Origin of the sequence: Lacrimispora sp. (assembly GCF_031982545.1) — a bacterium.
In the GTDB taxonomy this organism is placed as follows: domain Bacteria; phylum Bacillota; class Clostridia; order Lachnospirales; family Lachnospiraceae; genus Lacrimispora.
Genome location: NZ_DALYXB010000004.1, coordinates 57672 through 288357 on the forward strand (window position 1 = coordinate 57672; position 230686 = coordinate 288357).

207 protein-coding genes, 1 pseudogene and 1 riboswitch (2 of these 209 only partly in view) are annotated in these 230686 nt (G+C 41.7%); of the genes and pseudogenes, 47 read left to right on the forward strand and 161 right to left on the reverse strand.

What is annotated here, in order from left to right; translation table 11 throughout:
* The 10 genes from ABS301_RS07935 to ABS301_RS07980 all read right to left on the reverse strand — a co-directional run.
* On the reverse strand, positions 1-1045 hold the 5' portion of the coding sequence (locus ABS301_RS07935; RefSeq protein ID WP_349671707.1) for a substrate-binding domain-containing protein. 8 nt of this gene lie to the left of the window's left edge; 1045 of the gene's 1053 nt are visible here — the first part of the coding sequence; it begins with the start codon at positions 1043-1045; its stop codon lies beyond the left edge, outside the window.
* Between the two features lie 4 nt (positions 1046-1049).
* Positions 1050-2636, reverse strand: coding sequence for a response regulator transcription factor (locus ABS301_RS07940; RefSeq protein WP_349671708.1), 1587 nt, complete (start codon positions 2634-2636; stop codon positions 1050-1052).
* Complete coding sequence (locus tag ABS301_RS07945; RefSeq protein ID WP_349671709.1) at positions 2611-4125, reverse strand: sensor histidine kinase; 1515 nt, start codon at positions 4123-4125, stop codon at positions 2611-2613. The genes ABS301_RS07940 and ABS301_RS07945 overlap by 26 nt, the downstream gene beginning before the upstream one ends.
* Entirely contained in the window at positions 4115-5155 is a 1041-nt protein-coding gene (locus ABS301_RS07950; RefSeq protein WP_349671710.1) for a substrate-binding domain-containing protein, read from the reverse strand. The genes ABS301_RS07945 and ABS301_RS07950 overlap by 11 nt, the downstream gene beginning before the upstream one ends.
* 327 nt (positions 5156-5482) lie before the next feature.
* Positions 5483-6601 carry a glycoside hydrolase family 88/105 protein gene (locus ABS301_RS07955; protein WP_349671711.1) on the reverse strand — a complete coding sequence of 373 codons (1119 nt, stop codon included), beginning with the start codon at positions 6599-6601 and terminating at the stop codon, positions 5483-5485.
* 86 nt (positions 6602-6687) lie between these two features.
* The gene (locus ABS301_RS07960) at positions 6688-7821 is read right to left on the reverse strand and encodes a glycoside hydrolase family 88 protein (RefSeq protein WP_349671712.1); all 1134 of its coding nucleotides are present in this window, start codon (positions 7819-7821) and stop codon (positions 6688-6690) included.
* Entirely contained in the window at positions 7805-9547 is a 1743-nt protein-coding gene (locus ABS301_RS07965) for a DUF2264 domain-containing protein (protein WP_349671713.1), read from the reverse strand. Before ABS301_RS07965 ends, ABS301_RS07960 begins: the two co-directional genes overlap by 17 nt.
* A 90-nt stretch (positions 9548-9637) precedes the next feature.
* Positions 9638-10996: an ABC transporter substrate-binding protein gene (locus ABS301_RS07970; RefSeq protein WP_349671714.1), complete on the reverse strand. Its 1359-nt coding sequence runs from the start codon at positions 10994-10996 to the stop codon at positions 9638-9640.
* Between the two features lie 58 nt (positions 10997-11054).
* Entirely contained in the window at positions 11055-11894 is an 840-nt protein-coding gene (locus ABS301_RS07975) for a carbohydrate ABC transporter permease (protein ID WP_349668079.1), read from the reverse strand.
* On the reverse strand, positions 11894-12823 hold the full coding sequence (locus tag ABS301_RS07980; protein WP_349671715.1) for a carbohydrate ABC transporter permease: 930 nt from the start codon (positions 12821-12823) through the stop codon (positions 11894-11896). The genes ABS301_RS07975 and ABS301_RS07980 overlap by 1 nt, the downstream gene beginning before the upstream one ends.
* Before the next feature lie 240 nt (positions 12824-13063).
* Between ABS301_RS07980 and ABS301_RS07985 the strand changes: the two genes are divergently transcribed.
* Both ABS301_RS07985 and ABS301_RS07990 read left to right on the forward strand, forming a co-directional pair.
* Positions 13064-13792: a response regulator transcription factor gene (locus ABS301_RS07985; protein WP_349671716.1), complete on the forward strand. Its 729-nt coding sequence runs from the start codon at positions 13064-13066 to the stop codon at positions 13790-13792.
* 141 nt (positions 13793-13933) lie between these two features.
* Positions 13934-15751, forward strand: a complete 1818-nt coding sequence (locus tag ABS301_RS07990) for a sensor histidine kinase (protein WP_349671717.1) — start codon at positions 13934-13936, stop codon at positions 15749-15751.
* A gap of 212 nt (positions 15752-15963) precedes the next feature.
* On the opposite strand, the gene allE is transcribed toward ABS301_RS07990, so the two are convergent.
* The 7 genes from allE to ABS301_RS08025 all read right to left on the reverse strand — a co-directional run bounded on the left by allE (position 15964) and on the right by ABS301_RS08025 (position 23376).
* Positions 15964-16752 carry a (S)-ureidoglycine aminohydrolase gene (allE, locus tag ABS301_RS07995; RefSeq protein ID WP_349671718.1) on the reverse strand — a complete coding sequence of 263 codons (789 nt, stop codon included), beginning with the start codon at positions 16750-16752 and terminating at the stop codon, positions 15964-15966.
* A 183-nt stretch (positions 16753-16935) separates the two neighbouring features.
* Positions 16936-17901, reverse strand: coding sequence for a glycosyltransferase family A protein (locus ABS301_RS08000; protein WP_349671719.1), 966 nt, complete (start codon positions 17899-17901; stop codon positions 16936-16938).
* Positions 17902-17921: 20 nt separating this feature from the next.
* Positions 17922-19526 (reverse strand): DUF2142 domain-containing protein, encoded by a 1605-nt coding sequence (locus ABS301_RS08005; protein ID WP_349671720.1) that lies wholly within the window; start codon positions 19524-19526, stop codon positions 17922-17924.
* Positions 19523-19879 (reverse strand): DUF2304 domain-containing protein, encoded by a 357-nt coding sequence (locus ABS301_RS08010; protein ID WP_349671721.1) that lies wholly within the window; start codon positions 19877-19879, stop codon positions 19523-19525. The genes ABS301_RS08005 and ABS301_RS08010 overlap by 4 nt, the downstream gene beginning before the upstream one ends.
* 18 nt (positions 19880-19897) lie before the next feature.
* Positions 19898-20596, reverse strand: a complete 699-nt coding sequence (locus ABS301_RS08015) for a glycosyltransferase family 2 protein (protein ID WP_349671722.1) — start codon at positions 20594-20596, stop codon at positions 19898-19900.
* Positions 20593-21849 carry a lipopolysaccharide biosynthesis protein gene (locus ABS301_RS08020; RefSeq protein WP_349671723.1) on the reverse strand — a complete coding sequence of 419 codons (1257 nt, stop codon included), beginning with the start codon at positions 21847-21849 and terminating at the stop codon, positions 20593-20595. Before ABS301_RS08020 ends, ABS301_RS08015 begins: the two co-directional genes overlap by 4 nt.
* A 72-nt stretch (positions 21850-21921) precedes the next feature.
* Positions 21922-23376, reverse strand: a complete 1455-nt coding sequence (locus ABS301_RS08025; RefSeq protein WP_349671724.1) for a lipopolysaccharide biosynthesis protein — start codon at positions 23374-23376, stop codon at positions 21922-21924.
* 156 nt (positions 23377-23532) lie between these two features.
* On the opposite strand from ABS301_RS08025, the gene ABS301_RS08030 reads away from it, so the two are divergent.
* A complete protein-coding gene (locus ABS301_RS08030) occupies positions 23533-24978 on the forward strand; it encodes a L,D-transpeptidase (RefSeq protein WP_349671725.1) in 1446 nt (481 codons plus the stop codon).
* 14 nt (positions 24979-24992) lie between these two features.
* Here ABS301_RS08030 and ABS301_RS08035 read toward each other — a convergent pair whose 3' ends face one another.
* The 7 genes from ABS301_RS08035 to glf form a co-directional block, all read right to left on the reverse strand.
* On the reverse strand, positions 24993-25979 hold the full coding sequence (locus tag ABS301_RS08035) for a glycosyltransferase family 2 protein (RefSeq protein ID WP_349671726.1): 987 nt from the start codon (positions 25977-25979) through the stop codon (positions 24993-24995).
* Positions 25976-26962 carry an ATP-grasp domain-containing protein gene (locus tag ABS301_RS08040; RefSeq protein ID WP_349671727.1) on the reverse strand — a complete coding sequence of 329 codons (987 nt, stop codon included), beginning with the start codon at positions 26960-26962 and terminating at the stop codon, positions 25976-25978. Before ABS301_RS08040 ends, ABS301_RS08035 begins: the two co-directional genes overlap by 4 nt.
* Positions 26959-28089, reverse strand: a complete 1131-nt coding sequence (locus tag ABS301_RS08045) for a DegT/DnrJ/EryC1/StrS family aminotransferase (protein ID WP_349671728.1) — start codon at positions 28087-28089, stop codon at positions 26959-26961. Before ABS301_RS08045 ends, ABS301_RS08040 begins: the two co-directional genes overlap by 4 nt.
* A gap of 35 nt (positions 28090-28124) precedes the next feature.
* The gene (locus ABS301_RS08050; RefSeq protein WP_349671729.1) at positions 28125-29045 is read right to left on the reverse strand and encodes a glycosyltransferase family 2 protein; all 921 of its coding nucleotides are present in this window, start codon (positions 29043-29045) and stop codon (positions 28125-28127) included.
* Positions 29046-29068: 23 nt separating this feature from the next.
* Positions 29069-29965, reverse strand: a complete 897-nt coding sequence (locus ABS301_RS08055) for a glycosyltransferase family 2 protein (RefSeq protein ID WP_349671730.1) — start codon at positions 29963-29965, stop codon at positions 29069-29071.
* A gap of 11 nt (positions 29966-29976) precedes the next feature.
* Complete coding sequence (locus ABS301_RS08060; RefSeq protein ID WP_349671731.1) at positions 29977-30954, reverse strand: glycosyltransferase family 8 protein; 978 nt, start codon at positions 30952-30954, stop codon at positions 29977-29979.
* 72 nt (positions 30955-31026) lie between these two features.
* A complete protein-coding gene (glf, locus tag ABS301_RS08065; protein WP_349671732.1) occupies positions 31027-32136 on the reverse strand; it encodes a UDP-galactopyranose mutase in 1110 nt (369 codons plus the stop codon).
* 161 nt (positions 32137-32297) lie between these two features.
* Here glf and ABS301_RS08070 point away from each other — a divergent pair, with 161 nt between their 5' ends.
* Positions 32298-32774 (forward strand): GNAT family N-acetyltransferase, encoded by a 477-nt coding sequence (locus ABS301_RS08070; RefSeq protein WP_349671733.1) that lies wholly within the window; start codon positions 32298-32300, stop codon positions 32772-32774.
* 51 nt (positions 32775-32825) lie between these two features.
* On the opposite strand, the gene leuA is transcribed toward ABS301_RS08070, so the two are convergent.
* The 5 genes from leuA to srtB all read right to left on the reverse strand — a co-directional run bounded on the left by leuA (position 32826) and on the right by srtB (position 39492).
* Positions 32826-34490, reverse strand: coding sequence for a 2-isopropylmalate synthase (gene leuA / locus ABS301_RS08075; RefSeq protein WP_349671734.1), 1665 nt, complete (start codon positions 34488-34490; stop codon positions 32826-32828).
* 256 nt (positions 34491-34746) lie between these two features.
* Positions 34747-35901, reverse strand: a complete 1155-nt coding sequence (locus ABS301_RS08080) for a toxic anion resistance protein (protein ID WP_349671735.1) — start codon at positions 35899-35901, stop codon at positions 34747-34749.
* On the reverse strand, positions 35898-37160 hold the full coding sequence (locus ABS301_RS08085; protein WP_349671736.1) for a 5-bromo-4-chloroindolyl phosphate hydrolysis family protein: 1263 nt from the start codon (positions 37158-37160) through the stop codon (positions 35898-35900). Before ABS301_RS08085 ends, ABS301_RS08080 begins: the two co-directional genes overlap by 4 nt.
* 146 nt (positions 37161-37306) lie before the next feature.
* Positions 37307-38662: a phosphoglucosamine mutase gene (gene glmM / locus ABS301_RS08090; RefSeq protein ID WP_349671737.1), complete on the reverse strand. Its 1356-nt coding sequence runs from the start codon at positions 38660-38662 to the stop codon at positions 37307-37309.
* 74 nt (positions 38663-38736) lie between these two features.
* Entirely contained in the window at positions 38737-39492 is a 756-nt protein-coding gene (srtB, locus tag ABS301_RS08095; RefSeq protein ID WP_349671738.1) for a class B sortase, read from the reverse strand.
* 144 nt (positions 39493-39636) lie between these two features.
* Here srtB and ABS301_RS08100 point away from each other — a divergent pair, with 144 nt between their 5' ends.
* Entirely contained in the window at positions 39637-40836 is a 1200-nt protein-coding gene (locus ABS301_RS08100; protein ID WP_104434263.1) for an AfsR/SARP family transcriptional regulator, read from the forward strand.
* 46 nt (positions 40837-40882) lie between these two features.
* Positions 40883-41356, forward strand: coding sequence for a methylglyoxal synthase (locus ABS301_RS08105; RefSeq protein WP_349671981.1), 474 nt, complete (start codon positions 40883-40885; stop codon positions 41354-41356).
* A 50-nt stretch (positions 41357-41406) separates the two neighbouring features.
* On the opposite strand, the gene wecB is transcribed toward ABS301_RS08105, so the two are convergent.
* The 10 genes from wecB to ABS301_RS08155 all read right to left on the reverse strand — a co-directional run bounded on the left by wecB (position 41407) and on the right by ABS301_RS08155 (position 55561).
* Positions 41407-42513 carry a non-hydrolyzing UDP-N-acetylglucosamine 2-epimerase gene (wecB, locus tag ABS301_RS08110; RefSeq protein WP_349671739.1) on the reverse strand — a complete coding sequence of 369 codons (1107 nt, stop codon included), beginning with the start codon at positions 42511-42513 and terminating at the stop codon, positions 41407-41409.
* A 41-nt stretch (positions 42514-42554) separates the two neighbouring features.
* Complete coding sequence (locus tag ABS301_RS08115) at positions 42555-44174, reverse strand: TlpA family protein disulfide reductase (RefSeq protein WP_349671740.1); 1620 nt, start codon at positions 44172-44174, stop codon at positions 42555-42557.
* Positions 44171-46135 (reverse strand): ArnT family glycosyltransferase, encoded by a 1965-nt coding sequence (locus ABS301_RS08120; protein ID WP_349671741.1) that lies wholly within the window; start codon positions 46133-46135, stop codon positions 44171-44173. The genes ABS301_RS08115 and ABS301_RS08120 overlap by 4 nt, the downstream gene beginning before the upstream one ends.
* A 32-nt stretch (positions 46136-46167) precedes the next feature.
* Positions 46168-48444 carry a cellulose biosynthesis cyclic di-GMP-binding regulatory protein BcsB gene (locus ABS301_RS08125; protein ID WP_349671742.1) on the reverse strand — a complete coding sequence of 759 codons (2277 nt, stop codon included), beginning with the start codon at positions 48442-48444 and terminating at the stop codon, positions 46168-46170.
* Between the two features lie 16 nt (positions 48445-48460).
* Positions 48461-49753, reverse strand: coding sequence for a glycosyltransferase family 2 protein (locus ABS301_RS08130; RefSeq protein WP_349671743.1), 1293 nt, complete (start codon positions 49751-49753; stop codon positions 48461-48463).
* A 10-nt stretch (positions 49754-49763) separates the two neighbouring features.
* Entirely contained in the window at positions 49764-51359 is a 1596-nt protein-coding gene (locus ABS301_RS08135; protein WP_349671744.1) for a DUF2334 domain-containing protein, read from the reverse strand.
* Positions 51337-52200: a diguanylate cyclase domain-containing protein gene (locus ABS301_RS08140; protein ID WP_349671745.1), complete on the reverse strand. Its 864-nt coding sequence runs from the start codon at positions 52198-52200 to the stop codon at positions 51337-51339. Before ABS301_RS08140 ends, ABS301_RS08135 begins: the two co-directional genes overlap by 23 nt.
* Positions 52201-52234: 34 nt before the next feature.
* Positions 52235-53773 carry a glycan biosynthesis hexose transferase WsfD gene (wsfD, locus tag ABS301_RS08145; RefSeq protein ID WP_349671746.1) on the reverse strand — a complete coding sequence of 513 codons (1539 nt, stop codon included), beginning with the start codon at positions 53771-53773 and terminating at the stop codon, positions 52235-52237.
* A complete protein-coding gene (locus ABS301_RS08150; protein WP_349671747.1) occupies positions 53760-54725 on the reverse strand; it encodes a glycosyltransferase family 2 protein in 966 nt (321 codons plus the stop codon). The genes wsfD and ABS301_RS08150 overlap by 14 nt, the downstream gene beginning before the upstream one ends.
* A 293-nt stretch (positions 54726-55018) precedes the next feature.
* Complete coding sequence (locus tag ABS301_RS08155; RefSeq protein ID WP_349671748.1) at positions 55019-55561, reverse strand: HD domain-containing protein; 543 nt, start codon at positions 55559-55561, stop codon at positions 55019-55021.
* A gap of 197 nt (positions 55562-55758) precedes the next feature.
* Here ABS301_RS08155 and ABS301_RS08160 point away from each other — a divergent pair, with 197 nt between their 5' ends.
* The gene (locus ABS301_RS08160) at positions 55759-56409 is read left to right on the forward strand and encodes a hypothetical protein (RefSeq protein ID WP_349671749.1); all 651 of its coding nucleotides are present in this window, start codon (positions 55759-55761) and stop codon (positions 56407-56409) included.
* Positions 56410-56487: 78 nt separating this feature from the next.
* On the opposite strand, the gene ABS301_RS08165 is transcribed toward ABS301_RS08160, so the two are convergent.
* The 4 genes from ABS301_RS08165 to ABS301_RS08180 all read right to left on the reverse strand — a co-directional run bounded on the left by ABS301_RS08165 (position 56488) and on the right by ABS301_RS08180 (position 60008).
* On the reverse strand, positions 56488-56850 hold the full coding sequence (locus ABS301_RS08165) for a group II intron maturase-specific domain-containing protein (protein WP_349671750.1): 363 nt from the start codon (positions 56848-56850) through the stop codon (positions 56488-56490).
* Positions 56834-57007: a hypothetical protein gene (locus tag ABS301_RS08170; RefSeq protein ID WP_349671751.1), complete on the reverse strand. Its 174-nt coding sequence runs from the start codon at positions 57005-57007 to the stop codon at positions 56834-56836. Before ABS301_RS08170 ends, ABS301_RS08165 begins: the two co-directional genes overlap by 17 nt.
* Before the next feature lie 134 nt (positions 57008-57141).
* Complete coding sequence (gene ltrA / locus ABS301_RS08175; RefSeq protein WP_349671982.1) at positions 57142-58599, reverse strand: group II intron reverse transcriptase/maturase; 1458 nt, start codon at positions 58597-58599, stop codon at positions 57142-57144.
* Positions 58600-59723: 1124 nt separating this feature from the next.
* Complete coding sequence (locus ABS301_RS08180) at positions 59724-60008, reverse strand: DUF6506 family protein (protein WP_349671752.1); 285 nt, start codon at positions 60006-60008, stop codon at positions 59724-59726.
* 297 nt (positions 60009-60305) lie between these two features.
* On the opposite strand from ABS301_RS08180, the gene ABS301_RS08185 reads away from it, so the two are divergent.
* On the forward strand, positions 60306-61238 hold the full coding sequence (locus tag ABS301_RS08185) for a hypothetical protein (protein ID WP_349671753.1): 933 nt from the start codon (positions 60306-60308) through the stop codon (positions 61236-61238).
* Between the two features lie 64 nt (positions 61239-61302).
* Here the strand turns inward: ABS301_RS08185 and malQ are convergent, their stop codons facing one another.
* Complete coding sequence (malQ, locus tag ABS301_RS08190) at positions 61303-62781, reverse strand: 4-alpha-glucanotransferase (protein WP_349671754.1); 1479 nt, start codon at positions 62779-62781, stop codon at positions 61303-61305.
* A 236-nt stretch (positions 62782-63017) separates the two neighbouring features.
* Here malQ and ABS301_RS08195 point away from each other — a divergent pair, with 236 nt between their 5' ends.
* Entirely contained in the window at positions 63018-63770 is a 753-nt protein-coding gene (locus tag ABS301_RS08195) for an SIMPL domain-containing protein (RefSeq protein WP_349671755.1), read from the forward strand.
* Between the two features lie 53 nt (positions 63771-63823).
* Here ABS301_RS08195 and ABS301_RS08200 read toward each other — a convergent pair whose 3' ends face one another.
* From ABS301_RS08200 to ABS301_RS08210, 3 genes are all read right to left on the reverse strand, one after another.
* Positions 63824-64753 (reverse strand): mechanosensitive ion channel family protein, encoded by a 930-nt coding sequence (locus ABS301_RS08200; protein ID WP_349671756.1) that lies wholly within the window; start codon positions 64751-64753, stop codon positions 63824-63826.
* Positions 64750-67053, reverse strand: a complete 2304-nt coding sequence (gene glgB, locus ABS301_RS08205; protein ID WP_349671757.1) for a 1,4-alpha-glucan branching protein GlgB — start codon at positions 67051-67053, stop codon at positions 64750-64752. Before glgB ends, ABS301_RS08200 begins: the two co-directional genes overlap by 4 nt.
* An 84-nt stretch (positions 67054-67137) precedes the next feature.
* Positions 67138-68187: a DUF3810 domain-containing protein gene (locus ABS301_RS08210; RefSeq protein WP_349671758.1), complete on the reverse strand. Its 1050-nt coding sequence runs from the start codon at positions 68185-68187 to the stop codon at positions 67138-67140.
* A 176-nt stretch (positions 68188-68363) separates the two neighbouring features.
* Here ABS301_RS08210 and lepB point away from each other — a divergent pair, with 176 nt between their 5' ends.
* Complete coding sequence (gene lepB, locus ABS301_RS08215; RefSeq protein ID WP_349671759.1) at positions 68364-68924, forward strand: signal peptidase I; 561 nt, start codon at positions 68364-68366, stop codon at positions 68922-68924.
* Between the two features lie 55 nt (positions 68925-68979).
* On the opposite strand, the gene ilvD is transcribed toward lepB, so the two are convergent.
* Positions 68980-70701: a dihydroxy-acid dehydratase gene (gene ilvD, locus ABS301_RS08220; RefSeq protein WP_349671760.1), complete on the reverse strand. Its 1722-nt coding sequence runs from the start codon at positions 70699-70701 to the stop codon at positions 68980-68982.
* A 237-nt stretch (positions 70702-70938) separates the two neighbouring features.
* On the opposite strand from ilvD, the gene ABS301_RS08225 reads away from it, so the two are divergent.
* The 3 genes from ABS301_RS08225 to ABS301_RS08235 are packed head-to-tail and all read left to right on the forward strand — an operon-like array spanning position 70939 to position 72705.
* Positions 70939-71967: a serine hydrolase domain-containing protein gene (locus tag ABS301_RS08225; RefSeq protein WP_349671761.1), complete on the forward strand. Its 1029-nt coding sequence runs from the start codon at positions 70939-70941 to the stop codon at positions 71965-71967.
* Complete coding sequence (locus ABS301_RS08230) at positions 71957-72304, forward strand: inorganic pyrophosphatase (RefSeq protein ID WP_349671762.1); 348 nt, start codon at positions 71957-71959, stop codon at positions 72302-72304. Before ABS301_RS08225 ends, ABS301_RS08230 begins: the two co-directional genes overlap by 11 nt.
* Positions 72305-72321: 17 nt before the next feature.
* Positions 72322-72705, forward strand: coding sequence for a VOC family protein (locus ABS301_RS08235; protein WP_349671763.1), 384 nt, complete (start codon positions 72322-72324; stop codon positions 72703-72705).
* On the opposite strand, the gene ABS301_RS08240 is transcribed toward ABS301_RS08235, so the two are convergent.
* The 4 genes from ABS301_RS08240 to ABS301_RS08255 all read right to left on the reverse strand — a co-directional run bounded on the left by ABS301_RS08240 (position 72702) and on the right by ABS301_RS08255 (position 76128).
* Positions 72702-73400 carry a FadR/GntR family transcriptional regulator gene (locus ABS301_RS08240; protein WP_349671764.1) on the reverse strand — a complete coding sequence of 233 codons (699 nt, stop codon included), beginning with the start codon at positions 73398-73400 and terminating at the stop codon, positions 72702-72704. The genes ABS301_RS08235 and ABS301_RS08240 overlap by 4 nt on opposite strands.
* Before the next feature lie 20 nt (positions 73401-73420).
* On the reverse strand, positions 73421-73864 hold the full coding sequence (gene rpiB / locus ABS301_RS08245; RefSeq protein ID WP_349671765.1) for a ribose 5-phosphate isomerase B: 444 nt from the start codon (positions 73862-73864) through the stop codon (positions 73421-73423).
* Between the two features lie 79 nt (positions 73865-73943).
* Positions 73944-75056 (reverse strand): chorismate synthase, encoded by a 1113-nt coding sequence (gene aroC, locus ABS301_RS08250; protein WP_349671766.1) that lies wholly within the window; start codon positions 75054-75056, stop codon positions 73944-73946.
* Positions 75057-75069: 13 nt separating this feature from the next.
* Complete coding sequence (locus ABS301_RS08255) at positions 75070-76128, reverse strand: lactonase family protein (protein ID WP_349671767.1); 1059 nt, start codon at positions 76126-76128, stop codon at positions 75070-75072.
* Positions 76129-76350: 222 nt separating this feature from the next.
* Here ABS301_RS08255 and ABS301_RS08260 point away from each other — a divergent pair, with 222 nt between their 5' ends.
* The 6 genes from ABS301_RS08260 to ABS301_RS08285 are packed head-to-tail and all read left to right on the forward strand — an operon-like array spanning position 76351 to position 81032.
* Complete coding sequence (locus ABS301_RS08260; RefSeq protein WP_349671768.1) at positions 76351-76884, forward strand: helix-turn-helix domain-containing protein; 534 nt, start codon at positions 76351-76353, stop codon at positions 76882-76884.
* 16 nt (positions 76885-76900) lie between these two features.
* Positions 76901-77977, forward strand: a complete 1077-nt coding sequence (locus tag ABS301_RS08265) for an ABC transporter ATP-binding protein (protein WP_349671769.1) — start codon at positions 76901-76903, stop codon at positions 77975-77977.
* The gene (locus ABS301_RS08270) at positions 77970-78782 is read left to right on the forward strand and encodes an ABC transporter permease (RefSeq protein ID WP_349669909.1); all 813 of its coding nucleotides are present in this window, start codon (positions 77970-77972) and stop codon (positions 78780-78782) included. Before ABS301_RS08265 ends, ABS301_RS08270 begins: the two co-directional genes overlap by 8 nt.
* Complete coding sequence (locus ABS301_RS08275; protein WP_349671983.1) at positions 78782-79570, forward strand: ABC transporter permease; 789 nt, start codon at positions 78782-78784, stop codon at positions 79568-79570. The genes ABS301_RS08270 and ABS301_RS08275 overlap by 1 nt, the downstream gene beginning before the upstream one ends.
* A gap of 15 nt (positions 79571-79585) precedes the next feature.
* A complete protein-coding gene (locus ABS301_RS08280) occupies positions 79586-80683 on the forward strand; it encodes an ABC transporter substrate-binding protein (RefSeq protein WP_349671770.1) in 1098 nt (365 codons plus the stop codon).
* 25 nt (positions 80684-80708) lie between these two features.
* The gene (locus tag ABS301_RS08285) at positions 80709-81032 is read left to right on the forward strand and encodes a DUF1622 domain-containing protein (RefSeq protein WP_349671771.1); all 324 of its coding nucleotides are present in this window, start codon (positions 80709-80711) and stop codon (positions 81030-81032) included.
* 234 nt (positions 81033-81266) lie between these two features.
* On the opposite strand, the gene ABS301_RS08290 is transcribed toward ABS301_RS08285, so the two are convergent.
* The 4 genes from ABS301_RS08290 to ABS301_RS08305 all read right to left on the reverse strand — a co-directional run bounded on the left by ABS301_RS08290 (position 81267) and on the right by ABS301_RS08305 (position 85899).
* Entirely contained in the window at positions 81267-82115 is an 849-nt protein-coding gene (locus ABS301_RS08290) for a Dam family site-specific DNA-(adenine-N6)-methyltransferase (protein ID WP_349671772.1), read from the reverse strand.
* A complete protein-coding gene (locus tag ABS301_RS08295) occupies positions 82106-83158 on the reverse strand; it encodes a DNA adenine methylase (protein WP_349671773.1) in 1053 nt (350 codons plus the stop codon). The genes ABS301_RS08290 and ABS301_RS08295 overlap by 10 nt, the downstream gene beginning before the upstream one ends.
* Before the next feature lie 110 nt (positions 83159-83268).
* Complete coding sequence (locus tag ABS301_RS08300) at positions 83269-84234, reverse strand: GGDEF domain-containing protein (RefSeq protein WP_349671774.1); 966 nt, start codon at positions 84232-84234, stop codon at positions 83269-83271.
* Positions 84235-84249: 15 nt separating this feature from the next.
* Positions 84250-85899 (reverse strand): methyl-accepting chemotaxis protein, encoded by a 1650-nt coding sequence (locus tag ABS301_RS08305; protein WP_349671775.1) that lies wholly within the window; start codon positions 85897-85899, stop codon positions 84250-84252.
* A gap of 346 nt (positions 85900-86245) precedes the next feature.
* Between ABS301_RS08305 and ABS301_RS08310 the strand changes: the two genes are divergently transcribed.
* Both ABS301_RS08310 and ABS301_RS08315 read left to right on the forward strand, forming a co-directional pair.
* Positions 86246-86860, forward strand: coding sequence for a recombinase family protein (locus ABS301_RS08310; protein ID WP_349671776.1), 615 nt, complete (start codon positions 86246-86248; stop codon positions 86858-86860).
* 46 nt (positions 86861-86906) lie between these two features.
* On the forward strand, positions 86907-87299 hold the full coding sequence (locus tag ABS301_RS08315) for a metal-dependent transcriptional regulator (RefSeq protein ID WP_349671777.1): 393 nt from the start codon (positions 86907-86909) through the stop codon (positions 87297-87299).
* A 44-nt stretch (positions 87300-87343) separates the two neighbouring features.
* Here ABS301_RS08315 and ABS301_RS08320 read toward each other — a convergent pair whose 3' ends face one another.
* On the reverse strand, positions 87344-89212 hold the full coding sequence (locus ABS301_RS08320) for a heavy metal translocating P-type ATPase (protein WP_349671778.1): 1869 nt from the start codon (positions 89210-89212) through the stop codon (positions 87344-87346).
* Between the two features lie 250 nt (positions 89213-89462).
* Here ABS301_RS08320 and ABS301_RS08325 point away from each other — a divergent pair, with 250 nt between their 5' ends.
* Positions 89463-90434, forward strand: coding sequence for a serine hydrolase domain-containing protein (locus tag ABS301_RS08325; protein WP_349671779.1), 972 nt, complete (start codon positions 89463-89465; stop codon positions 90432-90434).
* A 19-nt stretch (positions 90435-90453) separates the two neighbouring features.
* Complete coding sequence (locus ABS301_RS08330; RefSeq protein WP_349671780.1) at positions 90454-91329, forward strand: effector binding domain-containing protein; 876 nt, start codon at positions 90454-90456, stop codon at positions 91327-91329.
* A gap of 42 nt (positions 91330-91371) precedes the next feature.
* On the opposite strand, the gene ABS301_RS08335 is transcribed toward ABS301_RS08330, so the two are convergent.
* From ABS301_RS08335 to ABS301_RS08395, 13 genes are all read right to left on the reverse strand, one after another.
* Positions 91372-91647, reverse strand: coding sequence for a metal-sensing transcriptional repressor (locus tag ABS301_RS08335; RefSeq protein ID WP_104434186.1), 276 nt, complete (start codon positions 91645-91647; stop codon positions 91372-91374).
* An 88-nt stretch (positions 91648-91735) separates the two neighbouring features.
* Positions 91736-92641 (reverse strand): helix-turn-helix transcriptional regulator, encoded by a 906-nt coding sequence (locus ABS301_RS08340; protein ID WP_349671781.1) that lies wholly within the window; start codon positions 92639-92641, stop codon positions 91736-91738.
* A gap of 101 nt (positions 92642-92742) precedes the next feature.
* Positions 92743-94911, reverse strand: coding sequence for a methyl-accepting chemotaxis protein (locus ABS301_RS08345; RefSeq protein ID WP_349671782.1), 2169 nt, complete (start codon positions 94909-94911; stop codon positions 92743-92745).
* 182 nt (positions 94912-95093) lie between these two features.
* The gene (locus tag ABS301_RS08350) at positions 95094-96269 is read right to left on the reverse strand and encodes a tyrosine-type recombinase/integrase (protein WP_349671783.1); all 1176 of its coding nucleotides are present in this window, start codon (positions 96267-96269) and stop codon (positions 95094-95096) included.
* Between the two features lie 232 nt (positions 96270-96501).
* On the reverse strand, positions 96502-97728 hold the full coding sequence (locus tag ABS301_RS08355) for an MFS transporter (RefSeq protein ID WP_349671784.1): 1227 nt from the start codon (positions 97726-97728) through the stop codon (positions 96502-96504).
* Positions 97721-98296, reverse strand: coding sequence for an ArsR/SmtB family transcription factor (locus tag ABS301_RS08360; RefSeq protein WP_349671785.1), 576 nt, complete (start codon positions 98294-98296; stop codon positions 97721-97723). Before ABS301_RS08360 ends, ABS301_RS08355 begins: the two co-directional genes overlap by 8 nt.
* Before the next feature lie 93 nt (positions 98297-98389).
* The gene (locus ABS301_RS08365; protein ID WP_349671786.1) at positions 98390-99535 is read right to left on the reverse strand and encodes a GGDEF domain-containing protein; all 1146 of its coding nucleotides are present in this window, start codon (positions 99533-99535) and stop codon (positions 98390-98392) included.
* Between the two features lie 191 nt (positions 99536-99726).
* Positions 99727-99933 carry a hypothetical protein gene (locus ABS301_RS08370; RefSeq protein WP_349671787.1) on the reverse strand — a complete coding sequence of 69 codons (207 nt, stop codon included), beginning with the start codon at positions 99931-99933 and terminating at the stop codon, positions 99727-99729.
* Positions 99934-99947: 14 nt separating this feature from the next.
* Positions 99948-100874 carry an AEC family transporter gene (locus ABS301_RS08375; RefSeq protein ID WP_349671788.1) on the reverse strand — a complete coding sequence of 309 codons (927 nt, stop codon included), beginning with the start codon at positions 100872-100874 and terminating at the stop codon, positions 99948-99950.
* Positions 100875-100927: 53 nt separating this feature from the next.
* Positions 100928-101230, reverse strand: a complete 303-nt coding sequence (locus tag ABS301_RS08380; RefSeq protein WP_349671789.1) for a PTS sugar transporter subunit IIB — start codon at positions 101228-101230, stop codon at positions 100928-100930.
* A gap of 32 nt (positions 101231-101262) precedes the next feature.
* Positions 101263-101562 (reverse strand): PTS sugar transporter subunit IIA, encoded by a 300-nt coding sequence (locus tag ABS301_RS08385; protein WP_349671790.1) that lies wholly within the window; start codon positions 101560-101562, stop codon positions 101263-101265.
* Positions 101563-101582: 20 nt separating this feature from the next.
* Positions 101583-101789 (reverse strand): hypothetical protein, encoded by a 207-nt coding sequence (locus ABS301_RS08390; RefSeq protein WP_349669079.1) that lies wholly within the window; start codon positions 101787-101789, stop codon positions 101583-101585.
* A gap of 58 nt (positions 101790-101847) precedes the next feature.
* Positions 101848-103158, reverse strand: a complete 1311-nt coding sequence (locus ABS301_RS08395) for a PTS sugar transporter subunit IIC (protein WP_349671791.1) — start codon at positions 103156-103158, stop codon at positions 101848-101850.
* A gap of 314 nt (positions 103159-103472) precedes the next feature.
* Here ABS301_RS08395 and ABS301_RS08400 point away from each other — a divergent pair, with 314 nt between their 5' ends.
* On the forward strand, positions 103473-104960 hold the full coding sequence (locus ABS301_RS08400; RefSeq protein WP_349671792.1) for a glycoside hydrolase family 1 protein: 1488 nt from the start codon (positions 103473-103475) through the stop codon (positions 104958-104960).
* Positions 104961-105579: 619 nt separating this feature from the next.
* On the opposite strand, the gene ABS301_RS08405 is transcribed toward ABS301_RS08400, so the two are convergent.
* The gene (locus ABS301_RS08405; RefSeq protein ID WP_349671793.1) at positions 105580-107487 is read right to left on the reverse strand and encodes a BglG family transcription antiterminator; all 1908 of its coding nucleotides are present in this window, start codon (positions 107485-107487) and stop codon (positions 105580-105582) included.
* A gap of 260 nt (positions 107488-107747) precedes the next feature.
* On the opposite strand from ABS301_RS08405, the gene ABS301_RS08410 reads away from it, so the two are divergent.
* A complete protein-coding gene (locus ABS301_RS08410; protein WP_349671794.1) occupies positions 107748-108350 on the forward strand; it encodes a hypothetical protein in 603 nt (200 codons plus the stop codon).
* A 76-nt stretch (positions 108351-108426) separates the two neighbouring features.
* Here ABS301_RS08410 and ABS301_RS08415 read toward each other — a convergent pair whose 3' ends face one another.
* Both ABS301_RS08415 and hydE read right to left on the reverse strand, forming a co-directional pair.
* Positions 108427-109251 (reverse strand): YitT family protein, encoded by an 825-nt coding sequence (locus ABS301_RS08415; protein ID WP_349671795.1) that lies wholly within the window; start codon positions 109249-109251, stop codon positions 108427-108429.
* A 261-nt stretch (positions 109252-109512) separates the two neighbouring features.
* Complete coding sequence (hydE, locus tag ABS301_RS08420) at positions 109513-110553, reverse strand: [FeFe] hydrogenase H-cluster radical SAM maturase HydE (RefSeq protein ID WP_349671796.1); 1041 nt, start codon at positions 110551-110553, stop codon at positions 109513-109515.
* Between the two features lie 302 nt (positions 110554-110855).
* Here hydE and ABS301_RS08425 point away from each other — a divergent pair, with 302 nt between their 5' ends.
* Entirely contained in the window at positions 110856-112994 is a 2139-nt protein-coding gene (locus ABS301_RS08425; protein ID WP_349671797.1) for a glycoside hydrolase family 88/105 protein, read from the forward strand.
* Between the two features lie 34 nt (positions 112995-113028).
* On the opposite strand, the gene ABS301_RS08430 is transcribed toward ABS301_RS08425, so the two are convergent.
* The gene (locus ABS301_RS08430) at positions 113029-113655 is read right to left on the reverse strand and encodes a TetR/AcrR family transcriptional regulator (protein ID WP_349671798.1); all 627 of its coding nucleotides are present in this window, start codon (positions 113653-113655) and stop codon (positions 113029-113031) included.
* 143 nt (positions 113656-113798) lie between these two features.
* On the opposite strand from ABS301_RS08430, the gene ABS301_RS08435 reads away from it, so the two are divergent.
* Complete coding sequence (locus ABS301_RS08435; protein ID WP_349671799.1) at positions 113799-114269, forward strand: DUF6790 family protein; 471 nt, start codon at positions 113799-113801, stop codon at positions 114267-114269.
* Between the two features lie 75 nt (positions 114270-114344).
* Here ABS301_RS08435 and ABS301_RS08440 read toward each other — a convergent pair whose 3' ends face one another.
* From ABS301_RS08440 to ABS301_RS08470, 7 genes are all read right to left on the reverse strand, one after another.
* A complete protein-coding gene (locus ABS301_RS08440) occupies positions 114345-115202 on the reverse strand; it encodes a metallophosphoesterase family protein (RefSeq protein WP_349671800.1) in 858 nt (285 codons plus the stop codon).
* 15 nt (positions 115203-115217) lie between these two features.
* Complete coding sequence (locus ABS301_RS08445) at positions 115218-116360, reverse strand: aldo/keto reductase (protein WP_349671801.1); 1143 nt, start codon at positions 116358-116360, stop codon at positions 115218-115220.
* Positions 116361-116453: 93 nt separating this feature from the next.
* Entirely contained in the window at positions 116454-117353 is a 900-nt protein-coding gene (locus ABS301_RS08450; RefSeq protein ID WP_349671802.1) for an AraC family transcriptional regulator, read from the reverse strand.
* A 96-nt stretch (positions 117354-117449) separates the two neighbouring features.
* Complete coding sequence (locus tag ABS301_RS08455; RefSeq protein WP_349671803.1) at positions 117450-118904, reverse strand: histidine kinase N-terminal 7TM domain-containing diguanylate cyclase; 1455 nt, start codon at positions 118902-118904, stop codon at positions 117450-117452.
* 224 nt (positions 118905-119128) lie between these two features.
* On the reverse strand, positions 119129-119743 hold the full coding sequence (locus ABS301_RS08460; protein WP_349671804.1) for a methyltransferase family protein: 615 nt from the start codon (positions 119741-119743) through the stop codon (positions 119129-119131).
* Complete coding sequence (locus tag ABS301_RS08465) at positions 119736-120158, reverse strand: hypothetical protein (RefSeq protein WP_349671805.1); 423 nt, start codon at positions 120156-120158, stop codon at positions 119736-119738. The genes ABS301_RS08460 and ABS301_RS08465 overlap by 8 nt, the downstream gene beginning before the upstream one ends.
* Position 120159: 1 nt before the next feature.
* Entirely contained in the window at positions 120160-120597 is a 438-nt protein-coding gene (locus tag ABS301_RS08470) for a LytTR family DNA-binding domain-containing protein (protein ID WP_349671806.1), read from the reverse strand.
* Positions 120598-120733: 136 nt separating this feature from the next.
* On the opposite strand from ABS301_RS08470, the gene ABS301_RS08475 reads away from it, so the two are divergent.
* Entirely contained in the window at positions 120734-121459 is a 726-nt protein-coding gene (locus ABS301_RS08475; protein WP_349671807.1) for an alpha/beta fold hydrolase, read from the forward strand.
* Here the strand turns inward: ABS301_RS08475 and ABS301_RS08480 are convergent.
* Positions 121454-122836, reverse strand: a complete 1383-nt coding sequence (locus ABS301_RS08480; protein ID WP_349671808.1) for an aminotransferase-like domain-containing protein — start codon at positions 122834-122836, stop codon at positions 121454-121456. The genes ABS301_RS08475 and ABS301_RS08480 overlap by 6 nt on opposite strands.
* 113 nt (positions 122837-122949) lie before the next feature.
* Between ABS301_RS08480 and ABS301_RS08485 the strand changes: the two genes are divergently transcribed.
* A complete protein-coding gene (locus tag ABS301_RS08485) occupies positions 122950-124152 on the forward strand; it encodes an aminotransferase class III-fold pyridoxal phosphate-dependent enzyme (protein ID WP_349671809.1) in 1203 nt (400 codons plus the stop codon).
* 35 nt (positions 124153-124187) lie between these two features.
* Here ABS301_RS08485 and xdhB read toward each other — a convergent pair whose 3' ends face one another.
* The 5 genes and pseudogenes from xdhB to ABS301_RS08510 form a co-directional block, all read right to left on the reverse strand.
* On the reverse strand, positions 124188-126512 hold the full coding sequence (gene xdhB, locus ABS301_RS08490) for a xanthine dehydrogenase molybdopterin binding subunit (protein ID WP_349671810.1): 2325 nt from the start codon (positions 126510-126512) through the stop codon (positions 124188-124190).
* Positions 126502-127959, reverse strand: coding sequence for a xanthine dehydrogenase small subunit (locus ABS301_RS08495; RefSeq protein WP_349671811.1), 1458 nt, complete (start codon positions 127957-127959; stop codon positions 126502-126504). The genes xdhB and ABS301_RS08495 overlap by 11 nt, the downstream gene beginning before the upstream one ends.
* A 126-nt stretch (positions 127960-128085) precedes the next feature.
* Positions 128086-128189: riboswitch (purine riboswitch) on the reverse strand.
* Positions 128190-128475: 286 nt separating this feature from the next.
* Positions 128476-128589, reverse strand: a pseudogene (locus ABS301_RS08500) (rubredoxin-like domain-containing protein); the annotation flags it as partial.
* Between the two features lie 105 nt (positions 128590-128694).
* Positions 128695-129372: a hypothetical protein gene (locus tag ABS301_RS08505; RefSeq protein WP_349671812.1), complete on the reverse strand. Its 678-nt coding sequence runs from the start codon at positions 129370-129372 to the stop codon at positions 128695-128697.
* On the reverse strand, positions 129369-130295 hold the full coding sequence (locus tag ABS301_RS08510; protein WP_349671813.1) for a DMT family transporter: 927 nt from the start codon (positions 130293-130295) through the stop codon (positions 129369-129371). Before ABS301_RS08510 ends, ABS301_RS08505 begins: the two co-directional genes overlap by 4 nt.
* Before the next feature lie 121 nt (positions 130296-130416).
* Here ABS301_RS08510 and pdxR (ABS301_RS08515) point away from each other — a divergent pair, with 121 nt between their 5' ends.
* Positions 130417-131829 (forward strand): MocR-like pyridoxine biosynthesis transcription factor PdxR, encoded by a 1413-nt coding sequence (gene pdxR / locus ABS301_RS08515; protein ID WP_349671814.1) that lies wholly within the window; start codon positions 130417-130419, stop codon positions 131827-131829.
* A gap of 394 nt (positions 131830-132223) precedes the next feature.
* On the opposite strand, the gene ABS301_RS08520 is transcribed toward pdxR (ABS301_RS08515), so the two are convergent.
* From ABS301_RS08520 to ABS301_RS08560, 9 genes are all read right to left on the reverse strand, one after another.
* Positions 132224-133303: a MupG family TIM beta-alpha barrel fold protein gene (locus tag ABS301_RS08520; RefSeq protein WP_349671815.1), complete on the reverse strand. Its 1080-nt coding sequence runs from the start codon at positions 133301-133303 to the stop codon at positions 132224-132226.
* A complete protein-coding gene (locus ABS301_RS08525; RefSeq protein WP_349671816.1) occupies positions 133303-134739 on the reverse strand; it encodes a PTS transporter subunit EIIC in 1437 nt (478 codons plus the stop codon). The genes ABS301_RS08520 and ABS301_RS08525 overlap by 1 nt, the downstream gene beginning before the upstream one ends.
* A 69-nt stretch (positions 134740-134808) precedes the next feature.
* Positions 134809-135702, reverse strand: a complete 894-nt coding sequence (gene murQ / locus ABS301_RS08530) for an N-acetylmuramic acid 6-phosphate etherase (protein WP_349671817.1) — start codon at positions 135700-135702, stop codon at positions 134809-134811.
* Positions 135703-135705: 3 nt separating this feature from the next.
* Entirely contained in the window at positions 135706-136554 is an 849-nt protein-coding gene (locus ABS301_RS08535) for a MurR/RpiR family transcriptional regulator (RefSeq protein ID WP_349671818.1), read from the reverse strand.
* A 230-nt stretch (positions 136555-136784) separates the two neighbouring features.
* Complete coding sequence (locus ABS301_RS08540) at positions 136785-137105, reverse strand: rhodanese-like domain-containing protein (RefSeq protein ID WP_349671819.1); 321 nt, start codon at positions 137103-137105, stop codon at positions 136785-136787.
* Between the two features lie 170 nt (positions 137106-137275).
* Entirely contained in the window at positions 137276-138496 is a 1221-nt protein-coding gene (locus ABS301_RS08545) for an FAD-dependent oxidoreductase (RefSeq protein WP_349671820.1), read from the reverse strand.
* Between the two features lie 55 nt (positions 138497-138551).
* Entirely contained in the window at positions 138552-139100 is a 549-nt protein-coding gene (locus ABS301_RS08550; protein ID WP_349671821.1) for a YeeE/YedE thiosulfate transporter family protein, read from the reverse strand.
* A 27-nt stretch (positions 139101-139127) separates the two neighbouring features.
* Entirely contained in the window at positions 139128-139355 is a 228-nt protein-coding gene (locus ABS301_RS08555) for a sulfurtransferase TusA family protein (protein WP_104434092.1), read from the reverse strand.
* A 26-nt stretch (positions 139356-139381) separates the two neighbouring features.
* On the reverse strand, positions 139382-140074 hold the full coding sequence (locus ABS301_RS08560) for a YeeE/YedE thiosulfate transporter family protein (protein WP_349671822.1): 693 nt from the start codon (positions 140072-140074) through the stop codon (positions 139382-139384).
* Between the two features lie 221 nt (positions 140075-140295).
* Here ABS301_RS08560 and ABS301_RS08565 point away from each other — a divergent pair, with 221 nt between their 5' ends.
* Entirely contained in the window at positions 140296-141195 is a 900-nt protein-coding gene (locus ABS301_RS08565) for a LysR family transcriptional regulator (RefSeq protein WP_349671823.1), read from the forward strand.
* A gap of 31 nt (positions 141196-141226) precedes the next feature.
* Here the strand turns inward: ABS301_RS08565 and ABS301_RS08570 are convergent, their stop codons facing one another.
* From ABS301_RS08570 to ABS301_RS08585, 4 genes are all read right to left on the reverse strand, one after another.
* The gene (locus tag ABS301_RS08570) at positions 141227-141448 is read right to left on the reverse strand and encodes a sulfurtransferase TusA family protein (protein ID WP_349671824.1); all 222 of its coding nucleotides are present in this window, start codon (positions 141446-141448) and stop codon (positions 141227-141229) included.
* On the reverse strand, positions 141445-142137 hold the full coding sequence (locus ABS301_RS08575) for an epoxyqueuosine reductase (RefSeq protein WP_349671825.1): 693 nt from the start codon (positions 142135-142137) through the stop codon (positions 141445-141447). The genes ABS301_RS08570 and ABS301_RS08575 overlap by 4 nt, the downstream gene beginning before the upstream one ends.
* A gap of 22 nt (positions 142138-142159) precedes the next feature.
* Positions 142160-142765 (reverse strand): DUF2087 domain-containing protein, encoded by a 606-nt coding sequence (locus tag ABS301_RS08580; protein ID WP_349671826.1) that lies wholly within the window; start codon positions 142763-142765, stop codon positions 142160-142162.
* 299 nt (positions 142766-143064) lie between these two features.
* On the reverse strand, positions 143065-144495 hold the full coding sequence (locus tag ABS301_RS08585) for an aspartate ammonia-lyase (protein ID WP_349671827.1): 1431 nt from the start codon (positions 144493-144495) through the stop codon (positions 143065-143067).
* 128 nt (positions 144496-144623) lie between these two features.
* On the opposite strand from ABS301_RS08585, the gene ABS301_RS08590 reads away from it, so the two are divergent.
* The gene (locus ABS301_RS08590) at positions 144624-145556 is read left to right on the forward strand and encodes a LysR family transcriptional regulator (protein WP_349671828.1); all 933 of its coding nucleotides are present in this window, start codon (positions 144624-144626) and stop codon (positions 145554-145556) included.
* A gap of 6 nt (positions 145557-145562) precedes the next feature.
* Here ABS301_RS08590 and ABS301_RS08595 read toward each other — a convergent pair whose 3' ends face one another.
* The 4 genes from ABS301_RS08595 to ABS301_RS08610 all read right to left on the reverse strand — a co-directional run bounded on the left by ABS301_RS08595 (position 145563) and on the right by ABS301_RS08610 (position 149230).
* Positions 145563-146105, reverse strand: a complete 543-nt coding sequence (locus ABS301_RS08595; RefSeq protein ID WP_349671829.1) for a peroxiredoxin-like family protein — start codon at positions 146103-146105, stop codon at positions 145563-145565.
* Positions 146106-146131: 26 nt separating this feature from the next.
* Complete coding sequence (locus tag ABS301_RS08600) at positions 146132-147346, reverse strand: MalY/PatB family protein (protein ID WP_349671830.1); 1215 nt, start codon at positions 147344-147346, stop codon at positions 146132-146134.
* 81 nt (positions 147347-147427) lie between these two features.
* Positions 147428-148801 (reverse strand): APC family permease, encoded by a 1374-nt coding sequence (locus ABS301_RS08605; RefSeq protein ID WP_349671831.1) that lies wholly within the window; start codon positions 148799-148801, stop codon positions 147428-147430.
* 48 nt (positions 148802-148849) lie between these two features.
* Positions 148850-149230 (reverse strand): RidA family protein, encoded by a 381-nt coding sequence (locus tag ABS301_RS08610; protein WP_349671984.1) that lies wholly within the window; start codon positions 149228-149230, stop codon positions 148850-148852.
* Between the two features lie 187 nt (positions 149231-149417).
* On the opposite strand from ABS301_RS08610, the gene ABS301_RS08615 reads away from it, so the two are divergent.
* A complete protein-coding gene (locus ABS301_RS08615) occupies positions 149418-150056 on the forward strand; it encodes a helix-turn-helix transcriptional regulator (protein ID WP_349671832.1) in 639 nt (212 codons plus the stop codon).
* Positions 150057-150146: 90 nt separating this feature from the next.
* On the opposite strand, the gene ABS301_RS08620 is transcribed toward ABS301_RS08615, so the two are convergent.
* The 7 genes from ABS301_RS08620 to ABS301_RS08650 form a co-directional block, all read right to left on the reverse strand.
* Positions 150147-150386, reverse strand: coding sequence for a hypothetical protein (locus tag ABS301_RS08620; RefSeq protein WP_349671833.1), 240 nt, complete (start codon positions 150384-150386; stop codon positions 150147-150149).
* Positions 150355-150573, reverse strand: coding sequence for a pyruvate formate lyase family protein (locus ABS301_RS08625; RefSeq protein WP_349671834.1), 219 nt, complete (start codon positions 150571-150573; stop codon positions 150355-150357). The genes ABS301_RS08620 and ABS301_RS08625 overlap by 32 nt, the downstream gene beginning before the upstream one ends.
* A gap of 332 nt (positions 150574-150905) precedes the next feature.
* Positions 150906-153770 (reverse strand): glycosyl hydrolase 115 family protein, encoded by a 2865-nt coding sequence (locus ABS301_RS08630; protein WP_349671835.1) that lies wholly within the window; start codon positions 153768-153770, stop codon positions 150906-150908.
* 49 nt (positions 153771-153819) lie between these two features.
* Positions 153820-155787 (reverse strand): hypothetical protein, encoded by a 1968-nt coding sequence (locus ABS301_RS08635; protein WP_349671836.1) that lies wholly within the window; start codon positions 155785-155787, stop codon positions 153820-153822.
* Between the two features lie 136 nt (positions 155788-155923).
* Positions 155924-157591, reverse strand: coding sequence for an extracellular solute-binding protein (locus ABS301_RS08640; RefSeq protein ID WP_349671837.1), 1668 nt, complete (start codon positions 157589-157591; stop codon positions 155924-155926).
* A 49-nt stretch (positions 157592-157640) separates the two neighbouring features.
* Positions 157641-158522, reverse strand: a complete 882-nt coding sequence (locus ABS301_RS08645; RefSeq protein WP_349671838.1) for a carbohydrate ABC transporter permease — start codon at positions 158520-158522, stop codon at positions 157641-157643.
* Positions 158523-158539: 17 nt separating this feature from the next.
* On the reverse strand, positions 158540-159490 hold the full coding sequence (locus ABS301_RS08650) for an ABC transporter permease (protein WP_349671839.1): 951 nt from the start codon (positions 159488-159490) through the stop codon (positions 158540-158542).
* Positions 159491-159753: 263 nt separating this feature from the next.
* Between ABS301_RS08650 and ABS301_RS08655 the strand changes: the two genes are divergently transcribed.
* Entirely contained in the window at positions 159754-162045 is a 2292-nt protein-coding gene (locus ABS301_RS08655) for a helix-turn-helix domain-containing protein (RefSeq protein ID WP_349671840.1), read from the forward strand.
* A 73-nt stretch (positions 162046-162118) separates the two neighbouring features.
* Here the strand turns inward: ABS301_RS08655 and ABS301_RS08660 are convergent, their stop codons facing one another.
* The 10 genes from ABS301_RS08660 to ABS301_RS08705 form a co-directional block, all read right to left on the reverse strand.
* The gene (locus ABS301_RS08660; protein WP_502877957.1) at positions 162119-162757 is read right to left on the reverse strand and encodes a DsbA family oxidoreductase; all 639 of its coding nucleotides are present in this window, start codon (positions 162755-162757) and stop codon (positions 162119-162121) included.
* Between the two features lie 109 nt (positions 162758-162866).
* Positions 162867-163430 (reverse strand): GNAT family N-acetyltransferase, encoded by a 564-nt coding sequence (locus ABS301_RS08665; RefSeq protein WP_349671841.1) that lies wholly within the window; start codon positions 163428-163430, stop codon positions 162867-162869.
* Positions 163431-163654: 224 nt separating this feature from the next.
* Entirely contained in the window at positions 163655-164014 is a 360-nt protein-coding gene (locus tag ABS301_RS08670; protein ID WP_349671842.1) for a VOC family protein, read from the reverse strand.
* 32 nt (positions 164015-164046) lie between these two features.
* On the reverse strand, positions 164047-165912 hold the full coding sequence (locus tag ABS301_RS08675) for an ABC transporter ATP-binding protein (protein WP_349671843.1): 1866 nt from the start codon (positions 165910-165912) through the stop codon (positions 164047-164049).
* The gene (locus ABS301_RS08680) at positions 165909-167669 is read right to left on the reverse strand and encodes an ABC transporter ATP-binding protein (RefSeq protein WP_349671844.1); all 1761 of its coding nucleotides are present in this window, start codon (positions 167667-167669) and stop codon (positions 165909-165911) included. The genes ABS301_RS08675 and ABS301_RS08680 overlap by 4 nt, the downstream gene beginning before the upstream one ends.
* A gap of 88 nt (positions 167670-167757) precedes the next feature.
* Complete coding sequence (locus ABS301_RS08685) at positions 167758-168186, reverse strand: MarR family winged helix-turn-helix transcriptional regulator (RefSeq protein ID WP_349671845.1); 429 nt, start codon at positions 168184-168186, stop codon at positions 167758-167760.
* A gap of 90 nt (positions 168187-168276) precedes the next feature.
* Positions 168277-169242, reverse strand: a complete 966-nt coding sequence (locus ABS301_RS08690) for a hypothetical protein (protein WP_349671846.1) — start codon at positions 169240-169242, stop codon at positions 168277-168279.
* 32 nt (positions 169243-169274) lie between these two features.
* Positions 169275-170918, reverse strand: a complete 1644-nt coding sequence (locus ABS301_RS08695; RefSeq protein ID WP_349671847.1) for an ABC transporter ATP-binding protein — start codon at positions 170916-170918, stop codon at positions 169275-169277.
* Positions 170915-172639 (reverse strand): ABC transporter ATP-binding protein, encoded by a 1725-nt coding sequence (locus ABS301_RS08700; protein ID WP_349671848.1) that lies wholly within the window; start codon positions 172637-172639, stop codon positions 170915-170917. The genes ABS301_RS08695 and ABS301_RS08700 overlap by 4 nt, the downstream gene beginning before the upstream one ends.
* Positions 172640-172670: 31 nt before the next feature.
* Positions 172671-173945, reverse strand: a complete 1275-nt coding sequence (locus tag ABS301_RS08705) for a PucR family transcriptional regulator (protein WP_349671849.1) — start codon at positions 173943-173945, stop codon at positions 172671-172673.
* A 283-nt stretch (positions 173946-174228) separates the two neighbouring features.
* Here ABS301_RS08705 and ABS301_RS08710 point away from each other — a divergent pair, with 283 nt between their 5' ends.
* From ABS301_RS08710 to ABS301_RS08720, 3 genes are read left to right on the forward strand one after another with little or no spacing between them, the layout of a single operon-like run.
* Entirely contained in the window at positions 174229-175386 is a 1158-nt protein-coding gene (locus tag ABS301_RS08710; protein WP_349671850.1) for an iron-containing alcohol dehydrogenase, read from the forward strand.
* A gap of 21 nt (positions 175387-175407) precedes the next feature.
* Positions 175408-177360, forward strand: coding sequence for an oxidoreductase (locus ABS301_RS08715; protein WP_349671851.1), 1953 nt, complete (start codon positions 175408-175410; stop codon positions 177358-177360).
* 43 nt (positions 177361-177403) lie between these two features.
* On the forward strand, positions 177404-178588 hold the full coding sequence (locus tag ABS301_RS08720) for an MFS transporter (RefSeq protein ID WP_349671852.1): 1185 nt from the start codon (positions 177404-177406) through the stop codon (positions 178586-178588).
* A 101-nt stretch (positions 178589-178689) separates the two neighbouring features.
* On the opposite strand, the gene ABS301_RS08725 is transcribed toward ABS301_RS08720, so the two are convergent.
* The 9 genes from ABS301_RS08725 to ABS301_RS08765 form a co-directional block, all read right to left on the reverse strand.
* Positions 178690-179298, reverse strand: a complete 609-nt coding sequence (locus ABS301_RS08725) for a hypothetical protein (RefSeq protein WP_349671853.1) — start codon at positions 179296-179298, stop codon at positions 178690-178692.
* A 154-nt stretch (positions 179299-179452) separates the two neighbouring features.
* Positions 179453-182278 carry a glucuronoarabinoxylan endo-1,4-beta-xylanase XynC gene (gene xynC, locus ABS301_RS08730; RefSeq protein WP_349671854.1) on the reverse strand — a complete coding sequence of 942 codons (2826 nt, stop codon included), beginning with the start codon at positions 182276-182278 and terminating at the stop codon, positions 179453-179455.
* A gap of 9 nt (positions 182279-182287) precedes the next feature.
* Positions 182288-183742 (reverse strand): glycoside hydrolase family 43 protein, encoded by a 1455-nt coding sequence (locus tag ABS301_RS08735; RefSeq protein WP_349671855.1) that lies wholly within the window; start codon positions 183740-183742, stop codon positions 182288-182290.
* A 209-nt stretch (positions 183743-183951) separates the two neighbouring features.
* The gene (locus ABS301_RS08740) at positions 183952-184575 is read right to left on the reverse strand and encodes a hypothetical protein (protein ID WP_349671856.1); all 624 of its coding nucleotides are present in this window, start codon (positions 184573-184575) and stop codon (positions 183952-183954) included.
* Between the two features lie 84 nt (positions 184576-184659).
* Positions 184660-185409, reverse strand: a complete 750-nt coding sequence (locus ABS301_RS08745) for an energy-coupling factor ABC transporter ATP-binding protein (RefSeq protein ID WP_349671857.1) — start codon at positions 185407-185409, stop codon at positions 184660-184662.
* 1 nt (position 185410) lies between these two features.
* Entirely contained in the window at positions 185411-186235 is an 825-nt protein-coding gene (locus ABS301_RS08750; protein WP_349671858.1) for an energy-coupling factor transporter transmembrane component T, read from the reverse strand.
* The gene (gene cbiM, locus ABS301_RS08755) at positions 186225-187229 is read right to left on the reverse strand and encodes a cobalt transporter CbiM (protein ID WP_349671859.1); all 1005 of its coding nucleotides are present in this window, start codon (positions 187227-187229) and stop codon (positions 186225-186227) included. Before cbiM ends, ABS301_RS08750 begins: the two co-directional genes overlap by 11 nt.
* 104 nt (positions 187230-187333) lie before the next feature.
* Entirely contained in the window at positions 187334-187864 is a 531-nt protein-coding gene (locus ABS301_RS08760; protein ID WP_349671860.1) for a YcxB family protein, read from the reverse strand.
* Positions 187865-187973: 109 nt separating this feature from the next.
* Positions 187974-188495, reverse strand: a complete 522-nt coding sequence (locus ABS301_RS08765) for a nitroreductase family protein (RefSeq protein ID WP_349671861.1) — start codon at positions 188493-188495, stop codon at positions 187974-187976.
* A gap of 143 nt (positions 188496-188638) precedes the next feature.
* On the opposite strand from ABS301_RS08765, the gene rsmH reads away from it, so the two are divergent.
* Together rsmH and ABS301_RS08775 are read left to right on the forward strand one after the other, a co-directional pair.
* Positions 188639-189688, forward strand: a complete 1050-nt coding sequence (rsmH, locus tag ABS301_RS08770) for a 16S rRNA (cytosine(1402)-N(4))-methyltransferase RsmH (RefSeq protein ID WP_349671862.1) — start codon at positions 188639-188641, stop codon at positions 189686-189688.
* A 17-nt stretch (positions 189689-189705) separates the two neighbouring features.
* Complete coding sequence (locus ABS301_RS08775) at positions 189706-190527, forward strand: CPBP family intramembrane glutamic endopeptidase (RefSeq protein WP_349671863.1); 822 nt, start codon at positions 189706-189708, stop codon at positions 190525-190527.
* Positions 190528-190605: 78 nt separating this feature from the next.
* Here ABS301_RS08775 and ABS301_RS08780 read toward each other — a convergent pair whose 3' ends face one another.
* The 5 genes from ABS301_RS08780 to pdxR (ABS301_RS08800) form a co-directional block, all read right to left on the reverse strand.
* Positions 190606-192390, reverse strand: a complete 1785-nt coding sequence (locus tag ABS301_RS08780; protein ID WP_349671864.1) for a collagen-binding domain-containing protein — start codon at positions 192388-192390, stop codon at positions 190606-190608.
* A 117-nt stretch (positions 192391-192507) separates the two neighbouring features.
* Entirely contained in the window at positions 192508-193692 is a 1185-nt protein-coding gene (locus ABS301_RS08785) for a helix-turn-helix domain-containing protein (protein ID WP_349671865.1), read from the reverse strand.
* 203 nt (positions 193693-193895) lie between these two features.
* Positions 193896-195272: a DEAD/DEAH box helicase gene (locus ABS301_RS08790; RefSeq protein WP_349671866.1), complete on the reverse strand. Its 1377-nt coding sequence runs from the start codon at positions 195270-195272 to the stop codon at positions 193896-193898.
* Between the two features lie 42 nt (positions 195273-195314).
* A complete protein-coding gene (locus tag ABS301_RS08795) occupies positions 195315-195476 on the reverse strand; it encodes a hypothetical protein (protein ID WP_170072144.1) in 162 nt (53 codons plus the stop codon).
* Between the two features lie 189 nt (positions 195477-195665).
* A complete protein-coding gene (pdxR, locus tag ABS301_RS08800) occupies positions 195666-197090 on the reverse strand; it encodes a MocR-like pyridoxine biosynthesis transcription factor PdxR (RefSeq protein ID WP_349671867.1) in 1425 nt (474 codons plus the stop codon).
* A gap of 115 nt (positions 197091-197205) precedes the next feature.
* On the opposite strand from pdxR (ABS301_RS08800), the gene ABS301_RS08805 reads away from it, so the two are divergent.
* Positions 197206-197574, forward strand: coding sequence for a pyridoxamine 5'-phosphate oxidase family protein (locus ABS301_RS08805; protein ID WP_349671868.1), 369 nt, complete (start codon positions 197206-197208; stop codon positions 197572-197574).
* 121 nt (positions 197575-197695) lie between these two features.
* Here the strand turns inward: ABS301_RS08805 and ABS301_RS08810 are convergent, their stop codons facing one another.
* The 4 genes from ABS301_RS08810 to ABS301_RS08825 form a co-directional block, all read right to left on the reverse strand.
* Positions 197696-198976: an MFS transporter gene (locus ABS301_RS08810; protein ID WP_349671869.1), complete on the reverse strand. Its 1281-nt coding sequence runs from the start codon at positions 198974-198976 to the stop codon at positions 197696-197698.
* A gap of 25 nt (positions 198977-199001) precedes the next feature.
* A complete protein-coding gene (locus ABS301_RS08815) occupies positions 199002-199940 on the reverse strand; it encodes a GNAT family N-acetyltransferase (protein WP_349671870.1) in 939 nt (312 codons plus the stop codon).
* Positions 199941-200143: 203 nt separating this feature from the next.
* On the reverse strand, positions 200144-200494 hold the full coding sequence (locus ABS301_RS08820; RefSeq protein WP_349671871.1) for a DUF2085 domain-containing protein: 351 nt from the start codon (positions 200492-200494) through the stop codon (positions 200144-200146).
* 20 nt (positions 200495-200514) lie between these two features.
* Positions 200515-200802, reverse strand: a complete 288-nt coding sequence (locus ABS301_RS08825) for a zinc-ribbon domain-containing protein (RefSeq protein WP_349671872.1) — start codon at positions 200800-200802, stop codon at positions 200515-200517.
* A gap of 435 nt (positions 200803-201237) precedes the next feature.
* Between ABS301_RS08825 and ABS301_RS08830 the strand changes: the two genes are divergently transcribed.
* On the forward strand, positions 201238-203160 hold the full coding sequence (locus ABS301_RS08830) for a heavy metal translocating P-type ATPase (RefSeq protein ID WP_349671873.1): 1923 nt from the start codon (positions 201238-201240) through the stop codon (positions 203158-203160).
* Positions 203161-203241: 81 nt separating this feature from the next.
* A complete protein-coding gene (locus ABS301_RS08835) occupies positions 203242-203835 on the forward strand; it encodes a methyltransferase family protein (protein ID WP_349671874.1) in 594 nt (197 codons plus the stop codon).
* Here the strand turns inward: ABS301_RS08835 and ABS301_RS08840 are convergent.
* From ABS301_RS08840 to ABS301_RS08875, 8 genes are all read right to left on the reverse strand, one after another.
* On the reverse strand, positions 203807-204610 hold the full coding sequence (locus ABS301_RS08840) for a nitroreductase family protein (RefSeq protein WP_349671875.1): 804 nt from the start codon (positions 204608-204610) through the stop codon (positions 203807-203809). The genes ABS301_RS08835 and ABS301_RS08840 overlap by 29 nt on opposite strands.
* A complete protein-coding gene (locus ABS301_RS08845; RefSeq protein ID WP_349671876.1) occupies positions 204603-205031 on the reverse strand; it encodes a PCC domain-containing protein in 429 nt (142 codons plus the stop codon). Before ABS301_RS08845 ends, ABS301_RS08840 begins: the two co-directional genes overlap by 8 nt.
* Before the next feature lie 15 nt (positions 205032-205046).
* Positions 205047-206252 carry a M20 metallopeptidase family protein gene (locus ABS301_RS08850; RefSeq protein ID WP_349671877.1) on the reverse strand — a complete coding sequence of 402 codons (1206 nt, stop codon included), beginning with the start codon at positions 206250-206252 and terminating at the stop codon, positions 205047-205049.
* 66 nt (positions 206253-206318) lie between these two features.
* Entirely contained in the window at positions 206319-207248 is a 930-nt protein-coding gene (locus tag ABS301_RS08855; protein WP_349671878.1) for a MetQ/NlpA family ABC transporter substrate-binding protein, read from the reverse strand.
* 14 nt (positions 207249-207262) lie between these two features.
* Positions 207263-207928, reverse strand: coding sequence for a methionine ABC transporter permease (locus tag ABS301_RS08860; RefSeq protein WP_349671879.1), 666 nt, complete (start codon positions 207926-207928; stop codon positions 207263-207265).
* Positions 207925-208947, reverse strand: a complete 1023-nt coding sequence (locus ABS301_RS08865; RefSeq protein WP_349671880.1) for a methionine ABC transporter ATP-binding protein — start codon at positions 208945-208947, stop codon at positions 207925-207927. The genes ABS301_RS08860 and ABS301_RS08865 overlap by 4 nt, the downstream gene beginning before the upstream one ends.
* Before the next feature lie 27 nt (positions 208948-208974).
* Complete coding sequence (locus ABS301_RS08870) at positions 208975-209892, reverse strand: dihydrodipicolinate synthase family protein (protein WP_349671881.1); 918 nt, start codon at positions 209890-209892, stop codon at positions 208975-208977.
* 421 nt (positions 209893-210313) lie between these two features.
* Positions 210314-210997, reverse strand: coding sequence for a Crp/Fnr family transcriptional regulator (locus ABS301_RS08875; protein ID WP_104433960.1), 684 nt, complete (start codon positions 210995-210997; stop codon positions 210314-210316).
* 188 nt (positions 210998-211185) lie between these two features.
* On the opposite strand from ABS301_RS08875, the gene ABS301_RS08880 reads away from it, so the two are divergent.
* Positions 211186-211548, forward strand: coding sequence for a BlaI/MecI/CopY family transcriptional regulator (locus ABS301_RS08880; protein ID WP_349671882.1), 363 nt, complete (start codon positions 211186-211188; stop codon positions 211546-211548).
* Positions 211549-211550: 2 nt separating this feature from the next.
* The gene (locus ABS301_RS08885) at positions 211551-213296 is read left to right on the forward strand and encodes a M56 family metallopeptidase (RefSeq protein ID WP_349671883.1); all 1746 of its coding nucleotides are present in this window, start codon (positions 211551-211553) and stop codon (positions 213294-213296) included.
* Between the two features lie 11 nt (positions 213297-213307).
* Here the strand turns inward: ABS301_RS08885 and ABS301_RS08890 are convergent, their stop codons facing one another.
* From ABS301_RS08890 to ABS301_RS08910, 5 genes are all read right to left on the reverse strand, one after another.
* A complete protein-coding gene (locus ABS301_RS08890; RefSeq protein WP_349671884.1) occupies positions 213308-214363 on the reverse strand; it encodes a PA2928 family protein in 1056 nt (351 codons plus the stop codon).
* Positions 214364-214642: 279 nt separating this feature from the next.
* A complete protein-coding gene (locus tag ABS301_RS08895; protein WP_349671885.1) occupies positions 214643-215488 on the reverse strand; it encodes a hypothetical protein in 846 nt (281 codons plus the stop codon).
* A complete protein-coding gene (locus tag ABS301_RS08900) occupies positions 215481-216905 on the reverse strand; it encodes a sensor histidine kinase (protein WP_349671886.1) in 1425 nt (474 codons plus the stop codon). The genes ABS301_RS08895 and ABS301_RS08900 overlap by 8 nt, the downstream gene beginning before the upstream one ends.
* On the reverse strand, positions 216902-217561 hold the full coding sequence (locus ABS301_RS08905) for a response regulator transcription factor (protein WP_349671985.1): 660 nt from the start codon (positions 217559-217561) through the stop codon (positions 216902-216904). The genes ABS301_RS08900 and ABS301_RS08905 overlap by 4 nt, the downstream gene beginning before the upstream one ends.
* A gap of 2 nt (positions 217562-217563) precedes the next feature.
* Positions 217564-218643 (reverse strand): VCBS repeat-containing protein, encoded by a 1080-nt coding sequence (locus ABS301_RS08910; RefSeq protein ID WP_349671887.1) that lies wholly within the window; start codon positions 218641-218643, stop codon positions 217564-217566.
* A gap of 175 nt (positions 218644-218818) precedes the next feature.
* Between ABS301_RS08910 and ABS301_RS08915 the strand changes: the two genes are divergently transcribed.
* Positions 218819-220864: a VIT and vWA domain-containing protein gene (locus tag ABS301_RS08915; RefSeq protein WP_349671888.1), complete on the forward strand. Its 2046-nt coding sequence runs from the start codon at positions 218819-218821 to the stop codon at positions 220862-220864.
* Positions 220861-221634, forward strand: a complete 774-nt coding sequence (gene xrtK / locus ABS301_RS08920; RefSeq protein WP_349671889.1) for an exosortase K — start codon at positions 220861-220863, stop codon at positions 221632-221634. The genes ABS301_RS08915 and xrtK overlap by 4 nt, the downstream gene beginning before the upstream one ends.
* 199 nt (positions 221635-221833) lie before the next feature.
* Here the strand turns inward: xrtK and ABS301_RS08925 are convergent, their stop codons facing one another.
* The 3 genes from ABS301_RS08925 to ABS301_RS08935 all read right to left on the reverse strand — a co-directional run bounded on the left by ABS301_RS08925 (position 221834) and on the right by ABS301_RS08935 (position 224890).
* Entirely contained in the window at positions 221834-222676 is an 843-nt protein-coding gene (locus ABS301_RS08925) for an enoyl-CoA hydratase/isomerase family protein (protein WP_349671890.1), read from the reverse strand.
* Between the two features lie 137 nt (positions 222677-222813).
* On the reverse strand, positions 222814-223644 hold the full coding sequence (locus ABS301_RS08930) for an enoyl-CoA hydratase/isomerase family protein (RefSeq protein ID WP_349671891.1): 831 nt from the start codon (positions 223642-223644) through the stop codon (positions 222814-222816).
* Between the two features lie 28 nt (positions 223645-223672).
* Positions 223673-224890, reverse strand: a complete 1218-nt coding sequence (locus tag ABS301_RS08935) for a M20 metallopeptidase family protein (RefSeq protein WP_349671892.1) — start codon at positions 224888-224890, stop codon at positions 223673-223675.
* A gap of 233 nt (positions 224891-225123) precedes the next feature.
* Between ABS301_RS08935 and ABS301_RS08940 the strand changes: the two genes are divergently transcribed.
* Positions 225124-226437 (forward strand): hypothetical protein, encoded by a 1314-nt coding sequence (locus ABS301_RS08940; RefSeq protein WP_349671893.1) that lies wholly within the window; start codon positions 225124-225126, stop codon positions 226435-226437.
* 82 nt (positions 226438-226519) lie between these two features.
* Here ABS301_RS08940 and ABS301_RS08945 read toward each other — a convergent pair whose 3' ends face one another.
* The 6 genes from ABS301_RS08945 to ABS301_RS08970 all read right to left on the reverse strand — a co-directional run.
* Positions 226520-227467, reverse strand: a complete 948-nt coding sequence (locus ABS301_RS08945) for an NAD(P)-dependent oxidoreductase (protein WP_349671894.1) — start codon at positions 227465-227467, stop codon at positions 226520-226522.
* 160 nt (positions 227468-227627) lie between these two features.
* A complete protein-coding gene (locus tag ABS301_RS08950) occupies positions 227628-228020 on the reverse strand; it encodes a metal-dependent transcriptional regulator (protein ID WP_349671895.1) in 393 nt (130 codons plus the stop codon).
* A gap of 62 nt (positions 228021-228082) precedes the next feature.
* Entirely contained in the window at positions 228083-228319 is a 237-nt protein-coding gene (locus ABS301_RS08955) for a hypothetical protein (protein ID WP_349671896.1), read from the reverse strand.
* 65 nt (positions 228320-228384) lie between these two features.
* Positions 228385-228858, reverse strand: coding sequence for a MarR family winged helix-turn-helix transcriptional regulator (locus ABS301_RS08960; protein ID WP_349671897.1), 474 nt, complete (start codon positions 228856-228858; stop codon positions 228385-228387).
* Positions 228859-229008: 150 nt separating this feature from the next.
* Positions 229009-229785 carry a formate/nitrite transporter family protein gene (locus ABS301_RS08965; protein ID WP_349671898.1) on the reverse strand — a complete coding sequence of 259 codons (777 nt, stop codon included), beginning with the start codon at positions 229783-229785 and terminating at the stop codon, positions 229009-229011.
* Positions 229786-229802: 17 nt separating this feature from the next.
* A protein-coding gene (locus ABS301_RS08970) for an alpha/beta hydrolase family protein (RefSeq protein ID WP_349671899.1) crosses the window boundary here: on the reverse strand, positions 229803-230686 show its 3' portion. 331 nt of this gene lie beyond the right edge of the window; 884 of the gene's 1215 nt are visible here — the last part of the coding sequence; its start codon lies beyond the right edge, outside the window; it ends in the stop codon at positions 229803-229805.

A 230686-nucleotide genomic window follows, 5' to 3' on the forward strand; every position in this document is an offset into this window, starting at 1 on the left:
GTATGACATTTAAATACACATCTTCCCTGGCATGAAAACCTCCCTGAATGATGACAGAATCCATGTTTTCCCGGGTAACTGCCACCGGATTCAGCTCCAGATACGGCACATCATAGGTTCCGTCGTTGATGGTCTGGTCGATTCCCGTTAAGGGCTCCCCCTTACCCAGCTTGACCGCATACTCCGCCGCCAGCCTGGCCTCCTCCTCCACCGATTTAAAAGCAGTCATATTCTGGGTGCCCTCCACAATCCGCTGGCAGGCCATTAAATCGCCATCCTGACCAACAAGACACACCTTCCCTGCCAGCCGGTCTTCGGATAGCACTTTGAAAACCTGGGTGGCCAGATCGTCATTTCCACACATGATTCCCTTCACATCCGGATATTTTTCAAGTGCTTCTTTGGCATAATCGTAGGCGTGCTCCGCAAGCCATCCCTCACAATTGTTCTGATAGACCACCTCTAAATTTTTACCTTCTAAAACTGAATGAAAGCCCTCACGGATCATTGCAACATTATGATCGGATTCCGGTCCCTGAATCATGATGACTTTTCCGCCCTCAGGTATGTTCTGAACCAGATTTTCTGCCATCAGGCTCCCCACGCCCTTGTTGTCAAATGAGATATACATATCACTGTTTGCATTTAAAACCAGACGGTCATAGCTCATGGTCTTTATTCCTGCCGCCTTTGCTTTCTTCATCACATCTGACAGTGCCTCGCAGTCACCCGCCACCACCACAATGACGTCCATCTGCTTCTTAATAAAATACTGGATCTGCTCGATCTGTTCATTCACATCACCGTTGGCATTCTGTACATTGACTTCCGCACCCATTTCTTTTGCAGCAGAAACAAAGACATCCCGGTCTCTGATCCACCGCTCGATGACAAATGAATCAATGCTCAGACCGATCTGCAAAGGCCTCTCCCCCGCCTTTTCCTGTTCCTGCTCTGCAGTCTCAACCTTTGCCTGTCTGCACCCTGACATCAGAATACAGCAGGCCAATCCCATCAGTAATAACCTCCCGCCCCACATTTTCATAACCTTACCTCTCCCTGTATTCGGTTGGTGTCATCCCTTCATATTTCTTAAAAATCCTGCTGAAATAATTGGGATCACTGTAGCCGGACATCACGCAGATCTCTTTGATGCTGTATCTGGGATCTTCCAGCAGCCTTCTGGCGTTTTTGATTCTGGTTCTGGTCACATATTCAATGAAATTTTCCCCTACCTCCTGTTTGAACAGCTTGCTGAAATAATAGGGGCTGATGTCTACCATTCGCGATACGTCGTCAAGAGAAATGTCCCTGGCGTAGTTCTCGTCGATATACCCCTTGACCCTTGATACCACATTTTCAAATTCCCGCTCCCTGGAGGTACTGATCTTATCGCAGATATCCCTGGTTTTACTTAGGAACCAGCGCCGTACCCCTTCTCCGTCAGCTGCTTCCTTCAATTCTGCCATATAGTTTTCCCGGTAACGAAATCCATAGCGGACATTCCCGGCTTCAAAGGCTCTCCGCTCCAGTCTCATCACCAGTTCCAGAACCTTGATTTCAATGTTGGATCTCATATCACCGTCATGCACCAGCATCCAGTCAAAAAATTCATTGGCACAGGATAACGCGCCCTCCCTGTCTGCTTTCATGCCTCTTTGGAGGTACTGGTTCTCCAGATCGAGAGGATATTCCCCATCGTATTCCGCCACTGCCGGAATATCGGTAATATGCACCACATGGCTGTCACTTTCTCTTAAGGATTTTAATGCCTCCGTATAGGAATGGCGGATTTCCGCCAGAGGTTTCACAGATCCGATTCCGCCTCTGCACTTAATGTCCATGCTGTTTTCCAGCTTATGAATCATGTTCCTGGTCCTTGTGATCACTTCCACCCGTTTTTCATACTGCATCTTTTCCTGATCAAAGGAAAGAAATAGAACCAGCCTGTTCCCCATGGCAGGGCCGATCACACATTCAAAATAGTCTTTAAGAATCTCCCGCACCATGCTGTAATATTTATTGACCTTCACCCCCACTCCGATGGCATTGGTCATGGTTCCCCCTTCCATGCTGTCTCCAAATTCCAAAACCACGAGGAAACCATAGGGCTTTCGGATATCAAGCATCTCTGGGTACCCGCTGTGAAGGGGGTCTGAATCTTCCTGAAGTATGGTGTAAATAAACCCGCTTTCGATCATGGGAACGACGATTTCCAGACGTTCTCTTATCTTTAAATCATCACTGATCTTCTGCCTTGCCTCCTCCACCTGATGCATGGCTTTCACGCAGACGTCCAGAATTTTCTTCTTATTTACCGGCTTCATAATAAATTCCATCACGCCAAGATTTACCGCTTCCTGGGCGTAAGAAAACTTATCAAAGGCTGTCATAATGATAAATACCATGGTTTGGTTGAATTTACGTATCTCCCGGATTGCCTGAATTCCGCTTAATCCAGGCATCTGAATGTCCACGAAAGCAATATCCGGGCGGAATTGACCCGCCTGTTCAATTACCGCTCTTCCTGTCTTTACGCAGACGATTTCGCACTCACTTTTGAAGTTTGATTCAATAATACTCCGTATGGATTCCAGCATAATCCCTTCATCATCTGCAACCAGTATCCGAAACATGTATCTCTTCCCCCTTTTTAGGAATCCGTAAAATTACTGAAGTCCCCTGATCCTCCCCTTCACTGACAATGGAAAACAGTTCCTTTTTATTATAATAAAGTTCCAGACGGGAAATCACATTGTAAATACCGATTCCGGTAGATGAGGTATCTTCCTGGATTTTTACCCCTTCCTGAATCCGCTTTAATTTTTCTTTCTCAATTCCCTTTCCATTATCATCAATGCGGATTTCTATGGCATCTTCCTGATTTTTCACAGAGAGACGGATATTTCCCGGCCAGCTGATATTGCGGATTCCGTGTGTTACTGCATTCTCTACCAGCGGCTGCAGGGTCATGCTGGGCATGGAATAGTCCAAAGCATCTTCCTCCAGGCTGGATTCATAGTGAATATCACCTGCAAACCGGACATTTAATATGTAAATATAGTTTTCAACCGTACCCACTTCTTCCCGAATGGTGGCATCTTCCGCACCTTTTTTTACATTGTACCGGAAGAAATCAGCCATCTTTTCCATGAATACCGAGGTTTTTTCTGCATCCTCCATCATCGCCAGCTGTACGCCTGCATTGAGAGAGTTAAACAGAAAATGAGGATTAATCTGGGACTGCAGATATCGTAAACGGGCTTCCTTTAGATGGTTTTCCATTAAAAGCTCCCGTTCCTTCATCTCCTGCTCTTTTTCAGCACTCTCTTTAATTTTATTCACATAATCGGCCAAACTGTCCACCATTTGATTAAATGTCTTGGTTACAATCCCCAGTTCGTCCCCCGAGCGGATATAAGGTACCTTTACATGAAAATTCCCCTGTCCAACCAGCTTTGCCGTATGAGCCAGACTGGTGAGCGGGGTAACAATGTCCCTGGTCATCATCATCATGACTGTGAGGCTGATAATCATAACAATGACCAGTATAACAGAGCTGATCACCTCTAAATACTGGAGCGCCGCCTGAAGGGTCTGATAGCTGGCGGAGTTGTTCTTAAACTGTCTGCTGTTGAGAACAGCAATATCGTGGTTTATGAACTGGTAAAGCTTTAAGGCGGATTCATAGGAACTTTTGTACTTTTCTACATTCTGCCCCCGCTTTGCCTGTACCGTTTCATCTGTAACCGCCAGATAGCTGTCAGACATATTCCGGATATTTTTCTCCAGAAGCTGAACGGGATTGTCCGTTACCATTACATTCAGTCCATCTAAAAGTTTTCTGTAATCCTGTTCTGCGCGGTAATAATCCGTTAAGGACTCGGAGTCCTTTACCTGTAAATATTTGTACATGAAGTTCTGCACATTGGTCAGCGCATCGGATAATTCGTTTAGATTCACATTGCTCATATAGACGGAATTCATCCGTTCCACCATCTGATTGATCTGAGCATAGATAAACAGATTGCTGGCAAAGAGGACCACTGCTGTTACCGCTATTTCCAGAAAAAGCTTTCTGGTAATGGGTAAATTCTCCCAGATTGAATTTGGCTTATTTTTCATGGGCTTTTCGCTCCTGCCTCTTGTATTCCGGAACCTGTTCCTCTGTAACAAACTGCAGATCCACACTGTAAAAGGAATTGGTACGCCCATCCTTTATGGACTCCGTCAGTGCCTGTACGCTGTATTTGCCCATCTGACTGGTATCAATGCAGAGAGTCATGGCCATAGTCCCCTTCTCTACCGCCTCTAACGCTGCTTTTGATTTATAATAGCCAATCACCTGGGTTTTTCCCACTCTGTTATAATCAATCACTGCCTGGTAAACCGCTTCCGTATCCACCTCATCCATGCATACAATCACATCCGGCGGTCCCTGTGCATTCTGAAAAAGGTTGCGCACAATCTCTTCTGATTCAAAGGCTCTTCCGGATGGAATTCTGATTTCTTCCACTTTAATTCTGTCTGCATTTTCTTTCGTAGTAACCATACGGTTATTAATCTGATTAAAGATCTGTGCCTGATTGCTGTCTATGGAATTATCGTGCAGCAGCATCATAACCCTGGTAATACCATCATGGTCAGGCAAAATTTTTAAGATCTGATTGCCGTATTCCTGCCCAAGCTGGTAGGAATTGATCCCTACGTAGCTTTTCCGCTCCGTGTTAGGGGCATCATTTAAAATGGTTACCACCGGAATCCCCTTCCTGGCTGCTTCATTGATCCGTTCTTCCAGCATCTGTTCTCCGGTAAATTCAAGTAAAATCCCATCCACTTTGGCAGCAATACTCATATCCATAAAATCCAGGGTGGAATACTCCGATGACTGGTTTTTCCCCTTCAGTTCCACAAATGCATCGTATTGTGCTGCTTCTTCTTTCACACTCTGGTATACGTCATTCCAGAACTGGGAATCTAAATTGTCAATGATCATCACGTAATGATACCGGTATGTAACCGTGTTTTCCGCATGCTCCACCCCGATCTTCTTGAGCACATATCCATAAAAAGAGGAGGTTAAGAGTGTAAGAAACACGATTCCGGATAACCCCGCAAGCATTAAAAAAAGCAGACCCTTTTTCCCGTTTTGCATAGACTCCCCTCCCTGTCATTCCACTGTTTTATTTCATTATACTAGAGAACATAGGAAAACAAAAGCAGGATAAATTTGCAATGGAGTAGCATTTTTTGTATAATGACAGTAGTGAAATGGAAAGGCGGGTTTGCCACATGTCTTCCTCCTGGAATAATGCATAATTATTTCCTGAAACTCACCTACTGAATTTCACAGGACGTACCAGTCTCCAGCCCCATCAAATACGAAAGATCACAAACATATAGCCAGCCTTAAACTGCTATACAAAAAAAGATAAGCCCGCAGAGTATCAAAAATCTCCTGAGCTTATCAATTATTTGCCATTTATAGATTAATCGCTTCACAAAGAGCTAATATGGTCAACGACTGTCCATAGGCCATAGGTGCTATAAGAATGTTCTTATAATGCTCTTTGTCACGCCCCATTCCTGTTCCTCCGGAAACATGAAGCACGGTTCCCTCCTTGTCGATGTTCTTTAGAATTCCCCGTATAGCAGCGTAAGCGCATTCCAAGTAAGTATCATCAAGAATCCCCATCTTGATGCCCTTTATAATGCCTGCTGCAATAGCAGCGGAACCTGACACCTCTTCATAGCTGTCCTTGTCGTCAAGAACCGTATGCCAAAGTCCGTTTTTGCTCTGAAGCTTAATAAGGGCCTGTACCTGAGACTTATATGTTTCTGTGACAAGCTGCCTGATTGGAGAATTCATGGTGCCTTTAAACATCTCCATATATTCCAGAATTCCAACGGTAAACCAGCTGTTGCCTCTGCACCAGAATACACCACCGAAATTATTTCTTTCATTAAAGGTCCAACCATGATGAAACAGTCCTGAACTCTTATCATATAAGTACTTGATGTGCATCAGCACCTGATAATAAGCCTCATCCTGCCAATCCTGCCGGTTGTATTTAAGTCCCATTTTGTTTAAGAATAATACGGTCATAAACAGAGTGTCGATCCACATCTCATTTTCATTCAGACGGACTCCAAGACGGTCTCCGTTTGCACTTGTAACGTGTTGGAAACCACCTTCCTCGGTTCTTGGAAGACATTTCATCAGCCAATTTGCCCAATCCAAACAAAGAGCTTCGAACTCCCAATCTTTCACTGATTCATTTAAATCAACAAGTGCTAAAAGGGGAGCCGTGGTGTTGATATTTCGTGACGGAAGACCTTGTTCCATATTCTCTTTAAACCAGTGGATAAGAAATTCTTTGTAATCTTCGTTCCCCTGAATTTTCTGAAGCTTCATAAGACCATAAAGTCCTATGCCCTGAGGCCAGTCCCATTCTTTTATACCAAAATCTCTCTTGAAATATCCAACAGCCTCACGGAAGTCTTCGATTCCCGTTTTTTCTTTGGTCTCATCAAGCTTTAACAGTTTATCTACCACTAGATTTAATTTTTCTCTAATATCATTCAGATCTGATTTCTGCATTTCTTTATTTCTCCAATTTTTATATTATACTAAAACAGGCTATAAGGAATTATTCCACGTTTCAATTTTGAAAATCAGCTTAAATTTTACCAGATCAAGAAATTCTTATTAAGCAGCCTTAATATGCCCTCTACTAAAAAATAGTCTCCGTAGATAATGGGAACATGGCGATCTGATTCTCTGTCATATCTGGCAGAACCGTAATTTAAAATAGAATCTGTCTCCGGATCCCACTGGCAAAATCGGCCTGTAACCGCCTTCAGGCAACGAATTGCTGACTTCACATATAAGTCTTTTTCCAATGGCTTTACATGTTCTGAAAGCTCCAAAAGACCGCATGCCCCACAAACTCCAGCTGTGGTATCATAATAAACCGGTTCCTCTGGAGCTCGGAAATCCAGCATGGGAACATAGTCATTTAGTGCCAGATTGGCGCAGAAATAATGTGCCACCCGTTTGGCTGCATCCAGATAAGCTTCATTCTTTGTGTACTTATAAGCCAGCGCCATTCCGTAAATACCCCAAGACTGCCCCCGACTCCAGGAGGAGCCGCTCTCATAACCCTGACCTCCCGGATTATTTAGATACTCTCCTGTAACAGGATTAAATTCTACCAGATGGTTACAGGATCCGTCCGGTCGGATAATGTACTTAAGGGACATTTCGGTATGATTTATGGCAATCTGCCTCAGCGCGCTGTCCCCTGACTGTTCAGAAGCCCAATAAAGAAGAGGCAGGTTCATCAGGCAGTCCACAATGGCTATGCCAGAACGTTCCCCATTCCACGCTTTAATATACCGTCCGTTTGGATTGTAGCGACCTGCGAGAATCCCTGCGGCGTGAAGTCCCCGGCTTTTGGACTCCTCTTCTCCGGTCAGACGATAATCCGCTACTGCCGTGTGAAGCCAGAGAAATCCTACATCATGATCCAGCTTTGGAAAGTTTTGAAATGCTCCATCAAGCCGTTTCTCAATTTCTCTTGCATTTACCAGATAGCACTTCTTCTTTGTTACATGATACATCTGCCACAAAATACCGGAGTAAAAACCATTGGTCCAGGCTGTCAGTTCCCGTACTCCCATATCATAATATTTGCCATTTTCCGGAACATAAGGCATTATTCCACCGAGACGCTTACATTCCGCCTCCAGCTTAGTCTCAATTTTCTTCCAGATCTCCTCTGCCCAAATAATATTTTCTTCATCAATTCTGTATCGCATAGCAGTTTCCTCCTCCGATCAACACAGTCTTATTTGTAAACTCTGTTTCAACAAGGGTTTCTATCTTTGTCTCCCCAGGGGTAACCGTAAAACGGATTGCCGGAATAAAGACGTTGGGGAATATGAGATTCATGTTCGGTAATGCAGCAATGATCGTTGGTTCTCCAACCGTTGACATCACCCGGCTAAATCCATTTTCATCAGATACCATAGCTTCCGTTCCATTTGTCGCTTTTTTAGTTTTATCCATACAGTTTGGGTAGGAAAAACCACAATCATAGGCAATGCAGGGAGTATTTTCAGGCAGGGTGCTGGTAATCACATGCCTTCGTCTATGTCCGCATCCTTCTGGGATCAGCCAAGTTTTAACCATAATCCCTTCCACAGGGCTCCACCTGGAATATACCTCCTGCTCTGAGACATGATACTCCTCACACGTTCTTCTAACATAATGCATTCCATGAATGTAAAAGGCAAGCATACTGTCTGTTCCTGATTGCTCAATAGAATGAAAAGAGCGGGATACGCAAAAGCCAAACTGGGATGAATAAGCGAACTTTGCATATTTTTCTGCTGCAAATGGATGCTCTAAGGTCGGATACTGCCCTGCTGTAAGAGCTACAACCTCATGTTCTCTGTGACTGATTAACATATCACATTCTTTTAGCGCCAAAGGAGACTTCAGCTTAGGAAGAGGCTCAGCCTCAGCACTCCAAAACGGGTGAGTTTCTTCCAGTGCTAAAAATACAAATGTTTTCAAAGCCCAGTAAGCAGAACCTGGTGAGTTATATGCTTCTGACATTAATAGATTAGGATAGGTATAGCCCACTGTAAGCACCCCACCATTATCAAAAACTGGCTGCCGCATCCAGTATTCCAAATGTCGTTCAATGATCCCCTTCATCACTCCCCATGAACCACACTCCACTCCGGCTAATGTACAGACGGAAAAAAATGCGGCTTCTGCAAAACGATAGGTCAGGGAACGGCCAAAGGGCAATGCTTTTCCCTCATCATCGAACCAGTAAATAAATGTCTTAGCGAATTCTACTGCCCTGTCCTTAAAAATTTTCGCATGTACAGGATCTTCTTTTTCCATAAATTTTGAATAGAGCAGACAGTAGAAGTGAATTCCGAAAGAAGTATAATAGTCCTTTTGAGGACGTCTGCCATCAGAATACCAGCCGTTTCCAATATAAAAGGATTCATACTTGTCCATGGCAATCTGTACCTGTTCTTTGCTCCACTTCTTTCCGATACTTTTTAATGCCAGGTTTGCAATGACCTTGAAAAACTGCCAGTTATTTTCAGCTAAAGAATACTCGTTGATCTGGTACAACCAGTTTGCCAGATTTTCCTTAGACCGTTCATTAAGAGGCGCCCACAATTGATCCGGTATCATTAATATCCCATAGCTAATGGCTGCCATTTCCACCATTTTCTGATCCTTATCATGGAGATCACCCCAGTATTCCTCTGAGTCAGGATCCGTACCGTTTGCAAGCCCCTTTTGATATAGGTCCAGCAGACTTTTATCAGTTCCACCTCCTGCCCAGTAGGAAGCCATTCCCCACAATACGCGAGAAAATCCTTCCATATCCCCAATCCTGTTTCCGTAACCAGCAGCAAAGGCTCCGAGCTTCAGCCCTGCACCGCCTGTACTGTAATGATCCTTCAGAGGATCAACCAGTTTCATAAGCATACTTTCATAATACTCTTTCTTCATCTTTCCTCCTGCATTGAACCGTAAATACGGGCAGAGGGTGTTACAAAATATATATTTTGCAACACCCTCACTCCTTTTCCTATAAATAAATTACTTCGCCTTTAATTGTCCTAATATCTCTTCATACTGCTCTAATAATTCCTTTGCAGCATCTTCCGGTGTAATATCACCGTAAATAACTTCCTGAATTAAATCCTTACGGACTACCTCAAGTTCTGTATTGCCGCTGATCATGTTATTGATATAAGGATCTTTTGCAACCAAATCAATAGCTTTTTTCTGCAGTTCATCAACAAAACCCTCTGCAATGAGAATATCTTCTGCCTGCTGGGTCGGGCAATATCCGACTTCTGTTTTCTGAATTTTAATGGCTTCAGGATCATTCATAAGGAAATTCAGGAACTTAGCGGCTTCATCCTTGTGAGCGGAATTGTCATTGATGGAAAAACCACGATCTCCGCCGTATACCACACCAGTGCTCTTTGCATTTTCCATTACTGGTGCTGAAATCACATCCAGAGGACTGTCTACAGAAGCGAGATATTTAGGAGCTGATCCAGTGTAATCCACGATCATACCAATTTTTTTATTGATCCACTTGGTATTTTGATCCATCTGGCCTGCAAAAGTTGCGGCATCACCAAATGGCTCCAGCGCATTTGACTGATAAAGATTTAAAATATTCTGGAATGCTTCTGTGGCATCTGCCTCTGTAAAATTAGGGGCATAGGTCTCTTCATCAATAACAGGCTTTCCAGTCTTCTGAACCAGATAAGGTTGTACAAACAGACGATTTAGCATATCTGCATCAGCCGTCATGAGATAAGCATCACTGTCTTTTTCATGAACCGCTTTTCCTAATTCAGCTATTTCATTCCAAGTATAACTCTTTGTAAGATCGATACCAAATTCCTTTGCAAAATCTGCATTTACGTAAACAACAGGGGAACCGCCTACCGTACATGGGAAAAGATTAGCTTCTCCATTATAGGTTCCTGAGATTTCAAGCAATTTGTCTTTTAAGGTGCTTAAATCAACGGGTAATGTGGAAAGATCTGCTAAGTAATGTTTTGCCCCCTGTATATCCGGCAACCATTCTTTATTAAGCTGAATGATGTCCGGTGCCGTATTACTGGAAAGAGTAGTCATGATTTTCTCATAATATCCGTCGTAACCCTGATACTCTGCTTCTATTTTTACATTGGGATTCTTTGCCTGATAAGCATCAATTGCATTTAATAATGCCCCATGCCGGTTGTCGCTTCCCCACCAGGAAAAGCGTAAGGTTACCGGCGCTCCATCTGCACCGGTTACTGATGTTTCCGCTGCACTCTGAGTTGTCTGTCTGGTTTCATCGGTTTTGCCTGCGCTCCCACACCCTATTAGAGTTATGGCTGCCATTGATACAGACATTAAAAGCGCTGCATGTTTCATAAACTGTTTTTTCATAGAAATACATCCTCCTTGAATTGAGGGGCAAACTGCCCCACCTGTCATTATATTATTTTTAGCCTTTGATACCTCCGGCTGTAATACCTTCAACGAAATATTTCTGTGCGAAGAAATATAAAAGAATGGGCGGAATCAATGATACGAAGGACATGGCCAACACCTGATTCCATGGTGTTGATGACCCCTGACTGTCAATAGACATCTTTAAGGCCAGGGATAAGGTATAGTTCTTTACACTGCTAATGTAAACAAGGTTATTGAAGTAATCATTCCATCTCCATAAGGTCTGGAAAATGATTACAGAAAATACCGACGGCTTTAAAAGAGGAGCCAGGATCTTAACATATACCACAAATGGATTACACCCATCCATGTAAGCAGATTCATCTAATTCTTTCGGAATTCCTCTCAGAAACTGAATCTGCATAAATATCAGGAATGGATAGCAGGCCAGGACTGCAGGTGCCCAGAAGGGAAGGTAGGTATCTATCCAGCCAAATTTATTAAATACCACGTATCTGGGAATCATGATGACAGCGTCTGGCAGCATCAATGTAGATATCATAAGTGCAAACAGGGTCTTCTTAAAAGGGAATTTAAATCTTCCAAACCCATAAGAAACAATTCCAGTTGATAGTGCAGTCAACAGAACCGTTGGCACTACCAGCTTAAACGTATTTAAGTAAAAGGTCAGATAGGTAAACTGACCACTTCCCTTCCAGCCATTTTTATAGGCAATGGATGAGAATTTTTCAGGAAGAAGACTCATCTTACCAAATAACTCCTGATTATCCTTAAAGGTGGCAAAAAACAGCCAGATTAAAGGATAAATCATTGCAATTCCCATAACAATTAAGATCACATATGCGATTAAATTATTTTTCTTCACTCTCATCAGTCCATTCCTCCATCATTATAAAATACCCATGCACTGGATGAGCGGAATACCAATATTGTAATTAAAAGTATAGCCACAAACAACACCCATGAGGACGCAGATGCATACCCCATCTTCAAATTTTGGAAAGCGTCCTCATAAATTTTCACTCCGATCAGATAGGTTCCGTGATTGGGACCGCCGCTTGTAATGATGAATGCTGATGTAAATTCCTGTAACGCATGGATAATCTGCATAATCAGGTTAAAGAACACGATTGGCGTAAGCATAGGAAGAGTGATGCTCCAAAACTTTGTCCATTTGTTGGCTCCGTCAACCTCAGCCGCCTCATAAAGTTCTGTTGGTACATTTTTCAATCCTGCAAGAAATAAAACCATGGAGGAACCAAACTGCCATACGACCAGTAAGCTGATGGTCACCAGTGCAATATCCGGATCTCCCAGCCAGTTCACGGAAGGAATACCGAATACTCCAATAAACTTATTGAACATTCCCTCTTTCATGAACATAAAGCGCCATAAAATAGAGATTGCTACGCTTCCGCCCATAATGGATGGAAGATAATAAACGGTACGGAACAGGTTGATGCACTTCAACTTCATATTCAGTATCATTGCCACAATCAAGGCCATAATAAGCTTCATTGGAACTGCCATCAGTGCATACTTAAAGGTCAATCCAAGTGACTTCATAAAGTATTTATCTTTTGTAAACAGTCTTTCATAGTTATCTAACCCGATCCACTTACCTTCGGACAAAATCGAAAAATCTGTAAATGAATAGTATAGAGACATAATTAACGGATATGCCTGAAGAATACAAAAACCAACTAACCAGGGCAGTATAAACAGAATTCCCCACCTCCAGTTTTTCGGATACTTCCTTTCACCGGGTACGGGCGGATTCTTAGTTGCTAGCGGTGACATACATTACTCCTCCTAACGCTTTTGATTAATAGGATTCTACCACATACTCCCTTATTCTGTGCCCCTGCCTTCGACACTTATTACTATCATTTTTGTCTATCTTTATTTTACAGCCATATCTTTATTTTAGTTGTTTTTTTTAAACACCTCAGATTCACCGCTCTCATTTGACGCAAAGAAGTCTGACATGCTATAATCTGATGATAATAAACTTTACCAATGTATTGTGGAGGTAAGACGATGTATGAGCTTTTAATTGTAGATGACGAAGCCAATTCCCGTAATATTCTCGCTTCGTGTTTTCCCTGGAATGATTCAGGTTTTTCTGTCTGCGCCCAAAAAGGAAACGGGAGAGAAGCTCTCGAGTATTTAAAAGAGCATACTGTCCATGTGGTTTTGACAGATATCAGTATGCCTGACATAGACGGAATCAGTCTTGCGAAGGCAATCTATGAGAGTCCCCACCCTCGGCCTACCATTGTATTTTTAAGTGCCTATGACAATTTTCAGTATGCCCAGAACGCCATTTGCTATGGGGTGCGCTACTATGTCTTAAAGCCTACAAATTTTTCTGAACTTAAGGGAATATTCGCTACTATAAAGAAGGAACTGGACAGCATATATCAGATTTCCGACCTCAATGAAACAGATTATGTCCCGGATGAAATCATTGACAAGGTCCTCTCCTATTGTACAAAGAACTACCGTGAAGGTTCCCTTTCTGATCTGGCGGAATCTCTGTATTTAAATTCCTCCTATCTTAGCCAGTTAATTAAACAAAAAACTGCTAAGACCTTTTCAGATTTATTAACTGAAAGCCGCATGAAACAGGCCGCCTTACTTCTAAAGGATCCTGATTCCAAAATTTATAATATAAGCAATACAATTGGATATGTAAATCCCAATAACTTCGCAAGAGCCTTTAAAGCTTACTGGGGCGTTACCCCCACAGAATACCGGAATCGTTGATGTGAACCCAATGCATATTGGATGCTTCTAAGGCTATCTGCCTGATTGGGTTCTCAGATCGCTTCTTTCTACACTTAGTGCGTCTGTAACCTGTAAAGAGAATAAAGTTCACAATCTCAAAGGAATGGTGGCTCATTATTAATGAAACGAATGAAAAAAGCAATCCGAAAGCAATTATCCATCCGATATCAATTCTTTACTAAAAGCCTGCTGACTAACTGTCTTCTGCTTCTGATCCCTATCATGACAATTGGTCCTTACAGCGTAATACAATCCTCCAAAGACAATACGGCTGCTATAGAAAAAAGCACATACCAAACCCTTCATCAACTGGAAAAGTCCATTGAACTGCTCTATTCTCAAATTGATAATGCAAAAATATATTTTTCATCAAATCCCAGAGTCACACTTCAAATGAAAAAGGCATTTAATGAAAATCCGCTCTCCCTGGATTCTATGAAAAATATTGAAAATCTGTCTTTGTATTTTCAGAATCTTATTTTTACTGACCCTTATATTGAAAACATATATGTCTATTATGACAACACCAATAACAGAATTTTCCTTCCTCAAAAGGGCAGAATCCAATCGATTAACTCTTTGGAAGAACGGAACTTTAAAGAAACTTATGAAAATTCCGGTAAGAAAGATTTTTGGATGGAGATCAAACAAAAAAAAATCCCTGGGTCCACAGCATCAACAGACGTTCTGATCGTTTACCAGCGGCTCTATACCCGTTTTTCATCCAAGCCATCGGGTATGATCGCCTTCGAATATAATTTAAATAAAATGGAGCAATATTTTCAGACCCTGTTGTTATACAGCGACCAGACTATTTACCTAATAGATTCGGAGCGCAATATTATCTATACCAACAGTAAATCTCATGATTGTGACAGCGAACTGACCTCCATTTATACAACACTCATCGCTAAAAAAGAGCTGCATTTGTTTGATATGCAACTAAATGGTATGTACCACAAGACAGCATACTTAAAATCTGCAAGGAACAACGGACTGACTTATATCACTTATACGCCTTCCAATGAGATCTACAAATCGACAAGAAGCCTTACCGGAACTTATATGCTTCTTATGTTTTCAGGAATCTTCTTATCCTTTGTCCTTGCCTTTTTTAAGACCAACAAGGAATACCGGTATTTAAACAGTATCATCGACATCTTCAGCGATCCTGAAGCTTCCCAACAGCATTTTGACCAAATGCCCAAAAAAGCCAGAAACCCCTTTGAATTTATTATGCTGAACATTATAAAGCTTTTTCTAGAACAGAAATATCTAAAGATACAAGCATCGGAACGAGACTATAAAATGCAGATATTAAAAATGCAGGCATTGCAGCACCAGATTAATCCTCATTTTCTCCATAATACGTTAAATACTATTTTCTGGGAAGCCATACGCCTGACTTCCTCGGAAAATTCATGCAGTACCATGATTTCCAACCTTTCCGCTGTCATGCGCTACTCCATAGGTGATCATCAGGAAAATGTAAAAGTCAAAGATGAGCTGGGTTATTTAAAAACTTATCTGGACATCATGAAGATACGCTATACGGATAAATTTGAGATACTCTACATGGTCGATGACTCATGTACCATCTATCCGATTAAAAAGATGATTCTTCAGCCAATAGTGGAGAATTCCATCTATCATGGAATCAAAGAAAAGAAAGAGAAAGGACATATTTATATTGGTATACGGCGCATCCGCAAATCCATCTTATTTTATATCCTGGATGATGGAGTAGGAATTGCTCCTGAAAAGCTTTTGAAGCTACAGGAACAGTTTAATGACAATTCTGCTAAATCCTCCTCCCATATTGGTCTGACTAATACCAATCTTCGGTTAACAATGACATACGGAGCCAAATCCCACCTTCGTTTAAAAAGCATTAAAGGGAAATATACTCTGGTTTATTTCATGATTCCGGTCAAATAGCTGCCAACCAGCTTTTCTTTACCTATTATGGCTATTTATTGACCTCGTTTCAATCAAATAACCAGATAAATGTAGGTTTGATCTTTATCCACTTTCGTGGTATTCTGGAAGAATCGATAAATAAAAAAACTGGCTTTCCGGTATGAATCAGTCACCGGAAAGCCAGTTTTTGTATCTATAAAAATTTTTAGGAAGAACATCAAAAACAATGGTTACAGCTTTACATCCCTGTTGCAGTCCTTGGAATAGATATAAGTTAAATCTTCTTCCCGTCCTACCGCATAGCAGGCCTGCGGGCAATAAGCATCCATAAATACATAATCACCCTTTTTCACCGGAACCCAGTCATTATCCAGTCTGTACATCGCACTTCCCGTAAGGAAATACATGCCGTGCTCCTGAATATGAGTCTCTATGTAGCCGTGGGATGCACCTAAATGGAATTTCAGAATATGCATATTCATATCGAATCCAAAATTCTCTGCTGCAGGCAGGAAATCACGGATATAACAGTTCTCCATACCTTCATATGGAATCCATGGAAGATCATTTGCATTCCCCACTACAGTATAGGCGCTGTATCCAGTCAGCTCGTCATATCTGCGTTTATAAGCAAAGAGCTTTGCATCCTCTTTTCCCGCATTTTCAAAAGAAATGGTATTGCCTGCAGGGGAATAAATATAGCCGCCCTCTGTCAGAGTCTCTTCTTTGTCCGCATTTTTAACCCTAATCGAACCTTCCATTACATAAATGAATGATTCCAGTCCTTCCCCCCCGAATGCAGAATTCTTTCCGCCTTCGTGGACTGTCACTAAATAATCCGCAAAGGAAGCTCCCATCTGAGGAGAGCCAAGAATCGTGACATCACACTTCTCATATCCCGGAATCGCATTTTTTACAATTCCGTCCGGCTCAATTAAAACATAATTTTCTTTTTTAACGACGGATCTGGTGGCTAATACGTCATCACGATACCCTGTCTGCCCGTTTAAATAACTCATAATAAGGCCTCACTTTCCATTAGGTCATATTCATTTAGTCAACCAATTTATACCTGTTTATTATGGCAGGTATTTCTAAGTATTTCAATTATATTATGAGATAAAATACCGATCCCGTTTTATCCACTTTTCCCCTGCTTGTTTATTTTTTAACAGTTATAATATTCTTACATTCATGTATTTTTATTCAGTTTTATGCTTCCCCCAGTAAGACCGGTTCATGGTACAGCTTAATATGAGCCGCCTGGGAAGAGTTCGATACCGTTTTCCCATGAGATATCCCATATATTTAAAACCGCTTTTTATAATCACTCCAGGAATCAGCCAGGGCTTTTTTTGCCTTACCAGCCAGGCGCATGTATTTTTCACCAGCCGGATTCCCTCGCTCTCCGAACGGATTCCACCAAACACTTCCGGGTGATCTGCCTGAGACACCGCCAGGTCAAAATTCCGCTTAAACTGGGCAATGCAGCCGTAATTATGGGAATGAATCACCTTTGCATCAGCCGCATACGCAACAGCCTCGCCTCTGTAACGCACTGCATTTCCGGCATAGATCATATCTTCGTTAAAAATGGTGGTTTTGGTGAATCCGCCTGCTTCCAGGAAAATACTCCTGTCATAGGCACAGCAGACATTGGATGCAAAAAACGTTTTGATTCCCAGCTCTTTTAAATCTGCCTCTGTCTTAACCCGGCTCTCAGATGGATAATTAAAGGAACGGGTGTATTGTTCCGCCAGGGCACAGTCAGGATTTGGCAGCTGTCTTGCATATGCCATGACTACCTTTTCCCCGCCTCTTCCTGTTTTAAGAAAGGCATTTACAAGAGCACTGATTAAATTTTTGTCTGCAGGAACCGCATCATCCGTCATAAATACCATGATATCAGCCTTGGAATAACCGGCTCCTCTGTTTCTTGTTCCGCCATGGTCAAATTCTTCTTTTGTCACATGATGAACTTCTAAATTCTTCACATGTGAATACTTAGAATCCTTCCAGTAGGATTTCTCCGTATTCATCACAATGATTTTCCGTATGGGATAAGCCTGTTCTTCCAGCCTGTGAAAAAGCCGCATCAGTGTTTCGTCAGGCTTATAAACCGGTATGATCACATCAACAGTTCTTTGATCTGCCATCATTTCTTCCATTGAAACTCCCTTCTTTCCTATCAGTAGCGCAGACATGATGTAGAGCAGATACGGATCAGAGCATAGATACTGACGAAGCATTCCAGATACCATGCACTTTTTCTTAAATCCACACCGATAACCAGACGCCGGTCATATATGGTCAGTAACAACAGGGGCAGAAGGGGAATGAAATAACGTCCCTGGACTCCTGTAATATACGTTAAATTTCTGGGGGTATATCCTAAAAACATGGAAGTCAGAACCAGTACTGCACTGGTTAATACCAGAAACAGGATCCATAGCTTCTGACCGTCCGTCATTTTCACCACTTCCCCCGGTCTCTTTACCACACTGATAAAGAGCGCATACCAAAGAAGGGAAAGGCAGACCGGCGGTACCGTTAAGTTGGGATCTAAATTCCCCAAAAAACCACCCAGCATAGTCACCAGATAATAGTCATACTGGGTTACCAGGGTTTCATAAAAGACCGTAAATACATAAAACGGCCGCTGCCATACATCGGATAAATTATAACCTGCCGCTTCGCTCCACCCCACGTAGCTTTCCGTAGCACCTGCCCAGGCAGAGAGAATCAGGCGGTTTACCAGGAAAACTGCCAGCAGCATGACCCCAAGGACACCGAAAACAGAAATCCAGTAATGTCTCTGAGATTTAAATTTAGATTTGGGAATCAGCAGACATATTCCGGCTGCAGGCAGATAAACGATTTTCCCCGGCTCTAACAGAATCAGTAAAAGCGTAAGAACCAGCAGATCTTTCAGTTTTATCTCTTCCTTTTCGTAAGCCAGATGGAAACACCAGGAAAGTAAAAGCATGGACAGTCCAATAAATGCAGTATCATAAGAATAGGATGATGCCAGGTGAAGAGTCATGGGCAGGCAGGATACCGCCATTAAAACTTCCTTTTTAAAGGGCATCAGCCGGACAGAAACTGCTGCCATAGCTGCAAACGCCAGAAGATTCATAAAACGTCCCAGATATACCAGCGGAATATAGCCAAGATGTAAAAGTCTGGCCAGAGTGATCCCTGCCGCCTGAGGCAGATAGACCACAGGGGTAGTATTCACCGGCACTTCCTCACGCACCGTCTCTGACTGGCTGTGATCAAGAGAAAATAGTTCTGTCAGAATAAGGTTGTAGGTTCTCTGACCCGGCTCTGCATAGAGACCTGACACATCATCACCACTTCGAACCAGGACATTTGCTCCTTTTTTCAACCGCTCCTTCTCTTCCGGTGTTGCGTGCTTCAAAAAGTCTTCCCCAGCCACCGGCTGTTTTCCCATCATCTGGCTGGAGAGACGATAGGCACTGACGAAGTGAGCTGCTTCATCAGGGGCAGAAAAAGGTGTTAAAGCAAACAGATAAAAAGTACCCAGTCCGATCACCACCAACGGGAACAGCCACTGGTTAAAAATATCCTTTATCCACAAAAGAAAGGCTAACGCAGCAAGAAATCCACAACCGAAGACAATAAACCACCAGTAAAACCGGCGAACCGGCTCAAATTCCGGAGATGGAATTCCAACGATGGTTTTTAAATAGGTTCTTACAAACAGGAACATCAAAAGCAGAATGCTTCCAGCTGCAAGCCACAAGCCTTTCGTCCTTAACAAACGTTTCACAGTTTATGCTCCTCCTTCTCTATGGCTTCCTCCTTATCAAGCGCCAGCATCTGGATTAACTCCGTCACTCTGCGTTCTAACTGGGATATCTTAATCGACTGAAAAAAGACCTTGGTGAGCAGAATAAAGATCATCAGGGTAAAAATGAAATTAGCTGTGGAATAGGTTCCCACCAGACTGGATATAAAATCAGCCACCTTTGGAAAGATGCTGAAAACCACTAACAGCATGGAAAACATGACCCAGAAAATGGAATCCTCTATCCTCATTTTGGAGTGGCGAATCCTTCCCAGTACATAAACAGTCAGTACCAGGGAAACGCATATCAGTACGCAGCGAAGTAAAAACGTCATATTACGTACCCCCTTCTTTTATCTTCTGTCCCGGATGCGAAAGCTCTGAACCAGTAAAATGGAAAACAACATCTTTCCCATATACCTTGCCGCATTTAAGGGATTTAAGTAGCTCTCTCCCAGTATCCGCTCATCCATTATTACAGGGATTTCCCCAACTCTGGCACCATGGCGGATGAGATAGGAAATGGTATCCGGTTCCGGACCGTAATTCAGTCCGTCCGCAAATTCCTTGATCATCTTTCGACTGAACATACGCATACCGGAAGTGGGATCGTTTACCTTAACACCGGTTGTAAACCAGATAGCACCGCTTAGCATCCGGCTGCCAAGCATACGGAGAGAACGGGGCTTTTTTTCTGTTACAAACCGGGAACCAATCACAATATCATATCCCTGATCCATCTTTTCTTTCATGGGAAGAATAAACTCCGGCCGATGCTGTCCGTCACCATCAAACTGTATGGCGTAGCCGTAGCCCTTTCTGTGTGCATACTTAAGCCCGGTCTGAAATGCGCCTGCCAGCCCTAAGTTCATAGGCAGATCAATGATCTTCCAGCCATGCTTCCTGCAGATTTTGGCGGTATTGTCCGTAGAACCGTCGTTTATGATTACATAGTCATACATGGGATAATTCTCAATGACTTCTCCCACTACCCGCTCAATATTTAAAGCCTCATTGTATGCAGGTATTACTACCAGTACCCGGTCTGTCATATCCTCTGCTCTCTCCTTCCTTTTTCTTCTGTAAGAATAACCCGGATTGCCTGTCCTATAAAGCACAGCATGAGAATCAGCATCTCAATCATGTAGGAATACGCACCACCGTTGATTCCGCCTATCTTCACAAACTGATAGGAAAGAACAAACGAAAGGAGGCAGACCGGAACATATCCATAAAATATCAGTCTCTGTTTCTTCATAATTACCAGGACATAATAAAATAAATTCATCACTGCAAAAAATCCGCCGCCCAGGATAATAGCCAGTAGTCCCGGAAGGTAAGGCGCCAGTTCCACATTAAAGACAGCAGAAAGTACCGGAACGCCCATTACCCAGGCTCCGGCCAGCGCGATTACTGTAAGAAACAGGATGATTCCGGACAACTTTCTCAGAACCCCAAGAAACTCCGAAGTCCTGTTTTCATCCCAGAGCAGGGAAAGTCTGGTAAGGAATGGACGGATTACAAAATTGGCTGCAAGATTGATTACAGAGGTAGGCATAAATATTGCCACAAATACAGCATTGTCCGCGGAAGTCATCTGGGAATCCACCGCATACTTTGCCATTGCAAAGATAAGTCCGTCTAAAAATACAGACAAAAACAAAAGGAAGCTGTCCTGTAAAAGCTGTTTGTGCCTTCCTTTTGCATGTACATAATTAATATCCGTTATTTGATCTGCAGTCCTTTTATCGAACAGCCAGATTCCAACTGCCTGAGAAGCAGCCGCAACCGCTGAAGCAACAATTAAATCCCGTGTTAATGCCAGAGTTCCTAAAAACAGACACACGGAAAACAGGGTCCGCCAGGTCATGGCCTGTCCGGTTAAATAAAGCTTTCCTTTTCTTTGAAATTCCGACTCGTATACATCAGCAAATCCATCAAGCACCTTATAAAGAACCATGAAGAAAACAACCATGATTTTTTCATAGGTATAGTCGGAAGAAGAAACGAAAACCTTCCATAAAATGTAGCAAATGCCAAAAATCAGCGCCATACCGCAAGTGACCATGCGAGCCAGCCGGTATTCCCCAAAAGTATAGCTCTCTCTCACATCAGTACTCTGAATGGGTCTCATTCCAAAATAGGCCACAAGAAACATCTGCTGTCCGAATGTGCTGAAAGCAAAACCAAAATCACCTCCCAGATCCGTTCCCACCAGATGATTAACCAGAGCTGTCAGCAGCATGCTGGATCCCGCGTAAACCAGGCTTCCGATCATATTCCATGCCACGTTTTTACGTTCCATTATAATTCCTCTATTTCATTTCATTTAACAAGTTCTTTTTATTCTACATGATTCGCCTTAAAAAGTAAACCGCTAACGTCTATCCTGCCTGCTCATGTTCTTAACTGTTCTGCATAAATAAAAGAAACTTTCAATCCGAAACAGCCAGGAGAAACCTGCATAAAACAGGACTCCTGTGACGATCTGCAAAGTCAGTGTCAGCAGAGTTCCATTTACCAGAAACTGCACGCTGTATACCACACCACACATGGCAGCCGACAAAAGCAGAGAAGGGAATACATCTCTCCACTGCTGAAGAAAGCTGTAATGAAGAAGCTTCTTATTGGGATAGGCATTAATAAATGTACAGATAAAATCCGTCACTGCTCTTAACGCCACCATGGTATAAATTCCAAAGGGAATGCTGATAATTAAAGCCACCACACTGACTGCTTTTTTAATTATCTCCAGTTTTAAGAAAATCTCACTTCTTCCAAGGGCATTGATTGCCTGTAAATTGGCCACATGAAGGGGCCAGGTCGCATAGGCAATGCAAAGGAGCCGAAGCATGGGAACACAAGGTAAATACTGGTCTGTCAGTAAAAGCTTTACCATAGGCTCTGCTACGGCAATCAATCCTGCCATCATGGGAAAAACAAGATAGGAGCTTGTCACAATCGACCTTCTTACCATGCTTTTTACCCTCTCCCTGTCATCCTGGCAGGCAGAAAAAGCAGGAAGCATAACCGACTGGATCGCTGCCCCTAAATTATTGGCAATGAGTGCAGGGAACTGATTTCCTCTAGAGTATTGCCCCATCATAGCCGAATTATATATTTTTCCAATCACCAGACCATAAACATTGGTAAAAACCGTGTCAATGAGGCCAGACATGAGAATCTTCCAGCCATAAGAGAATAATTCTCCCGCTTTTTCAATGGAAAACTTCAGACTTGGCTTCCAGGTCTTTAAAAAATGCAGCACAACCATGAGAAAAAAGCTGTAAAAAAACTGCTGCATTGCAAGTGCCCATAATCCAAATCCTTCTAAAGCCATCAGCACTCCGATGATGCCGGAACCTGCCGCTGCAAAGAGACTGGCCATACAAAGCTTTCTAAATTCCATATTTCTGGATACGGATGCGGACTGCACCGATACGACTGCACCGAAAAACAAAGTCAGGGACAGAATCCTTAACACTGGTACGAACACTGGCTGTCCATAAAAATCACCGATTGCAGGCGCAGAAAAGAACAAAATTATATATAGAACGAAGGCAATCAGAAAGCTTACGCAAAAGGCAGAAGAATAATCTCTTTCATCCACTTCCTGCTTCTGAATCAGAGAAGTGTTAAAACCGCTCTGGACAAATACATTGCCGATGGTAATAAATATCATAATCAGCATGACTTCCCCGGATTCGGACGGCGTTAAAAGTCTGGCTAAAAGTACGGATACAAGGAACTGAATACCCTGTGTTCCCCCATTTTCCATGACTTTCCAAAACAGTCCGGAAAGCACTCTCTCTTTCATATTTTCCTGATACATACTGGCTTTTCTCCTCAATCATCCAATTTACATTTCCGCCTTATTGTACTATATTGCCCAATAAATGTAAATCGTATATAGCATTTTCCAGTTACTTATGTTAAAGTATTATGGAATCACTATAAAATTTTTAATGATTTACAGGAGGTTTTTATCATGCGTAAACTGACACGCGGCCTGGCGGCATTCTGCCTGACAGCTGCTCTTGTCCTGGGACAGGCTGCCCTTACGCGGGCGGACGAGGCATATGGACCGGGTTACAAGAATGGCGTCAGCCTCAGCGACAGCAGTAAGTCTGGAGAACAGAGTACAGCTGCCAGCGAAACTGAGGGAGGCGTAACTACAGAGGAAGCAGAAACCGCTTTAGCAAATGCAGGAATAGATATCGGAAAAGAAGGAGCCGGAGGAGGAGAAGACGGTGTTGTTGATGAAGCGACCCGGGCTGCTCAGGAAGCATTAAAAGCCAACTTCCCACGACTTCAGACCACTGCTATGATTGGTGACGGCAACTGGACACAGCCTTTTGTCAACGATGCCTGGATCACCAATGACGGACAGGGCTTTCATGGATTATCTACATTTCTCACGAATATCGTAGGGAACGTGCTCTACCGGACCTACACATCAGGCACTGGCTGGTCCCCATGGGTCATGAATGGACAACAGACAACCAATTACCCCAATGACGTGAATATTGAAGCCATACAGATGAGGTTTTCCGGTTATGTAAACAACCAGTTCAATCTCTATTATTCAGCAAAATTAGACGACGGTACCACCACTGACTGGGCAAAGAACGGCACCAGTGCGGGAACCATGGGAACCGGACGTTATATCACTGGTTTTCGTATGGCGTTCTATGCAAAGAATTCAGCCTTCCCATATAAGACAGATAAGCCACTGATTTCCGCCACAAAAGACGGAATGCAGATTGTTGACGGCGGACTGCGCTACTTTAACGGAAACGGTACCCCTTTTACCGGCTGGGCATGGCTTGAAAATGACCGGTACTATTTTAAGGATTCTCTTCCAGTTGTAGGCTGGCAGTACATCGACGGCTTTAAGTACTATTTTGATTTAAATTCTGGCAAGATGCTTACTGATTTAGAGCCCATCATTGGAAACTCGGGACCATTTTTTATCAGCATCAATAAACAGATGAACTGCATGACAGTCTTTGCAAAGGACGGTGCCAACGGATTCATTATTCCGGTGAAGTCATTCCTTACCTCTACCGGTCCGGATACTCCACTTGGAACATTCCAGACACCAGTGAAATACCGCTGGCGGGATATGGATCACGGTATCTTTACTCAATATGCAACCCGTATCTGGAAGGGCTTTTTAATCCACTCTATTCTTTACAGCCGCCCGGATAAGATGACTCTCGATCCCTCTACCTATAATTATTTAAGCATTGCCGAATCAGCCGGTTGTATCCGTCTCCTCTCCGGTGATGCCAAATGGATCTATGATCACTGTGCCCTGGGAACTACGGTAACCATTTATGAATCTATCGTTCCCGGACCCTATGAACGACCTGCCATTGAGCAGATCATACCGGATACACAGACCTGGGATCCGACAGATCCTAACATGTAGCACCAACGTGTAATTTAACCTTTCCTTCCGGTAAATGATTTTTGAAGGAAACCATACAAGCCGGGAGTCCGGTATTGAAACTGAATAAAGAACCTGGTTATGGGCGTAAGTTCCTTATAATACCTTCGGTATGCAGGATTTAATATCTCTTTAAAATCCCTGGTATTGACCTTCGTCTGGTAATAGGTTCGTTTAGAAGCACTTATGGCGGCCGCCTTAAAACGGCCGCCTGTTGCTTTGTCGAATTCTTTATAAACCTGTCTCATTCGCTCATAATAGGTCTGCTGCTTCGCGGCGTAATTTCCCTTTTTACCCTCAGCAGTCCAGGAACCGGAGACGCCTACCCGGTATACACTCATGGGCTCATCCATATAATAACCATACCCGTTTTCAGCTGCCATCAGCTGCAAAGGGGTATCTCCTACCGGACAAACCGTATAGTAATAAGGAAGCTCTTTTACCAGTCTTGCAGGAAATGCCATGGAAGACATGGCATACCCAGAAGTTTTATCGATGATCTCTTCTGGCGTCAGTACTGTGGTTTTCCGGTATGGCCTCATCTGGCTTTCAGTCACTGCTTTTCCCATCAACTGAATCTTTGCACTGTGGATGCAAAGGGTGCAGTCCGGATGGGACTCCATATAGTCCACCTGCTTTTGAAGCTTGTCGGGCGAATCAAAGTAATCGTCCCCATCACACATGAATATATATTTTCCTCTTGCACGGGGAAAATTAAACGCACCGCTTATGTTATCAATGCCCTGGGAATACTGATTCTCTGTCTGAATCAGAGGCCGGATCTTATCCGGATATTTTGCTGCATATTCCCTGATGATATCCCCTGTCCCGTCCGTGGAAGCATCATCATGAACCAGAATCTCATACTCAAAGTCCGTTTTCTGCATCAGAAAGCTGTCAAGAGCCTGGCGGATGAAGGCACCATGGTTATAGGTAACACAGTTAATGCTGACCATGATTTCGCTATTTGATCCGTCTTTCATTTCTTAGTCCCTTCCTTATTAAGCACCTTTGTTACGTATTCCTCGTATTTTCTGGCAATATACATTTCCCTAACAGAGCCGGAAAGAGAAATGTCCTCCCCCCGAAAACACTTCACATGGTTTGAGACGCAGTCATATCCCGCCATACAGGAAAATTCCACGCCGCCCGAAAACCTGGGATTGCACTCCAGCATAGAAAAGGTTCCATCTTCCCCTTCAATAAATTCAAAATTAACGCACCCTTGAATTCCCAAGGCACTTGCTGCCTCTTTGCATACTGTTTCCAGAGTCGGATTTGAAAAGACCAGAACAGATGTGCCAGCACCATTGGGGGTTCGCAGCAATTCTTTACGGCAGACAGCTGCTGATCGCCCTGTGTCCGCCTGATGCACTACATCTACAGTAATAATACTTCCCTTAAAATAGGACTGCACCACGTAATCATCTGCTTCGCTCCCGGCAAGAAACCGCTCCATTTCTTCCTGATTATGAAGATAGGAGAGCCCCTGGCTGCTTCTTCCATTATATGGCTTTACAACTGCCGGATAGGAAATGGATTCAGAAGAAATACCAGCCAGCATTCTGGTAGGTATCATGTTTCCAATCCCTCTTTCAGAAAGAAACTTATAAAGTTTCATCTTATCTCTGCAAACCGTTATGGTATCTTCCGGGGACAGGCATAACGTCACTCCTGCTTCCTTTAATTTGTTTCGGTGACGGTTCCATACATCTACTTCTGCATCGGTTAAAACGATCAGTCCGTCAGCCCTTTCCTTTTTGCAGATAGTCAGAATTTCCTCTACATACTCCTCTACCTGTGTTGCAAGAGGAACCTGATAAAAAGCAGAAACGCTGGAAGAATCAGCAATCCATTCTGCCGGATATATATCGCAGCCGATCACCTTAAGCCCCATATTTTTTAAATTTTTAATAACAATGTCAGCGGAAAATGATCCGATTGCGGTTACAACTGCAGCTTTCATACGTTCTGTTTCCCTTTCTTTGCAGCACTTAAAATTATCTCGCATATCCTGTCCACATCTTCAAGAGGTAGATCCGCATAAAGGGGCAGGGTAAGAACACTGTCTGCTGCCCGTCTGGCACATGGAAGCTCAAGATCCGAAAAACGCTCCCTGTAACATTCAAAATCTGTAATCAGGGGATAGAAATATTTTCTGGCAAAGACATTATGAGAAGCGAGAAGATCATATACCTGATTTCTGGTCAGTTCAAACCCATCAAACGCTACAGGAAAGTATGCATAATTCTGACTGATTCCCTGCTTTATGGCATTAAGGCGAATTCCGGAAACTCCCTGTAAATGCTCGCGATAGCGTTCCGAAACCAGCCTGCGCTTTTCAATGTTTTCCTCTACATGACGCAGATTGCAAATTCCCATAGCAGCCTGAAATTCATTCATCTTTGCATTGCCGCCAATATATTCCACGGATTCTTTTCCGGTTATTCCAAAGTTTTTTAAATAATCTAGCAGAATTTCCAGGGATGAATCTTTAAAAGTAACTGCTCCGCCCTCTATGGTATTATATACTTTGGTAGCGTGAAAGCTGAACATGGATGCATCTCCATAGGTTCCGATTCCACGATGATCCACCTCTACTCCAAATGCATGTGCTGCATCGTAAATCACCTTTAAGTTGTGCTTTTTAGCTATAGACTCAATTTTATCCACATCACAGACATTACCATACACATGCACCGGAAGAATCGCTGTGGTTTTATCTGTAATCAGCGCTTCAATCTGATCGGCGTCAATGGTGTAGTCGTCCTCTCTGATATCACAGAATACTGGCGTAAGATTATTTCTTACTATCGCATGGGTGGTGGAAGCAAAGGAAAAAGGGGTGGTAATCACCTCTCCGGTTAAGTTCATCGCCTGCAGCGCCATCTCAAGAGCCATATGTCCGTTCACAAACAGCAGAAGATTTTCCGCTTTTAAATATTCCTTCAGCTGATCCTTCAATCTGTCGTGAAATTCTCCCATATTGGTCATCCAGGCAGTTTCCCAGATCGGTTTGATCTCAGTAATAAATTCTTCGTAGGAAGGCATGGAAGCCCTCGTTACCAGTATTTCTTTTTCATTTGGTATCATTCTACCATTCTCCTCATTTCCCATGTACTGCTTTGTTAAATAGAAAACATCTGTAAAAGCGTTCTGACACGGGTACTTTTAAACAATTTGTATTTTAAAATAGTCTTTATTTTTCCTGCCCTGCTTTTGCGGCATATGGTTATAAATTCTTCAAACAACTCTCTCTGAGCAGGAGTCATGAGCTGTTTGTATATTGAAACAAAGGATATCGCCTGTTCAAACAGGATGCGGTAATTCTCCCGCACTTTCTCCTGTCTGCTCATTCTCTCAGACAGCTGTTTCATACCGCTTTTTGCACCTACCTGATTGTTACCATGCTGCCGGTAGCGTACCAGTGGACGATCAATATAGGAAATTTTTCCAAAACAGCTTGCTACAAGACCGAGCCACCAGTCATGCATGACACAGGTTTCCGGGATTTGCTCCGTCAGATTTTTTAAGGACCGGTTAATCATCATGGTATTGCCTGTGATATTATTTTCCACCAGATAATGGCTGGTACGGTTATCCGTAACTCCAATCTTCTGGTATCCTGCCATGGAAGGGTATAGTATTTTTCCCGCCGCATCTGTAACAGACAAATCCGTATGGATCAGAATAGGCATATCCTTTCCCCATATCTTTTCCATTTTATTCATCTCTCTTAAAGTAACCTCTACTTTATCTGGCAGCCAGATATCATCCTGATCACAAAACATCAGATACTCATCAGGCGCAGATTTTAAAAGCCGAAAAAAATTGTCCCTGGCACTGCCTGAAGGTTTTAAACTCTTTAAGCTTTTTATCCGTTCTGGAAACCTGTTTTCATATTCTGAGATGATTTCGGGGGTTCTGTCAGAGGAACCGTCATCGGAAATTAAAATGGTAAACTCCTGGTTGGTCTGTCCTAATAGTGATTCCATCTGTTCTCTTAGATATCTCTCTCCGTTCCAGGCAGCCAAAAGTACTGTTATCATTCTATCCCCTCTTTCCATGCCATTTACCATGACATTCCCAGAATCTTTGTTAAAAACCAGATCTCAAACATGAGAAATTCCAGGAATACTTTTGCAGCAAATCCCTGAAACCGGTTTATTTTTAAATATTTTTTATAGTAATGAAGTTTACTTTTATGAAGGAGCGCCTGTTTTTTCAGGATTGAGCTAACGGATTTATCAATGGAGACGGAATGAAGATGAAGATAAGTCCGGTCAAGAAGAAGGAGTGTTCGGTACCCCTTTTTCTTCAACTGATACCCTAGAATCTTTTCTTCATAATAAAGAAATACTTCCTCATCATAAAGGCCGCATGCCATCATTGCCTTTACGTCAGCCAGCAAAAGAGAGCCCGGAACTGCATCCGCCCACGCACAGCGTTCTGTTGCCACCGGTGTTGTCAGTTGAAATGCCCGTTTCCCCGGTTCATCCGTGAGCCACCGTTTCAATAACCGTCGTGTAACCAGCCCCGTATCAAGCAAATCTGCAAACAGACCAGTCAGTTTCCAGCCCATCAGTCCTTCCCTTCCCCTTTGATCTACCGGCACGGCAGCAGTGACAGAAATTCGTTCGTCCGCCAGAAATGCGTTCTTCATGGCAGTAATCGTCTCCTCTGTAACCATGACATCCGGATTTGCAATTAACACGTGGGTGGCACCAAGTTCCCTGTAAGCATAACGGATTCCCAGATTATTTCCATAACCATACCCACCGTTTTTTAAGGAGCCGATCACGTGCACCCTGCCGCCATCCAAATCCTTTAATCTGGCAGCCGAATCATCTGTGGAATGATTATCCACCACAACAATGGAATCAAGAGAAGAATAATCTTTCATCCCCTGAACCAGTTTGATTGTGGTATCGGCATCATTGTAGTTTAAAATGATACAACTTACATTCATACCTGCTCCTTTTAAGATCCTTTTCTGGAATTTACAAGCTTCATTCCAAAATGGTGGCTGATAAAATCACGAAACGGAGGGCATAAATAGGTGCCGTAATTCATGAAATGATAAGCTGCCATATAAAATCGGTTTCCCTTTTCTTTTGGAGTTCCTGCCCATGGAGTTTTCGCCAGATACTTGTCGTAAGCTCTGCGGTAGTGATTTAGATTTCCTTCCTTCCAGGGTCTCTCATCCCCCATGAAATGAAGGATCGCCGGATGTCTGCCAGCTTCCCGGAAGCCGTTTTCCGTAATGAGTGCGTACACCGGAGACAGTCGGACTAAATGTCTGTAATGGAAATACCGGTAGTTGGTAAAATAATTATAACGGGGAGAAAGAGGTCTGATTCTGCCCTTTAAACTGCCATTAATGGTATCCTGATCTCCCGCAAACAGTTTCCCTCCCTTGGATCGGTAAAAGTCAAGAAGCTTCTTTTGAACATTCTCTTCTCTCCAGCGGTTTAAATCAATTAAAAGCACCCCTGAATTAAAATAGGGTTCTTCCGGTCTTAATCCGATCTCTTCTTTAATACAAGGATAAATGGTTGGCTCCATGACAGCGCCTAACAGGAACGGACCTAAATCAGCCTTCCATAATTTTTCCAAAGAAGACAGTATCACGGTATCGCAATCCAGATAAAGTACCCGCTCCACATGTTCAGGAAGCACATCTCCTAAAAACAGGCGGGCCATAATGCTTAAATCAAATCCTCCTGTGTCCACCTCATGGGAAAATCGTTCCTCTAAATTCCCCAGTTCAATCACAGAAAGCTCACGATCAAATTCCTGTGCGATCCCGCATAAGCGGTCTTTCGATTCCCTTGACAACCCCATGGATAAAACCCAGACATCAAGCGTTTCAATCTTTTGATTCCGATCAAGAAGAGAGTAGAGAGAAACAGCAAGGTGTCTGGCAAACTTATCGTTGGAAGCGTAAACTATATTCATAATAACCTCCCCGCATACCAATTTTGTCGTTGTATTGTACTATATCTGATTAGAAAAGTAAACAGCCGGCGGCTAGGGGAGGAGACCCAGTTCGGACTCAGCCATTTTGAAAGCAGACTCAATAACTTTGTCCATATCGTAATATTTATATTCTGCCAGTCTGCCTCCAAAGATAACCCGATCCTCTTTTTGGGCAAGTTTTTCATATGCCTGATACAAGTTCTGATTGGTCTCATCATTGACGGGATAATAAGGTTCCATACCCTCACTCCAGTCAACGGGATATTCTCTGGTTATAACCGTCTTATCCTGTGTTCCAAATTCAAAATGTTTATGCTCAATAATTCTGGTATAAGGAGTTTCACGGTCTGTATAATTTACAACTGCAACCCCCTGGTAATTGTCTGTATTAAGGGTTTCTGTGTCAAACTTCAGACTGCGGTATTCCAGTTTACCAAACTGGTATCCGTAGAAAGCATCGATCATTCCAGTGTATATGATTTTCTCCCCAAGGCTGTCATACTGCTCCCTGTTATCTAAATAATCAACAGAAAGCTCTACATCACAACCTTCAAAGAGCTTGTCTGTAATTACGTTATAACCGCCGATGGGAATCCCCTGATATAAGTCATTAAAATAATTATTGTCATAGGTAAACCGTACAGGGAGGCGTTTAATAATAAAGGCCGGAAGTTCCTTACAATCTCTGCCCCACTGCTTTTCCGTATAACCCCTTACCAGTTTTTCGTAGATATCCGTACCCACAAGGCTGATTGCCTGCTCTTCCAGATTCTTTGGTTCACTGGTAATCACCTGTCTCTGCTCATGAATCTTTGCTTTTGCCTGTTCAGGAGTTGACACCCCCCACATCTTGCTGAAGGTATTCATGTTAAAAGGCAGATTGTACATCTCTCCTAAATAATTGGCAACGGGACTATTGGTATACCGGTTAAACTCTGCCAGCTCATTGACAAACTGCCAGACCTTTCGGTTGCTTGTATGGAAAATATGAGCGCCATACCGGTGTACATGGATTCCTTCTGTCTCTTCGCAATACAAATTGCCGCCTAAATGTTCCCTTTTCTCAAGGACCAGGCATTTCTTTCCCTGTTTCCTGGCCAGATAGGCAAATACGCCGGAATAAAGACCACCTCCGACAAGCACATAATCATATTTCTTCATCTTTACTCTCCTGTCGTTTTATAAACTGAATTAATTATACTAGAGTCTATCCGAAAAGTAAACGCCGGTTCTGTTTGTGGAATTCTAAATAATGATTGTTTGTATAAATCAATGGGTTTATAATTATTATCAATACAAGAGGAGGCAATAGTAAAACCACTATGAGCGAAAAAAATGATATCAAAACAACGATTCAGATTATGGAAGCTGATATTACCAGAGATGAGTCTCTGTCACTGCTAAACGAATTATCCGGAAGTCTGAATCACATAACCGGAAACAGTGGCGAATCCTCATTTTCAATTGATGATATGAAAGATGAAAAATCTATTTTTGTCATTGCAAGAAGTGGAAGTAATGCAGTGGGCTGTGGCGCAATACGCAGAATAGATGATTCAACCGGGGAATTAAAACGGATGTATGCAAAAGAACAGGGACTGGGCGTTGGCACTTCTATCCTGAATTTCCTGGAAAATAAGGCATTGGATTTTGGATACAGCAGACTGATCTGCGAAACCAGAAAAATCAATGCTGGGGCATGCAGCTTCTACATAAAAAATAGCTTTCATATCATTCCAAACTATGGGAAATATCAGGGACGGGATGAAGCTGTTTGTTTTGAAAAAAGAATCAGATAACTAAAAGGGATCCTGCCTCAAAAAAGACTGGATCCCTTTCATTATCTGATATTAATAAAATAACCGGTTTACCGCACTAAAGATACCCCGAATAGACGCTCTGGTAATGTTGGAACTGATTCCCACACCATAAGTAGCCTTTCCGGTCTTTACATCAAGCAAATGGATGTATGATGCAGCCTGTGCCCCTGATCCGGAAGCAAGTGCGTGTTCGTAGTAATCCAGCACCCGGATTTCGATACCAAGCTCCTTCTCCAGACCCTTTTGAACCGCATCGATGGGTCCGTTTCCCACACCTTCGAATACTTTTTCCACACCATGGTCTGTGTAGCGGACTTTGGCAAGTGTTGAGAACTCCACATCTTCCTCTGCCTCTGTAATCTGGCTCTTTCTGAAATGAATGGGTTCCTTCCGCTCGGTATAGCAGCTTTTGAATTCTTCCAGAATCTGCTCTGGAGCAACCTCACCCTGCTTTTCGGAAATTGCCTGAATGACATCGGCAAACTCCTTGTGCATACCCTTTGGAAGCTTGAATCCATAGAAGGTATCCATGACAAATGCTACGCCGCCCTTGCCGGACTGGCTGTTAATTCTGACAATCGGCTCATACTGTCTGCCAATATCGGAAGGATCGATTGGAAGGTAAGGAACCTCCCAGAATGGATTCTTCCTCTCATGCATCGCCTGCATGCCTTTGTTAATGGCATCCTGATGAGATCCGGAAAATGCGGTAAAAACAAGTTTCCCCGCATAGGGGTGTCTGGGTTCCACTTCCATCTTGGTACAGCGTTCGAAAACATCCACGATTTCACGGATATTCTCAAGATGAAGTTCCGGATTGATGCCCTGAGAAAACATATTATAGGCAACTGTTAAAATGTCCACGTTGCCGGTACGTTCTCCATTCCCAAGCAGAGTTCCTTCCACACGGTCAGCTCCTGCAAGAAGAGCCAGCTCAGTGGCTGCAATCCCTGTTCCTCTGTCATTGTGAGGATGAACACTTAAAATAATGCTGTCACGGTTTTTAAACCGGGAATTCATCCATTCAATCTGATCGGCATATACGTTGGGAGTTGTCATCTCCACAGTGGAAGGAAGATTGAAAATAATCTTCTTTTCCGGAGTGGCTTCCCAGGTTTCCTGCACTGCCGTACAGATATCAAGTGCGAATTGAAGTTCTGTTCCGGTAAAGCTTTCAGGAGAATATTCAAGCATAACCTCTCCCTTAAAATCCTGCATATACTGTTTCACCCACTGGGTTCCCTGTATCGCGATCTCCTTAATCTCATCCATCTCTTTGCGGAAGACCACATCACGCTGTAATGTAGATGTGGAATTGTAGATATGAACGATTGACTTCTTAACTCCCTCTAAGGCTTCAAATGTCCTCTTAATCAAATGCTCTCTGCACTGAACCAGAACCTGAATCACCACGTCATCAGGAATCAGTTTCCGTTCCACAAGCTGTCTTAAGAAATCAAACTCAATCTGAGAAGCAGCAGGAAATCCCACTTCAATCTCCTTAAAACCAAGTTTAATCAGAAGGTTAAACATCTCAATCTTTTCTTCCACCACCATGGGCTCAATAAGAGCCTGGTTTCCATCTCTCAAATCCACACTGCACCAGATCGGCGCATTCTTAATCTCCCTGCACGGCCATTGTCTTTCCGGATAATCTACTACTGGTACCCGCTTATATCTTTCATAATTCAACATGTCTGATCTCCTCCATATTCCTTTTTTGTCTGTATTTTCTTCATAAAAAATCAGTTCAGGCTTTGGAGTCGATAAATCACGCTGTATTTTTTGACAATGAACAACGTGGGTTTTAAAGGTCTAACCCCATCTGTCATCATTCCTTTGCAATAAAATCACATGCCGTGCTCTGACAAACCACCACGGTAAAGTGTTATGATATTATAGCACGAGTAAAAGTGACTTACAACAAAAACTTTAAAAACCATAGAATCTTTTACCTGCTCATCTGTAAGAGTTTGGTCTTTAATTCCCCTTCCATACGGGCAAGCTCCACTTCTGCTTCTTTTCGTTTTTGTCTTCCCTCTGCCTGAATCCGTACCACTTCATCAAGGGTTGTAATCAGGGACTCATTGGTCTTTTTTAAGGTTTCCATGTCAACGATTCCACGCTCTGACTCTTTTGCCGTTTCAATGGTTGCAGTTTTTAACACCTCTGCATTCTTTCGAAGCAGCTCGTTGGTCATATCGGTCACTTCTCTTTGTGCCTTTGCTGCCTGTTCCGAATGATTGATTCCGATGGCAAGAACCATCTGACTCTTCCAGAGAGGAATGGTGTTGACAAGGGTGGACTGAATCTTCTCTGTCATTAAAGTATCATTATTTTGAACCAGTCTGATCTGGGGCGCCATCTGAATGGAAATCATACGGGTGAGCTCCAGGTCATGAATCTTCTTTTCAAAACGTCCGCACATAGCAGATAAATCATTGGCTGCCTGGGCATCCTCCGGAAGACCGCTTCTTGCCGCCCGGTCCATGAAAAGAGGGAGCTCTTCCTGCTGAACTTTTACAAGTTTTCTCTTTCCGGCCAGGATATACATGGTCAGTTCTTTAAAATATGTGGTGTTTAACTCATACATTTTATCCAGAAGGGCAATATCCTTTAAAAGCTGAATCTGGTGATTCTGAAGAATCTTGCAGATCTGATTCACATTGGTCTCCGCAGATGCATACTTTGCTTTCATGTTATCAAGGCGGTTAGCGCTCTTTTTAAAGAAACCGAAGAAGCCTTTTTCCTCTCCTTCTGTTTCAAAGCTTTTTAACTCCGTCACCACATTGGTGAGCATCTGGCCCACTTCACCCAGATCCTTTGATTTTACATTGTCAAGGGCTGACTCAGAAAAATCGGCGATCTTTTTCTGCGCTCCTGCGCCATACTGAAGAACCATATTGGAATCTTTTAAATTTATTTTATCAGCGAAATCAGAAACCAGCCGTTCTTCCTCCGGTGTAAGCTCTGGTGCAGGCACTGGCTCGGATACAGGTACTGCCTCGGTCAGTGCATGTCCTTCTTTCACACCTTCTGTCTGATCAAATGGTGTAAGAGTCAGCTGCGGCGCTTCATTTATCATCTCTTCCAAATCTTTGCTCATTCTTTATTTCCTCCTGTAAAATCACTTTCGGCCCAGCCATTCTTCTTTAACATTGTCTGGAGTACCGATGCATCCGTGGTAATGTCCATAGCCGTATCCTGGTACAGATCATCAAGCAGCCGTTCAAAGGCCAGATTGATGGTATCAAGAGTTCCTTCAATTTCTTTTTTTGCATTGATAATATTATTGCCTTCTATTCCCGTGCTGTCAAAATCCCGGTAAGCATTCACCAGCTTTACCGTTGTAGGGAGGTAGTAATCCATAAACTGCTCCATCTCTCCCATTTGATCCGGATGTTTTAAAACGGTGTCAAAAATTCTCTGTATTACGTCCTCCAGCATGGATATTTTTCGGGAAATCACTTCGCCCGGAATGGCGTCATTGGCTTCTTTTAATATTCTTAGGTAATTTCTCCCCTGAGTCATCATTTCCTGTAGCGCTTGATTTTCCTGGGTCCCACTATCTGAAATCTGTCTCAGTTCTTCCTCTTTTTCCCGCTCTTTTAACGCTTTCTGGCACTCCAGATACTGGTTATATGTGGCTTCACTTAAAATCAGGCAGGTTTTCTGCTCGTCTAAGTGCGCCTGGGGGAAAATACCCAGCCTCATCATTTTCTCCACGTCTTTTAATACATATTCCCGTGATTTGCCAATACTTGCAGCCAGTTCCTCCAAATTACAATACATTCGTTTTTCGGACTGTTTTGCATAGATTCTGGCTCTTTTCAATCTTCCATTTATGGCGATGCCGGTAAAAAGCATGCAGCCGGAAACAATTCCTGCTGCCAGTAGAAAGGTAAACGCACCAGCTGCCGCCCATGCGACAGGTTTTAAGATCATCGAAGCAAACAAAGAAACAAGAATGCCAATGAGATCAATCCCAAGAAAAAGACTTCCAAAAACGGTCAATAGTACTCCGCCCAAACGCCCCTGCTGGTTTATTTTAATCTCCTGTTTCCCTGTTCCTGCTAATGAACTGCCTGTCCGCTCTTTTACCGAGCGGCTGGTCTGAAACGCCCGGTATCCCGGTTCGTCATCTACTGCCTTCTCAGCCTCACTATTTTCGTCCCTGCTATCCCGTACCGGCGGCTGCGTCCAGCTTTTCGTTCCTTTTACCAGCTGATTTTTCGCTTCATCCAGCGCAAAATTTACGGAATCGGATATGATTCGGTTCAGCTGGTTAAAATCTTTGGAATCAATGGCGCTTTGCACCGTACTGCGGATTTGTTCTCCTAAGTTTGATTTATCTTTTTTATCCATATTTCCGATCTCCCAAAATAAATTTGCAGATAAATATAATGATATCATGAATTGTCTTCATTTACAATGAGACACCGTTATTAAAACTGAAAAAGTCATTGAAAAACCGGCTGTTATCTTCGGTTTTCAATGACTTTCATTTACAATCAGGAAATGACGTGACCTCTTGATTTCATGACATCAATTACCTGCTCCACGTACTGCTCACAGGTTTTTAAATCAGCTGCTTCTACCATGACTCGAACCACCGGCTCTGTACCTGACTGGCGTAAAAGAATCCTTCCGCTGTCTCCAAGACTTTGTGCCACTTTCTCCACTTCCGCTTTAACCGCTTCATCATCCTGAGCCGCTGTCTTATCATGAACCCGTACATTCTTTAATACCTGTGGAAATATCTCCAGCTCAGAAGCCAGCTTTCCAAGGCTTTCTTTCTTTTCAAGAATTACTTCCATTACCTTTAATGAGGTAAGGATTCCATCTCCGGTAGTGGCATGCTTACTGAAAATAATATGCCCTGACTGTTCGCCGCCAAGACAGTTTCCGTTGGTGACCATGTTCTCATAAACATATTTGTCACCAACTGCCGTTTTTTCGTAATCAATCCCTTCCCGGTCCAAAGCTTTATATAATCCGAAATTGGACATCACAGTCGTTACCACTTTGTTATTTTTAAGCAGCCCCTGTTCTTTCATATATTTACCGCAGATGTATAAGATACCATCTCCATCAACCACATTTCCGTTCTCATCAACGCACAGACAGCGGTCTGCATCTCCATCATAAGCAAAGCCTATATCGGCCCCTACTTCTTTCACAAACTTCACCAGCTGACCCATATGGGTAGAACCGCAACCCGTATTAATATTCAGACCGTTTGGTTCATTGCTGATCACATGAGTCTCTGCGCCAAGTGCATCAAATACATTCTTTGCAATGGCGGAGGCGCTTCCGTTGGCACAGTCCAGTGCTACTTTTTTATTTTTAAAGGATCTGGTTGCCATAGAGATCAAATATCCGATATAGCGGTTTCTTCCTGCTGCAAAATCTACAGTTCTGCCGATCTTATCCTGTGTGGCAAATGGCAGTTCTTCCACCTCTCCGTCTAAATATTTCTCGATCTCCGTGATTACGGATTCTTCCAACTTCTCTCCCTTTTCATTAATCACTTTAATACCGTTATCGTAGTATGGATTATGGCTTGCAGAGATCATGATCCCGCAGGAAAATCCTTCCGTGCGTACTACATAGGAAACGCTGGGGGTGGTGGTTACATGAAGCAGATAGGCATCGGCTCCTGATGCGGTAAGACCTGCCACAAGAGAATATTCAAACATATAGCTGCTGCGTCTTGTGTCTTTTCCGATTACGATCCTGCATACCTCAGCCGGTTTTTTCTGTCCATAGTACCAGCCTAAAAAGCGGCCTACCTTAAATGCATCCTCAACAGTCAGCGTAACATTTGCTTCTCCTCTAAAACCATCTGTTCCAAAATATTTACCCATTTTATTATTCTCCTTTATAAATCTGCGGTGATAAAAAGTGATATGTACAATACCACATTTCTGCCCTTTCTAAATTAAGGGACTAATACTGCATATAGAATGGTTCTTGCATCATCAAATTCATAGCTGCAGGTAACAAATGACCACAGAGTTTTAACCGGCTCTTGGGGTGCCTGATAAAACATGCCGTTCTTTGTCATCTCATCTACATACAGGGAAAAGCTCTCATCTGATTCAAATTTTGTTTTTCTGCGTATCCCGCCTGCGTCCGTATAAAGCACAGTAACCGGCCGCAAATGAAATTCCTGCTGCGGTGTATAGATCACAATGTCCTGATGGGCACGATAAAAAGATTCCTCTTTATACTTTATAATATCCTTAAACATGGAGCCATTTTTCATATGATGCCCATAAATTATATTATGCCTTCCGGAAAAATCAGGTTCGCTGTCACAGTCAAGAAATATGGTCCCTGACGGATTCTTTTTTCCGTCAAAATCCGTATCCAGGTAGGTATCATTGTTGTCCGTGTGGACGATGGGGTAATCAATGTTCGTATCAGCAATGCGGATCCAGCCAACAATGTCAGGATTAATCTTTTTTAGTACATCAAAAGAAATAGGAGATACATAAGGTTCTTCTTTCTCTTTCTGTGTTTCCGGCGGGGCAGTTACGCTCTCTTCCGGTTCCTTCGCCAGCTCAGCCAGGCTTTCATACAGGTTGTCAGAATACTGCCTGTCACGGTAATCAAAGTAAAGCACTCCGGCTCCCACAGCCAGAAGCAGAAATGCAAGTATAAGAATTCCTGTAGACAGTTTTTTTCTGTTCATAGCAATCTCCTGCTTTCTTTTTCATATTCTTCTGCTTTAGTATAGCTTATTTTAATAAAAATCTCAATCTTTTATAAGCTGCGCTAGACTTTTAACGTTTTTTTCTATATACTAAGGAAAGAAAATGTTACTTTGGAGAAAATTATGAAAAATCAAGAGACGATCATTTATGTGAACATGCTGGGGGGATTCTCCGTTACCATCGGAGACAAAATAATTGTTGATCAGAATAATCAGGCTAAAAAACCGTGGAGTCTTTTGGAATATTTAATTACGTTTCGCGGCAGGGATATTCCCGTTGATGAATTAATCGACCTGTTTTGGAAAGATGAAGCCAGCAATAATCCTGCTGGCGCTTTAAAGACGCTGATGTTCCGCGTACGAAAGCTTCTTGAGCCACTTGGGTTTCCCACGCAGGAACTGGTATTCCAAAACAGAAAGGCATATGGCTGGACAAGGGATCTTACCACCGTATGCGACACGGATAAGTTCGAAGAGCTTTGTCTGCAGGCTGATAGCAAGGAATTTCCGGAAGAGACCCGCCTGAAACTGTCAATGGAGGCATTTAACCTTTATAAAGGAAACTTTCTTCCAAAATCCGAATGGGAATCCTGGGTAATCCCGATTCACACCTATTATCACACCCTATATCAGAAATTAGTGAAAAAGATCCTGGTCATGTTAGATGACAGAAAGGATTATCCTACGATGATTGATGTCTGCCAGCAGACAATCTCCATCGATCCTTACGGGGAGGAAGCACATTACTATCTGATCTATGCTCTGTACCAGAGCGGCAACCAGATGATGTCCCTGGAGCATTACAAACGGGTAAACGACATGTTCTACAACGAGTTTGCCATCACTCCATCCATCCGCTTTAAAGAGCTGTATAAAATGATCAGCGACAAAAAGCATGGAATCACCATGGATTTAAGCACCATCAGGGAGATTCTTTTAGAGGGTGGTACCAATAAGGGAGCATTTTGCTGTGAGCCTTCCGTATTTCGGGATATCTACCAGCTGGAGGCCAGAGCCATTGAGCGAACCGGCGATTCCATCTTTTTATGCCTGCTCACCATAAGCAATTTAAAGGGTGAGTTATTAAAACCGGCGGTACAGACCCGTGCCATGGATGAACTGGGCAGTTCCATCCGCAACTCACTTCGCAGAGGAGACGTTTACAGCCGTTACAGCGTAAGCCAGTATCTGATGCTTCTCCCTACTGCGACCTATGAAAACGGAGAGATGGTTTTAAAGCGTATCATACAGAATTTTAAAAAGGAATATTCCAGAAAAGATCTGTCCATTACTTACTCTCTGCAAAGTGTTCTGCCGTTTTAAATGAGGTTCTACCACTCTTATTAATACCTACAACAGGAGGACTATGATGTTACAGGAAGATTATATTACACTGACGCTTCAAAAACAAAAAAACATTGCTCTGATTGCCCATGATAACGAAAAACATTCATTAATTGAATGGTGCACCGAACACAGGGAAATCTTAAAAGACCACACTCTGTGCGGAACCGGCACCACTGCCCGTATGATTACAGATCAGACAGGCCTTCCGGTAAAAGGCTATAACAGTGGTCCTTTAGGCGGAGACCAGCAGATCGGTGCAAAGATTGTAGAAGGCAGGATTGATCTGATCATCTTCTTTTCTGATCCCCTGACTGCACAGCCTCATGACCCTGATGTTAAAGCACTGCTTCGTATTGCCCAGGTTTATGATATTCCCATTGCCAACACCCGTGCAACTGCAGATTTCATCATTACCTCTCCTCTTATGGAGTCTACCTATGAGCATCAGGTAATTAATTTTAATAAGAATATCGCGGACAGAGCAAACTCATTATAAGATCATTCATATTAGTACAGGCCTTCCATGTTTTACATGCAAAGCCTGTACTATTTGGTTTCCTTCTTTCCCAGTAAAATATCTGCAATTCTTCTGCTGGCTTCTCCATCACCATAGGGATTATCTGCACTGCACATCCTGTCATAGAGCGCATTATCAGCCAGTAAACGTGTTACGGCTTCGTAAATAGGTTCTTCTTCAATCCCAACTAAAAGCAGCGCCCCAGAGTCAACTCCTTCCGGACGCTCTGTTGATTTACGAAGAACAAGCACCGGTTTCCCCAGGCTTGGCGCCTCTTCCTGTATTCCCCCGCTATCCGTTAAAATAAGATCAGCTCTCGCCATAAAATTATGAAAATCAATTACATCCAGGGGTTCAATCAGACGAATCCGTTCCTCTCCCGCTAATACAGAACCGGCGATTTCCCTGACACGTGGGTTTAAGTGGATGGGATAAATAACCTTAATCTCAGGATGTGCATCAGTGATCCGCTTGACAGCACGAAAGATCTGCTTCATGGGTTCCCCTAAATTTTCCCTTCGGTGTACAGTCAGCAATATCAGCCGGCTTCCGAAAGCCCACGTTAAAAGCTCATGGCTGTAGTCCGCTCTCACTGTGGTTTTTAATGCATCAATTCCTGTATTCCCTGTAACAAAGATGGCAGAAGGATTCTTACCCTCAGAAATTAAATTCTCCCTGGCTTTTTCTGTTGGAGCAAAGTGATAGTTTGCAATGATACCAATGGCCTGTCTGTTAAATTCCTCGGGATAGGGAGAATAAATATCATAGGTTCTTAACCCCGCCTCTACATGTCCCACCGGTATCTGCAGATAAAAACAGGCAAGGGCACAGGCAAATGCCGTGGAAGTATCCCCATGAACCAAAACCACGTCTGGCTTTTCTTTTTCCAGAACCTCACGAATCTTATTTAAAATATTTACGGTAATTTCAAAAAGTGTCTGCTTTTCTTTCATAATGGAAAGATCATAGTCCGGAATAATTGAAAACGCATCTAAAACCTGGTTTAACATGGATTTATGCTGACCTGTTACACAGACGCAAACCCTTGCTTCTTTCCTGCCTCTCAACTCAATAACCAGAGGGCACATTTTGATTGCCTCTGGTCTTGTCCCAAATACCAGCATGATATTCTTCACTGTAAAAACTCCTTTTATGTTAATTTATTTTGCCAAATCAGTCAGTCTGCCGGTTTTCCAGTATACTCATAAGCCAGCATTGCCATAACCTGATCAAAGGATGTGATGCCGCTTCCATCTTCCATCCCAAATGCACCGTAATAGGGGTAAGCGGTATCCATAATCCTCATTTTTCCCATTTTCTTCAGAGCGTTTCCCCGGAGCTTCGAATCTCCTTCTATTTCCCCAATCATGGCAATCAGCGCGTAAACAGCTGTTGAATCATAATTATACCCTTCCACTACTGTTCCATCTGTTTTGTATCGTGCTTTCACACCGCCTGCATCCATTTGCGTTTTTAGCCAGGCCATGGAATCCTCCGCAAGCAAACCGGCCTCTGCCAGGTGAAGCAGCGTGACCATAGCTTCTGCAGTATTTAAATCATCAGAAACATAAGAGTTTTTATTATAATCATACCAACTGTAGTACAGAGGAAATCCTTCACTTATTTTTCCCCCAAGAATCAATTTCTTTGCTGACTCATAAGGCTGTGTAAATCGGTCATCCAGGGCCGCCAGCCGGGACATAACCGGTAAGTCTCCATAGCAGAGAGTAAAGCGGTCAGCATATTTTTTATAACCGGAATCGTAAAAATCTACATAATTTCCATTGTGAATTGCGTATTTTCCAATTTCTTCTGAATAATTGGTTATTAACTGGTCATAACCGCCCCATAAATTATTTGCAGAAAGCAGTGCACCCAGGATACGCAAGTCATCTAAAAGCGAATTCACCTCTGATGGCTTATTATTGCTGACGTTCCACCCGGTTATACCATTTACCCGCATCACCCCATTGATATAAGAGAGAATTTTTTCAAATAGCTGCTGATCCTTTCGCAGTAACGCATATTCCAGCATCACACCCTGAGTTTCACTAAGAACATCGCTTTTTATGGCACTGTCTGCCTCTGGATCATAAATTGTATGAACTCCTCCCTGGTCATCCATAAGATGATTTAGTACAAAATCCCCGGTCACCTTCCCGCTTCCTTCTGTCAGATCTTTCAAATATCCTTCAAATACAGAGGGCTTTTCCATTGGCTTCATACTCCATGACCGGATCACTCCATGCTCATCCAGAAACAATGTGGTTGGTATGGCATGAAGGCCAAGCTCCTGATAGGCGGCCATACCTTCGTCATAGTAAGTGTCTATGGTAATTCCCTGTTCTGACAGATACTTTTTTGCTGTTTCTCTGGTTTCCTTTTTATTATCTGTTCTATTTATAAGAATATAATTGATGTCGCCATAATTCTTTGAGGTATTTATGAATTCCCTGATATGAGAAAGTTCTTTTTTGCAATCCGGACACCAGCTGGCCCAGAAGGTTATAATGGCCGGCTTTCCCTCAAACGCTTTCATTGTCACTATGTCTCCTGATTCAGTGGTAACGCGTATGTCAGGAATTTTCTCATTGATGTTACAGTATTCCGGCAAAATCGCCGTGATATCATCAAGAGAAGTTTCATCTGCACTTTCCCTCTGACTTTTTCGCAAGTCCTCCTCCTTATTGAGATAGTGAGACAGGAAAAGAAGACCCCCTGCAGTAAATACCGTAAGGATGCAGAGGATCATAATTAGAACCTTTTCCACCCTGCTTCGCGGAATGGCTTTTTTCATACTGTATGTCCCCCTTCATCATGTTCATTGGGCACCTTTCCTGTCTCTGAAATCTCTTCCAGTTCCAGAATTAGCTCCTCTAAATCGGAATGTTCCAATCTGGCCGGCTCCTTCTTTATCATTTTCTCAGTTTCTTTTTCCTGTGATATCTTTGGAGATATCTCAGCGGCAGAGACCTCTTTTTTTTCTTTCATAAAGGGATCGGGTTGCGTATAAGCTTCTGAAACAGTAACAGTAACATTGCCGTTTAAAATGGCCGACTGCATATCAAAAGCATTGGTCATACTTTTATAGCGCTGCTCAATGGCTTTATGTTCTTCCAATTCAAATTGTTTTAATACGGTCTCTTCCCTGATCTGTTGTTCTTTTTTCAGCTTCCGTTCCCAATCCGAAGTATTTACAAATGTTACAGCATTTTCAAAAATATATTTTATTCCTACAGATGAAATAATTATAAATACAGGTAGAATATGAAAGTGATACCGATTCTGGCTTTCAACCATAAGATGCATGGCAGCTGTCCCTAAATAAACCAGGACCAGAACATAAAGAGAGGACGCCTTTCTTTGCAACAGGTAAATCAAAGTCAGAAAAGAAAAGAGCACGGCTACCATATAAACAATCTGGCTGGCAGTTTTCGCATGATTGAGAAATACTGCCCTGTCCGGAGTCAGTTCATTCTGCTCATTTAAGAAAGCCAGATTCCAGTCAGCCCCATAATTATCATTTTCCCACAGCAATTCATATTTTTTTATAAACAGGTTAAATAATCCCCCTGGCCCTGCAGACAACCGCTTAAATGACAAATTCCGGCAAGCAATCTGTGCTTCTATAGGCGAACCGGTCCGTTCCAGATTGTCATATAAATACCTGGAATCTTCTTCATTCCAGCCCCCGCTGGATTCCTGATTTAGTCCTACCAATAGATTATAGCCAAAGGACTGGCTAAAGGAAGGTGTTGATTTATTAATGGTGAGTTCTATATCTGTATTAAGGACACTGGATACCGCCATATATGCCAACACGATAAGCGCTGCCCTCATAAATCCCCTGGCCAGAAACCTTACCCAGACAGAAATGCTGTTGTGTGGTATTTCCGGTAATTTGGACTTAAGGGGAATCAGAAATATAAGGACTGCTATTAATAATATTACAGCCATTGGACGGATTGCCGCAGTCACTGCAATCAGACAGCCAAGGACAATATGAAGAAGAACTCCTCTGATCCCATGCTTTGTGACGCCATCATAATCCATGACCAAATGAAGAAAAAGCAGCACACACAGGTATAAGAAAAATGAAAAGGAGTATTCGGCTGCAAGCATATTGACGTAAAGGATCTGGGATGGCCAGAATGCCGAGGCTGTGAGTGCTGTAAGCCCTGCCATTCTCCCACCCAGCCTTCTGGCAATTCTGTAAATAAGATAAACCGTTCCTACGGAGAACAAGACATTTGCTATCTGTCCGTTCCAGATGCTGGTTCCAAATACAACAAAAATAGTTTTTAAAATATAGCAGTAACCCAGTATATGGGGAAACATCCCAATATAGTTACAATAACCTTCTCCCTTTTCCTGCAGAACCCCTTCCTTTAACATTTTAGCTATCTCGTAATAGGTTTTATAATCAGATGCCGGCTCCATGGGCAGATTCCCTATGACGAAAAGTCTGGCGGCAAATGCCAGAATCAGAATAAGAATGACGTAAATCACTTCTATTGCCAAAAGGTGATTATGATATTTTTTAAGCTTTGTGGTTATGGTAAGCCGGGCAGACAGCAACGCTAAGAAGTTTACTCCTGCCCAGGTAAGGAAGAAGATGAGAATGAGCAATCCTTTCATTGCATAAGGATATTCCTGATTTCCCTGTGCATCGGAGACGCCTGCAATCAGGATGTAGCCCATGCCTGCAATTGATAACGCAATACAGAAATGATAAAACCAGTTTTTCTCTAATCTCATCTTTTTCTTCACCCCTTTCCCAAATTATCTGCTTATTCTTCATTCTTTTTTCTGTATACCCGTATCCGCAGCAGAATAATGATTACGGCAAATAGCATTAAAAACATAGCTGATGTTGCAATGACTGTAAAAACAAGGGATTTCTTATTCCGGACCAGTTTCTCTGCCAGAGTGGGACCTTCCTTCACTTCCTCAGCTTTTATAAACTTAAGAGTTGTGATATTCTGATTGGCATCTATCACCACACAGTCCTTTTTCAGTTCTTCTCTTTTACTGCTGTCTCTTAGGTAATCCTCAAGGTTCTTAAGGGTATCCTGGCTGCTTCCTGCCAATACCAGCAGAGTCCGGTTAAGGGAATAGGGAGATTTTAGCAGCTGCATAACCCCGATCCTTCCTGCGTATTCCCTGGACAAAATCAGCTGATCATTACTTTCAAAGGAATTACCATCCTGAGAAAACTGAAATGCCAGATTATTATTCACCTGGGCTAAAAACGTATTTCCAGACAGTGTACCCGCCGTGATGATGTTATAATCCCCATCATCTTTATTAAATTCACCAGCCCGTTTCACAAGTATGGTTCCGTAGGGTTTTGCCTCCCTCCCATACATTGCCAGAGTCTGACCCAGCAGATTCAATTCAACAGTAGTTGGATTATCACCAAGTACCAACAGTACATCATTGAATTTTCCGTTCCGGCTAAAAGGAGAAATACCGGAATCAAAAGACAATCTTATATCCGCTGCAGGCGGCAAAAATATGGCAGATTCTCTGGATACATAAGCCCAGGGCATATCACTCTGCCTGGGAGTACAAATTAAATCAGGAATTTCCAAGTCAAATGCTATTTTCAAACTGGCAGCAGACGTTCCTATGACATCAGCTGGCATTTCAAAATTCAGTTCATCGCCCGACGCCTTTTCCTGGCTGAGGCGCTTGCTGGCGCAGGGAACATCACCCCAGAATACAGTAATCAGAGATCGTTTAAAATCCAGATTTTCACTGTATCGGAACTTTAAAACTACCTTTCCGCCCTGTGCCAGAACAAAATCCCTGGAAACTGGAAGGTAGACATATTTTTCCTGATGAAACGGTCCTACAAAGGAAAGTCCGCTTCCCATAATATCCTCCAGAGTATAATTCCAGGCAGTCAGATCACTTTGTTTTACCGCATTAACCGCCTGCTCTCCACTTCCCTTTTCCACAACTGCAAGATTTCCGGTTTCCTGCTTCCGGCGGCTTTCATCCATAAGCATGTCAGCTGCTTCCTTTAGACCAGAGTCATCGTTTGATGTAATCAGAAGAAGGGGCTTTAAATTGGAATCATCAATAAAATTAACAATTGCATTTCCGGACGAATCCGGCGCCTTAGTCATTTTATCTTTATACTCGGCAGGCAGATTGTTATAATCCGATATGAGTATGGTATTAGAAGGATTATTGGACTTTAAATCTGAGATTCGGCATAGTTCAATTTCATTTCTTTTTCCAGTCTGCTTACTTAAATCTGCCATCAGGCTCATGGCAGCAGCTACTTCTCCTGATGCAGCTTCATCAGATACAGCAATGAAAAGTCCCTTGCCAGTGGCATTATAAGTTGACATGAACGGATACGGATAAAATGAAATTCTGTGCTCAGGATCCCTGCTTTCATAACCGCATCTGATATAAGATGTGTCAGCAATTCCCAGCCAGTTGGCATCAGAATAATCATCGACGCACCCCTGCTGGTCAAAAAGTCTTGCATAAGCAGATATGGAAAAGGAATTATAACCGGAACGAACCTGATCCATGGGGATTTTTACATACAGAATCTGTGGATTGCCGTCTTTATACTCCAGCTTGTAAGACTGGATGGGGACATCGTTGATGGCAAAGGTAACTGATGAGGCGGTGCTTTCTATGAGCTGGCTTACATCATACTGAATTTTTGCATATACATATTTTGTATCCCAGTAATCTTCCACATAAAAATACAGATCCGTGGAAGAATAAATACCTTTTAGGGTTTTCCTGAAAAAAAAGTTGTCCTGGGTATAACCGACTGGTTCATATACGGGTTCATTCTGATCTGGTAACGGAGCAGATTCAGGCTCCGCAACAGGAAGAAGTTGGATTTCATCCTCTTTTTTGGAGTCTGTCTTTTCAGGCTGTCTTTTTTCCCGGGCATTACTAAGTCCCCCGGCATTGACGTTGGAACCGTACACCGCCAGAGGGGTTATCGTCAGGACAAACAGCATCAGACAGGCTGCGGATATTTTCCCCGGCCTCTTTCTTTTCTTCTTAACTATATCCATCAACGTTGTCATAGTCGTCTCCTTCTTTTCAAACCTGCTTCGTATTTTTTACGGCTTTCTCTGTCATTTCCTCAAAGCGTTCCGTCTTATCCCAGACAACCTCTTTTTGATAGAGCGCATCCCGGACTCCCTGAATCATTCCATTTGCTACAACCAGAACCCACATTTTTGCATAAGTAAACAGCATGACAAAGGTGAGAAGTATATTATTTAAATTGAATTCATTTCTTTCCACTGATAAGGTAATTGCTACATTTAAAACGAACAGCATAATTGCCATTTCCCACAGCAAAGAGGAAAATCCCCCTAAGGTTACATGACCAAGTCCCAGAATTCCAATGACAAAAATAATATCCGAAAAAATAAGGGAGCTGAACATCAGTAAGTAAACCAGGGCGTAATAGATCACGTCCAGCCTCATGATTCCTGCATGGGGATCGAAGGCATATTTAAAATTGCTTTTCAATACATATAAATTGCCTTTTACCCACCGGGTTCTCTGTTTAAACCATTGCTTCAGTTTCTGTGGCTCCTGCTCCCAGGTGACTGCCTGAGGAATAAATTTAATATAATAGCCCATTCTGTACAGGCGAAAACTGATTTCTGTATCCTCTGCAAGTGCATTTACATCCCAGCCACCCATCTGGTCAATTAATTCCCGTCTTATCACGTAATTGGTTCCGGGAATGGTGCACAGTTTGAAAAAGAAATATCTGCCCGCCTGGTTCATGCACTGATAAGCCAAAGTCTCAATGTTTACAAATCTTGTCAGTAAAGATGCATATTTATTTCTGGTTCGGAACTTACCAATCACCGCACCCAGCTTATCGTCTGACATGAGATTTTCCACGAGAATCTTAAGAGCCTGCTTCTCCGGAGTATTATCCGCATCGTAAATAGCAATGACTGAACCTGATGCCACTGATAGGGCAATATTTAACGCATTGGATTTTCCTTTTCCCCCTACTACCGGGTCTGTATTGATTACAATAATTTTTGCAGACGGATTGTTATGCTGAATGGTTTTTAAAACCTGGGCGGAATCATCGGTAGAGTTGTCATTGACAACAATAATCTCATACCGGTCCCTGGGATAATCTAATTTTATCAGAGCCTCCATGGTTTTTTTCAGCACAATACTTTCATTATGGGCAGGAACCATAACTGTTACGATTGGGTACTCCAAAACCGTATGATGTCCATCCGTGCGGTACATTCTCATAATGTAAATATAACCGCCTATAGAGAGCAGTATATTTATAAACAGCAGCCCCCAGATAGCAAAGATGGAATAGATTGCAAGAATATCAATAAATGACATGGCACTCTCCCTAATCATGAAAGAAATAATTTTTCCTGTTCTTTAATCTGGCCCAGAGAATCAGGAACACAAAAAGTATGGAAGTAAGTCCTACTGCAATTACCAGTCTTCTACTCTGGGTTGTCAAATCCCTGGAAAACCGCTGAAGCATATTACGGCGGTAATTGTATTGATCCGGATAAACAGTGGGGTTAAAGCTTAAATCCATTTTTTTACCATTCAGAATCAAATCTCCATTTTTATAAGTCATCAGCTGTTTGTCCAGCCAATAGCTGTGTTCCACATCCCAGAGACTTTTTAATGGTACAAAGGAGTTTTGACACACTCCCACTTTTCTTTCGATTTCCTTAAAATCCTCGTCCAGACCAATGGGTACTGCAGTAGAATAAACGGATAAATAGCTGACTTTCGTATCATCCACGGGGATTGATGCCCCCACCCACTGATGTCCGTCTTTATAAACCTCATTATAATTCATATCTTCCTGGCCTAAATAAGAATCCACCTCATCGGAAGAAAAAATTGTTTTAAAATGACTCATAATTTCGATGGTATCTTTATGAAACATCCAGTTTTGCGGTACTTCTAAAGCCAGTGGATAAACTCCCTGCTTGTTGTATATAGTCATTGCCTGGGCAAGATAATCAAGCATTACCTGCTTATCCAGCGGATTCATCTGGTCTATGGGGGCGTTAATAATTACTGCACCTCCTCCAGCCTGTGCGAAACGCAACACTTCACAAAAATGTGTCATGGAAGGATAATCTCCATTTACATATATTGGCATCACAGAGATCACAAATGGGATTTTTTTCTCTATCATCAGTTTTACTGCCTGTAACAGCTTTTCCGGATCTTCATAGGGATAAACTTTGTCAATTAAGATGTACTGGGCAAATATGTGAGGATTACCGTTATACGGCCATTTCCACTTTGAAACTTCTCTGATCATAACCGCCCGGACCAATTGGCTACTCCTATCAGAAACAGGGATATGGGTTAATCTGCCATCTTTTGCACAAAAATATCCATTTTTATTATTGACCGTTACTATGCCATTTTGGTAGGAGGATTTTTTTAAAAATACAAAATAATCTTCTCGGACCAGACCACTTTTATTTTCTGAGCCATAGAACGAATATTGCAGCTGTCCCACAGTGCTGTTTAACAGTTCATACTGATCTGACCTGTTTGTGGCGTCCAGATAAGTTTTGAAATACTGATTGCCTATAAATAAAATATGGGGCGATTCCATTTTCCCATCAATTGTGCTTTTGGTTTCATATCGACTCAGTCTGCTGGTAAATCCAGGCGGACTCTGTTCTAAATCATAACAGATTACATAGGAGAACCCATCTATATACTCCATTCCCCAGGAAGCCGGGCCATAACTGATCTTAAAGCTTTGAAAGGTCAGAAGTTTTACAAGATCCTCCACCGCAGCCTTCGTATTATCATCAGCATTATCTTGAAAGATAATCAGGATATCTCCTTTTGGCACCTCTTCTGCCAGGGAAGTCACAGTTTTTCCCAAACTGGCAAAAGAAAGAAACAGGAATCCGCCGATATAAAATAATATTTTTTTATACATCATACTGCAGTTCATTTTCCACCCTCTGTTTAAAGAGAATCATATTGTTTTCATAAATCTCTTTTTCGTATTCCAGACTTGCCATCTTTACTTCTATCTTAATTGCCTTATCTGTAATGCCGCTAAAAGCGTCCCGTTCAGAAATCCGGTTTCTGATCCTTCTCATTGCTATCTCACTTCCCTCTTTGCCACAGGTCAGTATGACTGCCAGAGATCCTTTATGATCAATGGAATAGGTCTTATCTTCCACCCGCACCGTATCTACCACGAGTTCAGCCAGTCTCTGTATTACAAGCTCATAATTTTGCCTGGACAATACGCTTTTTAGCTCCGCTTCATATTTCAGCATGATTATCATAAGGGAAAGTGACATCTGGTTTCTCTCAGCATAGGCGGCCAGAACATTAAGATCATTGTATAGACTTCTCAGATTATAGAGTTTTGTCAGCGGGTTCAGCACAACCAGTTCATCTACCTGCCTCCTTAAAATATCATTTTCAAGCTCCAGTCTGTTGATTCCTGATACGAACAGATACATGGCTGCAGCAGAAATAAGCGGTATGAGAATCCAGATATAGCTGTAAAAAGGAATTTCAATATCATAGGATAGGAATAAATACAGCCGGTAAGCAGTATAGAAGGTGACCTCTATTCCAGCCAGTACAAGGGACAATGAAAACAGCTTAAACCCTGAAAATAAAATCACGAAAAAAGTTCCAAGAAGCATGATAACCGCTTCAAACATCGTGGATTTTTCTGAGTAGCTGACTACCATTGCTCCTGCAAATAAGCAAAACAACAAAATTACCAGTCCAATATCCTGCAGCAGATAACCAAACGAATGTCTATTTGTCATTATTTTCCTCACATTTCAAGCACAAATGCTGGTTCTAAACGATTCTAAGCTTATGAAGTAACTCCCCAAAAACACAGTAGGTCATAATATCAATTGAAAGTCCCACCAGAAACAGCCTCTGAGCCATCTCGGCATCACCGCTGTTAACAATTACTAAAATGGATTGGGAAAGTAAAAAGGCCAGAACCATGATAAGCATATCCAAAAATACTGTATTTCTTCTGTCTTCCACCCTGCGCAAGGAATATCCTTTATAAAATAAGATAATAACCGCGACAGTCAGCAGAATTAAATATCCCACAGTTTTTGGTGCGGATAATTCTTTAAAGCTGCTCCATAAAGACCAGAAAAGGCTTTTTGCTTTCTTGGGGAATCCTGCCTCTTTCTCATAGTTTCCGCAATTACTCCTTCTCATATCCATCCCTTGTTTAATGGAAACATCAATCATACCAATCAGGCTGTCTGGATGGCGTAAATAATAAATTCCAATGTCAGGAATCGTATATTGATCCATAAAGCCATGGTATAAGGACCTGTCACCAGATCTTACAAAAGGCAGATAATCATACGCAGATGCATCCGCCAGCAATTCGTAGGAAGGATCAATGTTAAATTCCGTAAGAGTCTTTACCGGATCGGCAGAACTGAACAAAACTCCTCTTGTCATGGCGTGTAATTTACTGGTTTCACTAAAATCAGATGGGTATCCCAGAATACAGACAAAGGAAAGCATGCTCAGCAAAAAAGCGCCGGCTATGCAGACTCCTCCCCAGATAAAGCTTCTGCGAACTGTTACCAGACGGATAATTGATATGGCAAGAATAAAACCCATTACCGCACATTGTTGTCTGGAACTGACCAGTACACTCCCCGATATCACAATCAGAACCAGGGCGGACAAATCTTTGTAACCAGATCTCTTTTTCTGAAAAGACATATATCCTCCCACACAATAAAGTATGGCAAGAAACCAGATCGCCTCCGGATAGAACGAATTAAAATAAGTCATATAACCTACATCTGAGAAAATGATCAGCCCCACTCCTGCAATCAATGCCCCTTCTGAAAAGCTTTTTACCCGTTCACAGCTTTGCCGTATTATGAGGTAAAGGGCGGGAAGATACAGCAAAAAATAAATCAGGGCTAAAAAACGGATATCAAAAATACTGTCTCGGGTAAACAGCTGATCCAATGCTTTTGCTGCCCTAAAAAAAAACAGCTGACTATTCCATACGTTCCCCTGAACTTCCTCTCCAGATGCAACTTCTGTATAAGTTTTTATAAAATAGTCTCCATAGTTAGTATCAGAATCTTTATCTATATAGTAGAAACCGGCAGATTTCATGATTCCATCCGTAGATCCATCATTTGCAACGCCAAGATAATTTGGCAGAAAAAGAATTAAGATGGTAATCAGTGCCGCAATGACTGTTACGACAGATGCAAGAAGGCCAGGAGAATATTTTCCTTCCATAATGGAATTGATTTTTCCTATCTTTTTTCTTACTCCCTGCAGTAGTTTAATAAAGAAGTTGATATATGGAACAGGACCTTTGTCCTCACGATTGTTCATGCCTGATCTCCGTTAAATGGTTTACCTCAATGGCATATCTGGGCCGTTCTTTTACTTCCACGTAAATCTTTCCTATATAAGTGCCAATCAGTCCCACCGATAAAAGCTGTACACCACCGATAAACCAGATTGATAAAATGGTAGAGGTCCAGCCTGCAACCACTTTTCCTGTAATGTAGGAATAAAATGCGTAGATTGCTGCGCCTATACTGAACACCACTATCCCAAGACCTAAATCGGTTATCATTCGGATGGGTTGTATGCTAAAAGATGTGATTCCTTCAAACGCCATGGAGAACATCTTTCCCAATGAATATTTGGATTTACCAGCTACCCGGGATTTCCGGTCATACATGACTGTAGCTGATGGATATCCAATCAAAGGTACAATTCCTCTTAAAAATAAATTTCGCTCCTTATATAGAGAAAATTGCAGCAGCGCACGTTTGGACATAAGCCGGTAATCCGCATGATTATAAACAATCTTTATTTTCATCAGCTGCATCAGTCTGTAAAAGCCAAGAGCAGAAAACTTTTTAAATAAAGTATCTGTATCACGCCTGTTACGAACTCCATACACGATATCATTACCCCGAAGGTATAAATCAACCATCTCTTCCATAACAGTGACATCATCCTGTAAGTCCGCATCGATTGAAATAACCATATCAGCATAATTCATGGCTGTTAAAAGACCAGCGGTCAAAGCATTTTGATGTCCTGTATTTCTGGCAAGCTTAAGACCAAAGATTATGGCTGACTGTTTCCGGAAATTTTCAATTATATTCCAGGTACCGTCCTTACTGCCGTCATCCACATAAAGAATAAAACTGGTTTTATCAACTTTTCCAGATTCCACAAGTCTGTTCATGATTTTTATTAATTCTGCATTGGTATATAAAAGCGCCTGTTCCTCGTTATAGCATGGCACAACAATACAAAGTTTGTTCATATGCCGTACTCCTTTCGGTAACAACTCATAAAATAAAGACTTTATCTGGTAGTTTGCCGAAAAAAGAGGTTTTTAACCAAACCATTGATAAATCGCTTTATCCATGACTTCTCCAAAGGATTGTATATCCAGTTAATGTTGGGGAAAATACTAAAAGAAATGACTTTTAAACTACCAGAACATCGGCAGCTTTTTTCGCAGTATAATCAGTTAAAAGAAAAGTAGCAGATAAAAATATAGAATGAATCTATCTATATGACAGGAGGCTTATTGGAACGCCATATTTACACTTCTTACTTATGACTCTTTCCAAATACTTGTTCACACAGAGTTTTATATTCCTGATAAGCACCAAATTTTTCTAATTCACTTAAGAGTCGGGCTATATTTATATAGTACCACGCATGCTGGTCTTTGTCTTTTTCATTGAAACGTTTCCAGATCTCATCACCCATAAGAAGGTAATCTCTTGCAGTTGTTCTGAGATTACTAAGCTTGTCTGCCAGTACAAGAATCTTAATCTCCTCTGAGGCATGTTCCAAGTGCTTTAATGTGGCACTCTTTCGTTCTTTCCAGCTTTTTGTTTTGTCTTCCGTTTCTTCCATAACCAGCTGTGCCACACGGCTTCCAAATTCTTCTTCCAGCTGTGATTTCGTAACGCCTGCATCTTCGATCACATCATGAAGCAGCGCAGCGCTTATGAGCTCCTGGTCAGAAGTCATCAAAGACGCAATGACTGCTGTCTCCAAAGGATGGACGATATAGGGGATGTGAGTCCCTTTCCGGCAGGTTCCCTCATGGCACTTGGCCGCAAATGCAACAGCTTTCTCCACCATACCTGATCTCCTTGTCTTTTTTTTTATATTAACACAGATTTTGACTATTTAACAGACCACATTGTAAAATAACTTAATTATTTAAACTATTAATATAAATAGAATTGGCTTTCGGGCTGAAAATAGGATATAATAATGTTTTAGATTAAAACAGCCTTAGGCTTTTTAATAATACAAATGATAAAAGAGGTAAAAGTATGAAAAAGAAATGGTTAATTCCTGTATTATGCATGGCTTCTATCAGCCTGTCTGCCTGTGGCAGTAAAGCTTCTACAACTGCCCCTGATAATTCCCAGGTGGAAAGTTTAAAGGCCCAGGTAGAAGAATTAAAACAGGAAAATGCTGACTTAAAGGCTCAGCTTGAAACTGTTCCGGAAACCACAGTGGAAGAAACAAAGGCAGTTCAAAACGGCACACCCATAGCAGTCGGAGGAGTCATTACCACGGATGCCATGGAGATTACTGTGAATAAAGTGGAATTGTCATACGATGTTCTTCCAGATGATACATCCGGATTCTATACCCATTATGCAGCTGATCCAGGCAATGTTTACATTCATCTGGATCTTGATGTTAAAAATCTTGCTAAACAGAATTTACCGTGTGACGAGATTCTGAAAGCAACCGCTGATTACAATGGAGGCTTTACCTACTCCGGACAGGCAGTTCCAGAAGATGGAAACACTGGTTTTACCTATGCCAACATTACGTCCATTAATCCTCTGCAGACAATGGGAGTTCACTTCCTGTTTCAATGCCCGCAAGAAGTTGCTGAATCCCAGAATCCTCTCTCCATTACGCTGGAGCCTTCTGGTACAAAAGACAGCTATATTCTGACTATCAGATAATCGGGTAGGAGGTAGATAATTATTTTATCTACCGACCTCCCACACCACCTAGCATACCGTTCGGTACTAGGCGGTTCCTTAGTTTTCATAAACTATTGAATAATAGTCAAGCATGGAGGTATATCCCAGCTTGGCTATTATTTTATTTGAAAAGATTTGGTTCAGCACCTTTGCCATTCTCCAATAACCTTTTCTGCTACATGCAAGTTCCTTGGCTCTCCAATGTTCACAGCCTAATGCTTTGAGCATTCTGTACTTCGTCTTGATTTTCTTCCACTGTTTCCAGTAGACTGCCCTTATTCTTCGTCTTGCCCACTTATCTATTTCTTGGAGAAGTGCTTTCATGTCTGCAAGTTTGAAGTAGTTCACCCAACCTCTCACAAACTGTTGGTACTTTTCTTCTCTTTTCGCATTGCTCATGCCATTATTTCTGTCTGTCAAGATTGTTCGTCCAATAGTCTGTGATGATACCGCTCTTTTCAGTAATCTTAGAGTAGTCGAACACTTCTGCATACTCTTTCTGTTCCGCAGATACCATTTGCAGATAGTCTTCCATATGAAGTTGTCTGTTCTTAAATCTACTTTCAGTTACATTCATTGCTTGTACCTCCTAAAGTTCAGTCCTTCCCATTTGTTTGCAACCATCTTGGTGTCGGATAGGGGAGTGATTTCTCAATCCTTCCCCCTCCTAAGAACGGAACGTGCGACTTTCACCGCATTCCGCTCACGTATTTATAACGCATAATATCCGATTAGCGCGGCTTTATTAGATTTCATAGCTTTTTGTCTTTTGAATCTTCTCTCTTTTTCTCTCTTATTAAAGTAATCTAAATCTAGAAATGGATTTGTATTTAACCTCAACTGGGAATTTCTAAGAATAGGCATGTCATTCATGTAAAATAAAATATTTTTATCAGACATAAAGCTCCAACTTCTCCCTTTATGGTTCTTCCAGTACTTTTTAACTATCCAATTTTTAGATTTGTTTGGATGTCTTCGTTTCGACCATCTCCAAAGCATTTCCCATGTACTATGGTCAATCTTTGAAAAAGTTTCTTTCGCACAAACTGTGTGATGGTATTCTGCCCATCCCCTAGTCACTTGATTTAATAAATATATCACTCTTTCTTGAGTGCTAGTTTTGTTAGTTTTGATTATCTTACTAATTGTCTGCTTTACTTTTTTAATAGACTTCTCTGCTGGTTTTATAATCAACTTATCCTTATATTTACGAAAGTTCCACCCCAAGAAATCAAATCCTTCTTGAATATGTGTAATCTTGGTCTTTTCCTCAGATAACATCAGACCTCTTTCTAAAAGAAAAGTTTTTAACATTTCTTTGATTACTTCAAGCGTTTCTTTATTGGAAGCAGTAACAACAAAGTCATCAGCATATTTAATCAAATGAACTTTATACTTATTATTTTTGACACTCACAGTTCCTTTCGCATTTGCCCAGTAGATGTTTTTAATTAACTTTTCCATTCCATCTAAGGTTATGTTTGCTAGGGTGGGTGATATAATTCCTCCTTGTGGTGTTCCTTCATTTGTAGGGTATAGTTTATCCTCAAATACGAATCCGCTTTTAATGAATTGTCGGAGAACCTTTTTATCCATAGTTACGTTCTTGATAAGCCATTCATGACTTATGTTATCAAAGCACCCTTTTATGTCCCCTTCGAGAATCCACTGGGGTGAATCTTTTCTGCAAAGAATGCTAAATGCGTATTCTTTTGCATCAAATGCTCCTCTATATTTCCGGAATCCGAAAGATACCGTATCCGCATTGGTTTCTGCCACTGGTTCTAATCCCAGCAATTGTAATGCCTGCATTGCTCTGTCGGACATAGTGGGAATTCCCAACGGTCTTTTTTCCTTCTTTCCAAACTTCTCTATATAGATTCGTCGCAATGGTGATGCTGTGAAACTTTTCGTTTCAAGATTTCTGATAGCATCTTCTTTTGCTTTGTCCGTTCTCCAGACCACTCCATCTATTCCTGGTGTGTTTTTACCTTTATTTGAGATTACTCTTTTTACTGCCATAGCTCTTCCGTAAAAAGAGTGGGTTATTAGATACTGTAATCTTTTGACTAATCGCCACTTTTCTTCTAATGTTGCCTTTACAATCCTGATTTGGAGTCTATTAATATATGATTCTGCTTGTTCCCAGTTAATCTGGTTCCATTTCACTCTCAATATCCGTACCGTCCTCACTAATCGCGTCGTTGAACATAGTTCCGTTCATAAGCACCAATTCCTTCATGTAATTAAATACGCACTGGAAGTCTGCCATCTTTCGATTAGGACAAATCTTGAATCCCTATCTTATGCGTTACACATAAGCCTTCGCTTTTTCCAGTATCCTCTGCCCTCTGTGTATTGTACATCTCTTGCGATTTGCCTACCCATAAGGAACACATAGGGTTTACCTTGTTTCACTGTCTAATTAATCATGGTGTGTTTAGATTCCGTCTATAGACCGGAGGTTCTCTGTCCATCTCGTCATGGCATCATAGTAATTACCTTGACCTTGACCTCATACCTTTTGGTTTAGGTGTAACAACCACTTTCACCTATTCATTGACTGACGACCCTTATGACGATTCACATTTGTTAATCCTGCACACCTTTTCCTTGCAATGGTATGATTGTGGTTACCATACTTTTCACGTTGTTCCGATTGCTCTGCACTTTTCATTTCTTACTAAGCACTTATCGGTAGGAATATCACGAGATGGATGTGATAGTACTTTCGTACAATTCAAACCGCGACTTCAAGTCGCACACTATGACCTCTGCTGACTTCTTGCCATTCGTTATTACTACAAGTTTCATACTCTGTTTTCGCTTGCTGACAAGATCTCCCTTGGTACCACACGTCTCTTTCTCTCCATCTATCTGCCACATTTACTACAGTTAATTCCGAGTAGTTATTGGACTTCAGTTTGTAGTGCAACCTTATCCTTAACTATAGCCTGATGTGGTTTCTGTTCGTCAGACCAGAGATTTGCCTCCACCTTCCTTCAGATTCCAACTCACGGTGGACACCCTTGGTCTTGGCTGTATCCTTCCCACTACTAGGGCGGATTAGGGACTTTCACCCATTAGAAACGTGCGCCGCAAGGCGCACACTTTAAAAAATGCGCCCGTCCGGGCGTATTTTTTTATACTTCAAATGCTTAACCATCTTCTCCATTTCATTCTGTTTTACCAGCTTAAGCCCCTTTCTGTTTATGGCAATAAAAAAACTACCAGCTCAATACTGATAGTTAGTAGCTTTTTTCACATATACAATTTTAAATTTCATTATTAATCTATTTAGAGAATGCCGATTTATATACCGTCTCCTGCTCTGGTAAATGCGTAACATAGCCAACCGGAATCTTATTTTGTGTTGCGTTAATAACTTTTTTTGTTCCTACTTCACCAAATGCTCCACAAAGTTCAATACAATCTACCCCACTTACACATAATTCTTGAGCAACAGTGCAGGCTTCATCAACGCTTGATACACCCACAATTTGTGCCACGCCATTATGAATAGATGCCCTATCATTTTTCAAATCAAATTGACCCATTATAATAAATGCAAATTTCATAATAAATCCTCCAACCTGTTTTCTAATATAAATATATTGTTATATGTATAATACCACCCTGCTTACTAACTATCAATATTAAGTTTCCAACGCACAATCTTTCTTTCATAATCTCTTCACAGATCCATTAAATTCCGGTCACATTCCCCCGGTATATTAATACTTGTAAACACGCATAAACACGGCATTCCGTAAGAATAAATTAAATTATTACAATTTATCATATAAACTTGTAAGATCCCCTATTTTCTGCTATGCTAGGTAACGGAATAATTATCAGGAGGAATTTGAATTCATATGGCTCAGTATAACAATCAAACCAGACCGGATCGCCGCAGGACAAGCTCCGGATACCGGCGTGACAACGGAAAAAGCGGTTTTCTTTCGGTCCTTCTGTTTTATGTACTCCCTTTCATCGTAATTAACGGATTCATCTTTATATTGGTAACCGCCCGCCCGAAGGCAGAGATTACCATTGGTGAAAGCAGCGATTTTATTTCTACCACGATGGAATTAAAGGTGAAATCCCTTCTTCCCATAAAGACTATGGAAGTTTCCCTGGACAGTACCCCAATTGAATTAACCAAGACAGGGGGAAGTACTTATAAAACGACATTAAAAAACAACGGAACACTGGAAGTAAAGCTGACCGGATTTAATAAAATGAAGTCCGTATCCTATGAAACAGTTAATGTTCTGGACGATAGTTCTCCTGCTGTTAAGGACGAAGTTGTGGATAATGGCATTCTTTCATTTCGTCTCGAGGATACCCAGTCTGGTGTGGATTATTCCTCTATTACGGCCTCTGATGAGGATAATACGGATATTCTTCCTCTTTCTATTGACCGCAGTACCGGACTTGTAACTTTTGAGATCAAGAAAGAGAACATCACCATTACAGCCAAGGATAAGATTGGCAACGAGCTTCATGTTACTTTTACACCTCAGGGAGAGAGTTTCGAAGATGCTGAGATGGAAAACGAAGAAGCTGCAGAAAATGGAGACACTGCCGAAACAGATACTTCCTTAGAATCCGATGCTGAAGAAGAAACAAAAGAAACGAAATCAGTAAGCGATACAAAATCAACCAACGATACAAAATCAACCAGCGTTACAAAATCAACTAACAATACCAAAACGACAAACAGTACCAAATCCTCGAAAGAGTCTGTTAAGAGTACTGACACTACGAAATCTACTTCCAAGTCAAATACAGGCAAAAAGAAATAATCGATTTGCTTATACGGCAAAAGCCGGATCCATGTTACCCTGTAAAGGCACGGATCCGGCTTTATTATTTTCTTCCATACAAAAGCGCCAGCTCTCTGCACTTAAGTACAAGATCTTCTGTTATCTCACCTGGTATCAAGCGCCACTTCCAGTTATTCCCAAGGGTAGACGGTTCATTGATTCTCCCGTTCCTGCCAGTTCCCAGATAGTCCTGCACCGGTATTACAGCAAGATTTGCCACACTTGCAAGGGCCAGCCTGATGAAATCCCAGTGAATCTCATCACCAGGGGTATTGTAGTTATTTAAATATCTGCGGCTGAAATTCCGGTCTGCTTCAGAGATATCCTCATACCAGCTTTTCAGAGTCTGGTTATCATGAGTGCCGGTGTAAACAACACAATTTTTCGAATAATTATGGGGAAGATAAATGCTTTCGCCATTGGCGTCAAAAGCAAATTCTAAAACCTTCATTCCCGGAAAACCTGTTTCTGAAAGAAGCTCAAGTACCGACGGTGTCAGAAATCCCAGATCTTCTGCAATGATGTCAAGATCACCAAATCTCTCTTTTAACTGGGTAAACAGCTGGATTCCCGGTCCCTTTTCCCAGGTTCCCACCATGGCATCTTCTCTTCCTGCAGGTACGCGGTAATACTCATCAAATCCCCGGAAATGATCCACTCTCACGGTATCATAGAGACTAAAACTGTATTCCAGACGCTTCATCCACCATTCATAGCCAGTCTCTTTATGATAGTCCCAGCGGTAAAGGGGATTGCCCCACAGCTGGCCAGTAGCAGAAAATGCATCGGGCGGACAGCCGGCTACAGCCTCCGGATATCCTTTTTCATCAAACTGAAACAGTTCCGGATGTCCCCAGGCATCTGCGCTGTCAAATGCCACGTAGATAGGAAGATCGCCGATAATCCGGATTCCCTGTTCACCAGCATAGGCCTTTAACTTCTTCCATTGTTCCCAAAACTTGATCTGAAGAAAGATATAAAAGCCCATTTCATCAGCAAGCAGCTTCTTATAATGTTCAACTGCCTCTTCTTTTTTCAAACGAATATCCTCTTCCCAGTGAATCCAGCATTTCCCCTGAAAATGATCCTTTAATGCCATATAAAAGCAATACCATACCGTTTCCTCACTCAGAGTTCCTGACATTGCTTCTGCAGAATTCCCCTTGCCTTTCCAGGACTCATATGCCTGCTTAAGCAATGGATAACGGTTCTCATATATCTTTTCATAATCTACAGATGAGGCATCCTCCCCAAAATTCAGCAGATTGCACTGTGTGACTGTAATTAAATCTTCTCTGACCAGTTCCTCCAGATCGATAAAATAAGGATTCCCTGCAAAGGAGGAAAAAGACTGGTAAGGAGAATCCCCATATCCTGTAGGTCCAAGAGGCAGAATCTGCCAGTAATGCTGCCCCGCCTTTTTTAACAGATCAATCCATTCATATGCCTCTTTTGAAAACGCTCCGATTCCGTACTTGGACGGAAGGCTTGAAACCGGAAGCAACATACCGCATTTCCGCATAAACCAGTCTCCTTTATCTACACATTTTTCCTATATTTCAACGTTCTTATGGGTTAACAATATCATAAAGCCATAGGAATGGCAACCATTGCCTCCTCAGGATTTTTTTGTAAATAAATCATAGGAATTTCGACCCGGAATGTTAAGAGAAAAGAAATACTAATTTTTTGAATTTCATGTAGAATAAGGATGTAACAACAAAGCAGCAACTACTACAACAATAGGAGGATTTTATTATGAGAAAAATGAATAAACCACTGGCAGCAGCTGCTGCAGCAGCCGCAGTAATCGGCTTAACTGCCTGCACCCAGGCGACCGGCGCTGCCCCAGCTCCCCAGGCGGTTGTAAACGCACAGAACCAGAACAATATACAGGTACAAAGTCAGGAGGAAATAAAGGTTGTTCCTGACAAAGCTGAAGTCAGCTTTGCAGTTTCTTCCCAGGCCGCAGATCCAAAATCAGTTCAGGATTTAAACAGCACTGATGTAGATAAAGTACTCAGCTTTTTAAAAAGCACAGGCATTGATGAAAAATCCATTCAGACTTCCAGCTTCGGCCTTCAGCCTATTTACGACTGGAACAACGGACAAAAAATAACTGGATATGAGATGAGAACTGGTATTGTTGTATCAGATATTCCTATGGATCAGGTGGGCACTCTCCTTTCCTCTTCCATCGAGGCGGGCATCAATACCATAGACCGCATTTCTTACCTGTCCAGCAAATATGATGAGTCCTATCAGGAAGCCTTAAAAAAGGCAGTTGAATCCTCGAAAGTAAAAGCCGAGGCTATGGCCGCAGCAAGCGGAAAATCTCTTGGTGAGGTCACAAATGTACAGGAAATCAGTTCTTACAATGAGAACCGCTATACTACTTATAACGCTGACTCAGCCACAGCTTCCCTTGAGGCAGGTGCCAAAGCATTAGCCATTGAGCCTGGTCAGATCAGTGTAACAGCACAGGTTACTGTAACCTACAGCATTAAATAAATAAAAGCAGCAGCATGCTCTCAGAGAAATTCTCAGAACATGCTGCTTTCTATTTACCTTCCACCATCTTTAATATGAACATCCAGCTGGCTGTAAGGGATCTCAATCCCCGCCTCATCAAACTCCAGCTTAATCCTCTCTAAAATCTTCCACCTGGCTGTCCAGTAATCTTCCACTAAAGTCCAGCCCCTTCCCCCAATCGTCACCGAATTAGTCGATAATGCATTGACGAAAATATCAATGGGTTCATCCTTTTTTACCTGAGGCTGACTGTCAAAAATCATTTGAAGCAGCTCCTTCGCCTTTTTTAAATCCGCTCCATAGCCAATCTCCACAAGAATATCAAGTCTGCGTTTATCCATGGCTGTTACATTGGTAAGCGGTGAGTTGGAAAGCGTCCCGTTTGGTATCACAACCTGCTTATTATCTGCTGTAGTAAGAATAGTATAGACCAGACCAATGGTACGAACAGTTCCTTCTCCTGATTCTGATACAATATAATCCCCTACCCGAAACGGCTTCATAAGAAGGATTAAGACCCCTCCCGCAAAATTTGCAAGGCTTCCCTGGACAGCAAGACCGATGGCAATACTGGCAGAACCAAGAAGCGCCACGATAGAAGCAGAATTCACCCCCACCTGGCCTGCGATGATAAATGCCAGAAGGCAGTACATAACCGCATTTAATACAGAGAGAAGAAATTTTCTTACGCTGACCTCCATATCTACTTTTTTAAAAGAACGGTTCAGCATGCCATGCAAAATTTTAATCACTCTTGATCCAATAAAAAAAATTACGATTGCAAGTAAAATACTTATTCCAAATGAAATAATGGAAGGCATCCAGCCTTTTATGGTTTCCAACATAACATTGGGTTTTAATTGTTCCAGGTTTTCCTGTACTTCCTGCAGTGCTGCAATGGTTTCCTGGGGCGCCGCAGTGGTTTCCTGTGCCGCTGCAGCAGCAATCAAATGTGCGATCATATCAGATTCTCCTGTTTCACTTTCTTATGCTTTTTTATTACAACACTTTTTGTGTTCTTCACTTTTACAGGCGTGCAGGAAAATATGGCTACACTGAGAGGAGCCACGGTAATTTCAATGGAATTTTCCCGCTCGTCTGCTTCTTTCTTTTTCGATATCTTTACTCTCTTATTCCGGTATCCTTCTCCACCGAATGCCTGGTCACTGCTGTTAATCAGTTCCTTATATTTTCCTTCAAAGGGAACACCTATGCAGTATTTCTCATGTAACATGGTGTCAAAGTTACAGACAAAAAGAAGGGTTTCTTCTTTCTTTTTGCTTTTTCTTAAGAATACAATGATACTGGCTCCGGATTTTGTACACTCCACCCATTCAAAACCTTCCGGATCATAATCAAGGGCATACAAAGCTGGCTGGCTTAAATAGAGGTGATTCAGGGCTTTTACATACTCCCTCAACTGGCTGTGCAGAGTTTCTTCTAAAAGCTCCCAGTCCAGGCTTCTGTTTTCATCCCACTCCCGGATCTGTCCAAATTCCTGGCCCATAAACAAAAGCTTTTTCCCCGGATGCCCTGCCATAAATCCATAAGCCGCCCTTAGGTTCGCTGCCTTCTTCTCCAGTGTATCACCGGGCATCTTTCCAATCATAGATCCCTTTAAATGAACCACCTCGTCATGGGAGAAAACCAGTATAAAATTTTCGCTGTAGGCATACAGAAGGCTAAAGGTCAATTCACCATAATGATGCTTCCTGAAATAAGGGTCACACTGCATATAGCCGGTAAAATCATTCATCCAGCCCATATTCCATTTAAGATCAAATCCCAGCCCTTCCTCTTTTAGATCTCCAGTAACTCTGGGCCAGGCTGTGGACTCCTCTGCGATCAAAACAGCACCATCTTTACGGTTTTTAAAAATGGAGTTTAAGTGCTTTAAAAATTCCACTGCTTCCAGATTCTCATTTCCACCGTAAAGATTGGGGATCCATTCGCCTGGATCTTTCCCATAATCCAGATACAACATGGAAGCCACTGCATCCATGCGGATCCCATCTGCATGATATTTTTCCACCCAGTACAGGGCATTGGCAATTAAAAAATTAGTCACCTGAGGGCGTCCATAATTATAGATCAGAGTTCCCCAGTGTGGGTGAGCTCCCTGCCTGGGATCTTTATGCTCATAAACGCAGGTACCGTCAAAACAGGCTAGTCCAAAGCTGTCTCTTGGAAAATGAGCCGGAACCCAGTCAAGAATCACACCAATTCCCTCCTGGTGCAAAAACTCTACTAAAAATTTGAAATCATCGGGCGTTCCAAAACGGCTGGTAGGTGCATAATAGCCCGTTACCTGGTACCCCCAGGAAGCATCCAGGGGATGTTCCATCACAGGAAGCAACTCTACATGAGTATAGCCCATTTCTTTTACGTATGATACCAGCTTCTTACCAATCTCCCGGTAATTGAGAAATTCCGAGCCATTTAAAGGCTCCCCGTCACTGTTATATTCTGCTTCCTTGCGAAGCCATGACCCAAGATGGACCTCATAGATAGAAAGCGGCTCTCTGGTAATATTCTGAGTTGCTCTTTTTTTCAGCCAACCCTCATCATTCCAGGAGTAACTTTCCATATCCCATATAACAGAAGCATTGTCCGGACGCAGTTCACAATAGCTTGCATAAGGGTCGCTTTTCAGCTGAATCCCCCCAGCCATAGCCTTAATCTCATATTTATAAATCATCCCCACATGTAAATCTGGAATAAATAATTCAAAAATTCCGGAATCACCAAGCTTCCGCATGGGATGCCGCCTGCCGTCCCACAGGTTAAAATCACCCACAATGCTGACTCTCATGGCACAAGGTGCCCAGACAGAAAAATAAACGCCTGTCGTGTCTTTCATGGTCATTGGGTGCGCTCCCATTTTATCGAAAATGCTGTAATGAATTCCGGAACTGAACTTTTTAATGTCTGTTTCCGTATAGTAAGGGTCAAAACTGTAAGGGTCTATAAGCTCTTCATTGGTATGGTTGTCATATGTAACCTGATAGAGATACTGGAATTTCGTCTTTCCAGGTAAAAGCACCGCAAAAAATCCTGCATCATCTACCCGCTCCATAGGATGGAGTATGCCGTCCCTAATTCCTTTTACCGACACAGTTACAGCCGTGGGAATAAAGGCCTGAATCAAAAGCCCTGCACCTGTCACATGGGGTCCCAATAACCGGTGGGGATCTGCGGCTTCCGAATATACGATTTCCTCAATACCCGCCCAATCCATTAAATCATATAAAGTTTTATCCATATCTGGCTCCTCCCGCTTCCTTGATTCTGTACCGTAATTTTATCAAAGCAGAGAGTATTTTTCAATAGATACAGGTGGCTTTCCTTACCTTGTTCTTGCGTAAGCAAGCATCAGATCCACCATTCTTCCATAGCTTTTTACTCCATCTGACTGGCTGTTCATTTTCAAATATGTATTATTCATTTTATTGGAAACCTCTGCTGCTTTGCCTTCATACCGTCCCCAGAATTCATTATTATCTCTTAAATCATCCCATGCTTTCTGATTGAGAAGATGACAGATCTCTCTGTAGGAAACCAGATCTGTTTTAGACAACGCATTGGTGGCATAGACCCAGCCAGTTAAATATCCGCTGTAGCGGAAAGCCTCATTATCCGAACCAATACAGGCTAAATATCCGATAAAGTTTGCTTCATCTTCTCTCATAAATCCTCTTAAATGAGACAACTCATGACAGACCGTATGGGGAATATTATAATCGGGCATGAAACGGTTGTAAGTTGCTTCCACGGTGAAAGGCGAGTACTGACCGCATAGCTGCTGGACAGAAAAATATTGAGACAAAATCAGAGGTTTTGGCTGTGGATAATATCCGGATAATTCCGGGTAGGTCTCTCCCAGCTTCCTCATGGCCTTTACGCTTTCTTTTTTCACAACAGCCGTATCCACCTGCTCGTTAATTCCTTCTTCACACATTCCGTTGACAATCTCTGTCAGAAAAAGGCAGAGATTCTTCAGTTCTTCTTCTGAGGACTTTTTCATCTCCAGCCCCGATGTTTTAGAAAACGGAGTTCTGTAATAATTAATTCCGCAGTGGAAGGTAAATAGAAAAAACAGACACGCAATTAAAAACAGGATCCGGATCAGAAGGCGCTTTCCTTCTCTGAAGTGCCGGATTCCATATACAAGGCAATACAGGATCAGCGCATAGGATAAAATTTCAACCACTGCAAAAGGAAATAGGCCTGATAATCTTCCTATACTTCCTACCATCACCGGATAAATCAGTTTCGCATACCAGTCCCCGACTCCAGATACTGTTCTGGCCAGAATCTGGAATGTAAACGACGATATAAGTAAGACTGCCGAACTGATAATCAATTTTTTGTCTGTGCTTTTTCCTCTTTTTTCCATATCCAGCTTCCCCCAGATGTGAGTGTTTTTATGGAATAAACTTTACCACATGATTATGGACATTTCATGAATGATTGTGAATATTTTCTTACCATTTTGTGAAACCCCTTGCACAATTATCCAAACTCATTTAAACTTTGATACAGAACTACGAAGAAAGCAAAGAAGAGAACATTATGAAAAGAGAAGAAAACATGCCACAGGAACCATTTAACTGGAAAGAAGAGATTATCAGCTGGATTAAAATAATTATTACAGCTGCCGTCATTGCATTTTTGCTGAACAATTTTATTATTGCAAACAGCAGGGTTCCAAGCGGTTCTATGGAAAAGACCATTATGACCGGCGACCGGGTTATCGGCTCCAGACTTTCCTATTACTTTGAAGAGCCGGAACGGGGCGACATTGTCATCTTCCATTTTCCTGACGATCCTACTGGAAAGACTTATTATGTAAAGCGTGTCATTGGTCTCCCGGGCGACATCATTGATATTCGGGACGGAAAAGTCTATATTAATAATTCCGACACTCCACTTGATGAGCCATATCTGCCCGAACCCATGGAGCCTGAACCAGCCGCTCATTATGAGGTGCCTGAAGATTCTTACTTCATGCTGGGTGACAACCGGAATTATTCGGCTGATGCCAGAAGGTGGAAAAATAAGTACGTGAAAAAGAAAAAGATTATTGCCAAAGTATTGTTCCGCTATTTCCCATCAATCAAACAGCTTCAGTAAAAAACGGGCGGAAGGAATCCAGGGATTTTTTCCTGTTTTCCTTCCACCCGTTTTCTTATTCCATATATCCGCCTTTCATAGGCGATACTGCATGCCTGGAGAAGATTTTAAGAACACCGGATTTTATTCTGTCTTCTCTTGGCTTCCAGACTTTCCTCCGTTCTTCTAAAATCCGGTCTACCTCCTCCCCACTCATCGCTTTCCCTTTTATCCCCGTAATCCGAAGACTTCTCCCCGGTATATCAATCTCGATCAGATCATCTTCTTCAATTAATGCAATAGGACCTCCACCCGCGGCTTCCGGTGAAATATGTCCGATGGCAGGACCTTTTGTAGCACCGGAGAATCTGCCGTCTGTTAAAAGTGCAATGGATTTTGATAAAACGGGATCAGAGGAAATGGCTTCGGTGGTATAAAACATCTCCGGCATTCCGCTTCCTTTTGGACCTTCATAACGGATTATTACTGCCTGACCAGGCTTAATCTTTCCCTGAAGCACTGCCTCCATAGCCTCCTCTTCGCTGTCAAAAGGTTTTGCCTTTAATACTGCATGATGCATCTCTTTCGCTACTGCACTGTGTTTGACAACTGCCCCATCAGGCGCTAAATTGCCTTTTAAAATGGCAACAGTTCCGTTTTTGCCAATGGGATCATCAAAAGAACGGATTACATCCGTCCGCTTAATCCCTATTTTTTTCAAATAATCGTCGCATGTCTCATAAAAACTATTCTTCTTTAAATCCTCCAGGTTCTGCCCCAGAGTCTTTCCAGTCACTGTCATACATTCTAAGTGGAGCATGGATTTTATCTCCTCCATGATTCTCGGTACACCTCCTGCATAGTAGAAGTACTGAGCCGGCCATTTTCCTGCTGGGCGGATATCAAGAAGGTAATGGGCGTTTTTATGAATCCGGTCAAAGGTATAGGCATCAATGGTGAGCCCCAGTTCATGGGCAATGGCAGGAATGTGAAGCAATGAATTAGTAGAACCGGATATGGCAGCGTGGACCATAATCGCATTCTCAAACGACTCCACGGTTATCATTTCCCTGGGAGTTAAGCCATTCCTTGCAAGCCATACTGCCTGAACGCCTGCTTCTTTCGCCTTAATTTTCAATTCTTTTGAAGTGGCAGGCATAAGTGCCGTTCCCGGCAGCATGAGACCCAGGGCTTCTGCCATGATCTGCATGGTGGAAGCTGTTCCCATAAAGGAGCAGGCCCCGCAGGAGGGACAGGCATGGTGCTTATACCAGGTAAGTTTCTCCTCAGAGATTTCTCCTCTTTTACACATGGCACTGTACATTCCAATCTGTTCCAGAGTTAAAAGATCCGGACCTGCATCCATGACACCGCCTGTTATAACGATGGAGGGAATGTTAATTCTGCCAATTCCCATGAGATGGGCTGGTACTGCCTTATCGCAGCTTGCCACAAATACCCCTGCATCATAAGGAGTTGCGTTATTATGTATTTCAATCATGTTACAGATCATATCTCTGGATACCAGAGAATAATTTCCTCCGTCATGCCCCTGACTCATGCCGTCACACGTATCTGTGGCAAAATAACGTGCGCCCCTGCCCCCAGACTCATAGATACCCTTTGCTGCCTGATCCACCAGTTCCAGAAGATGGGCACTTCCCGGATGACTTTCTCCAAAGGTACTTTCAATTATAATCTGCGGTCTCTCCAAATCATCCACAGACCAGCCCATTCCCATTTTTAACGGGTCCATTTCTGGAGCAATCTTTCTTACCTGCTGACTTCTTAATTCCATCGTATTTATTCCCCTTTTTATTCATTATACATATGACGTATTTTAATATAAAATTATCATTATTCGATTAAAAAGTCAATATTTGATTTGTTATCAAGGATTTAACGTTGTTTTTTAATTTTATAGCCCAGAATACATGCGACGTATTTATCGATTTAAAAATAAAAGGTTCTATACTTTACTATAATTTTTTGGTACTATGAAAGAAACATATAGGACTGAAAAGGAGATATCTATATGAGTATTGATAAAATAATTCCAGCAGATTTTCGAGGTTGTATTTCCATTTATCAGAATGATGAGATGTTATTTGAAAAGGCATACGGATATGCAGATCTGTCCAATCAGGTACTGAATGATATGGAGACCAGATTTGCAACAGCTTCTGCAGGAAAGGTATTTGTGGCTGTTGGAATCCTGCAGCTGATTGAAAAGGGACTGCTTCGCCTGGAAGATAGAATCGGTTCATTCTTTGATTTTGATTTAGAGCAGATTGACGAAGGAATTACAGTTGAGCAGCTTCTTACCCATACCTCCGGAATACCAGACTATTTCGATGAATCTGTAATGACAGAATATGAAGAATTGTGGCAGGACTTTCCAAACTACAGAATACGTTCCAACAAAGATCTGCTGCCGCTTTTTATTCACAAGCCGATGATGTATCCCAGAGGAAGCAAATTCCAATATAATAATACCGGTTTTGTGGTGTTGGCGATGATTCTTGAGAAAATCACCGGAATGGAATTTGACCGGTATCTGGAAGAATCCATATTTGTTCCTTGTAAGATGAAACATACCGGATATTATGAACTGGACAGACTGCCCGCAAAATGCGCCTTTAATTACATATTTGATCAGGAAAGAAGTGACTTCCGTACAAATATATACAGTGTAGAAGTAAAAGGAACGGGTGCCGGAGGCGCCTTTACAACAATCGGAGATATCCGTTTATTCTGGAAAAGCCTTCTATCCTGCCAACTACTGTCTCCTGCCATGACAGAAACCATGTTATCGGATCACGGCGGAGAAAGTCAGTGTTATGGCTATGGAATATGGCTGAAGAAAGCGGGAAATGATTTTAATCCCTATTTCCAGGGTTGTGATCCCGGTGTAAGTTTCAAATCTGCCTTTGATAAGAAAAGTCAGTTACTGATAACGATAGTGAGTAATTATGGAGACAATGTCTGGAAACTATGGCGGGAAGTATCAGACAATCTAAGTCATTTTTATAATGAGAAAGGAGGCAATTTAAGTGAATCCTGATTTTTGGACTGCATTGGATCAACTGGTGAGTGATTCTGAAATTGTTATTGACAGACCTAAAGGATCTGTTCATCCAAAATATTCTGATTTTATATACAAAGTTGATTATGGATATTTAAATAACACATCTTCCATGGATGGACAAGGCATAGACGTCTGGGTAGGTACTGGGGAAAAACAAAGAATTGATGCAATTATGTGTATTGTTGATTTAGTAAAACGGGATTCTGAAATAAAGATTCTGATCGGCTGCACAGAAGAAGAAAAAGAAATTATCTTTCATACTCACAACGAAACAGAATTCATGAAGGGAATTTTAATCAGACGGGATACATAATAATAAGGGGGTTCATAATGAAAATTGAGCACGTAGCCATGTATGTAAATGATTTGGAAAAAACAAAAGAGTTCTTCACCAATTATTTTAATGGAAAATCAAATGACGGTTACCACAATCCCAAAACCGGTTTTTGCTCCTATTTTTTAACCTTTGAGGACGGCTGTCGGCTGGAAATCATGAATAAACCAGTTATGGAAGATCCACAAAAAACACTCACCCGCACCGGTTTTATCCACATAGCCTTCCAGGCAGGAACCAAAGAAAACGTTGACAGTCTTACCATTCAGTTGAAGCAGGATGGATATGAAGTGATCAGCGGTCCGCGGACGACCGGTGACGGCTATTATGAAAGCTGTATCATAGATCTGGAGGGGAACCAGATTGAAATAACCATTTAATTCCCCTCCAGAGATTTAAGCATTCTCCTGTTCGCGGTCAGATGCATATACATGGCGCATCTGGCCCCTTCCGGATCCTTTCTGATAATACAGTCCGTGATTTCTCTGTGCGTATCTATGGTCTCCTGTCCCAGTCTGGCATTGGTTAAATCCACAAACAGGGAGATAGATGAATTAATCACAGGAATCAGTTTTTCCACCACCAGATTGCCGCTGCATACGGCGATCTGCCGGTGAAAAAGAATGTCTGCGTGGGTATGATCCTCGCCCTGATTAATCAGTTCTTCTACCTTGCCCTTTAGTTCTTCCAGTTCCTTTAGCTGATCTGGTCTGGCATTCACGGCAGCCAGTGCCGCAATCTCCGGTTCCAGCATCAGGCGGACGCTTAATAAATCAAGAGCCAGATTGGTTTTATCCTTTAAAAGGGAAAGCCCCAGGGGATCATCTAAAAGCCCCTGTCGTTCAGAAACAAAGGTCCCTGCTCCTCTTCGTATGGTAAGAATCTCTCTGGAAACCAAAATCTTAACAGCTTCCCTGATGGTTCCCCTGCCTACTCCAATCTCTTCGGCAAGTTCAAATTCATTTGGGATCTTAGCACCAATCTCCAGCCCCTTTTCCACAATATCATTCAGGATCTGCTCTGCTACCTGTTCAGCCAGGGTTTGTTTTGTTCTGTTTTCCAGTTCTTGACTCATAAGCCTCCCCTTTCACAGAGTTAATTTCTCTTTTCGATATCCATTACCATATCAACACGGCGCTGATGTCTTCCGCCTTCGTACTGGGCATCAAGCCATTCTTCCGTAATCATCTTTGCCAGTTCCACACCTACAACTCTTGCGCCAAAACAAAGGACATTGGAATCATTATGCATTCTGGAAAGCTTTGCTGTGTATGGCTCACTGCAGACACAGGCACGGATTCCCTTTACCTTATTGCATGCAAGAGAGATACCCACTCCGGTTCCGCAGATTGCGATTCCTAAATCTGCTTTTCCTTCTGTTACTGCACGGCCAACTTTCTCACCATATTCCGGATAGTCGCAGCTTTCTGTGGAATTGGTACCAAAATCAATTACTTCATAACCTTTACTTTCCACAAACTCTTTAATGGCTTCTTTCATCTCTATTGCTGTATGATCATTACCCATTGCAATCTTCATTGTCATTCTCCTGTTTCTGTTAAATAAGTCAGTAATATATCCGGCATTTAACATAGCATAAATGCCGGATATAATCAAGTTATTCAGTTTCCTGTTTATAAAAGGATATAATGCGATCCATTCTGGCAGATAAATTGGCAAGCAGCAGATCGGCCGTTGTAAGTGCCGCCATTGCCTCAACCACCACGACTGCACGGGGTACGATGATCGGATCATGGCGACCCTTAATTTCAATCTCAGTTTCTTCTCCCTGTCTGGTAACTGTCTTCTGAGGCTGGGCAATGGAGGGAGTAGGTTTAAAAGCAGCACGGAAAATCACTCTGGATCCATCGCTGATTCCGCCAAGGATACCTCCGGCATGATTGGTCACTTTCTTCGCTCTGCCATCTGGGTTCATACAGAAACCATCATTATTTTCAGATCCCAGAGCACGGGAAGCTAAAAATCCATCTCCGATCTCAAATCCTTTTACTGCCCCAATAGACATCACTGCTTTTGCAAGAGATGCGTCGTATTTCTCAAAGACAGGATCACCGATTCCGGCCGGCACGCCGTCAATGATGCATTCCACCATGCCTCCTACAGAATCTTTTCTACTCATCATCTCTTCTAAATACGGTTCTGCCAAAAGAGAGGTCTCTTTATCAGGCATATAAAGACGGTTCTGGTCCCGCTCTTTTAAATCAAAGCTTTCTTCTTTCACTTCAAATGGTCCCACCGATCTGGTATAAGCCGTCACAGTGATTCCCAGGCTTCTTAAAAAACAGGCAGCTATGGCGCCCGCCGCAACTCTGCCGATGGTTTCCCTTCCGGAGGATCGTCCACCTCCCCGGTAATCCCTGAAACCATATTTTTCATCAAAGGTATAATCTGCATGACCCGGACGGTAAACTTCCATAATATTACCATAATCCTTAGAACGCTGGTCCGTATTCCAGACAATCATGGAAATAGGAGTTCCGGTTGTCTTACCTTCAAATACACCGGATAAAATCTCCACCTGATCCCCTTCGTTTCGCATTGTGGTAAATTTGCTCTGTCCCGGCTTTCTGCGGTCAAGGAAACACTGAATATCCTTTTCTTCCAGAGAAAGGCCGGCTGGACAGCCATCTACCACCACACCGATTCCTTTTCCGTGGGATTCTCCCCATGTTGTGATTTTAAATATTGTGCCAAGTGTGGATCCCGCCATAGTTGTCTCTCCTTTATTTGCTGACTTTTACGATTACACAGCTGTTAGGTTCATTCACTTTTAATTCTTTCCCGTTCATAATTAAAAGCCCTTTTTCGTAATCCACCGTAAAGAACGTAATGCTTCCAGTCTCGTGGTTAATGGAAGCAATGTGCTTGTCATCTGGAAATACACAAATATCCTTTGGATAGCTTCCGCTGATAGGCAGGCAGCATAAATAGGTTAACAGACCCGTCTGGGGATCACGGTCATATACCGTAACCGTATTATCTCCTGCATTTCCGCAAAACATGTGTGTTTCGTCGTTTGAAAAACACAGGGCACTTGCTGCGGTTAACTGGGTCAGCGGTTTGGGACCGGTGGTCTTTATGGTCTGAACCTTTTCAATCTTCGGCTGGTGGTCTCCTGTTTCATAGGTAAATACATCAATAATATTCTTAAGCTCATGAACCAGATAAAAGAACTTTCCGTCTTTACTGAACCGGAAGCATCTGGGTGCTGACTCTAATTCACTTCTGATGGCATCCACCAAAAGCAGTTCTTCATCCTTTTCATCAAAATGGTAGATCTTCACCTGATCAATTCCCAGATCGGCAACCATAATAAATTTTCCGTCCGGAGTTCGTCTGGAGCAGCTTACATGAGGGCGGAAATTTCTTTCAGCCACACTGCCAAGTCCCTTATGGAACACACTGGTTACAATCTCACCAACGGAACCATCGTCATTTAAACGGAGAACGGTGCACTTTCCGTCATGATAGCCGGATACAAAAATATATCTGTCATCTTTGTCCGTAGATAAATGACAGCCTCTCATACCCTTAATATTTGCTGAGTTTAATCTTGTTATGGAACCGTTCTCATGAATGCGGAAAGATACCACGCCTTCATCAGCTATGGAATAAAGTGTCCTGCCATTGTTGGAAGCTATTACATAAGAAGAATTGTCTACTTCCACCTCACATCTTGGGATAAAACGGCCCTTTTCCACATCGACATCATACACCGTGATGCCCTTGGCCTGTCCATTGTAGGAATAGGAACCTACATAAGCCATATATTTACCTGTCATAACACTTTTCCTCCTCAAATCTTCCTTGTATAAACTAGAAATATCATATCATAATTTTCCCCGTTTGTTAAGGAAAAACTTCCTTAAAAACTATTGACATACATGGAAAAACAAGTATAATGTATCTTGCTGCGTGTTTATTATTACTAAACTTTATAGTTATATTTATCGTCAGTTAGTATAAGTAAACTTTCAGCTTAACATAATAAGAAGGAGGAGCAAATGGATATCGGTACAAAATTAAAGGAACTGCGCGTATTAAAAGGACTGACTCAGGAAGAACTGGCTGACCGCGCGGAACTGTCAAAGGGATTTATATCTCAGCTGGAAAGGGACTTAACCTCCCCCTCCATTGCAACTCTTATGGATATTTTACAGTGTCTGGGTACCTCCATCGGAGAGTTTTTTAACGAAAGCCGGGAAGAGCAGATCGTATTTGGCAAAACCGACTATTTTGAAAAACACGACGCAGATTTGAAAAATGAAATCAAGTGGATTATTCCAAACGCACAGAAAAATATGATGGAACCCATCCTGCTGACCCTGGAGTCAGAAGGACAGACTTATCCGGACAATCCACACGAAGGAGAAGAATTCGGGTATGTACTGCAGGGAAGCATTTCCATTCATATAGGAAATAAAACATATAAAGCAAAAAAAGGGGAATCCTTTTACTTTATACCAGATAAAAAACATTACTTAAGCAGCAAGGCAGGTGCTTCCTTAATCTGGGTAAGTTCACCTCCAAGCTTTTAACAGGAGGATAAAGCTCATGGGTCAGTCACTCATTGATTTACGAAATATATCAAAAAGCTTTGACGGAACTATAGTTCTTGATGATTTAAATCTCTCCGTAAAGGAGAACACATTTGTTACATTACTGGGTCCAAGCGGCTGCGGAAAGACCACCACACTTCGTATTATCGGAGGCTTTGAGAGCCCCAGCAAAGGCGAGGTTATCTTTGACGGCCAGAACATCACCAATCTCCCGCCCAATAAAAGACAACTGAATACAGTCTTTCAGAAGTATGCTCTTTTCACCCATATGTCCATTGCGGAAAACATTGCATTTGGTTTGAAAATCAAGAATAAATCCAAAATTTATATTCAGGATAAGATTAAATACGCCTTAAAGCTGGTAAACTTAGACGGTTTTGAAAACCGCAGCGTCAGTTCCTTAAGCGGCGGACAGCAGCAGCGAATCGCCATTGCAAGAGCTATCGTCAACGAACCAAGAGTTCTGCTGCTTGATGAGCCGTTAGGCGCACTGGATTTAAAACTTCGTCAGGATATGCAGTATGAGCTGATCCGTTTGAAAAATGAGCTTGGCATTACCTTTATTTATGTAACCCATGATCAGGAAGAGGCTCTGACCATGTCAGATACCATAGTCGTTATGAATCAGGGCTATATTCAGCAGATGGGCTCTCCGGAAAACATCTACAATGAACCAGAGAACGCATTTGTGGCTGACTTTATCGGGGAAAGTAACATTGTACCGGGAATTATGTTAAGAGATGAGCTGGTTGAAATATTTGGTGCCAAATTTGCCTGTGTAGATAAAGGATTCGGTTCCAATGCTCCTGTTGATGTAGTCATCAGACCGGAAGACATCGACCTGGTTGCTCCGGAAAACGGCAGACTTGAGGGCGTTGTTACACATTTAATCTTTAAAGGCGTTCATTACGAAATGGAAGTTACTTCACCGGACGGATTTGAATGGCTGGTTCACAGTACGGACTTATTCCCAGTTGGACAAAAAGTAGGTCTTCATGTGGATCCTTTTGATATCCAGATCATGAACAAGCCGGCTTCAGAGGATGAGGAGGCCGTGGGAGTCAATGAATAAGAAATTATTGTCCGGACCGTATCTGATGTGGATGATTGGTTTCATTCTGATTCCACTTGCACTGATCGTATTTTACGGACTCACTGACAAGAGCGGAGCTTTCACACTTTCCAATGTTCTTTCTATTTCTACAGAGGAACATGCGAAGGCATTGTGGCTCTCTCTGGGTTTATCCCTTTTAAGTACTGTTTTATGCCTGGTATTAGCTTATCCTCTTGCGATGATTCTCCGCACCAGAGGAATGGGCCAGGGAAGCTTTATCGTATTTATTTTTATCCTTCCCATGTGGATGAATTTTCTTCTTCGTACTCTTGCATGGCAGACGCTTTTGGAGAAGAACGGTGTGATTAACGGAATTCTATCCACACTCCACCTGCCAAATCAGGGACTTATCAACACTCCGGGAGCCATTATCCTTGGTATGGTATATAACTTCCTTCCATTCATGGTTCTTCCGATTTATAATGTGCTGATGAAAATTGATGACAATGTAGTAAACGCAGCAAGAGACTTAGGCGCTAATTCCCTCCAGGTGCTCATTCGGATTCTGCTTCCTTTAAGCATACCTGGAATCGTAAGCGGCATCACCATGGTTTTCGTTCCTGCACTTACCACCTTTGTTATCTCCAATATATTAGGCGGAAGCAAAATTCTTCTAATCGGTAATGTAATTGAGCAGGAATTTACAAAAGGGAGCAACTGGAACTTAGGCTCCGGCCTTTCTCTGGTCCTTATGATATTTATTTTAATCAGCATGGCGCTCATTGCCAAGTATGATAAAAATGGGGAGGGAACGGTACTGTGATAAATAGAAAAACAGCTTTTATCAAACGTTTTTTCCAGGATTTTTACCTGGTTCTTATTGTGGTGTTTTTATATGCACCCATAGCAACCATGACAGTGCTGTCTTTTAACAATTCAAAATCCCGTACCCAATGGGGAGGTTTTACTACCAAATGGTACACAGAATTGTTTTCCAGCAGCACGATTATGGAGGCACTTTATACTACCCTGCTGATTGCATTTGTATCGTCTCTGATTGCAGTTATTATCGGTACTGCAGCCGCCATTGCAATTAACAGCATGAAGCCGTTTCCCCGCTCTCTTCTCATGGGCATTACCAACATTCCCATGCTGAACGCGGATATTGTAACCGGAATCTCCCTGATGCTGGCATTCATCGCCTTTGGGATTTCTCTGGGATTTAAGACCATACTGATCGCACATATTACCTTTAATATTCCGTATGTCATATTAAGTGTCATGCCGAAGTTAAAGCAGACAGATAAAAGTACCTACGAGGCAGCCATGGACTTGGGAGCCACCTCAGTTTCCGCATTTTTCAAGGTAGTATTCCCGGATATTCTTCCAGGTGTACTTTCCGGATTTCTGCTGGCATTTACCATGTCACTTGATGATTTTATTATCACTCACTTTACAAAGGGTGCCGGTATTAATACATTATCGACTTTAATTTACAGTGAAGTACGCAGGGGAATTAAACCTTCCATGTATGCACTTTCCACGATTATCTTTTTAACGGTGCTGGTTCTTCTCTTAATCACAAACTTTGCACCAAAGCGAAAAAAATAACAGGAGATCATTAATATGAAAAAAAGAATTCAAATGGTTATGGCAATCAGCGCCCTCGCCCTGCTTTCCACTTCCCTGTTAAGCGGCTGTGGAAAATCACAGGCCAAGGCAGGAAGCAATGGTGAGGTTTATGTTTACAACTGGGGCGAATATATTGACGAATCCGTCATTGAGGAATTTGAAAAAGAAACAGGTATTAAGGTAGTATACGATTTATTCGAAACCAATGAAGAGATGTACCCGGTCATTGAGGCTGGCGGTGTCAAATACGATGCAATCTGCCCCTCTGACTATATGATTCAGAAGATGGCACAGAACAACCTTCTTGCAGAAATCAACTTTGACAACATTCCAAACTACAAGGAAATTGATCCCAAGTATTTGGAGATGTCAAAGAGCTTTGACCCGGAAAACAAGTATTCCATCCCCTACTCCTGGGGAACCGTGGGAATTCTTTACAATACCAAAATGGTGGCGAAAGAAGATATTCCTACCAAATGGTCTGATCTGTGGGATGAGAAATTCAAAGACAACATCCTGATGCAGGACAGTGTCCGGGATGCATTTATGGTAGCTTTAAAATCACTGGGATATTCCATGAACACCACCAACGAGCAGGAAATCAAAGAAGCAAAAGAGCTTTTAATCAAACAGAAGCCTCTGGTACAGGCTTATGTAATCGATCAGGTTCGTGATAAGATGATCGGTGGAGAAGCAGCTGTTGGCGTTATCTATTCCGGTGAAATGCTTTATATTCAGAACGAAGTTAAGGATCTTGGTCTTGATTATTCTCTGGAATATGTAATTCCGGAAGAGGGAACCAATCTCTGGCTGGATTCCTGGGTAATTCCTGCCAATGCTCCCAACAAGGAAAATGCGGAAAAGTGGATTAACTTCTTATGCCGTCCGGACATTGCAAAGAAAAACTTTGAATATATCACATATCCAACACCAAATAAAGGTGCTTTTGATCTGCTTGATCCGGAAGTGAAAAACAACAAGGCTTTATTCCCAGATGACAGCATGTTAAAGAACAGCGAAGTTTACAAGTACCTGGGAGACCAGTCAGACAGCCTTTATAACGAAGCCTGGAAAGAAGTAAAATCTAATTAATGAATACCAGACGGAGGGGGAACATATGGTAGGAAATCTGGAAATTTTGTTGCGGCAGGTGGTAGACATTGCAATTCTTCTCTTTGAATTCATGGGAGTAATTGTCATCATTGTATCGGGTATCAAAGGTATTATCAACTATGTCAAGCATAATCCTGCCATACGTCTGCATCTTGCCGAGGGTATGGCACTGGGACTGGAGTTTAAGCTTGGAAGTGAGATTTTAAGAACTGTTGTGGTTCGAGAGCTTTCTGAGGTTGCCCTGGTTGCTGCCATTATTGTTCTTCGGGCTGCACTCACCTTTTTGATCCATTGGGAGATTAAGGTGGAGAAAGAGGGCGATAAATGAAAATAAGCCCTATAAAATGATTAAGATACAAGTTATAAGTACTTAAAATCGCCAAACGAATAATATTTAATAGTTTGGCGATTTTTTGCAGTTACAGGAAATAATCATTTATTTAATGTTAATACTGATTAAGTTAATTATTTTATTCTTTAAACTTATCTTTATTTTTTATAAAAAGTCAGCAAAACAAAAAAAGCGGAGCCTCTGTGAAACGAATCAGAGCTTCCGCTTTTATTAATAATTTGTTATAAGTACTTCAACCGTAACTGCATCCCGTTCTTTAAACTGGTAATTACAATTGGAATAGGTTTTATCAATATAATGAATCTGATACTTCTTGCTCCATTCAATCAAAAGTTCATTGGAAAGTCCCTTATGATAAAATACATTTGACAAAGCAAACCGAATTCCAGTCTGATTCAGTTTATCAAGCAGCTCAAGCAGCTCCCGCTCTTCCTTTTCCTTCCAGTCTTTAAATCCCCGGTTACCATCGTTATAATTCCCAGTTGAAATCAGATAGGGAGGATCGCAGTAAACCAAATCCTCCGGTCCAAGTTTTAAATAATCCAGTTCTGTAAAGTCCCTGTTGGTGAACTGGATATTTTTCTGTTGAAGCGCCTGGCAAAACTGGGTTAAATTCTTTTCAATATTGTTGTTAAAAGAACTCCGGTTTCTCCCAAAAGGAGAATTAAATTCATGGCTGTTATTAAAACGGATCTGATGATTGAACGCATAGCAGGTCAGAACAAAGAGCTTAGTTAAATCACCGGTTTTGTTGTAATCTGACCGAAGCGCATAGTATCCGTCTTTATTCTGCTGGGTCAGTTGGTAGGTGTTAATGATTCCCCGGATCCGTTCCAGCAGCCTGTTGGTATCCGTAGCCTGAAACATCTGAAACATCTCAATCAAATAATGAATCTGATCATTACAGATAATTGTCTCGGCCTCTACATTAATTCCTACATTAAACCCGCCGGCAAATACATCCACAAACGTCCGGATATTGGCTGGAAACGCATGAAAAACAGAGTCCAGAATCTTAAACTTTCCTCCTGTGTAGTTCAGAGGACTTTTTATGTACATGGCGGCACCTGCTTTTCTATGTAAATCAAAAGCTCCTTTAAACGTTCCGTTTCTTTCACCTTACGGCTCTTGTACCTGCGGTAGGGGATCTCATACACATGATAGGTCTCTGGCTTTCCGTGTTTTTTCATAACTGCTTCTATCTCTTCCATCGACATCAGCCCGTCTGTACTGTAGCTCAGTATGATATGGCGGTATCTGGCATTGGAAATCAACTCTTCAAAGGCAGGAACTGCCTTGTTTTTCATGCAGAACTCAGATTTCTGTCCTTCCGCTTCCGGCCTTTGTCCGGTGACTCCCCGCACGCTTGGATAATCATATCTGGCAGCGGTTTCCAAAACATGATAATTTGAAAAATACTGTCTGGAATTGTAAGGAGGATCAATATAGAGAATATCGCCTTCCAGTCTTTTTAATAAGTCCGAACCATTTTCATTATAGCAGCGGTTTTCTTTTCCGTTATGTGTCACTGGCAGACGATATAGTTCAAAATGCTTATAACTTCTTCTCTCCCACGACTTATGAAAAGCACCATAGGTTCCAGACGTATTGGAAACAAAAGGGATTCCCTCTACAATACAGGCTACCAGATAAAAATACTCCTCTTCACTTAACAAACCGGCTGCTTTCCAGTCCTCTACGGTACAGCGTGCAAAGTCTATGCGAAGAGCATTGTCATCATTTAAATACATCCGGCCGCCCACAGGCGCATACGTATTCTGGAAAAAACGCCGTTCCACCGGCAATTCTTCCATCTCTTTTTTCTCTATCCCGTTAAAATAATCCAGTGGATCTTCAATTCCTGTTTCTGACTGCAAACAGGTAAACTCCGGCATCTGGTCGTTCTCAACAGTTGCCCGCTGAAGCACATAAGAAAAATACAGCAGGTCATTGGAACAGACCTGATACCACTGTTTAAAATATCTGGCAACCGCAGCGGTTCCAGAAAATATATCACAGAAGCTTTTCGCTTCCGGCGCTTTTTCATCTATTACATACTTAATCTGGTCCAGCAGCAGTGTCTTGCTTCCAATAAATCTCATTCTTTTCTTGCTCCCATTTCATTTTACCTGCCTATCATTATAATGTAAAACTACAAAAAACACAAGAAAAGATACGCCTGTCCTCTGCTGCTTTCGAAAGACCTCTTTTTTTACTTACGCATCCGTTTATATTGATACATTTTTTCATCAGCTATCTTTATAGCAGTCTCAGGTAGCAGATTCATTTCCTTTTTAATGCAGACAATTCCATAACTGAAAGACATGGAATAACCGACCGGATTTGTTGCCAGGTTATGATTAACTTCGGCTAACCGTTTCTCAGCCTCTTCTTCTGTTATTCCACGGTAGAGAATTACAAATTCATCTCCCCCAAAGCGGCATATAAAATCCCCCTGATTAACAGACTCTTTTAATTTCCGTGAAACACATGTTAAATACTGATCTCCGTTTAGGTGACCAAATTGATCATTGATCGTTTTTAATCCATCCAGATCAATCATACACAAGGCAAATAAAGGCTCCGCTTTCATATACTCATCGATGGTGCTGATACAGCATCTCCGATTATTAAGTCCGGTCAGCTCATCTTTATACGCCATTATTTCCAGATGAGCCTCTGTTTCTTTCTGAAATGTCACATCAGTAATTAAATGAATGACTGCTCTCGTATCTTCCCATTGCACCCGGTGGGATTCTACCTGAAAGAATTTTTCCTTTTTGCATTGATACTCAAATTTTTGTTTGTCTTCTATTTTATCTGGAGATTGAAGCCGGTTCATCAATCCGCATGCCTCTCCGCAAATAAACTGTCCGGTCTCCTCATTACAAAACCGATTTTTCACAAGATCGTTGGTATAAAGGATTTTGCCTGTCTCCTCCTCTGTTACAACAACCCAATCCTTCAGACTGTTAATGATAGCCAGTAACAGGGAATTTAATCCACGGCTTCTAGTTACCTGCTGGTTCATTTTCAACATATATCTGGAAAGACAGGAAATGGTATCCTGAAGTTCCTTGTAAACCGGAGTATCACCCTCCAGCTGTCCCGTTACAGGTTTATTTGTAATAATACTCTGAATCTGCCCAAGAAGAACATGAGCATCTTTTTCCGTCATTTACTACACCTTCAATCATGAGTTTGCACTTGTTTTCAGTTTAAACTGGCTTATCAGGCTCATCATTACCTCCGCCTGACTGTTTAACTCCTCACTTGCTGCAGCACTTTCCTCTGAAGTCGCGGAATTCGACTGAACAACGAAAGAAATCTGATCCATTCCCCGGGAAATTTCCGTTACCGACAGGGACTGTTTTTCCGATGCTTCAGCAATTTTTCCTACCATGCTGATAATGGTATTGGCATGCTCTGCCACCTCAGCAAATGCCTGACTTGTACTTGAGGCGTATGTTTCTCCCTGACGAATGGTTGCTATGGAATTTTCTATAAGAGCTGAAATATTCTTAGCCGCTTCCGCGGATCCCTGAGACAGCTTTCTGATCTCATCTGCGACGACTGCAAAACCTGCGCCTGCACTTCCTGCTCTGGCCGCCTCAATTGCCGCATTTAAAGCAAGAAGATTTGTCTCAGCAGCAATTGAATTAATCGTCTCTATTATCTCTGTAATATGTTCTGAAACTTCCGATATGTTGCCTATGGCATTTTTAAGATGTTCCATTTCAACAAGGCTTTCTCTTACTGTCTGCTCCGCCTGGTTTCCTATGGTATCCACATTCTGGGCATACTGGGCGCTATCCTTTGCCTGTGCCTGCACCTGCGCTATTGCTGCAGACAGTTCCTCTACACTGCTGGCCTGCTCTGCGGCCCCCTGTGCAAGACTTTGAGAAGCGGCAGAAACCTGTTCTGCTCCCGTGGAAACCTGTTCATACCCCTGTTTTATTTCAGACAGAGTATGATTCATCTGATTCTGGAAAAATTCGATTGATTTCTGTATGTTATAAAAATCTCCTTCAAACTCTATGGAGCATTCACATGCAAAATTTCCATTGGCAAACTGAGACATGGCATAATCAATTGCCTTTATGTAGTCTTTAATTGCCAAAACAGAATCATCCAGGGAATTGCCTAAATCTCCTACTTCATTTGTAAGGCGGTTTGTAAATGACACATCCAGTAAGCCTGCCTTTAGTTTTTTACATTCCTCCTGAAGCCTGAGTATGGGACTGACAATATGGCGGCTGACATAACGGAACGTCAAAATCAAAAGTATAAATGTAATTATTAATACAGCAGCACACATTGCCACTCCCTTAAAAATGGTAATTTTCATGTTTTTAAGCTGCTGGTCAATATTGGCCTGCTTTTGTACCTTTGCAGAATCAAGTAACTGAACTAACTGCTCAATTTTTACATTAACACCGTTTTTCTCCAGTTCAATTGCTGCACTCTTATTGGTTTTCTCCAGATCCAGCACCTGGTCGGCAAGTTCATGAATCTCTTTATGCAGCGGCTCAGCCTTTGTATAAAATTCAGCCATATCCTGTGAATTCTTTACTTTGTCACTGTATAGATACTTTCCAAAATCACACTTGGTTTCATCCTTTTGACCTGTAAATTCCGTTCCGTAATTTAATGAATTGCTTAAATTGCTCCCCCATTTGTAGTGAGCGGTCTGGGCAGACAAAAGCAATTCTTTCTCTTCATAACATTCCGAAATCAACCCATTTACCTTATTAATGGACTGAAAACTTAAGGTTACAGAAATTACCATAATAAGTACTGAAACAGTAATTGCAAAAAAATGCAGTATAAATGCCTTCTTCATCGAGGTTCTTTTCATAGTTTTGTACCGGATATATGCCGGTCCCCCTTTCATTGTTACTTAATACCGTTATATTCGTCTTATTTTCGATTAATATAACCGTTGTACCATGAATTTTATTGTCAAAAAGGTGTACCTTTCTATATCGACACCCAAAATCTCCTTTCTGCTATATTTTTGTTGAAATATGTCGAAGTTTTTATTATAATATATTATGGTTAATTATACTAATTTAACAAGCATAAAGTATTGCCGAAAAGGTACACCTTTTTAGCAATACTTTATGCTTGTCTCATTTTAAAATCTACTCTTTCTGCCATAATAGAAAAGACAGGAGGTCAAATAATATATGAATAATTTCTATGGTTACGTCAGAGTATCTACGCTTGATCAGAACGTTGAACGGCAGCTGGTAGAGTTGATTAAATGGGGAGTTTTAGAGAAAAATATTTACTGTGATAAATTGTCGGGAAAAGATTTTAACCGGCCCCAGTACCAGAAATTGAAACGGAAATTGAAAGAGGGCGATGTACTGGTCGTCAAAAGTCTGGACCGCCTTGGAAGAAATTATGAAGACATTCAGAAAGAATGGAGAGATATCGTTAAAATCACAAAGGCAGACATCGTGATTATTGACATGCCAATTCTAGATACACGGACCAATAAGGATTTAATAGGAACGCTGATCTCTGATATTGTCTTACAGCTGCTTTCTTATGTAGCCCAGGCGGAAAGAGAAAATATCAGACAAAGGCAGGCAGAAGGAATTGCCATAGCAAAAGCACAGGGAAAGCATCTGGGGAGATATCCTTCCCCCCTTCCAGATGAATTCTTTCCTATATATGAAAAATGGCTGAACCGGGAATACTCTTTGCGATCCGCCAGCAATGAACTGGGAATCTCCATCAGTCAGTTCCGTACCATGATAAAAAAGCATGAAAAAGGAATGGATAACCTGACTTGAAAATACAAGCCTGTTTGTGTTACAATAAACAGATACAAAAAGAACATTGAAAGAAGGTGCTGTTACGAAAATACAGGAATCTGCTGAAAATTATCTGGAAGCAATTTTAATGCTGCATAAACGCAACGGATATGTACGCTCAATTGATATAGCCGGTGAGTTGGAATTTTCCAAACCCAGCGTCAGTGTGGCAATGAAGAATCTTCGCGAGAATGGTTTTATCGATATGGATGAAAACGGACATATAACGCTGTTGGAAAAGGGGCAGGAAATCGCTGAGCGGATGTACGAGCGCCACACCTTCCTGTCGGACTGGCTTATGGCTCTGGGCGTCGAGCGTAAGATCGCATTAGAGGATGCATGCCGGATTGAACATGTGATCAGTGCGGAAAGTTTTGCAGCAATTAAAGCCTTTGTAAACGTCAGACAAAAAGATTAATCGATAAGCAGCATTGAAAAGTCCGGCTTTCCAATGCTGCTTATTTATTTTGCACTCCATTTCAGAAGAAACGCTGAGTTAATGATTACTGCCAGGGATCCTGCATTATGTACCAGTGCGCCTACCACCGGATTTAATATCCCGGTTACCGCCAGTATAATAGCAGTAAAGTTTAAGAACATGGAAAAGAACAGATTATAATGTATGGTACTCATCATCTTTTTTGACAGAGCCAGAAGATGGGGGATTTCTTTTATATCATCGCTCACCAGGGCAATATCTGCGGCTTCCACTGCTATATCACTGCCGATCCCGCCCATGGCTATTCCGACAAAAGCACGTTTTAAAGCCGGGGCATCATTGATACCATCGCCGATCATGCAAACCCGTTTCTTTTCTTCCTCATAGGTATTCACCCAATTGAGTTTATCTTCAGGCAGACACTCTGCATGAATCTCCATAATCCCAAGCTGACCAGCAATATGCATGGCTGCGCTTTTATGATCCCCGGTAAGCAGAACAGGTTCCGAACCAATTTCTTTAATTCGTCCAATCACCTCACCTGCTTCCTTTCTGATGGTATCCGATAATGCAAGAAAACCAGCAGGAATAATGCCTTCCGAAAGATAGATAACTGTGCAGCCCTGATTAAGATAAAATTCTGCCTCTCTTCTATGCCATTCTTCCATGAGAATTCCATTTTCAGACAAAAGCTCCGGAGTACCAGCCAGAATTTTCTTTCCATTTACAACAGACTTAACACCCCGTCCGGGAATCATCTCAAATTCATCTGCGGGCATCACATCCTTTTTCTTTTGCTCTTTCAATGAGCGGACCACGGCTTTCCCCAGCGGGTGTTCCGAGCGGGACTCTGCCGCTGCTGCCAGCTCAAATATTTCATCCTCCCCATACTCTTTTGTAAAGCTGACTGCAGACACCACCTGAGGAGTCCCATAGGTCAGAGTACCAGTCTTGTCAAAGGTCAGTTTGCTGACTGCAGACAAACGTTCCAGTGCATCTCCCTCCCTGACCAGGAAGCCGTGCTTAGTCGCATTGCCTATTGCCGCCATAATTGCTGTTGGGGTAGCCAGAACAAGTGCGCAGGGACAGAATACAACCAGTATGGTGACGGCTCGCATCGGCTCGCCTGTAAAAAACCAGGTCATCAAGGCAGTTGCCAGAGCAATCACCACAATCCACGTTGCCCATCGGTCCGCAACGCCCACTATTTTAGCCTTTCGTGCATCTGCAGACTGAACCAGACGTATCATTCTCTGTATGGAACTGTCCTCTCCTACCCTGGTTGCCTCCATATCAAAGGAACCAAACTGATTGACTGTGCCACTGGAGACCTCATCTCCCGGTCCTTTGTCCACAGGAAGGGATTCCCCCGTCATAACAGCCTGATTCACAGAGGTTCTTCCAGTTGTGATGACTCCGTCTGCAGGAACCGTCTCTCCCGGTAATACACGAAGAAGATCTCCCTTTAATACCTCTTCTGCCGGAATAATCGTCTCTAGCGCCCCTTTCAGCCTCCTGGCTGTACGGGGGGTTAAATGAACCAGTTTTTCAATCCCATCTCTTGCTCTTTTTACTGTAAAATCTTCAAGAAATGCCCCCAACTGCATAATGAAAGCAATTTCTCCCGCAGCAAATATCTCCCCTGTTATGATAGAGGCAATCAGCGCAATGGATACCAGTACATCTGCTTTTATATCAAATTCAGTGATTAAACCAATGACTGCCTCCATAATAATTGGAATGCCACAAAGAAGAACTGCAATCCAGGCGGCATCAAAAGGTATTGGCGCCAAATCAAAAAAGCTGATAATAAGAGCAATCACAGAAACTACCAGACTCCCTTTTTCTTTCAAGGGCCCTCCCCACTCTAAAAACTTATTGATACGATTCATAATCCGCCTCCTTTTATACCTATAGGGGTATATGTACTTAACATAACCCAATATACCCCCATAGGTATCAATTGTCAAGCAGAAACCTGCATTTTCACTCCGATTGAAAAAAATACATATTCTGATATACTGTACTATAGCTGCATATGACACCGCTCCGCACAAAATGTCAGGCGGTTAAATCCGTTTTCCCGTAAGATAGTATCTGTGAAATCTAACGGATTATTGAAAAAGAAAGCGGGGAAACATCATGAACGATGGTATTGCTGGGTTAGAAAATATAATTGCAGCAGATTACAATAATATAGCTGGTATCGTTGTACAAAAAAAGGGGGAAGTTGTTTATGAACGTTATTTTGACGGCTATACCTCAGTGGATGCGGTTCACGTAATGTCGGTAACCAAAAGCATTGTAGCGGCACTGATTGGTATTGCCATTGATCAGGGTTATATACAAAGCCCTGATCAGAACGTTCTGGATTTTTTCCCAGCCTACAAGCTTAAGCGCGGGGAACAGACCATAAAGCAGGTCACCATAAAAAATATGCTTACCATGACTGCGCCATACAAATATAAGTCGGAACCTTATACAAAGGTCTATTCCAGTGATGACTGGACTAAATCTGCCCTGGATTTATTGGGAGGTAAATCTGGTTTAACCGGAGAATTTAAGTATTCCACCGTTGGTACACAGATTTTATCCGGAATTCTAGTAAACTCCACAGGCAAATCCGTACTTGATTTTGCAGTAGAAAATCTGTTTACACCACTGGGCATAACAATTCCCGGTAATACGATAATCAGAAATAAAGAGGAGCATCTTGCCTTTCTATATAGCAGATCTGTAAACGGCTGGGTGGTTGATCCAAAGGGTGTGAACACAGCCGGGTGGGGACTTTGCCTTACTCCACGGGATATGGCAAAGATCGGACAGCTTTATTTAAACGGCGGCAGCTATGAAGGCAGGGAAATTCTATCACAAAAATGGATTGAAGAATGCACGAAAGTAAGGAACCGTTGGGGAGATTTTTTATATGGTTATTTATGGTGGATTACAGACAGTGAGGGAGACCGTTGTTATGCTGCGATTGGTGACAGCGGAAACTTCATATTTGTTAATCCTGAAAAAAGTATTGTTGTAGCGATTGCGTCCCGGTTTGTACCAAATTTTAAAATACAGACTACACTGATTACCAGAGATATCATTCCACTATTTGAATAAAACAAGGGGAGAAACAAAGATGGATTGGATTAGCGGCATTCAAAAGGCAGTGGATTACGTGGAAGACCATATAACCACAGAACTGGATTTTAGTGAGATTGCAAAACAGGCATGTTCATCCAGCTTTCATTTTCAGCGGGTATTCGGAATACTATGCGGATTTACTCTGGGAGAATATATCCGTATGCGAAAGCTGACTCTGGCAGGATGTGAGCTGGCAGACACCAATACACGTATTCTCGATATTGCCGTAAAATATGGCTACGACACCCAGGAAAGCTTCAGCCGCGCTTTTACACGCTTTCATGGAGTGTCCCCTACCCAGGTGCGAAACGGTGCCAGTCTGAAATCATTTTCCCGTCTTTCTGTTAAGCTGATCCTGACTGGAGCCAATGTGACTGATTACAGGATTGAAAAGAGGAACGGCTTTCAAATGATTGGTAAACCCATGGAGGTATCCGGCAAAAATGAACTGACCTCCGCCAGAATATCTGAATTTTGGAAGCAATGCCGCATGGATGGAACAATTGGCGCGCTTGCCAGGTATATTTCTTCTGATACGATGTTTGGGAAAAACATAGCGGGAACAGGTTTTGGAAAAGATGCAGCAGATCCTGGCTGCCCTTACGCCATCGGGGTTTACTTTAACGGTACTCTGCCTGCAGAAAAAGATTTGATGGTATGGGACGTTCCGGCTCATACGTATGCCGTATTTCCGTGCATCGGTTCCATGCCGGATGCATTTACCAGACTGTATCAGCAAATCTACAGTGAGTTTTTCCCCGCCAGTGAATACAAGCCCTGCGGGGGTACGGACTTTGAAGTCTATCCATCCGATGATGTAAACAATCCAGACTATTCCTGCGAAATATGGGTGGCTGTGGAAAAAAAATAGCAGGGCCTCCGCTTTAACGGATGTCCTGCTTCTACGCATCAATTATGTCATATTGGCGAAACGCTCGACTGCTTTTGTAAAACTCTCAATGGTTTTATCGGCATCTCCATGCTCTATTCCATCTCTGACACAATGATTAATATGCCCCTCCAAAACTACCTGTCCAACCCGGTGCAGCGCAGATTTTGCTGCATTGATCTGGGCAAGCACGTCCTCACAGGGGACATCTTCATCTACCATACGGTCAATAGCCTGAACCTGACCAATGATCTTTTTTAAACGCCGATGCAGATTATCTGCATCCATACACTGTTTCATTTCGCACCTCCGGATACCATAAGGGGTATCTGTATATTATGATAGATTCTGTGGTCATTGTCAATATGGTGCCAGGTGATTCTATTTATCAATAAAGATTCTTAATCCGTTCCAGCAGATTTAAAAAATCCTTCTGGTATTCCACTGGTTCAATAATCCGCACGCAATCCCGGAATCCAAGCAGCCAGCCAAATAAAGACTCCTGATCCGACCAGCCAATATTTATTAATAACCTGCCGTCCGCATTTTCACTGAAGCTGTTCATGCCGAATTCCTCTATGAGCCTCCATTTCATGGATTTATCAAATTCTGCTGTTACCTCTACTCCATTGGTCCACTGAACTTTACGGGGATCCATATGGTAGAGAGGAATCTCCCTTTTTTCACAGTCCTCATTGGTGCATCGGATCTGATCCATCCGGTTTAATTTAAACATACGGAAATCATCTCTAAGCAGGCAATATCCCCAAACATACCAGGAAGACCATTCAAATATCAACAAACAGGGTTCTAATACCCGCGTGTTATCCCCACCAGGACCGTAATACTGAAACTCAATCTTCTTTTTTCTCTCGATTGCATCCTTAATCAGTTCAAATTTAGGCGGAAGGGATGACTGGTACCAGGAACTTAAATTAATGACAACCGGACCACTGGCACCTACATAATCATTACTGCCACAGGATAGCTTATCCATCAAAAGCTGATACCGGTTGCTTCCTGATACACTGTCCAGACTCTTTAACCCGGAAAGAATTGCCTGTATCTCCGCAGAGGTAAATAATGTCTTATCTACTTTATAGCCCTCGGCGATAGAAATCCCGCCATTTTTCCCCTGTTCTGTGACGATTGGTATTCCAGCCTTGCATAAATTCTCCACATCACGGTTTATGGTTCTTCTGGATACTTCGAACTTCTCAGCAAGATAAGGTGCTGTCACCTTTTCTTTTTGCAGTAATATGGATATGATTCCGATCAACCTGTCAATTTTCACCTCTGGCTCCCCCTTTTTTGCTATTATATCATGAACTCATCTGACACAAAACAAAAAATCAGCCGCAACATGTTTTTCTATCTTGCGGCTGATCGGATCAATTAATATTTTGCTGAGTCATGTATATAGGAAACTGGTAATACAGTCTCTTCTTTTTGTGCTGTTTCTTCCCAGGCTTGCGTATAATCCGGAAGTTCAGCTGTAGCTGCAGCTTCATAAAACACAGGTTCCTCTGCTGGCTGTGTGCATTCACCCTGAAGCCTGAATCGTTCAACTTCCTGTTTTAATACCTGAGCCTGAGCATCTAACTCTTCACTGGAAGCGGAGCTTTCTTCCGCCGTTGCAGCATTGGTCTGTACTACGGAAGACACCTGGTTGAGTCCCTGGTTAATCTGCTCGATTGCCTCTACCTGCTCATTGGAAGCAGCTGCAATCTCCTGAATGGTTCGTTCTACCTGTCCGGATTTCTCGGCAGCTGATTTTAAAATCCGGGTGGTTTCATAGGCAATCTTTGCTCCTTCTGATACAGTCTCTACTGAATGGCCGATGAGTTCTGCCGTCTGCTTGGCAGCCTCCGCCGATTTGCCGGCAAGATTACGGACCTCATCGGCAACAACTGCAAAGCCTTTCCCTGCTTCTCCGGCTCTGGCTGATTCCACCGCTGCATTGAGAGCCAGTATGTTGGTCTGGAATGCGATGTCCTCGATTACCTTGGTAATACTTGAAATTTTCTCTGAAGCCTGTCCAATTTCTTTCATGGAATGATCCAGTTTCTCCATATAAGCGTTGCCTTCGTCCATTCCGCTCACGGCCTGTCTTACGTATCCAGTAGCTTTTTGAACATTGTCCGCATTCTCCTGGGCACGGGTTGATACCCCGCTTACAGAAGCACTTAACTCCTCAACAGTTGCTGCCTGTTCGGCAGCCCCTGATGCAAGGGCCTGGGAAGCATCCGAAATCTGTTTGGATCCGTCTGCTACCCTGTCGGAGGATTCTTTGATCTTGGTAAATACAGAATTTAAGTTATATGTAATTCCGTTTAACGATTCTTTGATCTGTACAAAATCACCTTTATAATCCTGAGTTACCAAAACGGTACAATCTCCCTTTTCCAACCCGCTTAATACTGTGGAAATCTCATTGATATAATTATTTAGTGTATTAACTGTTCCCGTAAATGACTGGGAAAGAGATTCAAGTTCATCTCCGGTATTAATCTGAGGTACTTCGGAATGCAGATCTCCTTCATCAAGAGCTTTTATACGTTCTACCAGCTTTACAATTGGTTTAACGATCGGCCCTGCAATTCTGAATGCCATGCATAAAGATGCCAGAATCATCAAAACTGCCAGGATAATTGTTATAAAAAGCGACTGATAGAAACCATTCATCATCTCCGACTGTTCTGCTACTACTGCAATGGACCAGCCGTCAGAATTAGTAATTGGCGTATATCCCATTACCAGCGTTTTACCCCTTAAACGGGATGAGCGGATAGCGGTATTGCCTGCGACCATATCCTTAATATTATCGGAAGTTGCTGCAAAGGTCTTATCGGTTTTTCCCATCTCAATATAGTTGGTTTCATTGGTAACGGTAGCTCTGTCCTTATGGGCAACTACCTTTCCTTCTTTATCTACTATAAATCCATAACCTGATTTTCCAATGGATACTCCATCAATCATTTTGCTGAAGACATCCGCATCCAGGGTTCCTGTTACAACGCCATTGTACTGACCATTATTTATCTTAGCTGCAATCACCAGGACCGTTTTGCCCAGCTCCTCGTTTTTCATGGTGGTTGAAATATAGGTTTCTCCCTTCATTGCCCGGTTAAAAAACTCCAACTGGCTCATATCTGTCCCATTTGCTGCTTTTCCGTTCACATCCGCAGTTGTGACCTCCAGAAAACCGTAATCCTGCGCAAGCTTATCCATCGCATCTTTTCTTTGTTCTGCATTCTTATTCTGATTTGTAATAGAGGTGTATTGTGCAATGGCCTCAATCTTTATCTTATAAATATCAATAGCATTCTGAACAGACTGACTATAAGCTTCTGCAGACTCCATCAGTCTCATATCAGTGCTTTTTTTTGCATCACGGTAGAAAAGATAACCGTTAAAAAGTCCAAATAGGACGGAAATTGCGACACACATGGCGATGATGCCAAATAACAATCTTCCTTTTATGGATTTTTTCTTTCCCACCGAATCATTACCCTCATCTGATTTTTTAATGACCCTCTGAAATATCTTAATCCTTCCCGCCACAGCCATATCCTCCTACTCATCATTTACATTCTGGAAATAAATTGCATTTTTTGTAAAATATTTACAGCATTTAATTAATCAATATTATATAACAACATGTAGATATTTGTCAATTGTGACAGAAAAAGGGGGGATGTTCATTTAATTTGTAACCGAATATTAGAAAATATATATGTTACAACCTACCTGGCATACGAATCTTCCATAATTACATAATTATTTTTTATTAACGGTCCGCTCAAATCAGCATTCAGTTGATACATATCATTAAATTTTTCAATCGCAGCCTTTTTTTGTTCCATCAGAGAGTGGGCATAGACATTTAAGGTAATGGATACACTGGAATGTCCAAGAAGCTCGCTGATTGTCTTAATATCCACTCCCAGCTCCAGTGCCCGGGTAGCAAAGGTATGGCGGATGGCATGAAATTTCCGGTCCTTGACGTGAGCTTCTTTTAAAAGCCGTTTATACAGCTTTTGAAAACACCTGGGGTCAAAAGGTACGTTTGTCTCTGTAAATATATAATGATCCTGATTTCTGCTTTTATATGTAGACAGTACTGGCATATTAAGTAAAAACTGGGGAAGAGGAATCCTTCTCATGGATTTACGGCTTTTTGGCGCCCCAACAAACAGTGCGGTCTTGTGTTCCTCCTCTTCAAAATGGCGGATTCGGGATACGGTCCTGCTGATGGATAAAGTTCCTGTTTCCATATCAATATCCCCCCATTTTAATGCGCATAGTTCTCCAAGGCGGATACCGGTATAAAAACAAAGAAGAATCCCCATGGCTCTCCTGTCATTGTAATGAAAAGCTACCTGTTCAATCAGACGCTGCTCTTTCATGGAGAAAACCTCAACTTCTTTATCATCTGGCTTTGGATATTTAATTAAATCCATAACTACAAAGCAATCAGCGGAACCTTTTAATATCTCCTTGACTGCAATCTTAAAAATAGTGAGATTCTTCTTTTTAGATGAATCTGCAAGTTCCTCATTTTCATACATCTCCTTTACAAACCGTGCAACAGATCCCGTGGTAATACGCTGGTCTTTCTCTTTTTCAAAAAATGGAATCACATACTTATATATGCAGCGGTAATAGCTTTCATAGGTTGAAGGCTTTACTCTTATAGAAACATCAAGGAGCCATTCCTCAAAAAGTGCAGCCCCTCCCTTTATCTCACCCGATCTTTTTTCTTTGGCAGACACCTGGTTTTCTTTATAATTTTTCATCTTTTCCTTAACGCCTTTATAGCTTTTGGAATAAAAATACTGATATTTCCCCGTTTGTTTTAATGTTCTTCCTTCCCATCTCCCATCTTTCCGTTTATAAATGTTTTCTCCTCTTCTTGGCATGGTAAAAACTCCTTTGCTTATAATATTTTATTATATGACGGTTTAATCTCTGGAAAATAATCCAATTATTTCCAAATTTTAAAAAGGGCCTTTTTAATGAATCAAAAAATGACGATCCAGCATAGCTCTGGGTCGCCATTTCTGATTCCGGTACCTTTTCTGGCATGAGAACCTGGTTATTCCGGAAATCCGTAAAAACAGCTTCTTTTCATTGCCTGTACCTTTATTTATATCAGGAGTTTTCAAATGATTCAATATCATATAAATTTATTTTCTTTTTTTGAGCCATTAAAAGCAAAGTAATTAAAAAGGTATACCCGATTAAAACTCCACCAGATGTAAGCCAGAGCCCTGTTACGTCAATGCGGCCCACCGTCAGGCTGCTGTAAACAGAACCGAACATGGAACCTGTCTGTAAGAGAAATGAGCCCACTGACAAAACACTGGCTCTCAAAGGACCTGGCGTATACTGATTGATTAAAGTATTTTCAGCCACACTGCCGGTACCAAGGAACAGATAAATACCTCCATATAAAATAACAAATATCCATGCCGATTGAAAAAGAGCCAGAATCAGTAAAGCGCTGCCCCCCAAAACACGGCTGATGCTGTAGATCCTCCACTGTCTTCCCGGATATTTTATGAGCAGCCTGCGGCAGAGAAAATTTCCTGCGGCCGCCAGAAAAAATCCCACAAAGGACAATACTCCCAGCATCCAGGTTCCCTGTGAGGAATCAGACAGTTTCAGATAAACCGGCTGCCAGTATGTCTCAATGGGAGTAATAAAAAATCCGGTGAACAGCATGCCTGCTAAAATAAACGGAAAATCCCGCTTGGAAAATACAGTAACAAATCCTTCCTTTAGATGTCTGGCAAGGTTGGGGCGCCTCGTTCCACTGCCAAATATCCGTTCTTCCTTTATTCCAAATATACAAAGTCCCATGGTTACTCCGGTTAATATAATGCGAAGCAGAATATTGGCTTGATAGGAATCTCCTAAACAGGAAAGAAAGCCTCCAAGTATACATCCCAAAGCCAGACCTGTCTGTTCCATAATAGCAAGGCGGGAGGTCACATCAGGCAGACATTCCTCTCCTCTTTTCGCCAATGCCTGATCTACAATTAAAGCATCCAGGCTTCCAGAAGAAAAAGCCCTGCTGATTCCATTCAGAATAAGACAGCAGAATAACCAGACCAGACTCTGTGAGAAAAAGAGCAGACCAACCGATAAAAGCTGGCAGACTCCGGATATGAGAAAAACAGTTTTTCTCCCATACAAATCGGCACAGATTCCGCTGGGCAGCTCAAAGCATAACACCGTAGCTGAATAACTGGCAATTAGCAGAGGAAGGGTTTTAAGGTCAGCGCCTTTTTTCAAAAGGATTAAATTCAGCACCGGCAGAAGAATTCCCAGGGAAGCATAGTTTAAAAAGATGATCAGCTGTTTTATCCTACTCATACAGATTTTCCTCCGCATTATAAAGAATAAAAGCATATTCCCACGGAGACTTCTCTTCAGAAGGGATCGCATGGGCATCCAGAAACTCCCTAATAAGCTTTAATAATTCATCCCCTTCTCCAGGTGTTAAGTGGACCACTCCGGTCATAATATCTCCCAAATTCCACCTTGATTCCAAATCCTCATTATTAAACTGCTCTATAAATTTTTTCTTCTGTGTTAAAAAGCCTTCATAGGTTCTTGCAATCTGCTCCTGAACCAGGACCTCTTTCTGGAGCTGAGTATCGTCGGGGTGGTCCAGGCCGATCCGGACATTGACATAAGTCGGACAATAATATCTGGCAGTAATTCCATTAATATTCTCTGTATGATCCAGCGTAATGACCCCAAGTGACTCCAGTTTTTTAATATGATGCTGAACACTGGAAGGGGAGATGTCCATCTTTTGTGAAAGCTGCTTTGGCGTCATGGGCAGTTTGGAACGCTCCAGTAACCGGAGGAGATTCTGCCTCACCGGGTTCATATAAATTTCCAGTTCCTTTTTGGTAGATAGTTTGATATGATCCATTTTTTTCTCCTTGTTTCTCTCATCGTTACACATATTGTAACATTTCACATTGTGTAATGTCAAGTCAAAAAAAACAGGGGACAGACCGAGCAGTCACTCTGCGATCTTCATCCCCTTTTCATATACTCTTACGGAGTTACGGAATTTTTTAGCATCATATAAGGCATAATCAGATAGAACAAAAAGCCTGGATGCATTCAGCGGACTGGAATATGCGGACAATCCAAAACTGGCAGTAAAGCGGATTTCTTTTTCTTCCTCTATCCGGATTTCTTCAGTCAGCCGTCTGATCTCCTCACACACCAGAACAGCTTCTTCCATTGATATATTGTGAAACAAAAGGCAGAATTCATCTCCGCCGTAACGATATGGTGTATAAGCACAGGAATGTTCCATCAATACCCTGGCAAACTCTATTAAGCATCTGTCCCCCATAAAGTGTCCGAACCGGTCATTGATACTTTTAAAATGATCAATATCAACAACAGCCAGTATATGATCTGCACAGGGCTTTTCAATCTCCATAACAGCCATTGCTTCATCAAGCGCTTTGCGGTTAAAAATCCCCGTCAGTTCGTCTACCTGAATGCTCTGCTTTAACAGGTGCCTTTCCAGGTCAGTTCTGATGCTGGCATCGTTTTTCTTTTGCTCAAACCGGATCACTACCATACTTGCAGCAGAAAAAGTAACCAGTATTACCATGGAAACAAGAAAGTTTCCCATGCTTAAGCCGCTGTCAAAAATTCCGACTTTATCGGAATCCCATTTGATGAATATCTCAGAAAATGAGACTGATACAATGCAGAATGTGGCTGTAATTCCCGTCAGTCTCTGATCCGCGTAAATAATCGTCATCATGATTGCCCCTGGAAAAATATAATAGGTGGCAGTAAAACCACTGTGAACGGTAAACAGCACAAATGAAATTAGAACCAGCATCAGAGATACACTATATATTTTCTGTTTCTGAGAAAATACTCCTGATTTCATAATCAGTGTTTCTGCCAGAATACAGATCAGATTAAGCCCGGAAGGAATCATGATATATTTTAGCACATAGCGCTGTGTGTTGGTATGAATCAGGCCCGATCGGGCAAAGACCACGCTCATCAGGCATTCTACAACCAGTGTGAAAATAACAATACTCACCGTCGTCTTATAATGCAGATTCAGCCAGTCGAAATCTATGGTCTGATATTGTTTCTCTATTTCTATATTGCGGATATCATCAGGTATCATGATGGAATCCACCTCCCGTCCATATCAAACTTTACCGGATTGCCAGATCACCTGCTTATTCTAGAATATTCTTAAGTTTTTATGCCGTGAACAATTAAAAGAAACAAAAATCAGTATAGCATAACAATAAAAAAAACGCACTTCATTTATACCGGTTACGATATAAATGAAGTACGGTCTTCATACTCCTCTTATTGAGCCTGAACGGAAAAATAAATAGCTGCCAGTTCCTTTTCCCCCTTCAGTTTCTTCTTTAATACCTCTGCTTTTTTCCCATCCTCTCCCTCCGGATTGTCAAAAAAAAGCTTCATACCTGATTTCTTTATAAAAATAAGTCCTTCATCCTCTGCATACTTCTGAAACGTCTCCTGTTTCAATGGTGCGTTGACTATAATCATTTGTATCCCCTTTATTATAAAATTCCGCTGGCTGCCGCCATAATAGCAGGTATGGTAATTAAGGACAGCGCTGTTGTAATGGCTAAAAGATTTGACGCGTACTGACTGTTTCTTTTATATTGGAGCGCAAACATGGTACCCATGGCTCCGCTTGGACAGGCTGCCGCAGTTAAAATCGTAATGGATATGTTTCTGTCCGCTCCTGCTGCCAGTAAAAGGAGCAGCGTCAGAGCTGGAACTATAATCAGCTTTGACAGGCTGACTATGTAGGTTCTTTTATTCTTTAATCCTCCCAGCAAATCACTTTGAGCCAGATTAATACCGGAAATCAGCATAGCTGCCGGTGTATTCATACCACTAATCAGCCCAACTGGTTCCCTGATTATTACAGGCAGCTTAATCCCTGTTAAAAACAGGGATACTCCCAGAATAATAGCTGCATTAGAGGGGTTCATCAGGCTTCTTACCGTCTTTTTCACGCTTTCTGATTTTCCGCTCATCAGCATAATTCCATGAGACCAGACAAATAAATTAAATACGGTCAGATAAGCCGTCATATAAAATACGCCTTCTCCGCCCAGTATTCCATCAATTAAAGGAATTCCGATAAAACCGCAATTGGAATAAACAATCGACATTCGTTCCACAGCCATATCAGCGCCTGTATTCTTTGAAACTGCAATCTTTGAAACTGCAATGGCAATCACAAAGCTTGCGAAAGACAATATGGCTGTAACTGCAAGACCATACAGACGCTCTTTGCCAAAATCAATCTGATAGGATAAAAGAATCACACAGGGAGAAATAATATTCAGCAGGACGCGGGTCAGCCTGCTGCCTGTCTCCTCATCGGCAATTCCCGCTTTATATGCGCCTGCACCGATTAGCAGAATGATAAACATTTCGATTATTTTAGTTGCTGTAATGTAAGCCAGATCCATGTTTCCCCTCTGTCAGCTGCCTGTTACTGCCTAAGTCTCCCTTATGTCTTAACTTAATCTCCAAGTGCCTTTTTTACCTGGGCAATCACTTTGGCTCCGTTCATGGTCCCATAAGCCTGCATATCGATACATTCAACGATTTTTCCAGGACATTCTTTTTCCACTTTTCCCTTGCCAAAACGAACCTGAGGTCCTAAGAGAATAATATCCGCATCCGGCCCTTTCTCTCTTGCGCTTGCCAGCGCATAGGCGTTAATCTGACATTCGTAATTTTCTTTTGCAGCTGCTTCTTTCATTTTATTTACTAAAAGGCTTGTTGACATGCCTGCGGCACAAAACAATACAATATTTCTCATATTAGCAACTTCCCTTCTTGGAATATTTTAACTTATTTTCTTAAAATATCAATCATTTCTTTGCATAAATCCATGACCGTCATGGCATTCATCAAATGATCCTGGGCATGAACCATTAAAAGCCCCACCTCCACTTTGTTGCCGTTTAATTCGTTCTGGATCATCTCTGTCTGTATCTCGTGAGCTTCCTTCAGTGTGGTGTCTGCCTCCTCCATGAGTTCATCTGCCTTCTTAAAGTCACCCACTTTGGCCGCACGAAGGGCTTCAATTGCTGTACTTCTGGCATTCCCTCCGTTTACTACAAGTTTCATAACAATCATTTCAATATCCATCTCTTTGCTGCCTCTCTCTCCTAACCAGTGATGATGAGTTTCACAAATGTAACCAGGGTGCAGATAACAATCATGGTCCACACCCATTTTTCCGGTCTGCGAAATTCAGACGAAGGACTCAAAACACGGTAAAGTCCGTAGGGCGGACAAAAGACAATCCACAGATAAGTAAAAATCCTTGATTTTGTAAATACATCCGTGACCTGAAGCTCCTGCTTTTCCTTCATGTTAAGATCTCCTCCTCTTTTTGTCAAACTCATAATCACCTCATTCTGTTTCATGCTGTTATTCTTCTGTTAAAACCTGCTGTTTGTTTGAAATCAGGACAAATGGGATATACACAACAAACGCCAGGAGGATACAGATAATCTGTGTTACTGCTGCTCCTATATTTCCGCCGGAGCAAAGAAACGCCATAAGTCCTGGAGGTGTGGTCCACGGTGCGTTTACCACCATTCTTCCGCAAAAACCTATCTTTGTCATGACATAGGCAAACGTAGCTGATACTGCCGGTGATATCATGAATGGAATGGCAAGCACCGGATTCATGACTATGGGAAGTCCGAAGGTCAGCGGCTCATTGATGTTAAACAGTGCACAGGGTAGCGCCAGCTTTGCAATCGCCTTATAATCTTCACGCTTGGAAAACAGCATAATGGCAATAATCAGACCCCCTGTAATTCCAGCTCCGGTAACCGTTGAAAAACAGGACATGAAGGGAGTGCTGATAATATTGGGAATTGCGGTTCCTGCTGCATATGCAGCCTCATTTTCTGCAAAGGCAGCAAGAAGAATCGGCTCGTATACTGCCTTTGTCACCTGAGTTCCGTGAATACCAAAGGTCCATAAAACAGTGGTGATGAAAATCAGTGTGATGTATCCAGGGAAGCTGGTTAAGATATTGGATAACGGCTTCTGGATAAATGCGGTAATTGCATTAAACAAGGTCATGCCCGTTGTCATTTCAAATATCATTCCCACAGCGGAAATAATAACCACGGTAATTAAAGATGGAAACAGGATTGTAAAGGATCTGGCTACATTTGATGGTACGGCGTCAGGCATATGGATTTCCAGTTTTCCGCTCTTCACCAGCCGGCAGTAAATTTCGGTAGCTGCTATGGAAGCAAACATTCCTACAAACAACCCCTGAGCATTGGTATAGACTCTGGAAAGAACATTGGTCACTACCACTTCGGTTCCGTCCGCCGCCTTTCCGCTTGCTGTAAAGGCACAGAGTGAGATATAAGCTCCCAGTGCCACAACCGGAAGTGCTTTATCCGTAATTCCGTAGTGTTCCCCCAGTTCCATTGCAATTAAGATTACACAGCCGATCGCGATAAAGTTCATGGTTCCGTAGTTGGCTGCTGTAAACATGGGATTTAATTTTCCAAGAAAGCTTAAACCCGGAATGTTTGCAAGACTGAAAAATCCTGGTGTTGTATTGCAGATAACATTGGAAAACAGTGTACAGAATGAGCCGATAATAATTATTGGCAGAAGGCTCATAAATGCATTCTTAATCGCTGCCAGATGTCTTTGTGTCTGCATTGCCCCTGCTGCAGACAGCATGCCGTTCATTAATTTGTCTTTCATCTTTTCCTCCATCTCCACCGTATAAACGGTATTTGCATTAAAACGTTTCGCATTCCCCCAAATTTTGTGCATTTCCTCCGTTTTACCATTTTTTCTCTGGTTTTTTATGCGTATTGACATGTTATCACAATTGCATTTTAAACTCCATGTTCAGTTTTTCCAATTTCATAATGGCATTTTCTTCTTCTCTCCAAGGGAAACAGACGCCACCACCAATTTGGAAAAAGTGTTCTTGGATATTGATTTTCAGCTCTGCTATAATGATTGCATAAAACACTGTAGCTAAAACAGCAAAGGAAGAGGGAGGGTATCATATGAATCACAAACAAACATTTCCGGAAGGCTTTCTCTGGGGAGGTGCAACCGCTGCCAACCAGGTTGAGGGAGGATGGAACGAAGGTGGGAAGGGGATTTCCGTATCTGACTGTGCCAGAGCACACTTTGATACAGATGTATCCAATTATAAAGCTCACAACGCAGTAACGTCAGAAGATATAGTAGCTGCACTTGCTGCCGATGACGAGGTATATTATCCCAAACGCCACGGATCGGATTTTTATCACCACTATAAAGAGGATATCAGGCTATTTGCAGAAATGGGCTTTAAGGTTTACCGCATGTCCATCGCCTGGTCACGTATCTTCCCAAATGGAGATGAAGAAACGCCCAATGAAAAAGGACTTAAATTCTATGATGATGTATTTGATGAGCTTCATAAATATGGGATCGAGCCTCTTGTGACCATGTCCCACTATGAACCGCCTTTAAATCTGGTATTAAACTATAAAGGCTGGTACTCCAGAGAGGTCATCGGCTTTTTCACACGATATGTAGAAACCATCTGTACCCGGTATAAGGATAAAGTAAAATACTGGCTGACCTTTAATGAAGTGGATTCCATGATCCGTCACCCCTATACGACTGGCGGATTAATCGAAGATCGTTTCCCAGGTCAGAACTTCGAAGAGGTAATCTTCCAGGCAATGCACCACCAGTTTGTGGCATCTGCTCATGCAACCAGGATCTATCATGAAATGATTCCCGGCTCTCTTGTCGGCTGCATGCTGACAAAGCTGACCTACTATCCCTACACCTGTAAGCCGGAAGATGTATTAAAGGCACAGCAGACCATGCGGGGAACCTATTGTTACAGCGATACCCAGGTGTTTGGAGAATACCCGGCTTACTTACTTTCCCGTTTTAAAAATAACGGGATCACCATACGCAAAGAAGACGGGGACGATGAAATCATGAAATCCTATCCTGTGGATTTTGTCTCCTTCTCCTATTATAATTCCTCCTGTGCGGCTGAAGATACTTCTAATTTGAATGTCACCTCAGGCAATACCATAAATGCCATTAAGAATCCTTACTTAAAGGCCTCTGACTGGGGTTGGCAGATTGATCCTACAGGGCTGCGGATTTCCATGGTGGATCTATATGACCGCTACCGTAAGCCGCTGTTTATTGTAGAGAACGGGCTTGGAGCTGCAGATGTGGTGAACGAAGATGGGACCATCGATGATCAGTACCGGATTGATTACTTAAGAGAACATATGAAGGCTATTTTAGATGCCATTGAAGAGGATGGGGTTGATTGTCTTGGTTATACTTCCTGGGGATGTATTGATCTGGTTTCCGAATCCACCAAGCAGATGTCGAAGCGTTATGGTTATATCTATGTGGACTGCGATGATTACGGTAAGGGGACTTATAATCGGATGAGGAAGAAATCTTTTTACTGGTATAAGAAAGTTATTGAGACGAATGGACTCAGTCTGTATTCAGATGAAGGGTTTTAATTAAGGACAATAATTGGTATAAAGGGATAACTCTGATTATAGAGCTGTCCCTTTATTATATTGCAATCGTTTATGGTACTTACCATTCTATAATAGTAAAAGTTACACATATACTAGTATTATTACATGTAAAATAATTTAAGATTTTACGTTATATAATATTAAATGATAGAGAGGTGATTTTAATGTATAATAAAAGAAATTAAACATTAGCTATTTATTATTTTTGATAAGGAAGTGGTTATCTATGAAAAATTCCAAAATATATTGGATTATCAGTATGGTAGTAATTATATTAAGTATTGTATCTTTATTACTTATGGTTATTGGAAAAAAGACTATAATAACTTGTTCATTTTTTATCTTTGTACTATTTTCCATGTTACTTGTTGGTAATATAGCATCGTACTTAACTACATATTGGTCTCAACGTAAACAGTTGAAAAAAAAGAACATAATTTATACTTGTATTTTTTTAATAATTAATATTCTGTCATTATTAATATATCTATATTTTATTACAATATCTTATCTTTTTAATTAGGAGGAAAATGAATATGAAGAAACTAACATTTCCGTGCACTTTATTTATATTATCCGTTATTTATATTTACTTCGCTTACATAGGATGAGCCTGTTCCATCTGAGTCATAGCCTTAATAAAAGCATCATAATCCTGCTTCTTCACCAATTCCTGAATCTGCTTCTGGCTTAACAGAAAAGACGCAGTCAGCTGATAAAAGTGCTGAAGTTCCACACTGGTATGATCCTTATCTGCAATACACACCAGGAAAATGGCCCGGATTTTCTGATCTCCCCACCCCACTGGTTCGTCTAAAATTCCCACGCAGACAAAGGTCTCACTGCTCATGGCTTTATAGGCATGAGGCATTGCCACCTGATTGCCGAAGGCTGTTTTAGCCATCCGCTCCCGCTGCAGCACCGACTCATAAAATTCTAGGGGCAGATTCTTCTTTTCAATCACAAACTGGCACATAAAGCGCAGTACCTCTGATTTTGTTTTAAACTTTAAATGAGGCAGAAATAAATCCCGTTCATAGTAATTCCGAACTGAGGAAGTCTTCTGATCACAAAGAACTTTCTTTACATTTACAATGTCTTCATCGCCCAGAAAATATTCCACCTCCAGAATAGGCAGGGGAACCGAAACGGTGATGGGGACAGTTGTAAAGATGTAGTCATATCTGGAAAAATCCATTTTGTATAAACTTCCCACGTCACAGGCAATGATCTCATCGATATAATCTTTGAACGAATTCTTATACTTATACTGTAAAAGCTGGGCACTTCCTCTGCCGGAAGAGCAGACTAGAATGACATTCTTTTTTTTGATTTCGGTTTTCCTGCGTTCCAGAGCAAGCGCAAAAGCAAATGCAAAGTATGCCACCTCATCCTCTGACAGAGATACTTTAAAGTGTTCATTCAGCACTGTGACCGCGTTGCACGCCATGGTATAGGACAGACAGAATTTTTCCTTTACATCCCGCAGCATTGGATTTTTCATGTCCATATCAAACCGTATGCGGACACTTAATGGGACTAAATGCTGGCTTAAGATCATTCTCAGTTCTAAATCACTGCGAAAGTCGAACTTAAACAAATCATAAACCCGCTCCAGCATGGCAGTTACCAGATCACTGATTTCCTGGGTAATAATCACATTTTCTTCTGCATTTTCTTCCTCTAAAAACATTTTTTTACCCGCCAGATGAATGGCGATGTAGACAATTTCATTTTCCGGGAAACTGATATGAAATCTCTCTTCCAGCTGTCTGACCACCGCCTGGGCTATCTGATATTCGTACCGCTCCTTGGGATTATCCAGAAGTCCTTCCGGCATGGGGACATAGTGGCATTCCATAATTCTGCTGATGGCGATGTAAAGGTGGACTACCAGATTCTGGTACGCCGCCCCGGTAATCATAAAATCTTTTTCCTTCAAAACTTGTGAGACAATGGCGGCAATCTCATCCATGCTTTCATTTCCCTTATGAAATCTCTTACCAGAAAAGGATGCAATACAAAGTCTGGTATCAAATTCTTTTCCTTCCAGGCAGATTCCATAATTAGGCTTGCGTATAACCCGAATATTAAATTTTTTTAAAAACTGTTCTACTTCTTTCAAATCTTCCGTCAGTGTCCGTTTGGAAATGTACAGGCTTTCACTTAATTTCTCCAACTTTACATAGGATCCGCTGTTAATTAGGTACTCCAGCAAATATTGGATCCGCTCCTCTGAGGTGGAGGGTAAGTATTCTTCCGATCCATGTGCATGATCCTTGCGGCAGTAAGCCTCATATTTTTCATTGTCCTGAATATTAAGGAAGTAACCAACTCCATATTTGGATACAATACCCGCCCCATGGGGTTCTATTTCCTGATTAATCTCCTTTAAGAGATTACGAACCGTTTTTGTCCCCGCATGAATTTCTTCTGCAAGCATATCTGCCGCATAGTAATCTCTGTCTGATAAAATATCCAAGATCTGCTTCATTCGCCTGTCCATATTTCTTCACCCCTGTCAATCACTATCGGTATTGTTCTATCCAGATCACTTTACATAACCAGATTTGTTTTGTTTGTTTTTCATCATTTATCCGTGTCGATTATTGTTTTTTTATGCATAATTACATATTAACATAAATCAACTTTTAACTGAATGAATCTTTTTTCCATTTTCAAAATGGTAATGTCTTCTTTTTTTAATGAAATAAATATTACTGTACGCATATAATGAAATAGAAACTTATTGTCAAGGGAGTCTTTATGATCGGAGAAAACGAGGACGCAAGAGGAATGATTACAATGAGCGGAAGTATTATGGAGGTACAGAACGCACTTGTGGAGGAGATGTATACTTCCAACAGCAGGACGGGATATCTCCTTATCTCTTATGCTGATCCTGGTGAAAACGATATGATAAACATTGAATTACTTCAATTAAATATTGGCTGGGAAACAATCCTCATTAATCAGTTCGGAGATAACATAAGTTTATGCAGCATTACAAAAGGAACCTATGTCAATGCAACTTTTTCCACTATGATGACAAGAAGCATTCCCCCCCAGTCAAACGCCTACCGGGTGATTGCCATGGTAAATGCCTTATCCTACAGTATAACAACAGACCGGATTCTGTTGGTTGATTCAAACAACAACTTTGTCTATACCGGGAATCCCAATGATGAAACAGATCAGATGCGTTTTGTTATTACCAGTGCTACAGAAATTATAGATGAGAATGGGAATCCACTGACTCTTGATGATCTTAAACCTGGGAAAATGGTTCGCATCAAGCATGCTAATTTTCAGACCGCAAGCATACCTCCCCAGACTACGGCATTCGTTATTGAACTGCTGTCTACTTAAAAAGAGAGCTGCCGGCAATTTTTTAATCCAAATCAACCAATGGAATGAAAAAACTGCCGGCAGCCCTTTATTTAATTTATTCTACATCAAATCCCCTGCCTATGATGTTGTTGCTTATGCTTGCACAGATAAAGCTGTCATCATGAAAGGACTTTACAAATTCTCTGATTGCAATTAACTCCTGCTGATTTACTACTGCCTGAATCAGCATCTTCTTTTTTACATTGGAGGTATCCATACCCTGAATAAAGGTGGCCCCCCTGTTTAAATCATTGCGGATAAACTGTGTAATCTCCAAATACTGATCTGACATAATACTAACATTATAATATTTCTCAAATCCGATGATCAGCTTATCCGTTACCACGCTCTGCACAAAGGTACAGATGAGGGAATAAACAATCATCGTCATATCTCCGTAGATAATCGAAGAGAAAATAACTACGGTATTAATAATTAAATAATAGGATCCGATTGATAAACCCTTTTTTTCTTTCAGATACAATGCCACAATGGATTCTGGTCCGTTGGCAACCCTCTGTTTCATAATAATACCGCCTGCGATTCCACCTACAACACCGCCGCTAATGGCTGCAGCGATAGGATCTGTGAGAAACTGCGGCAGAAACCGGTTAACGATACCCACATAAAAAGTAAACATAAAGTAACTGAATCCAGCATAAAAAATCTGTTCCTTACTATAGCTGAAAAATGCCCAGACGAATATGGGCAATGCCATAATAATCAAAAGCAGCTGTACATCGGCACCAGTCAGACGGTTAAATACCGTTGCCAGTCCCCCAAGTCCGGTAGCGACTAAATTGTTGGCATTTAGAATCTGGCAATATGCACATGCAGAGATAAACTGGCCTATTGCTATCCAAAAAAGCTTTTTCTTCATTGTTGCTCTCCTCATTCCAGTAGGTGATTTTATAGTTTTTGCGGTTTGTTTTAATGCCTTTTCACCGACACCTATTATATAGATTTCACTCCTGTTAAGCAACAACATTAATTTGTTAATTTTTTGACTATTTTCTCTTATTAAATGCTTACATCGATTTATTTTCCGAATATATCCTGTAAATACCCATCAATGTATCAAAACATCCCAACGCTATGGTGATATAAGTCCAGAAAATCAGCTCTTCCAGTTAAAAGTTTGTTAAAATTCTACAAAGTCTCCTCTTTTTTCTACCACGTTGTAACCAATAGAAGAAACACGGTTTCTCAGACAGACATTACACTCTGCCGCTTCTTCTCCCGTACAGATTTTATTATCATATAGCTCATACTTTTTTCTTACACCAATGGGAGATAAATTAGGCATTAAAACATTGGAGCCGGATAAAATTCCTTTCTCTCTTCCCTTGGGATCTATGGTTCCTAACGCAGTTGTAGCCGGAATTAAAGCATTGGGAAGCATGAGCCTGAGCATTCCAATGAGAAACAGGGTTAAATCCATGCTGCCAGCTGGAAAATCCTTAAACGGAGTTTCCTTATGTGGGATAAACGGGCCGATTCCAACCATCTGAGGAGATAATTCTTTTATAAAAGCAAGATCCTCTGCCAGACACTCAGGGGTCTGGTAAGGAGAACCCACCATAAATCCGGTTCCTACCTGATACCCGATTTTCTTTAAATTTCTTAAACATTCCTTCCTGTTTTCAAGAGAAAGGGACTCCGGGTGAAGCTTTTTATAATGTTCTTCATTGGCAGTTTCATGGCGCAAAAGGAATCGGTTGGCTCCAGCTTCGTAATACGCCTGATACTGATCGTAGCTTTTTTCCCCAATGGAAAGGGTAATGGCACAATCCGGATATCCTTCTCTCATATCTTTTATCATATCAATCATAATTTCATCGGTAAATGCCGGATCTTCTCCGCCCTGAAGAACAAAGGTCCGAAAACCCAGTTCATAGCCATTCTGACAGCAGGAAAGAATCTCCTCTTTGCTCAGTCGGTAACGGCTGACGTTTTTATTGCCCCTTCTGATTCCGCAGTAATAACAATCATTTTTACAGTAATTGGTAAATTCGATCAATCCTCTGATGTAAACTTCCTTTTGAAAATGTTCCTGGCTGGTTGTCTGCGCCAGGGAAAAAAGATATTCACTGGTATCTTTATCAAAATTTTCTATTAAATAAATGAACTCTTCTTTTTCCAGGTTGTGATTCTTATATAATTTATCAATCAGTTCTCTCATATGCCTCTGCTCCTTCTCCTGAAACGGCTACGCATATCCGTGCCTTATGTGTTTATTCTAACATGTTTCCCCTTACCTGCAAAAATGAATTTTCTGGCAGTGCCATGTACATTCATAGTATATAGGTATGTTTATACTATCATTTTCCTGGGGTTTGGGGAAGTGGGTTTTATCTTCTTGACGAAAAACCATACATTCGCTACAATTATACCATAAATGGACGTGTTTTTCTGTAGGTTTTCACAAAAAACCATTCATTTTGGCTCCTATCACTCTCAAATTAATACTTAAGGAGACCATCTATGAAATATTTTAATGAGGAAGACAGTGCTTACGCAGTTTATGGGGACAGGGACAAAGATGTAATTGCACTGCTTGCCAACCGCTTCATCGGGGAAAATCCCCAGGTACCTTATCAGTACCGGCTGGATTTTACAACCGGTATCTTATGTGACACAAAGGGATGGTATTTGTTTGATTTTAACAATCGATTTCCCAATGCGCAGATCGGTGATATCTGCTATGGTGCAGGTGACCTTTACAGCCACGAAAAGACTCCTTCCCGCTTTGAGGTTCGCTGTCAGGGCCCCGTTGTATGTTATGTAAACGGGGAAGAGGTATACCAATCCCAGCCTGGAGATGAGAGTTTTAAGACCTCTGCTTTTTTCTCCATTACTCTTTTAGCAGGTCTTAACCATTTTGTTCTGGTGACAGAAAAAACAGAAATCGGCTTTGGCTTTACTCTGCGGAATGCGAAGCCACAATGGGAACCACCTCATTTTCTCTCACCCATACCAGAGCGAAAGGGGCAGGCAGGCTTTGTTTACAGCGAACCGGTTCAGTGGAATACGGATGGTTTAAAGTCCATACTTTCCGGCTGCTATGATAATATTGCCTGGTTTCCACACAATGAGTATGATAAGGCGCAGTCAGACTGCCCAATCACACGGATCTTTGGCTCCTTGAGCCAGGGAACCGCTGTTTTAAAAAGTGGATTTGTTCTTGATAAAGCAAAGACAGTCCATGTCGCAGGTAAAAGCAAGTCCCAGACCAGTCTTTTCATTGACGGTGAGTTAAGGGGAGAGTGGCAAAACGGAACCTGGGAATCAGAAATCATGCTTCAGGGAGGCTCACATAACGTCCTTATATTGTGTGAAAAAAAGGCTGGTGAAGAGACTGGAGTAGATCTTCAGCTGGAGACTGACGACAGTGCCATCCCTCTGAATGCAGAAGTGAAAGGGTACGAAGGCTCATGGCTTTATACCGGTATGTTTGGTGATCATATTCCGCCTGTCCCAGACCTTTTGTCTATGGAAAAGGTTTACGGCGGAATAAACGGTACGTGCTATTGGAAGGCTGATCTGCCGGATTCATTTGTTAGAATGTTTGCAGAAGAAGAATTATACGGAAAATGGACTTATCCCTGTGGAGTTACCTTATATGGTCTGTTAACTGCCAGCCGTTATTTTAACCGCACTGACTGGCAGGAATATGCTTTGGAATATGCCCGTATGACGGCTGCAGTCTATGATTATTCCGTATATGACAAATCAGTTTTTGGCTATCCTGGAGTTAATACACAGCTTTGCTGGCTAAGCGAGCTGGACGACTGTGGATCTTTTGGTTCCTTTCTGTTAGAAGCGTACAAATACCGGCCTGCCAGAGAGGCTGAAAAACTTGCTGATGTAATTGCTGATTTTATGAGAAACCATCAGAGAAGAGAACAGGACATGGTTTTTTCCAGAAATAACAATACCATGTGGATTGATGATATGTATATGAGTATCCCCTTCTTATGCCGGTACTATCAGCTCAGCGGAGACTCTGCATATCTGGATGATGCGTGCCGCCAGGCAAAGCTTTTTAAACAGTACTTTTTCATGATGGATAAAATGCTGATGTCCCATATCATTGATTTAAATTACGGTAAGATGAACCGGATTCCATGGAGCAGAGGAAACGGCTGGGTAGTTCTTTCCCTTTCCGAACTTCTTCTTATCCTGCCAAAGGAACATCCGGATTACGATGCCGTCACTTCCTTCTTTCTTGAAATGGCAGAAGGCATATTGCAGGTACAGGATGAAACAGGTATGTGGCATCAGATTCTTGATGATTCCACTACCTATGAGGAGGCATCTTCCACCTCCATGTTCATCTGCGCCTTTTCCAGAGGTATTCGGCTTGGTATTATAACAGATACTCTGCGAAACCGGTGCATTGCTTCCATAGCAAAGGCATGGACTGGTATGAAAGAAACAGTAATTAACCGGAAGGGCGACTTATATGGTGTCTGCCGTGGATCTGACTGTTCTTACAGCCGGTCGTATTACCGCCAGCTGGGGTGGCGCTTTAACGATCCTCACGGAATTGGTATTGCAGTGCTTGCGGGAGTGGAGAAACTTCTGCTGGACGAATTCCTACAGAATCCTGCTCTCTCTTAATCGATCAGGGCGCTCCTTTTGGAACGCCCTGTTCTCAAATACTGTCTTGTTTAATCAGATACTGATGAATGGCATCAACGCCTTCCTTTATAATTCTGGAATCATCAACTGGATTATCCTGAAAAACAATCTGATCTACTAAGGAGCTCATTATATTAACCACCACAATGGAAGCCGCCTCTAAATCCTTTACTCTCAGCATATCATAAAAGGCTTTTAAATAGTCCAGTGTCATTTGGCGGACTGTCTCCTGCTGCTTTTCCATAACTGCACTCACCTCTGACATGGAATGACTGAGGATTTTTAATTCTTTGTTGAATTCTTTTGATGCTCTGTGACTTTTTATCATTTCTTCCATAAATCCCGTAATCCAGAGCCGGGGATTTTCCCGGTATGATTCTAACTGAACATTCATAGATTCATGTACTTTTAAAAACGATTCATTATAACGATCCAATATTTCTACCAGTATCATATCTTTATCCCGATAATAAAAATAAAGACTTCCGATAGAGACCTCCGCCACTTTGGCAATTTCGTTGGTTGTGGTCTTAAAATAACCTTTCTCACAAAAAAGCTGATAAGCCACATTTCTTATTTTTTCTTTTGTCTTAATACTGCGGGTCTGTTTTGGCTGCCGCGTTGCCTGATTCGATTTCATATTAACGCCTCCCCATGTTGAATATATAGAACCATGATCTGTTTGTCAATAAATATTGAGCAATTATTCAAATTTAATTGACTTATTATGATCAGGGAGTATAATTTGAGTAAATGCTCAAATTATTAACAGGAGGTACTATTATGATTTTTTTAGTTATCTGGATTCTGGGACTATTAGTTGGATTTATTACGGCAGTTATAAACCCGGCAATGCACACATTTTCTTCATTCTGCCAGAATCTGTTGTTTTACCAGCTTACAATTACGCTTACACTTTCCGGTGCTGTCAGCTTTATGGGCCATGTATTTCGGTCTGACATGGTAGCTGAGTCAATTGGCTGGGGCAAGGGAAGCCCCTTTCAGAAGGAACTGGGATTTGCAGAAGCAGGATTTGCTCTGGCTGGACTATTCTGTATTTTTTATCAACGGGAATTCTGGTTGGCTGCAATCGTGCTGGCATCTCCTTTATATCTGCTGGCTGGGATCAACCATATCTGGGAAGTTGTTAAAAAAAAGAACTATGCGCCACATAATACATGGACTATTCTGCCGGATCTGCTAATGCCAATATCATGGATACTTTTGTTTGTATTTTCAGCTCCTAAAATGTAATAGACGCTAAAATAAAGAAGATATCTTTCGCTGCTAACCTGCTGCCAAAGATATCTCCTTTATTTTATATACTACTCATAAACCCAATTCAGCTGCTGCATCTTCCCAATAGGTTTCAGGAAGCATGGACCAGATACCACTTCCTCCGTCGTTCTCCCATTTTTTAAGTGCAGTCGTAAGGCAAAGCATTGACTGATCAATTCCCGTTATCAGTGTTTTCTCAACAATCCTCGTCCAGATCCTCGCCTTTTCATTTAAATGGCTTTCATATAGTTCCCTTACCGCCAGAGATTTATCGTAATCCAACTGAACCAGCTCCGGTTTCCATATTCCCTTATCTCCGTGAAGAATACAAAACTGCGCATCTCCCCCATAGTCCCACGGAACACCTACCGACCCCGTATTGACGTGAGTCTTCCCTTTATATTGGAAGATTCCCTGCCTATGAGTGTGTCCGCAGATAATAAGATCTGAATCCAAATGGTTAAGCACTTCCTTTGCGCTTTCACTTCCCAGGTGGAACACACCCCTGGTATTTTCTAACGTTCCATGGCAGTAATAAAAATCAGAATAACCTTCTGTCTTCATTCTTCCTGACAGATCCATACTTTCAAAAAATTCCAGATCTGCTTTTGTAAGATGATCGTAGGTATATAAAAGACTTCCGGAAGCAGAAGATGGAGAAACCCAGCCATCTTCTGCCCCGTTTTTATGGTTTAATAAATAGTCCTCCCGGTTCCCCCGTATAAAAGTACAGGGATACCGGTCTCTGATATGGTACAAAAGCTCCATTGTCTTTTCCGGGTATGCACAGTCACTGACATAGTCTCCCAGAAACAGAAACTGATTCACCCCTCTTTTTACTGCTTCCACGTAGCATGCATGAAACCCATGATAATTACTGTGAATATCGGAAAATACCCCTAATTTCATCTGCCTCCTCCAACTTTACCCCAGTAAGGCCCTGGCTTTTTCCATTCTTTCGACAATTGGCACCTCAAATGGGCACCGTGTTTCACATGCCTTGCAGGCAATACAGTCAGAGGCATTGGATGAAAGATTTTCATAATGAGCACGTACTGTCCCTGGAACTTCTTCCTGCATGGCAGCCAGATCATAAAGCTTATTTACCATGGCAATATCGATGTGGGCAGGGCAGGGTGCGCAATGACCACAATAAGTACACTGGCCGGTATAGGCATGATGGGGGGCGCTGGCAAGAACACTGGCATAATCCTTTTCCTGTTCTGTGGCAGCCTCGTAGGCAAGAGCCGCTTTTACTTCATCTGGAGTACTTAAACCCACCATGATGGAAGCGACTGCAGGACGGGTAAGGGCATAATGAATACACTGCACCGGAGTGAGAGCCACTCCAAAAGGAGAATTTTCCGCAGAAAACAGCCGGCCTCCGCCATATCCCTTCATTACAGTAATACCAACGCCTTCTCTATCACAAAGCTTGTAAAGTTCAGCCCGCTCGGGAGCAATCCCATTTAAATCTTCCTGATAATTCTTTTGGAACAATTCAGTCATATCCTCAGTTGGAGGAAGCAGATCAAATGCCGGATTTAAACTGAAGAGAATCATCTCAATCTCTCCGCTTAAAGCAGCCAGTTTTGCAACAGCAGGATTGTGAGTGCTCATACCGATATGGCGAATCACTCCTCTTTCTTTCAGCCTCCTGACATAATCAATAAACTCTCCGTTCATGATTTTGTAAAACTCAGCTGACTCATCCACAAAGTGTATCATTCCAAGATCCATGTAATCCGTCTGGAAACGGGTCAGCAGGTCTTCAAATGCTTCCTTCACCTTTTCCATATCACGGGTTCTGACATACTGTCCATTCTGCCAGGTAGCACCTAAATGTCCCTGTATGATCCATTGGTCTCTGCAGTCTTTCATCGCTTCCCCCAGATTGGTTCTCACATTTGGCTCTGACATCCAACAGTCTAAAATATTGACTCCCTGTTCTTTGCAAAGCCTTACCACTTCTTTTACTTCATCATAATTTTTACGTTCCAGCCATTCGCCCCCAAGGCCGATCTCGCTGACCATCAGCCCCGTTTTACCCAGTTTTCGATACCTCATTTTACCCCTCCAAGTATTGTTAAATTGATCCAATAGTTATTTGAAGTATAGCATATCTACCATGTTTTATCCAGATCACCGGGCAGCTTCTTGTCAAACTTTCCTGCGCACTGTTACAGGTATCCAGAGTTCACAGAATAATCCGGGATCACTTTTCTCAAAATAAATTTCGAAATCCGTTTCATCCGTATGTTCATAGCCAGATTGTGGAAGAAATTCTTTAAAAAATCTGCCCCACATCTCACTGATGCAGCCTCCATCTTCACCAAAACAGGAGAAAACCGCATACGTTGCAGGCCCGGTCTCCCAGATCCGATATCCCCGACTAAGTAACGCTTCCACTTTCTCAACCGGTGTTTCCGCATCTAGGATTACTCCGATACCGTAGTCAAAAGTCCCTTCGTTTTGTCTGGTAGGGCTGCACAACCCGTAAATATCTCTTTTCCCTTCCTGCCCCAGTGCATAAAGTTCATCAAAAATCTTTTCCTTCCTGCACGCCGTCCAGAAATCAGGTATCTCATGATTGTCCCCGTCGTTTATTGTCTCATTTTTAAATGCTTTCACTTTTGCAGCAAATCTCATATTTCCCGTATCCACAATCCTGTAATCCATGTTTTTTCCACCTTCCAATGTGATTTTAATAACCAGGGCATTGAACAATGAAAGCCGGATTCCCCTTAACTTTGCCGCTTTTGGAGTTACTCCGTGAAATCTGGAAAATGCCTTTGCAAAGCTTTCCGGAGTTTCATATCCGTATTTATAGGCTGCATCAATCACCTTTATATCCGTCATCTGAAGCTCCTGGCCAGCCAGAGACAGCCTGCGGTTCCTTATGTACTCACTGGCAGTCATCCCTGCCATGAGGCTAAAGGTTCTATGAAAATTATAGCTGGACATATGAACCTCTCTGGCAACATCCTCATAGCTGATCTTCTCCAAAAGATGAGCCTCCATGTAGTCAAGCGCTGTTTGTAAAAGTTTCACCCATTCCATTATCCACACCTCCTGTCACATATTATTATAAGATTTCAGATCGTTCTTTTCCTGTCCTCAATTGCTGCATATTGTCTGATTAAAAATCGTAAAAATTTAAAAGCAGATTCTGTCTCTTCCCCTCTCCTTTGCTTCATAAAGCTTTTGGTCAGCCCGTATCAGTGCCTCAGAGACTGTCTCTGTTCCAAACACATATTCAGAAATCCCAGCTGAAAATGTGACCTTGCAGCTCTGTGTTCCCATATTGTTTTTCTGTCTTAAAGACTCCACCCGCTTATAAGCCTCACCCAAACTGGTTTCTGCCAGAAATATGGCAAACTCCTCCCCTCCGTAACGGCAGGAGATATGGTCTGGAAAGGTATGCTGAATCAATATTCCAAAATCACTTAAAACCCGGTCTCCCTCAAAATGTCCGAAGGTATCATTGATCACTTTAAAATGATCTAAGTCCATGATTATGAACACACCGTCTAAACAGGACTTCTCCACCTGTTCCATAAAATATCTGCGGTTGTAAAGCCCGGTCAGAGAATCAATGGTCGCCAGAATCTCCAGCTGTTTTTTTGCATTTTCTGATTCTGTGATATCATTGGCAACGTAAATACAGACTCTGTGAGTTTTCATTGCAATTGCCTTAAAACTGTATTTCCTGCCGCAAATCTCATGTACCGGATCTAACGAGTCCAGGTTATGATTTTTTAACTCTTCAATTAACTCATAAGACTGTCCGATTTTCAATTTTGAGAGAGAGGGAAAAAATTCTTTGGATACATTATTAAAACCTAACAGCATCCCATTGCTGTCTATTACAAGAACCGCTTCATTAATGCTTTGGAATATCATCTCATAGGTAATTGGATTAAGAACCAGCATATCATATCTGAAAAGACCTATTGTAATGGAAATGCTCATAATAAAATAGGAAAATGGAGTCAGATCCAGATAAACAGGACCCAAACCCAGCATATAAAGCATCATCGTAATTACAGGTGCACTTACCCCTATTAACAGAAACAACACTTTATCCCTGTAACTGCCACTGGATCTTTTCAGTTTTATTATTAATACCGTTATGCTGTATAAAATGGAAATACAGAGAACAAGCACCTGAATATAATACCAGATTCCCTTTTCCAGTACCAATATGGGAAATCCAGGTGAATCATCCACGCCTATGGATGAGTAATATAGAAAATGATAATTATTAGTATAAACAAGAATTAATGTAATGACATTAACCATCAGGACAAGAGTTACCACAAATCTATTGGCAATCTTTTTTTCTTCTGTATATTCCCTGGTAAACATCATAATTAAAAACGGATAAAATGACGCACCAATATATTCAACACGAGTCCAGATATACATGGTTCCGACTGTATCCGACAACAGCTCAAATGCATACCCTACGCAGTGAAAAATCATTGCAGTCATTAAGAGACAAAAATAGAAAACACCAGGAATTTTTCTTCTGGCCAGGCCATAAATAACAAAATTACCGATCAGCGCAGAAGAAACGATCAGTATTACGCTCAATGAAACATTATTCATATGTAAAACTCCTCTCCCGCTTGTTATTTTAGAGAATCAGCAGACAAATGTCAATGTCCAGCGGACAGGAATTAGAAAAAGGAAAAATGCCAAAGCCCTTTGCTCATTTAAGCAGAGTGTTTTGGCATTATAAGCAAACGTATTAACTGAAGGTCCTTAAAAGACGGAAGCTGACTTTTTAAAACAGCTATTTCAACAAACTTAGGTGATGCACCCGGAAATGACTACCACACATAAGGAATCAACCGATAGGTACGTTTTTCATATTCCGTAAATTCGTTTCCAAAATGGCTCCTTAAAACCTCCTCTTCCACGGAAATCCTGGCTGAATAACATATTGAGGAAAATATCAATACCATAGCCAATGCAATCGCACCCCTAAGTCCAAGCGCTGTCCCAACCAGACTGCAGATACTGCCTGTATACGCCGGATTTCTTACTTTTTTGTAGATCCCGGTAGTTATAAGATGCTGCTCTTTGGAAGTCTGCACCGATAAAGTAAACGATCTTTTTAAGGTCAATACCGCCCATAAACGAATTATAATTCCAGCCAGCATTATAATAATTCCAGGATAGGTGACCACCACTGGCAATTTTGTATTTAGAACAGAGTCCCAGCCTTTCTGTCCAACCATAAAGAAACTCAGATAAATACATGCATAAAAATTAATCATCAGCAGCCATTTGGTTCCTTTATCCCGCCTATTTATTTTATCCGTACCCCGGTCTTTTGGATGTGTATAGATAACTATAAAAGCTTCTGCTGCTATCATAAGTATTAAAGCAATATGATACATATAATATGATGCTGAATCAGAAAACTTAGATATATCACACATTTCTGTCTCTCCAATCTTCCAATAATCGGTTTATTTCTTCTGCACTGCTTTTTTCCATATAGTAAAAATAAAGATGGTTTGCGGCCATAACGAAAAAGTATACGATTGAGCATAGTATGATTGAACCTGTATTGATGCCAATCCATTTAAAATACACTGCAAAGAACAGGTTAACCGGATACAGCAATGCTGCTTCTGCAAAAAAATGTCCCAGATACGTCTTAAAATTAACCCTCCCAATAAGTTCATCTAAAATGCAGGTAAGAACTAAATACCCCGCCACTTCAAAGGCAAACCCAATAAAGATATTTTTTCTTCCCTCAGTAATTAAATTAATAATACCTGCCAGCAATATAATGACCATAAAGCACATTGAAATCGCAGGGATATATGTTTTCAAAACCTTATGCATCATATTATCTCCTTATCTTTTCTTTTAAGTCTGTTATATATTTTCTTGAAACGAGAAGATGCTCTCCGTTATTAAGTTCTACCATAATTCTGTGATTTGGATAGGATTTCACACTGTTGACAGCAGTAATATTTAATAATTGTGATTTAGAAATTCGGACAATGGTTGTTTCCTTCAGCTCCGACTCCATTACCTGAATGGTCTTTTTTGTCTCATAAATATTCCGGTCTGAATAGATAAATGTTTTCCTGTCTATTGTTTCGATATAACAAACTTTATCCAAAGGAATCTGATAAGCTTTATCTTCTTTAAAACCTTCCAGCATAAAATCATATTGCCTGATGTGCTGAATCATCCTTGTAATTCGTTCTGTCATGTCTGGATATCTGATTTCTATCTCTGTTTCCTGTAACTCTTTTCTGTGCTGCAGCAATAATTTCAAAGGAACACCTCCTGACACGATAAATATAAATCATTTGATCTGTTTACTCAAGTAAATCTGTTTTAAATACCCTGCTGTAGGTATATAATACCTGTAATGTGTTTCATTACTTATTTTATTGAAAGGATTGATTCTTATGAAAAAGTTGTTAAAAAAAACAGCGGTAATCTTCCTGACAATCTTAATCCTCTTTATCACTGCATTTTTTATTGATACATCCATCTACTATAAAGCGGAAGACGTTGCTGTAAACGCACTGAATCAGGATATAAAAAGCGGACGCGCAAAAGAGGAAAAGCAGTATATCCTTTTATCTTCCAAAACCCAGACCGATACGGCTCTTATTTTTTACCCGGGAGGAAAAGTGGAGGCTGCGGCCTACTATCCGCTTCTGTCAAAAATCTCCAGCCAGGGAATCACCTGTATCCTTGTAAAAATGCCATTTCATCTTGCTGTATTTAACCCCGCCGCCGCAGATAAAATCATGCAGGAGATTCCGGATATAAAAAACTGGTATATTGGCGGACATTCTCTGGGAGGAGCCATGGCAAGCAGTTACATGGCATCCCACCCTGACTCCTTAAATGGACTGATCCTGCTTGGCGCCTATCCTTATGGGGATATAGATACGCAAAAGGCACTTATTCTATATGGTACCATGGATAGCGTGTTAAGCAGGGGGAACATAAAAGGAGCTGCAAATGTGATTCCCATAGAGGGTGGAAATCACGCCGGCTTTGGAAATTATGGAAGTCAGAACGGGGATGGAACAGCCCTTATCCCGGGAGAAGATCAGCAGGAAATTGCAGCAAAAGCTATTCTTGAATTTATTCAAAAAGAACAGGAGAAGCCTGCTTCATAAGCGTTTCTCCTGCTCGTCATCAATATTTTCATGTAACGGCTTTGCTTGCTGAAATGCCAATATTACCTCTGATAGACGTTCCAGATTCTGATTAGTAATTCCTGAAAGGCACAGCCGGTAACACCTTTTATTACTGTTCTCTCTTAAATCATCCGGAAGGAAACAATCCGCCGCATTTTTTACGATAATCCCCTGCTTTTTTAGGTTATGTTCCAAATAAGTGCCGTCAATCTCCCTACTCTCTCTTATCCATATAAAGATTCCGTTATCTGGAATGTGCCAGTTCATCTCTTCCGTTTTCAGAGAACTATAAATTGCCGAAGCTTTTTTCATTTTCTCAGAATAAGTCTTTCTAACTTTACGGATGTGCTTTTCATACATGCCGGATTCAATAAAAAGCTCCAGCGCGTACTGAAATGGCTTGGATGTGTTTAGATCTGCAAGCCACTTCCTTTCTGCTGCTTCATTAACTATAAACTTTGGAAATACACCAACCCCAATCCGCAGTCCGGGCATAAAGGTTTTTGAGAAGCTCCGGATATATATCACTCTTTCCTTGTCTCCATAGTAATGAACGGGCATGGCATGATTGGCGGAACCTAAATCTGCCAGATAATCATCTTCGATCAAAAGAATGAAATACGTATTGGATAGATCTGCAACTTTTCTTTTATCTTTTTCGCTTAAATTGTACCCAGTAGGATTATGATGTCTGGGAATCAGATAAAAAGCTCGTATATCTTCCTCTTTCAGCAGCTTTTCCAGCTTTTTGAAATCATACCCTGCACTGGTACGTTCAATTCCAATCATCTGAATGCCCATCATTTGTGCCTGTTTTATTGCCAGGCTGTAAGTCGGTATTTCTACCAGAAGTTTTCCTTTCCGGTCTGGAAAGATACACTGAAGAGCAAGGCTAATCGCCTGTTGGGCTCCGTTCGTCACCAGAATCTGGTCCGGACTGGTATAAATTCCGCCAGTCGTCATATAATCCGTAAGAACATTTCTTAAGCTCATAAGTCCCTTTGGCTCTTCGTAATCATAGGCACTTGTCTTATATAACTCCGAAGATTTATTCATGACATGAGTAAACTCCCGGTAGGGCAGAAGTCTTTTATCCGGTTTTACTGCCGTAAAGTCCACCTCTGTCTTCTCCTGTTCTGATTCCAGTTCAAAATCTGCCAGATAAAATCCACCTCTTTGAATCGAATAAACCTTATGCTCCTCCTCAAGCTCTCTGTAAGCACGGTTTACCGTAATCTTATTCATTGCCAGCATAGCCGCAGTTTCTCTGCAGCTTGGGAGCCTGTTTCCATTTTTTAATTTCCCTTTCTCAGCCAGTTCCGCAATATATTTTTTTACTTCCTCCGATTTCTTCATCTGTTTCGCCTCTCACTGTAGTAGTACAGTTGTATTTTCCCATTATTGTACTGTTCTTTTCTCTATTATATACTATCCTCATATTAATCATCCACCTGGAAGGAGATTTCGTTATGAAAAATAACAGTACGAAACGGCTTCGTCTGTTTACCCGGCCAAATACAACACTAACACTTTCCCCCTCAGAGCAAGACATGCTGGTTACAGAAGAATATGGGGACCTTGTTGATCTTGAATCTGGCTGTTGGGCTGCAGTTTTAGGACACTCTAAATATACCCTGAAAGAAGCCATTAAGGATTTAAAATATCCGGTACATACCCATCAGTTTTTTGACTGCTCCCACTTCGACCAACTGGTTCAGCTTCTTACAGACTCTGCCAAGCTTCCTGTTTCCTACTGTGCTACCTTTTTAACTTCCGGTACAGAAGCAGTATCACTGTGTGTCATGCTTTCTGAGTTCCTTACTGGCAGGCACAAGTGCCTGAGCCTTACCATTTCCTATCTTGGCGCCGCATGCGGTCTTCGAATGCCCAGAGATCCGGTGAAATGGACGGATTTTAATCCAACCGACTGCTTATATTGTCCCAGGGAAAAAAGCTGTGAAGACTGTATAAAATTTCAGTCCTTTGACTTTTCTGCTTATGCCTCATTTGTACTGGAACCTGGAAACTCCGGGGGGCTTCTTTTATTTCCTCCGCAAAAATTGATAAGATTTATTGCCGTCCGCATAAAAACAGCCGGAGGGATGCTTATCATGAACGAGGTCACTACCGGCATCGGAAGAACCGGAAAATTTTTTGGCTACCAGCATTATGAAGAATTTTGTGAAGCGAATCTATGCCCGGATTTCATTGCAATGGGAAAAAACCTGGGGAATGGATATCCCATTAGCGGAGTATTGGTCAGATCAAGCCATCAGCCTGAACTTGAGGATTCCGGATTTCGATATGTACAATCTCACAGTGATGATCCCTTGGGTACAATGGTTGCATTAAAAACACTGACTGCCATAGCCGAACAGAATTTAGTGGCAGAAGCTGAAATAAAAGGTGAGTTATTGAAAATGCATTTAAAAGATTCCCCTTACATAAAAGAAGTACGCGGAAAAGGACTGATGATCGGGATTATTTTGCAGCCTTACATCAGTGCTGAAATAGTTTATGAAAAGCTTTTAAAAGAAGGCTTCTTTACCGGATTTTCAGAAAATTACAATCTCATACGGATCTATGCTCCGCTTTCGACTTCCAAAGATACACTGATTAAATTCTGTCATGCATTTATAAGAATTCTAAAAGAGCAGGAGAAAAGCGAATAAAGCTCTTTTCTCCTGCTCAGTATTAATACCACTCACTACTTTTTGTTCCGCTCTATCACTCTCCAGATTTTCTCCGGAGTTGCCGGAATGCTTAATTCATCCGGAAAACTTCCCAGAGTGCTAAGAGCATCTGTAATCGCGAAAAATACGGATTCTCCATAGATAAACGGCGGTTCTCCAATGGCCTTTGACCGCTTAATGCCAAGTTCATTCATGCAGCCTTCCATCAGTTCAATATGAAATTCCTCCGGAATATCGCCAATGGTTGGAATCTTATAGGTAGCCGGTGAACTGCTTAGAAGTCTTCCTTTGTCCTGATACACCAGTTCTTCCGTTGTAACCCAGCCCACGCCCTGGATAAACGCGCCCTGAATCTGTCCGATATCCACCATGGGGTTGATACTGCTTGCACAGTCGTGAAGGATATGAACTGAATCAAGAGTGGTTTGGCCGGTAAGCAAATCAACGGTTACTTCTGCGACTGCAGCTCCAAATACATAATATAAAAATGGATGCCCTTCTCCTTTATCCCTGTCAAAATAGATGCCGGGAGTTGCGTAATACCCGTGATCGCATAAATCAATCCGCTCAAAATATGCTTTTTGTACCAGCTCCTTAAACGAGATAAGAGGATTCTCATAATCTGTTTTTCCATCATGCACCCCATAGACATAACCGTTTTCAAATACTTCATCTTCTCCGGGATATAGCTTTGATACCAGTTCTTTCAGCCTTCCAAGAATCTTAAGTGCGGCATTCTCCACCGCATGACCGTTTAAATCACATCCGGAAGACGCTGCAGTTGCCGAGGTGTTAGCAACCCGTTTGGTATTATTGCTTTCTATTCTGATTGTTCCAATGGGGACCCCCAGGGTAGTTGCCGCAATCTGGGCAATCTTCGTGTTAACTTCCTGGCCCATCTCGATGGCTCCGTGGGTGACGGAAACAGATCCATCTGTATATACTGAAATCAGGGCACTTCCCTGATTTAAATGAGCTGCTGTAAAGGAAATGCCAAACTTTACCGGAGTGATTCCAAGTCCTTTTTTCACATACCGGTTTTTCTGATTGAACGCAGCAATTTCTTTTTTCCGTTCATCCCACCGGCTGTCTGTTCTCAGTTTTTCTAAGATTCTTCCGATGTCTTCCCCATGATAGATCTCCTGCCCGTAAGGAGCCACATCCCCTTTGTGGTACATGTTCTTCATTCTCACATCATACGGATCCAGTGCCAGCGTATATGCAATTCTCTCAATTACGCTTTCAATTGCGAAAATACCCTGAGGTCCGCCAAATCCCCGGAATGCAGTAGCCGGGTGTAAGTTAGTCTTGCAGGGTCTTCCAATAATTTTTATATGTTCAATGTGATAGCTGTTCTCAGCATGGAGCATTGCCCGTTCCAAAACGGAGGTGCTCACATCTGCAACCGCTCCACAGTTGGAATTAAGCTCTACGGAATATGCAAGAATCTTTCCTTCTTTATCAAATGCCACCCGGTAATCGCTCTCAAATGCATGGCGCTTCCCAGTTGAAAGCATATCCTCATCTCTGGTCAGGTGAACCAGAGCAGGCTGCCCGGTAAGATAGGCTGTAAGAGCAGCAAGGCAGGCCCAGGAGGTTGCCTGAGATTCCTTCCCTCCAAATCCTCCGCCCAGTCTTTTAATGTCTACTGTAACCATATTCTGAGGCAGCCCCAGAACTCCCGATGCCATCTTCTGAATCTCGTTGGGATTCTGAGAAGAGGAATACAGGGTAATGCCGCCGTTGTCTTCCGGCACGGCGAGGGCACTCTGGGTTTCCAGATAAAAATGTTCCTGTCCCTCATTTCTGATTACACCTTCCATATAACAGGGGCAGTCAGCAAAAACAGACTCCACATCACCACGTTCAATTTTCCGCACAGGGCCCACATACTGCTCTCTTTTTATGGCTTCCCTTACAGTCAGCACAGGAGTCTCTTCTTCCACCTCGAACAGGATCTGTTCCATGGCTGCTTCCGCTTCCTTTATGCTTTCTGCAGCAATGACTGCAACAGGTTCACCCACAAACTGTACATGTTCCTGAGCCAGGCATACCTCATCTTTAATGATTCCACCGATCTGATTCTCACCTGGAATATCCTCTGCTGTCAGAACAGCAGCCACCCCCGGCATCTCACTGGCCTTTTGTGTATCCAGTTTTACAATCCGTCCGTTTGCAACCGGACTAACCATAACCTTTACATATAACAGGTTTCCGGGTTTTGGAATATCGTCAATAAACTGGGAACGCCCCATTACGTGATCACGTCCGCTTACGTGTAACGGTGAGGTTCCTGCCTGCCCCCACTGATTATTTTGTCTCATCTGTTCATTTTTCATGACCATCTGCCTCCTGACTGCTTTCATAAGCCAGATAATGTTTCATTAAAAGATTTTCCATTACAGCTTTCCGGTAATCTGCACTCCCTCTCACATCGCCAATGGGTGATGCCTCTCCGCTGATTATGTCATAAGCCTCCAAAAAGGTCTCCTCTGCCATATGCTTTCCTTCCAGGTAAAGAGAGGTTTTTGGCATATAAAGTGTAGTAGGACCCACACCTCCACAGGCCATGGACGCTTTTTTAATCATCCCCTCTGATACCTGTAAGGCAATGGCAGAATTAACTGCGGATATGTCCACTTCTTTTCTCTTGCTGACCTTTTCAAAGTGAATAAAATCATACTCTCCTACTGGAATGGTAATGGAAGCAACCCACTCGTCTGATTTGTTCTCTGTCTGTTTATAGCCATGATAAAAATCCCGGACAGGAATGCTTCTTATTCCGTCACGGCCTTTTAAATGTACGACTGCGTTTACTGCCATCAAAAGAGGAACGGTATCTGCTACTGGCGAGGCATTAACAAGATTACCTGCCAGGGTAGCTGACGATCTTACCTGCTCCGAACACATCCCTGAAACTGCATCGGAAAACTGCGGAAAAAATGGATTTACCTGATCAATAATTTCTGACAAAGTAACTCCGCCTCCAATGGTCAGCTGATTATCCCTGTATGAAATATTTTGCAAGGATGAAATTCTGCTGATATCCACAAGAAGTCTGTAATGCTGGTTTCTTTTCTTGATTCCCACCACTACATCGCTTCCGCCATTTAAAAATCTTAAATTCTGTCCGGAAACAAGCTCCTGGTGGTCTCTTATAAAAGCTTCCAGGTTATCTTCTGAAACAGGAGAATAATATGCGTGAGCCCCATCATCAATAAAAATATCTTCATGGACAAAAGCCAGCTGTTTTTCTTCTGTCTCCTCCAGATAAGCGGGGCGGATTTCTTCAGTATGAATGGTTAAATCCTCTAAGTATTCCGGCACCTTCCGAATGGATGCATATCCCGTGCACCGGCAGAGATTTCCCTCTAAATATCTGCGGAATTCTTCTTTTCCAGGATTCGGTCTCTCCAGATAAAGAGCCAGTATTGACAAAATTACTCCAGGTGTACAAAATCCACACTGAGTCGCATGTGCATTTAAAACAGCTTCCTGTATGGGATGAAGCTTTTCTTTTTGTGCAAGCCCCTCAATGGTAATGAGATGCTTCCCCTCCAGTTTTGCTGCCAGATACAAACAGCCCGCAACGGACTTATAATGTACCTTACCTTCTCTTACCTCCCCGATCACTACCGTGCATGCTCCGCAGTCCCCCTCTCCGCAGCCTTCCTTGATTCCATTTAATTGAAACCGGCTGCGAAGAAGCTCCAATACTGTTGTTTCCCCATTGACTGAAATCTCTTTTAATTTTCCATTCAGAAAGAAGCGAATGATTTTTTTCATACCTTTCCTTACTCCTTTTCATACCTGTTTTTGCCGCTGGTCTGCATGCATTTCTCTGGCCGTTTGGATAAAAAAAAGCCCCAGGCACACGAAACACACACAAAACAACTGCTTCCTTTGAAGCGGCAGTTCAGTCTGTGCTCATGTAGCCTAGGGCAATTTAAGGTCGCCTGGTCGAGACGCTCAAACCATATTAATGAGCTTATACAAGAAGCAGTCCATATTCAAATACTTCTTTGTATCTTTACAAATAATTATAACGGATTATACCAGATAGTCAATAAATTTTTCTGTTTTCTAGTATTTTCCTAACTTCATATGACCTGCAAGCTCTGTCTTGGATCTCTGCTTAATAACCCATGCTTCATCCTTGGCCTGAGTGAATGCAGATACACATTTGGGATCTAAATTATCCTCAATTCCTTCCTTGCATAATGCGATCATCTTCTCTGCTAATGTGATTACTTCCATGTGGATGGCATTGGTACGATCAGAACGGTATATTTTTTCAGCATCTTCCTCACCGAGTTCTTCAAACTTCTCTGCTCCCACTTTACATTTCGGGCAAACTTCCGGAGCGGTCTCTCCTTCATGAACATAGCCGCATACAGTACATTTAAATAATTTCATATAACATGCCTCCTAATTGAATTATTTTTATCAATACTTTAAGATTACTATTAGTATCTCTCATACAATCTCATTTGTCAACCAATGAGAAAATTTTCACATTTATTAACGACTCATCACTGTCAGAACCTGCAGCAACTCTGTTATCGAGTCCGGTGCAAACGCCCGGATTCTCTCTTCCAGTCTTAACAATGCTGTCTTGACTTTAAAAGCATCGATCCCCGGAGGCGCATAAATTGTAAACAGAACGTCCCTTGTATCCGGAGTTAACCTGGTATCATAGTCCGGCCCTTTTAAAATACTGGAAAACACTCTGGTACTGTCACTCATTATCATATCACCTGCTGCAACGGTCAGTTCTCTTCCAGAGATAGACTGGTAGCATTCATTTCCATCCGCCAGACTCAGGTGCAGTGGTAACTTCAGCTTGTTTAAATCATGACCGGCAGTCAGCAGCATGCTCTCCAGCTCATTAAAAAACATGGACTGAAGCAGAGGTGATTTTGAAGCACATGTTTTTTCTCCCTTTAACATGGAATCAAGCTGTGCCAGCAGGTGATAGCTTTGTCCAAACCTTTTGTAATAGGCTGCGTAGGCATCAACAGGGCTTTGTTTTTTTAATTCTTTTCTGGTAACCCCCTCATATTTCTTCCTCAGCGCATTTAAAAATATGGCCTCATCTTCTTTTTGCCATTCTGCTTTTTGTGAAATTCCTTTTACAATCAGAACTCCTAAACGAGTGCCTGGATAAATTTTTTCTACGTTTTCTTCAAATATAATCATAATTGCCTCCTGTTTTGTGACTGCCGTCCGATTAAAAGCATGCTTAAAATAATAAAACCTCCTCCAGCCCATTGATTCCGGCCAATTGGTTCTTTTAAGAAAAACAGTGACAGCAGCATGGAGGTGAGTGGAATCATACCTGAAAATGCAGCTGTCGTATAAGCATCAGAACGCCTGACTCCCTCAAAGAAAAAAATAAAAGCCAATGCAGTAACCACCAGACCGTACCAGCCAAGTGCCAGCCATTCCTTCCAGCCAATGAAGGAAAGTGACGGTACAGACAACTGATAAAACCCAGGAATCAGTGATAATAGAAAGGCAATTAGTGACACCAGATACATTTGTATCATTGGCGGAACGGAACGTAATTCTGTATCATTGCCCCCTTCCCTGTATTTTCTGGAAATAATATTAAATGTTGATTCACTTGCTGCAGCACAGAGAACCAGTAAATTTCCAGCCCCATGGTTTACAGAAAATACAGCTAAATTCTGTGGATTATTCTGTATCAGTACAATTCCCAACACGCTGCTGGTAATGCCTAACACAGTCCAGGAATGGCAGGTTTCTCTTAATACCAGAAATGCCAGAATGGAGGTAATTGCCGGTGTTGTACCCGTTAAAATTCCAGCCTCTACAGTGCTTGTCAGACCCACGCCTGTCAAAAGCAACAGGCGGAATAAAACAATTCCAAAGCCCGCCTGCAACGTAAAAACTGCCAGATCCCTTTTCTTTAGGCGGGCAGCCATTCCAATAGACCTGACTCCATAAAAAGGAAACAGACATATAAGCATAATCCCTAAACTGATAGGTGTTACCACGCGTCCATTCAGCCTTTCCGTAAGCACTGCACCAGTAACAACGGAAGTCCAAGCTAAGGAAAATCCAAGCATTAAATAAATTTTTCCAGAAATATTTTTCATCTCTTCCCTTTCACACAGCATTGCAATACAGCGGATATTTGCTATAATGATACCGTAAGGAACTGGCTATGATAAGAGCCAGTTAAGACTTATTTTCAATGGTCCAATGAAAGGAAATAATATGTGGGGAATAGAAATGTGTACCAACAGCGAAATTAGTCTGGCACGCCAGATTTTTCTCTCCCTTCGAAAGCGGATTCTAACAGGAGAGATTGTTCCAGGCGAACTACTGCCCTCCACCAGGGAGCTTGCAAAAGGGCTGGGAACCTCACGCAATACTGTATGTGAAGCCTATGACATGCTGTTGACGGAAGGATTTATTATCAGCCGGCAGGGTGCTCCATCAAGGGTGGCAGAAGGACTTCATATGATACCAGGAAGTACAGGAAGCACCCAGAATACAGAAAAAGACGAGCCCATGATCCGTTGGAATTTTAAAACCGGACAACCGGATCTGTCACTTTTTCCGTGGTCTTCATGGAGCCAGATGATTCACAAAGCATTAAACAGTCTTCCTGTGCACCAGTTGGAATATAGCGGTCCAAAAGGATATGAACCTTTATGTATCGAGATATCCAGGTGGCTGATGCGCAGCAGAAGCATGGAGGTTAATCCGGAAGATCTGTTTATTACCTCAGGAGCTACCCAGGCATTCTATTTGCTAGTGGATATTCTATATAAAAAAGAACGGCCTTTTGCGTTAGAGAATCCTTCCCACCCAGGAATTCGCACTGTCATAAATGACCGGAATTATCCTATGTGCTACATGACTGCAGACCGGCAGGGCGCCGATGAATCATGGATTAAAACCATGGATTTATCAGCTGTATATGTCACCCCCTCCCACCAGTTTCCCTTAGGCAGTATTCTGCCTGCTGCGCGCCGCACATCTCTGATTCGGTTGGCCGCAGAAAAGGATTACTATATTATTGAGGATGATTACGACAGTGAATACCGCTACAGTGGCTCACCAGTAACCCCTCTTTACTCCATGGATCCTTCCAGGGTCATCTATGTGGGAACATTTAGCAAAACTCTGTTTCCTGCTCTCAGAATCGGATTTGCCGTAATTCCTAAAGTGCTGCAGGAAAAATGGAGACATTACCGGAATTATCTGGATGTTCAAAATCCCGTGTTGGAGCAGATCGCCCTTACGGAATTTTTAAAAAGCAGGAAAATGGACCATCACATTGGGCGTATGCGCAAAGTGTATGCAAAGAAGCGCGAAACCCTTCTGACAGCGGCAAAGGAGGCATTTGGCAGCCAGATTAATTCCTGGGGAGATGAATCGGGACTTCATGTAGCTCTCGAATTTCCAGATATGAATTTTGGAAATGATTTTGTTTCGGACTGCAGAAAGAACGGCATTCAAATACAGACCATCTCCCAGTACTGCAGTGATGAAAATTTACATACGAATAAATTATTATTGGGCTACGGTCATCTCAGTGAAAAGGAAATACAGGATGGCGTAACGGCATTGAAATCATTGATCGGAATCAGAATTCAACAAAAAAACCAGACGGAAGATTAAGGCATATAATACCTTTTTTTCCTGACTGGTTAAAATATCTTCTTTAGGCATATGAATCTTTGCTATAACTAATAGGATCAAAATAAAAAAGAAGGAGATGTAAGGTTATTATGAAGAATAAAATTACTACGTTCATAAAATTATTTTCACTTTATTTTTTAATATGCACTATTACATTAATCATATATGATACGATAATACATCATACATTTATTACTAATTATGATTTTATAAATGATCTCCGTATAACCATACCTATAAGTTTGGTATGTAGTATTGCTCAGTTAAGAAAATAAAAATATAGTTGACCAGACGCAGATCAATTGAATTCAAAAAAAGTACCGGAGAAAAGACATACAACGCCTTTTTCTCCGGTCTAATTTTTTGAACTTTCTCAACCCATTATCAGCTTCACTCCAAAACCTTTCTGAACGTAAGGAAGAAATTTCAGATCTTTTTCCTTAATCTGCCCAATTACATTCAGACGTTCATCCATCGGAAGATCCACTCGGGCAATTTCAAGTTCTCCCATATACCTTAAGTAATTTTTATTGGATATGCAGATGCTCCCTGCTTTTCTGTAAGACATTCCGCTTTCTAAAACCATTATATTTGAGGTATTTTCTTCCGCCTCAATCTTCTGTTTATACAATCTGGATTCCTGGGAACGGAACAGATATTCGCTGGAATCGGGCCTGTCATGATGAATCTGGTCTCTTACAAATTCATAGCCTGGTAATAAGTCAGCCCTCAGCTCCACATAACCCTGGCTGATGCATTTCACCTCATCCCAATCCTTGTCACTGATGTCCACATCACCGACCAGTACTACATCACAGCCGCCCTCCATGGAAAGCTCCAACATGTTCAAAGCTACCTCATCCATACGGCTCCTGTGGTCTTCCACGGTCGGTAAGCCTTCAAAAAGCGGACCCCTGAGTGTCAGATTCCCCGGAACAAATGCCATGGTTGTAAATCCCAGATACTTTAACCGGTTGTTGATTTCTCTCACCTGTTTTAAGGATAAAGCGGTGAACTGCTTGGGATAAAAGTTATGACAGGCTGCAAATTTAGTAAAATCCGCCCCATACTGTTTCCATTCCAAAAGCTCCTCTTCCATAATGGTGGAAGCATTGAAAACCACAAAAAAATGTTGGGAGATCTCAACCACTTCCCTGGGGGAAAAGCCATAATCCAGCCTTACATGGGTAATTCCCAGAGATTTTAACTCTTCCATGCTGGCAACGCCAAGCTTTTCATAGGTCTCCGGTCCCACATCTGCGATCAGGTTTAATTTTTCTTTCCTGCAGCAGTCTAAAAGCTGCCTGATGTCCTTACTGTAATCCACCCCTGTCTCTTCCGGTATGTGGAGAGAGGTAAATGCATAGGTGACTCCGTTTATTACCGCTTTCTTAATCAGTGCTTCATTCTTCTCCATTCCACTGGAGAAGTAGATGGAAATTCCAGTTTTCATTATTCTTCTCCGTATACCTCATTGATTCTGTTTTCATCTACGCCAAAGAAGTAAGTTACTAAAAATCCGCCTGCGTAGGCTACCAGCATAGCCAGTATGAAAGATAGCTGCTGACCCGGTTTTACAATCAGAAGCCCGAACAGTCCGGAAACACCCTGGGAAACAGTTCCCAGATGAAGAAGTGCTGCCAGCGCTCCTCCGAAGCCGCTGCCGATACAGGCCGTTAAGAATGATCTGCCAAGAGGCAGGGTAACTGCGTACATCATCGGTTCTCCGATTCCAAGAATTCCTACTGGTATGGAGTCTCTTATGTATCTTTTTAATTTCTTATTTTTTGTTTTCACATAAAGAGCAATGCCGGCTCCCACCTGGCCGCCGCCTGCCATCATTAAGATTGGGAGCAGATAATTGATGCCGCCTGTAGCACCAGCCGGGTCATTTAACATGGCATGAATTGGCGTCAGTGCCTGATGCAGTCCAACTGCTACCAGAGGCAGAAAGCCCGCTGACAGAATATAACCGCCGACTACGCCCATTTTCTCATATGCAAAGCTTAATACTGCAAAGATCACCTTGGTCAGTCCGGCTCCCAGAGGCTGAATGACTAACAATGCAACAATTCCACCAATGAGCAGCACCAGAAGGGGGCTGATAAAGGTATCGATTAAATCCGGCATGTGCTTTCTGATCTGTTTCTCCAGTACTGCAAAAAACATACCTGCAATTAACGCTGCTAAAAGACCTCCGGAAGCGGGGTTAAACGGGGCGTTGGTAATCGGCAGAAGAATCTGCTTTTCATTAATGGTTGCAAGAAGCGGCATGCCTGCGTTGGCTATGGACATAGCTCCTGCAATGGCGCCCAGTGCCCCAGAGCCTCCGAACTCTCTTGCTGCATTGTAACCTACCAGAATGGGAAGGTAGGCAAACAAGGCCCAGCCCATGGTTCTGATGCATGCGAACCACCAGACTCCTGCCAGTGCTCCGTGTGTAGAAACATTAATAACATTGCAGATACCGTTAATTAAACCGGCTGCGATAATTCCCGGTAGGAGTGCTACGAAAATATTGGCAATTTTCTTTAAGAATCTCTGGACTGGCTTGTCGTATTTTGCCTTTTGCAGTTCTTTGTTTTCTCTTGTAACTGTATTAATATCTGCACTATTTTCCCCGTCATCTGCCTGACCTTTGGGAAGTCCTGTAAGTTTATAAAATTCTTCTAACACTTTGTTTACCTTGCCAGGACCAAATACGATCTGAAGGGTATTGCTTTCTACTACGCCAAGGACTCCTTCCACCTTCTTTAACTGCTCTAAGTCCACTTTTGATAAATCTTTCACCCCGATGCGAAGCCTTGTCATACATGCAGCATTGGATGTAATGTTGGTTTTTCCTCCCAACAGTGATAACAGTTCTTCACTGACTTGCTTGTAATCCATTGTTCTCCTCCTTTAATGATAATTTTATAGTTCCGGCTTAGCTGGTAAACCAAAGCCCCCTTTCTTATTCTATTTCAAAGCCTGACGGACATTCCCGCCTGCTTTTAACAGCTTTTCTCTCGCTTCGCTGGCACCACAATCAGACAAAATCATAATCACTGCTGTTTTCACATGACCGTCTGCCTGTTCCAGTACCTCTTTTGCTTCCGCTCTCTCGCACCCGGTTGCTGTCATCACGATATTTTGTGATCTCACTACCAGCTTTTCATTGCTCTGTCTGACATCCACCATTAAATTCTGATAGACCTTTCCGATTCCGATCATACTTCCGGTTGATATCATATTTAAAACCATCTTCTGAGCAGTACCTGCCTTCAGTCTGGTGGAGCCGGTAAGTACCTCCGGTCCGGTGACCGGTTCAATGGCTAACATTGCTTCCTTTCCAATGTCAGAATTCCTGTTGCATGAAATGGCTACGGTTTTACAGCCAATGGAACGTGCATACCGGAGTCCATGAATCACATAAGGCGTTCTGCCGGATGCAGCAAGACCTATTACGATATCTTCTTTTGACAGCCAGATGGATTTTAATTCCTCTTTGCACAGGGTTTCACTGTCTTCTGCGCCTTCCACTGCCTCCACAAATGCCTTTTCACCTCCTGCAATCAGACCCACAACCATCTGTGGCGGCACACCGAAGGTAGGAGGACATTCCACTGCATCAAGTACTCCCAGGCGGCCTGATGTTCCCGCTCCCACATAGATGATTCTGCCTCCTGATTTCAGGCTTTCCGCCGCCCATTCAATCGCCTGTGCGATCTGGGGGATTACTTCCCCGATTGCCTTAATAACAGCACCATCCTCCTGGTTCATAATCCGGGCAATTTCAGTGGGAGTCATCTCGTCTAACCCCATGGTATCCGGATTTCTTGACTCCGTTGTCAGTTTTGATAAATCAATCATCTTTTATGTTCCTCCGTCCTTCTGTATATGGGTTCTGCCAAACTGGTTCATGCAGAACTCGTAATTCCGATTTACGTAAGCAGTAAACAGCACATCCACTACATTTAACTGTGAAATTCTGGAAGACATGGCTCCGCTTCTGTGAATGAGCTCCGTCGCAGCTACAGGCAAAACGTAATCTGCTTCTGCCGCAAGCTTTGACTCTACAGCCCTTGTAATGGCAATTACCTTTGCACCGTTTGCCTTTGCTTCTTTGGCGCACTGAAGCATCTCTTCTGTCAGACCGGAATAGCTGATGACAATCGCCACATCTCCGGCTCGTAAATTTCTTGCTGTTAAAAACTGGGCATGCCAGTCATCACATAAATTGCAGATCACATCTGCCCTTAAAAGCTTAAGATATAAATCCCTTGCCACCAGAAGAGAGGTGCCAAGTCCAAACAGGGAAACGGTTCTGCTGGTTTCCAGAAGTTTCACACAGGAAGTGATCGTCTTCGGTTCCAGAAGCTTTCTTGTGGTTTCCAGTGATTCGATGTTTTTCTTTGTTACCTTGTAGATTATGTCTTCCACCGTGTCCTTCTGGGTAATCTTCTGAAATGCGATGTCCCGGCTTTCCCGAAATAAAGCCACCTCGTAGGCCAGAGTACTCTGAAAATCCTTATAACCTTTGCAGCCCAGCTTTTTACACAGCCGGACAATGGTTGCAGGGGAAGTATAGGTTTCTTTTGCAATCTCCTTAATGGTCTTCCTTAATACAGATTCCGGATTTCTCTGAAGCCGGCTTATCAGTTGTTTTTCTGCCTCTCCGGCATTTTGAACATAGTCATCAATTCCTACAAGCAGACCTTTCATTCTCTGTTCCTTTCTAAAAAGCCTGAAGGGATTCCATGCGCTTTGCAGTTGTATTGAATCTCATTCTAGCGGGTTTGTATTATAGTTTCAATATGAGGAGAAAACTATGAAACTTATTTTCATTATATGATGCTTTCAAAGGGATTAACAGATGGGATTTTTCTTAAGACATGCAAAAAAATCCGGTTCCATTTCAGATGCCCTGAAAATGAAACCGGAAGCTGACATTTTTATTTTCTTTTTGTACCGACGTAGGAGCCCATTCCGCCCGCCACATTTACTACATCAAAGCCCTTTTTCAAAAGAGAACTGCAGGTACGTTTGCTTCTTGCACCGGACTGGCACATAATATAGTAGGTTTTGTCCTTTATTAAATATTTTTCCGGGTCATTTATTAAATTGCCCATAGGGATATTTTTTGCTGTTCTCATGGTTCCGCTTTTAAATTCAAAGGGTTCCCGGATATCGATTAACTCAATACTGCCAATAAGCGGGTCCAAATCATTGACATGAATTACTTTTCCTGTACTTCTTTTTAAAAATTCAAACATATTATTATCTCCTCTGGTAGTTCCAGTTATTTATTAAGCTTATTTTTATTATAAAACCTATTTTATTATTATCCGTGACTAACTCACATATACCGTCGGATAAAACAGAAAATCCCCTGACAGGCACCAGATGGCACCCGACCGGGGATCATACTTATGAATTTATTAACCTATTTACAAATACTCTCAATCTGTTCCTTTGTAATTTCGCGGTCAATCTTCTCCTGTATCTTACAGTCCTTAATCCAGACTGCGCAGGGACCATTTGAAACACCAAGGCGTTTTGCAAGTCCGTCAGATTTATAGATATCAATACAGGATACCCGTATATTGCTGTGGCTCTGCTCAAATTCTTTGAATACAGATAAAAGTTCCCTGGAATCTGCATCAACTGCATTATAGATATAGACCAGGGAAGGCTTTCCTTCATTCATAATCTGCTGCTCAAATATCTCACACTCAGAAAGATATTTTTCAGCACCATAGCCTGCTACAGCTCCGTCTCCCACTGCAGTTGCAACCTGCTTTAAGAATTTATCCCGAACATCACCTACTGCAAAAACTCCGGGTATATTGGTTTCCATCCGCTCATTGGTAATTAAATAACCACCGCGGTTCATATCCAGCATTCCCTTAAATATCTCGGTATTAGGCAGATAGCCAATAAATAAAAAGCAGCTGTCAACGGTAACCGGAATCTTCTCTTCCGTCTTTACATTTTTTAAGACAACCGTGCCAAGTCTCTCATCTCCCTCAAAGCTGTCCACAACCGTATTCCACATAAATTTCATTTTGGGATTGGCAAGTGCCTGAGCTTTTGCAATTTCATTACAGTCCATCTTCCCGTTCTCATGCATGACGGAAACAATCACCTTATCCGCAAATTTGGTCAAGAACATTCCCTCTTCAATGGCTGCATCTCCGCTGCCGATTACCATAACGGTTTTTCCTGTATTGGCTGCTGCATCGCAGGTAGCACAGAAAGAGATACCTTTATCATAAAGATAAAGTTCCTCATTCTTTGCTCCGGTCAGACGGGGCTTCCCGCCGCTTGCAATAACCACTGCCTTTGCCTCAAAAATATTGCGGAAGGTTTCCACTTTTTTTATATCTCCCTCAAGAGATACGCTTCTTACATCGGTTAATTTAAAGTCCACTCCGAATTTTTTAGCCTGCTTATGAAACAGATCCATCAGCCCCAGACCGGTGGCTCCTTCCGGGAAACCGGGATAATTTTCAATCTCATTGGTATACGTTGCCAGTCCTCCGACCAGAGTTTTTTCAATAATCAGTGTCTTTAATTTTGCCCTGCCGCAATAAATACCTGCAGTTAAACCAGCTGCACCGCCACCAATGATGACTACATCATACTGTAATGTCTTCTTTTCCATGGTAATAAGATCCTTTCTAAAGGATTGGAGCAATCATTTCTGATTGCTCCATCCATTACATAAAATATTTTGCCAGTAATTTGCTTCCGATAAATGCTCCCACCAGAAGGAACGCTCCAAATACCCAGCCGGATAAGGAGAAGGATGCAATAGCAGTAAACAACGCCCCGATATTACAGCCGTTTGCAAGCCTTGCTCCGTATCCCATAAGCAGACCCCCCAGAATAGCTGCCACTACCTGGCGCAGGGTTTTAATCTTCTTTATTTTAAACTGTGATGCAAATAAGGTCGCCGCCAATGCTCCGAAGATGATGCCAAGATTTCGGATGGAACCGCCATCTGCCAGAAAGCTGGTATGAAGCTCCTGCTGCATCTTTTCTGATGCATAATAGGCCCAGCCGCCTGCATCTCCGCCCAGTGCGTTATAAACCCAGGTTCCCCAGACAGCAAATGTACTTGTTACTCCCCAGCCTTTTTGAAATACTGTGAAATGAGCAATCTGGAAAACGGAAAGCAGAACAGCTCCCGCCACATAGGTTAAAGGTTCCTTTAACAGTTTTTTGTAAATCGGATGATCACCCAGTTTAATAAAAAACTCTTTCAATTCATTCACCTACTTTCAAAGCGGTTATTATTTTGCTTTCTCAATAACGATTTCCCATTCACCGTCATCTACTTCTTCAATTTCAACATTGTGTCCCTGTTTTCTTGCCCATTCAGGTACATTCTTCATTGCACAACTGTGGTCGATGGAAACAACCAGCACATCTCCTACAGATAACTCACTCATCTTTTTTTCTGTTTTCATTAACGGTACAGGACAAGCCTCGCCTAAACAATCCAGTGTAAATTCAGCCATTTTTTTATCTCCTTTAATAATAAAATTTATTCAATACTTCCCATTTTCTTCTGCTGCCATTTTACAGCAGCTATGTAGAGCAATACGATAATCAGACCCTGAACCACAATTGCTCCAAACCAGCCGAACACGTCAGGTAAAAATATCTTCGGAGCATTGGTATTTAATTTGCCCCAGAATCCCATGTCATGAGCACCCCAGACGGAACCTGCAATAAAAAACACCAGTGACAGCATCTGCATCAGGAAGCCCTCTCCTACACGCATTAATGTTCCGGAAGCACAGCCTCCTGCAATTACCATACCGATTCCAAATAAAACGGCTCCGATCATTAACGGCAGCCCGATGGGGGATACCCCCGCCATGTTTAAATTGGTATCTCCGCCACCCATAGCGCTGGCATACTTAATTGCTACAAATCCCACACTGGATACAGCGGCTGCCACTAAGACAGCTCTTGTTACTGATGTGCTCCCTGTTATGCAGGGATCACGGAACGCTGCTGTAAAACAGAATCTGGAACGCTGCAGAATATAGCCAAATGCGATACCGAAAATCCAGTAAACCGGAAGCTTATTACTCCCCTGCCCCAAATAGAATCCAAAAGCGATAATCAGTGCAGTAAGCAACAGCGCAAATGGAATCTGACTCTTTTTGGGCTTTCTTGGCTTACGCACTCTTTGTGTACCTGTTTCGGTACTTGAATTAGTCTCTGACACTTGAATCCTCCCTTCTACATTGATAATTATATAACGATCTTTACTGTTAAATTATATCATAATAAATAAAAAGCTGTTAATCAAGATTTTTATATGGTATAAGATTTACTTATACCCAAACAAATCTTGCCACTAGTCATAATGCCGTATATTTGTTATAATTGCCCAAGGGGAAACGTACAGAATTTTAACAGTTGACAGTTTTAAGAAGGGGGATTCTTATGAACGTTCTAAATCTGAAGATGTTTATTAAAATAGTGGAAACAGGAAGCATCTCAAAGGCTGCAGAATTAATGAACATCAGCCAGTCTGCACTAAGCCAGCAGCTTCGTACCATGGAGTTAGAAATTGGAGCCCGGCTTTTTGAGCGCAATTATAACGGGGTTGTACCTACGGATACAGGTAAAATCGTATCCCATTATGCCACGGAAATTACATCTTCTTATGACCGAATGTTTCTTGATATCTCCAACTCTCAAAACCAGAATAAAACCATACATATTATGGCCAACCCCTGTGTCTATTCCTATGCTCTGCCCTGCACCCTTTATCATGTAAAGAACAATTATCCCCAATATACCCTTCAGATGGAAGTCATGTCCAGCCAGAACATTGAAGAAAAAATAACAAAAGGTCAGGCTGATATGGGGATTATTATCGGCAAACCAAAGGATAAAAATCTTTCCTCCAAAAAGGTATTTACAGACCGGTTCTGTCTGGTTGCTGGAGAAAAGATGCAGGTTCCGGATCGGCTGTCCTCTGAGGAACTTTATCATTATCCTCTCCTGATGCTTGTAAAGAATCAGAAAACCAGGCAGCTCCTGGACAAATCGTTGGTTAAAAACGGAATTCAGATCGGAAGACTTCATATTCCCTACACACTGGAATCCACAGAATCCATTAAGCTGTCGGCAATTAACGGCTTCGGATTGGCTTTTCTGCCCTATATGGCAATAAAAAAAGAGCTTTACCATAAGCAGCTTCACATCATAGAATGTCCCGGACTGGAGTTTGAGAATGATTACTACTCCATCAAACGTTCTGGTGATGTTCCTGCTTCTCCTGAATCGGCAAAGCTCATAAAATATATTGAAAAAATATTAAAGGATACGATCTGCTAATAAACTTGTTAACGGACTTATTTCCCGGACACTATCTGCCAGCTGTTATGGTAATCTCCCATACGCCATTCATTACCTCATCCAACTGGTAACTTAATTTATTGGCTTTGCAAAAAGACTCCAGATTGGAAATGGTGCAGCTGTGATCTGTAACCAGCAGATAGTCTTCGCCTTTTTGTATGGAATCCATAACTGCCCGAAGTTTCATTACTGGTACCGGGCAGATCTCGCCCAGACAGTCTATTTTTTTCATACTTTTTCCTTCCCTTTTCTGATTCCGAAACCCATGGGGCAGACAGTTCTGCATCGATTACATTCCACTGTTTCAAAACCCCGCTTTGTCTTACCATAGCTAAATAACCGGCATGGCTTCTGCTCCACAAACCCTGACTTAATAGCCCCCTGAGGGCAATTTTCAATACACAGCCGGCAATTGTCGGGACAGATAGAAACTGCCGGTTCATCTGGCTCAATATCCAGATCAGAGAGAACGCAGCCCACGACCAGACGGTTCCCATAGTCTTTATTCAATAGCAGTGTACTCTTACCTAATGTACCAAGGCCCGCAAGACATGCAGCATGCTTCATGGATATAAGCCCCCGCCCCTCCATCTTCTCTTCATCCCAGTATTCATAGGGGGAATCACATGGCAGAGGAACTGCGCTGGCTTCAAACCTGTCTTCTATCAGCCTTGCCGCCTGTAGAGCGATACGGTCTACTTGAGGACAGGCAAGACTATTATAATGGGAATAGACAATACGGGGATCAACCTCATATAAACCTCGTGGTAACGCTATTCCAAATACAACAACACTTTTACAGCGTTTAAAAATACTTTCAGGCTGAAAGCCGTCAGGCGCTTCATCAAACTCTTTTGCACTTGCAAATCCACATACATCCGCCCCCAGCTGAAGAACCGCACTTCGAATCTTCTCCTTCATTCCAAACCTCCTCAGCTTAACCTTATTCTTTCACCCAATAGAAAGTACCGTCGTTTGTCCGGTCCATAAATCCGTATTCAATAAGTGCTCTTCGAATGGCGGCATTATCATCATAAATTCTTTTTAAGATACGGTTTAACTCCTTCTCCTCATATTGCTTACCTGGAACGAAATTCTTTACAATTTCGCTTAACACAACCAGCTTTTTCTTCTCCCTTGCAGGTATGCTCGTTAAACCGCCTTTATCATTAAAATAGGTTTTTCTGATACTCTCAGCCTCTTTCATTGTTATATTATAGCGGTCATCCACCATGGTGGCAGAGTTATGTGCATCGTGCAGAACACTTCCTTCCAGCCGGCTGATCTCCTTTTGCGTCTGCTCAGACAGCAGTTCCATCATAGCCAGAAAAACCTTGGCCTGCTTTTCCTTTTCCCTTAATTTATACTTGTGGTTTCGAATGGTTGAATCAGCAACGCCCAGTACAGAAGCTACCTCCTTATCTGACATCCCCTGTGCTATGAGCTGCAGCACCTTCTGCTGTGCCTGGGTAATTCCAGTATTCCCATAGCTCATATTCAGGACATAGGATAACATGGAACCATGTTTTTCTTTTATATGCTCTTTCATTGATTTTTCTGCGTCATAGAAAAGCCCATCCTTTTCATAGATCCGTCCTTCCAGATAGCTTTCCCCGCAGACAACACAGGTATATGTTTCCCCCTCTTTGATATACCCGCTTTTTAGTTCATCCTTTGATGCGTCCCAAAAAATAGTATCATCTCCCTTCTATCTGATATATTCGATATAATAACACCTTTCTTGTTTTATGTCTATATATTTATAGTTATTTTAAATATATGTTTACATTTTAAACTTTTTACGTAAAAAAAGCCACTGCATGTTTTGTCTTTGCAATGGCATATAAATTAACAACTCTTTTTTGCAATTCCCGGTCGTGTCATATTCATGGGATTCAGAACTATATTTACATCAGCCGGAGACAGCAATCCTTTTTTTATAATAAGCTCCCTCACTGGACTTCCTGTCCGAATGGCCTCTTTCGCAATTTCCGCAGAATCTCTGTAACCGATGTGAGGACATAAAGCAGTAATAACTCCCACACTGTTTTCTACTAATTGACGGCATCTGTCCTCATTTGCAGTAATGCCGGTGATACAGTGATCAACAAATGTCTCTACCGCATATGTCAACGTATCAAGGGATTGAAACAGAGAATAAAACACAATGGGTTCAAAGGCGTTTAACTCCAGCTGTCCCGCTTCAGCGGCTAATGTTATGGTCAGATCATTTCCAATGATATGAAACGCCACCTGATTGACTACCTCGGGAATTACCGGATTTACTTTTCCAGGCATAATGGAAGAGCCGTTCTGTCTTGCTGGAAGGTTGATTTCTCCAAATCCCGTTCTTGGTCCTGAAGACATTAACCGTAAATCACTGGCTATCTTAGAGAGAGTAACTGCACAAGCCTTAACCGCCCCGGATACTGCTACAAAGGAATCCAGGCTTTGTGTTGCATCGAAGAGGTCGGATGCCTGTATCATATCTATGCCGGATATTTCTTTTAATTTTGGCACAATCCGCTTCATGTAATATTCATCCGCGTTAATTCCGGTTCCTATGGCGGTTCCGCCTAAATTGACATACCTTATTTCTTCAAATACTTTCTCAATACGGATCATATCCCTTTTGACAGCCGTTGCATAGGCCTGGAATTCCTGTCCCAGACGAATGGGTACTGCATCCTGTAACTGGGTTCTTCCCATTTTAATCACATGATCAAATTCCTTTGATTTTTCCTCAAATGCCAGTTTAAGACGTTCCAGCTGTATAATTGCTTTCTTTAAAAGAACATAACATGTCATTTTGCCTGCTGTAGGAATTACATCATTGGTGGACTGTCCGCAGTTTACATGATCATTGGGATTAACCAGGCTATAGTCCCCTTTTTGTCCCCCCAGGATCTCTATGGCTCTGTTTGCAATGACTTCATTGGCATTCATATTCAGGGAAGTCCCTGCTCCGCCCTGTATAGGATCTACTATGAAATATTCCAGAAACCTTCCTTTCAGTAATTCATCGCATGCCTGTACAATTGCCAGAGAGATTGCTTCATTCAGAAGACCCGCTTCAAAATTGGTTATTGCAGCAGCTTTTTTAATGTAAGCTACATTTTTAATAATCTCTGGATGCATGTTAAGTCCTGTAATATTAAAATTTTCTTTCGCTCTTAAAGATTGGCTTCCATAGTAGGCACTTTTTAAAACCTTCAGTTCACCAATGATGTCTTTTTCCACACGATACTCTTCCTCTTTATCAGTTAACCTGTATTCCATAGGATGCCCTCACTTTTTACAATAGTTTGATATGTAATTCTTGTAATAAGTATATATTCCATTTATACTATAATCAAATATCAATTGATTTATAATTATCATAACTTTACATTTATATGGAGGCGGCCATGTTTTCCGGAAAAGAATACGTTTATGAGGTCTACAAAGAAAAGAGCTTCTCAAAAGCAGCAAACAATCTTTATATTTCACAACCTTCGTTAAGTTCCACCATTAAAAGAATTGAAACCAAAATCGGTATGCCGATTTTTGACCGGAGCACAACACCTGTGGGGCTGACGGAGTGTGGTCTTAAATACATGCAGGCAGCGGAATCCATCATGGCCATTGAGCAGGACTTTCGTAATTACCTCGATGATGCCAGGAATTTACAGACCGGAACGCTGACCATTGGAGGCAGCAATTTATTTACTTCCTATGTCATTCCACCCCTTATCTCCAGCCTGCACCAGCAGTATCCAGGGATTAACGTAACGATCATCGAAGACAATACCAGTAATCTTGAATCCCAGCTTTTACTGGGTTCATTGGATTTTATCGTAGATAACAGCACCCTGTGCGAAACCAAGTTTGATTCTTTTTTATACCGGGAAGAACATTTAATGATCGCAGTTCCTAAAAAATATCAGATTAATCAAAACCTTCAGAAATATCAGGTTTCTCTGGAACAGATCCGGTCAAATGCATGTCAGGATCCCAAAGTTCCTGTGGTGCCTTTAATGGAATTTAAGGATTATCCTTTCATCATGCTGAAGCCAAATAATGATACCATGCAAAGGGGAACTCATTTATGTAAAGCAAATGGGTTTAAGCCTGATATCCTGTTTGAACTGGATCAGCAGTCAACCGCATATCACATTGCCTGCTCCGGAATGGGTATCTGTTTTGTCAGTGATACACTTTTGTGTAAATCACCGGCGCTTACAGATATGATTTATTACAAGCTTGACGAAGAAAAAAGCAAACGTAATATCAGTTTCTTTAGTAAGAAGAACCGGTATATTACGTTTGCCATGTCTGAATTTTTAAAATTAATTTCTTAGCTGGCTTTATTTCATCATGTCCGCAATCTGTTCTGCATCCAGAACATCATCGATTACCTTTGCATAATGAGCGTATGTTACGGTAAGGTCAGGTGATAAGATAAATGCTGCAGGAAGCTGCAGCTCATCCCCCTCATACCTTCCATGAGAGAAGCCCGCTGCCATGGCTTTCCCGACTTTCACCATGGTCTTTAATCCTGCCAGATCTTTTTTACTGGCTGCAGGAAGGATTTCAAACTCCCGGTAGAGTTCTTCTTTAGGATCACAGACAATTTCAAAGGGGAACATATCTTCTTTTCCCATGTCCTCTCTTAATAAATCCGGATCGCTTTGCAGAACCACCAGTAATTCTCCTCCTGCTGCCGTAATCTTTTCATAGTTTTTGGCATACTGGGAAAGGTCATACTGGCACAGTGTACACCCATAGTAGCGGAGAAATACAAGAGCCAGTTTTTTTCCGCCTGCTGCCTCACTGAGCCGGACATTTTTACGAAAAGGTGTATCAAAAGTAAAATCACGCATCTTGTCATTTACATATATTTTTCCCATATTGTGCACCTCGTTTTTCTGTGAATTTATTTGGCGTTAAAAACATGCTCATCCAGGCGCTTCATTGCTTCCTCAACTCTGCTGAAAGGAAGAGCCAGATTCAGACGAATGGAGCATGGTCCGTGGAACATGCGGCCATCCTGCCATGCAACGCCTACATCCCAGCCGGCCTTTTCCAGTTCATCAATGGTTTTTCCATTCTCTTTACACCAATCTGTGCAGTCCATAAACAGCATGTAGGTTCCCTGTGGTTTGGAAAGCTTTACACCTTTGAAATTATTTGTAATATAGTCATAAGCATAATCCACATTGCCGGTGAGCACCTGGCACAGCTCATCCACCCATTCTGCACCTTCCGGTCTATAGGCACCAATTAACGCATGCATGCTCAGTACATTCATGTCATTGTAATGGGATTTGCTGCTTTGGGCGCGGACACGGTCTCTTAAATATGGATCATAAATAATATGATAGGATCCAATCAGTCCTGCCAGGTTAAAGGTTTTGCTGGGTGCATAAAGAGCTATGGTACGCTTGCGGGCATCTTCGCTGACGGACTGAACCGGAATATGCTTATTTCCGTCTAAAATAAGATCGGACCAGATTTCGTCAGAAATAACGATACAATCATTATTCTTATAGACTTCCATCGCTTTTTCAATCTCCCATTTTTCCCATACACGTCCGCATGGATTGTGAGGATTGCAGAAAATAGCGGTATGAATCTTATGAGCCTTTATTTTTTTATCCATATCCTCATAGTCCATGCGCCATACGCCGTTCTCGTCCTGCTTTAATGGACTATGTATGATTTTGCGTCCATTATTCTCAAGGCTCATGGTAAAACCGATATAGGTAGGGGAATGAAGAAGAACTGCATCGCCAGGCGCTGAAAATGCATTCAATACTGAGATAACTCCGCCAAGTACACCGTTTTCATATCCAATGCATTCTTTTGTCAGTCCTGTTACCCGGTTTCTCTCCTCCTGCCACTTGATAATGGCATTGTAATACTCCTCTGATGGGCTGAAATAACCGAATGCCGGATGCTGCACACGTTCCACGATGGCTGCACAAATGGAGGGCACGGTTGGGAAGTTCATATCTGCAACCCACATCGGAATCGTATCATACCCGTCCTTTGGAAGATCCGGAGCGAAACCTGGTAAAGATCCAAGACCATCCACAGCAATGGCATCTTTGCCTCTGCGGTCCATAATTGATGTAAAATCGTATTTCATAGCTAATATCCTCCTTTATCTTTTGCCGTCGGCACGGTAAACCTTAGTGACAGCAAACACCTTGTATTTATTTTATTATTTTTACTCCTCATCATCTGCAAGTGCCTGAACAATAATAGCTTTTTTGTTTTCCTCAAGGAACTCTTTTTTCACAGCTCCGGTATGGATACGAAGTAAGGAGAATCCAGCGCATATTGCCAGAATAACAATGGAAGCAATGATATCCTTTCCTTTTAAATCTTTAAATAAGTTAAACGCTACCACTCCAGCACAGGCTGCAGACAGAACACAAATAATATTATACACCGGAATGGGCATACGAAGTGCACATTTTTTCCACTGGTCCGGATATTTTTTTGGCAGTGTAATACATGCCATATTAAGATATACATTCATCACCATGGATGGAATCATTACCAGTGATATAATGGAATCCAGACTGAATCCAAGCAGGATTGGCATTACGCTGAGTAAATAAAAGGCAAGCTGAATGACCCATGGAAAGCCGTTTTTTGTCGTCTTTTTAAATACAGGAGGAAGCCAGCCATCCTCTGCGATTTTCATCAGCGGATAGCGGAACATGGCAATACCGCCTAACAGACTGGTTGCAATGGCAAATACACCGCCACCTAAAACAAACATAATATAAATGCTGTTTGGGAATATCACTTTCGCAGTCGCTCCCAGATTTGCTCCTGCAACCTGATCATATGGCAATACTCCGGCGGCAACGATACTCATCACACCATATATTACAGCTAATGCTACAGTAATCCAGAGAATAGCAAGCGGGATGGTTTTTTTCGGTTTTTCAGTAACTGCAACCATGGATACGGGTGCCATCGTGGTTCCCTGGCAGGCCCAGCCCATAATTGCGATAGCACTAACAAATCCAGCGAAGCCTCCATGGAAGAAGCCACCGTCTGCATTGGAAAAATAGTCAGGTCTTACCTGTGGCATACCAAAAACAACAAAAATTGCAATTGCCCCAATTAAAATTACTGTCATTGCATTTTCTAAAAGTGTTATAAAACGGGACCCCCGCAGAGTGCTTGCAAAAAAGAGAGTCATAATCAGAATCGCCACTGGACGGGTAAATGGCGCTACTCCGGGAAATACGGCTGAAATATAGTTAACCATACCAAGGGCATAGCTTGACATAGCCATGCTGTTTACGAGAGCCATAGTTGCTGAAAAACCAGTCATTGTCGGATTAAACAGCAGCGCTTTCTGGCTGTAATCTCCTCCTTTAAATACAAACATGGAACTCATGATTACATTGTACATATAAGCCAGAAGCATAAACAAACATCCGCCGACACATACCAGGACAATAGATCTGCCTGTATAACCAATTCCAAATCCAAGTAAAACAAAGATACCTGAACCGATTGCGCCACCCAAACCAAGACCGAAAATATTTAACATACCGAGCTTTTTGCCATGCTCTTCCATTATGTTTTCCTCCTCCATGATCGTCTTATCAATTAGCTTTCATACATACTACAATACTGCGACCGCCTCAATCTCCACTCTGGCATTCTTTGGAAGGCTGCCTACCTGAAATGCCGCTCTGGCAGGGCAGGTACCCGTGAAATATTGTGCATAAACCTCATTCATTTCTGTAAATTCCCCAATATCTTTTAGTAATACGGTGGTTTTCACCACATTCTCCATTCCTGCACCGGCAGATACTAAAACAGCCCGGATATTCTCCAAAGACTGCCTGGTCTGCGCCTTGATGTCATCTCCGGCAAATGATCCGGTAGACGGATCAATGGGAAGCTGTCCCGATACATAGATCGTTCCAGATGCCATAATTGCCTGAGAATAAGGTCCAATCGCAGATGGTGCTTTGTCAGTACTCAGTTCTTTTTTTTGCAACAAAACATTCCTCCTTTTTAATAATTTTTTTATCTATTTGATTGTAATTTTATCATAACACATTTTTCAATATTTGACAATATTTTTATCAGTGTGACAAAATTTTTATATATTTTTTTGTTTCATAATTGATTCTTCATGGAAAAATGATATAATGGAAGAGAGTATGAAAGGAATGTGAGTGATAATGACAGATAACGAATTATTAGATATGTATAAACCGATGGTTTCTTTTTTATCCAGCCTGTGCGGCCCTGGCTGCGAGGTTTTGCTTCATGATGTGTCAAAATCGGACATCGGCACTGTAATAGCGGTTGCCAACGGCCATCACTCCGGACGGGGCATTGGTTCTCCCATGACTGACCTGGCCAATCAGATCAGAAAAGATCAGATTTACAAAACGCAGGACTATCTTACGAATTATCATGGTGTGAGTAAAAGTAAGAATTTTATATCCAACACCTATTTTATTAAGAATGAAGACAGGCTGATCGGTCTTCTCTGCGTGAACCGGAATACAACGGCCATTCATGAATTAGACCTGGCATTGTCCAATTTAAAAAAACACTATAATCTGACAGATGGAAGAAAGGATATACAGGAAGATTTAAGCACTCCGGTTGAGGAGATGCTTTCCACCCTAGTAGCACAGGCTGTAAAGGAAGCAGGTGTCTCACCGCAGCGTATGTCCCGCCAGGAGAAGATTCATATCGTTCATCAACTGAATGAACAGGGTATTCTGACCATGAAGGGGGCGGTTTCTGAAATCGCCAGACAGCTTTTTGTTTCTGAACCTACCGTTTACCGGTATTTGAACCACAGCTAATGTTTTCTATCCCGCATGTTTAATAACACATTAACAATAAAACTGCCGTTAAAATCCGGAATAAATCCGGTTCTAACGGCAGTTTTATTGTTATTTTACAGCACCAGCCTCTGCGCTTACCGCAAATTCATTCTGATCCATTAAATATCTCATGGTTTTATTTATCAGAATATCCTGCTTCAGTTTTCTTCCCTCACTTCCGGCCAAAAGCTTTCTGATCTGGTCAGCCGGCATCAGATAAAGCGCTGATAACCGTTTCAGTTCTTTATCCATCTCCTCAGGACTGACCTTAATCCCCTCAGCCTTTGCAACGGCATGCAAAACGGTCATCAAATACATTTTTCTTTATGGAAGCCAGGGAGTTAACATATGTTATGGTGCCGCAGGATTCAAAGTTGATACAGGCATTATATCTCGATCCGCAGTTGCCGATATGCTGACCCTTTGCAAAGCAGTCCGGTTTCAGCAGGGAATTCACAGCATGCATATTATACTCTCTCCAGATATCCATCTGCATATTGTTGATCCGGTTAACAATCCGGTTGGAAATATCAAGATATTCTTTTATAACTTTTTTTGTAGTGCATTTAGCACATATTTATTTAATTATGTGATAAATTTGCGTTAAAAAATCACTTTAAATAGGCATGTTGTATAAATACTGGCTTAATAAACCCCAGCTGTTTCGAGAATTGCTGTTGCACTGTCAAGGCGTATTTCAATAATTGAAACTTCCCAGAAAAAAACACGCAGACTCAGCATAGTGAGTCAATGCGTGCTTTAACAGTTCATGCCCTTTTGTCGGAGCGCTTGTTAAATGATACCATCATCCCTTGGAGCAAATTATTATTATTTGCAGTAGAAACTTTCCACGGGTCCGAGATAGGATTCCGGCAGTTCTGCCCCATCAGGATGCAGAACAATCCTCTCCAGAAGTATATTGGGGCTTACATGGTAAAACCACAGTATATTTAACCCTTTACGGCATCTTACTTTCCTTTGGAAGATCTTAACGTTATCATGAGATTCCTTGCTCCACTGACGGCTTAAAAAATATTCCCTGCTGGTATCCCATATGGTATCTTCGACACAGACAGGTTCCTCATTGATACTGGTACCGATATATAAATGCTGCCTGCTGTCTACAGGAGCAGACGGCGCCAGATAAAAAGCAGCGTCATATATGCCGTCTTTCTTCGCAACAAAACGATATTCCAAAAATGGCCTTTCTTCTGCATCAAAAAAATCAGCAGTGGCAGGATACACCTTCATGGCTGCCCCTGTCCGTCCATAAGGAGACAGTCTTACAAAATCTGCCCCGTTTACACATTCTTTTTTTGCATAGTGGTCCGCCTCCATGGCGATGTAATGATCATACTCAATAAATGTCATCGGTCCATAAGCCGACAAATCGGGCTGCTCCGCTTCTACACTGATGATTACTTTGGTGTTGTCATTGCCTTCCACACAAAAGACCCCTACTTCTTTTCCCTTCAGCAAGGTCCGTTCAACCCATACGGTTACTGTATCGGTTAAAGAAGTTTCCCCAAAGCACTTGGAAAACTTCAGCCAGGAACATTCCGTAGTAATCCGGTACCAAACAGGTTCCCTGCTTCCGCAGGCAATATCAAGGTCAAAGCTGTTTCTGTCAGGTCTTAGAAAATCATGAAAGCTCATCTGGTTTCCACTCCAGTATTTACCTATGTTATAGATCACCGAATCCGCTTTTCCCACAATTATTCTGGGACTGTTGGCGGGCTCTGCATAGATTCTCAGCGGATATTTATTATCTTCATCACACCAGTTGGTAAAACCAAAATGTTCCGATAAACCAAAGCCGTAAAATCTCTGACCTTCCAGCGTATGCAATTCCTCCGTAATGGTTCTGTCATAGGCGATGCACCTGCCTATTTCCTCAGCAATTACGTTGGCTTCCAGCCTGTTCTGCCTGGCGAACAGTTCATTCTGGGAGGCAAGTACCCAGGTCTTCATCAGATTGGCAGTTCCTACAGCTGGATAAAAAATCAATTCATAGAAACCTGCATAATTATTTTTCGGACACTTCTCTTTCAGCTCATTGCAGCGCTTAATAATCCACTCTGAATTATTGAGCACCTCTTTTGCTTCTCCAAAATGTACCGGATGATAAATCTTATCATTCATAATTTCATGCTTGCGCCGCTCACACATCAGGGTGTAACTTTCAATAATCCGGGCAATATCTTCCAACTCCTTTTGATCAAAGCTGCCAAGAAATTGCTGTTTCACCCAGCTCCTTATAAAATCACCTGTATGATTCGGATGTGCCGTACCCATAGCCTCCATATTATATGCAAGCTCCATTATATAAGAGATCGCCAGTTCCTGTGTTGCGATATCACCTGCATTGACTACCCAGATATCCCTGACTCCGTAATCGTAAGCCATAGACAGCTGTTCCCATACCCTGGGAAGATAAGTGGAACCGACCCACTGGTAGGAGTGTGCACCTCCATGCATGTCAATATGATAATACATACCGTATCCACCCTTATGGTCACGCATCTTTTCAGTAGGTAAGGTTCTGGTGTAACCATGGTTGTTATCACTTAACATGAGTGTGACACCTTCCAGTTCCGGGTCCCCCATAAGTCCGGGTGTGTTCTCGTCTCCGTAAAAGAAAGCCTCCACTTCCGTAAATAAAACAATCTGCCTTAGTACCTGATTTAAGTCCTGATTAACCGTTTCCCGAATCAGATGATTCTGCTCCCGTAATACCTCTCTTATAAGTTTAATATTATCTGCCAGACTTGCATTCTGCATAATGGCAGTATCGTTTTCTCCCCGCATTCCCATAGTAATAATATTTTCAAATGCCTTGTTTCTATTCAGTCCGTCCTTCCAGAACCTTATTATATTTTCCCGGTTTTTATTAAAATCCCATGCATCTCCGTAAATAGAATCTTTTCCCCGCACCTTACCGTATTCGTTGCCGCTTCTCATACAAGACTCATGATGGGAAGTGCTCATCACGATGCCAAGCTCATCTGCCAGCTGGGCACTTTTTATTCCCGGACCATCCAGGCTGAAATCCGAATTCCACATGGCTGGCCACAGCAAATTTCCCTTGCTTCTTAACAGCAGTTCAAAAACATGCTCGTAGCATTCGGCATTGATGCCTCCGAACTTTTTCAATGCCCACTGACCGAAAGCGGGCCATTCATCATTAATAAAAATACCGCGGTATTTTACGGAAGGCTCTTTTGATATCATTTCACAGCTTCTGTCCAGAACTGCCGTTTCTTTTTTAACCGGATATACGCCACTCCAGTCAATCAAGGGGGATACCCCCAGCAATTCAGATAAATGGAACAGTCCGTATATGGTGCCTCTTTTATCGCTGCCTGCTATTACCAGAGACATTTTGATTCCTTTTACAGGGGATTTTATAAGCTTTATCTGATAAACCTCACGTTTATCCCGGATGTCTTCAAGATTTATTGCTCCTTCCCGGGCTAACTGTTCCAGCAGAGGACTCTTCCCCACCGTGCCGTAAATGACTGCATTTATCTCTTCCTTATATCCGGCTAGTTCTTCCCTTTTTATACAGGGCGGAAAAGTAGAGGTTACCCGCTCAATATCCGCTCTGACTTTTTCCGCAATCTTCCTGACTCCGGAATATGCTTCCTCTTCTTCATAAAACCAAAGGTTTTTACCTATACTGATCTGATTCATCCTTTTCTCCCCTCATAAGCCGTATCAATCCCATACTGTACCAGGAAATTTACACCCTGTCCCAATATTCCCCTGCCAATCCCTCTATGATTGATGCGCTTGCCCATGGCATAAGGCAGAACCATGTACTGGCCAAATACCCGTCTCTGTATTTTTCCGTTACAAGACCTTCACAATGGCAGAACCGTTCTGACATCCAGCCCTTTTTCCCATAGCCGTATTCCCGGTCATAGGAATTGTAAGTCTGGCAGCCCCAGTTAACGGTATCCGACAAACGCTCCCTTACATAGTCATCCTGGGTTTTGTCCACGTAATAAAGTAATTCATCAACCAGATTCGATGACATTGGATGAATATGGGGGTTGGCAATTGAGGTTACACTGCCTCCGCAGCTGGACCAGCCGATACTGCTTAAAGGCGGATACTTAACGGGGGAATTGTAACAGAATTTAAACGTAAATTCATAGCATAACGCTTCCTTCATATGCTCCAGAAAGGCTGGCTCACCGGTCAGGCCATGGAGGTATCTAACGGCTTTTATATAGGCCAGGATTCCTTCCGAATCGGTGGCCTTATCCGTATCCAACGGACCTCCGTAACACTCCATCGGTTTCACAAATGCTTCATAATAATGCAATTCGCTTTCCACAATACCACTTAGATGCTCCGTGTCTCCGGTCAGAAACATGTAGTAAGCCATTGCAGCCATACACCAGGCACTGCCTAAGGAATCATACTCAATACCTGCACCGGTTTTCTCCGATAATACGAATGGATATTCCGCATCGGTATTTTTTGTTTTTTCTATTTTACAGAGAATCCGTTTCACATAAACAAGCCAGTCCTGATGGACAGCGTTTCTGATTTTTTTCTCATATTCATAAGCCTTTAAAATATAATACATGGCCTGACCTATTAAGTAGGAGCTGTGACCGGGTGTATGCATTCCGTCGAACCACCAGCCTTTATTGCTCCATTCTGCGTTATTGCATGCTTCATATGGCAGCCCGGTCAGTGGATTGCCGGAATGTTCCATTATATTAATCATACACGCTAATGCCTGTTCCCGTATGTTCTCATCTTTCAGACGTAATGCAGCGAGCAGCATCGGCACGGCCACCGATAACCCGTTCGTCCAGGAAACAGATATAATTTTATTATACCGGTAGCTTCCCGTATCATTATCTTCAAATACTTGTCCTGCATAACTTTTCTCTTCCGGCAGCCAGGCATCCTTATAAACCGCAGCTGCTAAGTCTGCCACGGTTGTCCTGATCCCGCTCCCTTTTCTGGGGCTCTGGTGATAGCGGTAATAAACTTCTCTGACCACTGAATGAATCGCACATTCCGAATCGGCCTCCAGCTGGTATACAGCCATCAGAACTTCCACCGTTTCCCCCGGGCTCAATTCAAAACAGTTATCTCCAAGCGGTGCCCGCTCTCTGACATCGTGAGATTTTACGAACAGCCAGGGAGCATTTTCATACCCGAGAGTATACCCCACCGTTCCTTTTGACAGGGAACAGGAAAATCCTGTGTACTGGTAAAAATCTCCTTCCTGCCGGGGACTCCACTGTTTCTTTTTACCGTCTGCAGATAGAAAATAAGGGCTTGCGCTGAATCCATATATTTTACCCGTATCATATACCAAAGCCACCGGATGGGACAGGCGGTCCCCTCTCACCATCCAGTCAGGAGAAGATGGACGGTTACTATTCTCTCTCAGTCTGGGAAATTCATTTGGCACATTCTGCGGGCATTCCCCCCGGTTTCTCCCATACATAAATGCCGGAAGGAAAAAACGGGGATCTTTTTTATTAAATTCCATCTCAATGTGAATAACCCCAGCCCATTTATCTTTATTTTCATTGCAGACACTTATCTTTACGCAAAAAGGGGTTTTAAGATTCCCGTCACCTTCCAGAATATCCACGGTCGCAGTTAAGTGATGTACGTCCAGCGGAAGATATTTTGTATCAGCCTGCATCTTAGCTCTTGCCGATGTTATAATTTTCATAAAAATACCGCCTCAGTCCTTTATTTTCTTACATGAGTAACTTTGCAAAAAAGGAAAACAAATTGTTTTCCTTTTTTACAATATTCTCTATTCCGTTTATCTATCATTTAAGTCTAATAGTTGAACATGAATCCGTTTATTTATTTGCAAATAAATTATCATAGTACTCCGTACGTTCCTTTATAATAACATCGTATCCGATATCCTTTAATTTTGATTTGAATTCTTCCAAAATTTTATCAAATTCATCCGGACTGCAGGTAACTAATTTCACAAAATACTCATCTCTCAATACACTGATTTCCGTATTTTTCTCCGTATAGGTGGGATCCGTAAACGTCGGATCATATCTTAAGGTTCCCACAGTTGCATTTTTAAAATTATCAATAACATAATTTTCGTACCCTGGTGCTTCTTTCGAGGTAGCAGCTGCAAATTCGTCTGCTGTTTTATAATATCCCTGGTTTCCGATTAAGAATAAATCATGTCTGGTCCAGTCTTTATCCTTTACATTATAATTGGCATCGATGACACATGGAACATTCTGATCATCAAATTTAAAATGTTCGCCCTCAAAGCCATGGAATAAAGTGAATCCTCCTTCTTTTGTTCCAAGCCAGTCCAGGTAAGTAATGGCAGCTTCCACATTCTTGGCTGTTTTGGGTATGAATAAAAAAGCACCGTTAATTGGATAGTTTTTATTATAGACAACCCTATCATTTATGTTCTTCATAGGCGGAATGCTGATTACATCCGCTTTAGGGTCTGTGGACTGTAAGGTTTTTAACAGGCTGCCGCGAAGGCTGTCAACGTTGTAGTTAACATTGGATTCAAAACAACCTATTTTGCCGTTTACAAAATCTTCTTTTAAAGAATTATCGTTTGCTGTATTTACATAGTATTCCGGATCCATGAGTCCTTCGTTATACAGCTTATTCATCCATTTGAAGTAATCCCCGTAACCCGGATCCGTATAAATTAAATCAGTCGCAGAGCCTGCTCCGATATCATAGGCTTTCTCATCCGCAATGTTCTTTAAAAATGCAAGTGACATTACGCCGTGGGGATCACTTGATTTTGAATTTGTCGGGAATCCGGATGCAAAAGCAGTCGGATGGTTCTGTTTGAATGCTTTAAGCACTGCATACATTTCATCGGTTGTTGTAGGAATTTGTAATCCTGCTTCATCCAGCCAGTCTTTTCTGATAAATATATTGGAGGAAGCTGTTGTGGAACGTCTTGCAGGGATTGCCCATAATACACCGTCTTTATTCCGTCCCAGGCTTAAGCAATCTTTACCAATATATTCCTTCAGATTCTTAGCCTGGTCGGCACCGTCCACATAAGGAGACAGGTCATAAGTACCGCCATCATTATAAAACCCTTCCACAACAGAAGTCGTATAGCATATCATAACATCTGCCGCGGTATTTGAAGCCATCATAAGCTGCGTTTTATTTAATTCATCTGCTCTTGGCACTGCTATGAATTTAACGGTAATCCCCACTTTATTCATTTCCTGGTTGATATACTTTGTCCATTTGTTATCAACAACCGTACTGCCTTCCGGTGCATTGCTTCTGTCAAATACTTCTACGGTAATGTTTACATTATCAAACTGCTTAGAACCATATGTAGTCTTAAAATCACTGCTCTCTTTTTCTTTCGTGGTATCTGCCAAAGCAGCTTTTGTATCGGCAGTATTTGTATTCGGTGAACCGCCCCCTTTGTTATTGCATCCAGCCATACTCCCCACGGTCACCATAACCAGTGATAGTGCAAGTAATTTTCTTGCCTTTTTCATATACCTTCCTCCTCATATAATTTTTAGTGTATATCACTTGCTGGTCCTGTCAACCTTTTACAGCACCAAGCATAACACCCTTGACAAAATACTTTTGAAGCCATGGATAAACAACAAGAATAGGAATCGTTCCTACAACAATGCATGCCATTTTCAAAGATTCCGCCATAACCTGAGAGCCCAGGCCTTCACTCCCCGCTGCTCCAAGCTCATCTGCATAAAGAAGACTTCTTAATCTCAATTGAAGCGTAAACTTTTCAGGTGTCTGAATATAAATCAAAGCACTAAAATAATCATTCCAATAAGAAACTGCATAAAAGAGACCGATTGTCGCGATAATGGGTAAGGACAGCGGCAGTACAATTTTCACCAGAATCTGCACATCAGATGCACCGTCTAAATATGCCGCCTCCTCAAGACTGCGGGGAATTTCCCTGAAAAAGGTTCTCATAACAATAAAGTTAAATACACTCACCGATGTGGGGAGATACAGCGAGGAAAGATGATCAAACATACCCAAATTCTTTACAACCAGGAATGTGGGAATAATCCCGCCGCTGAAATACATGGTAAACAGTATCAACGCTGATATCCATTTACGCCCTTTCAGCTTATCCTTCGATAGGGCATACGCTGCAAATATAGTTAAAATTAATCCAATTGCGGTTCCCAGCATAGTAACCAATATGGTTGTGCCCATGGCGGCCCATATCTGCCCCCTGTGTAAAATATCCTTATAAGCATCTAATTGAAACTCTATGGGGAAAAGAGTAACTTTACCGGATAATACGGCTCTGTTACTGCTAAGAGAGTAAGCAACCACATTTAAAAAAGGATAAAGGCATATAAAAACTATAATCGTTAATAGGGTATAATTTATCACTGTACCGAGAGAAATCATTTTCTTTGCTTTTCTGCTTTTACTTAACATAAAATATCAAATCCTCTCTAAAGAATTCCCTCTTCTCCGATGCATTTTGCAAAACGGTCTGCAAAGAAAAGAATTATAATGTTAATAACCGACTGAAACAATCCGATCACCGTTGATAAGCTATACTCCGCTTTAACGATACCTAACCGGTAGATATAGGTACTTATTACTTCCGATACGTTGATTACTTTTGTATTGCCAAGCAGCAATGGCGCATCCAAACCGATACTCATCATTTTGCTGACCGAAAGAATCAGCATAACGATCAATACCGACCTTATCATCGGCAGGGTTATATATATGATACGCTGAATCTTTGTCGCGCCGTCAATATATGCAGCTTCATATAAGGATTCATCAATTCCTGCCATAGCCGCAAGATAAATGATTGTTCCCCACCCAATCTCTTTCCATATATTACTTATTACATAGGTAAATATCCACCAGCCCTTATTGTTTAAAAAAGGCACCGGACTGAACCCCAGGCTGGTTATGAGGTTGTTGATACTTCCATCCGTCTGGGAAAACAGATTGGTAGCAATACCTGCCACAACTACCCATGACATAAAGTGAGGCAGATACAGAAACGATTGTGATATCTTCTTAAACGTTACGCAACGTACCTCATTAAGCATGAAAGCAACTATAATAGTAAGCGGAAAATTCACCAAAAGCGTTGCCATATTAAGTACTAAGGTATTTCGGGTGGATAACCAGAACAAATCTGAGGAAAATACTTTTTTAAAGTTTTGAAGTCCCACCCAGTTACTGCCGTTAATACCCTTAAACACATTATAATCTTTAAATGCAATGGTCAAGCCATACATCGGTATGTATTTAAATACGATGTAGTAGACAATAACAGGTACCAGCATTAAATAAAGCCATTTATCTCTCCATAAATAGAACCAAATTGGTTTGCTGACTGTCCCGGCTCTGGTCAGCCGCTGTGCCGATTTCTTCATCATTTTCTTTCACCCTTCTGTTATAATACAGAATAATCTGTATGTATAAATTTTTGATATAGCTATCATATTCAGGAAACTTAAAATTTTCAACAGTATGATTCTATTTCTGAATATCAAAAACGATACAGCACCATTAAAATCTATTCTTACTATGTATAATTATCTTTGAACTTGAAAAGAGGTTCAGCACTATGCTATACTAAAACGATTAATTGAGATAAAATTTATTAATTAATTCATGCAGCTCTGTGGGGGAAACTTTTATGATAAAAAAAGCGGGTTTTGAACATAAAAGAAAAAAGTGGAAAGGCTTTCCTCGTTACTTATACAAAATAATTTTATCCAATACATTTCTCATACTGATCCCCATATGTATCTTAGGAATTGTCTGGTATGGTATGATATCCCACCAGGCCCGGCAAAAATTCCAGCAGGAAAAGTCAATTATTTTTAATGAAATCGTGTCCGGTATCAGCCAGAGGCTGAAAACCATAAAGCTGGAAGTTGCTACTGAATCAAGAGAACAAAAATACAGTACCTATACATATTCCGTTGATTATACCACCGATTTATCCATGATTATAAAACGCCTGTCCTCTATGACTGAGAAATACCATCTGATTTTTTCCGTCTATTTTTATGATGAAAAAACCCGGAAAATTTATAATTCAAAATCCGGAAAATACAATTTAGATGAATTTTATGATACCAGCTGGCTGAAGGACACTGATGAAAACCTCTATAGTGTACAACAACTCCCACTCCGGTATGCTTTTGAGAATAAAGTTCTGTTAGATAAATTTAACACTTTATACAGTGAGTTTAATCAACTGGTTTTCACTTATGTAATCAAAGGTAAACCAGATTTTTACCTGGCAGCGAATATCAGCATTGACAGACTTTATGATGAGATCGCAGCTTCCTATGATCTGCAGAATGATAATCAGGAATTCTTCTTTCTGGACACTAACGGGCAGTTGATCGAGGGGAACTGCAGCTATACAGACCCGGAAAATCTCATAAGTCTTCCCGCCGGTACCATGAAAAACGGGGTGAATTATGTAACTCGGAATAACCGCATTTATTTCATGAAAAATCTTGATTTCGGAATTTACATTGTTACCTCCTATCCGTTACATGATTCTTATCATGAATCTCAATATTTAGGAAAATACATTCTGCTCATATGTATCGGACTACTGCTTTTCTTATTGATTATATCGGTATATATGGCCAAAAATCTGTATCAGCCTGTCAATGCACTTTATATGGAAATTACTGATAATTTAAATAACTTTCAAAATGAGAATGTTTATGATGAAATTAATATGCTGAAACAGGTTTTTTTTGAAATGAATACCTTTAACTCAAAAGCAAAGCTTAATCTAAAGCAATTTGACGAGATAAGTAAAACCTTCCGTTTTCGTAATTATCTGGAACATTATCAGTGTCAGGAGGATTTTCTGCAGGATCATCCATTTCTGTTTGATGAAAATGGGGATGGTCTTTGTGAAATGCTGGTATTAAAAATTAACGTTGCAAATAAAGCCATTTCAATCAATGAAGAGATGCTATTCCGCATGAATTTACAGGAAGTGCTGCGAACCTACCTTCAATCCTCAATGAAGGGCATATTAACCGAGATTAAAGAGAATAATCTAGTTCTGTTATACGTTGGTAATGAAAAAGAAAGCCTAATGCAGACAAGAAAAATAATTACTGATACAGTCATAAAGTTAACTGATCAAAATGCATATTTTGCCATCAGCCGGCCAATAAGCAATGTGGAGGAAATAATCCCTCAATATCAAATCTGTATTGATTTAATATTAAATGCTTATTTCTTTCAATTTAAAAATGAAATTATAACAGAGGAACACTTGGTTAAATATGACGACATTGATGACCTTTATAATACACTGCTTAACATGAATGCTGCTTTTATCAGAAACATTGTCTGCCAGAATGAAGCGGAAGTTGATAACTTGTACGAACAATTATATACAAAATTAAACTCACTGCAAAATGTATTTGAAGTAAAAGAGATCTGTACTCGTATTTTAGTTGACCTGGATCATGAATTACATTTTAGTAAATTACTGGAAATCAATCTTATACATGAATTAAATGATATGAGAACCCTGGCAGATTTAATGGAATTTATTAGAAAGATGTTAGTTTCAGTAAGCAATCAATATAAGAACAGCGACTCCAAAGAAAACAACTATTGTGAGCAGGCAAAAAAATATCTGGACGAAAACTATATGATTGATATGAATATTACCGACGTGGCAGATAACCTGGATATTAGTTATTCCTATTTGAGCAGAATTTTCCGTTCCAGAACCGGTTTTACTTTAACAGATTACCTTAATGGTGTACGGATAAATAAGAGTAAGGATTATCTGAGTAATACTTCTTTGACTTTGGGTGAGATATCGGAAAAGGTTGGTTATAATAATGTTCAAAGCTATCAACGCTTTTTTAAAAAATATATTAATTTAACCCCGGGTGATTTTAGAAAGCTTTATACCAACCCGCATAACAAGATCTGAATAGTGAAACTGCCGTTTATACCGGATTTAAGGCGGTTTATAACGGCAGTTTTTTTATTAACTGTATATCATATTATTTTTCCGATTCATATGCTTCCTGTAGTGCGTGAAGAAATGTATCAGGATTTTGAGCACCAGAGACTGCGTACCAATTATTAATTAAAAAATACGGAACTGCATTGATTTTTAATTTTTGAGCCATTTCTTCTTCCTTCTTCACCTCTGACTTGAGCTGATCACCATTTAGATGTATTGTTAAATCAGGAATATCAAGACCAGCCTCTTCAGCCAGTTTTAAAAGAGCATCCCTGTCGCCGATGTCCATTCCTTCTTCAAAATACCCCTGGAAGAAAAGTTTCACCAGTTCGTTCGCTTTTCCCTTTGGCTTTGCATACTGAATTATTTCATGAGCCAATTCTGTACTATTTAGCTTTAATAAATCAAAACGGTAATGAAGTCCGACTTCAGCTGCTGCTTTCACAATCATATCATTATTACGTTTTGCCTCCTCATAGCTGATGTGGTACTTATCTGCGATAACCTGATGAATGTCTTTGCCCTTCACAGATTCGCCTGACATGTTTAGTTCAAAACTTCTATATACGACTTCTACTTCATCTTTGTGCTCAAACTTGCTTAATGCCATTTCAAACTTGGTTTTGCCCATATAGCAGAAGGGGCAGACAAAATCGGACCAAATTTCTATTCTCATACGATCAGCTCCTTTTCCTTTTTTTGGCGGTTTAAAAGTATTTTCCTTTTTTGAAAGGTACTTTTATTATACTGATAATGAGAAAAAAAGCAAAGGGGATTCAATAATTTTATTTTAAAAGAATCCAATAATTTTCATATTCTGTTCCGTCATATCCAACCAGTTTTTGATCTGTCAGTTGAAAATTCATATTTTCCAGTGCTTTCCTTCTTTCTGCCGCCTGAGGGACCGCTTTTGTCGCAATCATCCGGCATTCAAATAATTCATAGATAGGTGAGATTAATATGGATATTAAATTTTCAATACAGTTTTCCGTTTCATAATCGCTTCTTAGATCTATTCTTAATAAACCGCACTGATTAAAATAATCACTGGATCTTCTTTGAAAAACCTCTATGGTTCCAATCACTTCACCCATCTTCTTCGAAATAACGGACCAACGTACAAAGCCTTTTCTATCATATTCATCAAACCAGTAATTTACTGCCTCTTCCATACGTTTATATGAACTATAATAAAAATCATCGCCGTGACAATTATCATTATTAAAAAACGGCAAGGAATTTTTATCACTGTAAACACGAAAAAGAAAGGGAACATCTCCATGCTCAACAAACCGAAGCAAAAAATTTCCGTTTTCCAATACAGGACATTTTTCATAAACACCAGACATATTTAAACCTCATCTTTCATTTTCTTTTATTATAACAAAGGAACCATGACAACACTGTGTCATGGTTCCTTTGTTATTCAGCTATATGAATCGGGTTTAAAATGCCCTGATCTCCTGCACTGATAAAATCAGAATATATTTGTTTTCCTATTCCGTGAGCTCACCCTGTCACAACCACGCCTCTGTTCATAGCCTTCTCCTTGTTCAAAAACAATCACATAGCTCTATCCATGCTGCACAATCTGCACTTCCAGACCATTGGGATCTTCCACAAAAAAGAAAGTGGTGGAAGGTGCTGGTGAAAAGGGTCCGCTTTTAATTTCTATCTGATTCTGCTTTATCTGTGCCATTGCTTCTTCAATCGATGGAACTTCAAACCCAATTGATATCCCTTTGCTCTCCTGGAGTATACCGTTCTGTTCAATTAATTCAATGAGCGCATTGCCTGGCTCGCCAAGCATCGCGATTTTCATGTGGGGTCCTGCCTCAAATTGACTTACAATGCCAAGACCAATGATGTTGTGGTAAAACCGGATTGATTCTTCTAACGATTTTACATGAATGGTCGTCCAACAAAACTTCATATTCTGCCTCCGTATTTACTATAGTATTTTTATTAAGCTGCCTCAAACTGACTGTTATAAAGCTGTGCATAAAATCCGTTCTTTAAAAGCAGTTCCTCATGGCTTCCGCTTTCGATAATATCACCATCCTTCATAACCAGAATTAAATCTGCATTTTTTATCGTTGATAGCCGGTGTGCAATCACAAAGGACGTTCTTCCTTTTGTAAGCTGATCCATAGCCGTCTGAACCATACGTTCTGTACGGGTATCAACCGAGCTTGTGGCCTCATCAAGGATTAATAAAGGTGCGTTTTGTATCATGGCTCTTGCAATGGTAATCAGCTGCTTCTGGCCCTCTGATAGACTGGCCTTATCATTTAATATTGTATCATAACCCTTGGGTAATGTCATAATAAAATGATGCAGACCTACTGTTTTGCAGGCATTAATCACATCGTCCTCTGTCACCCCCTGCTTGCTGTAAATGATATTTTCCCGTATGGTTCCTTCAAAAATCCAGGTATCCTGTAATACCATGCTAAACTGTGCATGCACATTCTCTCTTGGTACCTGATTTACCGGTACCCCGTCAATCAGGATTTTTCCTCCATCCGTTTCATAAAATCTCATAAGCAGATTGACCATGGTAGTCTTTCCGGCTCCCGTAGGACCAACGATAGCCACCTTCTGTCCTGCGTCAATTTTTGCAGAAAAGTTGTTGATTACCGGCTTATTGGGTGTGTAACCAAATCTGACATTTTTAAATTCCACAGTTCCTTTTACATCAGTTAAAATATTCTTTTTCTCAGATTCATTCTCAAGTTCCTCTTCATCAAGGAATTCAAAAACGCGTTCACTTGCTGCAGCTGTCCTCTGAAGATTATTCATAGCCTGAGCGATCTGGGATAACGGCTGGGTAAATAAACGGATATACAACATAAATGCCACAATCACACCAAAGGTAATGGTTCCTTTCATAGCAAGAGCCGCACCAACCACACAGACAGCAACATAGCCAAAGTTCCCCACAAAGTTCATCAGAGGCATCATAAGTCCTGAAAGAAACTGTGATTTCCATGCACTGCTGTATAAACTGCGGTTGCTGTTTTCAAAAGCATCTTTTGCTTCCCTGCTGCCATTATACACCTTAACAACATTATGACCGGTATAAACTTCCTCAATCAGCCCATTAATATGACCTAATTCTGTCTGCTGTTGTTTAAAGTATTTCTGTGACTGTTTCATGATAATCATCATGAAACTAAAACCTATTACGCTGGAACCTACCGCAGTCAACGCAAGAATCCAGCTGTTATAAAACATCATGATCAAAGAACCAGCCAGCATGGTAATAGCAGAAATTAAGGTTCCAACACTTTGATTTAATGTCTGTCCGATGGCATCCACATCATTGGTCACACGGCTTAATACATCTCCAATGCTTACGGAATCAAAGTACTTCAAAGGCAGGCGGTTCATCTTCTGGGAGATATCTGTCCTCATCTTTTTCGAGATAACCTGTGTAATGGTTGCCATAACCAGACTCTGGATATAGTTTAACAGTAGAGAAACTGCGTAAAACACCGCCAGCGTCCGCCCAATGTTTAAAACGGCATTCATGTCAATGGTTCCCAGAACAGGCGCTCCATTTACCATGGCAGGAAGCCCTTTCATGATTTCATTTGTTAAATTTTTTAATTGATCCGGTCCAATAATCTGTAATATGGTTCCGGCCGCAGCCGCAGCCAGAGCAAAGATGATGGCGGGAAGATATTGTTTGCAGTACGCCAGCAGCTTTGTCATCGTAGTATTAAAGTTTTTGGGTTTTTCCACAACCTGCCCCATAGATCCCTTTCCCATGGGGCCGCCTGACATTGGGCCTGTATGGGAATTCTTTTTTCCTTGTTGTTCACTCATGATATTAATTCCTCCTGACTAAGCTGTGACATTGCGATTTCCCTGTAAACACTGCAGGTTTGAAGCAACTCTCTGTGTGTTCCTTTTCCAACTATCTTTCCTTCATCAAGAACAATGATCTGATCTGCATCCATGATTGTACCAATTCTCTGTGCAACAATCAGACTGGTGGCTCCCCCGGATTCCTTTTTAAGAGCAGTTCGTAACACACGGTCAGTTTTATAGTCCAGTGCAGAAAAGCTGTCATCAAAAATATAAATCTCCGGTTTTCGGCAGACTGCCCGGGCAATGGCAAGACGCTGTTTCTGTCCTCCTGATACATTGGTTCCACCCTGTGCGATCTCCGCCTCATACTGATGTTCCATGTTCTCCACAAATTCACTGCCCTGAGCAGTCCTTACCGCGGATTTAATCTCTTCTGGCAGTGGTTTCTTCTTTCCATTATCACCAAATGCCACATTGCTGCTTACTGTCCCCCGAAACATTACTGCTTTCTGGGGTACATATCCAATCTTATTATGAAGAGCCTCCTGTGTATAATCCTTTACATTCACACCATCGACCAGAATCTCGCCTTCTGTTGCATCATAAAACCTGGGAATCAGACTGATCAGCGTGCTTTTTCCGCTTCCGGTAGAGCCGATAAATGCCACAGTCTCCCCTCTGCCTGCCTGAAAACTAATGTTTTCCAAAACACAGTCGGCAGCTCCCGGATATTGAAAGCTGACATTTTTAAATTCAATGGTTCCCTCAATCCCCATCTCCCCATCTTTTTTATCTCCGTCGATAATAACCGGCTTTGTTTCAAGTACCTCATTAATACGTTTTGCAGAGACGGATGCTCTTGGAAGAAGGATAAAAATCATTACCAGCATCATAAAGGACATGATTACCTGAACCGCATAAGATGAAAATACCACCATGTTGGAGAATATAGTCAGCCGGTCCATGGCCTGGGCGGCGTTAATTAAATTAGCTCCAATCCAGTAAATTGCCAGAGACAATCCGCTCATTAATGTAGTCATCATAGGCATCATAATTGCCATGCCACGGTTGGTATATAACTGGGTGGCAGTCAATTCCTGATTGGCCTGTTCAAATTTTTTTTCCTGGTAATGCTCTGCATTATACGCTCTCACTACCCGTAAACCGGTTAAATTCTCTCTTGTAACCCGGTTTAAATTGTCCGTCAATGACTGCATTTTTTTAAATTTGGGCATAATGAACATCATAATTGTTCCAATCACCACAACCATAATTCCGACTGCGACACCCGTTGCCACAGTCCACTCATATCCTTTTCCTGCAATTTTTGTAATCGCCCAAACCACCATGATGGGAGCCTTAATAAGCATCTGGAGCCCCATGGTAATAAGCATCTGCACCTGGGTAATATCATTGGTGGAGCGTGTAATTAAACTGTCAGTAGAAAAGCGGTTAATTTCTTCCATGGAGAAAGAGTCTACTTTTGAGAACAAAAGACTTCTGAGTCTCTGGGAAAAAGAAGCTGCAATTCTGGCGGCAAAGAAACCGACCGCTACTGCAGAAACCAGGCTGCCTAAAGCACAAACTAACATTTTTGCTCCTGCCACCCATATGTCTGCCATCTCACTACCTGGAACCTGTGTCAGCCTGGTAATTTCTGACATATAGTCCGGGAGCTTCAAATCAAGCCAGACCTGAGCAATAATAAATATCAGACTGGCAAAAACCTGTATCCATTCTGCCTTTTTCAAGCGTCTCAGTAATTTTATCATGTATGATCCTCCTCTTTACTAACTTCGTTATATACTAATAGTATTAGTTAATTTTAGTAAAATATGCAGCCGATTAATCGGCCGCATATTAATTAAACTCCTGGGGATTTCTTTCTGCAAGCTTCTTCATGATCCGGATTAACTCCGTCGCATCCGCTTCTCCCAGATACTCCAGCATGCTTCTTGTAATATTCAAAATCATATCAGAATGTTTCTTCGTCTGTTTTCTTCCTGCTTCTGTCAGATCTACGAGAATTCTTCTCCGATCCTCTGTGTCAATTCTCCGGGTAATCAGGCCTTTTGCCTCCAGACTATTCAGTGCTGCAGCGATTCTGGCAGAGGTGATTCCCATTTCATTGCTGATTTCACTTGGAATAATACCGCCCTGACGCTTAGAGATATAAAAGAGCATAAAATTCTCGCCATGCATGGAATCATGTATCTTCTTCTGCCCATTCATATTACGCATCTGGTGCATGATCTGCATATATTCACGGGCCAGGCTTGAATAATCCATTTCGTCACCTTCTTGTTTTATTTTAATTAGCTAACACAGTTAACTATATACACTATTAATTATTTTGTCAATACTTGTTTCTGAATTTTCTTATTTTTTGTTCAGGATATAACTGGTAACAGTTTTAATATCTTTATTGTTTCCGGTATCATTGATTTCCTGACTGAGCTCATAATTTGTTATAAAGGTACCATCCTTTTGCTGAAAGCAGACTTCAGCGATTAACTGGCCGCTTCCTCCGTCGTACTGATCGGAAACGATTGTAATAATGTCCTTTAACCCATCATTATTTAAATCTTTAAATGAAACTGCTTCTACATCAACACTGTAAGGAAAGCCGTTGGTAAATTCGTAGAAAATATCCCCTTCTTCATTGGTCAGATAAAATACGACAGGTACATGGTCACCCTGAGTTAACTTTCCGGATACAAATTTAACTTTCCCCCATGAATCCAGATCGACCATAAAGGATTGATTCTCAATTGGTTCAAAACCTTCTATGTTTTTCAGGTTATTTGGAGAAAAGTCAAACTTACCTTCAGGAATCGTCATTACCGTATCTTCCGATTTCTTAGTAATTGCAATTTCTGCATTCATTTCCCTGGGGGACTTAAATGTGAGTTTCAATGTCCCCTCATTTCCCCTTGTATCATTTACAAGTACGCACTCTGCTGTATCTCCATCGACGATTCCTTCAAATTGAGAATTGTCGATGTTATAAGAAGGACTGCCGCTCACCGCTGTAATCTCTCCCCTGAGTTTACCGTTGTAAATACCGGAAATCACAAACGTGATACCTCCATTTTCAGGGAAGCTGCTGTCTGTATTTCTGATCCAGTTCTTTTTAAAATATTCCATATAGTCTGTTTCTTTTTCTGCAATGATAGTTTCAGAAGGCTTGCTCTCCTGAGATGACTGTACGGATATGGTTATATCCTGAGTGTCTTTTACAGACGAACTTTCTGTTTCCTGTAAGCGGTCCGGCGAAGCCGCTTTTCCGCAGCCAGCTGCCAGGCATGATACTGTAATTATCGTGAGTAAAATTTTCTTATTCATAATACCTCCATTTTATTCTGACTTCATCTTACTTATGAGATTTCAATTTTTCTATTGCATAACCTTACACCGGATTCCCGATGGGAGATAATGAGGGCTGTTTTATTCTCTATCAATTGTTCTGCCGCCTGTAATACCAGCCGTTCTGACTCATAATCCAATCCAGATGTCGCTTCATCAAACAGAATAATGGGAGCATCTTTTAAAAATGCCCTGGCAATAGCTATCCGCTGCCGTTGTCCAAAAGATAATTTACTTCCTTTATCTCCGACAACGTAATCGTATCCCCCAGGCAGTTCCATAATGAAATCATGGGCACAGGCTGCCTTCGCCGCCTTAACAATCTGTTCAAAGGACGCTTGTGGGTTGCCGTAACGTATGTTTTTTTCAATGGTGCCATAGAACAGAAATGGCCGCTGTGGGATATATGCAATCATCTGACGGAGTGCATTTGCTCCGTATTCCTCCAGACTCTTTCCATTTATTGCTATATAACCCTTATCCGTATTATAAAATCCCAGCAATAATTTAAAAATGGTTGATTTACCGCAGCCCGACCTGCCGGTTATGACAGCCACCTCATTCTGGTAAATCTGCATATTGAAATGATTCAGTACTTCTCTGTTGTTTTTATAGCTAAAATCCACATTTCTAAACTCAATAAAGCTCTGATTTTGATTCTCCTCCAGCCGGTCTGGTACACGGATTACTTCTTCCTCCATATTTAAAAAGGATTGAATGCGTTCCAGGCTTGCAATATTATCAAAAAGTTCCGGGAATCTCTTTCCTGCCGATAAGGCCGCCCAGATAATACTGGATTCCAGATTCATAAGTGCCACCAGAGTACCATAGGTTGTCTTCCCCGACTGTACCATAACCGATCCGGCAACGAGAAATACAATGCTGCATAATACAGTAAAACCACTGTTCATAGCCTCTAAAAATGCACCAATTTTCTCCCTGTTAAGGGCATTCCCTGCATATTCTTCATTTGTAGTACGAAATTTACCAGATAGAACCTCATTTAACTGGTATTCCTTAATGGTCAGTATTCCGGATAAAATGTCGGTTGACCGTTCTGACAGCTTTGCACTTGCACCAGCGGTTAGACGACCGGCCATTTTTACCCGTTCTGAGAAAGCAGCATTGGCCAAAACGCAAAGGAGGGAAATAAAAAGCAACAACATCGTCAAAGTATGATCCAGCAGAAACATGGGAATTACACTGGTAATCAGAGCAACTATGGGATTAAACGCTTCTTTGTATTTAGACCGGTAAAGTTCTTCCGCCTTATTTATATCATAGATCATCTGTGAAAGAAACTCTCCACTGTGGCTGTTTTCAAAATAGGAAACTGGCAGCCTGGCTTTCTTTTCCATCACGTTTCTTCTGAGCCCCGCCTGGAAGCGGAGAACACATCGTCTGTATATGTATTGGGACAGGATTGAAGTTACAAAGGACAGAAAGAACAGTCCGGTATAAAGGAGCAGTTTTCCCGTCATATGTTCATAGTTCCCACTGACAGAAGCATCAATGAGCACCTGTGGTATCAGAGAAATTGCAATGGCCATTCCTGAATATCCAAATCCAAGGGAAAGAAGAAAAACCAGATAGAGTCTCTTTTCATTGCCCAGATAGTCCAGAGCCGCTTTTATTTGAGACAGATAATGTTTCATACCAACTCCCTCCCCATACCATTCTGGCTGTGAAATAATTGATAATAAAGTCCTTTTTTCCCAAGCAGTTCCTGGTGACTTCCCTGCTCTTTCAAATTCCCGTGGTCCATCAGATAAATCCTGTCATAGTCCAGAACTGTATTCAGCTTGTGAGCAACGGAGATAATGGTTTTGGAACTTAATGACCTTTCGATTAATTCCATGATTTCCTTTTCTGATTTTGGATCAAGAGCCGAAGTTGGTTCATCAAATATAATTACTTCACTGTTTCTAAGAAGAGCCCTTGCAATGGCAAATCTCTGCCTCTGCCCTCCCGACAGATTGACCCCATTCTCTTCCAGTATGGTATCATACCCCTCAGGCAGGCTTTCGATGAAAGAAGCAAGCCCTGCGTCTCCTACCGCTTTTTCTATCTCTGCTCTGGTTGCACTGCGGTTTCCGTACAATAAGTTTTGTTCAATGGTATCCGGAAATAAAAAAGTCTCCTGAGAAACGATGGAGAAGCACCCCCGCACCAGTTTTATATCCAGATCTTTAACCTGAGTTCCATAAAGGAAGTAATTCCCTTTCTGAGGCTCAAATAGTCCCAGTATCAGATTCATTAACGTTGTCTTTCCGCTTCCGGAACCTCCCACAAATGCAATCCGCTCTCCTTTTTTCAATTCAAATGTCAGATTATTTAAAATAGGATTTAAACCATCATAAGAAAAACAGATATCCTGAAATTGTATCACCGGGTCAGAAAAAGGAAGGCTTGTTATATCGCCTCCTCTGCTTTCTTCCGGTGCCTCTAACAGTCTGCGTAACCGGTCTGCACTGACTCCTGCTTTATTCAGTTCCACTAATACTGAGGTAAAATTGCTGATGGGCGATGAAATGAACCCCAGCAGGACAAGAAAAGAAATAAAGTTTTCCGCAGTTAATGCTCCCTTTATCACCATGCCAGCTGCAAATATACTGCAAAACAAAACAGGCAGGCAGCGAATCATAGAGCTGAAAGCATTTGTCATAGCCTCTTTTTTCTGCCGTTTTAAATCAGCCTGATAAACCTGAACGATATTAGTATCAATTTCAGATAAATTTATCTCCTGTAAATTATAGCTTTTCTCTGTCTCATAGCATTCAAACAGTTCCTGGGTTTTAGCGGTAAGTGCATCCTGCTGTTTCTTCTTTTCTATGGTAAAACGAGCAATACCGTTTAAAAAGTTATGATAAAGTATGGTGGTAAATGGAATCCAGATCATAGATATAAGAGTGAGCTTCCAGTCAGTCGCAAATAAATAAACCAGAATCACCAAAACGCTGATTCCGTTTAAAATAACAGAAAACAAAAGCTGCTCAAAGTATCTGCTGACATCGGAGATATCTTCATTCAGTTTATTTAAAAAAGTGCCCTTCTGCTGACTCATAAGATAATCATAACGCATATTCATTATCTTTTCCATCACATCCTGCCTTAACCTGCTGGTCATCTGAATACTTAATCTTCCAGTAACCAATTTAGAGCTGTAGATTACCGTAACCCAAATCAGAGTCAGACAAAGTATTTGAGCAATCTTTCCTGTAAGGAAACCGCTTTTTCCTGCCAGAGTGCCCTTAATTACATCTTTTAAAAACTGTGAACACATCACTGTCATGACAGAATTAAGTAAGGATAGCAATAGTGCCAGAATTATATCTTTTTTATATTTACTATAATAACGAAAAACAAAACGTAACATATTTCCCCCCGTATTCAGCCTGCTCCTGCTTTTATTTCAATAGATTTGATTTTCCTGTTTCAGTCAGATAATCAAATACGATAAACGACAGATGCAGACGAAAAATTGTTTTATCAGAAAAGCTAAGATCTGTAAGTTCAATAATCTTGTTAATCCGGTATTTCAGCGTATTGTAATGAATATGCAGCGCCGACGAAGTCAGGGATAAATCCTGATTGTTTTTTAAATACTCCTTTAACGTGGGGCACAATTCACTGCTGTATTCCATGTCATGCTCTTTTAAAAATTTTATCGCAGGATGGATTAAAACCACTGGATCACTATGCTCCGAAAACAGGCTGACCATATGATGAATGCAGAACTCATCATAAAAGGCTACCCGCTCATTATGATGAGTTTCCGTACTGAGTTCCAGTGCAGTGAGCGCCTGGTGATAAAACGATTCGAATTTATAAATCTCTTTAAAGGAATTGCTTATGCCCGCTTTAATATCAAAATCGGCGCATAATTTTTCCAGATTAATCAGTTCATTTTCAGAAAACGGTTCCTTTGTTTTGCAATCATAAAGAATAATCAGATTTCCTTTCAATGTAATAACTGTCTCCCGATTTAAAAAATTCTTCATTTTTTTCTTTATAAAATAAATCTTATCGGTCATGAGTCCACGGGTACCCAGTACAATTACCGACAGATATTCATAAAGCTTTAAGCCAAAGTGATTCACTCTTTCCTCAATGGCATATTTGTCATACAGACGCTGGGTGAGCATGGAAGTCAGGAGCGTATCGATCAGTGAATCTTCCTGGTCTGACGTTCCCATGGAGGAATTCATACAGATTGCAAGAAATTTGCAAAGAATATTCAGCTTATTTACATCTTCATCCGTTATCGGCTTGTTGTATTCCAGAAGCTTCAGATAGCCAATGGGAATTCCGTTTCTGTTAACCTTTCCAACCAGCTGCCTGTGGTGAAGGAGTCCTTCCTGCCAGATGAATCTGGAGTCACCGGTCGACCACTCCTCACCGGGGTCATACTGGGAATTATCACCGTTTAAGATATACTTCACGTATTCCTCCGTCACATAGCCTTTGGAAAGAGTCCAGTCCCAAAGCGGTTCATCCGTGATCAGACCACCTCCGGTCTGTGCAACAAAGCAAAGAGCAACATCAACCAGCAACACAGGATTGCCCAGTTCCTGATAACCGATATCCAGCAACAGCTGTATACTATGACTGCTGTTGGAGGCATCAAGTAGTTTATTAATAAAATCATCGGTATTTTTTCCAGTTTCAGAATCAGTCATCATAAATCGTCATCGCCTTTCTTTTTCGCCTGGTAAACAAATGTGATGCATCCATAAATTTTACCATACTTTCTGCGCGAACGGTTGTAAAATATCAACAAATCGCACAGACGGCGTTTGTCATTCTTAAACAAACGCCGTCTATCTTATAACAACAATACTTTGTTAAAATTTTCATAATCTGTGCCATTGTAGGCACTCATTATAATTGCTACACTGATTACAGAGAGATTGTTATTATAGTAACAAACATTTTCTACTACTATCTTAATAAGGAGATGCCACAATGTCAAGATATTCACAATTATGCCCGGTTTATTTCGGACCAGGGGAAGTAAACAACACAGGTGCCATAGCAAAAGAATTAGGAATGACCAATGTACTCCTGGTAACTGAAAAAGCAATTGCAGAGACAGGAATTCCGGGGAGAGTCATGGACAGCCTTTTGCAGAGTGGAATTAAAGTCAGCATTTTTGACGGAGTAAAAATGGATGCCCCGGATACTACCGTTATGGAAGGTGCCGAGCTTGCAGAAAGCGTTGGTGCAGACGCAGTGATCGGCTGTGGCGGCGGCTCCAGTCTTGATACGGCCAAAGGCATTGCCTTATATGTTACCAATAAGAAAAGCGTTACTATTAAAAAAATGATCCATTTCGATCCGACAAATCCACTTATATTAGCACCTGCCCTGAAAACGATTATGATACCAACTACCTCAGGAACCGGTTCAGAATCCACTTTTGTAGCTGTTATTACTGATACAGAAACACACCAGAAATGTGGCTGTATCGTGTGGGCAAACGCTGCTATCGTAGATCCTGACTTAACACTGGGACTGGGTAAAACAATCACTGCCTACACTGGCATGGATGCATTTTCCCACTGCAACGAATGTCTCTGCAACGTAATGCCAAATCCCCATTCCGACACATTAGCGCTGAGCAGCATGGAGCGAATCTACAATTGGCTTCCTGTGGCTGTAAACGACCCGAACTGCAAAGAGGCTCGTTATCATTTGGCCATTGCCAGCAACTTTGCAGGTATCGCATTCCAGGATTCCCAGGTAAATGTGGGACATGCCATGGCGCACGCACTGGGAGCCAGATTACATATTCCTCATGGTATCGGCTGCGCTCTTGTAACTCCGTCTGTAATTGAACTGGTAGCTGCAGCAAGGCCTGAAATTTATGGAAAAGTAGCGGAAATATTTGAACTGGAGATTACTTCTGTTGAAGAGCTTCCCACAAAACTTGCAGATGCAGTACGCTCTTTCAACCGCAGAATCGGAATTCCTTCCATGAAAGACCTTGGCTTTACCAGAGAGCAGGTTCTGTCCACTGTTACATACGCACTTGGCGAAATGATGCGCATGGGATGTATTGTTCCCCAGGATGAAGCTGTCCTCGCAGATATGATGGCAAAGGTTTATGACAATTATCAGTAAAGCAAAAAGAAAGGATTTACTATGAACTATCCAAATTTATTTTCTCCTTTAAAAATAGGCTCTTTAACAATCAGAAACCGTGTGGTCATGGGCGCAATGGGCAACATGACTGCCAATCCGGATCAGACAGTCTCTGATAAGGAAATCGCATACTATGCTGCCCGTGCAAAGGGCGGAGTGGGACTTATCGTTAACGAAGTAACCCGTGTAAATGAGGAACATGGTATGATGGGTGACCGCCAGACTTCTGTCACTGATGACAAGTTTATTCCCGACCTCACAAGACTCGCCGATGCGGTACATTATTATGACAGCGCCATCTTCGTTCAGCTTCACCACCCAGGCCGCCAGACCGCAGTACCAGGGGGAATGTGCGCAACCCCCAGCGGAGTGAAAAGCCTGCTGATAAACTGGCCCTGCTTTGAGATGACGACCGAACAGGTAGAAGAGCTTGTAAAGCAGTTTGTAGACGGTGCAGAACGGTGTAAAAAAGCTGGAATCGACGGCGTTGAGATCCACGCTGCCCACGGCTACATGCTCAATCAGTTTCTCTCTCCCTACACCAATAAAAGAACGGATAAATACGGCGGCAGCCCCCAGAAACGCGCCCGCATTATTCAGGAAATTGTCACAGGGATTCGTGAGAGACTGGGCGACTACCCAATTATGCTGAGAATATCAGCAGATGAATTCCTGGAGCGCTCTGTATTTCCAATTCCAGAGAATGAAACAGGTTTAAAACTGGAGGAATCCATTGAAATCGTTAAATATTTAGTACCCTTTGGAATTGATGCAGTAAATGTCTCTGCAGGTGTATATGAAACAATGAACGAGGCATGGGAGCCAGTTTCCTATCCGGAAGGCTGGAAGGTATATCTTGCAGAAGCGATTAAAAAAGTAATTGATGTTCCCGTGTTTGCAGTGGGAGTGATCCGTAATCCGGAATTTGCGGAAAGTATTATTGCCCAGGGACGCACCGACGGAGTGACCATTGCCCGCGGACTGCTTGCCGATCCGGAGTGGTGCAATAAAGCGAAAAGCGGCCGCACGGATGAAATCCGACGCTGTATCTCCTGCCTTAACTGTATGGAGACAATGTTTGACGGCATTAACTGCTCTGTCAACCCACGTACCGGACAGGAGTGGTTTTATAATGACATTGAAACCAACGGTAACGGGCGCTGCGTTGCAGTAATCGGAGCTGGTCCTGCTGGAATGGAAGCCGCACTGACACTTGCCCAGAGAGGTTTCGCTGTTACATTATTTGAAAAATGTGATCACCTTGGAGGTCAGGTATGGCTTGGCTCAAAACCCCCATGCAAAGAAAAAATGGGCTGGTTGGGCGAATACTATGAAAGCATGTTTAAGAAGCTGAATGTGGACGTTCGACTTAATACTCCCGCTACAACAGAGGAAATTAAAATGCTGAACCCCCATGCAGTATTCGTCGCCACCGGTTCAAAACCAGTCATTCCCGGATCTATTCCTGGTGTAAGTGGTTCCAATGTCTATACAACGGAAGATATTTTAAGCGGAAAGACATCCTTTTCTCATAAAAAAATAGCAGTCATTGGCTCCGGACTGACCGGCATGGAAACTGCTGAACTGCTGGCAGACTTGGGAAATACTCTGGAAATTGTGGACATGGCAGATGAGATCGGACCTGGAGCTTACTGGCAGCCACTGACTGATATTAAGAAAAAACTGGGCGCTTCTAATCCAGAATATTATCCCGGCCATAAGTTGCTTGAAATACTGCCTGATGGAGTTGTTTTGGAAGATAAAGACGGAAATAAGAAGACTCTGGCTGCAGACGCTGTGGTACTTTCACTTGGGGTAAAACCAGAGAACCAGCTGGCTGATGAACTGAAGAAAGAATTTATGAACGTAATCGTGATCGGTGATGCCAGCCACATCGGCAGAATCAAACAGGCCGTTGCTTCCGGATACCGTGAGGCTTACAAGCTTCGCTGATTATTACTCAGTTAGAACAGGTCATTATTGAGAGGGGAATTTTATGTTTAAGGGTAATATCAAAACAGTTATAGGGATTTTGTTTCTGGGACTAATATCAATGGGGGCAATGGCTATTTCCGCTGGTTTAAGCAGTATTGCAGCAGCTTATCCGGACGTAAGCATCGAGACCATTCAGACACTGATCACGATTCCGGCTCTTGTTATTGTTGTAGTGAGTTTTCTATCCGGGCCAATTGCTAATGTAATTTCAAAAAAGACACTGTCTCTGATTGCTCTGTGCATTTTTACAGCAGGCGGATGTATCCCATTTTTTTCTGATTCCTTTACAGTACTGTATTTTTCAAGGTTACTGGTGGGTCTTGGAATCGGTTTACTCCAGCCCCTCAGCCAGGCGATTATTTTCGAAAGCTTTGCTGACGCACCTTCAGAAAGAGATACCATACTGGGCTGGTTAAACAGTTCCGGCTCAGTAGGGAGCATCATAATGACCATTATTGGGGGAATTGTAGTTGTTATAAGCTATAAATACATATTCCTTGTTCATCTTCTTGGTCTTGCAGCATTTTTCGGTGTATTGTTCTGCCTTCCCCAGGATCAGCCGGTTCGGAAGAAAAAAGAAGGTACTGCCGGACAGAAGATGAAGCTTCCAGGGGCCGTGTTCTACTGGTATGCAGTCATATTTGTCTACATGACATTCCTACACTGTTTTGCAGTAAACTTATCCCTATTTGTGGAAGGCGAAGGAATCGGTACTGCAGCTATATCCGGGATTGGCCTTTCCATGCTCACCATCGGAGGATTTATCTGCGGAGCGGTCTATGGAAAAATTGCAAATGCTCTTAAGAAATGGACTCTTCCTGCGGGCTTCCTGCTTTCTGCTCTCGGTCTTCTTTCCATGGCCCTGGCATACTCACCGATTCTTGTCTATGTTTCAGGCCTTCTTACAGGTGTCGGTATGATGATGGTATTTCCACAGATCATCACCAATATCATCTCCAGCGTTTCTCCAGCGGCCATTACTTTATGCATCGCTATTAACGGAGCTGTTGTTAACATCGGTCAGACACTGGCTCCCTACGTAGTAACAAGAGTATCTTATATTTTGGCTGGTGGCAGCGTACGCGGCCGCTATTATGTATGTACCTTAATACTAATGCTGATATTTGCTGTTTCCGCAGTCAGAACCATTGGCAGAAGAAGTCCGGGAGACTTGGCGGCTGCCTGACGCAGTAAATGATAAACAGCTTCCGTGCTCTGCCCACAAAAGTGCCCGCCTCTGTCTCAAGGAGGCGGGCACTGAAATTTTAACAGGAGGATCGTATCTCCTTACTCATTCTGCTGCTGCAGTAACACCATACCACCCTTACGATTATATCCTGTCTCCCACAATTCATAGAAGGAAAGCCAGCGAAATCCACCGTAGGTAGCAATTTTTACATAAAATTCATCCTCAAATTCTTCATATCCCACCAGCATAAACCAATGCCACACCAGATCCTTAAAGTTCACATTCTTATGGCGAAGCTGTAAAAAAGGAATGGGAATTCCCCGGTCAATCTGATCTTTCACTTTAGCTGCTGCTTCCTTTGCAGGCGTATCGCCAGGACAGCCGGACAGCTGTATCTTCTTCTCATTTACATATTCTAAATATTGATTAAATCCATCCATAAACACTTCCAGCGTATCAATCCCACCAAAGCGCGGTCTCAGATACGGCTTCATCGTGCTGGAAAACCTAATGTAAGCTTCCTTGTCAAGTTCCTGGATATCAGATGGATACAGATGAGTTTTGTTGTGATGGAGCGCCAGATTAATGCAGACATCACACGCAGCCGCGGCTCCGCAGCCGCCTAAATGCATCATCGGATCCCGGAACCAGTCCTGATTTCCCCCGAAGGAATCTCCAATACTGAAATAGGGTAATTCTTTCTTCATCTTTCTCCTCTCTCATTTTCATTATAAGCGTATTATAATACCAGTTTCCCAGCCCGTAAATACAAATCAAAATACTTAAGAATTTAGCTGATGAAACAGGGCACCCTGACTGACCGTCAGAGCACCCTGCCTCATTCATTTTTTATACGCCTGCTTAGCTTAAACTGGTTACGAAGGTTGTGACACTTCTGGCTGGAAGCTGGGCAGTGAAGGAATTACCGGATACACTGTAACTGGAACCTGCTGCAAGATTTCTGCTTCCGTCTGTGATCCAGGAGGATACCGAACCTCCGGCCCCGTTCTGGAAAGTAAATTTCTGACTGACAGCCGATGTATTCTTATTAATTGCTACAATTACTGCCTTATTATCTCCTTTGTAAGCGGAAATATAAACACCATTTGACGGATTCGCAGAAGCGTCCACCCTCACATAGCCAGGTCTGACAAATTTGGAGAAATGTGCCATATTATAGCCTCGTTTGCTGATTGTTCCGTCTTCCTTCATGGGACCATACTGTCTGCGGATATACCACCATACGTATGCCTGGAAATCACCTAGTACCATGGCATTGTGAATGTGATAGGAAACCTCAAGTGCCTCCGGCCATAAATCAGCGGAATTATTATTGCTGTTTGGATAATATACCTCAGTCATCCAAAGCTCCTTATTTGCTCCTTTCTGCTTGAAAAGCGGATACGAGAAGCTTCCCTCCGGTGTACCATAAAGATGTGCTCCAAGAATATCCATATTGGCAAGAGCCTGAGAATCATTTAATATGGGATCTGACATGTTCTTCATATAAGAAAATGATTCCGGTGCGATAACTTTGCAGTTAATGGTTCCTGCATAATTTTTCATGAAGTTCAGCATTTCAGACGGAGTCCACCAGGTCCAGGTATGTGCATAATCAGGTTCATTCTGAACGGATATGGCGTAAAGCTCCACTCCATTGTTCTTCATAAAGTTGACAAAATCATTGAGATGCTGGGCATAGGCACCGTACTTATCGTACTTAAGCCGCTTCTGATTTGCTACACCGTTGCGGGTGAATGTCTCTGCCATATCACTGGGCGGATTCCATGGGGAAGCAAACAATAAGGCGCCCTTTTCCTTTGCCTTTTTCGCCGTCGCCAGTTCCCTGCTCCAATTATTCTTATTTTCATCAATATAAATTCTTAAAATACTAAATCCCAGCTGGTTATTTCCGTTTCCAAATGCAGTCTCTCTCTGAGCCGCCGTAAGATCGCCAATCCATGCAGGGTGGTTGATTCCTCCGTACCCCCGGATCAGCTGCTTTTGTGCTGCCAGATTGATGGCTGCATCTCCGCCTGACGCGGATACCGCCATACCTGTTACCAGCATATCTTCTGCGACAGATGCCTCCGCAGTCCCTGTTGTTTTTCTGTTTGAGGAGGCAAAACGGAACCAGTTAACATCAACAAATCCACCGGCTGATGCTGTGTTAAAGTTATAAATACCAAACTTATCACCCTGGAAGAACCCAAGGTCAAACGGCATATTCAGCTGTCCTCCAAGCTGAGTGAAATTCACATTGTCTGTACTGTAAGAAAAGACTGCCTTATCTGTAAGTAGATTGGCACTGGCCCGTAAATACACAATATTACTGCGAAGTTCAGGGCCACTGGTGATCACTCCCTGGGCATCTTCCTTAGCATTGATATTGGCAACAATCTTTTTCACACCTGCAGATTTCACCACACCGATGGAACCATAAGGAATGTTTAACAGACAAAGTCCTGCCTGATCCCCATCTGCCATATTGGCAGTATCCAACTCAATGGTTCCCTGACAGTCCGGTCCCTGAACTCTCTGGGTAAGCGTATTCGTTGCTCTCCACAAATTATTGGCTTGTTTTGCGCGAAGCCGTAAATACCCGGGGCGCTCGCTAAGTGACCATTTGCTGTTGTCCGGATAATGGTTCCACTGCCACTGAACTCCCAGAACAGTGGAATTAAATTCATCGCTGTCAGGAATAGACACTACCGGATAAGAAGCACCCACATCTGGTTTTCTGTACGTAATGGGAACACTTCCCATAGGGTAGCTCTTTCCTCCGATTGTCACATTCTTAATGGTAGACGGATCCCCCAGCACCGGCCAGTCATTCTGCCACTGCATGGGTACCAGAATATCACGGCGTCCTAAGCCGTTTCCATCCTGAAATACATAGAACCACCACTCTCCGGTCGGGGTATCAATGGGACCTCCCTGATGAATCTGGCTACCGCCTGGTATTCTGGGTCCATTTAAAAGGATTCTCATTTCGTAAGGACCGTAAATATTTTTGGACCGCAGACAATACGTATAGGATTCTGGTGGTGTAGAATTCCGGAATATGTAGTAATACCCGTTCTTTTTTATAACATGAGTGCCTTCCACCAGATACTTGCCGGTGATTCCTTCAATACGGGTGGATACTTTGCTGTTTACCACAGACTTATAATCCCCGCTCAGTTTACTGATTTTCACATCATTTGCTTCTGAAATAATATATCCTGTTCCATCGTCATCAAGAAACAGCGCCGGATCATGGAATCCCTGATTAAACACTGTTTTCGTATAAGGCCCCGCCGGATTGGTGGAAGTACACAGAATAAACTTGCCCTGTGCCTGATAAATTCCCACATAATAAACACCGTTACGATAGGCAATCGTAGGTGCCCAGCAGCCATGCCCATAATCCTCAAAATTGTTTGTGAGGGTATAAGATTTCCCGGTTCCGTTTAAATCTGCAGTCACATAGCCGATTATCTCCCAGTTTACCAGATCCTTTGAATGCATGATTGGTATGGAGGGAAAGGACACAAACGTAGAGCTGACCATATAAAAATCTTTTCCAACCCGAATAGCTGCAATGTCAGGGTAATCCGCATTTAAAATCGGATTGGTGTAAGTACCATTTCCATTATCAGACTGCCAGGCTGCTTTTATTGTTTCATTTATATTATTATCCATCATAGATCCCCTTTACATAAACTGCCAATAGTCGAAATTAAATAAGTTTCCGCTGCCATTTCCAGTAAACGCGAAGAACAGTTTATGAACCCCGGTGGCACCGCTGATCGTTGTTTCTACTTCTTTCCAGTTCTGCATACCGCCGGTATTCGGCACATTTAGAGTTCCTACCAGTGTACCGTTTTCACTGTCAAGACGAACCTCAATCTTACCTCCGGAAGTTGAAGCAACGTTAGCCTTAAAACGTTTGGCACCTGTTGAACCAAAATCTGCATTTCCCACAGCAATCCAGTCTCCGTTATTAATACCTGTTACATTCTGATTGTTAACAGGACCTCCGGAAGCATTGCTCTTTTCTGTTAAAATTCTGCCGTTCCAGCCCATGGTTTCCGCTTCCACCCGTTTATATGGATCTAAATTGGAAAGCTGACCCACTCCTGCAAAGTTTGCTGCAACCTCACGAATGGTTCCATCGCTGTTGTGGAACAACTGGTTAATGTGCGGAGAACGGTAACCTTTACCGGAACCATATAATGCAAGACTCACGGTCTGAGTATGATAAACCACGTACCACTGATTTTTAAACTGAAAAACACAGTGATGGTTATTGCCTCCGCCTCCGAAAAAGTTGCCTGGGTTCTTTAAGAAATGACCTCGATAGGTAAATGGTCCCATAGGACTATTGCTGGTCATATATCCGATTTCTCCTGGAGGAACGCTTCCTGGGTGAGAGCCGGAAAAATTAATGCAGTAAGAGTAGTAATAAACTCCATTATACTTGTGGATTCCAGAATCTTCAAACATGAATGGAGCATCAATGGTAGAAGCGCTTCCAACAATACTGATCATATCCTGGCCCAACCGGAGAACTCTGGCAGTCTTTGGATTTGCCCACTGGGACTGAGACGGATTATTGCCTCCCGGAATTCCGCCGCCGCAGTACAGATATCCTGTTCCGTCACTGTCTACAAAGACAGCCGGATCAAAGAGCCATACTACACCGGAGATACCTGGTGTATTGCCTGATACCAGCGCCCTGCCCAGGGGATCACTCCATGGACCAATGGGGCTGTCAGCCGTCAATACGCCGATGCCGTTTCCGCCATTAGCGAAATAAAGGAAAAATTTGTCCTTGCCATTTATATTTTTCACCGCAGCTGCCGGTGCCCAGGAGCCGCCTGCCCATTTTGCAATTCCCTGCCCTGCGTTAGCGCCGTTTGCACCTGCTACCGGAATGGCTCCATGATCGGTCCAGTTAACCATATCTTCTGAAGATATTACAAAAACACTCTTTAAATTATTAAAACTGTTTTCTTTGATTGATCCATCTGCGTTGTACTCATAATTGTCGCTGGACATATAGATGTAAACTCTTCCATTGTAAGTCAGGGCAAACGGATCAGCTCCTAAGTGGTGATCGATCAGAGGGTTGGAATTACCTACTGATTTTGCAATTGTTTTATTCATCTTTTATTACCTCCTGGAATTTTAAAATTTCAAATGGCCCCCCTTAGCCGGCATAGACGGAGAAGCAATTGATCTGCAAATCTACCTGATAAAAAGAATGGAGGGAGAGATTTGTAAACTAAAAAATAAATTATATAAAAACAAGCGCTCCCAGTGTCCTTTGAACACCTGGGGCGCTTGTTTAAATAAGCCATAAAAGCAATCAGCAGTTATTTATTTTTCAGATAATCGTAAATGTGCCCCATGCTCATATCTTTTTCCTCAATATGATCATTAACATCGTCTGTCATATCCTTCGCCAGAATAAAGCCCTTTTTATCCGCGAGGAATATTCTGGCTTTGGGGCGTGGTTCCATCCCCTGGGGACCGGCACCGGTAATGTAGTTAATAATAACAATTACATCCTTTAAATTATCCCCATTTACATCATGAAATGCCACCGACTCCACACTGTCAAAAAGCCCGGCATATTGATCCGTTTTATTATTTTCACCATAATAAGGAAATACAAAAACCACCTTACCATTATTCAACAGGTAAAATGAGACATCTTCAAAATCTGAACCAGCTGCAGGGCCGTATGATACAAACCTTACATCTCCCCAGTCACCCAGTTCCGCATGAAAGGACTGCTCTGGTATTATCCGGTTTTCATCCAGCTTTACATTCAGACCGGCTTCGTCTTTTGATTGCTTTCCCGTTTCAATTTGAATATGGATCTCACTGGTAGTTTCTGACTCCTGAGGCAGGTTCTCAGCCCTTTGCTTCTGGCATCCCGCAGTAAGACTTAAAGTCAGCATTGCTGCTGCAAATAAAATCACCTTTCTTTTCATTCTCTTTCCCCTAAAATACTATTAATCAATAATTTATTATATCTTTGGCTGATCAACTAATCAAGTCTTTCCATCTATATAAGTCTACACCTTGTATTGATAACACGTATCCACAAGATTTACCCTTTTTAACAGTTCCACATCTTTTAGCAGCTCCTCGGTGGCCATATCTGCCACAATGGTATGGGATTCACCAAAAAGAACAGCCCTATTGGATATTTCATGCACAAGCTCAAGATTATGAGTGGAAGTTATTAAAGTCTTCCCTGCTTTATTTAACTTTTTCAAAAAATCCACAAGCCATCTCTGGGTCTTGGGATCAAGTCCGTTCATTGGTTCATCAAGAACCAGAACCTCAGGATTTAATGACAGCACACAGGCAATCGCGACTTTCCGCTTTTCGCCTCCGCTTAAGTGATATGGAATTCTATTATGGAATTCCTGTATACCCAGCAAATTAAGACAGTCATTTACCCGATGTTCCACCTCTGATTCTAAAATCCCCATCTGCCTTGGTCCAAACGCAACTTCATCATAGACACTGGAACAAAACAGCTGCGTATCGGAATTTTGAAATACGAATCCGATTTTCTGATGAAGAAGCTTTGTAAATTTTTCATCCTGAAGTTTTTTATGAGTGACTTCTTCCCCATGAAACTGATAGCTTCCAAAGTCTGGAGAAATAATTCCATTTATCAGCTTTAACAGAGTAGACTTACCGCAGCCATTTGCCCCCATTAACGCAATTGCTTCACCTGTTTTTATGCTAAGATTAATGTGATCCAATGCAATCATATCCGAATATGAAAAACAGACATCTTTTAGTTTAATCATGTTACACCCTTCCAAAGTAAATAAATAAAGTGAAAAAGACAGCTATTATCCCAATATAGAGGTAGTCCCGCCATTTAAACTTTGACTTATCATTTAAATGATACTCTCCCGTAAATCCTCTGCATTCCATGGCATGATACATATCCTCGGCCATTTCTTTGGACTGAAGAAATACAGTTCCTGTAATTCCCGCCATTGACGAATACTTGCTGCAGTTCTTTCCCACAGACCGGAGTTTTAGCGCATAAAACATATTTAACGAGAATTCACCCAGCATATAAATATATTTGATTGTAATATCAAGTATGAATATAAAAATATCAGGTACATAAAATCGTTTCAGTGCCTGTGTAAGTGCACTCCACCTTGTGGAATGAGAAAGCAGACCCATGGCAGTGATTGTAGCAAACACTTTTGTAGTGATCATGATACTGCTATAGGTATTACCCAAAACAAATGCCGGCAGCATGACAATAGCCGTAAAGAAAGTAATACCCATACTCAGCTTTAAGATTACTACCATACGCAATGTATCCGTCATGCTTAATACCGCCAATAACCAGACATTTACAATTATAACAAATACAAAGCTTCTTGTGAGTGAAACCAGTAAAATTAATACGAGTGTGCCAAAAACCTGGAGGGGTACATTCATTTGAAATCCTGTTTCCCCTGGTGAATCCTGTTTTTTTATTCTGGACAGCACCTTAAATACAGACAGGATACTTTTGTTAACAAAAGTATCCTTATCGGCTGACGGTATGTAGTTCTCGTTTTTTAAAAGCCATTCCGGCATATCATCTACTTTAATTTCTTCATGATCCAACGTTGTTTCCAGCCTTTTCTTTTTTCAGATTACTGAGTATCTTAAAGAATATAATCATGATTGCCACACCAGCAACTGCAGACAATAAATATCCTGCTGCTTCCGGCAGACCGCTCACTGCGTAATCTGGCATAACAGCACTAAAATTAAACCCTTCCTTCATACCGTGAGGAACAAATCCCAGTGCATTCCCCCCAGATACTACTTCTTTAATTTCATCTGCTCCCCATTCACCCCACGCGGTTCCTGTCGCCAGAAGACCAAGGGGAGTAAAGCAGATAAGCCCGGCTACCAGACCGTAAACAGCTCTCGTCTTTTCTTTGGCGCCCTTATAAAATGTACCTGGAGAGACCTTTTTTATGTAAACAACAATTGCAGCCGTAAAAACAGCTTCCACAATTCCTGCAACCAGAAGATGGGGAATCAGCATGGCAGGTATGGAAACAGAGAGGGGGTAAGGACAATAAAGTGCCTGCCCCCGGCCATCTTTAAATAAAAGAGGCTGAATTCCAAATTCAATGGCGGCACAGAATGCAGCTATATTAATTCCAGCATAGGAGCCCAGAATAATACCCAGGTATTCCCCTTTTTCTGACCTGACATGATCTTTAATCAGTTTATAAATATAATATCCAAAAAACGGCAGAACAAATGCCATATTAAAACAATTCGCTCCAAAAGCAAGAATACCACCGTCGCCAAATAACAGAGCCTGAATGAAGAGAGCAACCGTAACACTGATGCAGGCGGCGTAAGGTCCCATTAAAATAGCCAGCAGCGTACCACCTACAGCATGCCCCGTTGTTCCTCCTGGAAGCGGTACATTAAACATCATAAGAAGAAATGAAAACGCTGCTCCCACACCAAGCAGGGGTATCTTTGCTTTAGGAATCTCTTCCTTTACCTTCCTGATTGCCTTTGTCCAAACAGGAACCATGGCAGCCCCCATAGCGGCACAGGTCGACGGACTTAAATAATTGTCTGGAATATGCATGTTCTTACCAACCTTTCATAATTTTACTTTCTGCTAAGTACAATTATAAAACGTTATTTAATCTCAGCAAGCCCCGGTGGAGGATATAATTTTATATTTTTATGTTAACTTGTAACCCTGCTTTCATAAATTCTGTCTGCAATAAAATTTTTAAAATCCTTTTTGTCTCCAATGACAAAGCTGTCCTTGGGAATCCGGAAAACAAAATCCGAATTGTGCCATAGATAAAAGTACTCATTATCTTCTGTGATTTTTTTAATGTGAGAATATTCGTAAACACTTTCCGTATTTCCTTCTTTTATTTTCATTACATCAGTAAATGTTGTGGATCTGATCCAATCGGACGAATCCAGCGACTTTCGCATACAATTATAAACCTTTGTATTTACTCTGTTAGACTGATAAAAGCACTTATAAGTAAAACCTGCACCAAGACCAAGAAGCACACACGCTCCTATCAATTCTTTCAATAACGCAAGTATCAATGCACATAGTAACGATATAATAAGAAATAAAATATTTCTACTTTTCCATGCCCGGTACTTTCTTTTTGCCTCCTCACCAACAAGATTGTTACTAAAATATAAATACCTGTCCAATGTCATGGTAAATTCACTCTTAAATATGATCTCCAAATGTCCCCCCTGTTCCCAGTCCCTTATGAACTGCCGCCTGCAATCCCTACAGCAAAAGCCTTTTTCAATTCATTCAATTCTCCCGCCAAAATATTTCCTACATAAATTACTAAAATCTATCAAAATGCAGCTTTTCCCGCTTGAGCATATCTTCCTCATACGGTTTCTTCTCTTCATCAGGATAACCAATGGAAATCAGGCATTCAACACTATACCGTCCAGGTATTCCCAGAACTTCTCTGATATAATCTCCAGCTGTTTCCTGCTCTTTATGAAATCTTTCCCTCACCTGAATCCAACACGAGCCAAGGCCTAAATCCTGAGCTGTTAACTGTATTATTGTTGCAGCTATGGACACATCTTCAATCCAAACGTCACTAAGTGTATGATCTGCAATTACCGCAATTGCAAGAGGGGCACCTGCCAAAAACCCCGAACCAGGATCTCTGCTTTGTGAAAGCTGGTTTATTATTTCTTTATTGGTGACTGCTACAAATTCCCAGGGTCTTATGGAGCGGGATGAGGGGGCCAGCAGCGCACTTTTTAGAATGGTATCAACCTTTTCCTGTTCAATCTCTTTGTTTTGAAACTTCCTGATGCTTCTTCTGGATTTCAAAATATCCAATAACATAATTTTTTACCTCCCATTTAAACATAGATAATTACATTATATAACGAAATAAAATAAAAACAATCATTTGCCATTCTGTCATGGGTTTGTTATCATGTAAGCAGATACATTTATAATAGATATTTTAAGAAGGTGGAACAAAAATGGATAATCAGGAACAAAAACATCAGCGCCGTCCCAGATACAAAGGGACTCATCCAAAGGCTTTTAAGGATAAATATAAAGAATTAAATCCGGAACTATATATTGATACCGTTGCTAAGGTAATTCAAAAGGGCAATACACCAGCTGGCATGCATCGATCTATCTGCGTACAGGAAATACTGGATATTTTAAAAATCACCCCCGGCGAGACCGGATTAGACGCAACCTTAGGCTACGGCGGTCATACATTAGAGATGCTTAAATGTCTGGATTCAAAAGGGCATTTGTATGCAACCGATGTGGATTCTATCGAATTACCCCGGACGCGGGAACGCCTGGAGAATCTGGGATATGGTCCGGAGATACTGACAATCAGGCAAACCAATTTTTCCAATATTGATGAGATAATCCCAGAGTCCGGTCCCCTGGATTTTATCCTGGCTGATTTGGGTGTATCTTCCATGCAGATAGACAACCCGGATCGGGGATTTTCATTTAAAACCGAGGGTCCTCTTGATCTGCGGCTGAATCCGACAAAGGGAATCTCTGCTGCTGAGCGCTTAAAAACCGTATCCCAGAATGAATTATGCGGCATGCTTTTAGAGAATGCAGACGAGCCTCATGCTGAAGAAATTGCCCGTGCGGTAACTTTAGCAATAAAAAAAGGGGAAGAGGTTGCAACAACCGGCCAGCTCCGGCAGATTATTAAAGATACGCTGAAATTCATTCCGGAAAAGGACAGAGAGAATGAAATTAAAAAATCCTGCCAGCGATGCTTCCAGGCGCTGCGGATTGATGTGAACAATGAATTCGAGGTATTATACGACTTTTTAGAAAAACTTCCGGATGCCCTGGCCAAAGGGGGGCGTGTGGCGATTCTTACTTTTCATTCAGGGGAAGACCGTCTTGTAAAAAAATCGTTTCAGCGTCTCCATCGAAGCGGTATATATAAAGAAATCGCGCCTGATGCAATCAGACCTTCTGCAGAAGAATGTAATTCCAACGGACGTGCCCGGTGTGCTAAATTACGCTGGGCCATAAAATCATAACTCTGAAAGGAATAATTATGCCAAAGCCAGGTTCCAATCATATGAACGGGTATATGAAACATCTATTATGTTTTGTCGTAAGTACTTACCTGGTTACATGGGGCTTATGGCTTGCGGCCTTTCAGATTAACGGTTTCTTTCGTATTTTAGGTTCCTTTGTCCCTTCTGTTATGGGTATTTTATTTATTTATCGAAAAAGCGGAAAAGAAGGTTTAAGGACATTATTTAACAGTCTTAAGCACTATCGGGTTAAATGGTATGTGTATTTATTCGTTACGTTTTATACAATTTTTTCCTTACTATTCCCCCATTTATTGGCTGGCATATTTCAACATTCAGTGCCATTTCAGATTAATAAGAGTATTGGCATCTTTAATATCTCTGACCCAATTGCTGCTTTTGTCTGTTTTTGGGCAATTTTAATAGCCGGCGGACCGCTGGGCGAAGAATTTGGCTGGAGAGGTTTCCTGCTTCCGGAGCTGGAGAAAAAACTATCTCCGTGTACTTCTGGTATTGTAATTGGAATTGTCTGGACATGTTGGCATTTACCCATGTTTTTGTTCCATGTAGATGGTTATGAGATTTCGTTTTTATTGTATTTAATTCAGACGATCTCTTTAAGCATAATCTGCACCTGGATCTACCATGCTTCAGGTAAAAGTATACTGATGATTCTTTTGTTCCATACAGCAGATAATTTTGTCTGCTCCATAGCTTATCAAGCATTGTTAAATGGAAAAAATGTCTACACAGCTTTTTACTGGATTATTCAGATAATAATGTTAATTTACATTGTATCAGATCTGAGAAAATATAATGAATCTGACCGGGTTTATTAAAATGCAAAAAAGCTGCCGCAATTGGGTAATTAACCGCTTGCGGCAGTTTTTTATCATTCAAAACACATTTTATAATAATTAATCAATCATGAGACTGGCTACACCGATGTTATTCAGTGTAATAATTGGCTTACACCAGAATGTGTTCCAACAGTTCTCACACATCCTTACTTTTAAAATATAGCAGCCATCATAAGGAGCTGCAAATTCAAAGCAGCCACAGCCACAGATCTTGATACAGAACATCATTGTATCAACATCATTGACCCTCTTGTATAATTTTACTTCCCAATCATGGAAATCACCGCAGCCGCAGCCCCAGATACATCCAGCAATAATACCTGGCTTAATCAGACATTCCTGGCAGACTGGACAGGGCTCTGGCTTTGGACATTCCGGACAGACCGGACAGGGTTCTGGTTTCGGGCACTCCGGACAAACCGGACAGACCGGACATGTTGGGCAGGGCTCAGGCTTCGGACATTCTGGGCAGACCGGACATGTTGGACAGGGCTCGGGCTTCGGACACGCCGGACAAGTCGGACAGGGCTCGGGCTTCGGGCACACCGGACAGGTCGGGCACGGCTGAGGTTTGGGACATGCCGGGCAGGGCTCAGGCTTCGGGCACACCGGACAGGCAGGGCATGGTTCCGGCTTGGGACATGGCGGCGGAGTCGGGCAGGTCGGGCATGGCGGCGGGGTCGGACATGGCTCAGGTGTGGGACATGGCGGCGGGGTCGGACATGGTACAGGTGCAGGGGGTGCCGGACAAGTCGGACATACCACAGGCTGCTCCTCATTTCCCGGTGATACCTCTGGCACTTCTGGTGCCGGAACCTGGCACATTACGCCTCCCACAAAGGGGTAATAATGAAATTCAAAGCCGCTGGCCGCATTGACTGCAAATGACCCCAAAGCCGCGTTACCACTTACATGACCGCCAGTGGGATGGGCATGGAACATTGCCTGGGGTGCCAGTATACTTCCCCAGATATCGGAGGATTTTTCCATATAAATATTTGTGGCATCCTCAAATACATACAAAGTCCGGTTGGCTTTACTTTCTTCTCCATAGAGACCATATTGAAGATGAGCATCAGGACCTGTTCTCAGCCTTACGATAACATTACTGCCTTGGGGAACTTCTGCACGGATCCCTTTGTTAACCAGACCGTTTGGCCTCACATCAATCAGGAATACATTCTGTACAGGATCATTTCCCCTTAATATCCATTCGTAATTATTATCTACTACAGTTCCGGTTGGTGTTAAATTATCAATACAGTTTTTATAGTATCCAATTCCGTTCTTTGCATCCTGAAAGAATTTTGAAACGTCTGCATGTATTCTGCCTGCAGGTATATATCTTGGAACATCATAGCTGGAAATCAGATAATGATTTCCTTTGTCTGATGGTGTCCAATACTGACTCCCGCCATTTGCCTGATATAAAGCTGCGAGCTCTTTTGCCTGGTCCGCCTTTCCACTTTTTCCAATTAAGTATGTGCTTCCCTTGCCTGCACGGAAGCCGCCGCCGACAACCGTATGACCTACAATCACCAGTGGCTCACTCATTGCCACATTGCCGCCAACGAGAAAACGTACCAGATCCGGTGAGTAATTGGCATCTCTGCTGCCCTTATCTCTGGAAAAACCAGCGCTGAAACCTCTTGGGCTGTAAAAACTTCCTCCAATGGCCACAGGTCCTTCCACGTCAACAATGTTATTGGCATCATTAAATACAATAACATTTAATTTGGAGGCTGGACCAAAGGGCTGACCTTCTATATCATACCAGTTTATATTATCATAGGGTAATCCAGCACTCGCTAATGCTCCACTACTATAACTACTACCATCCATATAAACTCCTGTAAACTGCTCCGATTGCATTTTTATTCTCAGTTCATTTTATTCCTATGGAAATGGTTCTGTGCGGTTTTTTCGTGTTATTAAATATATTTTCAATCAATATTTTACCTATCTTTTAATTGCTTTCATAACAAACGTAACCGGGAGCATACTGGCTTTCTTCGCAAAGCTGTTGTCCTTTAATTTTATTATGTCCTCATCAGATTCTTCAATCAACTGTTCAATAACGAATCCGGACCGTGCCAATGCATTGATGTAAGTTGATAATTTACGGTCTGACAGCGACAGCACGCCTTCTCCAACGGAGACGGAGTACCATGATTCGTCAAAATAACTTTTTTTAAAGACAAGCATATCGTCTTCCGCTGCGACACATTTATGTATGGGATGTGACCAGCTGAAAATAAATACACCTCCTTTTTTGAGATAAGAAGCAATCCGCCGGAATGTTCCATCCAGATCAGTGGTCCAGCCTATCCCATATACAGAATAGACGAAATCAAAATAATCCTCTGGCAGCCCGCACTCCTCTTCCATAGACGAGCAAATCAGTTTTGCTGTGAGATTACACGTCTTAAGATGCTGCTCTGCTTTATTTATCTGCTCCCTGGTAATATCAATCCCCCATAGCTCAGATGCCCTGCGCTCCCCTAAATACTGTAGTGAATGGCCACTTCCACAGCCTATTTCCAATACTTTTTTACCGGCTACCTCATCAAAAAAACGGCACGTTTCTTCCGAAACAAATGCCCCATAAAGCGGAAGTGCCGTTGCTCCTAACACCTGGTTTCCCTTTGTACCCCAAAATAATTTGTTGGTTTTATGAATAGTTTCCCTGTCCAGATCTACCGATACAGCATAGCCGACTTCTCCTGCACCAATAATATTTGTTCTTTGATTCACATCTCTTTCCACTGCGATACCCTCCATTAATACCAGTTTAAAGGTTAAAGGCGGGAATTGGTTCAGCATAATCCCCTTGTCACGGGCGTGGGATGGTGCTACCCCATGTAATTGTCGGAATGCCCTTGCAAAAGCGGCCTGGGACTCATATCCGTAGCGCTGTGCAATATCAATGATCTTATCTCCGTTTCGGATGTCACTCACTGCCACGGTTAACCGCCTGCGGCGGATATACTCCGATACTGGGATTTGAGTCAGAAAGGAAAAAATTCTACGAAACTCCCATTCAGAGCAATTCATATATTGCGCGGCTGTATTATAGTCTGGTTTTCCCGAAAGATTATTTTCAATATATTCCATTGCCCGGTTCATTTGCTTTTGCCAATCCATTGCCTTACCTCCAGTGGGAATTATATCAGAGAATTGAAAGGTATACTTTGCAGAAGGTGTATTTAAATGCAAAGCCCATTTTATTTGATATAAGAATTGTATCTGATGTGATCAGCTTTGTCTATCTTTCCCCCTATAAATGGACATGTACTTTAGTAAAAGAGAGGCATTGAGATTTTCATCAATCTCAATGCCTCTCTTATTTATTTGCTGCTTTTTCTTCTTGTTGAAAAACTATTATAACTCTTTTTCTCTTTTAATGTACCATCCGCTGTCATCCGATATTTTTTCTTTGCGGCTGATGCCTTTTTTCCCGCTACGGGTTGGTGTGATTCTCTTTTTGATGTCGCATTGGATTTCTGTGAAGATGGATGGCTTTTTGCCTTTTCTGTACGTCCTGTATCTCTTTTGGGCTGAGTGGTTTTTATTGCCGGAAAGTTATTTTTTAATGGATAAGGATGATCGCTCACCTCTGTTAATTTTTTTCCAATTAACCGTTCAATATCTTTCAGCTGCTCTTTTTCATCAAAATCGCAAAAGGATATTGCTGTTCCGGAAAGGCCTGCTCTGCCTGTACGCCCAATCCGGTGTACATATGTCTCAGGAGTATCCGGCAGGTCAAAGTTTATGACATGGGTTAATTCATCAATGTCGATTCCTCTTGCTGCAATATCTGTAGCAAGCAGAATCCGCAGTGTTTTGTCTTTAAAGCAGCTTAGTGCACGCTGACGTGCTCCCTGGGATTTATCCCCGTGAATCGCCTGTGCCGATACGTTACTCCTTGCCAATTGCTTGATCAGACGGTCCGCACCATGCTTTGTACGTACAAATACCAGGACAGAAACAATCTCTTTATTTTCCAGAATGTGCAAAAGCAAATCCTTTTTACTGCTTTTATCCGTGTAATAGAGATACTGGTTAATGGTATCCACGGTTGAAGATACCGGGGTTATTTTTACTTCCGCTGGATTTTTAAGAATCGTACCTGCCAGCCTGGCAATATCTGGTGGCATCGTAGCGGAAAAAAACAAGGTCTGCTTCTTTGGGGGTGTTTTTGCTATAATCTTTTTCACATCATTTATAAATCCCATATCCAGCATACGGTCAGCTTCGTCCAGAATCAGTATTTTTAAATGATCTATATTTATAAGCTTCTGATCCATGAGTGCCAGCAGTCTGCCCGGAGTTGCCACAAGGATATCAACTCCCCGTTTTAACTCTTCCTCCTGTGGTTTTTGGGATACTCCTCCAAAGACCACACAGCTTTTTAAATTGGTAAACTGTCCGTAGGTATGAAAACTTTCATGAATCTGAAGAGCCAGTTCTCTGGTTGGTGTTATAACAAGCGCCCTAATATTTTGTTTTGTAGTACGAGGGGCATTTTCCTTGCTTAAGAGCTGAAGGGTTGGTATGGCAAATGCGGCCGTCTTTCCAGTACCTGTCTGGGCACAGCCCAATAAATCCCTGCCTTCCAATATAACGGGGATTGCTTCTTCCTGAATCGGTGTGGGAGTTTCGTAATTTTCTTTTTCCAGTGCCTTAATAATATCAGGCATAATCTTTAAATCTTTAAACTGCATGCATTCTCCTCTAAAATCTGTATTGTCTGTCCTAATTCACATTTACTGTGAAATTTTATGCGTTCTTGTAAATTCAATTCCTATATTCTTATTCCTCTTTTCAACTTTACCGCAGCCAATTTTCTTTTCAGCCTGTAAAAAAGCACCCTTGGATTTCTTCTCTTCCAGTAATTTTTTCATTTTTTCTATATCTTTCATTGACATCTCGTATTCCTCCAATCATTTATTGATCTATTATCTTTCAAAGGTAAAGGCTCTATTCTTTAAGAATAGAGCCTCTAAAAACGTTTGAAAATAGTTACCTATCTATGGTGTCAGTATACAGAATAAGTGGCTGTTTGTCAAGAATACAGGCTAATTAGTCATTTTTGACAATTATTTTATATTTAAATTCTATGTCGTAAGTGTATTGGGATTGCTCCACGCCTTTGATAATTGCTCGATTCCTTTGGTCAGTTGTTTTTCTGTTACATTTCCAAAGCTTAATAAAACCATATTATTAGAATAACAAGGAACATCATGCCAAAATATTGATACGGGGTAAACCAATACCCCATATTCCTTTGCACGTTCAATCATTTCCTTTTCCGTTAATCCCTGTGTGGATTCAAGCAGAATATGAAAGCCTGCATATTTACCATGAATTACTACTTCGTCGCTCATTAATTCATGAATCAGACGTATCAGCAGATCATGCTTACGTTTATTTATAACACATAACTTACGCAAATGACTTTCAAAATGCCCGGAGTAAATAAATTCATAAAGAATTCGCTGTTGAATTATGGATACAGGCGATTGATATAATTTAAACTTTTCATCATAACGTTTCAGCCATTTCTGAGGCAATACCATATAACTGACTCGTAAACTTGGGGATAAAGACTTGGACATTGTTCCAATATATATAACATTTTCATTTCCGGAGACATTGCTGATTGATGGAATAGGTCTTGTATTGTAACGTAATTCACTGTCATAATCATCTTCAATAATTATTCCATCGTTTTTCGCAGCCCACTCCAGTAAAAGCAATCTCTTTTGTATGGGCATAACTGCACCTGTCGGAAATTGATGGGATGGTGTTACATAAATCACCTGAGCTGAGCTATTTTCTAACTCTTTTACATTTACCCCATCTATTTCAACGCTTACAGAGACCGTATTAAATCCATTATGCTCAAAAATCTCTCTTGCGCCGAAATAGCCAGGCTCTTCAAAAGCGATTTGGCTGTAAGTATTCCGGAACAGCTGACTTAATAAAGATAGTGCAGACTCTAAACCGGAGCATAAAATAATCTGCTCTGCACTGCAGGAAACACCTCTGGACTTCCTTAAATATTCTGCCAGTTTTATTCTTAACTGCAGTTCACCCTTGGGATCACTATACATTGTCATATCTTCTGTATTCAATGATGCCAACGCTTTCATTGAAACTTTTCGCCATATATTTTGAGGGAAGTCCTGTGGATTTAAGTATCCATATTGAAAATTACAGATCATATTTTCCTGTATTTTACGTCCTTTATGCTCTGTTGGAAACTCAACACTCTTTCTATCATTACCCAGGGAAAATATATTATGAATGTCCTGTACATAAAATCCGCTTCCAACTCTGCTTTCAACATATCCTTCTGAAGAAAGCTGCAGGTAAGCCTTTTCTACCGTATTTCTGCCAACTGCAAGTGAATCTGCAAAATAGCGGATAGATACTAATTTTGAACCCTCAGGCAGCTCCCCTCTTATGATCTCATCTCTAAGCTGTTCATAAATTTGTATATATTTAGGAGTTTGTACATTGTTATTTAATATTATCATATTCTCCTCCAACTGTATCCTCCAAATAGTTCATAATTGGCTCTTCCATACATGCCAATTCAATATTATACTTAAATTGCAAAACTGTCAATTTAAAAACTACAGGAGGTTTCATATGTCCAACGAAAAATTATATGAAGTTATTAGACACGAGGGTGTAGTAGCAATTGTATCCAGCGGAAATGACGAACCACATGTCGTTAATACATGGAATTCATATGTTGTCATAGAAAACAACAAAATGTTTATCCCTGCTGCCGGAATGCGCAAAACCCAAAAGAACATAGAACATAATAACCGTGTATTGGTCACATTAGGAAGCAAAGAAGTAATGGGGCACAAACATATGGGAGCAGGATTTCTGATCAATGGAACCGCAGATTTTCTGGAATCCGGCTCTGAATTTGATATGATGAAAGAGAAGTTTCCATTTCTGACCAGAGTTCTGGAAATTACAATTGAGACAGTTAAGCAAACAATTTAGACCTGAAAAACTATAATTAATAACTTTTCCGGGAGTTTTAAAGGGGCATCTGTTACAGCTGCAGATTTAACCCTTTAAAACTCCCAGTTTTTTTTACCTGGAATATTTTATGGAGACTATATCACTCTTCTGCAAATTCAGGATCGCAGATTTTACCAACAATGATTATTGCAATGGTATAGATTGTAAATGTAAATATAAATGGTAAACGGCGGTCTATACTGGACAACCAGCCTGCCAGGTAACCAAAGGGAGAAGCAAATGCAATAGTAAATGACATAATAAGAGCATTAATGCGAGCCCGTTCATCGGGATTGATGTTTAGCTGTAGCAGGGCATCTTTGCGAGGCATTACAAGTCCGCCTGCCACCGCCCCAACAAAAACATAGACGATAATAAACGGCATACTGCCAATAGGAGTCAGGATCAGAAGAACGGAGCACGCGGCATATAATACCAGTCCGATCCACATTGGTATCCGAAATTTCACGGATTCCAAACGGTGCTGTACACCAATCATGAAAATCAGCATTACAGCGGCATTTAAAATTGGGAAAAAGGCAAGATATCGGTCTGCAATTCCCAGCCTTTGCGTCACATACAGGCTAAAGAAGCTGGTGTTTACCAGATTTGCTATATGTAATATTACACAGACAATCAGCACTTTCACAATCTCTTTATTCACCAGTACTTTTGGTATTAAATCCTTATATTCATAAATCATCTGAAAGACAGAGGTGTTTTTCGTTTCAGCCATGCGAATCTTCCCCTGCCGGGTTTCTTCACAATACCGGAACGTAATAATCACTTTAATCAGCATATTTACAGCAAAAACAACATATAGGACACGTACAACCGGGACCACAGAAAAGGTATTGATCAGCAATCCAGAAATGGGGGCAAAGAAGATTGCAATCAGACCGCCAATATTTACCCATGTATAGATTCCGATTAAATCCCTGGAGTCTGCATCTTCTATCAGCAGACAGTACCACGCAGTCTGGTTAATCTGTTCAAAACTGTTAAATAAAACTGCTGTTAAAAAGAACCAGAAATTACCAGAAGCAGCCCATATAAGGCAGGCAACACCCCAGCCGAAGAAATCCCCCATCATGGTTGTGAATTTACGCCCCAGCTTATCAGTGAGGATCCCTCCAGTAAAAGAAAAAAGCACCTGAACAGCCATGGAAATCGATAATATCAAACCAATCTGAACGTCTGTTATTCCCTGTGTATACATATATAATGTGGCAAAAGGTGCAATCAAATTATAGGGAATTCCCCAGAGAGGCTCCATTAAAATCAGAGTCTTTGGATTTCCCTTGTTATTCTTTAACAATTCAATCAGTGGATGCTTTGACAACGCTTTTAGTTTTTGTGTTATATTAACTGGATTCTCCATTTTGTGATCGTTTCCTTCTTCACATTTACTTTAACTCAAAATAATCCATAACCGATGTTTCCTGAAATCCGCAGGATTTGTATAAGTTGAGAGCCGTTCCATTTTCCGCAGCCACCTGAAGCATCACCTCTGTGGCTTTTGCATCTTTCAGCTTTTCTACTGCAAAAATGAGAATTGCCCGTCCAAACCCTTTTCCCCTGAACTCAGGCAGTACACCAAGACCATAGATTCCGCCAGTACCACTATCAGACATCTGAAGATTTACCTTCCCGATTACCCCTTCTTCCTTTTCAGCAATATAGATAGTCATGCCTCGTTTTTCTTCCTCTTCGGGCAGAAGAATACCCCTATCTTCAGTATCCTCATTTTCTTCTTCCCAATCATCACCAAAATAAATCATGTTTTGCCGGGATATCTCTGAAGCGTCTGCATTGACCGCTTTTCTGAATGTGATACCAGAAGGCTGCTGTTTTTCCACCGTCTCATAAGATTTATGATTCAGATACATTTCAAATTCGGAAAATTTATAAACAGCACTGATCTTTTTTAAAAACTCCTGGCCGGAAATGGATTTTTTATCGCACAAGGCCAGAATTCCTTCTGCATTTCTTCTTCTGCATTCTGCAATGACCAGTTCCATCAGTTTTGAAAAAATCCCCTGACGTCTGTACATAGGATGTACCATTCCTGTAATCTCCAATGGTTGTGTTATTCCTCCAAAACTGCATATCCCCATATAGCCGATTAATTCTTCACCGCTAAAATACATGAATTCATTTATATCAGAAATAACGATATCCGCCGCTCTGTTTTGAGCATCACTCAGTTTATAGTCCAGTTCAAGTTTCAGAGTGATTTGATCGTTTTTGACGCATTGTATTTCAAGCATGTGAATCAATTCATAATCTTTTTGATCAAGATTACTTTTTAACTTCAAATAGGCGCCTCCTATTATTTTATCCATATATCATTCTCCCTTAAAATTTAGATATCATATTGTGACCGATTGATCGTGTTTCGTTTGCCAATCAAAAAGGCAGGACCGGACGCCAATCGGATGAACTTTATTGATGAGTCGCCATAAAATAGCGTTCCTCACCAAGTTACACTTCATCGTCTTCGTGTCTGCTCCTGCCTTTTTTCATTTGCCAGATTTAACTGATCCGCCTAAACCATATGATATCCAAACCAATATGTAGCAATCATACTTGTCAGAAACAGATAAAAAAGACCATATCCAAAAAACAGGCCGGTTAAAAACCTCCTGATATTGGTGCTTTCATATTTAGTCAGTAACTGAATGCCACCGTCAAGTATCATGGGAATCAAGAAAATCAAAGCATATAAAATTGGTGGGTGATACATGGCATAGGATATTCCTAATAACAGGATCCCCACCAATTCACCGGTACATCTTGCACAAATCGGAAATTGCTTTCCATTCAGAAAAAATGAACGTTCCGCCCTGCAATGGCAGCCAAAAAAAATTGGGAGCCATCGATAGAAAAAACCACTCATAACAAGTAGGGCCGCCGGTTTTAATAACCCGCCATAGCACCCAGAAGTCCCAGTCCAAACACTAATACATAAAAAAGAATCAAGCAAACAACGCTAATTAATGCGCCAATACCTGCTGCTTTCGCAGTCTTTGGTTTTGAATCTTTCCAAACCAGAAACAGAATTAATCCTACTAATGGAATACAGCAGCCTAAAAGTCCCCACCCAAAACCGCCATTATCAACCACTTGAGATGTCTGTGCTACACCACAATGTGGGCAGATGGCTGCTTTGTCATCAATCTCTTTTGCACAATTTTTACAATACATCTTTTGTATCCTCCACTTTTATATAATAATAATTTTAATTAGAAGCAAATCAGATTTCTTCTAATATAATGAAATATACCATATTTTGGCATATTATTCCATAATGTTTTGCATAATTACAAAAAAACGTCACAATTACTATTGTTCTGACATTTTCTGCCACTAATCTGCAACATACCGTAACATTTTTCCGATTGTAAATATTTTAAACTAATTATTATCTCAACATTACCAGTACTTTTCTGCTTTATGTAAGTCAGAATCACCTCATAATAGTACTGGAACATATTAAAAGTAAAACCATAAATTTATAATTTTTTTAAAATATTCGATTTTCATATTGACAGTTGAACATATATTCAATTATAATACAATTGAAGGATCATTCAACAGTAAAAATTTACTTTAGCGATAAAAGGAAGGAAGGTTATTAATATGGCACACAATCATGAACATTCCCACGGCCATTCCCATGATCATGCACACGAGCATGAAGGCGGAGAATTGAACAAGAGAAAAATCATACAGCTGATATCCGGTATCATTCTGTTTGCAACAGGTCTGGTACTGAAAAAAGCTTTCCCAGATGAAGTCACATATCACTTTGCTATATTTGGAATCAGCTATTTAATCCTTGGCGGAGAGGTTGTCTGGCAGGCGTTTAAAAATATTACCAAAGGTCAGATTTTTGACGAAAACTTTCTGATGAGTGTTGCAACAATCGGGGCATTTGCAATCGGTGATTTCCCAGAGGGCGTTGCAGTAATGCTTTTTTATCAGATTGGTGAGTATTTTCAGGATGCCGCAGTGCAAAAGTCAAAAAAATCCATTACATCACTTATGGATATCCGCCCCGATTACGCCAATTTAAAGCGGGGCAATGATATAGAAAAGGTGGCGCCTGACACGGTTAAAATCGGTGATATCATTTTGATTCGCCCAGGTGAAAAGATCCCGCTAGACGGATCGGTATCAGATGGCAAATCCATGCTGGACACCAGCGCACTAACGGGGGAATCGGTTCCCCGTTCTGTGAAAGCAGGGGAAGCGGTGCTGGCAGGCTGCATTAATCAAAGCGGTGTTCTGACGGTGGAGGTAACCCGGGAATTTGGCGAATCAACCGTTGCAAAAATTATTGATCTGGTCGAGAATGCCAGCAGCAAAAAAGCTCCCTCTGAAAACTTTATCACAACCTTTTCCCGTTACTATACGCCGGTTGTAGTGGGGCTTGCACTCCTGCTGGCCGTCATTCCTCCGCTGTTCTTTGGTGGCACCTGGACGGAATGGATTAATCGCGGACTCATCTTCCTTGTAATCTCCTGCCCCTGCGCACTGGTTATTTCGATCCCCCTTGGTTTTTTTGGAGGAATCGGTGCTGCTTCCAAACGGGGCATCCTGGTAAAGGGCAGCAACTATCTGGAAGCGCTCAACAGTCTTGATACTGTTGTGTTTGATAAAACTGGTACACTTACAAAAGGTGTTTTCGAAGTCAGCGGCCTGTACCCTGCCGGTGAAACTACTAAAGAGCAACTATTGGAATATGCAGCAAAAGCCGAAAGCTTTTCCAACCACCCCATTGCACGTTCCATTATGAAAGCATATGGCGGTGAAATAGAAAAGGACGCTCTGCGTGATTATGAAGAAATATCCGGCCATGGCATACGTGTCATATCTGATGAATCGGTGATTCTTGCTGGAAATGATAAACTGATGAAGCGTGAAAACATTGATTTCCAGCAAAATGATGAAATTGGTACGAAGGTCTATGTGGCGGTGAATGGAATCTTTTCCGGAGCAATTGTTATTGCCGACGAAATTAAGGCCGACAGCCGTGCGGCAATTGCACGCCTTAAGGAAGCCGGAGTACGAAAGACTGTCATGCTGACCGGAGATAATGTACAAATTGCTGAGGCAATTGCAAATGAGCTGGGTCTTAGTGAGGTTCATGCCCAGCTGCTTCCCGATCAAAAAGTGGAACAGGTTGAGATTTTAGATAAAAACAAACCTGCAAAAGGCAAACTGGCTTTTGTAGGAGACGGCATTAACGATGCCCCCGTACTGGCGCGTGCGGATATTGGAATTGCCATGGGCGGTCTGGGCTCGGATGCTGCCATTGAAGCGGCAGACGTAGTGCTGATGACGGATGAACCCACAAAGCTTGTGGAAGCCATTGCCATTGCGCGCAAAACAAAACGGATCGTCTGGCAGAACATTGCATTTGCACTTGGCGTAAAAGGTATCATTCTTTTGTTTGGCGCCTTCGGTATTGCCACTATGTGGGAAGCGGTTTTCGCAGATGTGGGCGTATCATTGATTGCAATTCTCAACGCAATGCGGGTGCTGCGGACAAAAGACTGATTTCACAGGAGGTGCTATGAATAGCACCTCCTAAATAACTCTGCTGAGAAGTCTGAAGATTTAATAGAAAGGGGCAACAATATGGATCCATTAAACATGTTAGGTTTCATTGTATTGATTTTGTTTTATGGCAGTTACTTATGTAAACAAGTTTTATTGAAAAGAAAGGGCATTAATACAAACCGCCTTGGCCGCGGCAATAAACTCGCACGTACATTCAAAATTGAAACAGCTCTTAAGCTTGCAACTTTTTCCATGGCAGCCGTGCAACTAATCAGCCTCCTGGTGATGGAAAAAGGTTATCTGGTCCTGACATCTCCAATTATCCGCTTCGCTGGAATCAGTATTGCTTTCCTAGGTACTGGTGTATTTATTACAGCCATGGTATGCATGAAAACCAGTTGGCGGGCGGGTATTGATGCTATCCAGCGCACATCACTAGTAAAAAGCGGAATTTACCGCATCAGCCGCAATCCGGCTTTTCTGGGTTTTGACCTGTTCTATATAGGCTTTGGACTTGCTTTTTCCAATCCTGTCCAGTTAATGTTCATACTGTTGTGTGTGGTGGTGCTTCATCTTCAGATTCTTGAGGAGGAACGGTTTCTTCCTACTGCTTTCGGCATAGCTTATGAAGAATATAAACAGGTTACTGCGCGGTATTTTTTGTTTTTTTAGAAAGAGCATGCTTACTATTCCATCTATAAGAGATACGCTCCAGAGACTGGGCCATACGCTTCATGAATGAACTCCCAGTCTTCTTTATATAGTAAAACTGAGCAAAATTTTTATTACTCTGAGTTTCCGCATGACGAGAATATTGTTCTTCCCTGCAACGGAACATCTCTTTCAGTTCCTCTTTATTCAACCTGTGATACGTTTCATTAAATACGACAAAACGTTTCTCAAAACGCTGGGAGTGAACCCGTTTAAAATTCTTTGGGTAATATCCCATAGGAAGTACCATCAAGGGCACTACATATTCCGGAAGGTTTAAAAATTCTGCCAGTTCTTTTTCATTTACCAGCGATGAGCCCACATAGCAGCTCCCTATTCCCAGACTCTCTGCCGCTATCACAGCGCTATGTGCCGCTATCATAGTATCCTCAAATGCGAGAAGCAGATCGGCCGGACCGGGTGGATGATAGACAATTCCCTCTTCCCCTGCATATTCCGGCACACCGTTCAATCCGTAATAGCTATACCATTTATACTGATCTGCCAAAAATACCAGAACAGTTGGTGCTGCAGCAATAAATTTTTGCTGATTGCAAAGTTCAGCTATCCTCTCCTTTGCTTTCTGATCTTCAATCTTTAAGACGGAATACAACATCTGGTTTCCGGCAGTAGGGGAACTTAAAACTGCACTCAATATTGCTTCCATATCTTCTTCCCGGACGGTTTCTGGTGCATAACGCCTTAAAGATACCCTTTCTTTCCACAAATCAATCATTAAATTCTTCTCCTTCCCCTTCAAGAGGGGTCATAAACACTCTTAAAGCCCGAAATGCTCTGCCGCCACTTAAGCCTCCTCCGAACACATGACCTCCGGCAGTCGCACATGCCGCATGAATATGTACAAACAGAGGACTGTCCTTATCTGGATAAACATCTTCCAGATCCGGATCCATCTGTTCGATCGGCATAACTTCTCCGCACATGCTGATAATCTCTGCTGCACCGCTAATTGGCGTTTTGCCGCATCGCAGGGGTAAATGGTTCTGAGTGGGAGCCGTAAATACCATATCGATCACGCTTCCCACAGCCCCTGTGATGTATACGTTTTTCCAGCCATGATCCAGAATATATTCGGTAATTACAGTCTTAATATCCTGTCCCTGCTTTACCGTTACTTCATATAATTGCTTTACCATATTATTTTTTCACCTTTATATGCCATAAACATCTTTTTCTATCTCAAAAAAGTCCAGAGCAATACCACACATTGTTTTTATTCCTACAGACAAAGCTTTCCGGTCCACTGTAAACCTGCTGCTGTGTATGGGCGTGAATTCTTTTCCTTCGCTTCGGCATCCGATTCTGACAAAAACACCAGGATACCTATCTTTGATAAACGCGAAATCTTCTGCTCCCATGGTGACGATGTCTAACATCTTTACATGATCTTCTCCTAAAAGCCGGTCTGCCATTCTTTTTGTCCTCTCCACCCAGAGATCATCGTTTCGAAACGGAGGCGGTCCCTCCTCAAACCGGACATCCGCCTCTGCACGACCCGCTTGTGCTACTTTTGAGCAAACGTCCACAATTCTGGCAGACAAACGCTCTCTTGTTTCTTTGGTCAGTGCTCTTAGAGTTCCTTTTAGCCGCACACGGTCCGGAATCACATTGTAGGTATCTCCATCACTGTGAATACTGCAGACAGAAATCACTGCCGAATCAAACGCACTTACTTCTCTTGCAACCAGATTTTGAAGCTGTATGATTATATCCGATGCAATCACAACCGGATCGATGGTGGTATACGGATGAGCTCCATGTCCGCCTTTTCCTAATACCGTAACGTCAAAATGATCTGCGCTGGCAAGTGTGGTTCCCGTTTTTAATCCGATATCGCCGGCGTATAAATCGGGCATTACATGGCAGGCCGCCACACCTTCTATAGTATCAAAATCAATCTCTTTTGAGAGAAATAAAGACTTTGCTCCTTTTAGTATTTCCTCTGCAGGCTGAAAAAAGAAATAAATGGTACCGGAAAAATACGCTTTATATCGCTTCATGGTTCGCAAAGTCCCAAGTAAAATAGCGGTATGGGCATCGTGCCCGCATGCATGCATCACCCCCGCATTTTTGCTTTTGGGATAGTGATCCTGATCTTCGTTTACTGGGAGGGCATCCATGTCTCCTCTTAAAAGGAGACAATGTTTCGTCCCTTCCTTTTCTCCTTTTAACACTGCTACCAGACCCGTTTTTCCAATTGAAAGAATTTCATCGCAGTCATCCTGTTCTGACAGTTCTTTCCGAATTAACCGGCTTGTCTCATATTCTTCCATTCCCAGCTCCGGGTTTTCATGAATGACTTTATAGATTTCATAGATATTTGCCTCAATATCAGATATCAGTTTGAGTATGTTCAATGTCGTATCCTCATATCCAGAAAAGCGGACTCTGTAAAGAATCCGCCTTTTACATTAAGTTTCCGTTTATTTTAAATAATCTGGCAGAATCCAGAAAGAACTCTGGGTCTTTATAAATTCTTTGAATTCTTCGGACTGATACGCTGCTTTCACATCCTGAACCCAGGCCTCATCCTTATGTTTACCATTTACTATTACCTGCATCATATTATCAGCAAGAATGTCCTTCTGGGATTCTGCTGCCAGAGCTGTACCAAAATCTATCCCTGCATTATAAGCATCTGAACCTCTGAGAATAATAAATGCAAAATCTGTTCTCACCCCTGCAATGGTACCGCCTTTCATTTCTACAAATTCCAGTTTATGTGGGTTTTCCTTAATATCTGCAAGAGTATACTTGGTAGGCTCAATACCTTCGTTCATCGTAATAAATCCGATCTCACTTAATAGCTGCAGTGAACGGGCTTCATTGGAAGCGTCATTTGGGAATGCAATCTTATCGCCGTCTGCAATGTTATCAAGTTTGTCTTTGGAACCGCTGTAAATTCCCGTAGGAACTGTAGGTATGGCAAGAACTGCAGCCAGTTCAGTCCCCTGGTCTTTATTGAAATTGTTAATGTAAGCAGTATGAGCATCCACATGCATGTCAATTTCATCCTCACTTAATGCGATTTCTCTCTGAACGGAATCTGTGATTTCTACCGGCGTAAATTTGTAGCCTTTCTTTTCCAGAATGGGGACAATTCCTGCTTCAAATAAATCACTGGTTGCGGTAGGCATTCTTCTGTATTTGATTTCCGGATGATCTTTGGCACCGGTTGCCTCACTGGCTGCTTCTGTCTCCGCTTTTGAAGATTCCGCCTGGGTCGTGGTTGTTTCCGGCTGATCCGTCTTTGTCGCAGGAGCTGCTGTTTTAGATCCTGCACAGCCGCTTAAGGAAGAAGCGATGATCGCACCTGCTGCAATTGTTACTAATCTCTTGTGTAATTTTCTCATAATTTTCTCTCCTTTTAACTATGTCTTAGTTCACGGGCAATGACATTGCCCAGACTCTGTATCAGCTGAACAATAACCACCAGTATAATTACGGTCACTATCATTAACGGCATGTTAAGCCTTTCATATCCATAGGTAAGCGCCAGATTACCAACTCCGCCTGCACCAATGGCTCCTGCCATGGCCGTGGCACCCAGAAGCCCGATGGTTCCAGTGGTTAAAGCGAGAATGAGAGAAGCTTTTGCCTCTGGTATAAGAAAATACCAGATCACCTGGGGAGTGGTGGCACCCATAGACTGGGCGGCTTCAATGATTCCCGTATTGACTTCCAATAAAGAGCTTTCGAAAAGCCTGGCAAGATAAGGTGCGATATGGACGATTAATGGAATCAGGGCTGCTATCGTACCGACCCTCGTACCGACCACCAGCTTTGTAAGAGGCATGATGGCAACCATCATAATGATAAACGGCACACTTCGCACAATATTAACCGTGGTACTGAAAATAAAAAATATGATTCTGTTTTCCAGAAGTCCATCAGGTCTTGTAAGCACCAGAATAATAGCCAGAATCATTCCGAGAACAGCACCCGCAGCCAGAGACCAGCCGACCATGTATAGGGTCTGGGAAGCAGCAAGTGCTATGGTAGAACCCGGAACCTTTAAATAATTTTCAATCATACTGCCACCTCCTCATATTCATAGTTCTCTCTCAGATATACCAGCACTTCTTCGATTTCCTCCCTTGTTCCCTTAATCTGCAGACCTATAATGGTGAGAACGGAACCCTGCATTTCATTTACTGACAGAAAAAGTGTTTTTATCTCTGCGGTAAAGTGCTCTCTTAAGCTGGGTGTAAAGGTATCACAGACATTTCCGTCTAAACACCGTATCTTCACAATTTTTGAATTTCCGGTTTCTGCCGCTGCCGCCACAAAAATGGTTTCTGGAATGGACTGGTCTACTACTGTATCCACAAATGCCTTTGTAATGGGCTGCACTGGCTTTGAAAAAACTTCCTTTACCTTTCCCATTTCCACAACACAGCCATCTTCCATGACGGCTACCTTGTTGCATATTTTCTGTACGATATTAATCTGGTGAGTGATGATCATAATTGTTATATTCAATTCCTGGTTGACTTTCCTTAAAAGATTCAAGATGGAATCTGCTGTTTTCGGATCCAGCGCACTGGTTGGCTCATCACACAAAAGAATACTTGGATTGGTTGTTAGTGCTCTGGCAATTCCCACTCTCTGTTTCTGGCCCCCTGACAATTTCCCGGGATATGTATCTGCCTTATCAGTCAGCTCTACAAATTCCAGTATTTCCTTCACCCTTTTTTTAATTTCTTCCTTTGGCGTATGGTTTAGGATCAGAGGCATGGCCACATTTTCATAAACGGTTTTTGCATTTACCAGATTAAACTGCTGAAAAATCATGGATATATCTTTTCTGGCTTTTCTCAACTCATTTCCTCTCAGTTCATTGATCACAACTCCATTTACCACTACCTTACCAGATGTGGGCCGTTCCAAAGCATTTACCATTCGGATCAAGGTGGATTTTCCGGCTCCGCTGTAACCTACCACCCCGAAGATGTCCCCCTCATCCACGGTCAGATTAATGTTTTTACAGGCATTCACCTGCATTTTCCTGCTGTTGAAGGTTTTCTCTACGTTTTCAAATTGAATGATCATCTGCTCGTCCCTTTCTGTTTTAAACCCTTATCTCTTTACGCCGTATTTATCGATAACTCCCAGTTCGCCCATTAACTTTTCCAAATCCTGCAGCCTGGAACCGCCGAGATCCTGGTATGGTCTGCGTAAGTGCCCGCCGGGCAGTCCCAAAATATTGAGTGCCGCTTTAATGACTATGGGATTAGAAAATGCATAAAGATCCTGGAGAAGCGGAAACCATTTATAATATCCTGCTCTTCCTTCCTCAACGATTTTCATGCTTGTCCATGGTCTTGAGTAAAGAGCCGCTTCTTCTGGAATAATATTCCCTCCAATATTTGCTGTTCCTGTTCCTCCCACGCCCAGAGTCGGAATCACAATGGAGTATTTTGGATAATCACAACACATTATCTTTACCCTTCCTTCACAAAGTCTCTGAACCTGCACCAATTGTTCCACACTGGAAGTTGCTTCTTTGTCCACTACAAAATGAGAATGTTTTTCCGATAAGGCGCGAATCGATTCCGGTGTTATCTGAACTCCAAGTCTGGAGGGATTATTATATATTCCACATGGAATAGTAACCGCACTCATACAGTCATCAAGATGGGCAAATGCAGCTGCCTGAGGAACCAGTACATATGGCGGTACCGTAAAAATGACACCGTCTGCTCCTTCATCCTGACAATATCTTGCAAACTCGATGCTGGATTCTGTTGTCAATGAAGCTGCAGAAAAAAATACAGGAATTTTATCCTTTGTCATTTTGATCACTTCATGAACGATCTCTTTCTTTTCTTCCTGGGACAAAAGAGTTACCTCTCCTGCTGAGCCAAGAATAAACAACTGGGACGTGCCATACTTTATCTGTCTTTCGATCAAGGTTTCAAAACCTTTATAATCAACCTTATTATCTTCTGTAAATGGTGTGGGCATTGCCACCCATGACCCTGTCAAATTTATCATTCCATATCCTCCTCAATCTGAATTTACGATTCAATATACATACAAGAATACTACAAATATATGTTATTATCTAATAGTTAAATTATTGAACCCGTAATAAAACGATTCTATAGCCATTTTTTTGTAAACCACTGCTGCCTCCATCCTTTCTACTGAATTTGGGTAAATGAAAAGCCCATGTATCACTACACGGACTTCGCTGTCCTTATGCCTGTTCATCCTATCGCAAGTAAACGGTTGATTCTATCTCAAAAACAACAATGAAAGAATTGCAAACTTGTAGCAATTACTACAAAAAAACCGCCATACTTTATTTTATTAATAATCGGCGGTTGTTCTTGTAATTAATCTCAATTAAAACTTAATATTATAAATTTATTAATTTATATTTCAATTAATATTGCTAAGAAAATAAACATATTTATTCGATATGATTAAGGGTAAATCGGTTATATTCTTCCGCATTCAGCTGGATATTGCGATTTAGTATGCGTATTATTCCTTCCGAGCACATTTCGTTCAGTATTTTACTAATATTCACCCTGGCCCCTCCCACAATAATGCTCAACTCATAATGAGTATAATTCATCCGCAGGTCATACCATTTTCCTTCTGATACTTTTGCAGTGTCTGCTGTCGTGCAGAAAACGCGAAGAAGTCTGTTTTTACAGGAGTAAAAAGTAATGTTCTCTATTTCATGCCTTAAAATGAGAACTTTCCTTGCATAGCTGTTTAATACAGCATCACGGAAGATTTTTTCATTATCAATCAGATTTCTATATTCGGGCATACCAATTTTATACATGACGGTTTTCAGTTCCGTTTTTGAATAAAGTCCGGTAGGCTCCTGTAGGGAACAGGGCGCTTCTCCATAAAACCAGCCTGCACTCAATGTATACAGTACTTTTTCCCTTCCTTCCAGATCTACCATGTAATGACGGGTCCTTCCTTCACAGATATAATACACCCCTTCTACCATATCTCCAGGTTCCAGAAATAGCTTTTTAGCCGGATACGTTACTTTCTTGCCGTATCTTTTTACAATCTCAAATAGCTTTTCATTTTCAGGTTCCGGCGAAGTCAAGCTTGAATTATCATAAAGCATAGCCCTTTCTCCTTCCTTGTAAAATTTTGGTTTATGATAGCATATTATTATTCTCTTGTAAAGTGAGAGATCAGGTATGAACCTGAGTAATTCGTTACTTTCTCTTTCATTTAACTTCATTGTTGACGTCTTTGTCTAATTGTGTTAGACTAACTTAGTCTAATAAGATTCGACAGGAGGATAATTCAGTGGAACAATATAAATTAGGTGAGATGGAGCAGAAATTCGCTGACATGATCTGGGCAAATGAGCCTGTCAGCTCCCGCACGCTCACAGAACTATGTGAAAAAGAATTTGCCTGGAAACGTACAACAACCTACACCATGCTAAAGCGACTGTGTGAGCGTAAGCTTTTTGAAAATAATAACGGCACGGTCACAGCGTTAATGTCCAAAAATGAGTTTGGAGCCGCACAGGGCGAACAGTTTCTGTCTGAGGCTTTCGCTGGCTCGCTTCCACAGTTTTTGGCGGCATTTACCCGCAGAAAAAAACTGAATTCCAGAGAAATTGAGGAAATACAGCACCTGATTGATGGATATAAGGAGGAATAGCAATGTTGGAATCAGTATTTTTACAACTTTTAAACATGAGTATCACAGCAGGTATTGTCATTGCCTTTGTGTTGGTTGTAAGAATTGTTTTACAAAAAGCACCAAAAGTATTCTCCTATATGCTGTGGTCTGTGGTTCTGTTCCGTTTGATTTGCCCGTTTTCCTTTGAGAGCATATTTAGTCTTCTGCCTGCAAAGGCAAATGCAATCTCACAGGATATCCTCTATATTCAAACGCCAAAAGCTGATACCGGTATTGGCGTAATCAATCATTCTGTTAATGCGATTCTTCCGGCTGCGACACCCCAAACCAGCGCGAATCCATTACAGATCTGGATAGTAATCTTTAGTCATATGTGGTTACTTGGTGTTGCAGCTTTGCTGGTATATAGTCTTATTGCGCTCTTTCGCCTAAATAAAGAATTAATGAATGCCACCCTGTATCGAGATAATATTTTCATTTCGTCCAGGATTGACACCGCCTTTGTCATGGGTATTTTTTGCCCAAAGATTTATCTTCCCTCTAATTTAAACGCTACGGAGCGAAACTATATTCTGCTTCATGAACAAACACATATTAAACGGCTTGATCACATTTTCAAGCTCATTAGCTTTTTGCTACTTTGTGTCCATTGGTTTAACCCTTTTGTATGGGGCGCATTTTTTCTCAGCGGCAAAGATATGGAGATGTCCTGCGACGAAGCAGTTATTAAACGGCTGGGTGATGATGTTAAAAAGGATTATTCTGCCTCCCTTCTGACCCTTGCGACGGGGAGAAGAATAGTAAGTGGTACACCTCTGGCCTTTGGCGAAGGCGATACAAAAGGCAGAATTAGAAACGTGCTGAATTATAGAAAGCCCAGGTTTTGGACGGTTTTCGTTGCCGTGCTAACCGTTGTTTTAGTGGTTACTGGCTTAACAACGAGTCCAAAGGATCTGCCCGGCGGATTTGCCGGTGTCAATGCAACCATACTTAAAATTGACAAATCCAATCAGACCATCACAGTAAAGGGAATTGACACCAATAGTCCCATTGGTGATAATTGTATTGTAAGCTGGAAGGATGCAAATCTTCAGACAGTGATCAACAAAGAGGAACCAATTATAATATCCATTGATTATTTCTCCGAAGGTGACCATGTGTCGCTCTTTATAGGTGAAATCCAGGAAAGTTATCCCACAAGGGCAAAGGCTACCACAATCCAGTTAGAGCCAAGAGAAACGATAATCACAGCATACCCGATTAAAGATTTATGGAATGCACGTACGAAGTATGTGGGTGATAATGCCGCGGTCGGAAAACTGATCGGTTTGCTTCCTGTTCCAATGGGCATTAAATATGACCATTTTGAATTACAAACTTCTTCCCCACCATATAAGGTTACACTTGTATATTCTGTTCCAACACAATCCCTTTCCGATTACAATAGTGAAAGTTCAGCCGCATCCGATACGTTCCGGGCAAACGCCCTTTTCTTACTGGCTTTAATAGAAAATGCAGATGAGGTTCAAGTCACTTTAACAGATGGCAGCCAGAAAATTGAGTTTACCAATGAACGGGAATGGGCTGATAACACGGTAGAAGGAGAAGTGGCTGACTATGGGAAGAGTCCTGAAAAATTACAGGAGTTGATTCATTACATTGGTTCCGAAACCACTGGTGAAGCAGCTCCCCCACCATATTCTAAGAATACGAATTACAGCTTAAGCCTTAGCGCCGAGGAGCTAAGAGCTACCGAAATGATTTGAAAGTATTGCTTTTATTTTACTTTATTCCAGCGGTATTGATAAACATAATTGATGTTTCCTTCATCCTGACTTATTTTATATAAGTTACCATTGGAAATGATATAAAACCAACCTTCTTTCTTGGATATGGAAATAGCATCTTTCGACATACCCGTGTTTTTGTACTCGATAGTTTTAGTCCATTTAATGGAACGCTGGTTAAGCGAAACCATGGAAATACTTAAATTTTCATCATTTCTCTTTTGATGGTAAGCGATTAGTGCTGAATTCCTATCTTCAGCCCATAATATGTTCATATCTAATAAATCTGAATAATAAACAGTGCTTGCCTGTTGTACCCACTGCAGGTCCTCATCTGTTAGCCTGATTGAATTCCTTGAATTTAAAAATTTTTCAGCTAAAACATTCTTATAATCCGGACTTTCTGTTACTATATTGTTAACCATATCAACCTTATAGTATTTCCCATCCAATGCATATAAATATAATTCATTTTCCGAAACAAGTTCATAATCATTTTCATTATAGCTTAGATTATCTTTTAGTTCTGGAAGTTTTTTTACCCATTCTTTCTCCGTAATGTTTATTTTTCCTGTTTTCGGGTTTATAAAGTTTAGCACCTTTTTCTTATTATTTATAGTCAGAATGCCATTGACACTCTCCCCTATGACATATTCATGCCAGCCAGATAAGCGGGTCCAGCACTTTTTCCCATCCTTTAAGTTAACTGCAACAAGTGTAAACTTAACAACATTTGTGGTTATTCCATTTTCAACTCCATTGGGGAGCACCATTCTCATTTTATTGATCGCTAACGTTTCATTCCCTTGGCCCACAATTACCGTCGGAGATTCTAATTCAACCCTGACAGAGCTCAGAGCACCATTAAATACGATCAGAGCAAAAGAACCTATCAGGAATTCTGAAAAAAGGATCAAAATAACGGTCCAAATCGTATCCCCTATACTCTTCTCTCTTTTTAGAATCCTCTTTATCCCTTTTATCAGAAATAACAGACAACTGAAAACCATAACCGAGTAAATTATATATAGAACAATGTCTTGCATAAACCAGCCACCAGGGAACCAATTAATAAAAAACCGTTTCCTGAGTAATAGAAAAATAAGTTCACCTAGTAAAAAATACATCATTAAAAGCAGGAACAGCTTGCGGAAATAATAATGCTTCCTTTCTTCCGCTGTGCTTTTAATATTCTTATAGGTAAGCAAACATATACGGAATAAAACCCAGCCATATAATACTGTTAATACAACATTATGAGTAATATCCTTATTGTAAATCCATGATAATAAAAAATTCAATATAATTCTCCCCTTTAAATTTGCTTAATAACATCTCACAAATACTTCATTCACCCCTTCATAGTACCCAACCATAAATACTGTTTTTGTACTGTCCATGCCGTCGGTGGCAAATTTTTTATATCGGCTTGCGTTCTCTGTGATTGGGTCATCATCTGTTATATCCTCGAAGTTCGTAATACCCAGTCTTTCCAGCCAGGCTTTTGCAAGAGTATCCGGTTCAAAATTTTCCCCTTCCAGTTGTTTCAGCCTGAATGCGAATCCATAAAGTTTTCCAGTTTCCGCATCCACATATGCTTCCATCAACGCAAATGGTGAATTATCATCTGGCACAGGGGGAACGGCGGTACTATACTCAATTTGCCAGACAGGTACATTTTTCTGAGGATCAAGCATATAGACTGCAGAATAAAGCTGACCGCTGTATGGATTTAAGTTCAAATCCTGCAGGCTCCTGTTTTCTTTAAGGCCAGTACAGGCACCGATAATTTCATTCAGTTCGGTTTTGCAGGCCTCCGCTGCCTGATTCACATCAAGTTCATCTCCATAGGCGCCGCGATTGTTTTTCACATAAGCGAATGACATAACGGTATCGCCCCTTCCGGATCGTATGGCCTTTTCCCTGAGGGCTGCTGCGTAATCACTTTGTAGTATATTACGATTGCCGAGTGCCATTGACACGATATAAAGCCTCTCTTGCTCAGATAACGAGGAATATTGAAAGCTCTCCGGCGATATGGCATTGTTTTCCCTGTGCACCACACCCATCATGGAATTGTCGCGGAAACGAGCCAGTCTTGCTGGCATGAATATAGAAAGTGCAATTACTACAGTAACCAGCAACAAAACTACTGCATATTTTTTATTCATGATTCAAAACCTCCAGATTGAAGCTTACCGTAGTCCCCATACCGACTACGCTCCCAATTGCGAGTTCCGTGCCATGCAACCGTGCAATTTCAGCACAAAGCGTAAGCCCAAGTCCGGCACCGTGACGGCTGCGTGAACGTGATTTGTCAACCATGTAAAAAGCTTCCGTGAGCCTGCTCAAATGTTCCGGCGGAATGCCACAGCCGCAATCCTGGATCGTAAACGTATACCTGTGGTCTGCTGCGGTTCCAGTCACTTCCACTAACCCCGATGGCTCGGAGACCTTAACAGCGTTATCCACCAGATTTGCTACCATTGTTTTTATAAGTGACATCTCCCCATAAACCTCACTCTCCTCGTACTGAATACGCAAATTGATGTCAAACTTAGAGAACGTATCACGTATGTATTCAAAAATGGCTTTTGTATGAAACGTGCCGGTCGGCTTTTCCGTACGTTTTAAAACGATCAGGTCCAGCAGATTAAAGCTCAGCTTCTCCAGCCTCCGCCCCTCCTGATAAATATAGTCAGCGGAGAGTAACAGCTTTTCTTCCTCCAACTTTTGGGATCTCATCATATCTGCATAGCCGATGATTGCGGTCAGGGGGGTCTTGAGTTCATGTGCGAATACACCTACAAACTCCTCCTGCGCCCGCGCTGCCTCCTGCAGCTGATAGACATTTTCTTCCAGTGACATGGCCATCTCATTAAAGTCCTGGGTAAGGGACCCAAGTTCATCGCTGCTTATTTTTTTCGCCCGTGCCCCATAATTACCTTTCGCCATCTTTTTTGCTGCCAAGGAAAGAAATCTTACGGGACGTGTCAACCAATAGGAAAACATAAAAATAATGATTCCCTCACAAATCAGTATAACAATACAAACACGTCTATAAATTGAAAACCCTGTCTCACGTTCTGTAAACACATTCGTAATATCAGTCAACGTTTCAAGGGAAAGCGAACGGTCGATAATACCAAGCGTTGCAGCCGTCTGGATATAATAGCGTCTGTCAATGGGAATGATCCGGTATGCCAGTTCTTTGGCGCTTCCGCCTTCCTCAAATCCCTGATCCATATCCCCTTTCATGCTTACGCTGCCTGCTGGAAAACCTTCACTGGCGTATAGTGGAGCACTATCCTCGCCGCATATTCGGACATAGCGGTTCTCGCCGCCCGTATCCAGCCTTTGTGCGATTCGGGCAATGTCCTGATCTTGTAAGTGCTCATACTTATAAGGAATGTTCAGTGCTGATATTTCAAAACCGAAGCGGATTATTCCGCTTTCGTCCATTACCTGCTTGGTTTCACGTGCAAGGGAGGTCTGAAACATCGAATTCACAATATAATAACCGCCGACTGCCAGGGTGGCTGCCACGATTGAAATTGTCCATAAAAATAATTTCAATGAGAATTTCACTTAGGTACCTCCAGCCTGTAACCGACCTTGAATACGGTAACCAGACAATGCTCCCAGCCCAGCTTTTTACGCAAACGCTGAACGTGTAAATCCACAGTACGGCTGTCGCCGTCGAAATCGCTCTCCCAAACCCGCTCGTATATCATATCGCGGTAAAGCGCAATGTTTTTATTATGTACGAACAGGCTGAGTAAGCCGAACTCTTTTGCGGTAAGTTCTAATTTACGTCCATTCTTATCGGCTCTGTATGCGTCAAAATCTATGGTTACTCCCTCAATTTCCATAACACTTTCGGCTTTGTGATAACGCCTGAGCACAGCTTCAACACGCGCCAGCAATTCCACCATATCAAAAGGCTTAACAAGGTAATCATCTGCTCCCAGACGCAATCCTTTCACTCTGTCACTCACCTCATGTTTCGCCGTAATGAATATAACCGGTGTTTTTGTGGGCCGAATGTAGTCCATCAGTTCAAAGCCGGAAACTCCTGGCAGCATGATGTCAAGCAATATCAGGTCAAAACTATTTGCTTCAATCAGGTTTGCCCCTATTACACCGTCCCCTGCCGTCTGGCAATCATAGCCCGCTAAAGTAAGCTGCATATCAATTAAATCACGAATCGCTTTTTCATCTTCTACAATTAAAATTTTCATCATATCTACCAACCCCAATACTTACGCGCCGCCTGCACGACGTCGTCCATTGTTTCTCTTCCTGTAAGTTTGCTGACAAACGCCTTATGAAAATCAGTGTCCTCAAAAAAATATCCGTCACGCTGATAATAAATCGAAAAATCAGTTATGGCATGAGTTTCGTTATTGTCGTCCAGTTTGATGTAATTGGCAAGCACGGATAGGTCAGCCCAGCCGTCACCGTCCACATCTTTAAAAGAAATCCCTGGCATTTCGCTAAAGTTATCATAATCCCTCATGGCCTGAAAATTCCAGAGAACCCGTCCCTCTTTATCTACAAGGTACAGGACAAAAATATAATGACTACCCATTTTATAAGTCCCGGGAACTACGGAGACCGCACCGAACTTTTCAAAGTTTGCATCAAAAGTTTGATATTTAAGCGGCTTAAAACCGCCTTCTATTAACTCATCCATTGTGGCAGCACTATATAAAAATTCGGAAGACTGCCCACCTCCCGCAAATGCATCCATCATGTTAATGTCTGTATTCATGTTAAAGCGGTTAATTTTATCACTAATGCGCCAATCCCTGTAAAAACCGCCCGTTTTTGCATTTTGAAATAATATATCGCCAATTTTATATTCCACTCCATCGTAGATACAATGGGTAATTAACAAAATATCCAAAAGACCATCGTGGTTAACGTCCCGGGTTCCAATTGCAGCTATTGAAATATTGGGCTGGTATAGAGCACCTTTTTCAACATAGTTGCATTCAAGATCTTCTGTTTTATATATAATATTACCGTCGTCGTCAGCAAAAAACAGTGCAACTCTGCCCAGTTCAGAATGAACTGTGGCATACACAACGCAGTCTTTTTTCTTACCACTTTTACCGCTGCTCAGCGAAAAAACGTCAATCACATGCTCTTTATCTAATGTTATATAACCGTTTGCAGCTACATCGGTAAGGGTGGTTATGGAATGAAACCTGGCGAGGTGGGAAGCTGCAGTGGGCGTTTCAGCATAGACATCAGAAGTCAGAGACAGGAATGCAGTCAGGATTGTCAAACACAATAAAAGCGGAATGTAACTCTTTTTCATAATAGAAACTTCCTCACAATGTTTTTTATTGTTTTATTAAATCTTAACATAAGATTTTCACGAAAGCTATCAGATATTTGTTTATGATACAATTCCGATACATCTTTGAAGCTTTTATGATGGATGTACAAGATAGTATTTACTCATAAAACAAAAGAATAAAGGGGTGTATCAAATGAGTAAATTGAAAAAGTTTTTTTACTTAAATCTGTTCCTATTGCTTTTAACAACTCCCGCCGTCACGGCGTTTGCCGATGATCTTCCAGAGGAGGACCAAAACCGGATCCTTGCGCCGTACTTTTTTATCGAAGATGGCGATCCATCAACAGACCAGTTTCCATTAAAAGAGACAGATGTGAAAACAAATATCAACGGTATCATAGCCGAAACTTATGTCACACAAATATATACCAATGAAGGTCAAAAACCAATTAATGCGATGTATGTTTTTCCTGGTTCAACAAAAGTTGCAGTGCACGGCATGACCATGCAGATAGGCGATGAGATCATTAAGGCAAAAATCAAAGAACGTGTGGAAGCGAAACAGGAATTTGAGGAAGCAAAAAATGAAGGCAAAAGCGCATCTTTGCTGGAGGAGGAACGTCCCAATGTCTTTACTATGAATGTTGCAAACATTATGCCAGGCGATATTGTTAAAGTTGAACTGCATTACACGGAAACAATCACCTCAACCGATGGTAAATATGAGTTTGTTTTTCCAACAGTGGTTGGACCAAGGTACGTAAGCCCTGCAACTGACGTGTCCGATGACCACAATAATTTTACAGAAAGTCCCTACCTCATGGACGGCAAAACACCACCTGGCAGTTATAACATAACGGTTCATTTAAATTCTGCAGTTCCAATTTCCAATGTTAACTGTCAGTCACATAAAATTGTAACAGATATTGATAACAACAAGGCGCTCATCACTTTGGAGAACCCAGGAGAATACGCTGGTAATCGTGATTTTATCCTTGATTATTCGCTTACCGGCAGTGAGATAAACAGCGGGCTTATGCTTAACAAAGGGGGCCTTGCTGGTGAGAATACTCCAAAAGAGAACTTTTTTATGCTGACAGTTCAGCCGCCAGAACGCGTCACGTTGAAAGACATACTTCCCCGTGAGTATATTTTCGTGTTGGATGTTTCCGGTTCCATGAATGGTTATCCAATTGACACAGCAAAGATTCTGATCGGGACTCTCGTCAGCAGTCTTCGCCGCACGGATACCTTTAACGTAATTTTATTTGCTGGCACATCGGCACAAATGTCACCGAAATCCGTGCCGGCAACCGATTATAACATTAAACGGGCACTGGATTTAATAGAGCAGGAAGAAGGCGGCGGCGGGACGGAGCTTGTCCCCGCACTGCAATCCGCTATAGATATCCCTCGAACAAGTAAAGATGTGGCGCGCAGCGTAATCATAATAACCGATGGTTACATTTCTGAGGAATCAGAAATCTTTGACATTATAGGCAAAAACTTAGGCGAAACAGACTTTTTCTCCTTTGGAATTGGTGACGGTGTAAACCGCTATTTAATTGAAGGTATCGCAAAAGTGGGACAGGGGGAAGCGTTTGTTATAACAGATCCTGCAAAAGCTAATGAAGAAGCAGCGAATTTCCGAAAATATATACAATCTCCGATTCTGCGAAACATTAAGGTAACGTATAACGGTTTTGACGCCTACGATGTGGAGCCAAAGAAATCGCCTACACTTTTTGCAAAAAGACCAATCGTGATGTATGGTAAATGGAAAGGTGAGGCAGAGGGAACCATAGAAATAACAGGAACAAAAGGCAATGGAGAAGCTTACAGGCAGGTAATTCAAGTTGCCGGCGCACAACCCATGGAAAATAATTCAGCTTTGCCATACTTGTGGGCCCGGGCAAGGGTGGAGCAGCTTATGGACTATGGCACCCTGGAAGATGAAAATAGTATGGAGCAGGTCAAAAAAGAAGTAACCCAAATCGGGCTGGATTACAGCATGCTTACACCGTTTACCTCTTTCATCGCCATTACGGAACAGGTTCGCAACACTGGTAGTGAAGCCAAAGACGTTAAGCAGCCGCTTCCACTCCCACTCCATGTTTCGAATAATTCAGTAGGCTCATACACCAGCGGTTCTGAGCCGGGAATTGCCGCTGTAATCGTGATTGGGGCACTTACGTTGATAATGGGAGCTGTGCGGCTATTTAGGAAGCGTGCGGCATGAAGAAGCAACATTTATTAGCGCTGTATCTTATAGGATTGTTTGTTATTCTTGGAATAAAATATGGTTACAGCAGAGCAGGCTTTGGGGAGCTGGATTTTATACTGGCCCCTACCGCCCGCTGGGTCACGTTCCTTAGCGGAATTAATTTCAACAGACAGGTGGATGTCGGCTACATAAACCACAGCATACGGTTTATAATCGCGCCCAGTTGCTCAGGTGTACAGTTTATGTTGATTACATTTTCTGCACTCTTCTTCCCTCTGGTTCACAGAATGAATTCAGTGAAGAAGGGAGTCTGCTGGTTTGCTGGCAGTTTCCTATCCTCATTTCCATTTACAGTTTTTGTGAACGGTATCAGGATTGTATTGTCAATTTATATTCCAGTTTATTTCAACAAATGGAATATTTACGCAAACTGGCTTACAGCCCAACGGCTGCATACGATTATTGGAACAGTTGTGTATGTGACAGCGCTGTTGGCTCTATACCACCTGGCAGGTCTGGTTTCAAGTTCAACTGTAAAAATATCATCTGATGTGCACGGTATATTTCCAAGTAAGGTGGTATCAAAAATAGTTAATCGCATTGTGCCTCCAATACTTTGCTATTTTTTCATCGTGCTTATCATTCCTTTGATTCACAATGCACGTCAGAATGACCTTGAGAAATTTCTGGAGTATGCTTCATTAATAACTTCTGTATGCTTTGCTTTAATACTTTTATATTGTATCGTATATACGGTTCAGGATCATCTTAGTGGAAAGCAGTGAGTTATCTTCAAGGTTGTGCAAATAAAAAATTAAGTTTTGAACGAACAATGATCCCTGTTTTAAGAATGGCATTATATTCAAAAGAAATGGAATACCATTAAGAAACCTGGCCAAAAGCTCAGAGAAAATGCTGAAAAAGGGTATAAGCTCGTGGATATGATGAAAGCGGTCTATCTGTCGGCAAATGCTGATTAATAATTTAGGAGGCAGAATTATTCTTCTGAAAACGCTCCCTTATTTTCATCAGTCGCTCATAAGTACCCTCTTCATCAATGGCCATGTCGTACATTTGGTGTGCAAGTTGGAATCCCTGATCACTAACAAGGGCTTTTTTCCATGGACGCGACAAGATTGAATGAGTTAGATGTCTTGTAGATCGGGGAGCTTGCATTATCATCTCTGCAAGTTCCCACGCACGGGGAAGAAGCTTTTCATGAGGCATTACCTCACTTACAATACCCAGGTCTAATGCCACCTGCGCATTTATGTTCGTGCCCGTATATGCGTAAAATGACGCTCTCTTAATGCCTGTTAAATTTTGAAGCGCTAATACAATCCCATCACCAGGAGACACACCACCCAGGTAATGTGCATCGAAAAAACTTGTGTCCTGGGCACAGATTGTAATATCACATAATGTTCCCATTTGCCAGTGTGATCCTGTCCCATTGATTACCCCAATTGTGGGAATGTCGATACAAAAGATCATATTTTCAATCATTCTCAATGATTCATGATACATTTCCAGTTTACGGTTCTTCGACCAGTCCATGAATTTTGTTTTCCAGATTTCGGGGTTTGCTACCTGCCATTTATCTCCCGTTCCAGTGAGAATCATTACTTCGTTTTCAGGATCACGGCCAATATCCGACCATGCATTCCCATATGCAGTCAGAACTGGCCAGTCAAATTGAAGCGATTCCCCCCGCGTGTGCATACGTACTTCCAATATGCCGTTATGGCGGGTCATTAAAAGCAGGTCTTTGTACTTTTCCGAATATTCTTCGAATTTTGTAGGTCCTGCCATGCATTGCTCTGACATTTTAATTCCTCCAATCATATAATGGGGCTGTCTTTCATAAAAATGGCACGGGGCTGTGTACCTATGTTACATCAAAAACGGGATAGCCCCCCTGCCATTATTCCATAGCTATGAGTACCGGTTAACTGCCCGTGACTTTATTTGCCCATTAATCGTCCTTTCATTTTTGTCAGTCGTTCAAACGCACCTTCTTCGTCTATCGCCATATCGTACATCTGGTGAGCAAGGTGGAATCCCTGATCACTGACTAAGGCTTGTTTCCATGGACGGGATAAAATGGAATGGGTAAGATGTCTGGTGGAACGAGGTGCCTGCATTATCTTCTCTGCAAGTTCCCAGGCGCGGGGAAGCAGATTTTCACGGGGCAGCACTTCACTGACGATTCCAAGATCCAAAGCGGTCTTTCCATCGATATTCTTACCAGTATATGCGTAGTATGCTGCTTTCTTAAAACCTAACATATTCTGAAGCGTAAGTATCATTCCGTCCCCTGGAGGTGTTCCTCCCAGAAAATGGGGATCAAAAAAGTCTGCATCCTCTGTACATATGGTAATGTCGCAGAGCGTTGCGATTTCACAGTGGGTTCCCGGTCCATTGATTGCTCCGATTGTAGGGATGTCGATGCAGAATATCATATTCTCAAGCAGTCTCAGGGATTCATGATATTGTTCCAGTTTCTTTTGCTTCGGCCAATCCATAAATTTTGTGTTCCAGACATCAGGGTTTCCAACAACCCATTTATCTCCTGTTCCAGATATAATCAAAACCTCATTTTCAGGGTCACGGCCGATATCTGACCATGCATGAGACCATGCCGTATGGGCTTCCCAATTATGATGATAAGGGCCCCCGTCGGTGTGCAGCCGCACTTCAATTATTCCGTCACGACGGGTCATTAATAGAAATTCTTTGTACTTCTCCGAGTATTCTTCAAATTTTGTTGGTCCAATCATACGTCTCTCTGTCATTCTAATTCCTCCTTGTTTTGTTTAGATATCATCTATTACTTTCAAGCCAGTCTCTGGCGAAAGCAGCGTAAACCGCAGCTCCTTTACTAAGCACATCATCCGAAAACATTACCTTTGGATGGTGCATAGGGTAGCTATAACCTTCTTTGGAATTGTCTGCGGTAATAAACACTGAGGTACTTGGTACCGCTTGTGTTACAAATGCGAAATCTTCCGATCCCATTAATTTACCACCAGGTATCAATTGTGTCAGATCGATGAAAGAACTGGCGCCAAAAGTGTCTGTAATCGTTGTTCTCATCTGATCGTTAAGTCTGCTGTCAACTTTCACCTCAGGACAGCCCCTGGTATAAATAACATCTGCCTTTGCATGATATGTTTCCCCAATACCTGTAGATATTTCATGAATACGGGTTTCAATCTTATCACGCAATACGGCGTTAAAAGTGCGTACACTGCCTTTCAATCTGGCAATATTGGGGATCACATTGTTTGTACTTCCACCTTCCATCACTCCAATTGTAAGAACCGCACTCTCAATCGGAGAGATTTCACGGCTTATAATACCTTGAAGCGCCAGATGAAGATGAGCAGCTACATTTAACGGATCCACCGCGGCATCGGGCATTGCTCCATGCGCTCCTCTTCCGTGGATGACTATTTCGAACCAATCTGAGGAAGCCGAAATCGCTTCTCCAGCCTCAGGAATTACAAATTGCCCCGCAGGGATTGGCATTCCAGACAATACATGGAGCATCATTGCTGCATCCACTTTTGGATTTTCGAGAATCCCATTTTCAAGCATCATATTTGCTCCGTGAAGGGTTTCTTCCCCTGGCTGAAACATTAGTTTGACCGTGCCGCAAAGCTGCTCTTCCTTTTCCTTTAGTATCTCCGCGGCTCCCAGCAGCATGGAAGTATGCAGGTCATGACCGCACGCATGCATATTTCCATTCGATGATGCAAAGGAAATATCCGCTTCTTCTTTCATTGGCAGCCCATCCATATCCGCACGGATAAGAATCACCTTTCCAGGACGTTGTCCGCCAATGGTAACCATTAAGCCTGATTCTCCCACAGAAGTGGGCATAAGACCGATCGATTCCAACATCTCTTTTACATAAGCAGTCGTCCTGGGTAAACTCAAATCAAGTTCCGGAATCGCATGAAGATGATGCCTGTACATAACTAACTTTTCCTGCAGCTGATTGGCCAAATTCAAAAAGTCTCCGGTTTTTTTGATCACAATTAACACCTCCTATCATACAAATCGAATTAGTAAACAACTGAATAAAATTGCTTACTTTATATTTTGAGACATTTTAAGAACACTTTTATTATACTGATAAGCCTATCCCATGTCAAGAATAATTTTGGACATTTTAAGAACACTTCCTTCCAACCCCTGAGAAGATTGAAATATCACGTTTATTATGATATAATTCTTTTCATTGAATTTGTTTATGAAAGGAATCTACCATGAAAATCAAGCTGGGTATAATCACGCCTGAGACCCATATGGACTATTTTCGCGCCATTGAAGAAGAAATGCGGTCGGTATGTCAGTTTCGTTTTCTTACAATAAGCAACTTTCGGGAAACAAAAGACGTATATTTGAAAAATTTAGGTTTGGTGGACGGGTTTGTTATCAGTGGCAGATTGCTCTACGAATCAATCGATAAGGAATGTTTGGATACCAAAGTACCCACTCACATATTGCAGGATAATGAAAACCTTCTTTATAGAGAACTTTTCAGACTATTGGTCACAGAACCTGAGCTTGACATCTCCAGAATCTATGTGGATTATGCGTATATTATCGATTCTTTCAGTGAATTTCAAAAATACCTGACTCATGAGGGGAAGCCTTTTGACAGCAGCGATCTTTTCCAACGAGTGGAAACAATGCTGGAGAACCATATAACTCTGTGGGAAGAGAGAAAAACAGACTTGTCCATCACGGCGTTCGGCCACTTTGTTCCGGAACTCAAAAAGCATGGGGTAAGGTATATCTTAATACGCCCCACTTTGGAAAACGTGAAAGAGACCATAAGAGAGATCATCAATGAAATTACCATCCTTAAGCTCAAGAACCAGAGAGCAGTCGTAGCATGCTTATCGATCGAAACTGCGCAGCCGCCAGCGACAGGGCAGCTTCAAGAGCTGAAGGATCTTGTCAGCAGATTTCTGCTCAGTGTGAATCTGGCGGATACAGCCCAGATTTCAGAAGGCTATGTGAGACTTTACACCACATACGGTAATTTTATGAAAATCACCTCTGAGGCTCATAACTGTACCCTGCTGGAATATCTGGGTGAGTCTGTAAGCGAAACAGTGAAAATAGGGTGGGGCTCGGGACATGAATATTTTCAAGCGAATGAGAACGCCACGAAAGCTTACAGACAGGCGAAAGCCTTTACCGGCAGCTGCAGCTTTTTTATAAACGAGGATCAGAAGGTTATCGGACCAATGAGGAGTATGAATGTCATACAGTTCTCCGAACAGGGGGACCCTGAGATCATCGCATTAGCCAAAAGTATGGGAATAAATAACATCAATTTACAGAAAATCATATCCTATGCGGAAATTATGAGAACAAACAAATTATCCTCTGAGGATGTTGCTCAATGTCTGTCCATGACCGTCAGAGGCGCAAATCGTATTCTTAACAAAATTGAAGAAAAAAAATACGTACAAACAGTATTTGAAAAGCGGGACAATGGTAAGGGACGGCCCAAAAAATACTATGAGCTGTTATTTCTTGACAAAGATGGAAACAAATCAGAAGAGTAACTGCCAGACAGAAAGCCACCTTTTTTGCCTTTGTATAAAGCAAAAAAAGTGGCTTTTTAAGAATTGAGCTGGTTATATCCGATCAGAATAACTGGTTAAGCTTGCTTTCAGGCTCTTCACCACTTTCAACACATCTTATATTATTGACAAAGAAATCATATCTCTTTTTATGGAGTTTGAGACCATCAGGCATTCCTGCCGTATGGGGTGTGAGCATTACATTACTCAGATTACGAAGTTCACTGTCAATTGGAAGTGGCTCTGTTTCAAACACATCAAGACACGCACCTGCAATTTCTCTGTTTTTTAACGCATCTATTAAGTCTTCTTCATTTACAATCCGACCACGGGCGGTATTGATAAATAGTGCTGTGTTCTTCATTTTCCTGAATACTTCTTTGTCGATCAGCTTCTGGGTTTGCTGGTTTAAAGCTGAATGTACCGTTACAATATCTGACGTGCTTATAAGATTATCAAAATCAGTTTTCTGAATACCCCCATAAGGCTGTACAGCAGTATTTCTTGTGTAAACCAGCACATTCATATCAAACGCTTTGCAAAATCCGGCTACTTTTTTACCAATAGCGCCAAATCCAATAATTCCAATGGTTTTACCTTCTAACTCGCTTCCTGTATACTCCAATTGATTTTGATCTGCCTTGCTTTTCATGAAACCGTCAAGAAGTGGTATATTTTTATAGTAAGACAATATGAATGCCATTACATGCTCAGCAACTGCCTTGGCATTCACTCCAGCCGCATTGGCCGCCCAAATACCCAGTTGTGTACAGGCATCAATATCTACATTATCGTATCCCGCACCTGTTTGAACCAATTTTAATTGTTTCGCTTTTGAAAGTAGAGTTCTGTCAATCTTAACATGCTCTGGTATAATCACCTGGCAATCTTCGATATGATGCAGCATTTCTTCCCCAGGTGGAACGATTATGATGTCCCATTCTTTTGGAAAACAATTTATAATATTTAATTTTGATGTCTCAGTGAAATAGCCGACTATGAGAATTTTCATTTTAAAACCCCTTTCATAAGTTCTTTATAACAGCAATCCATTACTAAATTATAATATTTTATTTTCTAAATTTAGTATAGTTAGTCCCACTTGTACAGTCAAGTTCTATTCTTAATCCAGCCATTTGCTTTTAGAGAAAGGGAAGGAGCGGGGGCCTGCTCTAACCTAGATATTTTTTCAGAGCAAAAACAGAATCATTACTGATAATATGCTCCATTTTGCAGGCATCTGCACTTGCAGTCAGTTCATTGACATTACAACATGCAATGAGAAACTTTTTAATTATCTGAAACTTGGTTGTAATAATCTCACCCTGTTTACGTCCTTCCTCAGTGAGCTGAATTTCCCCACCTAACGGTTTGATAACCAGCCCTTCATCCTGCAATACATTTACTGCGCTATGGACACTAGGCTTGGAAACCCCTAAATATACAGCAATATCAATTGAGCGTACTAATTGAGATCTTTGAGAAAGCATATATATAGCCTTTAAATATTCTTCCCTTGATGGACTAAGTTTCTTTCTCAATAAATCATTCTTATCCTGTTTCACAGCTAATCCTCCACTTTTGTACCGTGGTGCAAAGTGTATAGTTACCATACTCTACGGCACAATTACTTTTTTGTCTTTGAACTCTTATTCTTCTCGTTATCCACCGGTTGATTGATAAACGAATCAGTTTCTGTAAATACGGAACGGTCATACGGATAAATAGGTGCACTGAAGCATTGAGAAAATGAATTAAAAAGTGCTTCAAGTAATTTTTGATTAACTTTGAGTTTTTGTTGATACTGCTGTTCGGTAACCTCACTATGATCATGAGTATGATGTTTGATTATTTTCTTTTTCATGTTAGTTCCTCCTAACTTTATGCCGTGAAAAATGCATATAGTTACCATACGCTTATGCAAAATTCTTATTTAATTATATTTTCATCAAAATTTTGAATCTTGCTAATTAAGCCTGACAAGAAGTCTGACAAAAATTTTATTTCCGAATTTGTAGCATCTTGCAGTTCATTTTCCACCATGCTGTTTATGATTGCATGATAATACATGTGATTTTTATGAGCGTCTTCTCCTTTTTCTGTCAGGCTCAGTAAATATCTGGATAAATTTAGTTCATCAACTTCTTTTTTAACCAGAGTCTTTCTCTCCAGCTTTCTGAGAATTTCGGAAACAGCTCCCTTTGTTACACCCAGAATATCCGCCAGACCGCCCACGTGAATGCAGGGGTGTTCTGCTATCGCCTTTATTACATGGATTTCAGAGTGGTAAATTGGTACATCCGTTCCGTAGTAACGTGTTTTTTTATCTAGTTCCATTAAAGCAAACGCCAAATCTAAGGATTCATATGCAATTTCATGTTTGTTGTTTTTATTTTTTTCCATACCAACAGTATATGGTTGCCATACACTTTTGTCAAGAATAATTTCTCTATGCAGAGAGGGGCACATATCCCACGGTATTTTCCATGTTCAAAAAAAGAGCAGGGTACCAAATTTCATACCTTGCTCTTTAAAGAAGATCAGATTGTATTCTTACCCAACTGACTTTGATTTGGAAGCATACCAATAAGGTACTGCAAGCAGAAGAGATCCCCCTGTCATATTACCAACGGTAACAATTAATATATTCTTTATTACAGCCAAAACAGTCAGACCAGCTTCATGAGGTAACATTAAAGCAATTGAGAAAATCCCCATGTTGGCAATGGAATGCTCAAACCCGGAAGCCGAAAATGCCAATACACAAAATAGCATCATAAACAGTTTCGCGCTTTCCTCTTTCATCTTGTAACACAACCAGATTGCAAGGCAAACAACAAAATTACACAGTACAGCTCGGAAAAATAGCTGTCCCCAAGGTATACCAAGTTTTGAAATTGCTGTTTTTTCAATATATACATCAGATATTCCAATCATAGCTTTACTTTGCACATAAATAAAAGATAATACCACGCTGCCCAGGAGATTTCCAATATAGTTTATCAGTAACAGCTTTGCTGCCTTTTTTAGACTTACCGTTCTTTCCAGGCAGCCGACTGTAAATACAAAACAATTTCCAGTAAAAAGTTCACCTCCAGCAAATGCCAATAGCCCAAGGGCTACCCAAAAGGTAAGCCCGATTGCTATTTTTCCATAAAATTTTCCTTCTACCTGCGTAATTGCAGCTACGGAAAAGGAAAGGGCAATTCCTATGATAATAAAAAATCCGGACATCATTGCCAATACAACATATTTTGTGAGGTTTCCGCTTAAAAAATCACTTTTGTTCTGTGCCGACTCTGCAACTTTTTTAATTTCATCTGCATACATAACCGCACCTGCCTTTATTAAATTTCCTCCATGTTACAGTCAAACACTTCATCCATCCAGTCAAACATGACCTGATGGAAAAGTGCATGATTTCCCTCCTGGCAATGCTCTTCCGCTCCTTCCTCAATGGTAAACACACGGACTGTCTTGGGAGCTTTTATTTCTTCCAGCAAAGTATCCAACTGGTCTTTGGACACAAAGTGGTCTGTCTCTCCCATGGTAAGCAAAACAGGACATTTAATATTTCCGGCAATTCCTTTTAATGAAGCTTTTTTCATCTCGTCAAATACTTCATATCGATGCTGTAAGCCAAACACCCATTTTCCATTGTTAAGCATCCATTTTAGATTAGAATTATGTTCCTCTGCCATAGCGAGCATCTGTTCTCTTTTTTCCTCTGGAAGCTGCAGTACTTGTGCCAGCTGGGGATTTTGATTCAGGGTAGAATCAAAGGTATCATAAAATACATTGAATGCAATGCAAGCCTTAATCCGCTCATCAAATGCCGCTGCTCTAGGTGCAAAATATCCACCAAGACTCATACCGAGCAGTGCCAGCTTCTCCATATCAACCTCTGGTCTGGTCTCTAAATAATCAAGAGCAGCACTTACCGGAACTTCTGCGTCATGACGCATGAAGAGACTCTGTTTCCGTAACGCTTCTCCCTGCCCTGGCATTTCAAATACAAGACAATGATAGCCTTTTTTAATTGCTGCAGCGGCACCGCAGAAATATAGTTCCTGTAAAGTGGAATCGTATCCGCCTATAAATACAAGCACCGGACGTTTTTTAAGTTCCCCTTTTTTGTCCTCTGATGCACCGTAAAAATATCCTTTCAGATGAGTTCCTTCATAAGGGATTTTTACAACTTCAAAATGACTGTCTAAAAGTTCCATTCCTT

What these genes read in the sequence shown, in the direction of transcription:
- xrtK (WP_349671889.1), top strand. Translation starts at nt 220,861, where the DNA reads ATGAAGAAGCAACATTTATTAGCGCTGTATCTTATAGGATTGTTTGTT.
- ABS301_RS08670 (WP_349671842.1), bottom strand. Translation starts at nt 164,014, where the DNA reads ATGAAGTTTTGTTGGACGACCATTCATGTAAAATCGTTAGAAGAATCA.
- ABS301_RS08815 (WP_349671870.1), bottom strand. Translation starts at nt 199,940, where the DNA reads ATGGATAAAATAATAGGAGGCGCCTATTTGAAGTTAAAAAGTAATCTT.
- ABS301_RS08790 (WP_349671866.1), bottom strand. Translation starts at nt 195,272, where the DNA reads ATGCAGTTTAAAGATTTAAAGATTATGCCTGATATTATTAAGGCACTG.
- ABS301_RS08030 (WP_349671725.1), top strand. Translation starts at nt 23,533, where the DNA reads ATGCGTAAACTGACACGCGGCCTGGCGGCATTCTGCCTGACAGCTGCT.
- ABS301_RS08520 (WP_349671815.1), bottom strand. Translation starts at nt 133,303, where the DNA reads ATGAAAACTGGAATTTCCATCTACTTCTCCAGTGGAATGGAGAAGAAT.
- ABS301_RS08555 (WP_104434092.1), bottom strand. Translation starts at nt 139,355, where the DNA reads ATGGCTGAATTTACACTGGATTGTTTAGGCGAGGCTTGTCCTGTACCG.
- glf (WP_349671732.1), bottom strand. Translation starts at nt 32,136, where the DNA reads ATGAAGAAATATGATTATGTGCTTGTCGGAGGTGGTCTTTATTCCGGC.
- ABS301_RS08140 (WP_349671745.1), bottom strand. Translation starts at nt 52,200, where the DNA reads ATGACAAATAGACATTCGTTTGGTTATCTGCTGCAGGATATTGGACTG.
- ABS301_RS08105 (WP_349671981.1), top strand. Translation starts at nt 40,883, where the DNA reads ATGTTACAGGAAGATTATATTACACTGACGCTTCAAAAACAAAAAAAC.
- ABS301_RS08510 (WP_349671813.1), bottom strand. Translation starts at nt 130,295, where the DNA reads ATGAAAAATATTTCTGGAAAAATTTATTTAATGCTTGGATTTTCCTTA.
- ABS301_RS07955 (WP_349671711.1), bottom strand. Translation starts at nt 6,601, where the DNA reads ATGCAGAAATCAGATCTGAATGATATTAGAGAAAAATTAAATCTAGTG.
- ABS301_RS08700 (WP_349671848.1), bottom strand. Translation starts at nt 172,639, where the DNA reads ATGTTACGTTTTGTTTTTCGTTATTATAGTAAATATAAAAAAGATATA.
- ABS301_RS08835 (WP_349671874.1), top strand. Translation starts at nt 203,242, where the DNA reads ATGGATCCATTAAACATGTTAGGTTTCATTGTATTGATTTTGTTTTAT.
- ABS301_RS08050 (WP_349671729.1), bottom strand. Translation starts at nt 29,045, where the DNA reads ATGATAACAGTACTTTTGGCTGCCTGGAACGGAGAGAGATATCTAAGA.
- ABS301_RS08915 (WP_349671888.1), top strand. Translation starts at nt 218,819, where the DNA reads ATGAGTAAATTGAAAAAGTTTTTTTACTTAAATCTGTTCCTATTGCTT.
- ABS301_RS08820 (WP_349671871.1), bottom strand. Translation starts at nt 200,494, where the DNA reads ATGAGTGGTTTTTTCTATCGATGGCTCCCAATTTTTTTTGGCTGCCAT.
- ABS301_RS08680 (WP_349671844.1), bottom strand. Translation starts at nt 167,669, where the DNA reads ATGATAAAATTACTGAGACGCTTGAAAAAGGCAGAATGGATACAGGTT.
- ABS301_RS08940 (WP_349671893.1), top strand. Translation starts at nt 225,124, where the DNA reads ATGAAAATCAAGCTGGGTATAATCACGCCTGAGACCCATATGGACTAT.
- ABS301_RS08045 (WP_349671728.1), bottom strand. Translation starts at nt 28,089, where the DNA reads ATGATACCAAATGAAAAAGAAATACTGGTAACGAGGGCTTCCATGCCT.
- ABS301_RS08945 (WP_349671894.1), bottom strand. Translation starts at nt 227,467, where the DNA reads ATGAAAATTCTCATAGTCGGCTATTTCACTGAGACATCAAAATTAAAT.
- ABS301_RS08430 (WP_349671798.1), bottom strand. Translation starts at nt 113,655, where the DNA reads ATGAAATCGAATCAGGCAACGCGGCAGCCAAAACAGACCCGCAGTATT.
- ABS301_RS08545 (WP_349671820.1), bottom strand. Translation starts at nt 138,496, where the DNA reads ATGGAAAAGAAGACATTACAGTATGATGTAGTCATCATTGGTGGCGGT.
- ABS301_RS08635 (WP_349671836.1), bottom strand. Translation starts at nt 155,787, where the DNA reads ATGAAAATTATAACATCGGCAAGAGCTAAGATGCAGGCTGATACAAAA.
- ABS301_RS08055 (WP_349671730.1), bottom strand. Translation starts at nt 29,965, where the DNA reads ATGAATGTAAGTTGTATCATTTTAAACTACAATGATGCCGATACCACA.
- ABS301_RS08785 (WP_349671865.1), bottom strand. Translation starts at nt 193,692, where the DNA reads ATGGATTGGCAAAAGCAAATGAACCGGGCAATGGAATATATTGAAAAT.
- ABS301_RS08830 (WP_349671873.1), top strand. Translation starts at nt 201,238, where the DNA reads ATGGCACACAATCATGAACATTCCCACGGCCATTCCCATGATCATGCA.
- ABS301_RS08255 (WP_349671767.1), bottom strand. Translation starts at nt 76,128, where the DNA reads ATGACAGGTAAATATATGGCTTATGTAGGTTCCTATTCCTACAATGGA.
- ABS301_RS08775 (WP_349671863.1), top strand. Translation starts at nt 189,706, where the DNA reads ATGCCAAAGCCAGGTTCCAATCATATGAACGGGTATATGAAACATCTA.
- ABS301_RS08025 (WP_349671724.1), bottom strand. Translation starts at nt 23,376, where the DNA reads ATGTATCAGGAAAATATGAAAGAGAGAGTGCTTTCCGGACTGTTTTGG.
- ABS301_RS08365 (WP_349671786.1), bottom strand. Translation starts at nt 99,535, where the DNA reads ATGATACCTGATGATATCCGCAATATAGAAATAGAGAAACAATATCAG.
- ABS301_RS08185 (WP_349671753.1), top strand. Translation starts at nt 60,306, where the DNA reads ATGGCTCAGTATAACAATCAAACCAGACCGGATCGCCGCAGGACAAGC.
- ABS301_RS08465 (WP_349671805.1), bottom strand. Translation starts at nt 120,158, where the DNA reads ATGATGCATAAGGTTTTGAAAACATATATCCCTGCGATTTCAATGTGC.
- ABS301_RS08455 (WP_349671803.1), bottom strand. Translation starts at nt 118,904, where the DNA reads ATGAATAATGTTTCATTGAGCGTAATACTGATCGTTTCTTCTGCGCTG.
- ABS301_RS07945 (WP_349671709.1), bottom strand. Translation starts at nt 4,125, where the DNA reads ATGAAAAATAAGCCAAATTCAATCTGGGAGAATTTACCCATTACCAGA.
- ABS301_RS08565 (WP_349671823.1), top strand. Translation starts at nt 140,296, where the DNA reads ATGAACGTTCTAAATCTGAAGATGTTTATTAAAATAGTGGAAACAGGA.
- ABS301_RS08375 (WP_349671788.1), bottom strand. Translation starts at nt 100,874, where the DNA reads ATGGATCTGGCTTACATTACAGCAACTAAAATAATCGAAATGTTTATC.
- ABS301_RS08960 (WP_349671897.1), bottom strand. Translation starts at nt 228,858, where the DNA reads ATGGAAAAAAATAAAAACAACAAACATGAAATTGCATATGAATCCTTA.
- ABS301_RS08695 (WP_349671847.1), bottom strand. Translation starts at nt 170,918, where the DNA reads ATGAAACATTATCTGTCTCAAATAAAAGCGGCTCTGGACTATCTGGGC.
- ABS301_RS08570 (WP_349671824.1), bottom strand. Translation starts at nt 141,448, where the DNA reads ATGAAAAAAATAGACTGTCTGGGCGAGATCTGCCCGGTACCAGTAATG.
- cbiM (WP_349671859.1), bottom strand. Translation starts at nt 187,229, where the DNA reads ATGCATATTCCAGACAATTATTTAAGTCCGTCGACCTGTGCCGCTATG.
- ABS301_RS07965 (WP_349671713.1), bottom strand. Translation starts at nt 9,547, where the DNA reads ATGAAGAAAGAGTATTATGAAAGTATGCTTATGAAACTGGTTGATCCT.
- ABS301_RS08475 (WP_349671807.1), top strand. Translation starts at nt 120,734, where the DNA reads ATGAAAAAGTTGTTAAAAAAAACAGCGGTAATCTTCCTGACAATCTTA.
- ABS301_RS08040 (WP_349671727.1), bottom strand. Translation starts at nt 26,962, where the DNA reads ATGAAAGCTGCAGTTGTAACCGCAATCGGATCATTTTCCGCTGACATT.
- ABS301_RS08195 (WP_349671755.1), top strand. Translation starts at nt 63,018, where the DNA reads ATGAGAAAAATGAATAAACCACTGGCAGCAGCTGCTGCAGCAGCCGCA.
- wsfD (WP_349671746.1), bottom strand. Translation starts at nt 53,773, where the DNA reads ATGAACAATCGTGAGGACAAAGGTCCTGTTCCATATATCAACTTCTTT.
- murQ (WP_349671817.1), bottom strand. Translation starts at nt 135,702, where the DNA reads ATGATTGATTTATCAAAACTGACAACGGAGTCAAGAAATCCGGATACC.
- ABS301_RS08425 (WP_349671797.1), top strand. Translation starts at nt 110,856, where the DNA reads ATGAAATATTTTAATGAGGAAGACAGTGCTTACGCAGTTTATGGGGAC.
- ABS301_RS08160 (WP_349671749.1), top strand. Translation starts at nt 55,759, where the DNA reads ATGAAAAAGAAATGGTTAATTCCTGTATTATGCATGGCTTCTATCAGC.
- ABS301_RS08825 (WP_349671872.1), bottom strand. Translation starts at nt 200,802, where the DNA reads ATGTATTGTAAAAATTGTGCAAAAGAGATTGATGACAAAGCAGCCATC.
- ABS301_RS08805 (WP_349671868.1), top strand. Translation starts at nt 197,206, where the DNA reads ATGTCCAACGAAAAATTATATGAAGTTATTAGACACGAGGGTGTAGTA.
- ABS301_RS08740 (WP_349671856.1), bottom strand. Translation starts at nt 184,575, where the DNA reads ATGAAAAGAAAGGTGATTTTATTTGCAGCAGCAATGCTGACTTTAAGT.
- ABS301_RS08895 (WP_349671885.1), bottom strand. Translation starts at nt 215,488, where the DNA reads ATGAATAAAAAATATGCAGTAGTTTTGTTGCTGGTTACTGTAGTAATT.
- ABS301_RS08495 (WP_349671811.1), bottom strand. Translation starts at nt 127,959, where the DNA reads ATGAAAAAAATCATTCGCTTCTTTCTGAATGGAAAATTAAAAGAGATT.
- ABS301_RS08485 (WP_349671809.1), top strand. Translation starts at nt 122,950, where the DNA reads ATGAAAAATAACAGTACGAAACGGCTTCGTCTGTTTACCCGGCCAAAT.
- ABS301_RS08285 (WP_349671771.1), top strand. Translation starts at nt 80,709, where the DNA reads ATGGTAGGAAATCTGGAAATTTTGTTGCGGCAGGTGGTAGACATTGCA.
- ABS301_RS08675 (WP_349671843.1), bottom strand. Translation starts at nt 165,912, where the DNA reads ATGAGTGAACAACAAGGAAAAAAGAATTCCCATACAGGCCCAATGTCA.
- ABS301_RS08870 (WP_349671881.1), bottom strand. Translation starts at nt 209,892, where the DNA reads ATGATAAATTTGACAGGGTCATGGGTGGCAATGCCCACACCATTTACA.
- ABS301_RS08615 (WP_349671832.1), top strand. Translation starts at nt 149,418, where the DNA reads ATGACAGATAACGAATTATTAGATATGTATAAACCGATGGTTTCTTTT.
- ABS301_RS08855 (WP_349671878.1), bottom strand. Translation starts at nt 207,248, where the DNA reads ATGAGAAAATTACACAAGAGATTAGTAACAATTGCAGCAGGTGCGATC.
- ABS301_RS08000 (WP_349671719.1), bottom strand. Translation starts at nt 17,901, where the DNA reads ATGGAAGAAATGATGGCAGATCAAAGAACTGTTGATGTGATCATACCG.
- ABS301_RS08350 (WP_349671783.1), bottom strand. Translation starts at nt 96,269, where the DNA reads ATGCCAAGAAGAGGAGAAAACATTTATAAACGGAAAGATGGGAGATGG.
- xynC (WP_349671854.1), bottom strand. Translation starts at nt 182,278, where the DNA reads ATGATGGATAATAATATAAATGAAACAATAAAAGCAGCCTGGCAGTCT.
- ABS301_RS08380 (WP_349671789.1), bottom strand. Translation starts at nt 101,230, where the DNA reads ATGAGAAATATTGTATTGTTTTGTGCCGCAGGCATGTCAACAAGCCTT.
- ABS301_RS08085 (WP_349671736.1), bottom strand. Translation starts at nt 37,160, where the DNA reads ATGGATAAAAAAGATAAATCAAACTTAGGAGAACAAATCCGCAGTACG.
- ABS301_RS08765 (WP_349671861.1), bottom strand. Translation starts at nt 188,495, where the DNA reads ATGTTATTGGATATTTTGAAATCCAGAAGAAGCATCAGGAAGTTTCAA.
- hydE (WP_349671796.1), bottom strand. Translation starts at nt 110,553, where the DNA reads ATGAGAGAACTGATTGATAAATTATATAAGAATCACAACCTGGAAAAA.
- xdhB (WP_349671810.1), bottom strand. Translation starts at nt 126,512, where the DNA reads ATGAAAAATGAACAGATGAGACAAAATAATCAGTGGGGGCAGGCAGGA.
- ABS301_RS08925 (WP_349671890.1), bottom strand. Translation starts at nt 222,676, where the DNA reads ATGTCAGAGCAATGCATGGCAGGACCTACAAAATTCGAAGAATATTCG.
- ABS301_RS08280 (WP_349671770.1), top strand. Translation starts at nt 79,586, where the DNA reads ATGAAAAAAAGAATTCAAATGGTTATGGCAATCAGCGCCCTCGCCCTG.
- lepB (WP_349671759.1), top strand. Translation starts at nt 68,364, where the DNA reads ATGAAAAGAGAAGAAAACATGCCACAGGAACCATTTAACTGGAAAGAA.
- ABS301_RS08170 (WP_349671751.1), bottom strand. Translation starts at nt 57,007, where the DNA reads ATGAATGTAACTGAAAGTAGATTTAAGAACAGACAACTTCATATGGAA.
- ABS301_RS08705 (WP_349671849.1), bottom strand. Translation starts at nt 173,945, where the DNA reads ATGATGACTGATTCTGAAACTGGAAAAAATACCGATGATTTTATTAAT.
- ABS301_RS08370 (WP_349671787.1), bottom strand. Translation starts at nt 99,933, where the DNA reads ATGATTATAGTCAACGCACCATTGAAACAGGAGACGTTTCAGAAGTAT.
- ABS301_RS07970 (WP_349671714.1), bottom strand. Translation starts at nt 10,996, where the DNA reads ATGAAAAAACAGTTTATGAAACATGCAGCGCTTTTAATGTCTGTATCA.
- ABS301_RS08590 (WP_349671828.1), top strand. Translation starts at nt 144,624, where the DNA reads ATGTTTTCCGGAAAAGAATACGTTTATGAGGTCTACAAAGAAAAGAGC.
- ABS301_RS08955 (WP_349671896.1), bottom strand. Translation starts at nt 228,319, where the DNA reads ATGAAAAAGAAAATAATCAAACATCATACTCATGATCATAGTGAGGTT.
- ABS301_RS08710 (WP_349671850.1), top strand. Translation starts at nt 174,229, where the DNA reads ATGTCAAGATATTCACAATTATGCCCGGTTTATTTCGGACCAGGGGAA.
- ABS301_RS08905 (WP_349671985.1), bottom strand. Translation starts at nt 217,561, where the DNA reads ATGATGAAAATTTTAATTGTAGAAGATGAAAAAGCGATTCGTGATTTA.
- ABS301_RS08180 (WP_349671752.1), bottom strand. Translation starts at nt 60,008, where the DNA reads ATGAAATTTGCATTTATTATAATGGGTCAATTTGATTTGAAAAATGAT.
- ABS301_RS08540 (WP_349671819.1), bottom strand. Translation starts at nt 137,105, where the DNA reads ATGTTTGAATTTTTAAAAAGAAGTACAGGAAAAGTAATTCATGTCAAT.
- ABS301_RS08155 (WP_349671748.1), bottom strand. Translation starts at nt 55,561, where the DNA reads ATGGTGGAGAAAGCTGTTGCATTTGCGGCCAAGTGCCATGAGGGAACC.
- ABS301_RS08910 (WP_349671887.1), bottom strand. Translation starts at nt 218,643, where the DNA reads ATGAAAAAGAGTTACATTCCGCTTTTATTGTGTTTGACAATCCTGACT.
- ABS301_RS08745 (WP_349671857.1), bottom strand. Translation starts at nt 185,409, where the DNA reads ATGATTAAACTAAAAGATGTCTGTTTTTCATATTCGGATATGATTGCA.
- ABS301_RS08715 (WP_349671851.1), top strand. Translation starts at nt 175,408, where the DNA reads ATGAACTATCCAAATTTATTTTCTCCTTTAAAAATAGGCTCTTTAACA.
- pdxR (WP_349671867.1), bottom strand. Translation starts at nt 197,090, where the DNA reads ATGATAATATTAAATAACAATGTACAAACTCCTAAATATATACAAATT.
- ABS301_RS08640 (WP_349671837.1), bottom strand. Translation starts at nt 157,591, where the DNA reads ATGAAAAAGGCAAGAAAATTACTTGCACTATCACTGGTTATGGTGACC.
- ABS301_RS08585 (WP_349671827.1), bottom strand. Translation starts at nt 144,495, where the DNA reads ATGGAATACAGGTTAACTGATAAAGAGGAAGAGTATCGTGTGGAAAAA.
- ABS301_RS08735 (WP_349671855.1), bottom strand. Translation starts at nt 183,742, where the DNA reads ATGAATAAAACAATTGCAAAATCAGTAGGTAATTCCAACCCTCTGATC.
- ABS301_RS08260 (WP_349671768.1), top strand. Translation starts at nt 76,351, where the DNA reads ATGGATATCGGTACAAAATTAAAGGAACTGCGCGTATTAAAAGGACTG.
- ABS301_RS08080 (WP_349671735.1), bottom strand. Translation starts at nt 35,901, where the DNA reads ATGAGCAAAGATTTGGAAGAGATGATAAATGAAGCGCCGCAGCTGACT.
- rpiB (WP_349671765.1), bottom strand. Translation starts at nt 73,864, where the DNA reads ATGAAGATTGCAATGGGTAATGATCATACAGCAATAGAGATGAAAGAA.
- ABS301_RS07980 (WP_349671715.1), bottom strand. Translation starts at nt 12,823, where the DNA reads ATGTCACCGCTAGCAACTAAGAATCCGCCCGTACCCGGTGAAAGGAAG.
- ABS301_RS08580 (WP_349671826.1), bottom strand. Translation starts at nt 142,765, where the DNA reads ATGAAAGAGCATATAAAAGAAAAACATGGTTCCATGTTATCCTATGTC.
- ABS301_RS08460 (WP_349671804.1), bottom strand. Translation starts at nt 119,743, where the DNA reads ATGTGTGATATATCTAAGTTTTCTGATTCAGCATCATATTATATGTAT.
- ABS301_RS08300 (WP_349671774.1), bottom strand. Translation starts at nt 84,234, where the DNA reads ATGACGGAAAAAGATGCTCATGTTCTTCTTGGGCAGATTCAGAGTATT.
- ABS301_RS08450 (WP_349671802.1), bottom strand. Translation starts at nt 117,353, where the DNA reads ATGGAATGGGTGAAACTTTTACAAACAGCGCTTGACTACATGGAGGCT.
- ABS301_RS07940 (WP_349671708.1), bottom strand. Translation starts at nt 2,636, where the DNA reads ATGTTTCGGATACTGGTTGCAGATGATGAAGGGATTATGCTGGAATCC.
- srtB (WP_349671738.1), bottom strand. Translation starts at nt 39,492, where the DNA reads ATGAACAGAAAAAAACTGTCTACAGGAATTCTTATACTTGCATTTCTG.
- ABS301_RS08780 (WP_349671864.1), bottom strand. Translation starts at nt 192,390, where the DNA reads ATGGATGGTAGTAGTTATAGTAGTGGAGCATTAGCGAGTGCTGGATTA.
- ABS301_RS08860 (WP_349671879.1), bottom strand. Translation starts at nt 207,928, where the DNA reads ATGATTGAAAATTATTTAAAGGTTCCGGGTTCTACCATAGCACTTGCT.
- ABS301_RS08310 (WP_349671776.1), top strand. Translation starts at nt 86,246, where the DNA reads ATGAATAATTTCTATGGTTACGTCAGAGTATCTACGCTTGATCAGAAC.
- ABS301_RS08150 (WP_349671747.1), bottom strand. Translation starts at nt 54,725, where the DNA reads ATGAACAAACTTTGTATTGTTGTGCCATGCTATAACGAGGAACAGGCG.
- ABS301_RS08130 (WP_349671743.1), bottom strand. Translation starts at nt 49,753, where the DNA reads ATGTCATTTATTGATATTCTTGCAATCTATTCCATCTTTGCTATCTGG.
- ABS301_RS08265 (WP_349671769.1), top strand. Translation starts at nt 76,901, where the DNA reads ATGGGTCAGTCACTCATTGATTTACGAAATATATCAAAAAGCTTTGAC.
- ABS301_RS07950 (WP_349671710.1), bottom strand. Translation starts at nt 5,155, where the DNA reads ATGCAAAACGGGAAAAAGGGTCTGCTTTTTTTAATGCTTGCGGGGTTA.
- ABS301_RS08525 (WP_349671816.1), bottom strand. Translation starts at nt 134,739, where the DNA reads ATGGATTACAAGCAAGTCAGTGAAGAACTGTTATCACTGTTGGGAGGA.
- ABS301_RS08385 (WP_349671790.1), bottom strand. Translation starts at nt 101,562, where the DNA reads ATGGATATTGAAATGATTGTTATGAAACTTGTAGTAAACGGAGGGAAT.
- ABS301_RS08240 (WP_349671764.1), bottom strand. Translation starts at nt 73,400, where the DNA reads ATGAGTCAAGAACTGGAAAACAGAACAAAACAAACCCTGGCTGAACAG.
- ABS301_RS08305 (WP_349671775.1), bottom strand. Translation starts at nt 85,899, where the DNA reads ATGAAGAAGGCATTTATACTGCATTTTTTTGCAATTACTGTTTCAGTA.
- ABS301_RS08665 (WP_349671841.1), bottom strand. Translation starts at nt 163,430, where the DNA reads ATGTCTGGTGTTTATGAAAAATGTCCTGTATTGGAAAACGGAAATTTT.
- ABS301_RS08325 (WP_349671779.1), top strand. Translation starts at nt 89,463, where the DNA reads ATGAACGATGGTATTGCTGGGTTAGAAAATATAATTGCAGCAGATTAC.
- ABS301_RS08120 (WP_349671741.1), bottom strand. Translation starts at nt 46,135, where the DNA reads ATGAGATTAGAGAAAAACTGGTTTTATCATTTCTGTATTGCGTTATCA.
- ABS301_RS08115 (WP_349671740.1), bottom strand. Translation starts at nt 44,174, where the DNA reads ATGAAAAAAGCCATTCCGCGAAGCAGGGTGGAAAAGGTTCTAATTATG.
- ABS301_RS08390 (WP_349669079.1), bottom strand. Translation starts at nt 101,789, where the DNA reads ATGAAGGAAAAGCAGGAGCTTCAGGTCACGGATGTATTTACAAAATCA.
- glgB (WP_349671757.1), bottom strand. Translation starts at nt 67,053, where the DNA reads ATGGATAAAACTTTATATGATTTAATGGATTGGGCGGGTATTGAGGAA.
- ABS301_RS08415 (WP_349671795.1), bottom strand. Translation starts at nt 109,251, where the DNA reads ATGAAGAAAAAGCTTTTTTGGATAGCAATAGGCCAGTTTATCTCTGCA.
- ABS301_RS08210 (WP_349671758.1), bottom strand. Translation starts at nt 68,187, where the DNA reads ATGGAAAAAAGAGGAAAAAGCACAGACAAAAAATTGATTATCAGTTCG.
- ABS301_RS08010 (WP_349671721.1), bottom strand. Translation starts at nt 19,879, where the DNA reads ATGACGTTTTTACTTCGCTGCGTACTGATATGCGTTTCCCTGGTACTG.
- glmM (WP_349671737.1), bottom strand. Translation starts at nt 38,662, where the DNA reads ATGGGTAAATATTTTGGAACAGATGGTTTTAGAGGAGAAGCAAATGTT.
- ABS301_RS08225 (WP_349671761.1), top strand. Translation starts at nt 70,939, where the DNA reads ATGAGTATTGATAAAATAATTCCAGCAGATTTTCGAGGTTGTATTTCC.
- rsmH (WP_349671862.1), top strand. Translation starts at nt 188,639, where the DNA reads ATGGATAATCAGGAACAAAAACATCAGCGCCGTCCCAGATACAAAGGG.
- ABS301_RS08480 (WP_349671808.1), bottom strand. Translation starts at nt 122,836, where the DNA reads ATGAAGAAATCGGAGGAAGTAAAAAAATATATTGCGGAACTGGCTGAG.
- ABS301_RS08330 (WP_349671780.1), top strand. Translation starts at nt 90,454, where the DNA reads ATGGATTGGATTAGCGGCATTCAAAAGGCAGTGGATTACGTGGAAGAC.
- ABS301_RS08395 (WP_349671791.1), bottom strand. Translation starts at nt 103,158, where the DNA reads ATGAAAGACAAATTAATGAACGGCATGCTGTCTGCAGCAGGGGCAATG.
- ABS301_RS08035 (WP_349671726.1), bottom strand. Translation starts at nt 25,979, where the DNA reads ATGAAAGACGGATCAAATAGCGAAATCATGGTCAGCATTAACTGTGTT.
- ABS301_RS08295 (WP_349671773.1), bottom strand. Translation starts at nt 83,158, where the DNA reads ATGAGATTTATTGGAAGCAAGACACTGCTGCTGGACCAGATTAAGTAT.
- ABS301_RS08135 (WP_349671744.1), bottom strand. Translation starts at nt 51,359, where the DNA reads ATGAACTGCAGTATGATGTATAAAAAAATATTATTTTATATCGGCGGA.
- ABS301_RS08015 (WP_349671722.1), bottom strand. Translation starts at nt 20,596, where the DNA reads ATGACAGACCGGGTACTGGTAGTAATACCTGCATACAATGAGGCTTTA.
- ABS301_RS08335 (WP_104434186.1), bottom strand. Translation starts at nt 91,647, where the DNA reads ATGAAACAGTGTATGGATGCAGATAATCTGCATCGGCGTTTAAAAAAG.
- ABS301_RS08840 (WP_349671875.1), bottom strand. Translation starts at nt 204,610, where the DNA reads ATGATTGATTTGTGGAAAGAAAGGGTATCTTTAAGGCGTTATGCACCA.
- ABS301_RS08725 (WP_349671853.1), bottom strand. Translation starts at nt 179,298, where the DNA reads ATGAAGAAAGAATTACCCTATTTCAGTATTGGAGATTCCTTCGGGGGA.
- ABS301_RS08620 (WP_349671833.1), bottom strand. Translation starts at nt 150,386, where the DNA reads ATGACCGTTTTGCATGCCGTTGCAAAGGCTGAGGGGATTAAGGTCAGT.
- malQ (WP_349671754.1), bottom strand. Translation starts at nt 62,781, where the DNA reads ATGCGGAAATGCGGTATGTTGCTTCCGGTTTCAAGCCTTCCGTCCAAG.
- ABS301_RS08400 (WP_349671792.1), top strand. Translation starts at nt 103,473, where the DNA reads ATGAATCACAAACAAACATTTCCGGAAGGCTTTCTCTGGGGAGGTGCA.
- ABS301_RS08440 (WP_349671800.1), bottom strand. Translation starts at nt 115,202, where the DNA reads ATGAAATTAGGGGTATTTTCCGATATTCACAGTAATTATCATGGGTTT.
- ABS301_RS08070 (WP_349671733.1), top strand. Translation starts at nt 32,298, where the DNA reads ATGAGCGAAAAAAATGATATCAAAACAACGATTCAGATTATGGAAGCT.
- pdxR (WP_349671814.1), top strand. Translation starts at nt 130,417, where the DNA reads ATGTGGGGAATAGAAATGTGTACCAACAGCGAAATTAGTCTGGCACGC.
- ABS301_RS08290 (WP_349671772.1), bottom strand. Translation starts at nt 82,115, where the DNA reads ATGTACATAAAAAGTCCTCTGAACTACACAGGAGGAAAGTTTAAGATT.
- ABS301_RS08100 (WP_104434263.1), top strand. Translation starts at nt 39,637, where the DNA reads ATGAAAAATCAAGAGACGATCATTTATGTGAACATGCTGGGGGGATTC.
- ABS301_RS08625 (WP_349671834.1), bottom strand. Translation starts at nt 150,573, where the DNA reads ATGCAGATGGATATCTGGAGAGAGTATAATATGCATGCTGTGAATTCC.
- ABS301_RS08795 (WP_170072144.1), bottom strand. Translation starts at nt 195,476, where the DNA reads ATGTCAATGAAAGATATAGAAAAAATGAAAAAATTACTGGAAGAGAAG.
- ABS301_RS08435 (WP_349671799.1), top strand. Translation starts at nt 113,799, where the DNA reads ATGATTTTTTTAGTTATCTGGATTCTGGGACTATTAGTTGGATTTATT.
- allE (WP_349671718.1), bottom strand. Translation starts at nt 16,752, where the DNA reads ATGAGTTATTTAAACGGGCAGACAGGGTATCGTGATGACGTATTAGCC.
- ABS301_RS08535 (WP_349671818.1), bottom strand. Translation starts at nt 136,554, where the DNA reads ATGAAAGGTCTGCTTGTAGGAATTGATGACTATGTTCAAAATGCCGGA.
- ABS301_RS08685 (WP_349671845.1), bottom strand. Translation starts at nt 168,186, where the DNA reads ATGGATTATTCAAGCCTGGCCCGTGAATATATGCAGATCATGCACCAG.
- ABS301_RS08890 (WP_349671884.1), bottom strand. Translation starts at nt 214,363, where the DNA reads ATGCAAGACATTGTTCTATATATAATTTACTCGGTTATGGTTTTCAGT.
- ABS301_RS08270 (WP_349669909.1), top strand. Translation starts at nt 77,970, where the DNA reads ATGAATAAGAAATTATTGTCCGGACCGTATCTGATGTGGATGATTGGT.
- ABS301_RS07985 (WP_349671716.1), top strand. Translation starts at nt 13,064, where the DNA reads ATGTATGAGCTTTTAATTGTAGATGACGAAGCCAATTCCCGTAATATT.
- ABS301_RS08410 (WP_349671794.1), top strand. Translation starts at nt 107,748, where the DNA reads ATGATCGGAGAAAACGAGGACGCAAGAGGAATGATTACAATGAGCGGA.
- ilvD (WP_349671760.1), bottom strand. Translation starts at nt 70,701, where the DNA reads ATGGAATTAAGAAGTCAGCAGGTAAGAAAGATTGCTCCAGAAATGGAC.
- ABS301_RS08355 (WP_349671784.1), bottom strand. Translation starts at nt 97,728, where the DNA reads ATGAGTAGGATAAAACAGCTGATCATCTTTTTAAACTATGCTTCCCTG.
- ABS301_RS08845 (WP_349671876.1), bottom strand. Translation starts at nt 205,031, where the DNA reads ATGGTAAAGCAATTATATGAAGTAACGGTAAAGCAGGGACAGGATATT.
- ABS301_RS08235 (WP_349671763.1), top strand. Translation starts at nt 72,322, where the DNA reads ATGAAAATTGAGCACGTAGCCATGTATGTAAATGATTTGGAAAAAACA.
- aroC (WP_349671766.1), bottom strand. Translation starts at nt 75,056, where the DNA reads ATGGCGGGATCCACACTTGGCACAATATTTAAAATCACAACATGGGGA.
- ABS301_RS08720 (WP_349671852.1), top strand. Translation starts at nt 177,404, where the DNA reads ATGTTTAAGGGTAATATCAAAACAGTTATAGGGATTTTGTTTCTGGGA.
- ABS301_RS08605 (WP_349671831.1), bottom strand. Translation starts at nt 148,801, where the DNA reads ATGGAAGAGCATGGCAAAAAGCTCGGTATGTTAAATATTTTCGGTCTT.
- ABS301_RS08660 (WP_502877957.1), bottom strand. Translation starts at nt 162,757, where the DNA reads ATGAGAATAGAAATTTGGTCCGATTTTGTCTGCCCCTTCTGCTATATG.
- ABS301_RS08405 (WP_349671793.1), bottom strand. Translation starts at nt 107,487, where the DNA reads ATGGACAGGCGAATGAAGCAGATCTTGGATATTTTATCAGACAGAGAT.
- ABS301_RS08060 (WP_349671731.1), bottom strand. Translation starts at nt 30,954, where the DNA reads ATGAATATAGTTTACGCTTCCAACGATAAGTTTGCCAGACACCTTGCT.
- ABS301_RS08360 (WP_349671785.1), bottom strand. Translation starts at nt 98,296, where the DNA reads ATGGATCATATCAAACTATCTACCAAAAAGGAACTGGAAATTTATATG.
- ABS301_RS08875 (WP_104433960.1), bottom strand. Translation starts at nt 210,997, where the DNA reads ATGCTTTATGATAATTCAAGCTTGACTTCGCCGGAACCTGAAAATGAA.
- ABS301_RS08650 (WP_349671839.1), bottom strand. Translation starts at nt 159,490, where the DNA reads ATGATGAAGAAATCGGCACAGCGGCTGACCAGAGCCGGGACAGTCAGC.
- ABS301_RS08965 (WP_349671898.1), bottom strand. Translation starts at nt 229,785, where the DNA reads ATGTATGCAGATGAAATTAAAAAAGTTGCAGAGTCGGCACAGAACAAA.
- ABS301_RS08930 (WP_349671891.1), bottom strand. Translation starts at nt 223,644, where the DNA reads ATGACAGAGAGACGTATGATTGGACCAACAAAATTTGAAGAATACTCG.
- ABS301_RS08320 (WP_349671778.1), bottom strand. Translation starts at nt 89,212, where the DNA reads ATGAATCGTATCAATAAGTTTTTAGAGTGGGGAGGGCCCTTGAAAGAA.
- ABS301_RS08445 (WP_349671801.1), bottom strand. Translation starts at nt 116,360, where the DNA reads ATGAGGTATCGAAAACTGGGTAAAACGGGGCTGATGGTCAGCGAGATC.
- ABS301_RS08600 (WP_349671830.1), bottom strand. Translation starts at nt 147,346, where the DNA reads ATGAAATACGATTTTACATCAATTATGGACCGCAGAGGCAAAGATGCC.
- ABS301_RS08575 (WP_349671825.1), bottom strand. Translation starts at nt 142,137, where the DNA reads ATGAAGGAGAAGATTCGAAGTGCGGTTCTTCAGCTGGGGGCGGATGTA.
- ABS301_RS07975 (WP_349668079.1), bottom strand. Translation starts at nt 11,894, where the DNA reads ATGAGAGTGAAGAAAAATAATTTAATCGCATATGTGATCTTAATTGTT.
- ABS301_RS08645 (WP_349671838.1), bottom strand. Translation starts at nt 158,522, where the DNA reads ATGTTAAGTAAAAGCAGAAAAGCAAAGAAAATGATTTCTCTCGGTACA.
- ABS301_RS08630 (WP_349671835.1), bottom strand. Translation starts at nt 153,770, where the DNA reads ATGAATCAGATCAGTATAGGTAAAAACCTTTGGTTTTATGAAGAAGAG.
- ABS301_RS07990 (WP_349671717.1), top strand. Translation starts at nt 13,934, where the DNA reads ATGAAACGAATGAAAAAAGCAATCCGAAAGCAATTATCCATCCGATAT.
- leuA (WP_349671734.1), bottom strand. Translation starts at nt 34,490, where the DNA reads ATGTTGAATTATGAAAGATATAAGCGGGTACCAGTAGTAGATTATCCG.
- ABS301_RS08505 (WP_349671812.1), bottom strand. Translation starts at nt 129,372, where the DNA reads ATGATTATATTTGAAGAAAACGTAGAAAAAATTTATCCAGGCACTCGT.
- ABS301_RS08690 (WP_349671846.1), bottom strand. Translation starts at nt 169,242, where the DNA reads ATGAATAAGAAAATTTTACTCACGATAATTACAGTATCATGCCTGGCA.
- ABS301_RS08125 (WP_349671742.1), bottom strand. Translation starts at nt 48,444, where the DNA reads ATGACAACGTTGATGGATATAGTTAAGAAGAAAAGAAAGAGGCCGGGG.
- ABS301_RS08885 (WP_349671883.1), top strand. Translation starts at nt 211,551, where the DNA reads ATGTTGGAATCAGTATTTTTACAACTTTTAAACATGAGTATCACAGCA.
- ABS301_RS08655 (WP_349671840.1), top strand. Translation starts at nt 159,754, where the DNA reads ATGATAAAAAAAGCGGGTTTTGAACATAAAAGAAAAAAGTGGAAAGGC.
- ABS301_RS07960 (WP_349671712.1), bottom strand. Translation starts at nt 7,821, where the DNA reads ATGCGATACAGAATTGATGAAGAAAATATTATTTGGGCAGAGGAGATC.
- ABS301_RS08200 (WP_349671756.1), bottom strand. Translation starts at nt 64,753, where the DNA reads ATGATCGCACATTTGATTGCTGCTGCAGCGGCACAGGAAACCACTGCG.
- ABS301_RS08810 (WP_349671869.1), bottom strand. Translation starts at nt 198,976, where the DNA reads ATGGAGAATCCAGTTAATATAACACAAAAACTAAAAGCGTTGTCAAAG.
- ABS301_RS08865 (WP_349671880.1), bottom strand. Translation starts at nt 208,947, where the DNA reads ATGATCATTCAATTTGAAAACGTAGAGAAAACCTTCAACAGCAGGAAA.
- ABS301_RS08020 (WP_349671723.1), bottom strand. Translation starts at nt 21,849, where the DNA reads ATGGAACGTAAAAACGTGGCATGGAATATGATCGGAAGCCTGGTTTAC.
- ABS301_RS08595 (WP_349671829.1), bottom strand. Translation starts at nt 146,105, where the DNA reads ATGGGAAAAATATATGTAAATGACAAGATGCGTGATTTTACTTTTGAT.